Source organism: Nitrobacter hamburgensis X14 (assembly GCF_000013885.1).
Taxonomy (GTDB): domain Bacteria; phylum Pseudomonadota; class Alphaproteobacteria; order Rhizobiales; family Xanthobacteraceae; genus Nitrobacter; species Nitrobacter hamburgensis.
The window spans coordinates 3867512-4098197 of record NC_007964.1 but is presented as its reverse complement, the minus strand read 5'-3'; the positions used below and the strand labels follow the sequence as shown (position 1 = coordinate 4098197).

Sequence of the window (230686 nt, the reverse complement as noted above, 5' to 3'; positions counted from 1 at the left end):
CATTGATGCCATAGGCCGAGCTTGGTACGTCGAAGCCACGGATAGAGACAAAGTCAAAGCCATAGGCGCGCGGCGCGTTGGAGCGGGTAGACGGATCGTTGGCGAGCACGTCGTCGAGTTTGCGCGCCTGCTGATCCTGGATTGTCTGGGCAGTGTAACTTGTCTGGTTGAACGGCGTGTCCATTACACTACGATTGCCAAGGAGGCCGACCTGGCTGCCCGACGCCACCTGACCACCCGCATAGGCCGGAGGCAAAGCGCCGATCATTCCGGTCGGTGGTGTTACGGGAGCGTGGCGCTCAACAACACGAGGAGCTGCAACGGGCGTCCGTACGGCGTTTTGACGCGCAGTCGCGCGACGAGCCGGACGCGGAGTGGACGCTTGAACTCGCACAGCAGGCAGTTCGTGCTCCGTCTGCGCAATGGCCGTATCTCCACCGTCAAGCATTAGCGCAAGCGCGCTTGCCGCACCCAGAAGCGTTTTCTTGTGACGTGCAATTCCACATGCCATTCGATCAGTTGCCCCGAAATCCTCCGCCGACTTCTGTCGAGCGACGAGATCGAGGCCTACAGCAGGGCATGGTGCGGTCACAATGCGGCGAGTTTAGATTTTATCTAACGCTTCGCGTCGGACCGTACGGTATTGACTGCGACATTCCGCCCCTTCGTGCGGTCTGATTTGACAACAGAGATTATTTCTGACCCGCGACCAACGCTGACGCAGGCCGAACGCCAAGCGGCCAAAACTGTTCAAAGCGTTTTCAGATATTCGAGAAGAGCTTTCTTGTCAGCATCCGGTAGACTCGTCCCAAATTCGTGGCCGCAGCGACTATTGCCAGAGTTCAGATCGTCACGACCGGTCGTCTCGCGAACATTGCCGGTCTGGGCCTGATTTGAAGCAATACCGATATTATCGGTGTCATAGTCGGGACCGATCGCGAAACGCTGCTGTCGCCGGCTTCGCTGCCAGGTGGACTTAAAGTTGATGAAAATCAGTTGCCCGCGACACTCGGTCGGTCGCTTCTGCAGGCGGTGCGAGCAGCGCGGGCAACTCGGAATCGGGAAGACCGGCACTCCCGCTGCAAGTTCAAAGGGAAGGGGTATGAAGGGCGCTGACGCGCCCTTCGCTTCTCCACCCGATCGAACTCGGCGGCCTCATGGTGAGGTCGCGTGCTTGCGATCGATGCGGCATAATATCGCACGACCTTTGAAGATGCACCAAAGCGAGATCGTGCGTTCGCTTTCACTCATCGAACGCACGATCGACGCGGGACGCTCGGGACGCTTAGCTCGACACCTGAATCCGAGCATGGTAGCGCTCGGCGCGAAAGGCTGAGGAATGATGCGACGGCGGCTTGGACAATTTCTTCCAATCGTCATGTTTGCGATGCTGGTGCAGATCTTCGCGCCCATCGCCGCGTGCCTGGCGTTCAACACGACCGCTGCCGACCCACTGGCGAACGCCATCTGTTCGCACGCCACCGAAGCAAACTCTCCACAAGACCGTGAGATAGACCCGCAGCAAACACACGGCACCTGCTGCACGTTGTGTTGCGTCGTCCACGCCGCGACCCCGACCGCCGACCCGCAAGCGTTTGCGATCAGCATCGAACGTGACGCAACTGCTGTCATCTGGCGCGATCTGCCCTTCGGGCTGCCGCCATTCGCGGTCGGCTCCAACGCGCAGGCACGCGGCCCTCCCGCCACTTCCTGATTCAGCAAATCCGCACGATCGCCGCGACTGCGGCGCGGTGATCCGATCTGTTTGAACGCTCCGGGCGATTGCCCGGTATCAGGAAAATATCATGTCGAATGACCTCGCCCTCGGCGGAGGCAGCGTACTCTGCTGCGTGCTCGCAACCGTGGTTGCGATCGCATCGCCTTCCACGGCTTTCGCGCAGTCGAGTTCCGAAACCAAGCTGCCGCCGCTCACGGTAACGGCGCCGCAATCTATCCGACCACAGCAGAGCCGTGCGTCGCGCCCCTCCGCCGGACGACGCACAACGCATCAAGCGGCTTCGCGAACGGCCGCGCCGGTGCCGTCAGCCACCTTCCCCGCCATCGAGCGCAACATGCTCAGTGGAGCGCCAGGCCCGCTGAACCTCGATGTGCCGAATGCGGCCGGCAGCCTCGTCGGGCTAACGCCGCGCGAGACGCCGGCGACCGTCAACATCGTCACACAGCAGGAGATGCAGGAGAAGGGCCTTCGCACGATGGTGGAGACCCTCAACTCGGTTCCGGGCGTCATGTCGGGGAACCTCCCCGGCGAACCCGGCGTGATCTCCATGCGCGGATTCTCCCGCGCGGCGACCGGATACGCGATCGACGGCGTTCGCGCGCCTGACCCGTTGATCGTCTCCCGGGATTTCGACACCTTCAATTTCGAGCGCGTCGAGATTTTGAAAGGGCCCGCTTCCGTTATTCAGGGTACCGGAGCCCTGGCCGGGGCCGTGAACCTTGTAACGAAGCAACCCAAACTCGGACAGGCGAGCGCCGAATCTCTGTTCAGCTACGGCAGCTTCAATTCGCTGCGAACGGGTATCGACGTCAACGCCCCGATCGGATCAAACGCCGCCGTGCGTTCGACGCTGAGCTATGGACAATCCGACGGCTATGTCGACGACACCCGATCGCGGAAGGTTGGCGCAACCACCAGCGGGACGTTCACCCCGACCGACAGGCTCACCTTTTCCGGCTCGGCCAACTTCTTCCACGACGAGTTCCGAACGCCCTATCAGGGCATCCCGCTGATCGCTCGCTCGCTGGCGCGCGATCCCACGAACCTGGTTACGGCTCCCAACGGGTTTGTGGTCGACCGGTCCATTCGCAACCAGAATTATAATGTCGAGAACGGGCTGATGACGTCGGACACTGTCTGGCTGAAAGGCGGCGCCGAATACAAGCTGACCGACAACTGGACGCTGAAGAATGACCTGAGCTTCTTCAAAGCCGACCGCTATTGGGCAAACTCCGAAGATTTTACGTTCAACGCCGCAACCGGCCTGCTCGACCGCTCCACGTCAAAGATCACGCACGATCACCAGTTCTGGTCGGAACGCGCGACGGCATCCTACGACGGCATGATCGGCGGATTCCGCAACCGCTTTGCGGCCGGGCTTGAGTATGTCGACACGGCTTTCGACTCAAACAGACGGTTCGGGTCCACGACGTCGGTCGATCCGTTCAATCCAGCCCGCGGCTACTTCCCTGCCGATACGGCCGCGAACTTCCCGACACGACAAGACTTCGCCAGTGGCCTGAAGACTTTTGCAGTGTTCGCGGAGAACGCCGTCAACCTGACGCCGGACTGGCTGGTGCTCGCCGGCATCCGGCATGAGAGCATGAGGCTCGATCGGGGGATCGACGTGTCAATCGGCGCCGAAGTTTGACCCCGTATTGGCGTCCAAATTTGACCCCTTTGATCGACGGGGTTTAGCGGTAGCGCTCGGTCCGTCGGAGCTGGCCGGGATTGCGGAGACGGAGCGAGCGCGGGTTGTTTGATCATCGTCGCGGCTTTTGAAGCGCCAGCTGTCGTTGCCGGTTTCGACGATGTCGCAGTGGTGGGTCAGACGATCGAGCAGCGCGGTGGTCATCTTGGCGTCGCCGAACACGCTGGGCCATTCGCCGAAGGCGAGATTGGTGGTGACGACGATGGAGGTGCGCTCGTAGAGCCGGCTGACGAGATGGAACAGAAGTTGTCCGCCGGATTGGGCAAATGGCAGGTAGCCGAGTTCGTCGAGGACGATGAAGTCCATTCGGGTCAGATGCTCGGCGATACGACCCTGGCGTCCGTTGCGGGTCTCGATCTCGAGACGATTGACGAGGTCGACGACGTTGTAGAAGCGCCCGCGGGCACCGGATCGAATGCAGCTTCGGGCGATGGCGATGGCCAGATGGGTCTTGCCGGTGCCGGTACCGCCGACCAGAACGGCATTGCGTTGCTGGGCGATGAAGCCACCGCCGGCGAGATCATTGACCAGCGTCTGGTTGATAGGGGTGCCCTCGAACTGGAAGCCATCGAGATCCTTGGCGAGCGGCAGCTTGGCGATAGTGAGCTGGTATTTGATCGAACGCGCCTGCTTCTCGTTGATCTCGGCATTGAGCAGGTCGCCGACAATGCGTTGCGGTTCGTGCTGGCGCTTGACGGCGGTCGCCATGATCTCGTCGAAGGCGGCCTTCATGGCATAGAGCTTGAGTTCGCTCATGAGGTCGAAGAGTTGAGTGCGTTCCATCAGACCGGTCTCCTGAGGTTGTCGTAACGGGCACAGTCAGCGATCGGCGCATAACGCAAGGTCAGTGCCGCCGGGGTGAGGATGTTGGCTGGTGGCGCCGGCTCATGCTGGCGGGCGAGGATGTTGAGAACGACATCGGCGGAATGGACACCGTGGGCGATTGCCTCGGCGCAAGCCGCCTCGACTGCCGACAGTCCGTCGGTCAGCACCGCGTTGAGGATGTCGACCATCTGCCGATTGCCATCGTCGGCACCGGCGAGCTTGCGCCGTACACGTTCGATCGCGGCCAGCAGCACCCAGTCCTTGAACGGAGCGCCGTTGCGCAAGGCGCCGGGTTTGCGAGCCAGCACCGGCACATAATGCCAGGGATCGTAGGTCGTCTCGCCGCGGCCGAAGGAGCGCGGATGCTCGGCGACGATGCGTCCGTCCTGGCGGATCACGATGCGGTCGGCATAAGCATGCACTTCGACGGGCCGCCCGACGGCGCTGGCCGTAACCGAGTATTTGTTGTTGTCGAAGCGCACCAGGCAGGTCTTCGAGACCGATGCCGGCACGGCATGGAATCCATCGAACCGGCCGGCATAGGGAACGAGCTTCGGCCGCTCGGCTTCGAACACTTCCCAGACCGTCTGTTCGGTCAGTTCCGGATGACGGTGCGCCTTGGCGTAGGCGATGCACTTATCCAGCAGCCATGCGTTTAACTCGTCGAGAGTTCTGAACCGCAGCCGCGGCGTGAAGAAGCGCTCCCGGACCAGCCCAACCTGGTTCTCAACCTGGCCCTTCTCCCAGCCCGAAGCCGGCGTGCAGGCGACCGGATCGACCAGATAGTGGCTGCACATCTGCATGAAGCGGCGATTGTAGCGACGATCCTGGCCGACGAAGATCGTCTCCACCGCGGTCTTCATGTTGTCGTAGATGCCACGTCCGCAGGTGCCCTTGAACAGGGCGAACGCCCGGTCGTGGGCATCGAACACCATCTCCTGCGTCTCGCGCGGATAGGCGCGAGCGAACAGCATTCGGCTGTGGCAGAGCCGGACATGAGCGACCTTCACGATCACCGTCACGCCATGCAGCAGGACAACCTCATGGCTCCAGTCGAACTGGTAGACTTCTCCCGGCGCAAAGCTCAGCGGGACATAGGCCGCCGCCGTCGATTGTCCGCGCTCCTGGCTCCACCGTCTGGCGTAACGTCGCACAGCATCGTAGCCGCCGTCATAGCCGCGCCCGCGAAGCTCTTCGAAGACCCGGATCAGCGTCAGCTGTTCGCGAGCGGGCTTCGCCGCGTTCGACGCCAGCAATCCGTCGAGATCAGCGGCCCATCGCCCCAGCTTCGGCCGCGGTTGCACCGCACGTTCGTACTCGAATGAGGTCTCCCCAGACCGCAACACCTTGCGGACCGTGTTCCGCGACACCTTCAGGTCGCGTGCGATCTCCTTGATCGTCGTGCCCTTGATGAAGTGCTCGCGGCGTATCCGCGCAATCGTCTCCACGATCAGCATCCCCAACCACCTGCTTCGTTCCAAAGCAGGCAGCGCAACAGACCAACCTATCGGGGGTCAATTTTGGACGCCGATCCCCCGGCTCAGGGGGGCAATATTGCAGGCCGAATAACACAACGCGACCACTCGGTCCTCGACTGCGCGGTTTCGTCGAGGACACAGGCGGATTTCGCACGGTGTGCCGCAGCAAGGGCGGGCATTACGCTGAACAGCGACCAACGCATCCTAGCAAAATGCGCCATGAAATCCGGTGGCGAAGAGGATGACTTCCTTTCATGCGCCAGCTCCATCGTCGGAAACCATCTGACGCCGCAGCAGAGGAAACTTCTGGAGTGCGCTTCCGACGCCAACGACACGTCAGAGTTCGCGGCCTGTGCCGCCAAGAACTTCATCGGCTCGAGATTGACGAAGGAACAGGCCGTCGCCGTCGAATGCGCGGCGGATTCGGGCGCGGACTTTCAGCAATTCGCCACGTGCGCCGGCGCCCGATATCTGAATATGAATCTCAATCCCGAACAGCAGATCGCGGTCCAATGCGTCGTGACGACGGGTGGTCAGCCTTATGCGGCGGGCGGATGCATGGTCAGCCGATGGACCGCCAGGGAATTGCAAAAGTGCTTTCAGCACGGCTTCGGTGGCAGCGACGGCTGCTTCGGAGACAACAATGATCTGGTCGGAAGGAATGGTTGGGTCGCACGTACATTCGGCCAGATCGCGGGCGGGTCCAATTCGGTGGTTCACAATCCCGCCCAGATATTCGGGGGACCGAACTCGGTATTCAACAATCCCTCCCAACTCGCCGGCGGCCCGAACTCCATCATCAACAACCCGCGGCAGATATTCGGTGGACCGAATTCGGTCATCAACAATCCAGGCCAACTTACGGGCGGTCCGAATTCCGTGATCAACAATCCGGGGCAGATCACTGGCGGCCCTAACTCGGTCATCAACAATCCGGGTCAAATCACGGGTGGCCCCAACTCCGTGATCAACAATCCGGGTCAATTGATACCCAAGATCAAATTCTAAGAGGCCCAAAAGCGGCGCACTCGTCATCGGCAGACCGCACCGCGCCGCCGAGGACGTTTGCGGCTCGATGGGCGATATTGTTCGATTACTCGCAGCCGGCCAGCGCCGCATCCGGTGCGGTGCTGATGCGCCTTTGTCTTGTGCCGATCGTCATGTCGATCCAACCGCGCCGCTGGTCGTAGATGGGCCCGCTGACGAGGCTGTAGTCGAAGCTCATCGACTTCTTGTCCGGCGAGATGACCGGCGTCGGAAACTGGAGGCGGGGCGGGTTCAGGCTTTCGTGCCCGACTCCCTCGATCGCCTCGATGACGAACCCGTCACGCGCCGGGATGACGTCGTGGTAGGATCTCACGGTATCAGCCAGCGCGTGATCCTCTTGCGTCCGGGAGAGAGCATCCGACACGTGGATTATTTCGGACGCCCGGGTAGGCTCCTGGGCGGCGCTCGAAGATACGTCCGGGGGAAGGATCCCACTTATCGAGAGCACTGGTACCGCGAATTTGATGCCATTGACGGGTTGTCCTTGGCGGCTTGTGATCGCGCCGTAGACTATCCCGATCACGCATCCACGCGCATCGACGACAGGACCACCACTGTTGCCCTTATCGACGAGCGCGTTCGTGGTTATGGCATCTTGCGCCACGGCCCCGAGCCGTCCATCCAGAAAATGCGCATCCGGAAGACCCAGCGGATAACCGAGCACGAAGAGCAACTCGCCCACCTTTGCTGGGCTGCGCCTCAACGGGAGTACCGTGAGGCCTGGAGGTGGTGTAACGAACCGCAACAGGGCGACGTCGTAGGAATCGCTTCGCTTGACCAGTTCGAGCCGCGAAGGCTTCGCGTCCGCCGTCGCGGGCCCCAACGTTCCGCCCAGGATCAAGGTCTTGTATTTCGCATCGTGCGGGATCACGTGGCTCGCCGTCAGCACGTAGCCGCTGCGGCTGATGACGAAGCCCGTCCCGTCCTCACCGCCCATGGACCCGTCTTCGGCTACCCCGACCGCGTGAATGCGAACGACTCCGGGAGCCTCCATCGCATAAATCACCGGCCCCGAGTCGCCGTTCTGCTGGGCCAGCGCGGCCTGCGTCAGGCAGAGGATAGCCGCGGCGGCAAGCCAGCCGAACCACTCGCTCCGATGAGCCGCACGTCCCCTGTCGCTTTGCTCAGACATGGGCGCACCTACTTGAGCAAGCTGGCGAAAGACGCGGCGTCCCCATCGAACACATCAGCATCGACCGCATGCCCCGGAGGCAGCCCTCCTTTTTCGGCCGTCGCCGTGAAGCTGAACTGCCAAAGATGCCATTTATCCTTGTAGTTATAGGGTCCTTCGACCTTCAGCCCCTTCGAGGACAAATCGCTGATCCAAACCCGATATTGAGACAGCGACTGCTCGATCGTACCCGCCTTGCCGATCCGTTCCCTCCACCACAGTGGGTTTGTGTAGACGATCGGTACCTTTTTCGTCTGCGTCTGAACGGCTTTCAGCCACGCGAGAACGCGGTCGAGGATCACGTTCCCGTCGGTACCTTCCCAAAAGTCCTTCGCCTTTCCATCCGGTCCGAGGATGACCTTTCCCGACGCGTCGGTGCGAACGTCCCATTCCACGTCCAGCGAAGGAGTGAGGTCGTCCTTGCCCAACTTCGAACCAACGACATCGAGGAAGTTCTTCGCCTGGTCCTCGCCGGACCCGTCGGCGGAAAGGAAGTGAAAAGCGCCCACATCGATCTTTTTCCCGGCCGGAAGCGCGCGAATGCCTTCGAGATTGGGTTCGAACGACCGGTCGTAGTAGCTGACGCCTTGCGTAGCCTTGAGATAGGCAAACGCGATCTTCTGATCGGCGAGCAAGGCCCAATCGACCTTGCACTTACATTTATCAGTCAGGTGATGCGAAATATCGATGCCGAAGATCTGGTTCGAGCGCGGATCCTCGTCGAGCACGGGATTGCGCCAGAGGGCGTCGTGGGCGAAGCGGAAATTGGCCCGAAAGGCGAACTGGCTGAACTCCTCAGGCGGGGTCTGTCCTTCGACGATTTGTCCCATGAGTTCGAAGAGTTCGCCGCGCGACGCGTCGGTGGTCAGCGGCGTCTTCGCGTCCTGAGCCGACGCGATCGGCGCGCCGACACCAAAAAGGACCGAAAATGCAACGATAATCGTACGGGTCCGGCCGCTCGGACGATGCAAATTTCTAAACACGATCGCCTCCCCCTGGAATGAGGTTGTATCGTAATTTAAAATGCAACGAACGGGCAACATGCAGACCGAGTTTTTTCGCTGGGCCGCCGAAATGCACGATCGCGCAGCGCGCAACTTGCTATTCGTTTCTGAACGCTACGACTTTGCCGCTCTTGGCATCCCTTCCACCTACCCGATCTTGCCCTCCGGGCCACGCTTGGAGCTGAACAACGCATTTCCGTCCATAGACCTGGTGGTGACAGTTGCTGATGAGCAGGCTGTTGATCCCGGCGACTCTTTGTCGGCCGGGGCGACGCTCTCACCCGAGCCTCTGCAATAGCGGGAAAATCACCTCGGTCCCAGGCACGGCGAAGCCAGGAGAGGTATCGCCGCGATTCATCATCCATCCATGTCAAGCAGACCGGATGATCGCTTGTGACGAAGCCTCCCGAGTCATCGGCAGCGATCAGCATCTGCCACTTCCTGCCTTCGTAGAGCTTCACCAGAGGATCGTGGCCACTGGAGTTCGACGAGAATGCTGAACTCTTTTGGCGGCGGAGGAGGCTTGAACAATTCCGGCTCTTTCTCGAATCACCCTTTCTCATTTCCCTAAGTCGGCGCAGGAAGTCCGTCCGCTTTCATTGCGGCAACGGACACCGCGTACTTTCGGCACCAACACCGGAGGTTGGTCATTGCGTTTGTTTAGGGTCTTCAATTTAGCCGGACAATTCGCGCGCATTCTGACCGTTGCAGTAGTATCGTCTTTATTTCACAAGCTCCGCTTCGTTTCCCGAACGCAGCGAGACACCCGCGTAGGCAATGTGACCTGAGACCCTAGTCTCCTCCAGCTTGAGGAGAGTCCTTGGACCGTTGCTCTGAGACCGAACTTTGGATCCGCCGGAGGGTAGAGTTTTCCGGCCGTTACCGATCGAAGTCAGCCGGTGCTGACACTTGCCATGTGCATCTCTACGCTTGTGTTTCGATGCCGCAAGCTTGGCACATCGAGATGCCTATTAGGTGGAGCAACATCCAATCCCCTTCAAGGTCTGCGCCAGCAACCGAGGGACTCGGCACTCGAATAAGGAGTTGCCGCACACCATCTAGCGCGGCTACTCTTGCCTTTATGGTGGCAGAGCGCGGAAGAAGATAAGCAAATGTTGGGTCAAGAATTTTAGATGAGCATGGATGTTCGCACCCAACAGCCAGTGCTCGACCAGTTGTCCGAGTTCGTTCACGATGAGTGCCAGAAGCGCCTAAGAGCCTACGAGGCTCAGCCACGAGATGCGGCAGAGCACTTCGAGACTGAAAATGAGGTGCTCTCGGGAGGGTATGCTTATCGTCAGCTTTATGAGCTCGTCCAGAACGCTGCCGATGCAATTCTCGAGGCCGAAGAGCCTCATGGTCGGATCTGTGTGCGCCTTACTCCCGACCGACTGGAAGCCGCCAATACTGGCGCCGCTCTGGATGAGGGTGGGATTGTTGCACTCCTGAATGTGCGCAGTTCCCCCAAGCGAGGCAATCAGATTGGCAGATTTGGAATCGGGTTCAAGTCGCTCCTCAGGTTGGGCGGGCGGGTCGACCTGACGTCCAAGTCCCTGGGTCTGCGGTTCGATCCTGGAGCCTGCCGCAATCGCATTCGCAATCACCTCGGGTTGACTTCAGACGCACGAGCGCCTGGCATGCGGCTTGCGGAGGTGTTGGATCCGAACGCAAAGGGCAGCCCACTTTCCGGCCAAGGCAGGTGGAATTGGGCAACGACTGTAGTCTCAGCAGAAATTGCCGACAAGTCTACCTTCGATCGATTAAAAAAGGAGCTTGCAGAGTTCCCTGCCGAGTTCCTTTTGTTCCTGCCGTCAGACATTTCCCTCGAGATTGAAGTGGAAGGTGCTGAACCGCGTCTCATTGCAAAGCGGTTCGAGGAGGGAAACGCCGTCGTGAGCGATGGCGCGAATGAATCTATTTGGAAGGTCTTCGGGACCCGCGTGAGGGTCGAGAATCCGGAAGCACGCTCTGATGCAACCCATATCCAGGCTCGAGACCAGGTGCCGCTGGCGTGGGCGGCGCCGGTCGGTGGACGAGAACAGGCTGGCCGGTTCTGGGCCTTCTTCCCTACTGAGACACAAAGCCGTACCTCCGGTATTCTGAACGCACCGTGGAAACTCAACAGCGACAGGACCAACCTGATCCGAGGACCATGGAATGAAGCGATCATGCAGGCTGCCGCCGAATTGATCTGTGCCTCGTTAGCGGCACTATCTACCCCAAACGACCATGGTGCCGCTGTAAGCGCCTTCCCGCGTCAACCTGAACGACAGGACGAGATCGCGATTCCGCTGATCAGAACGCTATGGGATCGCATAGTGGGATCCGAGATCCTGCCCAACGTGAATGGCACGCCGACTAGACCGGCTGATCTAGCGAGGCATTTCGTTGAGGACACGGAGATCTGCAAGTTTTGGGCTAGCTACGCGAGTACGAATGCGCGGCAGCGCCACCTGCATCCGGACTGCTATTCCTCTGAGGCGAGAATATCCCGATTAAACACCCTCGTTGCCGAAGCAAAACGCCGCGAGATAATCGTCCTGCCGAAGCCCTCATCCGAGGATTGGTTGGAGTGCATAGCGACAACCGATTTCGATTCGGCGAAGCGGGTTCTGGCTTTCGTTGGAGGCTTGTTGAAGGAGCGGTATGACTATCGCCTATACAGCATTCCAGAAGCGCGGCTGATATTGACTGTTGAAGGCGGTCTGGCCTCGCCGTCGGAGGCTGTCATCGTTTCGGGAGCGCCCGCACCAGCTGGCTTTGTGGCCGTCGCCGCTCAAATTGCGTCGGATCCAGTTTGCAGGGAAATCCTGATCGATCAGATGGAAGTGAGGGTCCTTACGGCAGACTCGTGGGCTAAAGTCCTGAATGCTTCTCTTGACACCGCCGACGCTTCGGATTCCCCAGAAGACTGGGAAAACTTCTGGCGCAATATTGCTTCGGCTCCGAGCGAGGCCACGACTGACTTTGTCGATGATCTCCATCTTGAGCGGGTAAAGTTCCGCGCTGTTTCAGGGAAATGGATAAGCAGGAGCCTGCTGGTCGTAACGGTGCAACTAGCAGGTATCCCAGAAGACCACGCAATGGACCTCGCCTTCCGAGAACATATTGATGCCTGTGTCCCAGCAGGTTGGCTTTCAGAGTTTCCATCTGGCGACGAAGCCCCGGATCGCGATGATCCAGAACTCAAGGATTACCTACAGTGGCTAAGCCCGCATTTCGATGCGATTTGCAAGGAACGTGTGGGCAGCACGCCCCAGTATCTCCCAAAGTTCTCCAGCTACTCGCTTCGAATGCCAGCTGGGTGGCGATTGCTTCCGCATTTGCCGCCAGCTAGGGCTGCGCAACTGACGAACCAGCTCCTTAGTGCGTGTGATGAATTTTCTGACACCCAATCCAAAGTCACGATTATTCATCCCACTCAGGAGAAATATCCGAAGGTGCAAGCGCCTCATCCAATTTACCACTGGCTCACCGAACATGGACGGATTCGCGTCCGCAGCCTGACAGTTCCAATTAAGTGCTTTTCCGCGGAGTTCGCAGACATCTTGGCGCAGTCGGGGATCCACGGTTTTGATGTTCTTGCGAGCTTCCTCCGTGCTCGTCATCCGGAAACAGATCTGCGATCGCGCCTTGCTTGGCGAACGTCTAAACTCACAGCTCAGTCCAACGCGCGTTTCTGGGAAGAAATCTTCGCCGAGCTTGCGACCAAGAAGGCGTCCTTTAAAGATCTACGCACGATTTGGGAGCTAGCTCACAGTGATGGCGCGATCCCAGCCACGGTACCGAGCGCCGACGGGCCTCTTCCGCTCGTGGAGATCTACGTAACAGGCGATCCAAGCGTCGGGCATGATCTCGACGACGGAAGGATCGTGTTATTGTCTGCTGCCGCAGCTTCTGCGTGGACTGCAGCAGGCGCAAAAACGCTCGGCTCAGGTCCATCCATGACGTTTGAGAGCCGGTTGTCATCTCCATCTTATCTTCTTGACCTGTTTCCAGAGCTAGCATTGGCTCAAGAAGAATCCGAGGCGCTTAGACGCCTTCTCGCCGTCTGGGTCAAAGGCCTTGAAGAGAACGTAGGACCATTCAGACATACTGCCGTGCTCGGAATGGATGCCGATGGCGCGCTTCTAATCGACCGCGACCGTTTCAGAACCCATTGCTGGGCAGAGAGTGCTGAGCTTCTCCTTCGTTGCCTTGCTCGCCACGGCCTCATCGAGGACGGGGAGAGTCTCGAAGCAAAGCTAGCCGAAATACTGGACCGCCGCTCTGACGAAGCACGAACGGCCGTCCGTGCAGAGCCCTCGCTCGAGCGAAGGTTATTGAAGGCTATAAATGGCGATGTCGCAGTGCTCCTCGACGTTTTGATGCCGGCCACCCGTCAAGCTGTCGGAGACCAGCTCAATCCGGAGGATCTTGCTCGGCTCGCGCTCGCGGTGCACGGGCCGACGCTGCTAAGCAGGCTCCGCGATGCGCTTGAACTCCAAGGCCTTGCGCCACCGAAACGCTGGGGAGGAGAGCCAGCCCGGGCATTCGTTCTCGACCTCGGATTTCCTGTCGAATTTGCATCTTCTGTGAGCGGTCGCAGAGACGCCGAATTGTCGGTCAGCGGGCCTATCAGCTTGCCGCCGCTTCATGACTACCAGGAGGAGATCCTCACAAGTGTCGGCGTCCTCCTCGCTACAGGGGCCGGGCGCCGTCGAGCTGTAGTCAGTCTGCCGACTGGCGGCGGCAAAACCCGTGTCGCCGCTGAAGCGGTGGTGCGACTGGTGTTGCGAGGGGATGGGCGTCGAACAGCGCTATGGGTTGCCCAAACGGACGAGCTGTGCGAGCAGGCGGTACAGTGCTTCCGGCAGCTGTGGGCGAAGCCGGTGAGGACCTCCGCGTTGTGCGGCTTTGGGGAGGACAGAGAAACCCTGCACCGCCGGAGGGCGACGAAGCAACGGTGGTCATCGCAAGCATTCAGACTCTCAACAGCCGGAGCGATCGCTCGGAGCTTGCTTGGATCGCGCAGTCTGGAATTGTTATCATTGATGAATGTCACCACGCCATAACCTCCAGCTACACTGACCTCCTGCGATGGCTGGATGTTCAGGTCGGCAGCGAAAGAGCGCGCGAGCGCGAGGCACCCGTTCTTGGCCTGAGCGCCACTCCATGGCGTGGATACAACGAGGACGAGTCGGAGCGGCTGGCGGCACGCTTTGATCGGCGCTGGTTTCCGGCTGACCAGGCTGGCCTCCACGAAAAACTCACCGAAATGGGGGTGCTGGCAGAACGCAGCTACCGGCCGCTACGGTACGAACGACCGATCACGTTGACTGCGCGCGAACAACAGCACGTGGACACTTTCGGGGAACTCCCTGACAGCGTCGTGGACCGTATCGGTGAAGATGCCGATCGAAACGACCTGATTGTCGATGCCGTGCTGAACAGCACGGCAGAATCCATTCTGCTGTTCGCGAACTCTGTCGCGCACGCACAATACCTCGCGGCGAGATTGCACCTCTCGGGTTGTCCCGCGGCGGCAGTCAGTAGCCAAACGGACAGACTGGCACGGCAGCATTTTACCCGTCGATTCCGTGCGGGTGATCTTCGGGTGATCTGCAATCACAGCGTGCTTACAACCGGCTTCGACGCACCCAAAGCCGACATGATCCTGATCTCAAGGCCGGTCTTCAGCCCCGTACTGTACATGCAGATGGTGGGCCGGGGTCTCAGAGGACCGGCGAACGGCGGTACCGATCACTGTGAGATCATGACTGTCGAAGACAATATCATAAATTTCAGCGATCGCCTCGCCTATCACTTCTGCAGGCGCTTTTTTGATACGTGATGCAGCGCGGAAGCGCCCTGCTGGAAGGAACTGCCGATGATCGCCGGAGCAAGACGCTTGCCAACCATGCACGTTTCTGTCCGCGTGCCATGGCACGACGGTCGATGGGCCGGAAAAATTTGTGCCAATCCGCGTGGAAACACCTCCTGCCTTGTCCTCCCGAGAATTGCAGAAATCCGAGACGATGACTTCGAGTCAAGCATTGCCGGTGAAGCCTGGGATGCGGAGGGCGTACAGCTACCGGCTTGTGCAGCTGAGCGCGGCGCGTTTATGGCTCCCTTTGGCTATAGCCACCGCACCCGACATCCTTACAGCAAGCGCACTGATGGCGACGGGAAGATTTATGCTCATTTCCGCGAGACTACCTTTCAACATGCTCCCTATTCCGCTGCGGCCGTCCCGTTCGGATGGATGATGAAAGACGATGACGGCGTTCCGGCCAAAGCGAAGGCGTATCAGTTGGGTTTCATGCCGGAGCTTGAACCCAAGCTGTCATTCAAGACGATTTGGGTTCAGGAACGCCGGAACCAGCTTGCGATGCTCGACACATTCTTCGGCGCTATCACCCCCGAGGAGTCTCTTGTTTTCTTCTACGCCAAGCGCACTCCGCTGACGGATGACGGGCGGCGAGTCATCGTCGGCATAGGTCGAGTTCTGAAGGTCGACCCTTCCATCGAATACATCTACGAGAAGGGGGTGTCGGCGGATGCCATGCGCTGCGTCCTGTGGGAGCGCAATCTGCATCACTCGATCCGCCCAGAGATCAAGGACGGCTTTCTCCTTCCCTACCACGACCTGATCGACCTAGCCGCAAAAGACCCGAGCATTGATTTGTCGAGTCTTGTGCTCCACGCACCCGAGGAACATTGGGATGCATTCTCAATGGGCACTGAGCATGTGACGCATGACCAGGCGATCACGGTTCTGCTCGCCTGCGCGTCGCTATTGGAGCGCCTCGAAAAGGTGATACCTGGCAACTGGTCCGCCGCTTGGGGCTGGGTCGACACTCAGCTCAACCGAATCTGGCGCCTTCGAGGTGCCTTTCCCGGCCTTGGCTCAGCGCTAACAGCGTTCGGATTGACTCACGGCACCCTGGTCGCTCACGCCATTGGTCAACAGCTGCACGCGGACGGGTCTCAGGATGTGCGCGATCCTTGGCCGCTCGTCGAAAAGGTGCTTCACGAGCCGACACTGCTCGCTCCCGATTTGGCAGCGACCGTTGGTCCGACGGCGGCAAAACTCTGGGGCAGCCTGAAGCCCGAACGGCGGGCGCTGCTGAAGCTGCTTGCCAGATTCGAGATCACTGCCGATCAGGCGACCCGATGGTTTGTAACCGAGGAACGCAAGCGGGCAGACATCACGGCTTCTGACACGGAAATTCTGGCGAACCCGTATCTTTGCTTCGAAGACGACCGCGGACGCATAGATCCGATTTCGGCAGCAGTGATCGATCGTGGACTGTTCCCCGACGCCACGATTGCGGCAGCGGCGCCCGTACCTGATTCCTCCCGCTGTGCGGAGGCGATTGATCCTCGTCGCGGCCGCGCGTTGATGATCACCACGCTCGATCGAGCAGCCGGTGAAGGGCATACCTTGCTTCCCCAATCTTGGCTCGTGCAACGCGTCCGCGACCTCGACATCTCGCCCCAATGCGCAATCGGCGCCGATTGGATCGAGGCATTTGGCACGTTCTTGAAGGCAAGGATCGCCGTCGCCCGTATAGCGGATGGCACACCCGCATGGCAGCTCCAGGAGTATGCAGAGTCACGCGACATCATCTCGGCTCGTGTAAAACGGCGCCTCGCGGGCAAACGCCATGCTGGTGAGCACGATTGGCGAGTCCTCATCGACCAGCAGCTTCCGCCGTTTGCCGACGCGAGCGACCCCGAGACGGAAGAGCTTGCGCGCATCGAAAAAGCCAGAGCGCTGGAGGAGATTTATCGGTCCCGGTTTTCGGTTCTGATCGGGCCTGCTGGCACGGGCAAGACGAGCCTGTTGACGGCCCTCCTGTCGTTGCTGTCAGTCGCCGCCGGTGGTGTCCTCCTGCTCGCGCCGACCGGCAAAGCGCGGGTTCAGATGCAAAAGCGGGCCAAGAACGCGCAGGCCTACACACTCGCGCAATTCTTGTTGGCACTCGGACGCTATGACCCGCTGACCGGGGCCTATCGCGTTACCGATGGCGCGAACCGCGAGCGCGGCTTCAAGACTGTAGTCATCGACGAGTGCTCGATGCTGACCGAGGACCAATTGGCAGCCATCCTTGATGCTATCGAGACAACGGCCGTCGAGCGATTGATATTGGTGGGCGATCCGAGGCAGCTCCCGCCGATCGGCGCGGGTCGCCCCTTTGTCGACATCGTCCGCTATTTGAACGACGACCATGCTATCGCAAATAACGAGGCGCCGGCCGGGTATGCGGAACTTAAGATCGTACGCCGGCAGACCGAGCAATCAGTCGCGGCGGGACAGCCGTCAGCGGCTCGTGACGACATCATCTTGTCGAGGTGGTTCGGGGGAGAGGCTCCCGATCCCGGTGCTGATGAAGCCTGGGATCGTCTAGCCAGCGGCAAGTCGATCGGCATTCGAGCTGTTCGCTGGGAAGGCGACACCGACCTCCAGACGAAGCTTCTTGCCGAGATCAAGGCAGCGACGCGGGCCATTTCGAACAAGCAAGGCTTCGACGACGAGCGGGACGACGCCACCTTCGAAATTAGCGTCGGCGGTCGTCCGTACAATAAGGCGGTCTACTTCAACCTGTCGCGTTCGGAAAAAGACGCCAAGGGCGTCGAAAGCCGTCGTGGTGGAGGCGCCGACGCTGAAGCATGGCAGATACTGTCACCGGTACGCGCTGGCGAGACCGGCGTAGACGGTTTGAATCGATGGCTTCAAAAGTCCTTCCGACGGCAAGCACGTGCTTGGGCCGAACCCGAAAAATATTGGGAGCGAAAGACCTGCAAGCCGTTGGGCGCACAAGGGGTCCTGTACGGCGACAAAGTGATCAATGTCGCCAATGCGAGGCGGTACGACGTCTATCCGAAAATGGAGAAGGGTTATCTCGCCAACGGCGAGATCGGAATTGTTGTGGGTCAGTACAAAGGGAGCAGTTGGAAGCCAAAGGGGCTCCCCTGGAAGATCGAGGTCGAATTCTCTTCGCAGCTCGGTTTCAAGTTTGGCTTTGGAGGAAGTGATTTCGGCGATGAAGGCGAAGCGCCTTTGGAGCTCGCTTATGCGTTGACCATCCACAAAGCCCAAGGCAGCGAATTCGGCATGACGTTCATCGTGATCCCGAACCCCTGCCGCCTGCTTTCGCGCGAACTGCTCTACACCGCATTGACTCGTCAACGCGAAGAAGTGGTCCTCCTTCACCAGGGCGACCTTCGCGCCCTCTTAAAGCTGTCTTTATTCGAACATTCCGAAACCGCCCGTCGCCTGACAAATCTGTTTTTCGATCCCAAGCCTGTCGAGCATGTCGGCGCATTCCTCGAAGAAGGTCTCATTCACCGCACCACACGCGGCGAGCTCGTCCGTTCAAAATCAGAGGTGATCATTGCCAATCTGCTTCACGCCCTTGGCATAACCTACGCCTACGAACAACCCTTCACAGGGCAGGACGGCAGCGTTCGATATCCTGACTTCACGATTGAAGACGCAGAGACTGGTCGGCGTGTCTTTCTGGAGCACCTTGGGATGCTGACTGAACCAGCATATCGACGCCGCTGGCTAGCGAAGTTGGATTGGTATCGGTCTCAAGGGGTGTTGTCGGAAGACGAGGGTGAAGGAGATGCGGGAATCCTCGTGACGACTACTGAAGAGAAGGGAATCGACTCTGCCGGCATTGAGCAGAAACTGCGCGTGCTGTTAGGGCTATAGGCACTATTTCATTTGTCGTACAACAGAGCTTGGCGCCGCATGACAGCTTAGTCGGCAAGCATATCGGCGGCAGCGTACCCGTCCGGCAACAAGCCGAGTTCTTCTGCGGCCGTTGTTGGAAGTCGAGGCCAGGGGCGCGACGGGTGAATACGCAAGATGCCCCGTCAAAACGCCCCTTGCGTTTGCTGCGGCACTCGCGCCGCCTTCGTTCGGCATACCAAGCAGCGACGGAGCCCATACCAACGAGATCTGGCGTCGCTTGTGAGCGCATTAGGTCCAAAATTGGGGGGCCTAGAGAGGGACGGAATTAAACCTCTAGCGTTAGTCAGTTGGCGCAGTATTCCCCGCGGCTCAGAATCCATTTTCAACGCAAATGACCTGATCCTGCGTGCACGTGCGGTCGTCGTCGTGCGTCCGACTATCGAAAATATATTCGTAGCAACGCCCCAAAAGGCCCCTTGTTCTGCTTACTATCTGCTTACTTTTGCAAAGTTGCGGTAAGCGAACTGAGTCAGACAATTAGCTAACTATTTGAAATCACTGGCGCGCCCGAAGAGATTCGAACTCCTGACCCCCAGATTCGTAGTCTGGTGCTCTATCCAGCTGAGCTACGGGCGCGTTTTGTCGCGGAAATCGCGGGTAAGTTAAATGCACTCGAAACAGGCGTCCCGAAGGCGGGCCATTGCTAACGGCTCCCGGTCGGCTTTGCAAGCGGCGCGGCCGCGCTGACGGTGCCGTGCGACAGGAAAATCGCATGGGATCACCTCGGCGACCGGCGACAAGGGTGCGCTTGCTAACCTTCTGGCAGAAAATACGAAATCCTGATGCGCCGGGCCGCGTGCCGACGTTAAGATTCGGCCTACGCGCGCGCGCGTTCGTTACGGATAGCCTGCAACTCCACCGGGCGATCCGGAATCGTGATCCGGAATGTCGCGCCAATGGTGCCTTCCACCAGATGGATGTCGCCGCCGTGCGCACGCACCAGTTCCGCCGCGATCGCAAGACCGAGGCCGCTGCCGCCCGGACGGACCGATCCCTGGAAAGCCTCGAACAGATGGTTGCGCGCCTGTTGCGGAACGCCCGGTCCGGTATCGGAGACCTCGATGATCGTCACCGCGCCTTCGCGGCGGCCGGTGACCCGGATCTGCCGGGTCGCGGCATCGCTTTGCGGCTGGCTCTCCAGAGCCTGCGCGGCGTTGCGCACGAGGTTAAGCAGAATGCGGAAAAGCTGATCCGGATCGGCATCGATCGTGAGGCCGCGCTCGATCGCGTTGATCCAGGTGATCGACCCTTCCGGCGCAAGTCCCGCCGACTCGCGTACCTCGTTGACGACAGGCTCGATCGCCATCATCCGCCGGACGGGGGCGGCCTCCTGCGCGCGTCCGTAAGACAACGTCGATTGGCAGAACGCTATGGCGCGTTCCAGCGAGCGCATCAGCTTGGGCGCGAACCGCTGCACCCGCGGATCGGGTACACTGGCCAACTGATCGGACAGCAACTGCGAGGACGCCAGCAGATTGCGCAGATCGTGATTGATCTTCGATACCGCGAGGCCGAGCGCGGCGAGCCGGCTCTTCTGATGCAGCATCGACACGAGATCGCGCTGCATGTCGGAGAGTTCCCGTTCGGCGACGCCGATCTCGTCGCCGCGCTGTGACGGCACGATGATCCGCGCCGAACTCTCGGGGTTTTGGTGAAAGCCTACGAGATTCGCGGTCAGGCGCCGCATCGGGCGGACGAACAGGTAGTGCAGCGCCAGATAGACCAGCGCCGCGGTCAGAACCGCGATCGCCAGCGAGACCAGCAACAGGTTACGCGAAAAACGGTACATCGACTGGCGCAGCGGCAATTCGTCGGTGACGACTTCGATGAACTGCGCGCCGCGCGGCCCCGGCCCGATGATGCGGATCGCCTGGTTGCCGCTCTCCAGCATGGTTTCGAACGAGCCGACGATGGCCGACCACGGCGTCATGGTGCGCATGTCGATGTCATGATCGATCGCTGCCGGCAGATCCGCGCTGGCGAGCAGGCGGCGCTGCTGGCCCATCTTGATGGCGACGGCCCGCGCGCCGATGCTGCCGAGAATTTGCCGCGCGAGCGAATCGGGCACCATGCCCGACGGCGCCGCGTCGAGCACCAGCGCGGCCGTGTTCGCGGCGGCCAGCCGGTCGTTGAGCCGGTTCGCCCGGAAGTTGGCGATCGCGGGGACGTAGATCAGGATTTCAGCGATCATCACCAGCGGGATCGTCAGCAGCAGCAGCTTGCCGGAAAGGCCGAGCCGGCCGCGCAACGATAGCCGCGCTGCCCGAACCCGGAGCTGTTCGATCGCCTGTGACACGACTGCCCTCCGCGGGACCTGCGGCAAACTGACAGTGATCCGCGCTCCCGAACCGGCCGCCGGCGCCGACTTCGGGCAAATCGCTGGAACACATCCGTAATATAGGCCCGGCGCGAGATTTGGCCAATTCGGCCGGGCCGGGGAAACGCTAAAGGGCAAGATTGACGAAAACAGGCCGCTCCCGTATAAGCCGCGCCAACTGTCCGCGATGATCCGGTTTCAACCGGGGCGGCTCGTTCGGGCCGAAAGCGGCTCGGTTCGGGTCGGCATTACCGGACTTAACCCCAATATCAGGCGACTTGCCCGGTCAGCGGAGATACCCGTGAAGCGGACTTATCAACCCAGCAAACTCGTGCGCAAGCGCCGTCACGGCTTTCGCGCCCGCCTCGCGACCACTGGCGGCCGGAAGATTCTTGCCGCGCGGCGCGCCCGCGGTCGCAAGCGATTGAGCGCCTGAGCGAATCTCCCCGAGATATCGTCATGGACCGGTTGAGGCAGCGGGCGGCCTTCCTCGCTGCTGCCAATGGCCTGCGGGTCAATGCCCCTGCCTTCGTGGTGCAAAATCGCCGTCGCAACGATGACGGCCCGATCAGGATCGGCTTTACGGTGACCAAAAAGAATGGCACCGCGACCGAGCGAAACCGTATCCGCCGCAGGCTTCGCGAATTGGTGAAGCGCGTGGACGCCGTATCCATGCGACCGCACAGCGATTATGTGGTAATCGGCCGCCGTGCTGCGCTCGACCGGGGTTTCGCCGTCATGCTCGATGATCTGCGCTCGGCGTTCAATCGCCTCGATCGCCAGCATCCAGGATGATCGCGGCGTCAAGATCGGCGGCATTAACGGCGCATCGAGCTGCAACCCGAACCGAATGACGAGACCTGAATGATGTCTGAGAACCGCAATACCATCATCGCCATCGTTCTGTCGGGCCTCATCCTGATCGCCTGGCAGTATTTCTACAACATCCCGCAGATGGAAAAGGATCGCGCCGCGCAGCAGGCGCAAAGCCAGACGGCAAAGTCTCCGACCGAGCCGACGCCAAATTCGCCCAAGCCCGATCACCCTGCGGCGGAGTCCGTGGTTGCCCGGGGCGTTGCCATTGCGACCACGCCGCGCGTCAAGATCGACACCCCGCGCCTGAGCGGAAGCATCTCGCTGAAGGGCGCGCGCATCGATGATCTCCTGCTGACCAAGTTCCGCGAGACCGTCGATCCCGCTTCACCCGCGATCGAGCTGTTTTCGCCCTCCGGCACGACCACTCCGTATTATGCCGAATTCGGGTGGGTTGCGGCTACCGGATCGACCGCACGGGTGCCGGACCAGAATACGGTGTGGCAGCAGGAAGGGTCGGGCGCACTGACACAGTCCACCCCGGTCACGCTGAAATACGACAATGGCGAAGGGCTGACGTTCCGTCGCACGATCGCGGTGGACGACCACTATCTGTTCACGATCAAGGATGAGGTCACGAACGCCGGCGGTGCGCCGGTGACGTTGTATCCGTTCGCGCTGATTTCACGCCATGGCACGCCGGCAGTCTCCGGCTACTACATCCTGCACGAAGGTCTCATCGGATATCTCGGCGATCAGAAGCTGCAGGAATATTCCTATAAGAAGATCGACGAAGCCAAGTCGGTCAGCTTCAAGGTCACCAACGGCTGGCTCGGCATCACCGACAAATATTGGGCCGCGGCCCTGCTGCCCGACACCAGCGCGCAGCTGCAGGCGCGCTTCTCGTCCAATGAGTCAGGTTCGGTCAAGACCTACCAGGCCGACTATCTGGAGGATGCGCAGACCATCCCCGTCGGCGGCACCGGTTCGGTCAACACGCGCCTGTTCGCCGGCGCCAAGGAAGCCGGCGTTGTCGGCATCAACTTTCCGTTCGTGGAACTCGGCGGCTACAACAAGCAACTCGGCCTCAACCATTTCGACCTGCTGATCGACTGGGGCTGGTTCTACTTCATCACCAAGCCGATGTTCCTCGCGCTGGATTTCTTCTTCCATGTCTTCGGCAATTTCGGCATCGCGATCCTGTTTGTGACGGTCCTGATCAAGGCGATCTTCTTCCCGCTTGCCAACAGGTCCTACGCCTCGATGGCGAAGATGAAGGCGGTCCAGCCGCAGATCGCCGCGTTGAAAGAGCGTTTTCCCGACGACAAGATGAAGCTGCAGCAGGAGATGATGGAAATCTACAAGAAGGAGAAGATCAACCCGATCTCGGGCTGTCTTCCGATGGTCTTGCAGATTCCGGTATTCTTCTCGCTCTACAAGGTGCTGTTCGTGACCATCGAAATGCGTCACGCGCCATTCTTCGCCTGGATCAAGGACCTGTCTGCGCCCGATCCGACCCACATCTTCAATCTGTTCGGGTTGCTGCCCTACGATCCGTCGGCGGTGCCGTTGCTCGGTCCCTATCTCGCGATCGGCGCGTGGCCGATCATCATGGGCATCACGATGTGGTTCCAGATGAAGCTGAACCCGACGCCGCCGGACCCGACCCAGAAGCTCATCTTCGACTGGATGCCGGTGATCTTCACCTTCATGCTTGCGGCGTTCCCGGCCGGCCTCGTGATCTACTGGGCCTGGAACAACACGCTGTCGGTGATCCAGCAGAGCTACATCATGCGCCGCAACGGCGTGAAGGTGGAACTGCTCAACAACGTGAAGTCAGTCTTCCGCCGCAAATCCTCCGACAAGCCGGCGAAGACGTAGAATCCTTCCATTGTCATTGCGAGGAGCGAAAGCGACGAAGCAATCCAGTTCCAAGCCGCGCTACGCTGGATTGCTTCGCTCAGCGCAAAATTGGCAAAGCCAGTTTGGTCCCGAGTTCGCAATGACGCCTGTGAAAGCTCTCGCATGACAACCGGCGCCGATGCGGACCTGATAGAGCGGGGCCGCAAACTGTTTGCGGGCGACTGGCAATTCATCTGGGCCTCGCCGTCGATCGAGACGCTCCCGCCGATGGCTGGCGTCGAGGTCGCGTTCGCCGGACGTTCCAACGTCGGCAAGTCGAGCCTGATCAACGCGCTGACCGGCCGCGGCACGCTGGCCCGAACCTCCCGCACTCCCGGCCGCACCCAGGAACTGATCTTCTTCGAAGGCCCGAAAGACGCCGATGTCCGGCTGGTCGACATGCCCGGCTACGGCTTTGCGTCGGCGCCGAAAGCCAGGATCGCGTCGTGGACGTCGCTGATCCATAAATTTCTGCTCGGCCGGGCGAGCCTTGCGCGAGTCTATGTGCTGATCGACTCGCGCCACGGCATCAAGGACATCGACCAGGCTATTCTGACCACCCTCGACAGGTCCGCGGTGAGCTACCAGATCGTGCTGACCAAGGCCGACGAGGTGAAGGCCACTGAGATGGCGGAGCGGACCGAGGCAACCAGGACGCTGCTCGCCAAACATCCGGCGGCGTTCCCGGATGTACTGGTCACGTCGTCGCGCACGGGCTACGGAGTGCCTGAGTTGCGCGCCGCCATGGCCCGCCTGATCGGAGAGCATCAGCGATGACACAGTTCGGCTGGTTTCGGATCGTCGTCTTTGCGGCGGGGCTGATGGGCGCCGTCGGCGTCATCCTGGCCGCCGTCGCGGCGCACAAGACGGGTGGCACTCTTCTGCTCTCGGGCTCGTCGATGCTGTTGTTTCATGCGCCCGCCGCGCTGCTGGCAATGCTTCTGGCGGATCGGCAGATCATTCGTCCGCGCCTCGGTTTTGCTGCCGCCGGCGGCTTCGTCGCTGGCGCGATCCTGTTCAGCGCGGATATGACGGTGCGACAATTCCTCGACCACCACCTTTTCCCGAGAGCCGCTCCATCCGGAGGAACGCTGATGATCCTGGCCTGGTTTTTGCTCGCGATCGCCGCCATCTGGCCTCGCGCCGCTACCCGTCCCTAACGGTCGCGATACCGATCCAGAGCGGCTTTGCGGTCCTGCCGCCGATCGGTTAGAACCCGCCCCATCCCGCCGGCCAAGAGACCCGCTTCATGTCCGATGCCTCCCGAATCAGCCCGCTCGATCAGGCCCGCATCCTGTCCGAGGCGCTGCCGCATATGCAGCAATATGACGAGGAAACCATCGTCATCAAATACGGCGGTCATGCCATGGGCGCGGAGGATGTCGCCCGGCAGTTCGCCCGCGACATCGTGCTGCTGGAACAGACTGCGATCAATCCGGTGGTGGTGCATGGCGGCGGCCCGCAGATCGCCACCATGCTGCAACGGCTCGGTATCAAATCCGAGTTTGCGGCCGGCCTGCGCATTACCGACGCCGCGACCATCGAGATCGTCGAGATGGTGTTGGCCGGATCAATCAACAAGCAACTGGTCGGCTACATCAATGAAGCCGGCGGCAAGGCCGTCGGACTCTGCGGCAAGGACGGCAACATGGTCACCGCCTCGAAGGCGACACGCACCATCGCCGATCCGGATTCGAACATCGAGAAGGTCGTCGATCTCGGCTTCGTTGGCGAACCCGAAAAGGTCGATCTGACGCTGCTGAACCAGTTGATCGGCCACGAACTGATCCCGGTTCTGGCGCCGTTGGCCACCTCGAAAGGCGGCCAGACCTTCAACGTCAATGCCGATACTTTTGCGGGCGCGGTGGCCGGCGCCCTGAAAGCCAAGCGTCTGCTGCTCCTGACCGACGTTCCCGGCGTGCTCGACAAGTCGAAGAAGCTCATTCCCGATTTGTCGATCGGCGACGCGCGCAAGCTGATCGCCGACGGGACCATTTCGGGCGGCATGATCCCGAAGGTCGAAACCTGCATCTACGCGCTCGAACAGGGCGTTGGCGGCGTGGTCATCATCGACGGCAAGACCCCCCATGCGGTGCTGCTCGAGCTTTTTACCGACCAGGGTACCGGGACGCTGATCCACAAGTGACCGACGCGCGACGACAACTGCAGCGCGGCTTCAGTCACATCGACACCTGGGTGTTCGATCTCGATAACACGCTCTATCCGCATCACGTCAACCTCTGGCAGCAGGTCGACGCTAGAATCGGCGAATACATCGGGCAATTCCTCGACGTCGATCCGGTTGAGGCCCGGCGGATCCAGAAGGATTATTACAAGCGCTTCGGCACCAGCATGCGCGGCATGATGACCGAACACGGCGTCTCCGCCGACGACTATCTCGCTTACGTCCATCGGATCGATCACTCGCCGCTTAAGCCCAACCCGGCGATGGGCGCGGCGCTGGAAAGGTTGCCGGGCCGCAAGCTGATCCTCACCAACGGCTCGACCGCTCATGCCGGCAAGGTGCTTGAGCGGCTCGGCTTCGGTCATCACTTCGAGGCCGTGTTCGACATCATCGCCGCCGAACTGGAGCCGAAGCCGGCACCGCAGACCTATCGCCGCTTTCTCGACCGGCACCGTGTCGATGCGGCGAAGGCCGCGATGTTCGAGGATCTGGCGCGCAATCTGGTTGTGCCGCATCGGCTCGGCATGACCACCGTTCTGGTTGTGCCGGACGAGACACAACAGGTCGTGCGCGAGGACTGGGAGCTGGAGGGACGCGGCGCGCCGCATGTCGATCATGTGACCGACGATCTGACCGGGTTTCTGGCCACGCTGGCAGCCTCCGCCGCTTGACTCTCCGCCGCCGAATCCCGACAAAAGCGCCGTTTGCCACCCGGTTCCGCGGCCTGTTTCATAAGGAATAGCGATGTCTCTCGCCTCTCTCGAGACCACGATCAACGGCGCCTTCGACGCGCGCGAGACCGTCACCGCCGCGACCAAAGGCGAGGTGCGCGAGGCGGTGGATCATGCGCTCGACCTCCTCGACAAGGGCGAGGTGCGCGTTGCCGAGCGCGCGGCGGATGGCAAGTGGACTGTCAATCAGTGGCTCAAGAAGGCGGTGCTGCTGTCGTTCCGTCTCAACGACATGAGCGTCATTCCCGGCGGCCCGGGTAAGGCTGTGTGGTGGGACAAGGTGCCGTCGAAATTCGAGGGTTGGGACGAGAACCGGTTTCGTGACGCCGGCTTTCGCGCCGTGCCGGGCGCGATCGTCCGCCGCTCCGCCTACATCGCGAAAAACGCGGTGCTGATGCCGTCGTTCGTCAATCTCGGCGCCTATGTCGACGAGAGCACCATGGTCGACACCTGGTGCACGGTCGGCTCCTGCGCCCAGATCGGCAAGCGCGTGCACATCTCCGGCGGCGCCGGCATCGGCGGCGTGCTGGAGCCGCTGCAGGCCGGACCCGTGATCATCGAGGACGATTGCTTCATCGGCGCGCGCTCGGAAGTGGCGGAAGGCGTGATCGTGCGCAAGGGCGCGGTGCTGTCGATGGGCGTGTTCCTCGGCGCCTCCACCAAGATCGTCGATCGCGAAACCGGCGAGATCTTCATGGGCGAAGTGCCGGAATATGCCGTGGTGGTGCCGGGCGCGCTGCCGGGCAAGCCGCTGAAGAACGGCCAGCCGGGCCCGTCCACCGCCTGCGCGGTCATCGTCAAACGCGTCGACGAGCGCACCCGCTCCAAGACCGGCATCAACGAACTGCTGCGGGATTAGAGCATGATCCCGAAAAGTGGAAACCGGTTTTCGGATAAGCTCATGCGCTAGAAGTTTATATTTGCCAGTGGTCTCTTGATTTTAACATTCGCTCAAGAGGCGCCACCGAAACATTATGCGAATGTTGGAATCGGACCACTGGTGGCCACCGACGCTCTCTCCATCGCTCGCGACCTCGTCCGCTGCCCGTCGGTGACGCCGGCCGACGCAGGCGCTCTCGGCGTGCTTGAGAAGCTGCTCGGCGATGCCGGTTTCGAGGTTCACCGCGTCACCTTCAGCGAACCCGGCGCCGCCGACATCGACAATCTGTATGCCCGTATCGGCGCCACCGGCCCCCACATCGCGTTCGCCGGCCATACCGATGTCGTGCCTCCCGGTGACGAGTCGGCATGGACCCATGGCGCGTTTTCCGGCGAGGTGAAAGACGGCTTCCTCTACGGGCGCGGCACCGTGGACATGAAGGGCGGCATCGCCTGCAGCGCCGCCGCCACGCTGGAATATCTGGAGGCGCACGGCGGTCGGCCGGGGAAAGACGGCAACGGCTCGATCTCGTTTCTGATCACCGGCGACGAGGAAGACATCGCCGTCAATGGCACCGTCAAGCTGATGCAATGGGCGGCCGCGCGCGGTGAAAAATTCGATCACTGCGTGCTCGGCGAGCCCAGCAATGTTGCCGAACTCGGCGACTGCATCAAGATCGGCCGCCGTGGCTCGCAGTCCGGCACGCTGTATGTCGAGGGCGTGCAGGGCCACGTCGCTTATCCGCACCGCGCGTCAAATCCGATTCCGGACATCGCCGCGCTGATCACCGCGCTCGTCAGCGAGCCGTTGGATCAGGGCAGCGCGCAGTTCCAGCCGTCGAATCTGGCGTTCACCTCCGTCGATGTCGGCAATCCTGCGAACAATGTGATTCCCGGACAGGCGCGGGCGAAATTCAACGTCCGCTTCAACGATCATCATAATCAGGAATCGCTCCGTGCGCTGATCGAAGCGCGTGTCGCCAAGGTCTCGGGCAATCGCATTCGGACCCGGATCGTGTGGGAGCCCTCGAATGCCGATGTGTTCGTGACCAGACCGGGCCCGTTCACCGATCTCGTGGTCGCGGCGATCGAGGAGGTGACCGGCCGCAGACCGGAGCTGAACACCGGCGGCGGCACGTCGGATGCGCGTTTCATCAAGGACTACTGCCCGGTGATCGAATTCGGCCTGGTCGGACAGACCATGCACCAGATCGACGAGCGCGCGCCGGTAGCCGATCTCGAAAAGCTGACCCGTATCTACCACGGCGTACTGGATCGCTATTTCGCATGAGCGGCCAGATCCTCGTCCTCACCGCCATCGACGACGAGCTCGACAAGGCGCGCGCGCCCGATGGCGTCAGGGTGATCTACACCGGTGTCGGCAAGATCAACGCGGCCAGCGCAACCACGCTGGCGCTGCTGACGCTGCGCCCGACACTCGTCATCAACTACGGCACCGCGGGAAAGATCAACGAGACGCTCCAGGGCCTGGTGGAGGTATCCGGCGTCGTCCAGCGCGACATGATGGCGATGCCGCTGGCGCCGCGCGGGCGCACGCCGTTCGCGCCGGAACTCGACCTGTTGACCTCGGGTCAGGCCGGCGTCGTCTGCGGCACCGGCGACAGCTTTGTTACGGCGTCCGACCCGTGGCTGGTCGAGAACAGGATCGACATCGTCGACATGGAGTTGTTCGCGGTTGCGCAGGTCTGTCGGCGCAACGGCCTGCCGTGGCGTGCGTTCAAGTTCATCACCGACGACGCCAACGATCTCGCCCATCAGGACTGGACCGCGAATGTCCGCGACGGCGAGAGCCTGTTCTGGGATGCGCTGAAACGGATTCGTTTCTAAAGAGCGTCGTCTTTTGACAGAAGCGCTTTAACGTCATTGCCGGGCATAGCCGTTCGAAGAACGGCGTCGCTTCCGCTTGCCTATGCCCGGCAATCCATCCTTCGTCAAAAAGATGGATGCGCGGATCAGGTCCGCGCATGACGACCATTGATTCCGTCAGAAGCAGACAGACTCTAATAATCCACCCGCACCAGATACAACCCGTCGGGCGGCGCGACCGGGCCGCAGGCCTCGCGGCGGCGCTCGGCCAGCGCGTTGGACAGATCGTCGGCGCTCCAGCGGCCATGCCCGACCCAGACCAGCGATCCCACCATCGAGCGAACCTGGCTGTGCAGGAACGACCGCGCCGAGGTGACGATGGTGACGGTGTCGCCGTTCCTGACGACGTCGAGCTGGTCGAGAGTCTTCTCCGGCGATTTTGCCTGGCATTCGGTGTCGCGAAACGTCGTGAAGTCGTGCTTGCCGATCAACCGTTGCGCCGCCGCGTGCATCGCCAACGTATCGAGAGGGCGCGGCACACGCCAGACGTGGCCGACATCGATCGCCAGATTCGCACGGCGGTTGGCGATGCGATAGACGTAATGCCGCCTGAGCGCCGAGAAGCGCGCCTCGAAAGTGTCGGGCACGATTTCGGCCGTGAGCACCCCGATCGGATGCGGCCGCAGATGGGCGTTGAGCCCGTCGCGCAACCGGTTCGGCGCGAAATGCTTGGCGATGTCGCAATGGGCGACCTGCGCCAGCGCGTGGACGCCGGCATCGGTGCGGCCGGCGCCATGCACGCGAACGGCGTCGCCGCAGATCGCCTTCACCGCCGCCTCCAAAGCGCCCTGCACCGAGGGGCCGTTGTCCTGATACTGCCAGCCGCAGAACGGGCCGCCGTCATATTCGATGGTGAGCTTGTAGCGGGGCATCTCAATCCGTTGTCAGCGTCATCATCCGCGACAGCGGATGATCCAGTATTCCGAGACCTCTCGGCTTCGTTCCAACGATAGGATTTACTGGATACTCCGCCTGCGCGGGTTATGACAGCTTACGCAAATCGCATGGGCGGCTTGAGCGGCGTGCCGTTGAGAAAGGCGTCGGCCTTCATCGGCGGCTTTCCGGCGCGCTGCAATTCAAGGACGCGGATCGCGCCATCCTTGCACGCAATGGTCAGCCGATCGTCGAGCAGCTCACCGGGTTCGCCGGGGCCTTTCACGACCCCACAACGCAAGATCTTCACGCGCACTTGCTCGCCATCGACGAGCATCTCGCACCAAGCGCCCGGAAACGGCGACAGGCCATGAATGTGGCGCAGCACGTCGCGCGCGGGCCTGCTCCAGTCGATGCGCGCCTCGGCCTTGTCGATTTTTGCGGCGTAGGTAACGCCGTGCTCGCTCTGTTTCGTCAGTTGCAAGCCGCCGCGCGCCAGCGCGGCCATCGCACGCGCCATGAGATCGGCCCCGAGCAGCGCCAGCGCGTCATGGAGATCGGATGCCGTCATCGCATCGGTCACGGCGATCCGCTCGGCCATGGCGACGTCGCCGGTGTCGAGGCCGGCATCCATCTTCATGACCATGACGCCGGTTTCAGCGTCCCCCGCCATGATGGCGCGGTTGATCGGCGCGGCACCGCGCCAGCGCGGCAGCAGCGAGCCGTGCAGGTTGAAGCAGCCGAGCGGCGGCGCATCGAGGATCGCCTGCGGCAGGATCATGCCGTAGGCGACGACCACGGCGGCATCGGCGCCATGCGAGCGGAATTCATCCAGCGCGGCGGGAGTTTTCAACGTTTTCGGCGTCAGCACGGGGATGCCGAGGCGATGCGCTTCCCGCGCCACCGGGCTCGGTTGCAGCTTCATGCCGCGGCCCGCGGGCCTGGCCTCGCGGGTGTATACGGCCGCGATCTCATGGCCATGGGCGATGAGCTGCAGCAGGGTCGGCACCGCGAATTCCGGCGTGCCCATGAAGATCAGGCGAAGCGGCATGAACGAGCCGATCTGTTTGCGAGACTATTTCGCGGCGAGCTTCGCAGCCTTGGTGAACTTCTTCACCACGCGGTCGCGTTTCAGTTTCGAGATGTGATCGACGAACAGCACGCCGTTGAGATGGTCGATCTCGTGCTGGATGCAGGTGGCGTAGATCCCCTCGGCATCCTCCTCGTGCACCTTGCCATCGAGATCGGTGAAGCGAACACGCACCCGCGCCGGCCGTTCGACCTCCTCGTAATATTCGGGGATCGACAGGCAGCCCTCTTCGTAGGTCGAGAGTTCCTCGGACGCCGACAGGATTTCCGGATTGATGAAGATGCGCGGCCGCGGCGTGAGTTCGCCCTCCTCGTCGCGCCTGGCGAGGTCCATGGTGATGATGCGCAACGGTTGCGCGATCTGGATGCCGGCAAGCCCGATGCCCGGTGCGTCGTACATGGTTTCGAACATGTCGTCGGCAAGCTTGCGGATCTCCGGCGTGACCGTTTCGATCGGCCTCGAAACCAGACGCAACTGCTTGTCCGGCAGAATGATTATTTCGCGAATAGCCATGGCGGGCGATGTAATCCCCCGGTCTGCCGCGGTCAATCCATGGCGATTTCGGGTCGTTAAGCATGTGTTAACCATAAAAATCGGGCTTTCGTTAACCCAATATGTTCTCTCTTTGTTCGTATCGGCCGCCGAATCGGCTACAAGGGCCGGATGAACCAGATCCTTTTCATGCTGGCCGACGTACCAGTGCGAGCAGGCGGCGTGCTGATCGCATTCGGCGCGCTGGCGCTGGTGCTGCTGCTGATTATCGCCATTGTGATCGCGCGCTCCGGTCGCCGGGGAACCGAAATGGCGCTGGCGCAGGCGAGCCGCGCCGACGAACTGGAGGACCGTCTCGGCGACATGATGCGCGCGCAGGCCGAGGCCACCGGCCGCGTCGACGCCATGGGTCGGGCGCTCGCGGGGCGCCAGGCGGAGATGGCGCGCGCCGTCAGCGAGCGGCTCGATTCGGTCACCCATCGGGTCGGCCAGTCGATGGAATAGACCACGCGCAACACCATGGACAGCCTGCGCGTGCTGCACGAGCGGCTCGGGATTATCGACAATGCGCACAAGAACCTGACCGACCTGACGGCGCAGGTGACGACGCTGCGCGAGGTGCTCGCCAACAAGCAGTCGCGCGGCGCATTCGGACAGGCGCGGATGGAAGCGATCGTGCAGGACGGCATGCCGAAAGACTCGTTTGCCTTCCAGTACACGCTGTCGAACGGCAAGCGGCCGGACTGTGTGATCTTCCTCCCCGACCAGCGCCCCCTCTGCATCGACGCGAAATTCCCGCTGGAGGCCATGACGGCGCTCCACGACGCCCGCACCGACGACGAAAGGAAGTTCGCAAGCCAGCGGCTGCGCGCCGACGTCATGAAACACGTCAACGATATCGCCGGAAAATACCTGATCCCGGGCGAGACCCAGGATAACGCCCTGATGTTCGTGCCGTCGGAGTCGGTCTATGCCGAGATCTATGACGCCTTCGACGATGTGATCCAGAAGGCCTATCGCGCCCGGATCGTGCTGGTGTCGCCATCGCTTTTGATGCTGGCGATCCAGGTGATGCAGCAGCTTCTCAAGGACGCGCGGATGCGCGATGCCGCCGACAAGGTGCGGACCGAGGTCATGAGCATGATGGGTGACGTCGAGCGCCTGCGCGACCGGGTCAGCAGGCTCGGCAGCCATTTCGATCAGGTCAGCGAGGATGTCAGGCAGGTCCTGATCTCGGTCGGCAAGATCGACAAGCGCGCAGTGAGGATCGAGGAACTCGATTTCAGCAAGGACGAGGCAGCTACGGAGACGCCGCGGATCGTCAAGCCCGGCGAGCCGGAGCTGTATCCGCCGCAGTTCGGCCGCAAAATCCAGGCGGGTGAGTAAGCTTTCGCGCTTTCCCACAAGAGGAGAGGGGAAAGAGGCCGAATCTGCTAGCACATGCGACATGACTGCTCCGGACACCACCGTCGCCCCGCCGAATGGATCCGACGCCGCCCCGCGCGCGTCATGGCGCGAGAGCATTGCGGTCTATCTGCAACCGCGCGTTCTCATTGTGATGCTGCTCGGCTTCTCGTCCGGCCTGCCGCTGGCGTTGTCGGGATCGACGCTGCAGATATGGATGACGGAGTCCGGCATCGACCTGCGCGCCATCGGTCTGTTCGTCCTCGTCGGCACACCCTACACGCTGAAGTTTCTGTGGGCGCCGCTGGTCGATGCCCTGCACATTCCGCTGCTGACGCGGCGGTTCGGCCGCCGCCGCGGCTGGCTCGTCTTCTCGCAACTGCTTCTGATCGCGGCGATCCTGCTGCTGGCCTCGACCGATCCGGTGAAGGCGCCGTGGTTCGTCGCGCTCGGCGCGCTGCTCGTGGCTGCGACATCGGCGACGCAGGACATCGTGGTCGATGCCTTTCGCGTCGAGAGCCTGCCGGAAAGCGAGCAGGCCGCCGGCATGGCGGGCTACGTCGCCGCCTATCGCATCGGCATGCTGGTCTCGACCGCCGGCGCTCTCTTCATGGTCAGCGCGTTTGAAGGGACGGGGCTGGTCCGCGCCGCGGCGTGGTCATGGGGCTATGTCAGCATGGCGGTAATGGTCCTGATCGGCACCATCACCGCGCTTGCCGCCACCGAGCCCGAGCAATCCGTACGCGCCGAGCAGGCAACGCGGGCCGAGGGCGGTTTTGCACGCGTCATGAACGCCGCGATCGGCGCATTCTCCGAGTTTCTCGCAAGGAAGGACGCGCTGGCGGTGCTGGCCTTCATCGTGCTGTTCAAGTTCACCGACGCGTTCTCCGGCACCATGACCGCGCCTTTCGTCATCGACCTCGGCTTCACCCGCAACGACTACGCCGCCATCGTCAAGGGCGTCGGTCTCGCCGCGACCCTGATCGGCGGTTTCGCGGGCGGGTTCGTGGCGCGGCGCTATCCGCTGGCGGCGAGCCTGTGGATCGGCGGCATTTTGCAGGCGGTGGCCAACCTGTCATTCTCGTGGCTGGCGCTGGCCGGCGTCAATCAATGGGCGCTGGCGTTCGCGATCACGGCGGAAAATTTCACCAGCGCCATCGGCACAGTGATCTTCGTCGCCTATCTCTCGGCGCTGTGCCGCAATCCGCTGCACACCGCCACCCAATATGCCCTGCTCACGGCGCTTGCCGCCGTCGGCCGAACCTATTTGTCCGCCAGCGCCGGGTTCGTCGCCGAGGCGACCGGATGGCCGCTGTTCTTCGTGATCTGCATGCTGGTGGCGCTGCCAAGCCTGATCCTGCTGGCCTGGCTGCAGCGGCGCGGGCACTTTGCCGCGCTGCAGACGTGAGCGGCGGCGGGAAATAGGAATATCCAGCTTTGATGAGATCAAAGCCGGCTCCAGGTTTCCGTTTTGACGCGTTTTCTTTGCTCGAGCCGGTATTCATCCTCGGGTCAGGCCCGAGGACGTGCTTCGCTCGAAAACGCTATTTCCAGATCATGTCCTTCGCCGCGATCAATCCGCCGCCCGCGATCAGCACCGCCGCGACGCCAAGCGCCGCGGTCGGCTTGGCAAAACCCGCCAATATCAGGAACGTGGTCGAGAGCAGCGGCGTTGCATAGGCAGCCGCGCCGAGCACGCGAATGTCGCCGCGCTTCATGCCGATGTCCCAGACATAGAAGGCGAGACCGACCGGACCGATGCCGAGTGCTGCGATCGCGAGCCACTGCGCGCCGCTGTCCGGCCACACCGTGGATTCCACCAGCATGTGCGCAACCGCCGCCAGCACGGCCGTCGCCAGGCAGAAGCCCGCGACCGCGTCGGTCGGAACCGAGGCCAGCCGCCGCGACAGCACCGAATACGCCGCCCAGACAAACGCCGCGATGAACGCCGCCGCGAGACCCGACATCTGGGTGCGTTCGAACTGGATCGAGGTGTTGCCCGCGACCAGCAGCACCGTCCCAGTGAGCCCGAGGATCGCGCCGATCAGATGGTGCGGCGCTAGCCGCTCGCCCGGCAGCAACGACGAAAACAGCACGATCAGCAGCGGCCAGAGATAATTCAGCAGGCCGGCTTCGGCGGGCGGCGCCAGCCGCAGCGCGATGAAATACAGCGCGTGATAGCCGAACAGCCCGCCGACCCCGACCAGCCACGCCACCGGCGGCTGTTGCAACGCGCGGGCGCCTTCGGGGCGGAACAGCCAGCTCGCGCAGCCGGCGAGGCCACCGATCGCAAACGTCATCGCCGCCAGTTGAAAGGCGGGAATGCGCCCGGTCGCGACCGTCATCACCGCGAGCAGCGACCACATCAGGATGGCGGTGAGGCCGATGAGCGTGGCGGTGCGGGAGGTCATGAAAATTCTCTGTCATGGCCGGGCCAAAGCGCAAAGCGCGTCTTCGCGCAGATATCCCGGCCATCCACGTCTTTTCCGTTGGAATGCTTGAAAGACGTGGATGCCCGGCACAAGGCCGGGCATGACGGCTTGCTTGTCAGCAGTTCAGCGATCCTCAAGAGCCTCTTACCCGCTCGCTACGCGAGCGACCTCTCCCCGTAAAAACAAGACGAGGTAAGGGAAGAAATCACGCCTGATACTGCCCGCCGTTGACGGAGAGCGTCGACCCGGTGATGAAGCCGGCGTCGTCGTCGGCGAGGAACACCACCGCGCGCGCGATCTCCTCGGGCTCGCCAAGACGGTTTGCCGGGATGTGCGGCAGAATGCTCTTCTCGACGACGTCCTTCGGCACAGCCTGCACCATTTCGGTGTTGATGTAACCCGGGCAGATCGCGTTCACCGTGATTCCGCCCTTGGCGTTCTCCAGCGCCAGGGCCTTGGTGAAGCCGATGTCGCCGGCCTTCGCCGCCGAATAGTTCACCTGGCCGAATTGGCCTTTCTGGCCGTTGATCGAGGAGATGTTGATGATGCGGCCGAACTTGCGCGCGCGCATGCCTTCGATCACCGGGCGCGTCATGTTGAACAGCGAGCCGAGATTGGTGTTGATGACGGCGCTCCACTGTTCCAGCGTCATCTTGTGGAAGGCGCCGTCCTTGGTGATGCCGGCATTGTTCACGAGCACCTCGATGGGGCCGAGTTCCGCCTCGACCTTCCTGACGCCCTCGGTGCAGGCCTCAAAGGAGGTGACGTCCCATTTGTAGACGGGGATGCCGGTCTCCGTCTTGAACTTCTCCGCCGCGGCATCGTTGCCGGCGTAGCTCGCCGCGACTTTGTATCCGGCGGCTTTCAGCGCCTTGCTGATCGCGCCGCCGATACCCCGCGTTCCCCCCGTCACCAGTGCTACTCTAGCCATCGCATCATCCTCCTAGAGCTGTTCCGGCTTTGATGGAATCAAAGCCGGGCTCCAGCTTTTTGTTTGACGCGTTTTCTTGACGCGAACCGGTAGCCATCCTCGGTCAAGCCCGAGGATATGCTTCGCTCGAAAACGCTATCGGCTTAAAGGCGGAATTATCCGATCGTTGAAACAAAAGCCTTGCAGATAAAAATGCCCGGCACGAGACCGGGCGTTTTATTGTCAGTGTGAACTGCGGTGACACCATGTCCGCCATCCGTTCGCCTTCATCGGTTCAGCCGCGCTCGACGCACATGGCGATACCCATGCCGCCGCCGATGCACAGCGTGGCGAGGCCCTTTTTGGCGTCGCGCTTCTGCATTTCGTACAGCAGCGTCACCAGCACGCGCGCGCCGGAGGCGCCGACCGGATGCCCGATGGCGATGGCGCCGCCGTTGACGTTGACCCTGGAGGTATCCCAGCCGAGGTCCTTGTTGACGGCGCAGGCCTGCGCGGCGAAGGCCTCGTTGGCCTCGATCAGGTCGAGATCGTCGATAGTCCAGCCCGCCTTCTTCAGCGCGGCACGCGACGCCGGGATCGGGCCGGTGCCCATGATCTTCGGATCTACGCCGGCATGAGCCCACGAGACGATGCGGGCGAGGGGGTCTTGCCCTCTTTCGCCGCCTGCCCGGCTGACATCAGCACCACGGCGGCGGCGCCGTCGTTGATTCCCGACGCGTTGGCCGCGGTCACCGTGCCGTCCTTCTCGAAGGCCGGGCGCAGCTTGGCGATGGTTTCGACCGTCACGCCGGACTTCGGATATTCGTCGGTGTCGACGACGATATCGCCCTTGCGATTCTTGACGGTGACCGGCACGATCTCGTCCTTGAACCGGCCGGCCTTCTGCGCGGCTTCCGCCTTGTTCTGGGAGCCGGCGGCGAATTCGTCCTGCTGCTGGCGGGTGATCTGGTACTGACGGGCGACGTTCTCGGCGGTGTTGCCCATGTGGTAACCGTTGAACGCATCCCACAGGCCGTCCTTGATCATGGTGTCGATCAGTTCGAGGCCGCCCATCTTGACGCCGCCGCGCAGGTACTGGGCGTGCGGCGCCATGCTCATGGATTCCTGTCCGCCGGCGACAACGATGTCCGAATCACCGTTGAGAATGGCCTGATAGCCGAGCGCGACCGTGCGCAGCCCCGAACCGCAGAGCTGGTTGACGCCCCAGGCCGGGATTTCCACCGGAACGCCGGCGGCGATCGACGCCTGCCGCGCCGGGTTCTGGCCCTGCGCCGCGGTCAAAATCTGGCCCAGGATAACCTCGGAGACGCGTCCCGGCTCGATACCCGCCCGCTCCAACGCGGCCTTGACGGCGACAGCGCCGAGAGTATGGGCCGGCGTGGTGGCGAACGCACCGTTGAAACTTCCCACCGGGGTGCGGGCGGCGCTGACGATGACGACATCGTCTGACATGGACACCTCCTGAAACTTGAGTGACTTGAAACTGGACGAGGGCCGCCGACGACCCCGTGTCTGGGTTCTATCCTGTTAACCTCACGGGAGTGTGTCAATTCACCCTCACGAGAGCGTGTCAATCGCGCCAATGGCCAAGTTGCGCCCGGGCATATTCCTGAGCAGTCTCTGTGCTTTGGAATTGACTGTCCCTCATAAAACGGTAGCCGAAGCGTGCCGAAAGTGCTTACTTTGCTGCAATGCGCTACTTGTTAACCCCATCGTGGACGCCGGCGGGGTTTCTTGTCCTCGGTGTGATGGACGTGTGGGACCTATGGCGAAATCAGAGACACCAACGACAATCAAGAAATATGCAAACCGGAGACTCTATAATACCGGCACCAGCACCTATGTGACGCTCGAAGATCTCGCGACGATGGTCAAGCAGGGCGAGGATTTCCTCGTTTTCGATGCAAAGACCGGCGACGACATCACCCGCTCGGTGCTGGCGCAGATCATTTTCGAGCAGGAAAACAAGGCCGGACAGAATCTGCTCCCGACCACGTTCCTGCGGCAGCTGATCCGTTTCTATGGCGACAGCATGCAGATGGTGGTGCCGAAATATCTCGAACGCTCGATCGACATGCTGACCCGCGAGCAGGAGAAGTTTCGCAAGCAGATGACCAGCACCTTCAGCGGCACCCCCTTCGCGCCGCTCGAAGAGCATGTCCGCCGCAACATGGAATTGTTCGAACGCACATTCTCGATGTTCAAGCCGTTCGTGCCGCCGCGCAGTGGGACCGCCGCGCCCGAACCGGAGAAAACGCCTGACGCCTCAAATGCAGGCGACAATAATGCCGGCGACAATATCGAGGATCTTCGCCGTCAGATGAAAGAGATGCAGGAGCGCCTCGAGCGGATGTCGAAAGAGCCGAAGAAGGAATAGGCGCGCACGAGTCCGAGAGGACTGATCGTATTGATGGAATCAGACGTCGTCATGCCCGGACTTGATCCGGGCATCCATCGTCTCAAAGGGATGGATTGCCGGGTCATAGGCGAGCGAAGCGACTCCGTTCTTCGCATAGGCAAGCGGAAGCGACGCCGTTTCTGGAATGGGCCATGCCTGGCAATGGCAACCGTAACGACTGCCCGACACTCGTCACGGATTGGTGCGCTCAAACTGGCGCAGCAGCTTGTTGCCGCGCGCCACCGCCGAATCCATCGCGGCCTGCGCGCTCTTCTTGCCGCTGAAGGCCTGTTCGAGTTCGTCCTCGATGACGGCGCGGATCAGAACGAACGACCCGAGCCGCAACCCCCTTGAATTCTCGGTCGGCGGCTTCAGCGTCATCTGTTCGATCGCGATCGCGGACCCCGGATTGCGATCGTAAAAGCCCTGCGCGCGGGTGAGATCGAATGCCGCGCGGGTAATCGGCAGGTAGCCGGTGTGCTGGTGCCAGGCTGCCTGTACTTCGGGCTTCGACAGATAGGCAAAGAATTTTGCGACGCCCTTGTATTCCTCGCGCGGGCGATCGCGCAGCACCCATAATGTGGCGCCGCCGATGATGGTGTTCTGCGGCGCGCCTTCGACATCCGGCCAAAACGGCAGCATGCCTTGGCCGACGGCGAATTTGGAATTGGCGATGATATCCGCGCGGGTCGCCGAAGAGCCCATGAAGATGCCGCATTCGCCATGCTGGAAACGAGGCTCGGCAGCCGTTCCCCGGCCGCTATAGTCGAAAATTCCGGTCTTCTGCCATTCGGCGAGTTGGGCAACGTGGCGGACCATCAGTGGATTGTTGAAAATGAGGACGGCGTCGAGCCCGCCGAACCCGTTGGCGCGCGTTGCGATCGGCAGATTGTGCAAGGCGAGAAAACTCTCGACATTGACCCATGACGGCCACGACGTGGTGAAGCCGCAAGCGACCCCGGCCTCGCGCAGCCTCTTCGCGGCTTCGCCGACCTCCGGCCAGGTCTTCGGCGGCCTCTCGGGATCAAGACCGGCGGTGCGGAACAGGTCCTTGTTGTAATAGAGGATGGGGGTCGAGACATTGAACGGGAACGACAGCAGGTTGCCCGCGACATCGGCATAGTATCCCGTGATGGCCGGAAGATAGGCCGCCGGGGAAAACGCTTCGTCCTCGTCGCGCATCAGCTCGAAGACCGGATAGATCGCCCCCTGAGCCGCCATCATGGTGCCGGTGGCGATTTCGTTGACCTGCACGATCGCCGGCTGGCTCCGCGAGCGGAACGCGAAGATCGCCGCGGTCACCGTCTCGGTGTAGTTGCCCTTGTAGGTCGGCACGATCCGGTACTCGGATTGAGACCCGTTGAATTCGGTGGCGAGCCGTCCGAGCCGCCGGCCGAGTTCGCCGGACATCGCGTGCCACCACGCGATCTCGGTGACGGCGCGTGCCGGAGCCGGCAGTGCGGCAGTGCGGCAGTGAATTGCACCGCGCAGAACAGCAGCGCCAGTCTCCATGCCGGTGTTCGCATCGTGCCTTGCCCTCCGCACACGGCGGGGCCGGGGCTGCCCCGCTGTCATGCGTTTCTGATAGGACCAACGCGCGGCCGCTGCAATTCACGACCGGCGCGGCAGGCGGCCGTTATCAAGCGACCAGGTTGAGGCTCCATCGCGTTGAACCTTTTCTCCCGACGGATGACTCCATCAAAGGGGACAAGCGCCGGTGCCCCATTGCGCCGTTATGTCGTGGCTTTCCGGGCAGGCCGGCTCGCATCGACAGACCAAGCTTGCGGGCGCTAAAGTCGTCGCCTGGCAGTCCTTATTCTGGCAGTCGTTTGAAGCCGCTGTCGCCGGAGTTATAAAGGCACGACTCGATGAAGGCACAGTGCGGACTGCAGACGACAAGCCACATCGCACGAATCGGCAAGGTCAGTGACTTGGCCTTGGCCGAGTCCCGGAACGGCACAGGTGCGGAACAGCAGGAGCAGGAAGGTCTGGCGGCGCAGGGCCGCTCGGGCATCGTGGGGCTGGTTCGGGCGATTCCGATCCGGTGGCGCATTCTCTCGATCGCGGCGTTGAATTCTGCGGTGGTGTTGGTGCTGGCGCTGTTGATATGGAGCGGCGCCAAGACCCTGGGGTCTGCGTGGGACGACGTGCGTCAGGTCAGGAAATCCGACAAGATCCTCGCGGTTCTCGAGAGTGAGACCGGTCGGCTGCAAAATCTGATCCACCGCTACATCAACCAGCCCAGCCCCGATCTGTTTGCGGAAATCCTGCTGTTGCGCGAGGCCGTCCTCGGCACCTTGAGCACGCGCGCCTCGACCGACCCGATGCTGTCGGGCTCGGTCAATGAGCTGGAGCGCGCCACCGAACGTTTTCTCAGCGGCTTCGGGGAACTGCGCGCATTGCAGACAGCGATTACCAAAACCTACGAGGACCAGATCCTGGCGCCCGCCAAGGACATGGCGGGACTCTACTCGATCATCGAGGGCGCGACCGGTCGCCGCGAGGCCCGGATCTGGCCGACACTCGGGAAATCCCGCGAGACGTTCACCGCGATGTTGGTGGCCGCGAACGCCTACTATCTGGCGCCGGCTTCGACCAGCGCGGACGAGGTCCGCAAGAGTGCCGATGCGATCGAGCGCACCATTCCGGCGATGATCGATTTTTCGGACAACGATCTCCAGCGCGATGCGCTGCGGCGGCTCAAATCCCGGACTTCCGCGCTGCACGACGGCATTGGAAACCTTGCCGAATTGCTCGCCAAACGGACGGACCTGCTGCGCAACTCCATCGACGCCAGCCAGGCGGAGACCATCGGCGCGATCGACGGCCTGTCGGTCAAGATGCGACAGCGCGAGCAGAGCGCGCAAATGACGTTCGACCATACGCTCGCGGATATCTCCCGCAAGATGCTGTGGATCGCCGCGATCTTCCTCGCGATCATCGTCGTCGCGGGCGTCATCATCGCGCTCAGCATCCGTCTGCCTTTGCGGCAGATCATGACATCGATGCGCGCGATCATGTCCGGCGACTACGATCGCAAGGTCGCCGGCACCGACGCGCGGGACGAAATCGGCGCCATGGCGCGCGCCGTCGAGGTGTTCCGCAAGAATGCCATCGCCAAGCGCGATGCCGAGGACGAATTGCGGGCGTCGAAGGAACGAGCCGAAAGCGCCCTGCTGGAGTTGAACGCGGCGCAGCGGAACCTGATCGACGCGGAGCGACTTGCCGCGCTCGGCGGGCTGGTCGCAGGCGTCGCGCACGAGGTGAACAACCCGATCGGAATCAGCCTGACTGTCGCGTCGAGTTTCGCGCGACGCGCCGACACCTTCGACACCGAGCTGCGGTCTGCGGCGCCGCTGAGGCGGTCGCAGCTCGAGGAGTTCGTGCGGATCTGCCGCGATGCCGCCCAGCAACTGGTGGCGAACCTGCACCGCGCGGGCGAGCTGATCGAGTCCTTCAAGCAGGTCGCCGTCGACCGGTCCCATGCCGAACGCCGCCAGTTCAATTTGGGTGAATCCACCGACCAGATCGTCAGGAGCCTGCGCCCGGTGCTCAAGCGGTCTCCGATCGGTATCGCCGTCGACGTCCCGGAAGGTCTGATTATCGACGGTTTTCCCGGCTCATACGGGCAGATTTTGACCAACCTCTTTCTCAACGCCGCCAATCACGCGTTTCCGGACGGACGGTCCGGCACGATTTCCATCGCGGCGAGACCGCGCGCCAATGGTGACATCGAGATCATTTTTGCCGACAATGGCGTCGGCATGACGTCGGACGTCCAGCGGCAAGCGTTCGATCCCTTCTTCACCACGCGTCGCAATGAGGGTGGCACCGGCCTTGGGCTTCATGTCGTCTATAATCTCGTCACCCAGCAGCTCGGTGGCCGGATGATGGTGGAGTCAGAGCCGGGACAAGGTACGACTTTTCGCATTATCATGCCGCGAGCCGCCGCCGGTGGCGCGGGCAGGGGTGAAACAGACAGCGGGACCACGTAATGGCCGACCAGGATGACGTCCTCCACCTGATCGACGATTCCGAAGCCGATCGCCCGGAAGCTTCGGCGGCACGCAAGTGGAAGATCGCCGTGATCGACGACGATCGGGCCGTGCACGAGGGCACGCGCTTCGCGCTGAGCGACTACAGCCTCAATGGCCAGACTCTGGACATCCTGTCGGCCTATTCGGCTGCTGAGGGGCAGGAACTGATGCGGGCGCATCCCGACATCGCCGCGGTGCTGCTCGACGTCATCATGGAGACCGATGCCGCCGGCCTCGACCTCGTCGCGTTCATCCGTAACGAGCTCAAGAACGAAACCGTGCGCATCATCCTGCGCACCGGACAGCCCGGACAGGCGCCGGAGCGCCGCGTCATCGTCGACCACGACATCAACGACTACAAGGCGAAAACCGAACTCACCGCCGACAAACTGTTCACCTCGCTGACCGCGGCGCTGCGCAGCTATCAGCAGCTCGAGCGCATGGTGCAGACCCGCCGCGGCCTCGAGATCGTCATCGACGCCGCCTCGACGCTCTATGATTTCAAGTCGATGCAGCGTCTCGCCGAAGGTGTTCTGACGCAGATTGCCTCGCTCTTGAACGTCGACTGCGCCGGCATTCTGGTGCTGCGCGACGGCGGCGCGATCGACGACGACTTTTCGGTACTGGCCGGATCCGGCTGCTACAGCCGTTTCATCGGGGTCGCGGGACAGACATCGCTCGACTCCGATCTCAAACAGATGGTCGAAGCCGCCTTCAGGCGGCGCAAGCACGAATTCGTCGATCACCGCTCCGTACTCTATATTCGCACCGGTAGCGGCCGCGAGGTCGTGGTGCTGCTGCAGGCCGAGCGCGATCTGTCGGATACCGACCGGTCGCTGGTCGAAATCTTCGGCAGCCGGCTGTCGATCGCGTTCGACAACGTGATCCTCTACCAGCAATTGCAGGACGCCAACACGCGGCTCGAAGACCGGGTCGCGCAGCGCACCCGCGCGTTGATGCAGGCCAATCGCAGGCTTTCCACGCAATGGCTGCGGCTGCAGCGGGCCAACGGATTCAAGAACGAGATTCTCGGCACCGTTGCGCACGATCTGAAAAATCCCCTCGGCGTCATCATGGGCCGCACCGAAATGCTGTCCGAACTGATCGGTACGGACTCCCCCCGGGACACCGTCACCTCGCAGGTCGATCATATTCGCGACGCCACCAGGCGTCTGATTACGATGGTCGATCATCTGATTTCCGACGCCATGGCCGACGCCTTCGACATCACCATCCGGCGCGAGCCGGTCGACGTCGCGGCGCTGGTCGCCGAGGTTTCCGAAGCCAACCAGCCGTCCGCGGTCAACAAGCAGCAGACCATCGCCGTCTCGGCCCCCACCGGACGCATCACGATGTGCGACCAGGACCGGATGCGCGAGGCGATCGACAATCTCGTCAGCAACGCCATCAAGTACAGCCCGGTCGGCGGCAGGATCACGCTGCTGGTCGACCACGACGCCGACACCACCATCATCCGTGTCACCGACGAGGGCGCCGGCCTGTCGCCGGAGGACCTGGGGCGGCTGTTCGTCCGCTTCCAGCGGCTGTCGGCAAAACCCACCGCCGGCGAAAGCTCCACCGGCCTCGGCCTGTCGATCGTGAAACGGATCGTCGACATGCATGACGGCCAGATCAACGCCGACAGCAGCGGCCCCGGACAGGGATCGACCTTCACCATCATCCTGCCCGCGATGGTCTGACATGAGCCGGAACCCGCATATCATTGTCGTCGACGACGAGGCGCCCGCCCGCGAAATGGTCGGCGACTATCTCAAAATGCACGGCTTTACGATTACGCTGTGCGATGGCGGCAAGAGCCTGCGCGAGGCCATCGGCACCGCAACGCCCGATCTCGTCGTACTCGATCTGAACATGCCGGAAGAGGACGGCCTGTCGATCATTCGCGACCTCAAGAGCCGCACCAACGTGCCGGTGATCATGCTGACGGCGACGGCCAGCCCGATCGATCGCGTGGTCGGTCTTGAACTCGGCGCCGACGACTACGTGGCAAAACCCTGTGAGCTGCGCGAACTGATGGCGCGCATCCGCTCGGTCCTGCGGCGGAGCGCGCCGAAGACGGAGACCGCGCCGCCGGACGCCGCAGCCGCCAAACCCACGGCCGGGCAGCTCGTCCGCTTCGGCGTCAAATGGCTCGATCTCGAGGCCCAGGCCTTGCGTGACGACGAAGGCAACGAACATCCGCTCACGGCGTCGGAATTCAGCCTGTTGAAAGTCTTCGCCGCCAACCCGAAGCGGGTTTTGTCGCGCGAGCGGCTGCTGGAATTGGCCAATGCCCGCGACAGCGAAGCCTTCGATCGCGCGATCGATCTGCGAATCATGCGGATCCGGCGCAAGATCGAGCCCGACCCCGCGAGGCCGGCGGTGATCCGGACCATCCGGGGCGGCGGCTATCTGTTTTCACCCTCAGGCGACAAGGCCTGAGCCCGATTGCGGGTCTGCGGGTGCGGACGGCGTTTCGACACCGAAACGAGCTCCAACAGGGCGCTCAAAGCCGGTCTCTACGGCTAAAGTCTAACGACGGCCAAATGACCGGAGCATTTTCCGGCTAAGTGGCATCCGGTTAGCGTTAAGAAAATGCTCTCAATCAATACCTTGCACATACTCTGATCGCATATGTGGAACGGCCCGGTTAGCAAGGTATTCGTCGCATAAATCGCCGTCGGACGGTGCAGTCATATGTCCGGCCTAATTGGCGCGGTCCTTAACCGCTGGCCACGATGAGATCCGCGATACCGATCGCCTAATCAAATTCACGCGCTCGAAGGCGCAGTGCGTCAGACGGTCTGGTCGGCATCGAGGTATCGTCCCTCAGGTTCATCATGCTTTGGCACCTTGCCGCTTGATCCCAGCGCGAGACGCCGGAATTCCTTTTGTTCTATGCCCTCGTCATGATCGCGGGTGCTTGGTACGTGCCGCCTTTGACGAGAAGCGCCCAAATCGTGCGGGCGATCTTGTTGGCCAGCGCGACGGCTACGACCTTATATGGTCGCCGTGCCATCAGCGAGATGATCCACGAGGGCAGCTTTACGCCTCTGCGAGCTTGCTTCAGGATCGATGTCGCGCCAACGATCAGCAGCGTGCGCAACTGTTTATTTCCCTGTTTTGATATTCGGCCAAGCCGCTCCTTGCCGCCGCTGGAGTTAGCTCGCGGAGTAATTCCGATCCAGGCAGCAAGATCGCGGCCCGTTTTGAATACCGTGGGATCCTGAATTGTGGCTCGGACTGTCGCGGCGATGATCGGTCCGACGCCTGGGATGCTGGTCAGTCGCCAGGCGGTCTCATCTGCCTTCACTGTCGCGATGATCTTCGTATCGAGTTTCTCGATACGTGCCGTCAGCATCTCGATTTGCTCGGCCATCTCGAGGAGCGCTGCCCGAGCCGCGACTGGGAGACGCGTGTCCTCTGCGTCCCGCAGGACCAGGATGAGCTTCGCGATACTGGTCATGCCCGCGGCGGCGATGATGCCGAGCTCAGCCATATGAGCACGCATTGCATTCGCCGTCTGGCTCCGCTGACGGACGAATAGTTCACGGGTCCTCAGCACCATGCAGGCTGCCTGTTCGGCGGGGGTCTTGATGGGCACGAAGCGCATGGTGGGCCGCGATACTGCTTCGCAAATCGCCTCGGCATCAGCAGCGTCGGTCTTGCTTCGCTTGACGTAGGCCTTCACGTAGGTCGGCGGCATCATCCTGACCGTATGCCCGAGTTGCCCAATGGCATTCGCCCAGTAGTGCGAGCTTGCACACGCCTCGATCCCGACAAGGCACGGGTCGATAGCGCGGAAGAAGTCCAGCACCTGCGATCGCCGCAAGGCTCGGCGGACGACGATACTCCCGTCGTCGGCAATGCCGTGGACCTGAAATACCGACTTGGCCAAGTCTAAGCCGATCGTGATAATCTTCTCCATGGGAACGGTTCCTTTTGTTTCGTGGCGGTTCGCATCACCACGATAAGCACCTTCGGTGCCGCTTCGAAGGGCCGTTCCACACCATCAAAGTCGGTGTCCGCTTTTGCGAAATGGCGCCGGGATTTTGTCGCCGATTGTTTCGTCGGCGGCGGCCGGACGAAACAATTCCCCTTCCGCGAAACCATTTTCCGCTTGTCGTGCAGACGTCCTGAAACCCTGGACGGCTAACAATCGGTCAAACGAAAAAAGGGGAGCCAGTCATGCAACCAGTCATGCAAAACGTCGTTGCGATCAACGCGGCCGCCCGCCAAGGCATTATCGCGGCCCAGGCGACCACAGACGAGATGCTGCTTGAGCGGATTGCCGACGGTGACCGCACGGCGATGCATACACTCTATTTACGCCACAACGTCCGGGTCTACCGTTTCGTGCTGCGCAGCCTGCGCGACGCGACCGCGGCGGAAGACATCGTCAGCCAGGTGTTCCTGGACGTCTGGCGTACCGCCGGCCAGTTCGAAGGCCGTTCGCGGGTGTCGACCTGGCTGCTCTCGATCGCCCGCTTCAAGGCGCTGACCGCGCTACGTCAGCGCCGCCACGAGGATATCGACCAGGAGAATGTCCGCGAAATCGCCGACGGCGCCGACACGCCGGAGACCTCGCTCGATCGCAGCAACGTCAGCGCCATTCTGCGCGCTTGCATCGCCAAGCTGTCGCCTGCGCATCGCGAGATCATTCACCTCGTCTACTATCATGAGAAAACGGTCGAGGAGGCCGGCGAGATCATCGGCATTCCGCAAAGCACCGTGAAGACCCGCATGTTTTATGCCCGCAAGCAGCTCGCCGAGCTTCTGAAAGGTGCGGGCGTCGCAACGCTTGCGGCCTAGGCGGCGGTTTGCGAGCCCAAGCTCCAGCGGGCCGGGTGGAATACCCCTCCGGGCCGGTCTGCATTGCGGGCGCAGCGCTTGCGGTGACCATCGCGGACTCCAGGTCGCTCCGACGTGAAGCCGGAGGCGTCGCGGCGCTGTTTTCTGAAAACTTTAAGATTCCCGGCGGACACCTGGGCTCGCTTGCCATCGCGCCGCCTGAGATTTTATGCTGTACATGATTTGACGAAAACTCTGGCGGCGAGCAGCGGCCGCAAATTCCAGCGAGGAGACAAGCGATGATCGGGTTTCGGCACCTGACCCCGGCGGTTGCTGCTGTGGCCGGCCTGTTGCTCTCGGCCACGCTCGGCTTTGCACAGCAACGGCAGGCTGACGTCGGCGACCAGCCCGGCCTGATCGCCGACGATTCGTTCCAACTCGACCCGGAATACCGCAAGCAGGTGGTACTCTACCGGACCACGGAGCCGCCCGGTACCATCATCATCCAGACCGCGGAACGCCATCTTTATCTCATTCAAGGCAACGGTCGTGCCATTCGCTACGGCATCGGCGTTGGCCGCGAAGGTTTTCAGTGGCAGGGCATCCTCAATATCACGCGCAAGGCGGAATGGCCGGATTGGACCCCGCCGCCGGAAATGATCAAGCGCCAGCCTTACCTGCCGCGCTTCATGGCGGGTGGCCCCGGCAATCCGCTCGGCGCGCGCGCGATGTATCTCGGCACCACGGTCTATCGCATCCACGGCACCAACCGCCCCGACACCATCGGCACTGCGATCTCGTCGGGCTGTTTCCGCCTGGTCAATGCCGATGTCGCCGATCTCTATGACCGCGTTCCGGTCGGCACGCGCGTGATCGTGCGGCAAAAACCCAAGCTTTAACTTAATCGTTACGTCATTCGCGCCGGCATTTTCCGATATTGCGAGAGGGGCTATCCATGCGGACATTTCGAGGCGGTCTCCTGATAGGCCTCGCCATCGCTACCGCCATCGCGGTGATGGCGGTCACCTACGAGCGCTACGACACCAAGACCCTGAAACGGACACTCCGGCGCGACGCCGTGCTGTGCGGCGTCAACACCGGCCTGCCCGGCTTTTCGAATGTGGATGAGAAGGGCAACTGGTCCGGCTTCGACGTGGATTTCTGCCGCGCCGTCGCCGCCGCCATCTTCGACGATCCGGCGAAGGTGAAGTTCGTCCCGCTCGCCGCCGACGAACGCTTCAAGGAATTGCAAAGCCGCAAGGTCGATATTCTCGCGCGCAATTCGACCTGGAGCATGTCGCGCGAGACCAATTTCGACCTCTATTTCCCGGCGGTTGCCTATTATGACGGCGAGGGCTTCATGGTCCGCACCTCGCGCAAGGCTGCCTCCGCGCTCGACCTCGGCGGCACCAAGATCTGCGTGCAGGACGGCACGACCACGAAACTCAACCTTGCCGACTACTTCAAGGCCAACAACCTGACATACGAGGAGATCAAGTTCGGGAAGCTTGAGGACATGCTGAAGGCCTATGACGAGGCCAAGTGCGATGTAGTGACCTCCGACGTTGCCCAACTGTACGCGATGCGCCTGCGGCTGACCAAGCCGAGCGAGAGCTTCATCCTGCCCGATGTAATTTCGAAGGAGCCGCTGGCGCCGGTTGTCCGGCAGCGCGACGACGACTGGATGATGATCGTCAAATGGACGCTCTATGCGATGGTCAATGCCGAGGAACTCGGCGTCACCTCGAAGAACATCGACGAGGCGATGAAGTCGAAGAAGCCCGATGTGATGCGACTGGTCGGCACCGAGGGAGCGTATGGCGAGGCTCTCGGGCTGACCAAGGATTGGGCGGCGCGCATCATCCGCCACGTCGGCAATTACGGCGAGGTCTACGACCGTAATGTCGGCGCCGACTCGAAGCTGAAGATTCCGCGCGGCCTCAATCAGCTCTGGAACGCCGGCGGCATCATGTACGCTCCGCCGTTACGGTAAGCGATGCGCGAGGAGCCGATTGCATCGATGTCACAGGCGGGCTTGATCCGCGTCGATGCCTCCACAAATAGAGGGGACACCGGGCCGAGCCCGGTGAAGGCTTGAGCTACGGAGGCGCGCCATGCCCGATGCATCGATTCCCGTCGCCGCCGGCACCCGGATCGGGCATGTGCATCTCAAGGTCGCCGACCTCGAACGCGCGCTCGGTTTCTACTGCGGCGTGCTCGGCTTCGAATTGACGCAACGCTACGGCGACCAAGCCGCGTTCATTTCCGCCGGCGGCTACCATCATCACATCGGACTGAATACGTGGGAAAGCAAGGGCGGCTCGCCTCCCGCGCCGGGCACCACCGGGCTGTTCCACACCGCGATCCTGTATCCGACGCGCGCCGCGCTGGCCGACGCGCTGCATCGGGTGCGCGAGGCCGGCATTGCCCTCGATGGCGCCAGCGATCACGGCGTCAGCGAGGCGCTGTACTTGCGCGATCCCGACCAGAACGGTGTCGAGCTTTATTGGGATCGGCCGCAACAGGAATGGCCGCGTGATACCGACGGCGGCCTCGCGATGTTCACGCGCCGGCTCGATCTCGACGATCTGATGCGCCAGCGCGAGGCATAGAGCCTTTCCGCTTCTGATGGAATTAGAAGCGGGGCTCCATGATCTTGATTTGACGCGTTTCTTCACGCGAACCGGCACCCATCCTCGGGTCAAGCCCGCGGACATGCTTCGCTCGAAAACGCTAGAGACGCGTTCGCCCCTCACCATAGGAACACAAGGTCGTTGACCGACGCGAGCGCTTCCGCAGGGACAACAGCGCGGCAGTCGTCATCCTGCATGTCGTTCAAACGTCAGGATGAGATTGTTGGCCGGCATGTCGATAAGCTCCGCTAGCTTCAAACCATTGTGCTGCGCCAGCACCGCCATCTCGTCAACATCGCGCACGCCCCATTCGGGATTGTTGTCGCGCAGACTGGTGTCGAACACAGCGTTACTGAGCGCGGTGTGCTTGCCGCCGCGCTTGAACGGCCCGTAGAGAAACAGCCGCCCGTCAGGCCTCAGATAGCGTGCCGCGCCCGCGATCAGGCCCTCGGCGACGCGCCACGGCGCGATATGGATTACATTGGCGCAGAATATCGCGAGCAGCGCGCCGGGTCCGTGACTGTCGCTCATCTCCGCCCGCCACTGCGGATTCGACAGGTCGATCCGCAGTGGCGGGCGGACGTTGGCGAGATTTTCGTGAGCGATCCACGCCGCAATGCTCCGCAGATGATTGTCGTTGAGATCGCTCGGCCACCAGGTGACGCCGGGCGCGTGCTGCGCGAAGAAAACGACATGCTGCCCGGTGCCGCTGCCGGCCTCGACCACGTCGCCGGTCTTGCCGCGCAGGAATTTTTCGAGCACCGCCCAGATCGCGGCATGGTTGCGATGAAACGCAGCGGCGTCGAGACGGTCATCGGATTCCCCGTGCCGGCCGTCCTTGCCGAATTCGACGGTGTAGTCGATCATAAGGCGCCATCCTTCATGCTGCCGAGGGGCTCGTGAACAATGCGACAGGCGTTGCCGGTCGGCAATGCCTCCTGTCGTGATCGCTCCGCCGGAACCGAACCGAGACCTGGCACGGCAGCAAGCCATGCATGAGCGCTTGTGCAAAGGCCGGGGATGTGAAAATTAAGTTCACGGCGGAAGGCAAAGCCCTTACCCCGCGTAACGGCGCGGGCGCCGGATAACGATGCAATCAATAGAGCACCGCAGGAAACGCCTTTGACGATAGTCCCTTTGACGAAGTCCGTCTTTCTGCCGGCGCTGGCGGCAGCCTTGCTGCTCACCGTCACCGTCACGTCTTGTCCTGTGCGGGCGCAGTCCGCCGCCGACGAAGGGCAGAAGCTCGCGCTCGATCGCAGCAAGGGCAATTGCCTGACCTGTCATGAGTTCAAGGGCGGCAACCTGGCCGGGAACGTCGGGCCGGCCCTCACCGACATCAAGAAAAAATATCCGAACCGCGCCGACCTCGTGGCGATCGTCACCGACCAGACCAAGCGAAATCCCCTCACGGTGATGCCGCCGTTCGGACGAAACCACATTCTCACTGACAAGGAAATCGACGCGGTCGTCGACTTCCTGCAAACGCTGTGACCCGGGCCGCGCCCAAGGAGACCCGAATGATCCATCCATTACCTGGCGGCGTCGATGAGGCGCGGCGGCAAATCCTGAAAGGTGCAGCGGTCGTTGCGCTGGCAGGCCTTGCCGGCATCCGCTTCGGGTTTGCGCCCGCGCTTGCCGCCGCCAACGACAAGTATCCCGACGCCGCCTTCAAGGTAAAGGGAGCCGACGGCGCGATCCAGGCGCTCTACGGCAGGGTCGCGGAAAAATCCGATAAAGTCAGGATGGACGCGCCGGAGATCGCCGAGAACGGCGCGGTCGTCCCCGTTTCGGTCACCACGAGCCTGCCCGACGTGACCTCGATCTCGATCCTGGTGGCGGAAAATCCGAACGCGCTGGCCGCGTCGTACCGTATCCCGGCCGGGACGATGCCGAGCGTCGCCAACCGCCTGAAGATGGCGAAGACGGGCAACGTCATCGCGATCGTGGAGGCCGGCGGCAAGCTCTATAGCGCCAGCAAGGAAGTCAAGGTCACCATCGGCGGTTGCGGCGGCTGAGCGAAACGTGAGGGGAAGATAGTCATGGCATCGACAATCCGCGTCCGCGCAACGTCGAGCGGCGATACGACCGAGGTCCAGGCGCTGATCCAGCATCCGATGGATTCGGGTTTCGTCAAGAATTCCGCCGGCGAGCTGATCCCGCCGCACTTCATTCAGCAGCTAACTTTCGAATACGGCGGTAAGCCGGTTTTCATCGCCGACTGGGGGCCGGCGGTCTCGAAGGATCCGTATGTGAAATTCAGCTTCAAGGGCGGCAAGAAGGGCGGCGACCTCAAGATCAGTTGGCTCGACAACAAGGGCGCCTCCGACAGCTTCACGGCAAAGATTCAGTAATGGCGGCGCGCGGCAGGCGGGGAACAGACATGCGATTGACCTTCCGCTCGGCGGTAACGGGATTGGTGCTGGCGACGCTGACATTCGCCGCGGTGCAGATATCTGACGCCGCGGACAGCCCGAATCCGCCAGCCGACCTCAAGGCGTTTCAGAAATACTTCACCGACAAGTTTCCCAAGCTGAAACTGAAGGATTTCGTCAACGGGCCATATTCGATGGACGCAGGCCTGTACAAGCAGTGGAAGGAGAAGGAGGAGTTTCCTCCTTACGAATTCGCGCTCGCCGCTGGCAAGGAGCTGTTCAACAAGCCGTTCAAGAACGGCAAGACCTTCGCGGACTGTTTCCCGAACAAGGGCATCGGCATCCGGCAGAACTATCCTACCTTCGACAAAAAGCAGGGCAAGGTCGTCACGCTCGAACTCGCCGTGAACCAGTGCCTCGAGAACAACGGAGAAAAGCCTTTCTCCTATACCAAGGACGAGATGGCGTCGGTGACGGCCTATATGGCCTTCACCTCGCGCGGCAAGCCGTTCAACATCAAAATTCCGAACGATCCGCGGGCGCTCGCGGCCTATGAAAACGGCAAACGCTACTTCTATACGCGGCGCGGCCAGCTCAATTTCTCCTGCGCAACCTGCCACGTGCAGATACCGGGCGACCATATCCGGGCCGAGGTTCTCGCACCCGCGCTCGGCATTCTCAACGCGATGCCGATCTACCGTTCTGAGTGGGCCGGCATGGGCACGACCAGCCGTCGCTTCACCTCGTGCAACAGTCAGGTACGCGCGGTACCGCTGACGCCGCAGGACGACGAGTACCGTGACCTCGAATACTATCTGTCCTATGTCAGCAACGGTCTGCCGATTTCAGGTCCGGGAGCACGGCCATGAGCAATGGCATGATGCGTCTTACCGCCCTCGTGGTCCTTTCGATGGTCCTGGTCGCCGCGGCGACGGCCGTCCGGGCGGCGAGCACCGAAGCCGACTACAAGGCGGCCTATGCCGCGGCCGAAGCGGCCAACAACGAGGCCGGCAAGCTGCGGAACCAGTGGACCACGGCGGTCAAGGCACTGAAGAATGCCAAGGCCGCTGCCGATGCGGGCGATTTCGACAAGGCGGTCGCGCAATCGAAGACATCCGAAACGTTGTCAAAAGCTGCGATCTTCCAGTTCAACGAGCAAAAGGACGCCTGGAGGAAGCTGGAAATCCGCTGACCGCAGAATCTCGGCTCTCGCCCCTTCATTTCGTCATGGCCGGGCATAGCCGTTCGAACAATGGCGTCGCTTCGTTGGCCTATGCCCCGGCCATCCAAGCCTTTACTTTTCGAAACGTGCCTTTCTCTTCGAGAGGGATTTAAGACGTGGATGCCCGCGACGTCTGTGCGACGACGCGCTTCGCACTTCTGCGCGGGCATGACGTTGTGCCGAGATGAACGCGTTTCATTTGTCCGAAAGCATCATATGATCATCCGCCGCCGCGACCTCCTGAAAGCCGTCGGCGCCGCCGGCCTCTCCGGCGCGCTGCCGCGCATCGCCCGCGCGGCCAGCGATCCCGCGGTGTATGATCTCGCCGGCTTCGGCAACGCCCGCATCCTGCACATCACCGACACCCACGCGCAGTTGTTGCCGGTGTTCTTCCGCGAGCCTGGAGTCAATCTCGGCATCGGTACGATGCAGGGGCAGCCGCCGCACCTGGTCGGCCGCGCCTTCCTCGATCGCTTCCGGATCAGGCCCGGCAGCGCCGACGCCTACGCCTTCACCTGCCTGGGTTTCGAGAAATCGGCCGCGCGTTTCGGCAGGCTGGGCGGCTTCGCCCACCTCAAGACGCTGATCGACCGGCTGCGCGGCGAGGCCAAGCCGAACAATTCGCTGCTGCTAGACGGCGGCGATCTCTGGCAGGGCTCCGGGCTTGCCAACGCCATGCGCGGCGCCGACATGGTGGACGCCGCCAACCTGCTCGGCATCGAAGCGATGACCGGCCATTGGGAATTCACCTACGGCGAAAAAACGCTGCGCGACAACCTCTCCCGCTTCAACGGCGAATTCCTGGCGCAGAATGTTTTTCTCACCGAGGAGGCCGCGTTCAACGACACGCCGGCCTTCGACGCCGCCTCGGGTCGTGTGTTCAAGCCGGCGACGATCAAGCAACTCGGCGGCCATCGCGTCGCCGTGATCGGTCAGGCGTTTCCCTATGTGCCGATCGCGCATCCGAAACGCTTCACGCCGGACTGGACCTTCGGCATTCGCGACGAGGAATTGCAGAAGCTGGTCCGGTCGCTGCGCGATGTCGACAGGGTCGATGCGGTCGTTCTGCTGTCGCACAACGGCATGGATGTCGATCTCAAGCTCGCAAGCCGCGTCAGCGGCATCGACGTCATCCTCGGCGGCCATACCCACGACGCCGTGCCGCAGCCGATCGCTGTCAGCAATGCCGGCGGCACGACGCTCGTCACCAATGCCGGCTCGAATGGAAAATTCCTCGGCGTGCTCGACCTCGAGCTTGCCAAAGGCAAGGTGCGCGACGTACGCTACCACCTGCTGCCGGTGTTCTCCGAGCTGCTCAAGCCCGATCCTGCGATGGAGGCTCTGATCGAGACAATGCGCGCGCCTTATGCGGCGGCCTATGCCCGGAAGATCGCGACCACGAATCGTCTGCTCTATCGTCGCGGCAATTTCAACGGCACCATGGACACGCTGATTTGCGACGCGCTGCGCGGTGCATTCGATGCGGAGATCGCGCTGTCGCCGGGCTTCCGCTGGGGCACCAGCGTGCTACCGGGACAGCCCGTAACGATGGACGACGTGCTCGCGGAAACCGCCTGCACCTATCCCGAGACTTACGTCCAGAGCATGACCGGCGGCCAGATCAAGGATATTCTGGAAGACGTCTGCGACAACCTCTTCAACCCGGATCCTTACTACCAGCAGGGCGGCGACATGGTTCGCATCGGCGGCCTGTCCTATAGTTGCGCGCCCACGGAGAGCGTCGGCCATCGTATCTCGGACCTGACGCTGGAGGATGGGCGGCCACTCGAGGCCGGCAAGAGCTACAAAATCGCCGGCTGGGCCTCGGTCAACGAACAGAAGGGCGCACCGGTCTGGGATGTCTTCGCCGAGCATCTGCGCGCCGGCGTCACAAGCGAGGTCCGCCGCGATAGCGTGACGCTGAAAGGCGTCGACGGCAATCCGGGCTTGGCCGGATGACCGACAGGCTGACGCGAAGAGGCGCGCTGGCAGCGGCGGTCACGCTGACGCTGCTGCCGCTTACGCTGCGTGCCCAGCCTGCCCCGCTACCCGACAAACCTTTCGCCGAGCATCGCGTCGTCCTGCAATTGTCCGATGACGACTCGAAAAAGCAGAGCCTCGTCCTCAGCGTCGCCAACAACCTGATCAAAGCCTACGATCCCGACAGGATCGCCATCGAGGTAGTCGCCTTCGGCCCGGGCATCGATTTACTGCGGACGGAGAACGCCAGCCGGACCCGCGTCGAGAGCCTGATTGCGCAGGGAGTCAGGTTCGACGTCTGCGTCAATACGCTCGACACCATCGAGCGCGAGACCGGCAAGCGGCCGGCCATCATCCCCTCCGCGACGCCGGTTCAGGTCGGCGTTGGCCAAATCCTGTCGCTCACGGAAAACGGTTACACTCTGGTCAGACCATAGGAGGTTTCATGCGCCGGTTTCTTCGCCATCTCGTCGCCGCCGCGGGCCTGTTGCTCGCGTTTACCTCGAATGGTTCCGCCGCCGAGCCGAAGCATCGCCTGGTGATCCAGGTCGACCAGAACGATCGGAGTACCATGGACTTCGCGCTGACCAACGCCACCGACGTGATCGGGTACTATCGCGGCATGAATCAGGCGGTGGTCGTCGAGATCATGGCATGCGGACCGGGCCTCCACATGCTGCGCGAAGACACCTCGCCGGTGAAGGAGCGCATCAAGCGTATCCGGGAGAAAGCATCTCCCAGCAAGATCCAGTTCTCGGCCTGCAACAACACCAAGCTGGACATGGAGAAGAAGGAAGGCCATCCACTCCAGATGTTGCCCGGAACGACGGTCGTGCCCCTGGGCGTGGTGCGACTGATGGAGTTGCAGGAACAGGGCTGGAGCTATGTGCGGCCGTAATCGAGGCCGCGCAGCGAACGCGCTGAAGCGCCGCGCATTTGCGGCAGCCGTGACGGCCGTGATAGCGGCCTCGTCGGCCCGTGCCGGCGACGATGCGCTCGTCACCTATAAGTCACTGGCCCCGGACGTCGCGCTGGAGGCTGCGCAGGCCGCGCTGAAGACATGCCGCGACACCGGATATCAGGTTGCCGTGGCCGTGGTCGATCGCTTCGGCCAGCCGCAGGTGCTGCTGCGCGACCGTTATGCCGGCCTGCCCGCGGCCGACATCGCCACCGCCAAGGCCTATACGGCGCTGAGTTTTCGCCGCGACACCTCCGAACTGGCGAAAATGGTGCGGAACGGCCAGATCGACGCCAGCCTGGCGCGATTGCCGCGCATCGCGATGCTGGCCGGCGCGCTGATAATCGAAACCGGCGGGACGCTTGTGGGCGGCATCGGCGTCTCCGGCGCACCCGGCGGCGACAAGGACGAGGCCTGCGCCAGAGCGGGTCTGGACGCGATCCGCGACAAACTGGATTTCTGACCGGTTGTAATCGCACGCAGGCAGCATAAATCCGCTACGATACCGCACGCGCAAGGAATATATGCGCCTGAAATCAGGGTCGCACGATCATGATCTTTCGCCAGCTGTTCGACAGCGTCTCCGGGACCTACAGCTACCTGATGGCAAGCCGCGCCGGTGGCGAGGCGCTGATCCTTGATCCGGTGCTGGAAAAGGTCGACCGTTACTGCCAGTTGCTGCGCGAACTCGACCTCAAGCTGGTGAAGGCCATCGACACGCATCTTCATGCCGATCACGTCACCGGGCTCGGCGAGCTGCGCGATCGCACCCATTGCGTCACCGTGATGGGCGAACAGACCAAGGCCGACGTGGTCTCGATGCGGGTCAGCGACGACGACACCATCAAGATCGAAGGCATCGGCCTCGACGTGATGTATACGCCGGGTCACACCGACGATTCCTACAGTTACCTGATGGGCGATCGCGTCTTCACCGGCGACACGCTCTTGATCCGGGGCACCGGCCGCACCGATTTCCAGAACGGCAGCGCGCGGGCGCAGTACGATTCGATCTTCAACCGGCTCTTGAAGCTGCCTGACGACACCCTGGTGTTCCCCGCGCACGACTACAAGGGCGACACGGTCTCCACCATCGGCGAGGAGAGGCGCTACAACCCGCGGCTTCAGGTGCGCTCGGTGGATGAATACATCGAGGTGATGAACAACCTGAAATTGCCGAACCCGAAGCTGATGGACGTGGTGATCCCGGCCAACATGCATGTCGGCCTCAGGCAGGACGATCTGGCCAAGCAGGGTCTGGCGCTGACGCCGCGCGAGGCGATCAATCGGCTCGGCCAACCCGACATCCTGCTGGTCGATCTCCGCGAAGCCCACGAACGCACCAAGCATGGCACGCTGGCCGGCGCGCTGCATGCGCCCTATCCCGACATCGCCGACAATCTGAAACCCGGCGGCATGCTGCGCGAGGTCGCCGCCGCGACCGGGCGTCGCATCGTGTTCTTCTGCGCCTTCGGAGAGCGTTCGGCCATGGCCGTCACCGCAGCAAAGGACGCCGGCCTGACCAACGCGGCGCATATCGAGGGCGGAATCGATGCCTGGAGGAAGGCCGGCGGACCGGTGGTCGCAGGCTGAAAGGGGGCCCGCTGCAACGCCGTGCCGGCATTACCCGGCGACACCGTTGCGATCGTCGGATTTCGAAAGAATATTGAGTTCGAAGCGCAGGCGATCCGGGTCTGACAGTTCCTTTTCGATCTCCGCATGAAGATGCCGCCAGATCGGCACCGCCTCGGCTAGAACCGCCCGGCCAACCGGCGTCAGCCGCAGCAATCGGGCGCGCTTGTCGGTTGGATCGGTCGCCGTCTCAATGAGGCGGCGGCGCTCCAGTGGCTTGAGATTGGCAGTCAGGGTCGTCCTGTCCATGGCCAGTAGCGTCGCCACGCTACCGAGGTTCGGTGGCTTCGGCCGGTTGAGCGACATCAGCAGGGAGAACTGCCCGCTGGTGATGCCGGCCGGCTTCAACGCGATATCGAAGCGGCGTGCGACCGCGCGCGCTGCCCTCTGGGCATGCAGGCACAGGCAGGTGTCGCGCACCAAAATCGTGGTCTCGAACGCAGGATCGGAACGCATACGCATCGGGAGGGTTGACGTCCATTCAATAGTCCAGTTACGTTGATATCAACTTACATGAGGGGCCGTCAATCGGTGCCGGCAATCGCTCCCAAGGATCCGACGAGTCAAAACCCAAGTCAGATAAGGAGACAGCCATGAAGATCGTGACCAGCCTTAGCTTTCGGGGCCAGTGCCGCGAGGCATTCGAGTTCTACGCCAAAGTCCTCGGCGGGACGATCAAGGCCGCCATACCCTATGGCGATGCGCCGCCGGGCATGCCGATCACCGAAGAGAAGTACAAGACCTGGCTGATGCATTGCTGGCTCGACGTCGGCGATCAGGCGCTGATGGGCGCCGATATGGATGTCGGATGGGCATCCAACATCGACAAACCCAAAAACGGTTTCGACGTCACCCTGCACACCGGGGACATGGCCGAGGCCCGGCGCTGGTTCGATCAACTGTCCGAAGGCGGCAAAGCAGGCATGCCGTTCGGCGAAACCTTCTGGTCGCCCGGCTTCGGCAGCCTGATCGACAAGTTCGGCGTCCCCTGGATGGTCAACGTCGTTCCATCGGCCGACTGGAAGCCGCCACAGGGCTAATCGCATGCTCGGGCAACGGCGATAGAAAAACGGAATCGGATGTCGGCACCGACGGTACTGATGTGTCGTTGAGACATTGGCAGATGGCTGTAGCGTAGAGCCTTCTGTCGGTGTTCTGCGATCGCCGTCAATCCCACGCAAGCGCGCCGCCGTTCTGGTATTCGATGACACGGGTCTCGAAGAAGTTCTTCTCCTTCTTCAGATCCATCGCCTCGCTCATCCACGGGAACGGATTGTCGGCTTCCGCGAACACTGGCGCGAGCCCGAGCTGGGCACAGCGCCTGTTGGCGATGACGTGCATGTACTGCTCACAGAGCGCGGCGTTGAGACCGAGGAACCCGCGCGGCATGGTGTCTCGCCCATACGCGGCTTCGAGCTCGGCGGCATTCTTCAGCATGGCGCGCACCTCCTCCTGGAAAGGCTTGCTCCAGAGATGCGGGTTCTCGATCTTGATCTGGTTGATGACGTCGATGCCGAAGTTGAGATGAATCGACTCGTCGCGCAGGATGTACTGATACTGCTCGGCGATGCCGACCATCTTGTTGCGCCGGCCGAGCGAGAGGATTTGTACGAAGCCGGTATAGAACCACATTCCTTCGAACACGACGTAGAACGCGACGAGGTCGCGCAGGAACGCCTGATCCGCTTCCGGCGTGCCGGTCTTGAAGCCGGGGTCGTCGAGATGCCGGGTGTGCTTGAGCGCCCAGGCCGCCTTATCCGTGATCGAGGACACCTCGCGATACATGTTGAACAGCTCGCCTTCATCGAGACCGAGGCTTTCGACGATGTACTGGAAGGTGTGGGTGTGGACGGCTTCCTCGAAGGCCTGCCGCAGCAGATATTGCCGGCATTCCGGGTTGGTGAGGTGGCGGTAGATCGCCAGCACGATGTTGTTGGCGACGAGCGACTCGGAAGCCGCGAAGAATCCGAGATTGCGCTTGACCATGCGCCGCTCATCGTCGGTCAGGCCGTCCTTGCTCTTCCACAGCGCGATGTCGGCCTGCATCGACACCTCGGTCGGCATCCAGTGATTGTTGCAGCCGGAGAGATATTTCTCCCAGGCCCAGCCGTACTTGAGTGGCAGGAGCTGGTTCACGTCGGCGCGGGCGTTGATCATTCGCTTGTCATCGACGCGCACCCGGCCGCCGGAGCGATCGATAGCGCCGAGCCCGGTGGCGTCGGTGGGGGTGTCGGTCATTGTCACGCGAGGTGATGAATCAGACGCCACGTTGTTATGCGCAAGCGCCTGCGGCGCAACGGGTCGTGCCGATGCGGAAGGCGAGGTGTCGGACCAGTCGAGCATGATGGTGTTCCTGAATTGTTTTTCTTTCGTGATGGCCGCGACGAGCGCGGGCATGACGGTGAGGCTTACTGACACGCTTCGCAGGTGGGGTCGTCGATCCGGCAGGCTTTCCAGCCGTCGCTCTCGGCGACGCTGGCGGCGTGACCATTCAAGGGTGCTGTCGATACCGAGGCCGAGACCGCGTTGAGTTTGCCGTCGGTGACTTTCAGGGTGGATTTCTCGACGTGGGTCGCCGAGCGCGAGCGCAGGTAATAGGTCGTCTTGAGGCCGCGCTTCCAGGCATGGCGATAGAGCGCGTCGAGCTTCTTCCCGCTCGGATCGGCGATGTAGAGGTTGAGCGACTGCGCCTGGTCGATCCATTTCTGCCGGCGCGCCGCGGCGTCGATCAGCCAGGCCGAGTCGATCTCGAAGGCGGTGGCATAGAGCGCCTTGAGATCGTCGGGGACGCGGTCGATCCGGCTCAGGCCGCCGTCGAAGTATTTGAGGTCCGAGATCATCACCTCGTCCCATAGCCCGCGCGCCTTGAGATCGCGCACGAGATGCGCGTTCACCACGGTGAAATCGCCGGACATGTTGGATTTGACGTAGAGGTTCTGATAGGCGGGCTCGATCGATTGCGAGACGCCGCAGATGTTGGAGATCGTCGCGGTCGGCGCGATCGCCATGCAGTTCGAATTGCGCATGCCGACGGTCATGACGCGCTGGCGCAGCGCCTCCCAGTCGAGACGGCTGGAACGGTCGAGGTCGATCGGCGCGCCGCGCGCTTCATCGACGAGCGCAAGCGAATCGAGCGGCAGGATGCCCTTCGACCACAGCGACCCCTGATACGAGGGATAGCGGCCACGCTCGGCCGCGAGATCGACCGAGCCGGAGATGGCCCAGTACGAAATCGCCTCCATGCTCTCGTCCGCGAAGGACACGGCTTCATCGCAGGCATAGGGCAGCCGCAGGATGTTGAGCGCATCCTGAAAGCCCATGAGGCCGAGTCCGACCGGCCGGTGTCGCAGGTTCGAGGTCCGCGCCTCCGGGATCGTGTAGAAGTTCACGTTCAGCACGTTGTCGAGCATCCGCATCGCGGTCTTCACGGTACGCGCGAGGTGCGCATGGTCGAGCTTGCCGTCGTGCAGGTGGTTGACGAGATTGACTGAGCCGAGATTGCACACCGCCACCTCGGTGTTCGACGTGTTGAGCGTGATCTCGGTGCAGAGATTTGAGGAATGCACGACACCGCAATGCTGTTGCGGCGAGCGCAGGTTGCACGGATCCTTGAAGGTGATCCAGGGATGTCCGGTCTCGAACAGCATGGTCAGCATCCGCCGCCACAGGTCGACGGCGCGAACCTGCTTCGTCACCCGCATCTCGCCGCGCGCGGCCTTCCCTTCATAGTGGGCGTAGCGTTCTGCGAAGGCCTTGCCGGTGAGATCGTGGAGGTCCGGCGTCTCGTTCGGAGAGAACAGCGTCCACACGCCATCCTCCTCGACCCGCTGCATGAAAAGATCCGGCACCCAGTTGGCGGTATTCATGTCGTGGGTGCGGCGGCGGTCGTCGCCGGTGTTTTTCCGCAGATCGAGAAATTCCTCGATGTCGATGTGCCATGTCTCAAGGTAGGCGCACACAGCGCCCTTGCGCTTGCCGCCCTGGTTGACTGCGATCGCGGTGTCGTTCGCGACCTTCAGGAACGGCACCACGCCCTGGCTTTCCCCGTTGGTGCCCTTGATGTGCGCGCCGAGCCCGCGCACCCGCGTCCAGTCGTTGCCGAGGCCGCCGGCATATTTCGAGAGCAGCGCGTTGTCCTTGATCGCCTTGAAGATGCCGTCGAGGTCGTCGGCGACGGTGGTGAGGAAGCAGGATGATAGCTGGGCGCGCTGCGTCCCGGCGTTGAACAGCGTCGGCGTCGAGGCCATGAAGTCGAACGACGAGAGCAGATTGTAGAACGCGATCGCCTTGTCTTCCCGGTCGATTTCCCGGAGCGCGAGGCCGCAGGCAACGCGCATGAAGAACGCCTGCGGCAGTTCGAAACGGGTGCCGCGAACATGCAGGAAGTAACGGTCGTAAAGGGTCTGGAATCCGAGATAGTCGAACTGGAGGTCGCGCTCCGGCTTCAGTGCGGCTGCAAGTCGGTCGAGGTCGAAGCGGCCGATCTCGGGATCGAGCAGTTCGTTTTCAATGCCGGTCTGCACATAGCCAAGGAAATACTCCGCGTAGCGTCCCGTCATTTCCGCCTGGGTCGCCTGCTCCGGTCGCCCGGCAATGAGGCTCAACGCCTCGCGGCGCAGCTTGTCGAGCAGGAGGCGCGCGCTCGCCTTGGCGTAGTCCGGGTCGGTCTCGACCAGCGTGCGCGCTGCGAGGATCGGCGCCAACGCCAACTCATCCGCGCTGATGCCGTCATAAAGGTTGCGATGGGTTTCGGTCAGAATGGCCTCGGCCGAGACACCCTCAAGTCCAGCACAGGCCTCCTCCACCACGGCGGCGAGGCGCCTGGTGTCGAGGGGCGCCATCGACCCGTCGACCGACTTCATCCGCAGCGCCGGCGTCGCGGCTGCCGCGTTGCTCTTCTTTGCATTCGACTCCTGCGCCTTGGCCCGTTCGCGTGCGCGCTCCTCGCGATAGAGCACGTAGGCGCGCGCGACCTTGTGATGCGCGCTCCGCATCAGCGCGAGTTCGGCCTGATCCTGAATATCCTCGATGTGGAAGGTGCGGCCCGCGTCGGAGCGCCGCGTCAGGCTGGCGACGATCTGGTCGGTCAGCTCGGTGACGATGTCGTGGACCCGGCGCGAAGCAGCGGCGCTGTTGCCCTCGACCGCGAGAAACGCCTTGGTCAACGCGACGGCGATCTTCGAGGAATCGAACGGCGATACCGACCCGTTGCGTCGGATGACCTGATACGCGGGTTCGCTGGACGGCATCGCGGCCGCAGCAGGCAAAGACGGACGTTCGGCACGCGCAGCTTCGGTTGCGAGAGACATCGGCTCAGGACCCCAGTTTGGTTGTGAGCCGGGGCCGAGCGGAGACGCGGGCAGGGACATGCCGCGGCAGACGCCGCGATCCTGCCACGCGATCCACCGGGACACCCCGCCCAGGGACGTTTTTGTTGTCGCGGCAGATCTACTGGCTTGCGGGTCTAGGCGTCGGTCCGGTCTTCCCAGGGCCTTGCGGTCCCAGTGACACAATAATGGACTTCAGCTCGCCGCTTACAGTTGCGGGGGCAGCGCCGGCATTGCCCGCCATTAAGACTCGGGCGCACCGGCTTCCCTCTTAGCTCTCGATTTTGCGACTCGAGAGACCGTGACCACCATATCTAGTATATGTATCGAATTATGTGTCAACAAATAGTTTTAGAATCCGACCCCTCAATCTCGTAATTCACAGTCCGGCGAAAAACCCTGTGCAACTATCGATCTGCTCGACCCTTGACGCTTCGATCGTACAGACCATTATCCCCGGAGATATGCCGCGGCGTTTTGCTCGCGTCTCAACCGTCGAGGCTGCCGTGAACGAATTCATCCGACCGAACCTGACGCCCCCAAACGGGCAAAAGAAGGTGCTTCTGCATTCCTGTTGCGCGCCTTGCTCGGGCGAAGTGATGGAAGCGATGCTGGCCTCGGGGGTCGATTACACGATCTTCTTTTATAACCCCAACATCCATCCCCTGAAGGAATACCTCCTGCGCAAGGACGAGAACGTCCGCTTCGCGGAGAAGCACGGCGTGCCGTTCGTCGATGCCGATTACGACAAGGACAACTGGTTCGCCCGTGCCAAGGGGATGGAGTGGGAACCCGAGCGCGGCGCGCGCTGCACCATGTGTTTCAACATGCGCTTCGAGCGCACCGCGCTGTATGCGCATGAGCACGATTTTCCCGTGATGACATCGTCGCTCGGTATCTCGCGATGGAAGAACATGGCGCAGATCAATGACTGCGGCCATCGCGCGGCCGGACGCTATGACGGCCTGTCGTACTGGGATTTCAACTGGCGCAAGGGCGGCGGGTCGCAGCGGATGATCGAGATCAGCAAGCGCGAGGAATTCTATCAGCAGGAGTATTGCGGCTGCGTCTATTCGCTGCGCGACACCAATCAACACCGCAGGGATCAGGGCCGTCCGCCCGTCGTGATCGGCACGCAATTCTACCGGAGCAACGAAGATCCGGATTCGACATAAAGTTTTTTCTTTTCTTATGGCCGGTTGACGGCCCTTTGACGCTGGCCCATAGGTTGGTTGTCGAGGTTCTCCGGGTATTCATGCTTGGAGCTAAGAGGGAAGCCGGTGCGCTCTTGAGCAAGACCGGCGCTGCCCCCGCAACTGTAAGCGGTGAGCCGTGGTCCATCATGCCACTGGGTGTTGTCCCGGGAAGGCCGGACCAAAGCTGAGACCCGCGAGCCAGGAGACCTGCCCCGGCAACATAGTCGTCCTCGGGCGGGGTGTCCCGGTGGTGCGGTTGCGGTCTCGATGGCGGCTCGCCGCCAGGATTCCCATGCCGCGTCGCTAAGGCCCAGCCCCCAACATATGGGGTTAAGCCGTGTCTGTTTCCTCTCTTCCTGTCGCCACGCTCGGTACACCGCGCATCGGTCCGCGCCGCGAACTGAAAACCGCGCTCGAAAGCTACTGGTCGGGCAAATCCAGCGAATCCGCTTTGCTCGAAGCGGCGGCCGGATTGCGCGCCGCGAACTGGGCGCGCCAGAAATCGCTCGGCGTCACCGTCATTCCGTCGAACGATTTCACGCTCTACGACCATGTGCTCGACACTAGCGTCATGGTCGGCGCGATACCGGAGGTCTACGGGTGGAAAAGCGGGCCCGTGCCGCTCGCAACCTATTTCGCGATGGCGCGCGGCGCCCAGGGCGAAGATAGCGATCCGTCCTGCGCGCATGGTCATCACGGCGGCGATCACGCTCATGGCGCGCCGGCGCAGGAGATGACCAAGTGGTTCGACACCAACTACCACTACATGGTCCCCGAATTCAGCAAGGGCCAACGGTTTCAGCTCTCTTCGCTCAAGGCCGTCGATGAATATCGCGAGGCCAAGGCTCTCGGCTATCAGACCCGGCCGGTGCTGCTCGGCTCCGTCACCTATCTGAAACTCGGCAAAAGCAAAGACACGAGTTTCGATTCCCTGTCGCTGCTTCCAGATCTGCTTCCGGTCTATATCGACATGCTCCGGCGCCTTGCCGCTGAAGGCGCCGACTGGGTGCAGATCGACGAGCCTTGTCTCGTTCTCGATCTCGATGATGCGACCCGCGATGCGCTATGCAAGACTTACGAACAACTTGCACAGGCGCTGCCAAACTTGAAAATCATGCTGACCACCTATTTCGGCGGCGTCAGCGACAACCTCGATACCGCACTATCGCTGCCGGTCCCGGGCCTTCACATCGATCTTGTCCGCGCTCCGGAACAACTCGAAACGGTGGCGGCAAAGGCGTCGCGAGGTCTGGTTCTGTCGCTCGGCGTCATCGATGGCCGCAACATCTGGCGCGCCAACCTGCCGGCGCTGCTCGACCGGCTTGAGCCGGTGGTCGCCAGGCGTGGCGCTGATCGTGTGCAGATCGCGCCGTCCTGCTCGCTTCTGCACGTGCCGATCGACGTGTCGCTTGAGACCGGTCTCGACGCGGAGTTGAAGAGTTGGCTCGCCTTCTCTGTGCAGAAGATGGGTGAACTGGCAACGCTCGGCGAAGCTCTGGCCAAAGGCCGCGCTTCGGTGGGCGATGCGCTGGAGGCATCTGCAAACGCCGCGGCGGCGCGCAAGACATCGCCGAAGGTCCATGATGCCAGGGTCGCAGCACGGACCGCAGCCATCACGCCCGACATGACGAGGCGCAAGAGCGCCTTCGCAGGCCGTGCCAAGCTGCAGCACGAACGCTTCGGCCTCCCGTCGTTCCCGACGACCACGATCGGCTCGTTCCCGCAGACCGCCGAGGTCCGCAAGGCGCGTTCGGCGCACGCCAAAGGCATGATGAGCGATGCCGACTACGAGAAGTTCCTGCAGGAGGAGACGGCCCGAACGATCCGCTGGCAGGAAGACATCGGTCTCGACGTGCTCGTGCATGGCGAGTTCGAGCGCAACGATATGGTTCAGTATTTCGGGGAGCAACTTTCGGGATTCGCCTTCACCAGGTACGGCTGGGTTCAGAGCTACGGCTCGCGCTGCGTCCGCCCGCCGATCCTGTTCGGCGACGTGTCCCGGCCCGAACCGATGACCGTCGGCTGGTGGAAATACGCTCAATCCCTGACCGCGAAACCGATGAAGGGCATGCTCACCGGCCCCGTCACCATTCTCAACTGGTCGTTCGTGCGCGATGACGTGCCGCGCAGCCTTGCCTGCCGGCAGATCGCGCTCGCGATCCGTGACGAGGTCGCTGGCCTGGAAACGGCCGGCGCATCCATGATCCAGATCGACGAGGCCGCGCTGCGCGAGGGTCTGCCGCTGCGCCGATCGGAATGGAAGACGTATCTCGACTGGGCCGTCGAATGTTTCCGTCTGTGCGCGAGCGGCGTCGCCGACGCCACCCAGATCCACACCCACATGTGCTATTCGGAGTTCAACGACATCATCGACGCGATCGCGGCGATGGATGCCGACGTCATCTCGATCGAGACGTCGCGCTCCAAGATGGAGCTTCTCGACGCCTTCAAGGATTACAAATATCCCAACGAGATCGGCCCCGGCGTCTACGACATCCACTCTCCGCGCGTGCCGGCGGTTGACGAGATGACCGGCCTGCTCAAACTCGCGCGCCAACGCCTTTCCGACGGCCAACTCTGGATCAATCCGGATTGCGGACTGAAGACCCGCAAGTGGGAGGAGGTCAGGCCGGCGCTTGTCAACATGGTGGAGGCGGCGAGACTGATGCGTTAGAGCATTGTTCGATCATGCTGGATCATCGAGGCATGTCCAGTTCCGTCATGGCCGGGCGCGAAGCGCGCCTTCGCGCAGATGCCCGGCCATCCGCGTCTTTCTTCTAGGCCGTAGAGACGATTTAACGGAATTGGGATTCCGACGGAGGCGCAAATCAGATTCGACGCTTGCGCCACCGTTAATTAGCATGATCGCCTTTAGTGTCTCGGTGCCGCTACTTACAACGGCGAGATTGGCGGCCTTTCCAAACGCGGTCTCGTGCGTTTTTCGGCAATGGCGAGGCGCAGTTTTTCATATTCGTCAGGCGTCATTATTCGTTGATATCCATCTGATTCGCCTTTTGCGATGACGCTAATCGGCTCAAACTTTCATTGTCTTGCCGACTGCCGTTTTTGCAAAGCTTGGGCAATACACTCTCTGGCCATCCTTGCCCGCTCTCTCGTTCCTGTCGCTCGGAGGGCGACGGAATGTGTGGCAGCGCGTGTCGTCGATAATCCGCGCGAGATCGCCGGTCAGATTCGAAGTGAGATGCGCAGGTTTCTGGCAGAGCTTGAGCGGAACAGCGCGGATTGTTGAGCGATTAACGCTATATGCCATCCCTCCGCGCGATGAGCGCAGGAAATCGGGCCTTTTCCGTCGCCCCGACCTCTTCCTCCGATTCACTCAGGAAGTGTTACCGGACGAGTCAGCGCGGTGTGGGCAAACTGCCGCGCTGTCATCGCCTTGCTGAACAGGAAGCCTTGAGCGACGTCGAAGCCCAACTGTCGCGCAGTGACGAAGTCGGCGCGGCTCTCGATGCCTTCGGCGACCGTCCGAACACCGTGTTCGTTCGCGAGATCGACGATACCGCGGCAGACGGTCTGCTTCAGGCGGTCATTGCCAAAACCGGTGATGAACTGACGGTCCACCTTGAACTCGATGAACGGAACGGCCGTAAGGGCAGCTAGCGCAGGCCAGTCGGCGCCGATATCCTCAATCGACACCGCAATGTTGTGGGAGCGGAATCGCTCGGCAATATCAATGACGCGGTCAAGGTTGGCGAGCGCTTCGCCGTATTTCAGTTCAACGACCAGCCCGGCGAAGGCCGGGTGCGTTGGTATCTTGCGGCACAGAGCTGTGAAGGCGGACTCGTCGAACAGGGATGATACGGGAAGGTTGATCGACAGATTAACCGGGCCGTTGTGCTCGATGAAATAGTGCCAGTCATCGAGCGCCTGTCCGATTACAAAATCCGAGAGACTACGGAAAGCTGCGTCGTTATCATCAGGGAGGAAGCCGGTCGGTAACACCACGCCCCAAGCTGGATGACGCATACGGATCAGCGCCTCCGCACCGCGTGGGACAAGGGTGCAGATGTCGATCTTGGGCTGGTACCACAATTCGAGCCATCCGGCGCTGAGCGCCTCGGCCACATCCACCACAGGGCTCGGCGGGGCCTCGGCTGGGATCAGCGTAGCGATGCTTCTGTGCAACATGTCGGCAGTGAACAACGCTGGCAGCGGGGGCAAGGTATCAATGCCGAGATCGCGCGCTCGTTCCTGGATGGCGAAAGCGAGTATCGACCCCGGCACTGCGATCGGCAGCACCTTGCCCTCGAATTGAATCGTGGCGAGCGTTTGTAGAATCTTGTCGATTTCGATATCGTCGGCCGACGCCCCAAGCACAACGAGACTAAACGTCTGCACCTTCAGCAGAGTGCGCATCTCGGATGTGTCGGCGCATTCGACAGTGATAAAACCGATGTCCTCCAGCACATCGATGAGGAAGGTACGGTTGCGCGGCTTGCTGTCGACGACGCACACCCGCGGTCTCAGGCTCAATCGACCGAAGGCCGCCGATCGCACGGAAGTATCTTTGTCAGTCGGTGTCATAATGTTCTGCTCTCGCGCCAGCTTAAGGTGTCATGCCAACGGAGGCGGCAATATGGGGCTGAGATAATGTTCCACAGGAATGACGGCGCAAGGTTAAGCTAGCAATTGCGATTCAAATTGCTTGGATCGGACGCCCTCTTGCACTCTGCGTACCGCTCACGTCGCGATGCTTGCGTCAGCATAAGCTCGTCACAACTCACTCAAGTCATCCGGCACTTCGCCAACCGCCTTCAGGATAACAGCGTCCCCGAACTCACCACTGCCCGGATCCCCTGTGTGACTGAAAGCCACAGCGCCGATATGCCCCTCAGTTCGCGCCAGCCGTTCGGCGCGCAGCGCTCGCGCTCGTGCATTCAACCGCTTCGCGTGGCTCGGGGCCGTCGTCGCCAGCGCCGAACGGGAGCGCCACATAATAGGTTACATCGGCCATCCATCAGTCAGGGCATAAATCTATGCCTGCCTCTTTGTATGTTCGTAATGGATCATCTCGCATAGAGCGGGCTTTCTTTTCGTCAGGTTTGTCATTCTCATTCCGTGTAATCCAAGCGACGTCGGCTTTTGCGATTATTGCGGCAACCGCCTCCAACGTTGGGGACTCTGGCGCCATCAGTTCATCGACCAAGGATGAGGCGGGAACGACATGTTCGAAGTAAAAAATACTATCGTTCGTCGTCAGTGACACCAAAGGCGGGCCGCTGGCCCACGGGCATTGCCGCGACGATCTTCAAGGCATCGGCTTCGCGCACAATCACCTGACATCAGATGAAACGCGCCGGACGATTGAAGGAGTGAAGATTTGCCAGAGAAGAAAATATCCGTTCGCCGCGAGTGACGACGTTCGCGCTCTCAAGGCGCCCGCGAAGCAAAGGGCTGGCGTCGCGAGGATTGCAAAGACGTTGAAGCGAACACCAGGCGCAACGGCAGCCAGGGCGCATGCCATGAAGAGTAAAGGGCCATTGAATGAGGGCGCGGTTGCCCGCGCCCCGCTTGCTTAGTTCAACCATTACGGTTCAGCGCCGCTGCAATTTCTCCACTCCGCCCCAGGGCGAAACGAGAATCGACGGACGCCCGGAATTTTTCGTTGCGTTCTCGCAACCGATCAAAGAGCCAGTGGAAACCCCGCCTGTATAAGGATTATCCAAATTACAGGTTTTGCCCTCGAATGCGCCGCACGAGTAGCCTTGGGAGTTATAAGTATTGATGCTCACAAGGGACCCGCCATTCACGCCGCTCGGCGCAACGCACATGCAACTGCATTTTCCGCCGCTGCCTTGTTTCGGCAGTGCAGACGCAAGCTGAGGCATAGCAACAACGAAGGAAAGGAGAGCAGCTAGTTTTAAGCTGTTTCGAATCAACATGATCGTTCCTCCACACTGCTAACTGTTTTGTTAGTGTGGAGAGCAGACGTCCGGTTCAAAGGTAGGGGACGATCTGGCGGACTCTCGGGGTGGAAAACGAGCGGTCCGCAGCGCATATCGTCAGAATGGATGTCGTAAAACAGCTTTGCATTGCTGCCGGGATTTTGTCGTGCTGGGCTTGATCGGGCATTTCGTGCCTAATCGGAATCATGGCGTGTTGCAGGTCGGAGACCTTCGATGCTCTGCGCCGCTCTTCGGGATAGGGGTCGGCTATGTTTGTGAAGATAGCCGCCGATGACCCCTAAACGCCCCAGGGACCCTAACTAACTCGCCAAGGCGAGCTGTCGATGAATCAGGGCTTTTGGCTACGTGAAAGCTTCCGGATTCTCAGTGAGGTATTCAATCCACAGCCGCTCCATCATTTGCTCCACCTCATGCGGCTGGTACTCCTCTCCGTTCTTTAAGACACTCCCCATCTGGCCCTTATAGATGGTGCCAGAGTTAGGACTGCCGAAGTGCGGCGTGAACGTCGCGCCGGTAGGGAGATGCGCTATGCCTTCCATGGTCACCACGAATTGGTCGGGCGTTACAGGTGTCGTCATGTGCATATCCCTTCAATTCCAGCGAGCATATCTATTTGTGGTATTATTTGGCAATGGCGCCCAGGCGACGCCGCGCCGCTCATTAGGCTGTCGCGTTCGACCTCTGCGCCAACATTGCATCAAGTTCTGGTAGCAGAACGATGCCGTCCTGATCGCTACCTGATGAATGTACGACAAGCCACTTGCACGGCGCTCCGCTCTCATTGCACGGGGCGTGCGGGACATCCTCGGGCATATAGACCTGATCCTCGGCCTTGACTGCGACGCGATGCTCAAGTTTGTCGCCGTAATAGACCGCGCATTCACCTTCCAAAAGGTAAGCGATCGTCTCGATACCCTTGTGGTAATGGACCTTTGCCCTGGCACCCGGAGGCATCGGCAGCACATTCAAACAGACCTGTTTTGCTCCGGCCGTCTCCTTCGATACGCCTGCTCCATAAGTAAAGCCCTGCTTGCCGATATAGGTCTTGCCGGGCTCAATCACTCTCACCGCGTCTGACAATCCTGACATTTGCAATCTCCCGACAAGTCAATCGACCGGATATAATTTACCACAAAAATCCGAGACACCATCCGCACGCACGCCGGACGGACTCGCCGGAAGCGCTTCACCCCTTGAAGCGGACAACCCCCTGTAAGCCGCAGTTCAAGCGGATCGATGTTCAACGCAACCTCAAGTTCGTCCTGGATGATGGCGTTCATAGTGCCCCCTTTGTGGGGCGAAGCACAGAAGAAGCACAGAAGAAGCACAGAAAACGTTCTGTGTCGCCAGCGCCGGTTTTGCCGGTTATAGTCAGCACCGCCACCAAGCACTGTCCGTATCCGGTGCTGGCAGCGCCAAACCAACATTGAAGGCAACGATGTCTAACCCTGATCAGCGCGCGCGCCGCCTATGCCTTGGCCTCGTTATAGCCTGCTTTTTTTCGAGCCACGCTCTGGCAGATGCAGTTCCTAAGGCAGTCATCGTCAGTCCGCTTGCTTCGACCAACAGGACCGCCTCAGGCCAGCCGATCACCCTTCCCGCGGGACGAACCACAGTTGCAGTGTCGCGCTACATCATCGCACCGGGCGCCACGCTGCCGGTCCATAAGCATCCCTATCCGCGCTATGCCTATGTCCAGGCAGGACATCTCGCTGTCTATGCCGCCGACACTGGCCAACGCTACGATTACAAGGCCGGCGACTTCATCGTTGAGATTCTCGATGGATGGCACTACGGCGAAAATACAGGCGCGGAGCCGGTCGAACTCCTGGTCATTGACCAGATGCCCGAAGGTAGAACGACGAACACGGTGCTTAAACCGTGACATTGCGACGGTCGATCGTGGCGCACCTAAGCCCGGAATAGAAAACCCCGCCGGCCAAGATGCCGTCCGGCAGCCCTTGCCAATGAAAAGCCGGCGCGGGTCAATGTCGCGTGGCTATAATTCTGATCCCACTGGTTGACCACGAACAGCACAATTGCCAGTTGGCACCAGAATCTTAAGATCAAATTAGGACAATTCCGGACTCAAACTGGAGTGGGCCGGCCCAGCCTCGCGGGCTTGTGTGGCTTGCTAAGAAGATAGAAAACCCCGCCGGAGCGCTCCCCTCGCTTATGTCAAACGGCCGTCGCATCTACTTCGGACGCCTTTTTCGGAACGCCACATCATCATAACCGTGATGGGTTTCCTGGTATGCGCCTCACGCATATTATTGCGTTACAGCAAATCATTCATGCGACAGGTATGTATCCTTGGCTCGTCGAATGGCGGCGACCGCGGGCGCTCAGCTCTATCCGGGTCACCGGTCACCGTCGTGAAAGACGCAAGATCAACCGTACCTTGGGAAACTTAAAATGTCTGATCATAGCGGAATTGTGTATTCGACGGCGGAAGGAATGGATTATCCGGCGCATGAGAACGCGTATAAGTTCTTCGTCAAATTAGGAACGATCCTCGGATCGACCGCCGCCGTCGTTCTCGCATTGATGGCGATTTTCCTTACCTGATTGTCCGGTCATTGTTCCAAGGGCCGGCATTTCTGCCGGCCTTTATCTTGCCGTCGCGCCTAGCAGGCTGTTGAAGAAGTCTCTGGCGCAGCGGTTCTGGGCATGATTCTCTTGATGCGGATGCGTCGAGGGGGGAGCGATGCGGGGAAGCGACGAACGGTCAGGCTCGCTGTTCAGCTATGTGGACTTGGAGGCTCGGATTCGCTCCGACCATCCGCTGCGAACGATCCGACAGATCGCGAACGCGGCGTTGAATGATCTGTCGAGGGACTTTGACAAGCTCTACACGGCGTTCGGCCGTCCCTCGATCGCACCGGAGAAGCTGCTTCGGGCAATGCTGCTGCAGGCATTCTACGGGATCCGCTCGGAACGGCAGTTGATGGAGCGGCTGGAGTTCGACCTGCTGTTGCGCTGGTTCGTGGGCTTGGGCGTGGACGACCCGGTGTGGGACCACTCGACCTTCTCGAAGAACCGCGACCGATTGCTTGAAGGTGAGATCGCCGCGAAGTTCTTGAACGCGCTGATGGGGCAGCACCAGGTCAAGCGGCTGTTATCAAGCGAGCATTTTTCGGTCGACGGCACGCTGATCGAGGCGTGGGCATCGATCAAGAGCTTCCGGCGCAAGGACGGCGGTGACCAGGACAGTGATGGACCGGGACGCAACGCCGAGCGCAGTTTCCACAACGAGAAGCGCTGCAACGAGACGCATCAGAGCACGACCGATCCCGAGGCACGGCTCTATAAGAAGGGCGGCGGCCAGCCGGCGAAGCTTTGCTACATCGGCCATGCCCTGATGGAGAACCGCAACGGACTGGCGGTGCTGGGTGGCGTGAGCCGGGCGACCGGAACGGCGGAGCGGGATCAGGCGTTGGCGCTGATCGACTGCCACCGCGGCCAAAGCGAGCGGCGGATCACGCTGGGCGCCGACAAGGCCTATGACGTCACCGCATTCGTCGAGGACTTAAGACGGCGTTCGGTCACGCCGCACATCGCCATCGACGGGCATTTGAGCAAGACCGGAAAGCCGCGCAAGACCGCGATCGACCAGAGGACTCTCCGTCATGCCGGATATGCCGTCAGCCAACGCTGTCGCAAGCGCATCGAGGAGGTGTTCGGCTGGATCAAGGCCTCCGCCGGACTTGCCAAGATCAAGCTGCGAGGCCGCGACCGCGTCAACGCCACCTTCACCCTGGCGCTGGCGGCCTACAACCTGATCCGCTTGCCCAAACTCCTGGCAGCCGCCGCGTGAAACACAAGTCGTGCACCGTCAAGATGCTCGATCAGGACCCTGATGGTGGCGCGCCCCGCAGATCACGCTGACTCCATTCCATATCCGTCTCCGTGGGAAACTTCTTCAACAGCCTGCTAGAGCCTTTCCGCTTCTGATGGAATCAGAAGCGGGCTCCACCTTTTGTTTTGATGCGTGTTCTTCATGCAAACGGCACCTACTTCGCTCGAAAACGCTCTAATCTGCGCTCTTCAGCCGCTTCATCGTAAATTCGATCTCGCCGCCTGGCAGCTCTCGCCAGGACTCGACCGCGCTCATATACGCCGCGGCCGGCCAGCGTTCGAGGAACGCCCTTGCCGTCTGGCGGGCTTGGTCTCGGGGCTGGGTGAAGGTCTCTCGGGCGTAACCATCGTCTGCCGCGATCTGTCGGCGCCGGGCGGCCATCCGGTCAGCAAGGTCTTTCGGGGTTCGGTACGGCATCGCGGCACTCCACATGCGACGTCGGATAGGTAATAATCGTCCTCGAAACCGCGAGTCCTCCGAAGTGCAAACCATCGTCGACTGGCTCAAACACCGCTTCACCAAGTCCCGCTACGCGTCGGACGACGCGGTGCACAGGATTAGGGCCTACCGCTCGACTATAACCACGACAAGCGGCTGAACGAACTGCTCAGCGGCAACGATGACCCGGCCGAGAATTTGGAAGAGATCGCCAAGCTGTTCGGACAACCACCCGACAAAAAAGGCCCGCCAACCACGAAGGGCTGACCCCCGCTCTCAAAAAAGAGCCGCCACGTTGACATACCGCGGAGCTCACGCATGACAGTTTTCAAAATATACATCTACGCGATCACGCCATTCGTGTTCACTGTCATCGCTGGCATCGTATGGTGGAATCGTCGGAACGGCCGCCGCCAAGCGCTCTCGGAAACACCCAAGCCTGCTATCGACTCCCGGAAAAAGAAGGCGTGATCTTCTCCCAATAAGGCGGCGGAGCATGGCGGGCCGTTCGGTGTTCATGGCCCGCATCAGTTTCTATCGGGCCGTCTATGGCGACAAGCCGCCGCCGATCGGCAATCCGAGCGGCAAGAAGGGCCCGGTGGGCTGAGCGGAAACTCGCGAGGGATAGATAAAGACCCGACATGCGGTGAGGCATCTGACCATGACGAACACCTCCCTCGGCAACATACACATACTCAGAAGAGAATGATTAAATGTACAATCAGCTTTGCCGAACAAACCGCGATGCCGAAATCCGTCAGTATCAGCAAAAAGTGTCTCTGCCGCTCATCTAATTCTGAGATGATTCTGCGCATGGGAACTCCTCCTCCCCGCACAAACATCCGCTATCCCCGGTTAGTTCCGCTCTTGAATGAACGAAGGGGACACTCGGATACTCATTTTTCGGCGAGGCAGGTCCATGTAACCCGCCCCGCTCGTCACCGCGCGGGCAACTGTAAGATTGATTTCAAAATAGAAAACCCCGCCGGGGCTGGGTTTATGAGACTCAGCAGCGGCCGGTGACACCCTCTTGCGCAGATCGTGCAAGACAAGAGATGCCGAGGCCGCCACTCAGAGGCATTCATCCAGTCGAATGCCCGATTAGCTAACACTCCCAACCAGCATCAAGCCATGCGAATTGCGCCTAGTAGAAACCCCGCCGGAGCGGGGCTAAGCTGTGCCCGGAACTCTTCGCCTCCCCTCGCATTAACCAACTGGAACGGGGATACCCCACCCTCGCAATTCCCGAACCCGACTTAGGCCCGCTGCGGCCAACTTCCGGCGGGCCTCTTTGTGACCCAAATCTCAGGGGCCTACTGGCGCGCGTCCCGCTGCTCTCACTTGGTATGGGCGGACCGCACGCAGCCGGCCATGACGATGAGTGCTGCCGTGGCCAGCGAGATCAGGAGAGCACGGGGCGGTGATGGGTGCCTCGGGAATGGCATCGCTGTATCGGTCGAGTCAGGGATAGGAGCATTACGGGCTTCGCCTACGATGATCCGGCTACGGCATCACTCAGAAGCTCCTCACTGCCCAGGCTTGCTCGCTCGCAGTGCCGATTGAGCATCCATCGACTTACCGCATCTCAGACGCGCACAATTAGTCGCGTCATCGATGGTGATCTTCGATTGATGTATTTATTGACGAATGGCGCGCGAAAGCAGCATCAACCGCTAGACCGTCCAATAGTGCGGATGCGGATAGGATCGCGTGCGATCGCCCCAGTCGAAGGTCTCGTCATCAAACTCAGACGGGCCAGCGCGTAGTTCACGCATCGTCAACTCGGTTTCAAAGACCTGGCGCTTTGCGTCATACTTGAGAGCGCTCCACAAGATCGGATAATGATGGTGGCTGCCGAGCAACCCGCCGGTTTTGATCACCGCGTAAGCAACCGTTCCGCTCACCTTATCGAGCATCAATCGCTCTATTATGCCGAGCTTTGCGCCATCCCAACTATGAACAGCGACGTGCTCCACGCGATCACTGGGGACCATGGTGTGATGCATGGCTTCCTCCTGTCCTCTTGCCTTTTAGGCATTATAGCGCGAACGAACCCGGCGCGCTCGTCGCATTGACGCCAACCCACCTGCCGATTTACCGCCCCCCGACCCGCGTCCTACGCACCCAAAAATCGCTCGTACCCAGAAACGGCGAATAATCGCATAGAGAAACATCCTCAAATCAATTGGCTGGATCGCCGTATTCACCTTGTTCACCCCAAACGGCTACCGGAACAGCTTGAGTCAACAGCGCGGAACTAGGCCGTAGTGGCGATTTGGGATTCCCACGGAGGCGCAAATCAGATTCGACGCTGACTTTTGGAGGTCGGCGATGGATTGCGATGCGCTTCGGGATGATCAGTGGGAACGGCTCAAGGGCTTTGTGCGGCCCGATCAGCAGAAGGAAACTACGACATGGCTACGATCGGCACTTTCTCCCGCCGTCGAGCGAGCGCTATCCACGCTTGCTGGAGGCCAGCGGACGATGCCCTCCCGAAGTGAAACCCTCGAAGCCATCAACGATCCGCAGCACGAGCGCCATGACGAATGCAAGGAATGGATGCCCGAAAACTTCGATCCAGCCATCGTCAACGTCGAAGCGATCGCCGATGCGCTCGCCGCACTTGCCAAACGCTGGTCTCGGAAACCTGCTAGGCAATCCAAATCAAACTAAACCTGCGGCCTCTGGCGAATGCTTACGATCCGTCCCAGTATTCTGTCCGCTGTCGTTATTGGATAAGAGTTGAAATAAGCTATTGGTTATGATGGATAAATCAGCAAAACACTATCAATCAGTATTTAGTGTCGCCCCGATGATGGATTGGACCGATCGGCATTGCCGATTGTTCCATCGCCTGCTCACGCGCAAGGCACGGCTCTACACCGAGATGCTGACCACCGGTGCCATCATCCACGGCGCCCGCGACCGTTTGCTTGGATTCAGCGATATCGAGCACCCGGTCGCGCTCCAACTCGGCGGATCGCATCCGGACGATCTCGCGGCGGCCGCGCGCATCGGTGAGGATTTCGGCTACGACGAAATCAATCTGAACGTCGGCTGTCCGTCCGACCGGGTGAAGGACGGGCGGTTCGGCGCCTGCCTGATGGCCGAGCCGGACATCGTTGCCGAGGGCGTTCACGCGATGAAACGCGCGGTGTCCGTTCCGGTCACCGTGAAATGCCGGATCGGGATCGACGATCAGGATCCGGAAGCCGGCCTCGACAGCTTCGCGCGCAAGGTGGTGGCGGCCGGCGTCGATGCCCTGATCGTCCATGCGCGAAAAGCGTGGCTCCAGGGATTATCTCCGAAGGACAACCGGAACATTCCGCCGCTGGACTATGACAGGGTTTACCGGTTGAAGGCATTGCTTCCCGCTCTGCCCGTGATCATCAACGGCGGCATCGGCGGGATTTCAGAAGCTAAAAACCATCTGGCGCATGTCGATGGCGTCATGCTGGGCCGCGCCGCCTATCAGGATCCATGGCGTCTGCTGAAGGTCGATTCCGAACTGTTCGGCGAGGCCGCACCGCACGCCACGATGAAGTGCGCGCTTGAGGCCATGATACCTTACATCGAAGATCAACTGGCCGGAGGCGCGCGATTGCATTCCATCACCCGGCATCTGGTCGGCGCCTTTCATGGGGTGCCGGGGGCGCGGGCGTTTCGGCGGTATCTCGCCGAGAACGGCGTGAAGGCCGGTGTCGGCGCCGACATCCTGCGGGAGGCGATTGCGCTGGTGGAGGAGCCTGCGGTGTCGTCTATCGCGGCATGACGCGCCGCCAAACGAGCTCGGGCCGGCGCAACGTATCGTCGATCTGACCGAGAGCCGACCGAATCGGCGGAGGCACGCCGGTCCTTGCACGACCAAAACAGCTGCTCAGAGTCCGAGATAGGCGCGCTGCACTTCCGGGTCGTCGATGAGTTGTTTGGCGGGGCCGCTATGAACGATGCTGCCTGTTTCCATCACGTAACCCCGGTCGGCTGTCGATAGCGCCAGATTGACGTCCTGTTCGACCAGCAGCACCGTTACCCCTTCGTCGCGGATCGTCGTCAGGACACCCATCAACTGTTCGACGATAACGGGCGCCAATCCCAAACTCATCTCGTCGATCATCAGCAGGATCGGCGCCGCCATCAGGCCTCGCGCCATCGCGCACATTTGCTGCTCGCCGCCCGACATGCTTCCCGCGAGCTGCCGCCGACGCTCCGACAGGCGCGGGAACAGCGCATACATCCTGTCGAGGTCGCGTGCGACGGCAGCCTTGTCGGTTCGCCTGAAGGCGCCCATCAGCAGGTTGTCCTGGACGCTCATGCGGTCGAACAACTGGCGGCCTTCCGGAACCTGAACCAGGCCGGCCGCGAAGACCTGATCGGACGTCATCGGCATCAGATCATGGCTGTTCATGACGATGCCGCCGGTTGCGGAAAGCACGCGCGACAGCGTACGCAGCAAGGTGGTCTTGCCGGCGCCGTTGCTGCCGACCAGCGCCACGATCTCGGCCGGGTAGACCGTCAGGGTGACGTCGTGCAAGACCGGCATTCCGCCATAGCCCGCGCTGATCGCGCGGACGTCGAGCAGGGGCTCCTTGACCGCGGGCTTTGCGCTCATATCCGCCTCTTGCCGAGATACGCCTCGATGACGGTCTGGTTTGCGAGCACGCCTGCGGGTTCGCCGTCGGCGATCTTTTCGCCATGGTGCAACACCAGCAGCCGATCCGACAGACTCTTGATGGCTTTGATGACGTGTTCGATCACGAGAACGCTGATCCCTGTGTCGCGAACCTTGCGGATCACCGCGATCACCTCGTCGATCTCGACCAGGTTCAGCCCGGCCATGACCTCGTCGCACAGCAGAACCTTCGGCTGCATCGCCAAAGCCTTTGCCAGTTCCAGCCGCTTGCGGCCAGGGCCGCCCAGTTCGTCCGCGCGTTGATCGACGAACTTGCCGAGCCCGACAAAGTCCAGTTGAGCGCGCGCCTGCTCGCGGGCTTTAGCCAGCTTGGCGTGTCCTCCTCCGTGACCGAAGAGGGCGCCGACGGCGACGTTGTCCAACACCGACAGGCCGGGAAACGGCCGCATGATCTGGAACGTGCGCCCGATGCCGAGCCGGGCGCGACGGTAGGCAGGCATGCCGGCAAGAGACCGCCCTTCAAAAAGGACGTCGCCGGAAGTCGGCGCGAGCGTCCCGCTGATCAGGCTGATCAGCGTCGTCTTGCCGGCCCCGTTCGGGCCGATCACGCCGAGAATTTCCCGGGGCTGCAGCAGAAAGCTGACATCGTTGACCGCGATCAGGCCGGCGAAGCGGCGGGTCACATTCCTGATTTCGAGCGCCGGGGTCATAGCCGGTGCGTCCGGATGTTTTCGGCGAAATACCGCCAGCCCGTCTTGCGGAACCGCCGCAACATGTCCGCCAGACCGCGTGGCATGAGGACAACCGCGGCCACGACGACGATGCCAAAGAAAAGGCTCGCAAGGCTGGTGATCTCGCTCGACAGAAATTCGGAGATCGCAGAGAGCGAAAGCGCTCCGACAACCGGTCCCAGAATGGTGCCGGGGCCGCCGAATACCGCCATGATGATCATCTTGACGTTCAGGCTGATATCGAACGCGCTTTCCGGATCGATGAACGTAACCCAGTAGGCATGAATGCCTCCGGCCAGCGAACAGAAAACGCCGGAAAGAGCGAATGCCATCGTCTTGTATAATGTCGTGTTGACACCCATCACTTCCGCGCCCTCTTCGTTTTCGCGGACAGCAATCAATCCAAACCCGAAGCGGCTGCGCGTCAACCAGAAAACCGTCAGCGTAGCCAGCACCAGCAGCCCAAGCGACAACTCGTAAAAGAGAGGATCGTTGTTGAGCGGCGGCAAGACAAGCCCGATATTCTGGCCGGCCAATGTCACGTTGGAGACGATTGCGATCATGACCTGAGCGAGCGCCAACGTGGCGATCGCGAAATAGTGCCCCCTCAGCCGCAGGACCGGAATCCCGAGGAGAACGGCGAAGGTGACCGCAAGCGCCACGCCGAACGCCAGACCAACGCCGAACGGCAAGTGCCACTGCGCCATCGCGATGCCCACACCGTAGCTGCCGAGCCCGTAGAACACCGAATTGCCGAAGGACGCATAGCCGGTGTAGCCGCCAATGATATTCCAGCCCTGCGCCAGAACGGCGAGCAGCAGAGCATTGATTCCGAACTGGATCAGCACGTCCGATCCGAACCACGGCACCGCCGCGAGAACGACAAGCGCCGCCACGACGAGCGCGATGCGGAGCGTCTTCATGCCGCTTTCCCCAGAAGACCGGTCGGCCGCACGATCAGGACCAGCACCAGCACGCCAAAGCTCGCCACGTCGGCGTAGGTCGGCCCAATATAAAGAGCTGTCAGCGATTCGAGGATTCCCAGAAACAGGCCTCCGACGATCACGCCGAGTGGATTGTCCAATCCTCCGATGATCGAAATGGCGAACGACTTCGCGGTCAATGCCGCGCCGATGTATGGATTGATCTGCGATACGGTCCCGTAGAGCCCTCCGGCCGTTCCGGCCAGCGCAATTCCGATACCGAAAGTCACGGCGTAGAGATGCCGAGGCTCGACGCCGTAGAGGCGGGCCGCCACCAGATTTTGCGCCGTGGCGCGGATAGCGCGGCCGAGCGTCGTATGCAGCAGGAACACCCACATCCCGACCGTCAGCGCGATGGCCACGCCGAAGGCCAGAAGCCGCGCCAGCGGCAAGACGACCGGACCCAGCACGATGCTGTCGCCCGCATAAGAGGGATTGATGGTGCGAAAGTCGGCCGAGAATGCGAGCTGCGCAAGATAGGTCAGCACAACCTCCAGCCCGAACGTTATCAGCAACGTGTTGAACATCGGCGCGCGGACGATCAAATTCAAAAGGCCGCGCTGGACGCAGTAGCCGATCGCGAACATCACCGCCGCGGTGATCGGCAGGCCCAAAAACGGGTCGATATGCAGGTACGTGAAGAGATACAAGGACACGTAGGCGCCGAGCATGATGAATGCGCCGTGCGCCAGGTTGACGATATTCAGCACGCCCCAGACCAGCGCGAGACCGAGCGCCATCATGGCGTACAGCCCGCCCAAAAGGGTGCCGTTGATGAGGACTTGTACAAGCAGATCCAACGTCGGGCCCCTTCTTAGCCGGAGGATCGTTCGCTATTCGCGTTAGAGTCCGATCCAACTGCGTTACTTGACTCGAGTGTTACCCTTTTGATTGAGCATGATCTTATCCGAAAACCGGATTCCACTTTTCGGGATCATGCTCTAGCGCGCGTCCCATGCCGGCATCGGATATTTCGGCGCCGCGATTTTACCGTGGACGCCCTGGATCGCGACCAGCTTGCCATCCTGGATCTGGATCACGGTCTGCGGCAGATCGATCTGGCCATTCTCATTGAACGCAATCCGCCCGTAAAGACTGTCGAAATCCACCTTCGACAATGCGTCCCTTACTTTTGCGGGGTCGATCGTGCCCGCATCTTCCACGGCTTTCACCAAGGCCTCGACGTCGGCCGCGCCGGACGCGGCATGATAGTCCGGGTCGTAGTTGAACTTCGCCTTGAAGGCCGAGGCGAATTGCGCAGCATCGCCGAACCATTGATCCTTGAGGTCGGCGGAAGGCAGCCACGCCGTCATGCCGAAAGCATAGTCGGCATCTTTACCGAGAGCCTTGCGGAAATCCTCGCTGGGAACGCCCACCGTGAAGGAATACATCTTCGGGGCGACCGCAAGACTCTTGGCCTGCCGCACGAAATTCAGAATTTCGGTTTCGTGGCCCGCCACCAACACCGCATCGACGTTCTTGCTCTTGATCTGCGAGAGCAGCGAGTTGAAGTCCGTCGCATTGGTGCTGTAACGCTCGTCCATGGCCAGGGTGAGGCCCGCCTCTTTCAGTTTGGGCCGCGTTCCTTCCGCTACCGAGACGTCAAAGGCATCGTCGGCATAAAGCAGGGCGACCGATTTCGGGGCCGGATCGAGCCCCTTCATCATCTCCACCGTCGAGCCGAAATAGTGGCTGGCCGGCGCCAGCGTTCCAAAAATATATTTGAACTTGCGCGAGAAGATCTGGTCCGACGCGCCGCCGCCCTGGACCATCGGAATCTGGTACTTTTCGGACACAGCCGAATCCGCCAGCGCGAAATTGCTTGCGAACGGCCCCAGCAGAAAATTCACTTTGTCCCGTGAAACCAGTTGCGTGTACTGACGCACGCTCAAATTGACGTCCGACTGATTGTCATAAAGTTTGAGCGCGAGCGTGTATGTTTCATGACCGACCTTGACTCCGCCGGCTTCGTTGATCTTGTCGACTGCGAGTTGATAGGCGTCACGATAATACCGGCCGGTATTGGCAACAGGTCCCGTCAATTGTACGGACGCCCCCAGGACGATGTCCTTTGCCACGGCCGAACCAGACGACATTGCAACCGCAGCGGCGATCAAAGCGGCCGACAAACCGGAAATTTTCAACATGAAATGACCCTCCATCCCGAATCCTGATCCTGCAGCTGTCCTAATTCTTCGGCTGTTTTTCGGAGGTAATGCTCCTTCTTTCCCGCGATCAGCACCTGTGGGCGGTGATGCAGGATGGATGTCTCGACCGTGCTATACAACCAGCGCGCAAGCACTTGGTTCCCGGTGTCCCGATAACGATCGAATCCGCGTTCACCTCGCATCCTGACTTCAATTTTGACAAACGAATAAGACCGCAGCTCGATATCGGCTCGGTAGCTATCGGGAGACGCCTTCAATGGACACGGAACTGGCCAGAACCTTCCTCACCGTCGTGACAGCGGGGAATTTCATCAGTGCCGCGGATCAGCTTCACGTCAGCCAGTCGACGGTCAGCACGCGCATTCACACGCTCGAAGAGCAGTTGGGCTGCATGCTCTTCGTCCGCAACAAGGCTGGCACGACGCTGACGTCGGCTGGCCGGCAATTCCAGCGGCACGCGGCTACGCTGGTGCGGACAATGGAACAGGCGCGGCACGACATCGGCATTCCGGAGGGATTTAGCGGAACGCTGGTTGTCGGTTGCCGCATTGGCCTGTGGGAAGAGTTCCTGCTGCAGTGGCTTCAGCTCATGAGGGAGGCCAGACCGGAAATATCCATTCGCGCCGAAAGCGGGCACGAGCCGGAATTGATGCAGGGGCTAATCGAGGGGCGGATAGACATTGGCGTTATGTACACTCCGCAGATTCGTCCGGGATTGAAGATCGAGCAATTGTTCGAAGAGCACCTCATCCTAGTTTCAACGAATCCGAATGGCAAACCCGAACCTCGATCCGGCTATGTGTATGTCGATTGGGGACCTGAGTTCTACGCACGGCACAATGCCTGCTTTCCGAATTTTGGCAGCCCTCCGCTGAGCGCGAACATCGGCTGGGTGGGATTGCAACACGTGCTGGAGAACGGAGGATCCGGTTATTTCCCAAAGCGGATCGTCACGCCCCATCTGAAGACCGGGCGTCTCAATCTGGTCAGCGACACGCCTGAATTTTCAATGCCCGCATACGTCGTTTATCCTCTCGAGGGTGATCGCGATTTGTTTGTCAGCGCGGTCGAGATCATGCACCAAGTCGCCAATTCGAACCCGAAGACGGCATCGGGCGCGAAAACGACAAAGCGGGCGGTGCGAAAAGAACAACGCTAGATCAATCTCGAGATCACACTCCGAAGTCGTGAGCGGCCATGCGACGCAATGCATCGCTGTACGAGAGCGATACCAACCGAGGTGTCGGCATCGCCAGGTGAGTCCGTCCGTGCGATGTCACGGTCAAATTCTCCGATATTGATAGCGCATATCTCGTGTCCGCTTGCTGCGGCCAATGATGCGCTCGCAGTTCATCGCTCCGTATTCAGGCACGCATTTGTGCACGGCGACAACGCTCGCGCGTTTGTGTTGATGTATCTGTTTTCCTGAATTCAACGTGCAATATTTCTCGCTTGAAAAAAAACAAGAACGGTCGAGAGTAAACGCAAGACCAGCGCGCAAGGCGCAGGTCTTGCGACACAGGTTCTACTCTCTCACGTTCTTGGACCTCAGGGGACCGAGCCGTGAAAGGCACCGATCCGGTTCAAGCGATCGAAGCTGCGGACTCGAATATTTGACTCGGACTGAACCCACTATCTCGAGATGAGGTTTTAACTTCGGAGGAAGTTACAGCTTCATCCGGCGTTACTGATTGGGAAAGGGTCGATATGATATCCGCTGCAGCGACGAACGATTCTCACGCCCACGCTCATCCCACCGGCTGGCGGCGCTACGTGTATTCGACGAACCACAAGGATATCGGCACGATGTACTTCGTGTTCGCTATCTGCGCGGGATTGATTGGCGGGACCTTCTCGGTCTTGATGCGGATGGAATTGCAGGAGCCGGGTCTCCAGATTTTCTCCAACCCGCATGCCTACAACGTATTCCTCACAGGCCATGGCCTGATCATGATCTTCTTCACGCTGATGCCGGCGCTGATGGGAGGGTTCGGCAACTGGATGGTGCCGCTGATGATCGGAGCGCCGGACATGGCGTTTCCGCGCATGAACAACATTTCATTCTGGCTGCTGCCGGCGTCATTTACACTGTTCATCATTTCGCTGTTCGTCGGAGGCGAGCCCGGCACGGATGGTGCCGGCACCGGCTGGACGCTCTATGCGCCGCTGTCGACCAGCGGTCATCCGGGTCCGTCGGTGGATTTCGTGATTCTCTCGCTGCATCTCGCCGGAGCCTCTTCGATCCTCGGCGCAATCAATTTCATCACCACGATTTTCAATATGCGCGCGCCGGGCATGACCATGCACAAGATGCCGCTGTTTGCATGGTCGGTTCTGGTGACGGCATTCCTGCTCCTGTTGTCGCTTCCGGTGCTCGCCGGCGCGATCACGATGTTGCTGACCGATCGAAATTTCGGAACTACGTTCTTCGCTCCCGAAGGTGGCGGCGATCCGGTGCTGTATCAACACCTGTTCTGGTTCTTCGGTCACCCCGAAGTCTACATCATGATCCTGCCCGGCTTTGGAATCATCAGCCATGTGATCTCGACCTTCTCGAAGAAGCCGATCTTCGGTTACCTCGGAATGGTCTATGCCATGATTGCGATCGGGTTCATCGGCTTCGTGGTCTGGGCCCATCACATGTACACCGTCGGCATGTCGAGCACGGCCCAGGCTTACTTTGCTCTCGCCAGCATGGTGATCGCGGTGCCGACCGGCGTGAAGGTGTTCTCGTGGGTCGCCACCATGTGGGGCGGCTCGATAAGGTTCAAAACGCCGATGTTGTGGGCGACCGGCTTCGTGCTTGTGTTCACGATCGGTGGCGTCACCGGTGTGGTGCTCGCCAATCCGGGCGTCGATCGGGTCTTGCAAGACACCTACTACGTCGTTGCACATTTCCACTATGTGCTGTCTCTCGGCGCGGTGTTCGCCATCTTTGCCGGCTGGTATTACTGGTTTCCGAAGATTACCGGATACATGTATTCGGAGTTTTTCGGCAAGCTGCACTTCTGGCTTACGCTGATCGGCGTCAATCTGGCTTTCTTCCCGATGCACTTCCTAGGTCTGGAGGGAATGCCACGACGCGTCGCCGATTATCCGGATGCATTTGCCGGCTTCAACCACATCGCATCAATCGGATCCTATATATCGGCAGCGGGCACGATCGTGTTTGTCATCGGCATGATCCATGCCTTCGTTCGCAAGGAGAAGGCTGAGGCCAATCCCTGGGGGACCGGTGCGACCACACTTGAATGGACGCTGTCGTCGCCGCCGCCGTTTCATCAATTCAACGTTTTGCCGCGTGTGGAGTGATCGACACTCAGTGATTCGCGCCGCGAGGCGGCCAGGACGAGGCGCACCTTTCCCAGAGGTGCGCCTCGTCACGTCGGCAGGATGCCCACGCGCATGGCGTATGCCGTCACGTCGCGACGGAAATCGGCGATCATCCGCTCGAACAGTGCGAATGCTTCAAGCTGAAATTCCGCGACAGCCTTATGCGCCGGGAGCCGGCGGTCGCCGATCCGGCGTTTGAGGTGATCGAGGCGTTCGGATTGCGCCGACCAGAGGTGATCGATCAGCGCCATCATCAGCCGGCCAAGAATGTCGACAAACACGGTCTCGCCCATGCTGGCGATCTTGCCGTCGATCCAGCGGTCGGCTGTGGCGCGCACACGCCGTGCAAGAGCCTTTGCATCGGCTTTGGGATCGGCGAATGGAGGGCTGATATCGACGGCAAGGGTCAGGACGGATCGGATCGCGTGATCCAGTCCGGCGATGTCCCATGGGGCGCTCGGCGTTGCGAAACGGGCGATCAGATCGTCGATCGTCTCATTGCGCAGGCGGGTCGCCAATGTGAGCGTATCGCTCCCGTCGCGGATACTGCGGCGTAAATCGTAGACATGGTCGCGCTGGCGTTGAATGATCGTGTCGAATCGCAAGAGTCCGAGACGCCGATCGAAGCTGTAGATCTCATGCCGCTTCTGCGCTGCGCGGATCAGCCGGCTCGCGACCGAAGATGCGATCGTGGCGGCCTGTTCGGGTCGTGTTACGCTGATCGCCGCATTGGTCAGAAACTCGTCTTCCAGTGAGGCATGGAAGACGGAGCGCCCCGGATCGCCCTGTCGTCCGGCACGGCCGCGCAATTGTTCGTCCATCCGTCCGTGATCGTGATGGGTGGTGCCGATCACCAGCAGTCCGCCGGCGGCGATCACTTGCGCGCGCCTGGCGGCGTCGGCGTGTTCGCCGCCAAGCCGGATATCGGTGCCCCGGCCGGCCATTGCGGTGGCGATCGTCACGGCGCCGGGGGCGCCGGCCCCGGCGATGATCTGGGCTTCGCGGGAATGATGTTTGGCATTGAGCACCGCGAAGGTGCGGGTTGTGCCTTTGCTCTTGGTCTCGTCGTCGCGCTGCCGCCAGCCGTTGGCTTCAAGCATTGCCGCCAGTGCCTCCGATCGTTCAATGGATGGAGCGCCGATCAGCACGGGCTGGCCGCGTGCGGAGGCGTCTTCCAATTCCCGCAGGATCGCCCGCACCTTGCCGGCGGCGGAGGCGTGGAGCACGGATTCGTCGACCCGGATCATCGGACGGTGTGTCGGGATGGAGATCACATCGAGGCCGTAGATGTCGTTGTATTCTTCGGCGTCGGCTTTCGCGGTTCCGGTCATGCCGGCTAGCCTGGCGTAACGACGGAAGTAGGTCTGGAACGTGATCGCGGCGAGCGTATGCGTTTCCTCGCCGATGGCGCAACCTTCCTTGGCCTCCAGGGCCTGATGCAGTCCTTCATCATAGCGTCGTCCCGGCATCGGTCGCCCCGTCAGCCCGTCGACCAGGGTCACGCTGCCGTTTGCAACGACATAGTCGCGGTCGCGTGCAAGCAGGACATGAGCCCGCAGCGACTGCACGACATGGTGGAGCAGCGAGATCGATGCGATATCATGCAGCGTCGTCGGGGCCCTCAGCAACCCTTGCTGTTGCAGCCGCTGTTCGACTTCGCTGTATCCCGCTTCGGTCAGCGCGACGCGTCGCCGAGGATCGATCTCGTAATGCCGGGGCTGCAATGAGGCGATGACGGCATCGATCGCCTGATAAAGGCTCGAGTGATCGCCAAGCGGGCCGAACAGCGCCAGCGGCATGGCGGCCTCGTCGATCAGCGTGGCGTCGGCCTCGTCGACCAAAGCGAAAGCATGGCCGCGCTGGACGGTTTCCGCTGCGGAAAACTTCATGTTGTCGCGCAGATAGTCGAAGCCGAACTCGCTGGCGATCCCGTAGGTGATGTCGCAACGATAGGATTCGCGCCGGCTGTCGTCGTCCATCTCCGGGGTGATGACGCCGGTGCTCAGTCCCAGCAAGTCGTAGACCGGCCGCATCCAGCCGGCATCGCGCTCGGCCAGATAGTCGTTCGGCGTGGCGACGTGGACGCCCTGACCGGTCAAGGCATGGAGCGCGCAGACCAGCGTGGCAGTCAGCGTCTTGCCTTCGCCGGTCTTCATCTCAGCGATATGGCCATCATGAAGCGCCAGGGCGCCGATGATCTGCGCCGGAACGGGGTGTTGGTTCAGCGCACGGCGCGAGGCCTCGCGAGTCAGTGCGAAGACCTCCTCCTTGATCTCGTCGAGGGCAATGCCGGCCCGGACTCGTTGCCGCAATTCGGCGACGCGATCACGCAAAACCCCGGCAGGCAGCTCTCGATGGTCCGGTTCCAGAGCGAGAATCCGGCGGGCCGTCGCTTCGTATTGTGTCAGTTTCCGGCAGGTGCCGAAGCTCAGCGCGCGCCTTGCCAGGCGCAGGATCATCGAAATTCAAAAAGGATCGGCATCGTAAAGGCAAACTGTGTACCGCCGACGTCCTTGGGAGGTTCGGGCAACGGCTGGGCGCGTTGCAGGAGCTCGAGCGTTTCGCGATCGAGAGCCTCGGATCCGCTACCCTTGACGATTTTGCTGGAGACGACGTGACCGTGGCGGTCAATGACAAAGGACACCTTCGAAGTGCCGGTCTCGCGATGGATCTGGGCTTCGCGCGGATATCGCTTGCTGCGCTGCAGGTGGAGGGCCAACTTCCGTTTCCAGCTTACGAGCTGCGCCTTGCGTGCGGCCGCTGCGGTCGGCGCCGTCGTGGCCGATGCGGCAACCAGCGGAGGCGCTGCGTTCGGCGTCTTTTCTTTGTCTTCCTTCTTCTCTTCCTCCTCTTTCTTCTGCTCGGGAGGGGTTTCCAGCGCAACGTCGGGTTCGGCTACCTGCGGCAGCGGCGGCTCGGGCTCCGGCTCCTTCTCCGTCTTGACTTCGGCCTTCTCCTGAGGCGGAGGGGCCTCGTCGGTCTGCATTTGCTCTTCGCCCGGCGCAACGTCTCGTGCCTCGGCGTCGCGGAAAGACTCGGTGGTAAAATCCACCTCGATTGCCGTGACGGCATCGAACGTATCGCCTTCCGCCGGAGTCATAAGCAAGGCGGCCGCGACCGCGCCATGGAGCGACAGCATTGCGACGAAGCAGGTGCCCCAGCGCAGCAGCTCGTTGCGCGTCACGTTGCGATAGGGGCGCGACATGCTCATTTCGCGGCTCCGGCGGATTGCGCCCCGCCCACCGACTCAAGTCCGACCAGCGCAATCTTCAGATAGCCCGCAGCTCGCAGATCGTTCATCAACGTCATCACCTCGCCGTAAGGGATGGTCTTGTCGGCGCGGACGAACAGCCGCTTGGTGCGATCCGACGACGTGACGGCGTCGAGAGAGCCGGCCAGACCGGTGCGCGAGATCGGGTTTTCGCCGACGGCGAGCGTCCGGTCGGCCTTCATGGTGACGTAGACCGGTTTGTCGGGCCGGGGCTGTTTTGTCGCCGTCGATGCCGGCAGATCGACGGCAATGTCGACCGTCGCCAGCGGCGCGGCAATCATGAAGATAATCAGCAGCACGAGAATGACGTCGATGAACGGCGTCACGTTGATGTCGCTGACCGGCGCGATCTCGTCCTCGGACGATGCTTGCTGAAGCGAAACGCCCACCCGTGTTACTCCGCGGCCCGCTGATGAGGAACCATCTCCGCCCGGTTGAGATCCCTGCTCACCATGCGCATCAACTCCGCCGAGCCGTCTCCCAGCAAGCCGCGATAGCCGGTGATGGAGCGCGAAAACATGTTGTAGATCATCACCGCCGGAATCGCCGCGACCAGTCCCATCGCTGTCGCCAGCAAGGCCTCGGCAATGCCCGGCGCGACGACGGCAAGATTGGTGGTTTGCGATTTCGAAATGCCGATGAAGGCGTTCATGATGCCCCAGACCGTGCCGAACAGCCCGACAAACGGCGCGGTCGATCCGATGGTGGCCAGAATGCTTGTTCCGCGGGTCATGCGCCGCGCCGCGGCCGCCTCGATACGGCTGAACAGCGAAGCGACCCGTTCTTTAATGCCGTCATGGTTCATGGCGTCTTGCGAACGGCGAATCTCGTCGCGCGCGGCGTGGGTCAGGATCGCGATGTCGCTGCCGGCGCGCTGCAATGTATTGTTCGCCTCTTCGAGGGAGCGTACGCCTTCCACGCTGCGGAGATCCCGCAAGAGTTTGCTCCGCGCACTGAGCAACTCGATCGTTTTGGCGAGCCATACCGACCAGGTCATGACCGAAGCAAGGGCCAGGCCGATCATCACCGATTTCACGATGTAGTCGGCGGCCATGAACATACCGATGGGCGTCAGTTCGTGCGGCAGGATCGGACTCGATTCAGGCGCCTCGGCGAGTTCTGTTGCGAGCGGGGTTTGCTGTTCGACCGGCGCCGCTGGTGGCGTGGCCTGCTGCTCGGCGGGCGACGGGGTATTGGCGTCAGGCGACACCTGAGACGGGGAGTGAGACGCGGGCTGCTGAGATGCAGGTTGCGCTGTCTGCGTCACGGGAGGCGTTGACTGCGTGACCGTCGGAGGAGCTTGCGTGGAAGAGTTTGTCTCGGAGACGCCGGATCGCGTCAAGGACTGGGCGTGAACGGTGTGCGGTGCGGACGACAACATCAAAAGAGATGCAAGCGCGATCGCTGAAGCTTTTGCGGCTCGCGTTCGGTTATTGCGTCCCGTCGTTCGGAAGAGATTCAGAGACAGCTTCATGGTGGTGAACTCTATAATCATGCGCCGGTCTGCACTGTCCGAGCGAGCCGAAAACCAGATGCGCAGGTATCTGCGTTCGGTCTAGCGTCTGTGCTTTCCAAATCAAACAGGCAAACCGGCCGAAGTTTTAGAATCTCTTTAAAACATGCGGCGCGATGACGCAGTTCATTCGCCGCCATGGTGGATGTGCTGTCGCGCGCCGCGCTCATTGACGCTTCATCGAAAGGGCGCGAGCTAGAACCTCTGTAAACTGCGTCGAATTGCGACGCCGATATGTTGCTCACAAAAAGTTTTTAGTTAATGACGACCGACATGTCGCGGTTACCGATTTGTTTCCGCGATGTCAGCAATCATGGATGGGGCGATGGGCATGTTATCGGCGGATCACGCGAGCGATACGAGAAGCGGCAACGGAGCGGCAGGACATTCATCAGTCATCGGCTGGGGCAAGGCGATGATCGGCGTTGCCGCGGTGATGCTGATCCCCGATTCCGCCGACGCCCAGCCGGCGTCCAGCGCTGAAGATCTTCCGCAGGTTCGCGTTACGGCGCCGAAGCGGCAGGCCAAGAAAAGAACCGTACACCGTGCGCCGGTACGGGCCGCGCCGGTGCCGTTTGTTGCCGCGCCGAGCAACGTCCAGGTCAATCCTATCGTCGGCGACGGGCATGGGGTCACCGGCTATCAGGCCCCGGCGCAGGCCGGGATTTCCCGCCTTCCAACCTCGCTCGCCGATACGCCGCAAACCGTCAACGTGGTGACGCAGCAGGTACTCCAGGAGCAGCGTCTCCTTAGCATGGAAGATGCGCTGCGGACGGTGCCGGGCATCACCTTCAGCGCCGGCGAGGGCGGCCAGCAGGGCGACAGCCCGATCGTCCGCGGTTTTGCGGCGCGGGGCGACATGTTCCGCGACGGCATCCGCGATCCGGGCTGGTACACGCGTGACCTGTTCAGCGCCGACCGCGTCGAAGTGTACAAGGGGCCGTCGGGATTTGCCTTCGGCCGCGGTTCGACCGGCGGCGCGATCAACACCGTCTCGAAGTTGCCGCAAGCCACCAACTTCGTCGATGGCACCGTCAGCGGCGTCACCAGTGGCGGTTATCGCGCCGAGGTCGATGCCGATGGCAAACAAGGGAATTTGTCCGGCCGCCTCGCGGCGATGTATCAGGATATTCCCACCGCCGGTCGCGATCACATTTTCGCAAAGCGCTGGGGCGTCGCTCCGTCGGTCAAGGCGGAGTTCTCGGAGGATACCCGCGGGATCTTCAGCTACGTCTATCAGGGCGAGGACAGCGTGCCGGATTACGGGCACCGCTATCTGCCGGCGCCGACCTACAGCCAAACGACCGGCGCGCTGGCCACCCCCGGTTACTTCGGCAACGGTGCGGCGACCCCGCCGATGCCGGTCCCCCGCCATGTCTGGTACGGCGTGGTGGGTGGGCCGCTGGCTGACCGCCAACTCACCGACACCCACATCGCGACAGCTCGTTTCGAACATGATTTCAACGACAATTTGAAGATTTCGAACGGGACGCGATACGTCAGTGTCAACCGCATGGCGCGGCCGACAGCCCCGCGCGGCGAATTGCAGGCCGACAACGCCACGGCCATCACGCCGGGCTATCCAGTTGAACTGATGACGATGGGGCGGCAGCACTTCGAGACGGTGACCAACAACACGCTGCTCATCAACCAGACCGACCTGACCGGCAAGTTCTGGACCGGCGGCTGGGAGCATACGTTCGCGGTGGGCGCCGAAGCCGCGCGCGAAACCCGCGATCAGATACGCGCTAATTACTGCGTGCCAGGCGATCTGGCGTGCCGAACCAGCGCCTTTGCTCCCGTCGATACATCCTTTGGCGGGCCGAATACCGGGTTCGGCTTGCCGAATTCGACGGTGTCGACCAACTACGCGGTCTACGGCTTCGATCAGGTCAAGCTCAACAAATACTTCGAGCTACTCGGGTCGATCCGTTACGACAACTTCCGTTCGAAATACACCAATTTCGCGTTGGCGCCCGGAAGCGAGCAGCTTGGCCGGACCGACGATATGGTTAGCTGGCGCGTCGGCGGGGTCTTCCATCCGACGTCGAAATCGAGCCTCTATGCTGCCTATGGCGTGTCGTACAATCCTGCGGCTGAATTCCAGACGCTCGACGCCCGCGACAACAACGCGGCGAACCCCTTGCTGGCTCCTGAGCGCAACACGACGATCGAAGTCGGCGCCAAGGCGGATGTGCTTAACGGCAAGCTGACGCTGAGCGGCGCGGTGTTCCGGATCGAAAAGACCAATCTGCGTATTCCGATCGATCCGATCGCCGGAAACCTCGCGCTGGTGCTTGGCGGCCTTGCGCGCGTGGACGGTGTCGAGGTGAGTGCCGCAGGCAAGCTCACCGATCAGTGGGGCCTGTTCGCGGGCTACAGCTATCTCGACTCCAAGATCGTCAACACGACTGATCTTTCGCAGTTGGGCCGCCAGCTGCCCAACACGCCGCCGCATAACTTCTCGCTGTGGTCGACCTACGACTTCACGCCGCAGTGGACCGTTGGCGGCGGTGTGACTTATGCAGCACGTACTTTCGTCAATCCGACGAACACCTCTTATGTGCCGGAATACTGGAAGCTCGATCTCATGACGAGCTACAAGGTCACCAGGGATTCGCTGCTGCAGCTCAACGTCTACAACGTGACGGACGAGCTGTACTACGGCCAATACTACCAGGGCCACGCCGTTCCGGCTGCCGGACGAACCGCGATGCTGACCTACCGCTATCACTTTACGCCGCCGCCGCCGGTCGCCGATTATCCGGTGAAGGCTGCGCGCTACGTGAGCAAGTAACCGGCGCGCTTTTTTGATCGCAGAAGTGACAATATCGGAGCCGGCGTCGCGAGGCGCCGGCTCTTTATCTGAAAGGACATCCTGGTGCTGGTGCGAATTCCGAATGTCCTGACGCCGGAGCAGGTCCAGCATTGCCGCGAGGTGATGGCGCGCACCGCTTGGGTGGATGGGCGCGTTACGGCCGGGCATCAATCGGCGCAGGTCAAGCGCAACCTGCAATTGCCCGAGGGAACGCCGGAAGCCCGTGAACTCGGCGACATGGTGCTCGCGGCGCTCAACCGGAATCCGCTATTCGTGTCGGCGGTATTGCCGAAGACGATCTTCCCGCCGCTGTTCAATCGCTACGACGCCGATGGCGAGATGAATTTCGGCTCGCACGTCGACAACGCCATCCGCACTGTTCCCGGGACCGGGATGCGGGTGCGGACCGACGTGTCCTCGACGTTGTTCCTGTCGTCGCCCGAGGAATACGACGGAGGCGAACTGGTGATCGAGGATACCTACGGCGCGCATTCCGTGAAGCTGCCGGCCGGCGATATGATCGTCTATCCCGGCACCAGCGTTCACCACGTCACCAAAGTCACGCGCGGCTCGCGTATCGCTTCTTTCTTCTGGACCGAGAGCATGATCAGTGATGTTATACGGCGTGCCATGATGTTCGACCTGGACATGTCGATCATTCGTCTCAACGCCGACCATCCCGAGCACCCGTCCGTGGTGTCGTTGACCTCGCTGTATCATAACCTGCTGCGGCAATGGGCGCAGAGCTGACCCGTTCACGGAACGGGCGCGCAACTTCCGCGACGTTAAAGCGTCCGGGTTACGACAGCATCTGATCGAGCATCGGCGTGGTCCGTTCAGCGATGATAGCGTCATCGTTGCCCGAGAAGCGAATAATTGCCGCGAGCTGGTGTCTGGCGGCGAAATCGGCTCCGGCGTCCGGCCCCAGCACCATCAGCGCTGTCGCGTACGCATCGGCTTCCATGCAGGAGCGATGCAGGACGGTCGCGGTGACCATGCCGTTGGCGATCGGCCATCCGGTTCGCGGATCCAGGGTGTGGGAGAAGTGCTGCGCGCCGCGCGTGAAGCCGCGTTCGCAGCCGGATGTTGCGATCGCGAGGTCGTGCAATGCCACCAGCATCGGCTCGGCGGCGACGCCGGCCGCTGCCTGGGCGGGCCGGTCGATCTCGACCCACCACGGGCTGCCATCGGGCTTGACCCCGTGCCCCCGCAATTCGCCGCCGATCTCCACCAGCGCGTGGTGAATGCCAAGCTCGAACAACGTTTCCGCCACCAGATCGACGGCAAAGCCCTTGGCGATGCCGCAGAGATCGATTGGCCCGCAATTGTGCCGGCGCAGGCGGCGGGCGCCGGTGTCGAGGTCGAGTTGTCGCCATCCGCAAGCCTGGTGACATCGAGCGATCTCATCCGGCGGCGGCGGTGCTCTGCGAGGTCCACTCGGGCCAAAACCCCAGAGGTCGACCAACGCTCCCATGGTCGGATCGTAGGCGCCGCCGGATTCCCGCGCGATGCGCAGCGCGCTCTCCATCACCCGACCGAGCTCCCGCGGCAACTCCTGCCATTGGTTCGGCGGCAACCGGTTGAACCGGCTGATGTCGGATTGGCCTTCCCACGGGCTCATCTGCGCGATCACGCGAGCGAGCGCGAGGGGAATCATCCGGTGTAGCGTTTGCAGGCTGGCGGACGAACCGACGAACTTGACCGACCATGTGGTGCCCATGGTCGCGCCGGAGATTTCGCGAATGCGACCGCCCGCCGGAACGGCGAGCGGCGTCGCCGGCATTGCCGGGATCGCCACGCGCCGGAAGGCTGACGCCGTCATCGGCGTTTTTACTGCGGCAGCACTTCGACCGTGGTGGTGTAAGTGCTACGGCGCTGCCTCTTGCTCTTGTCGTCGCGCACCGATGCGCTCATCCAGTAGAATCCGGGTCCCGGCCATGTGACGCTGAAGGTGCCGGAGTCGTCGGTGGTGACCTTGCTGTCGTTCAGCTTGTCGCGATAGCGGATTCCACCCGGGACGATCTCGACCGCGACGCCGCTGGCGGGTTGTCCGTCCAGCACCAGGCGGAACGTTGCCTTCTCACCAACGACCAGATTGTTCGGGTGGGTTACCGGAACCATTTCAAGCCCGACGCCGGTCGGTTTCAGCGTGTCAACCGAAGGCTTGCCCGATGTGACGAAGGATTCGATCCGGCTGCGGTTTTCCGTGACCTTCACGTCAGTTGCTTTGGCGGGGATAGCCGTTGCGAGTTCCTCGGCCTTGCCACGCCAGCGCTTTTTCTGGCCATCCAGTTTGTAGTTGGCGAACAGGCCCTGATTGGCCACCGTCAGTTTGTAGGTGCCCGGCTGCGTCAGTTTGAAATCGAAGGTGCTGCGAAAGCGGCCCTTTGCCAGGTTCTCCGGCGCGACGGCCTTGCCGTCGGGTCCCTCGACCGACAGGTTGTCGAGTTGCAACGGGTTATGCTCGAAGTAGAACAGGTCGTTGGAGACGGCAGCATCAACCGTGACCCAGACGTCCGAGCCGGACAATACGGTGGCCGATGGCAGCAGCCAGGCGCGGTGAGCCTGCGCCGGCAGGGCAAGCAGCGAAACCGCGGCTGCGATCAACGTGAGCTTGAGATGGTTGGTCATGGCGAAATCCTTTCCATGAAAGCTGTGGGGCGACAAAGTACGCGGCGTAGTCGGGGGCGTGGATTAGGGGGTCAATTTCAATGTGACCGCGCCAAGCTCGCGTTCGCCCTTGGCTTCGCCGGTTGCGGGAGCTTTCGGCGGCCATTCGAACGGGATTTTCAGCAACTCCCGACCGCCGACTTCGCGAGCGGCCTCGATGACAAGCTGGTAGCTGCCCGGGGTCAGCCCATCGAGCGGTTTGTCGGCGCTATCGAACTTGATCTGATGGGTACCGGGCGCGCGGGTGGGGCTCGACAATCCATCGACCGGCATCGTCAGCTCGCGGCCGGCGCGGCGCCACCATTGCCGCATGTCCTTGAGCCATTTCGCGCCCTCGTTCTTCTTGTTGTTGACCTCGTACCAAACGGCGAGGTTGGTGACCTTGCCGCCGTCGGCCGCCTCGACCCACATCGCGACGTAGGGCTTGTGGTACTCGACGACGTTGAGCTGCGGAATATCGATGCTGATCGTGGCTTCGGAGGCCAGCGACGGGCCTGCGGCGAGCGTGGTGAGTGCGGCGGAAATCAGGAGGCGCATTGTTGACCTTCTAGCTATGAATGAGGAGAACAGCGAGCAGCATCGGGATAACCAGCCCCATGCCGACGACGGGCCATGTGGCCGGGCGCCGCTTGGAATGAAGCTGCAGAAGCAGCAGGCCGGTGACACAGAAGATGATCGCAGCGGCCGCGAACACGTCGAGGAACCAGCTCCACGCCTTGCCGGCATGACGGCCCTTATGGAGATCGTTGAGATAGGCGATCCAGCCGCGGTCCGTGACTTCATAGGACACCGCGCCGCTGTCGCGCTGGATGCTGAGCCATGCGTCGCCGCCGGGCCGGGGCAGGGCCACATAGACCTCCTGATCCGACCATTCGGTGTCGCGGTCGGCGGTATCGGCGCCGATCTCGCGTTGCAGCCACCCGGTGATGCCCGGCGACAAAGCCGCCTTGGCTGCGCCGGGCTCAGGCTTGAGGTCGGCGATCAGCGCCTGTGGCAATTGCCCCTCGCGCATCACGACCGTCGGCTTGGCTTCGATTTTCCCGGAATTGTTCAGCGTGATTCCGGTGACGGCGAACAACAACATGCCGATCAGGCAGAGCCCGGAGGTGATCCAGTGCCATTGATAAAGCTGGTTGATAACGAAAGCGCGACGCTTCTTTCGCTGCCAGAGTTCATCGCCGTCGACCATTAACCAATCCGGAATTGTCCATTCGTCCCGCCGCTGTTGCCAGATCTTACAAATCGAGGAGGTGTGAATGCCCGTCAGATCAGCGCCAATTGTTTACCGAAGCCGACCTCGCTTTACTACAGGACGAGATTAGGTTCGCTCTAAACTGACCCCGTGCTGTTCTGCTGCTGACGGCGTATGAGTTCCCAGACGGACCGTTGCCTGCGGGCACGGCGATACGATAGATGCGGCATAAGAACGCGGAGCGGTTGCTCCTGACCATTGTGTCTGCCGCTCGTGTGGCGTTGATGCTGCTGTCGACAGGAGTTCTTCACGATCGGCGAGAGTGGTCGGATCGGGTTCACGCCCCTGCGTTTGGCTGGCGGACCGAGAGGCGGGAGGCGCGGTCGGCGCACTGGCATGCCGGTCGCTTATTTTCTATATCACCTGATGCTGAGTCTTGCGCCAAATGATCAAGGGTAATGCGACTATGACCTCGACAATCGACAGTGACGGCGCGGCCGAAAGCCGGGTGTTTGAAGCGGATGTCGCCAAGCTGCTCCAGATGATGGTGCACTCGGTCTATTCCGATAAGGACGTGTTTTTGCGGGAGCTGATTTCGAACGCAGCCGATGCCTGCGAGCGGCTGCGTTATGACGCGATCAGCGATCCCGCATTGCTGGCGGACGATGCCAGGCCGCAGATTGCCATAACCATCGATGCGGAACGCCGGCAACTGACGGTCGATGACAACGGCATCGGCATGAGCCGGGATGAGATGGTCGACGCGCTGGGCACGATCGCCCGGTCGGGCACCAAGGCTTTCATCGAGCAGGCCAAGGTCGAACAGGCGAAGTCCGCCGAAGCCGGCGACGGCGTGACTGTGATCGGTCAGTTCGGGGTCGGTTTCTACTCGGCCTTCATGGTGGCGGATCAGGTCGATGTGATCTCGCGCCGCGCGGGCGCAGGCGAAGCCTGGCGCTGGTCTTCGGACGGGAAGGGGACGTTCACGGTCACGCCTGCGGATGAGAGCGAAGCTCCTGCGAGAGGCACCCGCGTGATGCTTCATCTTACGGAAGATGCCAAGGGATATACCGATCGGCTCAAGCTTGAACAGATCGTCAGGGAGCAATCGGGCCATGTGCCAGTCCCGATCGTACTTGTCGAGCAGCCCGGAGCCGCCCCGACCGAGATTGCCGATGGCGCGGCGCTGTGGACCAAGCCACGTGGCGAGATAGGCACGTCCGAATACGTTGATTTCTATCGCAGCGTTGCCGGCCATTTCGATGAGCCGGCGCTGACGGTGCATTTCCGCGCCGAAGGGCGGCAGGAGTTCACGGCGCTGCTGTTCGTGCCGCAGACCCGGTCTTTCGATCTGTTTGAGACCGATCGCAAGGGACCGATCAAGCTATACGTGAAACGCGTCTTTATTACTGACGATGCCGATCTGCTGCCCCGCTATCTGCGGTTCGTGCGCGGCGTCGTCGACTCGGCGGATCTTCCGCTCAATATCTCGCGCGAAATGATTCAGGAAAGCCCGATCCTGGCCGCGATCAAGAAGAGTATCACCGGCCGTGTCCTCAGCGAGCTCGAGAAGCTCGCCGAGAAAGACGCGCAGGCTTACGGAAAAGTCTGGGAGGCCTTCGGCCCGATGTTCAAGGAAGGCATCTACGATGCCGCCGACCGGCGCGACGCCATTCTCTCGCTTTGCCGGTTCAGGACCACGGCGGGATCGTTGCGAAGCCTCAAGGACTATGTCGGCGCCCTGAAGGACAATCAGACCTCGATCTACTATCTCGCCGGGCAGGACGCCGCGCGTCTCGAAGCCTCGCCCCATCTGGAGGGTTTCCGTGCCCGCGGCGTGGAGGTCCTGCTGCTGTCCGATCCGGTCGACAGCTTCTGGGTCACGTCCGCGCCGAGCTTCGAGGGGAAGCCGTTCAAGTCCGTAACGCAGGGTGATACGGATCTGGCGGCGATCCCGCGCGTCGACGCCAGCGCCGAAACCCTGCAGGAGGTCAGCGCGAGCGTTACCGAGTTCCTCGCCTTTCTCAAGACGACGCTCGCGGACCTGGTGTCCGACGTGCGCTCGTCCGAGCGGCTCACCGATAGCCCCGTTTGCCTCATAGCGGCCGAGTCGGGGCCTGATCGGCAACTGGAAAAAATTCTCGTTGGCGTCGGACAGTTGACCGGCGCATCCAAGCCGGTTCTCGAGGTGAACCCGAGGCATCCGCTGATCGCTTCGCTGGCGGCGCTCGGGGATGGCGATCGCGCGTTCAAGGAGGACACGGCACGAATGCTGCTCGATGACGCGCGTGTTCTCGATGGCGATCGCCCCAGCGACGCGCTTGAGTTTTCCAGGCGTCTTGCCCGCATCGTCGAGCGGGGACTGCGCGGCTCGACGGCGTAGCGCGTGGTGGATCGCGCCTTTGCGATCCAGCACCGGCAACTCGAGCCACGAGTAATCAGGACGATAGCCGGCGGCCCAAACGATGGTCTTGATCTCCCCGTGCTGGCGCGGTCACTCGTGCTGCGAACGCGCGGCCGGGTAGCGAACGTCGACCTGATCCCGACGAGGTAGAGGCGGAAGGGGGAGATCACACGCCGATTCGACCCAGAAGGACATCTCTCAAGACGACCGCATCGTTGTGTGCTTCATCATGGGCCGAGAAGACGAGCGTTATTCGGCCCGACCGGGCGCGGCTGCGCAGTTCGTCTAGCTGTTCCGGGTGCCCGTGGATCTCATCTGTGTATCGCTGTCGAAACTCCTGCCAGCGGGCGGGATCATGCCCGAACCACTTGCGCAGGCCGGTGCTGGGGGCGATGTCTTTCATCCACTGATCGATAGCGGCGTCCGCCTTGCGAAGGCCCCGGGGCCATAGACGGTCAACCAGTATCCGCGTGCCGTCGTCTGCCGCGGGAGGCTCATAGGCTCGCTTCAGGTTGACGTTTTTGGCCGCAAGCCGCGTCATGGGTCCTTCGCTGATAGCGCTCTGGCTGAGGGCGCGGCGTGCGTTCCCTCAGTCGCCTGTCCCGGGATTTGCCGAGAAATATTGCTCCAGCTTGTCGGCAACGCCGTCGAAAGCTTTCGCGTCGGCGGGAGCATCACGCTTGATGGTAATGTTCGGCCAAACCGCAGCATATTCGGCGTTCAGCTTGAGCCAGTTTTCCAGGCCCGGCTCGGAGTCGGCAAAGATCGCCTCGGCCGGACATTCCGGTTCGCAGACGCCGCAGTCGATGCACTCATCGGGATTGATGACGAGCATATTGTCGCCCTCGTAGAAGCAGTCGACGGGACATACCTCCACACAATCCATGTATTTGCACTTGATACAATTTTCGGTGACAACGAAAGTCATCTCGAAGACTCCGCGAGGGCAGGAACAGGAGCTGGATCGGCGCGAACCCTGGCGCAAACGCATCGACGATCCCGCGAATACCATTCTCGTATGTATTAACAAGCTCCTTGGCTGGGAAGATCAAGCTCCGTAGCAAGGAAGATCATGTCGTCCATACCGCCACGACAACGCAGGGTACAGCCCGGACCAGGGATCGACAAGACAGGGGCCGGATCGGTGCCTTGCGGTGGTGTCCGCGGCAGGATTCCGGGCGGCAGGACTCGTCACAGGCTCCTTCCATAAGATACATGCTAGATGCTTCTTTATATCCCCGATCCTGTCCAAAATCAATATTTTATAGAGATTTTTTGAGCATGGCAGTTCCCTGTATCTGAAAAAATGCGTCAAATCTCCAACACTAGATCCCGATCGATAAAGGAGACGAATATGGCGGAGCGACTGTCGGAGGACGCACGAAAAGCAGCGGTCAAGGCGTTGTCGGGTTGGTCGGAGGTCGCGGGCCGCGAGGCCATCGCGCGCGTCTTCACGTTCCGGGATTTCAACGAGGCTTTTGGCTTCATGGCGCGCGTCGCGCTGGTCGCCGAAAAGAACGATCACCATCCGGAATGGCGCAATGTCTATAAAACGGTAGAGGTTGTGCTCGCGACCCACGACGCCGGCGGCGTGACCGAGCGTGATATCAGGCTCGCGGAGGCGATGAACGCGATCGCAAGGCAGTTCGGCGTGGCCTGAACGGGCCGATGCCGGCCTTGCAGCGGGGAAACAGAGTTCCCACGTGGGTAGGGGAGCGGCGACGTCGATGATCCGCCGCCATGACATTTCAGGGACCCTGACAATGGCCTCCGACCATATGGCCTCCGAACACAGTGTGGGATTCGAGCCGGCCGACCGGCTGGCGCGGGACCGCGACAGCGTGCGCCGGCGGTTCTGGAGCAAGCTGAAGCGCGTCGTCGCCAACGTGCCGTTCGCCGAAGACCTGTTGGCCGCCTACTACTGCGCCTTCGACAAGCAGACGCCGCGCCATGTGCAGGCGTCGCTGCTCGGCGCCATCGCCTATTTCATCCTGCCGTTCGACTTTGTTCCCGACATGTTGCCGGTGCTCGGTTTCACCGACGATGCCGCCGTGCTTGCAACCGCAATCAGGATCGTAGCTGCCCACATCACGGCGGAGCATCGCGAGGCTGCGCGCACGGCGTTGAAGCGCGGAATAGAGAACGAAGTGGCGTGAGTGCCTTAAAGCAACATGCGGGTCATCGACGCGCCGTCATGGCCGCATGACGCCATCGCCGGCTTTCGGACCGGTTATGCCGTCCACACTTTGCTATTACGCCGGCGACCTCCGCAACTCGCGGACCGCGGCTTCGGCGCAGGCGTAGCTGTCTCGGACGCGCGTAATATTTTGGTCGATGCCGTCGGAGTGGTCCGATTCTAACATTTGCATCCTGCTGCGGCAGGCGTTCCTGCCAATGTTAAGAATCGAAAGACCACTAGCGAATATAAGTGCTGGCGGAGTTTTGAATTTGACATTCGCGTCACCGACCCGCGGCAAGGTGCGTAGCGAATGTCAAATTCACTCCACTAGGTTGCGAATCGTGATGCGAGCCGCAAGGATGGGGCCGCCTTCACAAATCAGGCATTTCCGGTTATTCCCCGATGATGTGTGATCCGCGCACATCAAGCCATCTTCCAGTCACAATGATGAAAGGACGAGATTTGATGATGTCCATGCGGCAATTGTTGACAGTTCTGGTGGGAAGTCTGCTTGCAGGCGGAATGGGCCTTGCTCCCGCATTCAGTGCGCCGACATCCGGCAGCTCGGAGCCGACGCTGCTCGGGCAGTTCGGTGCGTGGGGCGCCTATACCGCATCGCCGAACGGCAAGAAGGTTTGCTTCGCTCTCGCCAAGCCGTCGTCCTCGAAAACCAATCCGCCGAACCGGCCGCGCGATCCGATCTACGCCTTCGTCTCGACCCGGCCAGCGGAGAAAGTAACGAACGAAGTGTCGGTCACGGTCGGCTATCCGCTCAAGCCGGGCTCTGAAGCCACACTCGATGTCGGCGGCGCGAGCTTCGAGATGTACACCCAGGGTGACGGCATCTGGATCAAGAATGCCGCCGAGGAAGATCGGCTGATCGATGCCATGCGCAAATCCGCCGATGCGACCGTCAAGGGCATGTCGTCCAGGGGGACGCGAACCACGGACGTCTTTTCCCTCAAGGGCCTGTCCCAGGCGCTGGACAAGGTCGCGCAGGATTGCAGGCGCTAGCGTTAACGTCGCAGCATTTGCCGGCTTTCCAGCGGGCCGCGGAAGGCTTATGTCATGCGGCATGAGTGAAACGTCCCGCACCTTGAGCACTATTCCGACTGAGGCCGTCGCCGCCGCGAGCATTCCGGGTGCGCGCGGAATGGCGGTCGGCGATGCTCCTCTGGAAAAAGTCGCGCTCGAAACCTATGTGCCGCCGGCGAAGCCGTCGCTGATCGGCCTGTCGCGCGCGGAAATTTCCGAGCGTCTCGCCGCCATCGGGGTGGCGCCGGCGCAGCGCAGGATGCGGGTGCAGCAACTCTGGCACTGGATGTATGTCCGCGGTGCGAAGACGGTCGGCGAGATGACCAATGTCTCGAAGGACATGCGCGCCGAGCTTGAGAAGCACGTCACGGTCGATCGGCCCGAAGTGGTTGCCGAACAGATTTCCAACGACGGAACACGCAAATGGCTGTTGCGGCTGCCGAGCGGCAACACTCTCGAAAAGCCGCATGAAGTCGAGTGCGTCTACATTCCCGAAACCGATCGCGGCACGCTGTGCGTCTCCTCGCAGGTCGGCTGCACGCTGAACTGTTCCTTCTGCCACACCGGCACTCAGCGCCTGGTGCGCAATCTCACGGCCGGCGAGATCGTCGGCCAGATCATGGTGGCGCGCGACCGGCTGAACGACTGGGCCGACCGCGAGACGCCCCATGGCAATCGCCTCGTCACCAATATCGTGATGATGGGGATGGGCGAGCCGCTCTACAATTTCGACGCGGTTCGCGACGCGCTTTTGATCGTCGCCGACAACGAAGGCATCGGCATCTCGAAGCGCCGCATCACGCTGTCGACGTCCGGCGTGGTGCCGAACATCGTCCGCACCGGCGAGGAGATTGGTGTCATGCTGGCGATCTCGCTGCATGCGGTGCGCGACGAGTTGCGCAACGAGCTGGTGCCGCTGAACCGCAAATATCCGATCGCCGAACTGATGCAGGCGTGCCGCGATTATCCCGCAGCCTCCAACGCCAAACGGATCACGTTCGAATATGTGATGCTGAAGGGCGTCAACGATTCGCTCGACGACGCCAAGCTCCTGGTGAAGCTGCTCAAGGGCATCCACGCAAAAATCAATCTGATCCCGTTCAATCCGTGGCCGGGTACGCGCTATGAATGCTCCGACTGGGAGCAGATCGAGAAATTTTCCGAATACGTTTTCAACGCCGGCTACTCCTCGCCGGTGCGCACGCCGCGCGGCCGCGATATTCTGGCCGCCTGCGGCCAGCTCAAGTCCGAAACCGAAAAGCTGTCGGCTCGCGAGCGTCAGGCGCTTCGCGCCATGGCGATGACGGATTGAGGCATGATCCCGAAAAGTGGGAACCGGTTTTCGGATAAGATCATGCCCAAGGATCGATTGAGTCTCTCATGGCGCTGATCGGCCGGCTGTTCGCGATCGTGTTCGGACTCCTAGCCGCCTGCTTCGTCGCCGGGATGGTCGTTGTCATCGCGTTGCTGTATCCCGAATTCAGCGATCTCGGAATCGAACCGCCCGATCCCGATACGCTCAACATCGTGCTCGGATTCGGCTTCATCTTCGTCAGCGGCTTTGCGCTGCTACCGGCGATGATCGTGGTCCTCGTCACCGAAGCTTTTTATATCCGCGGCTTGCTGGCTTACGCTGCAGGCGGCGCGATTTGCGGCGCCGCCTGCTATCTCGGCCTGATCCCGTTCGACCCGGCGACCATGCATTTCGAAGGCATCGTGCGCCGCCACCTCGAAATCATGACCGGCGCCGGGGTCGTCGCGGGCTTCACCTATTGGCTGATCGCCGGGCGCAATGCCGGGGCGTGGCGTGAGCGTCCACGCGACCCGCGGCCCCCCGATCCGCCGGCACGGACTTGAAGATGCACGGCCTTTTCATGGCGGTCGTCGTCGGCTAAACCGCGCGTCATGAACCGGACCGGATTAGTCATCGCGCTCGGACTTGTGCTCGTGATCGGAATCGTGTTCGGGATTCGCCCCGAATACGATTTGCGCCTCGCGGCGCTGTTCTACGATCCCGCGACGAAAACCTTTCCGCTCAAATCGGACGCGCTGGCTTCGTTTGCGCGCAATGCCGCGATGTGGGTGGCATGGGCGTTCGCGGTCCCTGCGATCGTCGCGCTGATTGTGAAGATGTTTCGCCCGGATCGCCCGCTGATGATGTCGGGCCGGACCGTCGCGTTTCTGCTCATCACCATGCTGCTCAGCGCCGGGGTCCTGACCAACCTGACGTTCAAGAGCTTCTGGGCCCGGCCGCGGCCCGTGATGGTGACGGAATTCGACGGCCCATGGAAATTCATGCCGTGGTGGGATCCGCGCGGCGAATGCGGCCGGAATTGTTCCTTCTTCTCCGGCGAGGGCGCCACCGCGTTCTGGACCCTGGCGCCGGCCGCGCTGACGCCGCCCGCGTGGCGGCCGCTGGCCTATGCGGGCGCGATCACGTTCGGCGCGGTCACCAGTGTGCTGCGGATGGCGTTCGGCGGTCACTTCTTCACCGACGTGGCGGCGGCCGCAATCGTCGCGTTTCTGGTGATCTGGCTGGTTCATGGCTACATCTACCGCTGGCCATCGACGCGGAAGAGCGATGCGGAGATCGATGCCGCGTTGACGCGGTTCGCCTGGCCCGGCTATCGGATGCGGCAGCGGTGGCTAGGCCGCGATGTCGGTCCGGTACCCGTGCCGAAGAAGCCGGCGTGAGCGTCTCCGGGACCTTGCGCGAGGTCCGGTTCCGCCTATAGTCCCGCCGAATTCACGTCATTCCACAGGATTTTCATGAGCAAGAAGGTGGAGAAGGTGGTGCTTGCCTATTCGGGCGGGCTCGACACCTCGATTATCTTGAAATGGTTGCAGACCACCTACGGCGCCGAGGTCGTGACCTTCACCGCCGATCTCGGTCAGGGCGAGGAACTGGAGCCGGCGCGCCAGAAGGCGTTGTTGCTCGGTATCAAGCCTGAGAACATCTTCATCGAGGATCTGCGCGAGGAATTCGTCCGCGACTATGTGTTCCCGATGTTCCGCGCCAACGCGGTCTATGAGGGCCAGTATCTGCTCGGCACCTCGATCGCGCGGCCGCTGATTGCGAAGAAGCAGATCGAGATCGCCGAGAAAGTCGGCGCCGATGCGGTGTCGCACGGCGCGACCGGCAAGGGTAACGATCAGGTCCGCTTCGAACTCGGTTACTATGCGCTGAAGCCCGATATCACCATCATCGCGCCGTGGCGCGAGTGGGATTTCAAGTCGCGCGAGAAGCTGATCGCGTTCGCCGAGCAGCATCAGATCCCGATCGCCAAGGACAAGCGCGGCGAAGCGCCGTTCTCGGTCGACGCTAACCTGCTGCACGCCTCCAGCGAAGGCAAGGTGCTGGAAGACCCGGCGCAGGAAGTGCCGGATTACGTCTATTCGCGCACCATCGATCCGCAGGCCGCGCCGGATCAGCCGACCTACATCACGATCGATTTCGAGAAGGGCGATGCCGTTGCCATCGACGGCAGGACGATGTCTCCCGCCACGCTGCTCGCGAAGCTGAACGAGCTCGGCCGCGCCAACGGCATCGGCCGGCTCGATCTGGTCGAGAACCGTTTCGTCGGCATGAAGTCGCGCGGCATGTACGAGACGCCCGGCGGCACTATCCTTCTTGTCGCGCATCGCGGCATCGAGCAGATCACGCTCGATCGCGGCGCGGCGCATCTGAAGGATGAGCTGATGCCGAAATATGCCGAGCTGATCTACAACGGCTTCTGGTTCGCGCCGGAACGCGAGATGCTGCAGGCGGCGATCGATCATTCGCAGCAATACGTCAGCGGCCAGGTGCGGCTGAAGCTCTATAAGGGCAATGTCATCCTTGTCGGCCGCGACAGCAGATATTCGCTGTACGATCAGGATCTCGTCACCTTCGAGGAAGGGGCCGTGGCCTACGATCACCGCGACGCGGCCGGCTTCATCAAGCTCAACGCGCTGCGGCTGCGCACGCTCGGCCAGCGCAAGAAGAAGCTGGGGTTGTAGTATTGGGAGGTTGTCATTGCCGGGCTTGACCCGGCAATCCATCCGTTTAGGACAGGAGATGGATACGCGGGTCAAGCCCGCGTATGACGACCGTGAAAAGCGGTTTCAACAAAAACAAAAATGGCCGGGACTGCTCCCGGCCATTTTCATTTTGATATTTGCTCTCGGTTAGAGCGAAAACGCTTCAAATCAAAATCATAGAGCCTCGCTTCTGATTCCATCAGAAGCGAAAAGGCTCTAGCGACGCGGCGGCGGAGACGCCGACGCCTGACCACCGTCCAACAGCGGCGTGATGCGACGCACCGTGACGCGGCGATTCTCCCGCGAAGGACCATCGGTCTCCACCTTCAGGTTCTGCTCGCCGTAGCCCTGGGTGACGAGGTTTTCCGGCGGCACCTGGAATTGCTGCGTCAGCAGTTCGGCGGCCGACTGCGCGCGGCGATCCGACAGCGACAGGTTGTCGACGTCGTTGCCCACCGCGTCGGTGTGGCCCTCGATCAGGAACACCTCGCTCGGGTTGCGCGAGATCGCGCGATTGATGCCGTCCGCGATCACCCGCAGCTTTGCGGCCTGATCGGGCGGGATGTCCCACGATCCGGTCGCGAAGGTGATGGTGTCGAGATCGATGCTCGGCATCCGCGCCCGCACCATCGGGCTGTAGCGGACTTCATCGAGCGTATAGCGGCGGTCGATCCGTTCCACCGGCGGCGCGATCAGCGTGTCGTAGATAACTTCCGGCGGCGCATCTTCCGCCTCGACGATATAGCGGTCGCGCGGGATGGTGATCACCGGCGGCGGCAGCGTCACGAAGTAGCCGCCGATCGCACCGGCAACCAGGCCGGCGGCGACACCGGCCGCGATCGAGCCGCCTCGGCCACCGCGGCGGTGATCGTCGTCGCGATAGCTGTTGTCGATGATGACGACTTCCTGGCCACGCTGGTCGCGGCGGATTCGCCGCAGCATCCGGCCGTCGCGATCGTTGACGGTGATGATCTGCGTGCCGTCCGGCCGCACCACGACGGTGCGGGTGTCGTTGCCGACACGCTCCTGCCGGATGTCGCGCGCGCCATAGCGGAAGCGGTCTTCTTCATTGTGCCGGATGAACGACTGGCCGCTCGGATCGCGCACGATGACGCGGCCCGGCTCGGTGATGATGGTGCGGCCGCCCTGTTCGGTCTGGCGACGCTCGGAGCGGAACGCCTCGATGTTGCGTGGCCCCTGCCGTGCTGCGTCCGGCGCGATCGGCTTCAGCGCCTGCGCGCTCGTCGGCGGCGGCGGTAGCGGCGTCGTGACGGTGGGCGGCCCGTGACGGGAGACCGGCGCGCCCGGTGGCAGCGCGGTCTGGCCGCCGGGGGTGGACGGCGGAGTACCCGCTTTGGTCCCGGCGGGGCCGGTTGGTGGGGTGGCGGCCGCTGGCGCCGCGGCGCCGCTCGGCGGCGTGGCCGCGGGCGAAGCCACCGGTGCGGAAGGCGTGGCCGGCGTTGCGCGCGGCGAAGTCGGGGTCACGTCTGGCGCTGCCGGGGTCGTGCTGCCGGGCGCCGGGGTCGTTTGCGCGGGTGCTGCGCCCTTGCGGTGGTCACCGGGACCTCCAGGCCCGCCATGCTCGCGGCCGGGTCCGCTCCGGCCTCGCTCGTCGCGACGTGTCGCATTCGGCTCCCCGTTGGCAGGCGGCGTCGAGGGTGACGTGGTTTGTGGTTGCGGAGCGGGCGTCGTCGGGGCTGATTTTGTCGCGGCCGGCGGCGGAGGTGTCGTGCCCTTCGACGGGGATGGCGGCGGTGCGGCGGTCGGGGGCGCGGGCGGTTTCGGGGCCACCGGAGGTGTCGCCGGTTTTGGCGCGGGCGCGGCTTTCGGCGCGGCCGGAGCAGCGGGAGGCGTTGCGTGCGGCGGCGGTGTCGCCGGCCGTGGTGGAGTAGCCGTCGGCGGGGTCACATGCGGAGGCGGTGGCGCGGCTGGCCGTGCGGCAGCCGGTGGAGGCGGCGCATGGGGCGGCGCTGCATGAGGCGGGGGAGCAGCGGGTCTCTCGGGCGCGCCGGGCGGCGGCGCCGGATGAGCGGGTGCAGCTTTCGGAGCAGGACCTTTCGGCGGCGATTCTTTCCGCTTTGTCTCATTTCCGCTTTCGGCGGATGGCGCGGCCTTTTCGGTGGATGGCGCAGCCTGCGCGAGTTGGACCGGCGCGGATTGCGCGTGCAACGGCGGCGCCGTCAACGACGCGACAGTGAGAGCCGACGTGGCCAGCAGCACCAGGCGAAAGTTCGTCATGACAATTATTATCCCAACAAAAAATTCGGCGACAAACGCGAAGTCTGCTGGCCGATGGTGGCGGGGGCGCGATCAACGGATAGCGATAAGGCTGTAATGTGGCAGCGATCGGCAGCGAAGACGGATTTTATTTTCGGAACGCGCTGCTGAAATGCGCACGGCATTCATAGCGCATTCAGATCGTGCGTCATTCGCAGGCGATGCCTTGCTCGTGAGTACAGATGCCTTTGCTATGTGAGCACATCGGTCGCAGGGGGCTGCGCGGGCGGAGTCGGTGGGCTCGGTGTGGGCAATTCGTCCGGCATTTGGCCGGGCAATTCCTGCGGAGGCGCGGGCGATTCCGGCTCGTGCATCGGCGGTGGCACATCGGGACCGGGCTGCGGATGACCCGGCGGATCTTCGCGCGGCGGCTCCGCCGGACGGCCCGGTTCGACGGGCGGCACTTCCGTCGGTTCATCACCCATCGCGGGTCTCCATTTCCGAAGTTGACAGGTCTTTGCAGCAACCTGTGATCGCTATTTCCATGACTTTTGATGTTCGTGCCTCTTGCAGTGCTAACGGTTCGCATGGCGTGATGTTCCGGAGCGGCGGCTGCGCCACCGAGATCAGCGCCTATCGCCGCGCCCATGGGCTGTCAGCCGTTCGCGCCGATGCGGCGCTCGATCGGATCGCGCGGAAGCAGGCCGCGGCGATGGCGCGGGCGGGAACGGTCAGCCATAACGTGAATGGCAACTTCTTTGTTAGGATCGCGCCCGTCCATCGCCGGCTGGCAGCCGAGAATGTCGCGGCTGGTTTTCCGACCTGCGCGGAAACGATCAGGCAATGGGATGCGAGCAGCGGGCATCGCGCCAATCTTCGGATGTCGAGCGCGCGGCGTGTCGGCGTCGCGTCGGTTGCAAAGCCGTCATCGCCCTATCGGCGCTTCTGGGCCATGGTGATCACGGATTGAGGCGTGCCTGCTCACCGGCCGTCAGCGCGCATACCGTTCTGACCGAATCAGAACGGGCGCTTTAAGCTATTGAGCGGTCCTATTTCCTTGCGGTGAACCGGTTTCCACTTCACCGCGAAATGCCATGCGCGCCGGCGCTCAGACCTGCCGCTCGACCAGCTTTCGCTTCAGCATGGCAATAGCCTCCGCCGGGTTCAGTTTTTTCGGACAGGCCTTGGTGCAATTCAGGATGGTGTGGCAACGATAGAGCCGGAACGGATCCTCGAGATAGTCGAGACGTTCGCCGGTGGCTTCGTCGCGCGAATCGGTGACCCATCGCGCCGCCTGCAGCAGCGCGGCGGGGCCGAGGAAGCGATCGCTGTTCCACCAATAGCTCGGGCATGCTGTCGAGCAGCAGGCACACAGGATGCACTCGTAGAGGCCGTCGAGCTTTTCGCGGTCCTCGTGGCTCTGCAACCATTCCTTCTGCGGCGTCGGCGTGGTGGTCTTCAGCCACGGCTCGATCGAGGCGTATTGCGCGTAAAAATTTGTCAGGTCGGGAACGAGGTCCTTCACGACTGGCTGATGCGGCAGCGGATTGATCTTTACCACGCCGCCGGCCAAGTCGTGCATCGACGTGGTGCAGGCCAGCGTATTCTGGCCATCGATGTTCATGGCGCAGGAGCCGCACACGCCTTCGCGGCAGGAGCGGCGGAAGGTCAGCGTCGGGTCGATGTGGTCCTTGATCCAGATCAGGCCGTCGAGCACCCTCGGGCCGCACTCGTTGACATCGACATAATAGGTATCGATGCTGGGATTCTTGTCGTCGTCGGGGTTCCAGCGATAGACCCTGAATTCGCGCGTTTCGGTCGCGCCTTCAGGCTTCGGCCAGGTCTTGCCGCCGGTGGCCTTTGAATTTCTCGGAAGCGCGAAGTTAGCCATCGGTCTGCCCTTGCTGTCTGTCCGTCATAGCCGGAGTTGACCCGGCGTCCATTTGCTTCGTGAAGGTCGGTCAAGCCCGCGGATGGTGCTTCGTTTCAGTTCAATACACCCGCGCCTTCGGCGGAATGGACTGAACGTCGTTGGTCATGGTGTAGTCGTGCACCGGGCGGTAGTCGATCGTGGTGACGCCGCGATCGCTCAGCCGCGCCAGCGAATGCTTCATCCAGTTCTGATCGTCGCGATCGGGATAGTCCTCGCGCGCATGGGCGCCGCGGCTCTCGGTACGGTTGGCGGCGGAATCCATCGTCACCACCGCCTGGGAGATGAGGTTGTCGTATTCCATCGTCTCCATCAGGTCCGTGTTCCACACCAGCGAGCGATCGAACACGGCGACGTCGGCGATCCCGTCATGGACTTCGTGGATCAGTTTCTGACCCTCCGTCAGGATGTCGTGGGTGCGGAAAACCGCGCAGTTGGCCTGCATCACACGTTGCATGCTCTCGCGCAGCCTGGCGGTCGGCGTACCGCCGGAGGCGTAGCGAAACCGGTCGAGGCGACTGAGCGCCATCTCGCCGGAGTTCGCGGGGAGATCGGGCTGCCTGGCATTGGCGGTGAGCTTTTCGGCGCAGTGCAGGGCGGCGGCGCGGCCGAACACCACGAGATCGATCAGCGAGTTGGAGCCGAGGCGGTTGGCTCCGTGCACGGAGACGCAGGCGGCTTCGCCCACCGCCATCAGGCCCGGCACGAGCGCATTGTCGTCGCCGGTCTTTTTGGTGACGACTTCGCCATGGTAGTTGGTTGGGATGCCGCCCATGTTGTAGTGCACGGTCGGCAAGATCGGGATCGGCTCGCGGGTCACGTCGACGCCGGCGAAGATCTTCACCGACTCCGAAATACCCGGCAGCCGCTCGTGCAGCACTTTCGGGTCGAGATGGTCGAGGTGCAGGAAGATGTGGTCTTTCTTCTTGCCGACGCCGCGGCCTTCGCGAATTTCGATCGTCATCGCGCGCGAGACGACGTCGCGCGAGGCGAGGTCCTTGGCGGAGGGCGCATAGCGTTCCATGAAGCGCTCGCCCTCGGCGTTGACGAGGTAGCCGCCTTCACCGCGCGCGCCTTCGGTGACGAGGCAGCCCGAACCGTAGATGCCGGTCGGGTGGAACTGGACGAACTCCATGTCCTGCAGCGGCAGGCCGGCGCGTAGCGCCATGCCGCCGCCGTCGCCGGTGCAGATGTGCGCCGAGGTGCAGGAGGCATAGGCGCGCCCGTAGCCGCCGGTGGCCAGAATGGTGGTCTGGGCGCGGAAGCGGTGCAGCGTGCCGTCGTCGAGCTTCAGCGCGATCACGCCGCGGCAGACGCCCTGATCGTCCATGATGAGGTCGATGGCGAAGAACTCGATGAAGAATTCGGCGGCGTGGCGCAGCGCCTGGCCGTACATCGTGTGCAGCATGGCGTGGCCGGTGCGGTCGGCGGCGGCGCAGGTGCGCTGGGCCTGGCTCTTGCCGTAATCGATGGTCATGCCGCCGAACGGGCGCTGGTAGATCTTGCCCTCTTCGGTGCGCGAGAACGGCACGCCCCAGTGCTCGAGTTCGTAGACTGCCTCCGGTGCGTTACGCACCATGTACTCGATGCAATCCTGATCGCCGAGCCAGTCCGATCCCTTGACGGTATCGTACATGTGCCAGCGCCAGTCGTCCTTGTGCATGTTGCCGAGCGAGGCGGAGATGCCGCCTTGCGCGGCTACGGTATGGGACCGCGTCGGAAAGACCTTTGTGATGCAAGCGGTGCGCAGGCCGGCCTTGCCGCAACCCACAGTGGCCCGCAGGCCGGCCCCGCCGGCGCCGACGACGACGACGTCGTAAGTATGGTCTTCGATGGGATAGGCCTTGCCGTTGGCGGCCGCCGCCGCGCTGCCGTTTACGGCCATGAACTAAACTCCGGATGACAGTTTGAAGATGGCGTAAGCGGCGGCCAGCGCCAACGTGACGGAGAAGAAGTTGTTCGCCATGATCGACGCCAGTTTCGTTTTCTCGTCGTGCACGTAGTCCTCGATGATCACCTGCATGCCGATCTTCATATGCCAGATGCTGGCGACGACGAACAGCAGCATGATGATGGCGATCGGCGGCGAGCCGAGAATCTGCGCCGCCCCGGCCTGGTTGCGGCCAAGCAGGATCATCATGACCACGATCATCGGTACGATGAGCAAGATCATGGCGACCGCGGTCAGACGTTGTCGCCAAAAGTCCTTGGTTCCGGAATGGGCTGCGCCGAGGTTACGAACCCGCGATAGCGGTGTCCGCATCGACTTCGGACCGGATAGCGGCTCCATGGTCATCGTCCGCCTCCGACCGCATAGGCGACGATCCACAGCAGCACCGTGAGCAAAATGCCGCCGATCAGCGCTGCCCGAGTGAGCCATTCACGCTCGGCCGGCTTGAACCCGTAACCGAGGTCCCAGACGAGGTGGCGAACGCCGCTCAGCATGTGATGCATCAGCGCCCACGTATATCCGAATGCGATCAGCCGGCCGATCCAGCTCGCGGTGAACGACTGCACCGCGGCATAGGCGCCCGGCCCGGACGACACCGCAATCAACCACCAGACCAGCAGCAGCGTCCCGAAATAGAGCGCCATGCCGGTCGCGCGATGGACGACGGACAATGCCATCGTCAGGGTCCAGCGGTAAATCTGTAGGTGCGGCGAAAGCGGACGTTCGATCCTGACAGTCATCGATGCCTTCGCTGGTTGCGGGCGCGCGGCGCCAGCCCGGTTGGGATCCGCGAAAAGCAAATTCTATTCATATATCTATGGAGTCGAAATAGCCTGCGCAACGTTCAAATCGCTATTTGAGAATGGCCGTTCAGGGCTACGGCATTCACATTTCTTTAACATAATGTACCGGGAGGCGGTATGCCTGAAGCACGATTCATGGCTCGCGCAGGGATGCCACGCGTGTCTTCGGCTCGAAGAAAAAGAAGATGTGCCGTCTGATTCGGGGGGGCGGTGATGGCAAAGGCATATTCTGCAGATTTGTGCGGCGTACGATCCGGAGTGAACGCGGCGTCGCGGTCTGCGTCACACGATCTGGAGCTTCTACGGTCGCAAGGGTATCAGCTTCAAAAAAAGCCGTTGCGCGGCCGGGGGTGGCGGAGAGAGTGGGATTCGAACCCACGGTACGGTTTCCCGCACACACGCTTTCCAAGCGTGCGCCTTAAGCCACTCGGCCATCTCTCCAAGTGCCTTCTCATGACGGGGCGTGCCGGTTTTTGCAAGAGAGAGGCGCCGTGACGCCGGGATTTCTCATAAATATATGAATAGTATAGTGTATTTTTGAACCATAGCGATCCGTTCCGGCGCGCGTCGGGTCAGGTGTATTCGTTGGCAAGCAAAATGGCGCCGCACCTCCGATCAAGGACGTGGATGGCCGAGACATAGGCAAGCGCCGACGACGCCCGTTCTTCGAACGGCTATGCCCCCCTACCATGACGCGTTGAAACGCTTCATGGTCAACCGTCTAGTGAATACCAGCGCCGCTACGCGAGCCGACCAAGTGCAGCGGCCATGGTTTCGGCGATTCCACAGCGACGCTTTCGCTTACGACCGTCCTGTTGGACGCCTGCGCGTCCTCGAGCGCGTCGGAAAAATCCGCAAACCACTGCTGGATGGTGCCGGCGCGCAGCTTCCGCATCATGGCTTCCCAGCGCATCCTGCGTTCCGTCAGTGGCATCGAAAACGCGGTGGCGATGGCGCGCGCCATCCCGTCGATTTCATGCGGGTTAACAAGGAGCGCTGTCTGTAGCTCGTTCGCCGCGCCTGCGAATTTGGACAATACCAGCACGCCCGGATCGGCAGGATTTTGCGCGGCGACATATTCCTTGGCGACGAGATTCATTCCGTCATGCAGCGGTGTCACCACGCCCACGCGCGCCGTGCGATAGAGGCCGGCCAGCACGGTCTGGCTGTATCCCCGGTTGAGGTAGCGGATCGGCATCCAGTCGGTTTCGCCGTGACGGCCATTGACGTCGCTGACGAGTTTCGCCAGTTCGCTCTGCAGGTTGCCGTAGGCCTCGATGGTGCCGCGGGAGGGGGTCGCAATCTGCAACAGCGTCACGGTGCGCTTCAGCGCGGGTTGCGAGGTCAGCATCCGGTCGAAAGCATTGATCCGATTCACCAGTCCCTTCGAATAATCCAGGCGGTCGACGCCGATCGCCAGTTGCTCTCCGTGCAGGCTGCGCCGCAGCCGCGAGACGTCCGGATGCGAGGATGCCTTGGCGGCCTGCAACGCGAACTTCTCCACATCGATCCCGATCGGAAATACGGCGCATCGCGACTTGCCGTGACGCGAGGTCACAACGCCGTCCTCGATCTTGAGGCCGAGTTCGGATTGAAGATAGCCGAGAAAATTTTCGCAGTCGTCGTCGGTCTGGAATCCGATCAGATCGTAAGCCAGCATCGCCTCGACCAGGTCGCGATGATGCGGAACGGCGCCGATGATGGCGCGGGTCGGCCACGGCGTATGCAGGAAGAAGCCGATCGGATGACGGACGCCGAGATCGCGCAGTTCGGCGCCCAGCGACAGAAAGTGATAGTCCTGAATCCAGAAGGCGGTGTCCGGTTTGCGGAAGCGCATCAGGGCCCGCGCCATGAAGGCGTTGACCTCGCGGTACGACTGATAGTCGTCCCGCGACACGTGAATCAGATCGGATCGGGAGTGAAGCGCCGGCCACAGCGCCGAGTTGGCGAAGCCTTCATAATACCCGCCGTAATGCGCCGCGGGCAGATCGAGTAACGCCAGCGCTCCGGCGCCCAGGGCTTGAACTTCTGCAAATGAATCCTTGTGCAGCCCGTCGCGCACACGACCGCTGGACCCTACCCAAATTGCGCCCGATTTCTCAACGACCGGCAACAACGCCGCCGCAAGGCCGCCCGTCAAGGGCTCGTTGGCCCGCGCGCGCGCCACCCGATTCGAAACGACAACGAGGTTCACAGGGGTCCCCTCCTGGTTTTGCACCCGTAGATAAACGCTCGTTCATCAATATGGTTCCTGCCTCCTTCCAACCAAATTGACGCCAAATTCGGGCAACATGGAACGATACTCAAAGTTCCAGTCATTGAAGCCAGTTATTGAGGGAAGAATTCGCTGTCACAGCGGTTTTTACTGCAAGTGTCTTTACATTCGATCAACTGCGCCAGTATCGGTCTTCCCAGTTCCGCGACAATCTCATGCCGGTGAGGATCAATCCCGCCATGGAATATGTTTGCGGGAAATTACCGAATAGCGCGCCGGTTTTCGGATCGACGTCCTCCGACAGCAGTCCGTAACGATTGCGATGCGCCAGCGCATCCGTGAATGCCTCCCGCGCTTCCTCGCGCCGTCCGAGCGCCCACCACGCATCGATCAGCCAGAACCGACAGATCAGGAACGCCGTCACCGGAACACCGAAGTCATCTTCCGCGGCGTAGCGCATGACATGCTTCTCACGCAGCAACTCGCGCTCCATGGCGGCGACGGTTTTCACGAATCGCGGATCGTCGACCTCGCAAACGCCGAGTTCGGGCAGCAATAGCACGCTCGCATCGAGATCGTCGGACCCGAACGCGGCGGTGAAGGCCTCGCGCTTTGGATTCCAGGCGCGATCCAGCAGTTCGGCGTGCAGGGGATCGGCGACCGCATTCCAGTGCGTCGCGCGTTCCGGCAGGCCAAGTCGTTCCGCGATGGCCGCAAGCCGATTGACCCCGGCCCAGCACATCGCCGCGGAGTGAGTATGGATGCGCTGGCGACCGCGGTATTCCCAGATGCCGGCGTCGTTCGTCATCGCAACCCGGGCCGCCTTGTGACCGAGCGATTCAAGCAGGGTGAACAGACTTTCGTCGCCTGCGCGCGGCAACCGGCGATCGAAGAACAGCGGCAACGCCGCCAGAATGGCGCTGCCATAGGTGTCGTGCTGTATCTGGTCGACCGCGGCATTGCCGACACGCACCGGCCCATCGCCGTGATAGCCCTGAAGATCGGTGGCGATCCACTCGTCCAGCGGCAGATTCGGGACCACGCTATAGACCGGCTTCAGATCCTCGTCGGTATTCGATGCGATCGACAGCGTGAAGCCGATGAAGTCCTCCATCGTCCGCGTCGCGCCGACGCGATTGAGCGCCTTCACGACGAAGTAAGCATCGCGCAGCCAGCAATAGCGATAGTCCCAGGTGCGGCCCGAGCCGGGCGCCTCCGGAATCGAGGTGGTGTGCGCGGCGATGATGCCGCCGGTTTCCTCGAAGTTCGACAGCTTGAGCGTGATGGCGGCGCGGATGATGGCTTCCTGCCATTCATAGGAGATGTAGAGGCGTCGTACCCAGCCCAGCCAATAGGTTTTGGTCTCCTCGGCGAAACGCTGGGCGGTCGACGCCAGATCGCCGGGGAAGGCTTCGTCGTTGCCGAACACGAGATGCATCGGTCGCGTCAGAACGAACGGCGTTTCGTTTTCGATCAGGGCTAGCGGCGCGTCGGTGGTGACGCGGATAGCCGTATCGTCTTCTTCGAAGTAGCGGATGTGGTTGCTGCCCATCGAGTGCCGCTTGAGCGGCTTGCCGTAGGCGTGCGTGGGCCGTATGCGAATCGTGATCCGGGGCAGGCCCGCGATCGGCTCGATGATCCGAAACATCTGCGGCGGCCGGAATATGCGGCCATACTGCCGGAAGCGCGGCGCGAAGTCGGTGATACGCACCGCATTGCCGTGGCTGTCGGTCAGGACCGTGGACACGATCGCGGTGTTGCGGACATAGTCCGACTGGAAATCGGCCATGCCGTCCAGCACGACATCGCTGAAGCCCTTTTCTTCATTTCCCGCAAGCAGGCGCGAAAACACCGGGTCGGCGTCGAAGCGCGGAAAACACCACCACACCAGCCGCGCGGTCGGATCGACAAGCGCGGCGGTGCGGCAGTTGCCTATCACGGCGAGATCGAGGCCATGATCGCTCATTCCGCGACGGCCCGTTCATCATCGAGCAGACGGGCCAGCCAGGCCCTGACATCGCTGGGCGCATGAAAGTGGCCGTCGACGCCTTGGGCGCGCCGTCCCACCGAGAACGAGAGGCCCTTCATGTCCGGCATGATCGCAAACACCGTTTCATCGGTCACATCGTCGCCGACGAAGACCGGACGCCGTCCCTTGAACGGCTCGTGCGCCATCAATTCGGTCACGCCGGTCGCCTTGGTAAATCCGGAATGCTTGATCTCGCAGACGAACTTGCCAGGCAGTACCTCGATCGGCGCGTTCGGCAGATCGGCCCGTATCGCCGAGACCGCGTGGTAGATCGCCTGCTCGGTATCCGGCGCCTTCCTGAAATGCAGCGCCAGCGAGTAACCCTTGTTCTCCACCAGGATGCCGGCATGCAGTTCGGCAATGGCCGCAAAACGCCGGATCAAATCCGGGTTCATCGGCGGAGCGTGCGTAGCCACGGCCTCGCTTTCGGTCGAAATCCGCATTTCCGCGCCGTGGCCGCCGACCGCCGGAAACAGCATCGGCGCGAAAATCCTGTCGATATCGCTGAGCGAGCGCCCGCTGACCAGCGCCAGCGCGCCGTCCGTCCGTGCCAGCAGCCGCGACAGCGAGGTCGCGAGCTTTGGCGGCACACGAACTTCGCTGGGCGACGGCGCGAGATCGAGCAGGGTGCCGTCTATATCGAGCAGCAGGGCGGATTCGCGGAGCGGCAGCATCCGAGATCCGGGGCCGTCGGCCATGGAAGCGGTCTTCTTCGGCACAGGTTCCATTAAATCCTGATTCATCATGACTCCACAACGGCGAGCGGCGACGCCACCGATTCGAGCGGGCGCCGTTCGGCGGCAACCCCGTATCGCCAGCCGATCAGCGCCGCAGCGATCATCAACGCCGATCCGAGACAATATCCTGCGAACACGCTGTCACGCGAGCCGCTGTCGATCAAGGCGCCGAACAGCGCAGGACCGGCGACGCCGCCGATTCCGGTCCCGATGGCATAAAACATCGCGATCGCCAGCGCCCGCACTTCAAGGGGAAAGGTCTCGCTGACGGTCAGGTAGGCCGCGCTGGCGGCCGGCGAGGCGAAGAAGAAAATCACCATCCACGCGATCGTCTGCGTCTGCGCGGTGAGAACGCCGGCGGCGAAGAGATAGCCTGATACGGTCAGCAGAATACCGGATATCCCATAGGTGAAGGCGATCATCGCGCGGCGTCCGACCGTATCGAACAGCCGCCCGAGCAACAGCGGTCCGAGAAAATTGCCCGCCGCGAACGGCAGGATGTACCAGCCGATCCGATCCGACGGAATGCCGAAGAAGGTCGACAGCACCAGCGCGTATGTGAAGAAGATCGCATTGTAGAAGAACGCCTGCGCGGTCATCAGCGCAAGGCCGACCAGCGACCGCTGCCGGTATGCGCAGAACAGCGTTCGCGCCACCTCGCGCAGCGGCGTGTGGTCGCGCATCCGAAGCCGGATCGTCGGCCAGCCCCCGTCGGCGGGCGCATCCGGATCGCGAGCCGCCATCCGTTCGATGTCGGCAACGATGCGGACCGCTTGATCCGGCCGTCCGTGAATCATCAGCCAGCGCGGGCTTTCCGGAATCCATAGCCGCATCACAAACACCACTAGTCCCAGCACGGCGCCGGTCAGGAACGCGAGCCGCCAGCCCAGTTCGGGATCGATCAGTTGCGGATCGAGCAGCACGATCGCGCCGACCGCACCGAGGGCGGCGCCGAGCCAGAAACTGCCGTTGATGGTCAGGTCGGTCCATCCGCGGTAACGCGCCGGCACCAGTTCCTGAATCGTCGAATTGATCGCGGTGTATTCGCCCCCGATGCCTGCGCCGGTGAGAAACCGGAACAGCGCGAAGCTGCCGGTATCCCATGACAGCGCGGTCGCTGCCGTCGCAGTCAGATAGAGGGTCAACGTGACGAAAAAAAGTTTCCTGCGCCCGATCCTGTCCGTCAACCAGCCGAAGACCACCGCCCCGAGCACGGCACCGACAAGATAGGCGCTGCTGGCGAGGCCGATATCGAGGTTGGTGAAGCGCAGCGTGGGACTGTCCTTGAGCGCGCCGGACAATGTTCCGGCGAGCGTCACCTCCAGCCCGTCCAGTATCCATGTGATTCCGAGGGCGGTTACGACCCGCGTATGAAACGGGCTCCAGCGCAGGCTGTCGAGACGCGCGGGAATGTCTGTCTCGACGATCCGGTCCATAGGGTCCTGCAAGGATGGTCCTTCAATCGGATACTGTCTGACGGGCGCTGTCTTTGGCTGGAACTTGAAAACGCGCAACCCGGCTCCGAGTTCCCTCGGCCGCACCGCCGCACAATGACGATCCGGGTGGCCGCGAAACAGCAGGCCGCGAAAAAATAATGCCACGAGGCGCGTCGCAAGCCGCCCCATGCTTGCCTGTGTCATGCAGTGCGAATGCGGTTGATCGATGCATCACGTCCGATATTCACCACAGGTTGACAAGCGCTGCGCCGCCGGTTTGAAAATGCGGTTCGCGTAAGATAAGGTCGCCACGGCGCGGGCTGGAATGGCGTTTGACTGTTGGACTGGCGTCGCATGAACATTCGGATTCGCCGTGCGCCGTGTCGATGCTGACGATGATGCCCGCAATGGCGCCGGCGGTCGCATCGGCCGCGACGGAAAACGGCAGTGCGCGGGTCACGCTCGTGATCGGCGATGCATGCGTGAGGTCGCCTCCGGCCTGTTGTTCGGCGTGCTGGCGGTAACGATCGGTGTCGTGAGCCCGTCGCGGGCCGCCGACGACGGCGGGCCGTCCGGAGGCGCTCTCGTGACCGTCGCCCGCGCGACCAACGCCTGCTTTTCCGACATGGTCCGTGTGACCGGCTTCGTCGTCCCGCGCCGGGAAGCGGTGGTCAGCCCGGACCATGAGGGGTCGCGCGTGACCGACGTGCTGGTCCGCGAGGGCGACATCGTCACGCTGAATCAGGAACTGGCGAAGCTGACGCCGCCGCCCGGCAGCAAATCGGGATCGGTGGTCCTGCGCGCGCCCGCGGCCGGACTCCTCACCCAGGTTCGCACCGCCGTCGGGGCACTGGCTTCGCCGCAGGCCGGGCCGATGTTTCGAATCGCGATCAACAATGAGGTTGAGCTGGATGCCGAGGTGCCATCGATCCATATACTCAAGCTCAATCCGGGCGCGAGCGCGCGCATCAGCCGCGAGGACGGGCCCGATCTGGTCGGGAGCGTCCGGCTGGTGTCGCCCGAGATCGATCGCAAGACCCAGATGGGTCACGTCCGGCTGTCCCTGAGCGCGGATCCGACTTTGCGGATAGGAATGTTCGCCCGCGTCAGCATCGACGCCAGGCGCAGTTGCGGCGTGGCCGTTCCCCGCTCCGCGATCGATCGCCTGACGGTTCAGGTGGTGAACGGAAATATCGTGGAGACGCGACGCGTCCGCGTCGGATTGACGTCCGATACCGGCGTCGAAATCCTCGAAGGTCTGAAAGTCGGCGAAATCGTCGTGGCCGATGCCGGCACTTCGCTGCATGACGGCGACCGGGTCAGGGCGATGTTTGCCGATGAACTCGATCGGTCGCGGGTACGTTAATGGCGCTCAATGTTTCCGCCTGGTCGATCCGGCACCCGCTCCCGTCCGTTCTCTTTTCGATCATTCTGCTGACGCTCGGCTGGGTCAGCTTCACCAAGCTCGCTATTACGCGGCTGCCCAATGCGGATATTCCCGTGATCTCGGTGGCCGTCTCGCAGTTCGGTGCCGCGCCGGCCGAACTGGAGGCGCAGGTCACCAAGACCATCGAGGACGGCGTCTCGGGCGTCGAGGGCGTCCGGCATATTTCATCGTCGATCACCGACGGCCTGTCGCTGACCACGATCCAGTTCGCGCTGGAGACCAATACCGACCGGGCGCTGAACGACGTCAAGGACGCCGTGACCCGGGTTCGCGCCAATCTGCCGCAGAACGTCAACGAGCCGCTGATCCAGCGCGTCGACGTCATCGGACTGCCGATCGTCACCTATGCCGCGATCTCGCCGGGCAAGACGCCCGAGCAACTGTCGTATTTCGTCGACGACGTGGTCAAGCGCGCGCTGCAGGGCGTGCGCGGCGTCGCCCAGGTCGAGCGCATCGGCGGTGTCGAGCGCGAAATCCTGGTGTCGCTCGATCCGGACCGCCTGCGCGCGGCGGGTCTGACGGCGGTCGATGTCAGCCAGCGCCTGCGCGGCATCAACGTCGATGTTGCCGGGGGGCGGGCGGAGATCGGCCGGAACGATCAGGCCATTCGGACCCTTGCCGGCGCCAAGACCATCAACGAACTGGCGGGGACGATGATTTCGCTGCCGGCCGGCGGCGAGCTGCGGCTCGACGATCTCGGCACGGTGACCGACACCATCGCGGACCGCCGCACCTTCGCCCGCTTCAACGGCGAGCCCGTCGTAGCCCTCGGCATCAAGCGCTCCAAGGGAGCGAGCGACGTCGTGGTGGCGAAGGCCGTGCAGGAGCGGATCGACGCGCTGAAAGAGCAATATCCCGAGGTCGATCTGAAACTGATCGACACCTCCGTCGAGTTCACCAAAGGCAACTATGAAGCGGCGATCTCGACCCTGTTCGAGGGCGCGACGCTTGCCGTCATCATCGTATTCCTGTTTCTTCGTGATATCCGCGCCACCGTCATTGCCGCGATCTCGCTGCCGCTATCGATCTTTCCCGCCTTCTGGGCGATGGACCTTCTCGGCTTCTCGCTGAACCTGGTCAGCTTCCTCGCCATCACGCTCTCGACCGGCATCCTCGTCGACGACGCCATCGTCGAGATCGAGAACATCGTGCGCCACATGCGGATGGGCAAATCGGCCTACCGCGCCGCGCTGGAAGCCGCCGACGAAATCGGCCTCGCGGTGATCGCGATCAGCCTCACCATCATCGCGATCTTCGCGCCGGCGAGCTTCATGTCGGGCATCGCCGGGCAGTTCTTCAAGCAGTTCGGCATCACCGTGTCGGTGCAGGTGTTCTTCTCGCTGCTGGCCGCGCGTTTCGTGACGCCGGTGCTCGCCGCCTATTTCATGAAGGATCATCCGCACGAGGCTCCGCCGCCCGGCCCCGTGCTGCGCGCCTATGCCAGCCTCGTTACATGGTCGGTGCGGCACTACTTCGTGACGGTTCTGATCGGATTTGCGGTCTTCGCCGCCTCGATCTGGAGCATCAAGCTGCTGCCGCAGGGCTTTTTGCCGGCGCAGGACACCGCGCGTTCGCTGCTGGCGATGGAGCTGCCGCCGGGATCGCAACTGGCCTACACCGAGAAGGTAACCGAAAACATCGCGGCGCGGCTGCGCAAGCGGCCGGAAGTGACCAGCGTATTCGTCGACGGCGGGCGCGTGCCGCCGGGCCTTCAGGAAGTGCGTCGCGCGTCCCTGATCATCAACTATACGCCCAAGCAAGACCGCGGCATCACCCAGCGCGAGCTTGAACTCTCGATCGGACAGGAGCTCGAAAGCGTTCCCGACATTCGTTACTGGTTCCTCGACGAGAACGGCCTGCGCGCGGTATCGCTCGTGGTGACCGGGCCCGACATCGGCATCGTCAGCAACGTCGCCAACGAGCTGGCGACGCAGATGAAGCGCATTCCGCTGCTCGCCAACGTCACGCCGGAGACCTCGCTCGACCGCCCTGAGTTGCGCATCCAGCCGCGCGCGGATCTCGCCGCGCGCCTTGGCGTCTCGACCGAGCAGTTGTCGCAGACCATTCGCGTCGCGACGATCGGCGACGTCGGTCCGGCGTTGGCGAAGTTCGATGCCGGCGACCGCCAGGTTCCGATCCACGTGCAACTCGAAGACAGCGCACGCGCCGATCTGAAGATGCTGGAGCAGATGCGCGTGCCGATCGGCGGCGGACGCGGTCACGTCCCGCTCTCGGTCGTCGCCGATATCAGGCTGGATCAGGGTCCGACCAGCATCAACCGCTACGACCGGCAGCGGCAAGCGACCATCGCGGCCGACCTCGTCGGCACCGCCGCGCTCGGCGACGCGACCAGGAGGATCAACGAACTGCCCGTGATGAAGACCCTGCCGAAGGGCGTGACGGTCAATCCCTCAGGCGATGCCGAGAGCCTGAACGAGTTGTCGGAAGGGTTCGCCACCGCGATCACGGCGGGGCTGATGATGGTTTATGCCGTGCTGGTGCTGCTGTTCGGCACCTTCCTGCAACCAATCACCATTCTGTTTTCGCTGCCGCTGTCGATCGGCGGCGCGATCATGGCCCTGCTGCTCACCGGCAAGCAACTCACGACGCCGGTCTGGATCGGCATCCTGATGCTGATGGGCATCGTCACCAAGAACGCCATCATGCTGGTGGAGTTTGCCGTCGAATCGATCCGCCAGGGCCGCGCGCGGGAGGAGGCGATCATCGATGCCGGCATGAAGCGCGCCCGTCCGATCGTGATGACGACCGTCGCGATGGTGGCGGGCATGATGCCGAGCGCGCTGGCGTTCGGCGCCGGCGGCGAATTCCGCTCGCCAATGGCGCTGGCGGTCATTGGAGGCCTGATATTTTCGACGATCCTGTCGCTGGTGTTCGTCCCCGCCATGTTCCTGGTGATGGACGATGTCGGCGCCTTCATCTGGCGCTACGGCAAGCGCCTGTTGACCTCGGGCACTGAAGTCGCCGAGCCGGCCGCCGCCGAACGCGAGCCGCCGAATGGGCGGTTGCCCGGCGCGGAATAGTCCGCGGGCTATGCGTTGCGCGCCACGGCGGTCAGCCGGCTCATGTTCTTGAGCAGGATGCGGCCGCGCTGAAGCTTGAGAATGCCGTCCTTGCGCCAGTGGTGGGGCTGGCGGTTGATGCTCTTGTGCGCCGCGCAGAAATTGCCCTTCAATCGCCGAACGGTTTCGAGCCGCGGCCTATAGTCCGAGATGGCAAGATGGGAGCATTGAAAATCGCAGGCGTTGCCGCGACCTGCCTGATCGCGATCGCGATCGTGCTCCTCGTGACCGGAATCCCGTCCGGTTTCGTCACCTCGCTCGTGCAGGACCGGATCGAACGCGAGACCGGTTACCGGATCGCGATCAACGGCAAGACAGGAATCGGGTTGTGGCCGTCGTTTAGCCTCGCGCTGCACAACGTCACGCTGGAAAATCCGAAGACTACCGCAACCGATGTACACATTGCGGTCGGAGAAGTTCGCGCCGCGCTTCCATTTGCCAGCCTGCTGTCGGGAGCCCCGAAAGTTTCGGACCTGACCATTGATCATGCCACGCTGCGGCTGCCGCTGCTGCGCGAGCGCACCCGCATCGACATTCCGCCCGGGCCGGACCACTCTGGAGATACGTCGGAAGACGACACGCCATTCCCTATCGACCGGGTGACGATCTCCAACGGCACGATCGTTTTCTTCGATCCGCAAACCAGCTCGGAAGGCCGCGTCGGCGACGTTAACGCGAGCGTGACGCTCAGTACCGACCGGCAAATCAACGTCACCGGCAATGCGCGCCCCGGTAATCATTCGCTGAAGTTCGGGATCAAGGCGACACCGCCCGCGGGGCCGCTTGGACGACAGAACATCCCGACGGAACTGACGCTCGACGTTCCCGGCCTGCCGACGCGCGAGTTGACCGCCAAAGCCGAGGTCCGGATCAACGGGCGAATGCTTCTCATCAATGGCCTGTCGGGATCGCTCAACGACGGCAAGTTCAACGGCTGGGCATCGGTCGATTTGGCGAGCAAGCCGCTGGTGAAGCTCGATCTCGATTTTCAGCGGCTCGGCTTAGGCGCGGCGCCGCGTCAGCCTCCTGCACCGCGATCTGGCGCGCAGCCATGGAGCGATGCGCCGATCGATGTTGGTGCGTTGAACTACGTCGACGCGCAGGTGAGGGTTTCGGCGGCCGAACTGAATATCGGGGACGCGCGCTTTGCGCCGGCCGCGGTCGACGCCACCATCGCCAGCGGCGTTATGAAAGCTTCATTTTCGAACCTTGGCGCATATGACGGGCAAGCCAATGGCGCCCTGACGATCGATGCGTCCACGAACAATCCGTCCTACGCGCTCCGGGCCGGCGTGACCGGCGTTCGCGCGCTGCCGCTGCTGTCGAGCCTTGCGGATTTCGACAATGTCGATGGCAGGATGCGGGCGATGGCCGACGTGCGGGGCACCGGCGCCAGCTTGCGCGCGATCCTATCGAACCTGACCGGGACGGCTTCGATCGACGTCCGCGACGGCGCGATCCGCAATCTCAACCTTGCGAAAATGATCCGCGCGTTGACGTCGGGCACCCTGTCAGGATGGCAGACGCGCCCGGACCAGACCACCGACATGTCGCAACTCAGCGCGACCGCAACCATCGCCCAGGGACAGGCCACCACCAACGACCTGTTTCTGGCCGGGCCGCTGGTGCGGATGACCGGCGCCGGTACTGTCGATCTCGGCTCGAAGACGCTGGATTTCCGGGTCGAGCCGAAACTCGTCATGACCGCGGAGGGTCAAGGGGGGCGCGCCGACCCGGTCGGCCTCGGCATTCCGGTCGTCGTGCAGGGGACGTGGAGCGAGCCGCGCATCTATCCGGATGTGGCCGGCATTCTGGATGATCCCGCAGCCGCCTATGCGAAGCTTCGGGAATTGGGGCAGGGACTGTTCGGCCAAAGCGGACTTGGAAGGTCCGACAAATCCGGCCCCAGTCTCGGAGAGACTCTTGATAGCATGATCCGGCAGGGTCTCGGCGCCGGCGCGGGCACGGGTGAACCGCCCGCTTCCGGCCGGCCATCCCAGGGAACGCCGTCCCAAGACAAACCGTCCCAAGACAAACCCCCGCCCATCGACGACATCATGAAGCAGCTGTTCGGCCGCTAGCTTTCTAACTTTAAGGTTTCACTCGCAATGACAGCGACACCGATCCCGCTGGAGCGCCTACCACATCGTCTGCCGCGCGCGCTCCAGCCACGTCCTGTCATATTCCTCGCCGCCAACCCGATCTTTGCTCATGTCCGCGAGGATTTGACCCGGCGTCGGCAAGCTCTTGGGGTCGACACGCCTGTCGGGATCCCAGAGGTGCGAGCGGATGATGGCGCGCGCGCACTGAAAGTAGATCTCCTGCACAGTCATGACGATGACCGAACGGGGTATTTTGCTCTCCACCCCGAACGACGCCAGCAGTTCGGGATCGGCCGACACCAGCGCGCGGCCGTTGACGCGCAGGGTGGTGCCGGACCCCGGGATCAGAAACAACAGCGCCGCTCTGGGATCGCGTATGAGATTCCGCAATGAATCGACGCGGTTGTTGCCGCGCCGATCGGGAATGATCAGCGTGAGGTCGTCGTGAACACGAACGAAGCCCGGCAGATCGCCGCGCGGCGAGCAGTCAAGCCCTTCCTCGCCGCAGGTCGCCAACACGGCGAACGGAGAGCTTTCGATCAGCGCGCGATAGGACGGTGTGATCCGGTAGGCCACCTTGATGGTCGCCGCCTCGCCGGGCTGGCCGTAAATGGCCTCGAGCTGCTCGATCGTCTCGATGGCGGTCACCACAATTGCTACTCCCTTGCGTTGAGACGGCCTGTCCCGCTATCGATGGCCCGGACGGGTTGCCGGGCATGCCGCTGTCTCTAATGATGTCGACCACAGTCACATCGGAAACCGTTTGAGGCGTCATCCACGGCTCGTCCAGACCTGTGCTCGATTTTTAGTGGCGATCCGGCGTGCGTGCCGAGGGATAGGTTGAAAAGAAATTCGCTCGGCCATACACGGCGAGCCTTTGCGGCGCAAGCGCCCGGCCGGTTTCGCAAGACGCCGATCGGGACAGGTGGCGAGCCCCGCATTCCGGGCTCGTTCCGCGCAATCGAGAACGACTCTAGCGCCCTGTTCGTTGCCGCATCGCCTTGCGTGCCAGGGCCAGTCCCATCAGCACGAAGGCTGACGTCACTTCCGGGCCGCCCACCACAATGCGCGTCGGCGTTTTCATCTTGTTCCATTCATAAGCCTTGAAGGGGCCGCGCCGCCCGCCTTCGCCGACGTGGCCGACGATACAGTTCAGCGCAGATGTGAAAGTCTCCGCATCCGCTCCAAGGTGGCCCAGCGCAATCAACGCAAGAGCGGCGTCGAATACGTTCATCTCGGCTGACATCAGCGTGTCCTGCACATACGCCAGAACCCGGCCGCGAATGTAGCCGAAGCTGTCATCGGGATCGATCGCCTGCCGGGCGGCGGACGGCAGCGCCGCAAGCGCCGCGTAGCAGCGTCCGAAATAGGCGCAGTAAAGCTCGGGCAAATAATAAATATGAGACCGGGGATTGCTGAACGCGCCGCTCTCCACCAGCCGTCTTTGGAAGCCGATGACCCGCTGCACGGTTTGCAGCCGCTGCGGCGTTTCGAGAATGCGCCACCGCGAACAGTTGCGGAAGCTGACCTCGAGAACATCGAGGTTAAGGGTGGGATCGAGATCGTTGCCGTACGGGCGGTCGCCCGCAAGATTGTCGATCCAGGTGACGATGCCGCCTTCGTAATCGATGTTGTCGTTGAGCGGCACGGTCACCAGCGGTTCGTTGGCGCCGCCGCCGACCTGATAGCCCGCATAGAAATCGAGCAACGGCTGATCGAGGATCGGATCGATCGAGCCGGCTTGCGTCGCGGCCGAAAACGAGCAGGCCGTGGTGTCGCAGTCGGGAACGTAGATGCCGAAGCCGAGGTCCTGCTTGATTTGCGCGAAGAAGCGGTTGAAGCGCGGATGGGGATTTGGCGCCAGTGCTGTGATAACGCTGACGCGTTTGCCGTTGTGTGAGAACACCTCCTCGCGGCTGGTCTTGAGGCAGAAATCGACCATCCCGGTGCTGGCGCGGCGGATCGCCTCGGTTTCCGCGGGCGTGGCGAGACCGGTTTCGGCAAAACTCAGAAGCGCCTCGGTGAAGAACGCATCGTAATAGGCCGAGCGATGGCGGATCTGCACCGGCTCCCACATCGGTTCGGCGACGCCGCGCCACGGCGGATTGATAAAGTCGCGCGCCGGCGACCGCGCGATGAAGACCCGCGCCAGATTAAAAAGCAGCGTCGAGTTCTTGTAGCCGCGCGCATCGAGGCCGGTGAGGGCGGCGAGAAAATCCCGGCCGTGCAGATCGGGGTCGCCGATCAGGTTGAACGCGGCGAAGGTCGGAATGAAGCCATTCTTTCGAAACGACTGGAGCAGATGCGCGCCGCAAGTTCGGATGACGCGTTCGATGTCGGCGAGGTTTGGCGCCGGTCCCGACGAGACCACAGGTCCGGGCCGGGGATGGTGCAAGGTCACCGTGTCCAGCAGGGCGGCCACCGGCCGCCCGATCGCCGCCCAGTCCGGGGATTCGTCGTCCCGCGCGCGCCGCAGCGCGTCCTGAAGTTCCCGAAAGCGGGTCTGGTCCCGGAGTTCGGGCAGACCGGCCCGCCGCAGCAGCGGGCGCAGGGCCGGATTGGCGAGCGCGGTTCTGTAGAATTTGGCCAGGTGAGCGTCGCCGCCGTGGTGGCGCAACAGCAGGGGATCGCACAGGTCGTACAGCGACGGGCCGTCTTTGCGGTTCGTCAGCGCGCGATAGACAGCGCCGGCGACGTGGCGAACAGTCATGATTTACTTTCCGCGCCCCCATGCGCGTTCCGATATCTCATCAAGGCTTGTTCCAGCCAAGTAATTGAAAAACTACACGAATAGGCAGGAAAGACAAATGTGACCGATGTCACGGCATCAGCCGCGAGGTAGCGGTAGGTTGATTGCCATGACCTCCGGCCCCGCAACTTTCGCACTCGCCCCCGCTGTTTCCGGAAACTGCCATGATGGCTGCGGCGTGCTTAACCAATTGTGTTTCCGATAAATAAAGGTTTCATGTTGCTCATGGGGGACCCACAGGGTAGGACCTTCCTTATGCTGCGGTGCCGCAAAACGAGCGTATTTGCCCGCGATAAGTCAGGTGCCCCCTAAAACCAATCTGGCGTTGGCGCGACCTGCGAGCGCCGTCGGGCATGACCAGGAATTGATCGTTATGACGTTCGGGCAGTTTCGCGTTTCGCCCCGCTCGGTCACGTTGGCCGCCGTCCTCGTCGGGATGGTGTCGCTGGCGATCGGAGCCCATGCCGCGCTCAACAAGCGCAGCCTGGAAGTCGCGAAGGCCCTCACTGTAGCCGACACGACCGGCAACATCGCCGTCAAGCCGTCGCGGGTCGCGCTGGTCATCGGCAACGCGCATTATCCGGATGCGAACCGGCCGTTGAAGCAGTCCATCAACGATGCCCGGGCGCTGACGACGACTCTGCGGCGCGACGGTTTCGACGTCATCATGGTCGAGGACGCCAACAAGGACGATATGCGCCGCGCGGTCCGCCGTCTGGAATCGAAGATCGGTCCCGATACGACGGCGCTACTGTTCTTCAGCGGCTTCGGCATTCAGTCCGGCCGCGAGAGCTACATGATCCCGGTCGATGCGCGGATATGGAAGGAAGCCGACGTCCGGCGCGACGGGCTTTCCATCGAAACCGTGCTCGGAGCGATGAAAGAGCGCGCCGCCAAGGTCAAGCTGGCGGTGATCGATGCATCGCGGCGCAACCCGTATGAGCGGCGCTTCCGCTCCTACTCTCATGGCCTTGCGCCGATCAATGCGCCGGACAATGCGCTGATCCTGTCGTCGGCCACGCCGGGACAGGTCGTCGATGAGTCCGGCGGGCAATCCAGCCTGCTGGTGGCGGAATTGCTCAAGAGCCTCGATATGCCGAATGCGGACGCCGAAACCGTGTTCAGCAAGACGCAGGTCGCGGTTTCGCGCGCGAGCGAAGGTGAGCAGGTCCCGACGGTGTCGTCGTCGCTGGTCCAGGACGTGCCGCTCAGGTCCGATGCGGCGACGGCCTCGCGCAAGGCCGGCAGCTAAGCGGCTTACTTCGCACTCGCTTCCGCGGCGACCGGCCTGACCGGATCGCCTTCGCGCAACAAGGCGCCGGCGCGCGCCACCACGACGTCGCCTTCCGACAATCCCTCGCGGACCTCGACCTGTCCTCCCGACAGCAACCCCACCTCGACATGCCGCGTTTCGACCCGCTGGTGCCGGACGACCTGAACCACGGTGCCCGCGCTCCCATACAGGATCGCCGTCAGGGGCACCGCGATGCCGCAACTCTCGCCGGTTTTGATGATCGCCCGGCCGGACGCATTGACGAGCAAATGCCGGCTCGGGTCGACGGATATGAAGACCTGCCCAAGCTGGCTGTTCGGTTCGATCGTCGGTGCGACGAGCCGGACCTTGCCGTCGATGTCGCCGGCGCCGACGGCCTTGACCTTGGCGGGCTGATCGCCGGCGAGCTTCGCCAGATCGGTGGTCGGCACCTGACCGACCAGATCGAATTCGTTGCCGGTGATGATATTGAACAGCGCCTCGCCCTTGCCCGAGGCGATCGCTCCGACCTCGGCGGACGAATTGCTGACCAGTCCGGCCACCGGGGAGTGAACCTGGGTCGATCCGCCTTCGGGACGGTTGAGGCGGGCAAGCACCTGTCCGGCGGTGACGCTCTGTCCCGGCTCCACCATGATCTCGGCGACCTTCAAGCCCGGCCGCTCCGGGCGCACCGCCGTCTCGTTTTTAGGGATCAGGATTCCGGTGACCTCGACGGTAGCGGAGAAGCAGGACCGGGTCGCTTTCAGCACGGTAACGGCGGCGCCGTTCGGGGTATCCTGCTCGTCGGCCGCGAACCCCTGGGGAGCAATGACGGTGGTCCCGAGCACAACGGCGAGAGCGATCGCCTGCCTTGCAATGGAGCGCGGGCGCGGGAATTCCGTCGGCATTGAACAATTCTTTCCGAAAAAATTGCAGGTCGTGGCGATGGTTTGCAACTGCTTCAGGACCGGTGGCACGCAAGCCTATTCAAGCCGGGATGTCGATTCAACAATCGGCACCCGACCGCCATCCGGATAGCGGTCGGGGTGTGATCCGGGACCGGGATCGAACAGCATCGTCACGCCGTCGCCGGCGGCCAGAGATCAAATGGACGTGAGCCGGCTTCTAAAAATGCCTCCCTCCGCAGTTCAACCGCCGCAGCGCGGTTCACCTCGCAAACCCTCGACGGTGACTCATTCTGAAATGCCTCGTTTCTTACAGATTATTAAGAGACAGCCTCAACCCCGCTTGGTCAGGTGTGATAGGGTCAGGCAACAAGGCGCCATGATTGTCTGCATCTAAGTCATTCGGACGGCTGCGATCAATCGGAACGGTTTCGACACATCCTTTGAACACTGAAATGACCGCAACCCACATCGGATAGCATCTATAAACATAAGATCTTCGATGGCCCGTTCATGAACCAGCCAATCAAATCTCTCAAAGAGGCTCCGCTTACCGAGACCGCAGAGGGGACCAAGCGGAAGTCGCGCTGGCGTCTTGCATGGATCCTGCTGCTGGTTTTGGCGGTTGTCGCCGGCGTTGCGTTGTGGCGCCAGCGCACACAAGCACCGCAACCGGCGAGGAGCGGCGGGAGCGCTCCGCCAATGTCGATCGTCCCGGAGACCGTCGGCAAGGGTGATATCGGTGTCAACCTCAACGCACTCGGCACCGTCACCTCGCTTGCCACGGTCACTATCAGGACCCAGATCAGCGGTTACCTGATGAAGATCGATTTCAAGGAAGGACAGGACGTCAGGAAAGGCGACCTGCTCGCGGAAATCGATCCGCGTCCGTATGAGGCCGCGCTGGCTCAGGCGAACGGAAATCTGACGCGCGACGAAGCGCTCCTGAAAGGCGCCCAGGTTGATCTGACTCGCTACCGGGGCCTGGCGGCGCAGAATGCGGTGCCCCGTCAAACCCTCGATACCCAGGTGGCCCTGGTCGCCCAATACCAGGGCACGGTTGAAGCCGATCGGGCCGCGGTGAAGGCAGCTCAGGTCAACCTGCAATATTGCCGTATCGTTTCGCCGCTCGATGGACGCGTCGGATTGCGCCAGGTGGATCAGGGCAACTACGTGACGCCAGGGGACACCAACGGCCTCGTCGTGATCACGCAGTTGCAACCGATCAGCGTGCTGTTCACGCTGCCGGAAGACAATCTGCAGGCCATTTCAAAGCGGATTCAGGCCGGCGCCACGCTGCCCGCGACCGCTTACGACCGTAGCGGCGCCAACAAAATCGCGGATGGCGTGCTGCAAACCTTCGACAGCCAGATCGATCCGACCACCGGAACGATCAAACTGCGGGCCCAGTTTCCAAACGATACGAGAGCCCTCTACCCAAATCAGTTCGTCAATGTCCGGCTGCTGGTCGATACGCATAGCGGCGTCACGGTGATGCCGACGGCCGGCATTCAGCGCGGCGTTCCGGGTACCTTTGTCTATCTCGTCAATCCCGACAGCACCGTATCGGTCCGCAAGGTGGTGCTCGGCGTGACGGACGGCGAACGTGTCGAGGTCCGCTCCGGGCTGGCGCCGGGTGACCGCATCGTCGTCGACGGCGCCGACAAGCTGCGCGACGGCGCCAAGATCGCCCTTCGTGCGGAAGCCGGCAACAACAGCAATCCGGCATCAGACAAATCGGGAAGCAAGAAACAGCCTTCGGAGAGCGGGCAGAAGCAATGAGCCCATCGCGACCCTTCATTTTGCGGCCAGTGGCAACCACGCTGCTCATGGTCGCAATCATGTTGTCGGGCCTGCTCGCTTTTCGCTTCCTTCCGGTCGCAGCGCTCCCCGAAGTCGATTACCCGACCATCCAGGTGCAGACCTTTTATCCCGGCGCCAGCCCCGACGTCATGACATCGTCCGTCACCGCGCCGCTGGAAGTGCAACTCGGCCAGATGCCGAATCTCAACCAAATGAGTTCGGTGAGTTCCGCCGGCGCATCGGTCATCACGCTGCAATTCGGCCTCAGCATTTCCCTCGACGTGGCGGAGCAGGAAGTGCAGGCTGCCATCAATGCAGCCGGTAATCTGCTGCCCGCCGACCTGCCGGCGCCGCCGATCTACGCCAAGGTGAATCCGGCCGACGCGCCGATCCTGACGCTGGGGTTGACCTCGGCGACGATGCCGCTGACGCAGGTGGAGGATTTCGCCGACACTCGCCTGGCGCAGAAAATCTCCCAGCTTCCCGGTGTCGGCCTCGTGAGCATCAGCGGCGGGCAGCGACCGGCCGTGCGCGTTCGTGCCGACATTCGCAAGCTCGCCGCCTACGGCCTGAATATCGACGATCTCCGTACCACGCTCGGCAATGCCAACATCAATACGCCGAAAGGAAATTTCGACGGGCCGATGCGCGCCTATACGATCAACGCCAACGATCAAATCAAGAACGCAGCCGACTACAAGTCGTTGATCGTCGCCTACAAGAACGGTTCTCCGGTACGGCTGAGCGATATCGGCGATGTGGTCGATGGCGCGCAGAACGACAAGCTCGGCGCCTGGATGAACAAGGTTCCGGCAGTCATTCTGAACATTCAGCGGCAGCCGGGCGCCAATGTGATTTCCGTGGCGCAGGGGGTCAAGGATCTGCTGCCGCAGCTCCAGGCCTCGCTCCCCACCGCGATCAACGTCGCCGTTCTCACCGACCGCACCGTCACCATTCGTGCATCGGTACGGGATGTCGAATACGAGCTTACGCTCGCGGTGATCCTGGTCGTGCTGGTGATATTCGTCTTCCTGCGCAGCGCGCGGGCGACCCTAATTCCGAGCCTCTCGGTGCCGCTTTCGTTAGTCGGCACGCTCGGTGCAATGTATCTGTTCGGCTTCAGTCTCAATAATCTGTCCTTGATGGCGCTCACTATCGCGACCGGTTTCGTGGTCGACGACGCCATTGTCGTTATCGAAAATATTTCGCGCTATATCGAACAGGGGGAAACACCGTTGCAGGCTGCCCTGCGCGGCTCGGAACAGATCGGCTTTACGATCATCTCCCTCACCGTCTCGCTGATCGCGGTGCTGATTCCGCTGCTGTTCATGGGCGATGTGGTTGGCCGGCTGTTCCGGGAATTTGCCATCACCCTGTCGGTCACCATACTCATCTCTGGCGTGGTCTCGCTCACGCTGGTGCCGATGGCCTGCGCCAAGCTTCTGAAAGCCGCGGCGGATGATCGCGAGAACCTGTTCCAGCGCTACAGCCGCGAAGGCTCCGATCGGCTGATCGCGGCTTACGGCCGCGCTCTCAATTGGGTGCTCGATCGCCAGACGTTCGTGCTGCTGGTGGCGCTGGGCACCTTCGTACTCACAGGGGCACTCTACGTTATCATTCCCAAGGGGTTCTTTCCGCTTCAGGACACGGGCGTCATCCAGGCGATTTCCGAAGCGCCGCAATCGGTGTCCTACGCCGCGATGGCGGAGCGGCAACAAAAGCTTGCGAGCGCCATTCTTGAGGACCCGGACGTCGACAGCCTGTCCTCGTTCATCGGCGTGGACGGGACCAATACGACGCTCAACAGCGGCCGGATATTGATCAATCTCAAACCGCACGATCTGCGCACATCCAACATCACAGCGGTGATGCAACGCCTGAAGGAGCGCGCGGCCGCGCTCCCCGGCATCACGCTGTATATGCAACCGGTGCAGGATCTGACCATCGAGGGCACCGTCAGCAGGACACAGTATCAATTCGTTCTTCAGGATGCCGACGCGGCGCAGTTGACCGAATGGACCCCCAGGCTAATCGATCGATTGAATGCACTTCCGCAGCTTGCCGACGTCACCAGCGACATCTCGGCGCAAGGGCTCGCGGTCTTCGTCGATATCGACCGCGACCAGGCTGCGCGTTTCGGCATCACTCCCGCCACCATCGACAACGCGCTTTACGATTCATACGGACAGCGGATCGTCTCGACGATTTTCACGAACTCCAACCAGTATCGCGTCATTCTGGAAGCCGATCCGTCGCTTCAAACGTCGCTGCAATCGCTGTCCGCGATCTATCTTCCCTCCTCGGTCGGCGGCGCGCCGGTCCCGCTCTCGGTGCTCGCGAAAATTCGGGAGGAAACCGCGCCGCTGCAGGTCTCTCATCTCGGACAGTTTCCTGCAACCACGATCTCGTTCAACCTTGCTCCGGGCGCGTCGCTGGGCGAGGCGGTGTCTGCGATCAAACAGGCGCAGCTCGATGTCGGACTCCCGGCCAGCGTGATCAGCAGTTTTCAGGGAGCCGCACTGGCGTTTCAATCATCGCTCTCAAATCAGATCTTCCTGATCTTCGCAGCGATTGTCACCGTCTACATCGTGCTGGGTGTTCTCTATGAGAGCTTCATCCATCCGCTCACCATTCTGTCCACGCTTCCCTCGGCCGGAATTGGCGCACTGCTGGCGCTGATGCTGGCCGGCCAGGATCTCACCATCGTCGCGATCATCGGCATCATTCTTCTCATCGGAATCGTAAAGAAGAACGCGATCATGATGATCGATTTCGCGCTCGATGCCGAACGGAATGAAGGCAGGCCGCCGCGCGAGGCGATCTATCAAGCGTGCCTGTTGCGATTCCGCCCCATCCTGATGACGACGATGGCCGCGGTGCTGGGTGCCCTGCCGCTGATGCTCGGCACCGGCGCCGGCTCCGAACTGCGGCACCCCCTTGGTATCTCCATCGTCGGTGGCCTGCTGGTCAGCCAGTTGCTGACCTTGTTCACCACACCCGTCATCTATCTCTGGTTCGATCGCCTCTCGTTGCGCATGTCCGGGCAGTCATCCAGCAGCCGTCCGACGGCAGACGGAATCGAGCCATGAGTCTGTCGAGCCCCTTCATCCGCCGCCCGGTCGCGACGACCCTGCTCACGTTCGGGCTCGCGGCGGTAGGCGTGGTCGCCTTTTTTCAGCTTCCGGTATCCCCGCTGCCGGAGGTCGAGTTCCCGACCATCCTGGTCCAGGCGACCTTGCCGGGGGCCAGCCCGCAGGATGTGGCCACCACGGTCGCCAGCCCGCTCGAGCGCCATCTCGGTCAGATCGCCGATGTCACCGAGATGACCTCGTCGAGCACGGCGGGGTCGACGCGCATCACGCTGCAATTCGGATTGAGCCGCGACATCAACGGCGCGGCGCGCGACGTGCAGGCCGCCATCAATGCCGCCCGTGCGGACTTGCCGACCAGCCTGCGAGCAAACCCGACCTACCGCAAGGTCAATCCCGCCGACGCCCCCATCATGGTGCTGACGCTGACGTCCGACACCCTGTCGCGTGGTCAGCTCTATGACGCCGCATCCACGGTGCTGTCGCAAAAGCTCTCCCAGGTCGAGGGAATCGGCGAAGTGGTCGTGGGCGGCAGTTCGTTGCCTGCCGTCAGGGTCGAACTCGTCCCGCAGGCGCTCTACAAATACGGCATCGGTCTTGAGGATGTGCGGGCCGCGCTCGCCAGCGCCAACGCACACAGCCCGAAAGGCGGCATCGACGTCGGCGCCCAGCGCTACCAGATCTACGCCAACGATCAGGCTAACGCGGCGGAGCAATACAAGCCGCTGATCATCGCCTACCGCAACGGGGCGGCGGTTCGCCTCTCTGACGTCGGCGAGGTATCCGACTCGGTCGAGAATCTCCGCAATGCGGGTCTCGCCAACGGCAAGCCGGCTGTCCTTCTTGTGCTTTACCGGCAACCCGGCCGCAACATCATCGGTATAGTCGATCGGGTGACAGCGTTGATGCCGCAATTGCGGGCTTCGGTCTCGCCAGCCATCGACCTCGATATCGCCGTCGATCGTTCGACGACCATCCGGTCGTCGTTGCGGGATGTCGAAATCACGCTGCTGATCGCCATCTTTCTCGTCGTTGTGGTGGTCTTCGCATTTTTGCGGAACGGCCGCGCGACGCTGATTCCCGTCGTCGCGGTGTCGGTGTCGCTGGTCGCGACTTTCGCCGTCATGTATCTGATGGGCTACAGCCTCGACAACCTCTCGCTCATGGCGCTGACGGTCGCGACCGGTTTCGTCGTGGACGACGCCATCGTGGTCCTCGAAAACATCACGCGCCATCTCGAAGCCGGCATGTCACGCCTCGATGCCGCCCTGCTGGGCGCCAGGGAAGTCGGCTTCACCGTGCTGTCGATGAGCGTATCGCTGATCGCCGTCTTCATTCCGATCCTGCTGATGGGCGGCATCGTCGGTCGCCTGTTCCGCGAATTTGCCATGACGATCTCCATCGCCATCATGATTTCGCTGGCGATCTCGCTGGCGACCACGCCGATGATGTGCGCCATCCTGCTTCGAAGGCAATCCGATCGCAGCCATGGGCGGCTCTATCAGGCGAGCGAGCACGTTTTTACAGCAATGCTGAATGGCTACCGGCGTTCGCTCAACGTTGCGCTGCGGCACCCGCGCTCGGTGATGATGATTCTGCTCACGATCCTCGGCCTCAATTTTTACCTGTACGACGTCATTCCGAAGGGATTCTTCCCACAGCAGGATACCGGCCGGCTGATCGGCATCATCCAGGCGGATCAGAGCACTTCATTTCAGTTGATGCAGAAAAAGCTCACCCAGTTCGTCTCGATCATCACCAAAGACCCGGCGGTCGAGACAGCCGTCGGATTCACGGGCGGCGGGCAGATCAATTCCGGCTTCATGTTCGTCGCGCTGAAGCCTCTCGAAACGCGAAAGTTATCCGCAGACGAGGTCATCGGCCGCCTGCGGCGCGAACTCGCGGTCGTGCCGGGAGCGACGCTCTTCCTGCAGGCGGTCCAGGACATTCGTGCGGGGGGACGCGCCAGCAACGCGCAATACCAATACACCCTGCAGAGTCCGACGCTGGAAGAACTCGATGAATGGACCCCCAAGATAGCGGCCGCGCTTCAGCGCGAGCCCGCCCTGACCGATGTCAACAGCGACCAGCAGAACAAGGGGCTCGAGTCCAATCTGGTGATCGACCGGGATGCCGCCGCCCGGTTGGGGATTACGGTCAGCCAAATCGACAACACGCTCTACGACGCGTTCGGCCAGCGTCAGGTCTCGACCATCTATGTCGCGCGCAACCAGTATCACGTCGTTATGGAAGTCGCGCCGCGCTACTGGCAGAATCCGGAAACGCTGAAGGATGTCTACATCAGCACCTCTGGCGGCTCCGTCGGCGGCTCGCAGGCGACCAACGCCGTCGTCGGTACGGTGGTCGCGAGCGGGCAATCGGCTTCCGCCAGTTCCGCCAATGCAAACGCGGCCCGGAACCTCGCCACCAACTCGATCGGCGCCACCGGCAAGGGAGCATCCTCGACGGGCTCCGCCGTGAGCACCGGCCAGGAAACGATGATCCCGCTGTCCGCCGTCGCCCATTTCGAACGAGGCGCGGCGCCGCTCGCGGTCAACCATCAGGGGCTGCTCGTCGCCAACACGATTTCCTTCAACCTTCCGCCAAACGTATCATTGAGCACGGCCGTCGCCACGATCGAGACGACGATGAACCGGATCGGCGTCCCGGCAACAGTCCACGGCAGTTTCCAGGGCACGGCAAAGGTGTTCCAGGAGTCGCTCAGCACTCAGCCCTATCTCATTCTTGCCGCGCTGATCACGATCTATATCGTTCTCGGCGTTCTGTATGAAAGCTACGTTCATCCACTGACGATTCTTTCCACGCTCCCGTCCGCGGGCGTGGGAGCGTTGCTGGCGCTGATGGCGTTCAACACGGAGTTCAGCATCATGTCGCTGATCGGCGTGATCCTGCTGATCGGCATCGTGAAGAAGAACGCCATCATGATGATCGATTTCGCTCTCGATGCCGAACGCGCGCGGGGCCTTTCCTCGCGCGATGCGATCTACGAAGCCTGCCTGCTCCGCTTCAGGCCGATCATGATGACAACGATGGCCGCCATGCTGGGCGCGCTGCCGCTTGCGATCGGCATGGGCGAAGGCAGCGAACTCCGGCGACCGCTCGGCATCGCCATCGTCGGCGGACTTATCCTGAGCCAAATACTGACGCTGTATACGACGCCCGTTATCTATCTTTACATCGACCAATTCCGGCTGTGGTGCCGGCGCCTCAGGCAAAGCGGGCCTGCGCAACAGACCCCCGATGCCCCGCTGCAACCGGGTGAATAGACGGCGATGCCTCAACAGCCACAATGACCGGAAAAGTGCGGAGGATATCGACACCGGGGGAGATATCCTTGTTGCAGACGCCGAGGCGCTGGGACACGATTGCGACAGGTGATTTTGGGGGCTCAATGTTCGGCGCTGCGTTGAAGTCGATTTCTGTGATCGAACGGCTCGGCGGCAAGGCACGCTTTGCGTCTTTCTTCTCCGTGTTGCTGCTCGCCCCGGCATTGTCCGGCTGCATCCTCGGCTCCGAGCGACCCGATCTCAATCTCGAAATCCCGACGACATACCGCGAGGCAAGTCGCGCGGCCCCCGACGCCGCTGTGCCGTCGCTGGACTGGTGGCGCGGGTTTCGTTCCAAGGAACTGACGTCGCTGATGGAAGCCGCGCAAACCGCCAACCTCGATATCGCTGTCGCCTATGCGCAGATCATCCAGGCCGACGCGCAAGCGGGCATCGCGGGCGCTCCCTTGTTGCCGTCGGTGACGGGAACGGCAACGGCCGAGCGGGCGCGCAGCGCGGCCTCCACGATCGGCGGCGTGTCCTCCCCTCCGGCCACGTTCTCGCAATACAATGTCGGTCTCACCGCCAGCTACATGATCGATTTCTGGGGCAAGAACCGCGCCACGCTTTATGCCGCCGAGGAGAATGCGACGGTCGCCCGATACAACCGCGACGTCGTGACCCTCACCACGGTCGTGACGGTCGCCAACACCTATTTCCAGATACTGGCGGCCCAGGATCAACTCCGCGTCGTCCGTCGGAATCTGGCGGCGGCGGAACGGATTCTGGAACTGATCAAGAAACAGTTCGCCGGCGGAACGGCGTCGCAACTCGACCTGTCGCAACAGGAAGCGCTGGTGGCGACCCAGCGGGCCGCCATTCCTCCGCTGCAGGTGACCTTGCGGCAGAATATCGCCGCGCTCGCGGTCCTCGTTGCGCGCGCGCCCGCGAACTTCAAGGTGAGCGGCGGAGCGACGACGCAAATCACGGTTCCGCGCGTCACGCCGGGCCTGCCTTCGGAACTGCTGTATCAGCGACCGGACATCCGCCAGGCCGAAGCGCAACTTGCATCCTCCAACTTCAGCGTCGAGGCGGCGCGGGCCGCGTTCTTTCCGCAAATCCAGCTCACCGGTCAAACCGGATCGCAAAGCGCGGCGCTTGCGGCGTTGTTCGGGCCGGGCGCGTGGTACTACACGCTCGCCGCAAGCCTGACCCAGCCGATCTTCGACGGCTTTCTTCTGGAAAGCCAATTGAAGCAGGCCAAGGGCTTGCAGCTTCAGTATCTGCAAGCCTATCGCAAAGCCGTACTCTCGGCCTTCGCCGATGTTGAAAAAGCGCTCGTCGCGCTTCAGCAATATACGCTGCAGGAGCGGCTGCAAAATGATGTAGTGTCGGCCTCCCGCAAAGCTTTCGAAGTCTCGGAAACGCAATTTCGTGGCGGCACGGTCAATCTCCTGACCGTTCTGCAGACGGAGCAAACCCTTTTCACCGCCGAGAATGTGCTGGTGCAGGTGCGGCTGACGAAGCTGCTCGCCGCCAGCAGTTTGTTTCAGGCGCTGGGCGGGGGATGGGTACCGGAGCGGACTGTATCCCTGAACAGAGACGCAGCGCCAGGTCATCTTTAAAAACGGTCGAGAGCAGACAGGCCAGCGCGACAAACGCCATGCCGTTATGTTTGGTGTCGAGCATCCAGCACGGCAGGTTATCGGCCTCGATCGCATAAGCGGCTCTATGGTTTTGAATTAACGCGTTTTCTTCACGCGAACCGGTGCCCATCCTCGGGTCAAGCCCGAGGACATGCTTCGCTCGAAAACGCTTTAGCTTCTCCTGTAGAGGCCGGCATAGGTGTCGCGCAGAATATTCTTCTGCACCTTGCCCATGGCGTTACGTGGCAGCGCGTCGACAAAAATCACGCGCTTCGGCATCTTGAACTTCGCCAGCCGGCCGTCGAGCGCGCCGAGCACCTTGGCCTCGCTGATATCGGCGTCCTTGTTGCAGACTACGACCGCGGTGACGCCTTCGCCGAAGTCTGCGTGCGGCACGCCGATGACGGCGGTCTCGACCACGCCCGGCAGGGCGTCGATCTCGCCTTCGATTTCTTTCGGGTAGACATTGAAGCCGCCTGAGATCACGAGGTCCTTGCCGCGGCCGAGAATGTGCACGTGATCCTCGCCGTCGATCTTGCCGATGTCGCCGGTGATGAAGAAGCCGTCGGAGCGGAATTCAGCCCTGGTCTTCTCCGGCATCCGCCAGTAGCCCTTGAACACGTTCGGACCCTTGACCTCGATCATGCCGATGGTCTCGCGCGGCAGTTCCTTGCCGGTTTCCGGATCGGTGACGCGAACGGAGACCCCTCGCAGCGCGCGGCCGACGGCACCGGGCACGCGATCGCCGTCATAGGGGTTCGAGGTGTTCATGCCGGTCTCGGTCATGCCGTAGCGTTCGAGCACGGCATGGCCGGTGCGGGCCGACCACTCGCGGTGGGTGTCGGCGAGCAGCGGCGCCGAGCCGGAAATGAACAGCCGCATATAGCGGGTCGATTCCTTCGTCAGCGCCGGATTTTGCAGCAGACGGGTGTAGAAGGTCGGCACGCCCATCAGCACGGTGGCGCGCGCCATCAGCCTGATGACGAGGTCGGGATCGAACTTCGGCAAGAAAATCATCGAGGCGCGCGCGAACAGCGTGACGTTGATCGCCACGAACAGTCCATGGGTGTGATAGATCGGCAGCGCGTGGATCAGCATGTCCGTGTCGGTGAAGCGCCAGCAATCGACGAGGCTGCAGGAGTTCGATGCCAGATTGTCATGGGTCAGCATGGCGCCTTTCGAGCGCCCGGTCGTGCCCGAGGTGTAGAGTATAGCCGCAAGGTCGTCGTCGGCGCGCGCGACGGTTGCGAACGCCGGCTTTGCCGTCATCGCCGCCTCCGTCAGCGATCCCTTGCCGCCGGCGCCGAGCGTCTCGACCTTCGCGCCGACCTTCGCCGCGATCGCCTTGATGCCATCCGCCTTGGACGGGTCGCAGACCACGAGCGCCGGCTCGGCGTCGGTGATGAAATAGTCGAGTTCGTTGAGGGTATAGGCTGTATTGAGCGGCAGGTAGACCGCACCGGCGCGCACCGTCGCGAGATAGAGCGCGAGATTCGGCACCGACTTTTCGACCTGTACCGCAACGCGGTCGCCGGGTTTGACGCCACGCGTCACTAGGGTGTTGGCCAGCCGGCCTGAGAACGCGATCAGGTCGCCATAGGTGATGCGCCGGCCGTCCAGCGTTTCGATCGCGATGCGGCCTGCGTCGTCGAGATCGTCGAACAGGCGTGAAAACAGGTTGGCGTTCATGACGGAGTTCCCGCTGGCAGTCTTGCGTCGTCCCGGCGCGGACAGCGTGGCCGACCGGACCGACAGGTGTTGAATAGCAAGGACGAGCGTCACGAGGCAACGAAGACAGTTGTTACGCGAAAGCCGGTCACTTCGGGAAAGCGGCCGAACGGTGCGGCCGGGCGCGAGCGGGACAGGGCGATCCGGCTCGCTTTTTTGTGAAGGGATGTCGCGCCAGTCCGGGGTGATATGCGGGGAATGCGATAACAAATTGCGGGTTCTGTCGTACAATATCTGCGAGGCTTTCTTCGCCCGTCGCTGGCGGGCGAAATATGTGGACTTGATGATGACGAGCATTTCAGCCGGCGATGGGCGCTTTGCCTCTCGACCCGCGAGGGCGATCCAGCCGGCGTGGGTCCGCGTCGTCCACTGGATCAATGCCGTGGCGATGATCGTCATGATCATGTCGGGCTGGCAGATCTATAATGCCTCGCCGCTGTTCGACTTCACCTTCTCGCGTTCGATCACGCTCGGCGGCTGGCTCGCCGGCGGGCTGCTGTGGCATTTCGCGGCGATGTGGCTGCTGATGGTCAACGGCCTCGTCTATCTTGTGCTTGGCCTCGCCACCGGACGCTTCCGCCGAAAGCTGTTGCCGATCACCCCAATGGGCGTTGCGGCCGATACAAGGGCGGCGCTGACCGGCAAGCTCTCACATCACGATCTGTCGCGATATAACCAGGTGCAGAAGCTTTTGTATGCGCTCGTCATCGTCGCGGGGATCGTGGTGGTGCTGTCGGGTCTCTCGATCTGGAAGCCGGTCCAGTTTCAGTGGCTGACAGCGGTGTTCGGCGGTTACGACGTCGCGCGCTATGTCCATTTCGCCTGCATGGCGCTGATCGTCGCATTCCTCGTCGTGCATGTCGCGCTCGCGCTGCTGGTGCCGAGAAGCCTGCGCGCGATGATTATCGGTCGGTAGGAAAGTCTGCCATGCGCCGTCTCCGTTCACTTCTGATCCCGGGCGTCGACAAGAAGCTGCTGGTCAGGGACGCTGTGAAATTGCTGCCCGATCCGGCGCGCCGCCGTTTCATCGCCGGCGGCGCCAGCCTCGGCGCATTGACGTTGCTGACGGGATGCGACGTGTCCGACAGTGTCTCGGCGGAAAAGCTTCTGGTGCGGATTTCGAAGTTCAACGACAAGGTGCAGGCCGCGATCTTCAATCCGAACACGCTGGCGCCGACCTATACGGAGGCCGACATCACGCGGCCGTTTCCATTCAACGGCTACTATGCCGAGGCGGAGGCGCCCGATCTCGACGGCGAGGACTACGAATTCGAGGTGCGGGGTCTCGTCGACAACAAGAAATCATGGACGCTGGACGAACTTTACAGGCTGCCCGAGGTCACCCAGATCACGCGGCATGTCTGCGTCGAGGGCTGGAGCGCGATCGGAAGCTGGAGCGGGACGCCGCTGCGCGATTTCCTCAAATTGATCGGCGCCGACACAAGGGCGAAGTATTGTTGGTTCCAGTGCGCCGATGTCGACGGCTACAACAGCCCGCTCGACATGGCGACCGCCCTGCATCCGCAGACCCAGATGACATTCAAGTTCGACGGAAAAATCCTGCCGCGCAAATACGGTTATCCGATGAAGATCAGGGTCCCGACCAAGCTCGGTTTCAAGAATCCGAAATACGTGATCTCGATGGAAGTCACCAACGACTACAAGGGCGGCTACTGGGAAGACCAGGGTTACAATTCCTTCAGCGGCCTCTGATGTGACTGGCCGCTGTTGTCCCCGGCTGTTATAAGCGGGTGCCGACGATACCCGACGCCTTGATTTCCGTAAGCCGGAGGTTTTCATGATAGCCCGTATCCTTTTGACGGCGACGACGCTCCTTGTCCTGACCGTGACCACGGCTTCGGCCAGTTCCGCCAGGGCCACGCTGAAAAACGCCGAAGGCGTCGATGTGGGCGGGGTTGAATTGATACAGGCCGATGATGGCGTTCTGCTCAAGGTCGCCCTGAAAGGCCTGCCGCCCGGCGATCACGCATTCCACATTCACGCGGTCGGCAAATGCGAGCCGCCGTTCACTTCTGCAGGGGGCCATTTCAACCCCGGCGACAAGAAGCACGGCATGATGGCGGCCGATGGCCACCATGCCGGCGACATGCCGAACCTTATCGTACCCGCCTCGGGCGAATTGAAGCTTGAAGTGGTCAATACCGCCATCACGCTCGACAAGGACAAGCCGAATTCGGTCCTGAAGCCCGGCGGCACAGCCGTCGTCGTCCACGCGGCGGCGGACGACTACAAGACCGATCCGACCGGCGATGCCGGCGGCCGCATCGCCTGCGGCGTCATCGAGTAGAGCGTTTTCGAGCGAAGCATGTCCTCAGGTTCGACTCGGGGATGGATATCGGTTCGCGTGAAGAAAACGCGCCAAAATAAAAGCATAGAGCCCCGCTTCTGATTCCATCAGAAGCGGGGCTCTATGCTGTCAGGACGGCGCGCCTCGCTGCAGCGGGCGCTGGAAGGCGGAGAGGATCGCACCGGCCGCCAGCATCGCCGCCGAGACGTTGAGCGCATAGGACAGGCTGCCCATGGCGTCGGTGATCGCGCCGACCACGACCGGCCCCAGCGTCTGACCGATGCCGAACGAAATTGTCATCGCCGCGATCGCGGTCGGCCATGCCGCGGGCGGATAGTTGAAGCGCACGAACGCCGTGGTCGAGGTCACCACCGCGAAAAACGCGACGCCGAACACCAGCGCCGATAATCCCAGTAAAAGCGGCGTATGGCCGAGCAGCGGCATCGCGGCTCCAATGGCATTGACGCCGAGGACGATGGTCATGCTGAGGCCGCCGCGGTCGAGGCCGAGCGTGCGCCGCCAGACCCAGGGCGTCGCCAGCGCGCTCAGTCCGATCAGGCTCCAGAACGCGCTTTGCGCCAGCGCGCCGCCGCCGCCGTCACGGACATAGGCGATCATGAACGTCATGTAGGCGATATAGCCCGCACCGAACAGGAAGTAGGCGGCGAGTAAGATGATGACAGGGCGAATCGCGAAGCGCCCCCGCGCCGTCTGCGGGCCGCTCGCGGCGATATCGAGGCGCGCGACGAACATCGGCACCGTCATCGCGATGGCGAGCACGGTCATCGCCCACCACACGATCCACCACGATCCCGGGCCGAAATATTGCAGCACGAACGGCGCGACGAGTCCGGACAAGAGAATGCCGATGCCGGGACCGGCGTAGAACAGGCTGAGCAGGACGTTCGATCGCGCAGGCTGCGATTGCGCGATCGTTGCCGCCAGCGTTCCGCCGGCGACGAATCCGATCGCCGCGGCAATTCCGACGACCAATCGGGCGAAGCTGAGAACGATGAAGTTGCCCGTCAGCGCACAGAGCGCCAGCGAGACCGCTGCGGCTGCCGTCGACCAGCGCGTGCTTGCGGCCGGCCCGAAGCGTCTCGCGACCGAGGCCGCGATCAACGCGCCGGCGAGATAACCGGCGGCGTTGATGGTATTCATGAAGCCGGCCGACGAATAGGACCAGCCGAGGCTGTCGCGCATGTCCGGCAGCACCAGAGAGTAGGCGAAGCGGCCGAGGCCAAGGCCGACGCTGGGCGCAAGCGACAGGATCAGGATCAGCCACGTGAGGTTCGCGGGCGCGGTTGGTCGCTCTGGTGCACTCACTGAAACCTCCGGCAGCGCGCATTGTGGCAGCTTCCGGCGGCAGGGCAATTGGCGCAAAGGCGTCTTGCCAACCGCGCAACACCGTCCTAGCAATCGACGTAACCTACGAACACCGATGTCATGCCCGGCCTTGTGCCGGGGATCCACGCCTTCATTGCTTGCAGCCAGGACGTGGATGGCCGGGACGTCTGCGCGAAGACGCGCTTCGCGCTTTAGCCCGGCCGTGACCAATTGAATGGGACATACGCTATGGCGACCTACAAGCTGCTTCTCCTGCCCGGCGACGGCATCGGCCCCGAGGTGATGGCGGAGGTGAAGCGGTTGATCGGCTGGCTGGATGCGCAGGGCATCGCCACATTCGAGACCGAGGAAGGATTGGTGGGCGGCGCGTCCTATGACGCCGACAAGGTCAGCATCACCGACGCCACCATGGCCAAGGCGCTCGCCGCCGACGCCGTGCTGTTCGGCGCGGTCGGCGGCCCGAAGTGGGACCCGGTGCCCTACGACGTGCGGCCGGAAGCGGGCCTGTTGCGGCTGCGCAAGGACCTTGGGCTCTACGCTAACCTGCGTCCGGCGATCTGCTATCCGGCGCTCGCGGAATCCTCCAGTCTCAAGCGGGACCTCGTGGAGGGCCTCGACATCATGATCGTGCGCGAGCTCACCGGCGGCGTCTATTTCGGCGAGCCGAAAACCATCACCGACCTCGGCAACGGCCAGAAGCGCGCCATCGACACCCAGGTCTACGACACCTATGAAATCGAGCGCATCGCGCGCGTGGCCTTCGATCTCGCCCGCAAGCGCCGCAACAAGCTGACCTCGATGGAAAAGCGCAACGTCATGAAGTCCGGCGTGCTCTGGCACGAGGTGGTGACGCAGATTCACCAGCGTGAATACAAGGACGTCGCGCTCGATCACCAGCTCGCGGATTCCGGCGGGATGCAGCTTGTGCGCCGCCCCAAGCAGTTCGACGTGATCGTCACCGACAACCTGTTCGGCGACATGCTCTCGGACATCGCGGCGATGCTGACCGGCTCGCTCGGCATGCTGCCGTCGGCGTCGCTCGGCGACATCGATCCGAAAACCGGAAAGCGCCGCGCGCTCTATGAGCCGGTGCATGGCTCCGCGCCCGATATCGCCGGGCAAGGGGCGGCCAATCCGATCGCGATGATGGCCTCGTTCGGGATGGCGCTGCGTTATTCCTTCGATATGGGGGATCTCGCGGACAAGCTCGATGCGGCGATCGCGGCGGTGCTCGCGAAAAGACTGCGCACGGCCGATCTAAAGTCCGAAGGCTCGACCGTCGTCAGCACGTCGCAGATGGGTGAGGCGATCGTGAAGGAGATTCAGGCGCTGCACGCCTGAGCCTTACCGACGTGTCCAATAAAGTGTTCAACAAAAATGCCCGGTTGTCCCGGGCATTTTCTTTTATGATCGCGGTTGCCGCGATCAGTACAGCGGAAATGCGGTCGGGTATCCGCCGAGATCGGCCGGGGAGCTGAGCGGCTGCCGGTCGATCGGCCGGTTCAGGTTTTCGCGGGCGAAGGAGGGATAGCCGAGCGCCGGGGGAAAGGCATAATCGCTGAACTTGCGCTCGCCGGGCAGCACTTCGGTGCCGGCATCCAGCCATGAGCGTTTGGAGATGTAGACGCGGGTGCGCGGGCCGGACTGGTACGACACGTTGGGTCCGGTCGGGCCATAAGCGCCGCTGCGGTCAGAGTGCTTGCGCTTGGCCGCGCTCGCGTCGGTGGCGTTGAAGCCGACCGCAACGAAGGCAGCCGCCGCAAGCAACAGCGCGAGGTTCTTCGCAGCCCGGGTCGCGGCGGGGAATTTCAAAGTCATCGCGTCCTCATAGATCCGAGTGACAACCTTTTTACCGTCCGGCGGGCGGGCGCCACAAGTCCAATTGAGCCACACCTTGCGAGAATAATGCCGGTGACGACGAAATGTTTCTTTGAATCCAACGCGCGGGGTCCGGAAGGTTCGGCGAAAGCGGGACTTAAGACCATGCCGCGGAGGGGGTGGGCTGTTCACCCGGTCGGGTCGATGCGGCCATAAGTCTCTGGTTTCAATGAACTATCGACCTCTATCACGGCACGCGCGCATACCTGCGCCTATATAACCCACATGATATGCGCCTGTATGGACGAGCAACTTCCCTGATAACCTTGGCGCCTATGTCGGCGAAGTCGCGCACAACCGAATGGATTTCGGCAGGCTGCACCGCCCGAATCGGTCACGTAGGAACCAGGGTCCGACGTTGTCTTGACGGCGTTTCTCGCATAGAAGCGCATCGTCTTCCTTTGTTCTGCGCGCGAGCGACAAGGGAGGCAATTTTCTTCGGAGAGTGAACGATGGGTTACAAAGTCGCGCTGGTCGGAGCGACCGGCAATGTCGGGCGTGAAATGCTCAACATTCTGGACGAGCGGAAATTCCCGGCGGACGAGGTGGTGGCGCTGGCCTCGCGGCGCAGCGTCGGCACCGAAGTCTCCTACGGCGACAAAACCCTCAAAGTCAAAGCGCTGGAAAATTACGATTTTAGCGATACCGACATTTGCCTGATGTCGGCCGGTGGCGCCGTGTCGAAGGAATGGTCGCCGAAGATCGGCGCGGCCGGCGCGGTCGTGATCGACAACTCGTCGACCTGGCGAATGGACCCGGACGTGCCGCTGGTCGTGCCCGAGGTCAACGCGGACGCGGTCGCTGGCTTCACCAAAAAGCACATCATCGCCAATCCGAACTGCTCGACCGCGCAGCTTGTGGTGGCGCTGAAGCCGCTGCACGATAAGGCCGTCATCAAGCGCGTCGTGGTCGCGACCTATCAGTCGGTGTCGGGCGCAGGCAAGGACGCCATGGACGAGCTGTTCGCCCAGACCAAGGCGGTCTACACCGCGAGCGAGCTCGTCACCAAAAAATTCCCGAAGCGTATCGCCTTCAACGTCATCCCCGAGATCGACGTGTTCATGGAGGACGGCTACACCAAGGAAGAATGGAAGATGATGATGGAGACCAAGAAGATTCTTGATCCCAAAATCAAGCTGACCGCGACCTGCGTACGCGTGCCGGTGTTCATCGGCCATTCGGAGGCCGTTACCATCGAGTTCGAGAAGCCGATCACGGCCGACGAGGCGCGCGGCATCCTGCGCAACGCGCCGGGCTGTCTGGTGATCGACAAGCACGAGCCGGGCGGCTACGTCACGCCGTACGAATCGGCGGGCGAGGACGCCACCTATATCAGCCGCATCCGCGAGGATGCGACCGTGGAGAACGGCCTGCAGCTCTGGTGCGTGTCGGACAATCTGCGCAAGGGCGCGGCGCTCAACGCGATCCAGATCGCCGAGTGCCTGATCAACCGCAAGCTGATCAGCGCCAAGCAGAAAGCCGCCTGACTTATAGCGTTTTCGAGCGAAGCATGTCCTCGGGCCTGACCCGAGGATGGATACCGGTTCGCGTGAAGAAAACGCGTCAAGATGCTTTACGCCGCGGCGCCAGGCTTTCCAGGCCCCGCGTCGGCTGCCCGCTCACAAGACCTCAGACGAGGCTATTGTCCCTGACGCTGCGGAATTCCTTGGTCTCGCGATCGAGCACGTAGAGCGAGCCTTCGGCGACGCCGAAATAGGCGCCGTGCAGGCGAAGATGTCCGCTCTCGACGGATTTCCGCACGAAGGGAAAGGTCATCAGGTTCTCGATGCTGCGGAACACCGCCGCCTTCTCGATGCGAGTGGCGAATTGCTTCTTCGTCTCGTGATCGCGCTGCTCGACGACCTCGCCGGGTTTGATGAACATCGCCACCCATTTGCCGATGAAGTCGCCGGGCGACAGCGGCGCGGTCTTGTTGATGATGGCGCTGACGCCGCCGCATTGCGCGTGGCCGAGGATCACAATGTGCTTCACCTTGAGCACCTGCACCCCGAATTCCAGCGCAGCCGAGACGCCGTGGGCATTGGCGTCGGGCTGATAGACCGGCACCAGGTTGGCGATGTTGCGCACCACGAACAGTTGGCCGGGCCCGGCATCGAAAATCACCTCCGGGGAGACGCGCGAATCGCAGCAGCCGATCACCATCGTCTCGGGCGACTGGCCGCGCTCGGACAGCGCGCGATAGCGCGATTGCTCCGCGGGCAGACGCTGTTCCGTGAAGGTGTGATAGCCGTCGATCAGTTGTTGCGGGAAAGTTTTCACGTCGCACCTCATCCGTCGTCCGCACGGTGAAACCACAGCCGGACGTTCCGAACAAGGCTTTCGAAGGCATGCCGCAAATGCTGCCGGCGGAGGCTCTGTCGATGACCGAGGCATCTCTGCCTCGGTCATCGAGCGGACCGTGCCGAAACGGGCAGGGGTGACGTCAGGGGCCGCCTGCGCCACCTCGGGGCCGCCGCGAGCAAGATCAGGCCCAGGCGCGCTCGCGCCTCGCCTTGTCCTCGTAGCTGTCGATCGCCGACTTCTTTTCCATCGTCAGGCCGATATCGTCGAGGCCGTTCAGCAGGCAGTGCTTGCGGAACGGGTCGATCTCGAATGTCGCTTTGCCGCCGTCGGGGCCGCGGATTTCCTGATTGGCGAGATCGATGGTCAGCGTCGCATTGGCGCCGCGCTCGGCGTCGTCGAACAGCTTGTCGAGGTCGGCTTGCGTCACGCGGATCGGCAGAATGCCGTTCTTGAAGCAGTTGTTGTAGAAGATGTCGCCGAACGAGGTGGAGATCACGCAGCGGATGCCGAAGTCGAGCAGCGCCCACGGCGCGTGTTCGCGCGACGAGCCGCAACCGAAATTGTCGCCGGCGACAAGGACCTTGGCGTTGCGATAGGCCGGCTTGTTGAGAATGAAGTCCGGATTCTCCGAGCCGTCGTCCCTGTAGCGCTGCTCCGAGAAAAGCCCCTTGCCAAGCCCGGTGCGCTTGATGGTCTTCAGATACTGCTTCGGAATGATCATGTCGGTGTCGACATTGATGATCTTCAGCGGCGCCGCGACGCCCTCCAGCGTTGTGAACTTGTCCATGACCGGGTTCCTCGTAAGCGGCCATTCTATCCCGACCCCGGCCTCGATCCAAGGTCGATCAGGCGGGGTTAGCCTGCCGTCTGCGCCTCGATCGCTTCCATGTCGGCATCGGACAGCCCCAGGTGGTGGCCGATTTCGTGGATCAGCACATGGCTGATGATGCGGCCGAGCGTTTCGTCATGCTCGGCCCAGTAGTCGATGATGGGACGGCGGTAGAGCCAGATCAGATTGGGCAGCCTTGCAACGTCATCGTGGCTCTGGAACGGCAGGCCCGTGCCCTGGAACAGCCCCAGCAGATCGTATTCGCTGTCGGCCTTCATCTCGTCCAGCACCTCGTCGGTCGGGAAATCCTCGACGCGGATGATGAGGCCCTCGCACAGGCGCCGGAAATGCTCGGGCAGGCGCACAAACGCCTCGTGCGCCATGGTTTCCATGTCAGTCAGCGAGGGGGCTTTGGCGGACGTCCACATGGCGTCTGTTTAGCCCGTGTTTCGCCGTCACGGCACCGTTTTTTGCGATCGAGGCGGTCTTGTAGAGTTGACGCGGGGGCGGCAATCGGAGACCGTTCGCCGCAAACAGGGTCAGTCGGGGCACGACTATGGACGTCAGGATGACAACGGCGGGGCTTGCGATGGGAGCACTGGTCCTGCTGCTGCCGGGTGCGATGCTGTCTGCGGGCGGCGCGCAGGCGCAAACGGCGGCGCGGAGCACGGATCGTGCCGTGCCGTCTGACGTGTCGGCCCGGACCCGCAAGCGGCGACCGCGCGTGCGCATCTATCGCCAGGACGAGCGTGGAGTCTATCCGAGCTACAATCCGGGTCCCGACGCGGTACGCGATTGCACCGCGTATTATGTGCAGGAATTCCGACCGAGCGGCACGGTGATCGTTCCGCGGATGAACTGTTACTGGCGCCACGGCTGACGGCGCCGCGCGGGCGCCGCTCGGCTCGTTCTCGATGTATTTCAACGAGAGTGTTTCAACGAGTCGGCAAGGCGAGAGTGCGATCAGCAAAAGTGGATTCCGGTTTTGCGTCCGATCGCGCTCTAAAATATGAGAATGCGCATGATCTTTTCGCCAAACCGCTCACACTTTGGCGGATCATGCGCCAGGTGTGCGACGCATCGTCGCCGCTGATGATTGCGGCAGGTACATTCACGTCGCATTCACATCGTCGCTTCTAGCTTCGTCGCTCGCATCGCGACGGCGATCTGCTGACGTGCGCGGTTACGTTTTCCACCCTAAGGAGGTCTATATGCTTTTGAAGAAAATTCTAGGATTTGCCGCCCTCGGTGCGCTTCTGGTTGTCGCGGCTCCCGCACAGCAGGCGCAGGCGGCAACGCCGGTCAGCCCGGGCATCGTCACCACCGCGCAGGTCGACGCCGGCAAGCTGACGACTGACGTGCAGTGGGGGCATCACCACAATCGCCACTGGCGGCCTCGCCATCATCACCATCATCACCACTGGCGGCCTCATCGCCATCACCATCACTATGGGCATCATCACCGTGGGCATCGTCACCAGGGGCATCATCGCCACAACCGTCATCGCCACTAGAGCGCTTACCGCTCTGATCGAATCAGAGCGGGCGCTCTAAGCTAACGGTGAACCGGTTTCCACTTCACCGGGAAATGCTTTAGCGCTGATCCGATCCGGGTGGTTGGCCAAAGCGGACCCCGCCCATAGTCGAACAGGCCCGCGTTGCGGGCCTGTTTTTTTTACGCGGCGCGGATATCATCAGAAGAATAGCCTAATTGCGGCAGCGCGCGTCAACCCAAGGGAATTGCCATGAAGACATATCTCGGCGTGGGCCTTGCAGCGGCAATCGTGGCGTTGTCCGGCGCAGCATCCCTCGAACGCGCGGAGGCGGGCTCGCGTTCCGGCGCTGTCGCCGCGCGGTCCACGGCGCTAACTGACGTCGGCGCGGCGCGGCGTGGCCATCGCGTGCATCGGAGACATCGCGACCGGCACCATCGTCCGCGCGTCTATGTACGTGGTCCTTATCAGCCCTACGACGAACGGCCATCTTACTACGTGCCGCAGGGACCGGCGCCGTTCTTTCCGTTCGGCTTCGGTTACGGCCTCGATCCGTCCTGGTAAGGACTGTCGAAGTCCATCCGCCTCAGGACGACGGCATCCCTTCCTCTGCAAGCCGGTGCCGAGATGCGCGGCCGCTGCGCGCCACGCCCGTTGCGCGCCGATGCAGTGATGCCGATCAGACCGGCAGCCGTTCCTTGTTCGCAGCGTCATAGACCGCGATCCGAAGGATCGGAAAACGCGACTTCAATTCGGTGGCGGCCTGCTTTGCCTGGGCCAGCGTCTCGAACTGATTCTTGAAATGCCCGTCGACCAGCAGCGTAAAGCCGGATGCGGGCGGCACGTCGGCGCGTGGCGCAGGACTGGATACCGGTTTGGTCGTCGTAGCGGCAGGCGTCGCCGGCACGACTGTGGGTGCGTGAATAATCGGGGCGGTGACGGCGGGAGCCGGCTTCGGCGGCAAGGTGAGAGCTTTGCGCGGCGCGGTCGCGACCGGCATTTCAGTCGCAGACGATGCGGCCTTGCTGCTGCTCTTCACGACCGCCACCGGCTTCGCAGCTTTGTCCTTTGCGGACGCCGGCTTTGCAGGCGTCTTGGGAGGCGTCCTTGTGGGCACCTTTGCCGATGCCTTCGCTTGGGCGGATGGACGCGCCGTTTTTGCTGCCTTGCGGGCAGGGGCTTTGGTCTTGGCTGTTTTCATGACATCATTACGACTGACGGAATTTTCCGGCGAAGGCAACCCACCAGTCCAGGCAGGCCGGATTCGCTATCGCATTCACGTTGATGTTTTTTCGATCGGATGACCGGATAGCAACGTCCTGATCGCAGCGCCCTGCTTTCTGCCGGACAATGCGCGCGGATCTTTCTTGCATCGCAAAAATTTCATGCGGCAGAAAGCGACTCGACTCGCTCTCGATCGCACGGTTGATATTTTGCTTCATTGCGGCGTCGGGCGCAAGGCCGCCGCGCAGCACGACGAATAGCGGCACGTCACTCTCTTGCGCCCGAGAAGTTTAAGATCGATCGCCATTCGGCCGGGTGTTGGGCATGAGACTATTTAGAGCGTTTTCGAGCGAAGTGGGCACCGGTTCGCGTGAAGAAAACGCGTCAATTCAAAATCATAGAGCCTCGCTTCTGATTCCATCAGAAGCGAAAAGGCTCTAGCGAAGATTTTCAATGCCACTCGCGCACGTCGACGAAATGTCCGGCGATCGCGGCCGCCGCCGCCATCGCCGGCGACACCAGATGCGTGCGGCCCTTGAAGCCTTGCCGTCCTTCGAAGTTGCGGTTGGAGGTCGAGGCGCAGCGCTCTTCCGGCTTCAGCTTGTCGGGATTCATCGCAAGGCACATCGAGCAGCCCGGCTCGCGCCATTCGAAACCGGCCTTGATGAAGATCTTGTCGAGGCCTTCGGCCTCCGCCTGCTCCTTCACAAGCCCCGAACCGGGCACGACCATGGCATTGACGTTGCCGTTCACCGTCCGGCCATCCGCGATCTTCGCCGCCGCGCGCAGATCCTCGATGCGGCCGTTGGTGCAGGAGCCGATGAAGACGCGGTCGAGCGTGATGTCGGTAATCCTGGTGCCGGCAGCCAGGCCCATATAGTGCAGCGCGCGCTCCTTGGAGAGCCGCTTCGCTTCGTCGGCGATGTCGGCAGGGTTCGGCACCTTGCCGGTCACCGAAATGACGTCTTCAGGACTGGTACCCCAGGTCACGATCGGCGGCAGCCTGGCGGCGTCGAGCCGAATCTCGTGATCGAAGTGCGCGCCGTCGTCGCTGCGCAGCGTCTCCCAGTAGCGCATCGCCGCGTCCCAGTCGGCGCCCCTCGGCGCTTTCGGGCGTCCTTTCAGGAACTCGTAGGCTTTCTCGTCCGGCGCGACCAGGCCGGCGCGTGCGCCGCCCTCGATCGACATGTTGCAGACCGTCATGCGGCCTTCCATCGTCAGCGCGCGGATCGCCTCGCCGGCATATTCCAGCACATAGCCGGTGCCGCCGGCGGTGCCGATCTCGCCGATGATGGCGAGGATGATATCCTTGGCGGTGACGCCGTCCGGCAGCGTGCCGTAGACGACGGCGCGCATGTTCTTTGCTTTCTTCTGGATCAGCGTCTGCGTCGCCAGCACATGCTCGACCTCGGAGGTGCCGATGCCGTGCGCCAGCGCGCCGAACGCGCCGTGGGTCGAGGTGTGGCTGTCGCCGCAGACGATGGTGGTGCCGGGCAGGGTAAAGCCCTGCTCGGGACCGATGACGTGGACGATGCCCTGACGCTTGTCGAACTCGTTGTAGTATTCGATGCCGAAATCCTTGGCATTCTGCGCCAGCGTCGCGATCTGCTCGGCGCTCTCCGGATCGGGATTGGGCTTGGTGCGATCGGTCGTCGGCACGTTGTGATCGACCACCGCGAGCGTTTTCTCCGGCGCATGAACCTTGCGGCCGGCTACGCGCAGGCCCTCGAACGCTTGAGGCGACGTCACTTCATGCACGAGGTGACGATCGATGTAGATCAGGCAGGTGCCGTCCTCGGCCTCGTGGACGAGATGATCGTTCCAGATCTTGTCGTACAGGGTTGTCGGTTTGGACATGGACGTGAACCTTTTGGAAACTCTTTGAGCGGGTCGCGCGGACGCGCGAGACAGTCGCTGACGAGGGAACGCGGCGTCAGACCGCGCGCCTAAGCTCCGAGGTTGCGGATGTCGCGAACCGTCCGAAAAAGCGTCCGGGCAACCGGCTGCGGTCGTCGATCACGATGCGCGTGATGAGGCGGCCGATGCCCATGCTGGTCTGATCTGGAACCATTCCATCTTCTAACATGGCCACCTACGCCGCGACAATCGAACGATCGTACCGCGGCGGCCTGCATCCGCGATAGATAGGCGCGAGCACGGCAATAAAAAAGCGCGGCCGATGCCGCGCTTTCGAAAAGCTTCGGAGGCGGGGCGGCGTGCGCTCAGCTCGTCGCGGCCGCGCGGTCCGTCTTCTTCTCGACAATGCGGGCCGACTTGCCGCGCAGATTGCGCAGGTAATAAAGCTTGGCGCGGCGCACCTTGCCGCGGCGCACCACCTTGATCGAGTCGATCATCGGCGACATCACCGGAAACACGCGCTCGACGCCCTCGCCGTAGGAAATCTTGCGGACCGTGAAGCTCTCGTTGAGCCCGCCGCCGGAGCGGCCGATGCACACGCCTTCATAGGCCTGTACGCGGGTGCGCTCGCCTTCGACCACCTTGACGTTGACGATCACGGTGTCGCCGGGGCCGAACTCCGGAATGGTCTTGGTTGCCGATAGTTTGTCGAACTGCTCTTTTTCGAGCTGCTGAATGATGTTCATTGCAATCTCCATCGGCGACGCGCCCGGCCAATTGAGGGGGCTGCGCGGAATTCTTCTGTCCAGTATCCAGCGGCGCGTATTCCGCAAAAGTGGATACCGGTTTTGCGAAAAGAATACGCGCAACTCAATGAGTGAGAGCATTCTCTATCGGCAAACCGGGTTCCACTTTGCCTGAAAATGCTCGCTGCGCGGATTTGGCGCTCATATACGGCAAAGCCGGGGCGTTGTCACCCGTCTGTGTTGCTTTTTGGCGGATTTTGCCCGGCCCATGCCGTCCAGAGGTCGGGCCGGCGGGCCTTCGTGAGGGCTTCCGCCTCGGCCCGTCGCCAGGCCGCTACTTTGGCGTGGTCGCCGGACAGAAGGATGTCGGGGATCGGGCGGCCCTCGAACTGCTGCGGGCGGGTGTATTGGGGATATTCAAGCAGTCCGTGCGAAAAACTCTCGTCTGCGCCGGATTCCGCCTTGCCCATCACGCCCGGCAAAAGCCGGACACAGGCGTCGATCAGCGCCATCGCGGGGATTTCGCCCCCTGACAGCACATAATCTCCGATGGACACCTCCGCGAGCCCGCGGGCCTCGATGACCCGCTGGTCCACCCCCTCGAACCGCGCGCAGACAATCAGCGGCCCCGGCCCTGCGGACAATTCTACGATCTGTGACTGGGTCAATGGCCGACCTCGCGGACTCATCAGCAGGCGTGGCCTGTCCGGCGAAAACTCCGCCGCGTCGATGGCTTTGGCAAGCACATCGGCGCGCAGCACCATGCCCGGACCGCCGCCGGCCGGGGTGTCATCGACGCTACGGTGACGGTCGGCGGCGGAGCAGCGGATATCGCGGACGTCCAGCGCCCACAGGCCGGCGACGAGCGCCCTCCCGGCGAGGCTCAAGCCGAGCGGCCCCGGAAACATCTCGGGAAACAGCGTCAGGACGGTCGTGCGCCACATGGACTACCACCAGGAGATCATCGTGTAACGGCGTCATACGCGGGCTTGACCCGCGTATCCATCATCTTTCGGAAATGATGGATCGCCGGATCAAGTCCGGCGATGACGGCAGAATACGGAACAGTGGCGTGGGTCATGCCTGGTCAGGCGTATCGCCGTCGATCTCGCCGGGCATCTCGATCACCACGCGTCCGCCGGCGATATCCACGGTCGGCACCACGGCATCGGTGAACGGCAGCATCAGCGTCGGACCGTGCGCGGGCGCGATCTCGATGATGTCGCCGGCGCCGAAATTGTGGATGGCGGCGACGGTTCCGAGCGGCTTGCCGGCCACATCGACGGCGGCAAGACCGATCAGGTCGGCGTGGTAGAATTCGCCCTCGTCTGTCGCCGGAAGCTTGTCGCGCGCGACGTAGAGGTCGGTGCCGTTGAGCCGCTCGGCCTCCTCGCGCGTGGTCACGCCTGTGAGCGTTGCGACGAGGTAGTCCTTGACCTCGCGCGCGTGCGTTACTTCAAACTGGCGTGCGCCATCCTTTGTCGAGAGCGAGCCGTATCGCGTCACCGCAATCGGGTCTTCGGTGAAGGTCCACAGCCGCACCTCGCCGCGCAGGCCATGCGCGGCGCCGATCCGGGCCACGCAGACGCGCGCCGTCATGCCGGTTCAGCCTCAGGACTTCGCGGCGGCTTCGGCCTGCGCCTTGCGCTCCTTGCGCGGCACGGCCTTCTCCGGGTTGTTGCGCGCCGTGCGCTTCTTGACGCCGGCGGCATCGAGGAAACGCGCCACGCGGTCGGACGGCTGCGCGCCCTTGGCGAGCCAGGCCTTGACCTTGTCGAGGTCGATCTTGAGCCGGTCGGCATTGTCCTTCGGCATCAGCGGGTTGAAGTAGCCGAGCCGCTCGATGAAACGGCCGTCGCGCGGATAGCGCGAATCGGCGACGACGACATGATAGACCGGCCGCTTCTTGGTGCCGGCACGGGCGAGGCGGATCACGACGGGCATAAGGTTCTCCTTTGGAAGTCTGTCTGGTGAGTTGGTTGTGTTGTTAAAGCGGGGAGAAGTCGTCATGCCCGCCAACGGGTCCGGCTTTGCCGGCCCGATGACAGGCTCCAGCGGGCATCCAGTAACCTCGGATCAGCCAATTGAAACGATAGGCCACCGAGTACTGGATCGTCCGCCTTCGCGGACGATGACGCCGTGGGATGGGAGGGAGTGACGGCAGTCATTTCTTCTTCCGGGGAAAGCCGAGGCCGGGCAGCGTCGGCTTGCCGCCAAGTCCGGTGAGGCCGGGAAGGTTAGGTAGGCCGCCGCGCAATCCCGCCGGCAGATCCTTCGGCATTTGCGGCAGGCCGTCGGCGCCTTTCGGCATTTTTTCCGCCAGCGCTTTCATCTGTTCGGGGCTCGGCATGCCCCCTCCAAAGCCCATCGCCTGCGCGATGCCGGCGAGCGCGCCGCGCTTGCCGGTTGCCATCATCTTCATCATGTCGGCCATACTGCGATGCATCTTGAGCAGCTTGTTGATCTCCTCGACCTTCTGGCCGGCGCCGGCAGCGATGCGCCGCTTGCGACTGGCCTTCAGGATATCGGGATGCTTGCGCTCCTGTCGCGTCATCGAATCGATCACCGCGACCTGACGTTTGATAATCCTGTCGTCGAGACCGGCTGCGGCGATCTGGTTCTTCATCTTGGCGACGCCGGGCATCATGCCCATCAGGCCGGATACGCCGCCCATTTTCGTCATCTGCAACAACTGCTCGCGCATGTCGTTGAGGTCGAACTGGCCCTTGCGCATCTTCTCGGTCGTGCGCGCGGCTTTTTCGGCGTCGATATTGGCGGCGGCCTTTTCGACCAGCGTGACCACGTCGCCCATGCCGAGGATGCGGCCGGCGATGCGGGAGGGATGGAAATCCTCCAGCGCGTCGGTTTTTTCGCCGGTACCGATCAGCTTGATCGGCTTGCCGGTGACCTGACGCATCGATAGCGCGGCGCCGCCGCGGCCGTCGCCGTCCACTCGAGTCAGCACGATGCCGGTGAGGCCGACGCGCTCGTCGAACGAGCGCGCGAGGTTGACCGCGTCCTGGCCGGTCAGCGAGTCCGCAACCAGCAGCACTTCGTGCGGGCGGGCGGCGGCCTTGATGTTCGCCGCCTCGGACATCATTTCGTTGTCGAGCGTGGTGCGGCCGGCGGTGTCGAGCAGCACCACGTCGTAACCGCCAAGCTTGCCGGCTTCCAGCGCGCGGCGCGCGATCTGCTCGGGCTTCTGGCCCGCGAGGATCGGCAGCGTCTGGATATCGAGATCGCGGCCGAGCACCGCGAGCTGCTCCATCGCTGCCGGCCGATAGATGTCGAGCGAGGCCATCAGGACTTTACGTTTGTCGCGCTCGGTCAGCCGTCGCGCCAGCTTTGCTGTCGTGGTGGTCTTGCCCGAGCCCTGCAGGCCGACCATCATGATGGTGATCGGCGGCACCCCATTGAGGTCGATGGTCTGGCCGTCGGCACCGAGCGTGGCGATCAGCTCGTCATGGACGATCTTCACCACCATCTGGCCCGGCGTCACCGATTTGACGACGGTGGCGCCGATCGCCTGCTCGCGGACCTTGTCGGTAAAGCTTCTGACGACATCGAGCGAGACGTCGGCCTCGAGCAGCGCCCGGCGCACCTCGCGCATGGCGGCATCGACATCGGCTTCCGTCAGCGCGCCGCGCCGCGTCAGCCGATCAAGAATGCCACCGAGCCTTTCCGACAGATTGTCGAACATGAGCCGTTCCTGTCTTCATCTTCGTCACGGCCGGGACAAGTCCGGGAATGACGATCGAGGGTCTGTGAGACGCAAACCCAAAACACGTTTGCGCCCGAGGGCGCACAGCGCTGTCGGGCGTTGACCTCCGGCCCCTGCGGCCGGTCGGCGGGTCGAAAAGAACATCTCTTCGAGAATTCGGGCGGATTTACAGGCGCGGGCCTGCCGGAGTCAAGCCGATTGGCGCGGCAGTTGCCCGGTTTTCAGCGCGCATGACCAACGGAATCGGCATTCCGCGCGATCGCTTTGGAGCGGCGATGGCATCACGGCCCCTCCTTGATCGCCCAGGAGACGCCGACTGTGACGCTCAGCGTCTCTTCGCCGGGCGCGATGGCGACGTCCGCGGCCATCGGCGCCGCGGCCCGGCGATACATCACCGGCCCGGGTGATCCCTCTTCCGAAATGCTCAGGGGCGCGCCGAGCGTGACGCCCGCCGCCTTGGCATAGATCTCCGCCTTGCGCCGCGCGTCGGCGATCGCCTGGGTGCGGGCGTCGTCGAGGAGTTTCGACGCGTTGGACACCATGAAATGGATGCCGCCGATATCGTTGGCGCCGGCCGCGGTCACCGCGTCGATCACGCTGGCGACCTTGAGGATGTCGCGCAGCTTGACGGTGACGCGGTTGGTGGCGCGATAGCCGGTGAGGACGTTCGGTCCGGGGCGGTTCTGATTGGCATATTGCGGCTGCAGCGACAGTCGCGAGGTCTGATAGTCCTTTTCAGCAATGCCCGCGCTTTTCAGCGCCAGCAAAACCTTGCCCATGGCGGCGTTGTTGGCGTCGGAGGCTTCGCGCGCGGTCTTGGCGTCGGTCGTGACGCCTGCTTCGATCCGCGCGAGATCGGGCGGCACCGAGATTGTGGCTTCGCCGGTTACCGCGACCGTCGGCGGCGGCGCCGCTTCGGCTTGCGCCGGCATCGCGGCCAGAGCGGCGACGGTGGCAACGGCGATCGTGAGAGGGATCCGGTTTGGCATGACGGCTCTCATTTCAGCGGCACATAGACGTTGATGACCAGATTGTCTTCTTCGGTCTTCAGCGGATCGGTCATGTATTCCTCGATGAAGGTATCCTTGGCCTCGAGCTTCTTGTCGTCAAGGTGGTTGGTGATCGCCTCATAGGTGTTGTCCATGTTGTCATAGGAGCCTCGATGCACGAACTTCAGCGCCTTGCCCTCGGGTGACTTGCCCATGCTCATGGCCTTGGGCAGGTAATTGAGGTCCTGATCGACCGGGACTTCCGCCAGAAACGAGAAGCCGGTGTCGTCGGTCGAGGTGTAGACGATCATCATATTGCCGGCGGCCTTGACGCCCTGCTTGTCGAGAACGGCCGCCAGCGACTTGAAGGAATCGATAAGCGTCTCGAACGCGGTGTCCCAGGTGGCGTTGTTTCTGAATGTCAGGACGGTCTTCGGCACCAGCGTGAATTCCTCGCCAAAGGGATCGGCGGTCTGCACCGGCGCGGTGACCGGCGGCTTCGGGGCCTCGGCGGTCGGGTTCTCCGGCGTCTGCACTTCGGCCGGGGGTGGGGTCGGTGTGGCCGGCGTTGTCGTTCCGGGCGCGGTCGGTGCGGCAGGCGGAGCCGGGGTTGCGGGCGCCGTCGCGCCGGGAGGGGCCGCGGGCGGTGTCTGGGCCAGCACGGTGGAGAGCCCGAGCGACAAGGCCGCCGGAATCATTGCGATCGCGAGGCGGCGAAAGAGGCGGGGGCAATTCATTATAGAGGGTCTCCCTGGTCGTGCCGGCCGATGTCCGCGAGACCCGGTCCTTAGCCGCTGTTACGGGCGGAATCATGCGATGCTTAACACGCGGCTTCGGCGTCCGTCCCATGACAGATATGTCATGCCGCATCGTGGCGGGTGTGGGGCACTGAGACGGATTTGCGTTAACGATGGCGGGCGCCGGTCGCACTGGCCAACCGCCGCGCATTCGCCATATATAGCGGCGGAAGATGAAGGCCGGGAAAATTGGACGCCGGATATGGGCACGCTCGCAAACCACGCTTTCAGCAAGATGAACGGCATCGGCAACGAGATCGTCGTGGTCGATCTGCGTGACCGTCCCGCCGCGGTGACGGCCGAGGAGGCGCGCGCGGTCGCATCGCCGGGCGGCGTTCCCTATGATCAGTTGATGGTGCTGCAACCCCCGCGGCTTCCCGGCACCGAGGCTTTCGTCAGCATCTACAATAACGACGGTTCGGAAGCGAATGCCTGCGGCAACGGCATGCGCTGCGTGGCGCGGCAGGTGTTCGAGGCCACAGGCAAGGCGGCGCTGACCTTCGAGACCCGCGCCGGGCTGTTGAGTTGCTGGCAGGGTCCCGCGCCTGGTCTTTACACCGTCGACATGGGACCGCCAAAATTCGGCTGGCGGGACATCCCGCTCGCCGAGGAATTCCGCGATACCCGCTATATCGAATTGCAGGTCGGGCCGATCGATGCGCCGGTGCTGCATTCGCCGTCGGTGGTCAGCATGGGCAATCCGCACGCGATCTTCTGGGTCGACGACGTGAACGCCCATGATCTCGAACGCTTCGGGCCGCTGCTGGAGAACCATCCGATCTTCCCCGAGCGTGCCAACATCACGCTGGCCCATATCGCGGGCCGCGATCGCATCGTGATGCGGACCTGGGAGCGCGGCGCGGGTATGACCAAGGCCTGCGGCTCGGCGGCCTGCGCGACGGCGGTGGCAGCGGCGCGGCTCAAGCGCGCCGACCGCGTTGTCGATATGGTGCTCCCCGGCGGCGGTCTGACCATCGAGTGGCGCGAGCGCGACGATCATGTGCTGATGACCGGTCCGGCCGTGTTCGAATATGCCGGCACCTTCGATCCGGCGCTGTTCGCCAGCGTCGCGTGATGACGATCGACGTCGTCACCTTCGGCTGCCGGCTCAATGCCTTCGAATCCGAAGTCATCCGCCGCAATGCGGACGATGCCGGCCTTGACGACGTCGTCATCGTCAACACTTGCGCCGTCACCAACGAGGCGGTGGCGCAGGCTCGGCAATCGATCCGCAAATTGAAGCGCGAGCGGCCGTCGGCGCGCATCGTCGTCACCGGCTGCGCGGCGCAGATCGAGCCGACGATGTTCGCGCAGATGCCCGAAGTCGATCGCGTGATCGGCAACGACGACAAGATGCGCGGTGACACCTGGCGCGACGCGCGGACCGCATTCGCCGCAGTGGCCGATTTCGGGATCGCGAACGAGGAAAAAATCGCCGTCGCCGACATCATGGCGGTGACCGAGATGGCGCCGCATCTCGTCGAGGGCTTTCAAGGCGGCCTGCCCCGCGCCTTCGTGCAGGTGCAGAACGGTTGCGACCATCGCTGCACCTTCTGCATCATTCCTTTCGGGCGCGGCAATTCGCGCTCGGTGCCGATGGGCGCGGTTGTCGATCAGGTGCGCGTGCTCGTCGAGGCCGGTCATGCCGAGATCGTGCTGACCGGCGTCGATCTCACGAGCTACGGCGCCGATCTGCCGGGTGGGCCGAGACTGGGCGGCTTGATCAAGCGGATCCTGCGGCATGTGCCGGAGATGAGGCGGCTGCGAATCTCGTCGATCGATTCGATCGAGGCGGATCGGGATTTGCTTGATGCGGTCGCGAACGAGGAGCGGCTGATGCCGCATCTGCATCTGTCGCTGCAATCCGGCGACGACATGATCCTGAAGCGGATGAAGCGGCGGCATTCGCGTCGGGACGCCATCGACTTCTGTGCGCAGGTGCGGCGGTTGCGGCCGGACATCGCCTTCGGTGCCGACATCATCGCCGGTTTCCCGACCGAGACCGATGACATGTTCGCGCGGTCGCTCGATCTGGTCGCGGACTGCGATCTCACCTTCCTGCATGTGTTTCCCTATTCGCCGCGTCCGGGGACGCCGGCGGTGCGGATGCCACCGGTCGCGGGCGAGGTCATCAAAGACCGCGCCGGGCAGTTGCGCGCCGCCGCCGGAGCCGCGCTGCGGCGGCGGCTTGCCGCGGACATCGGCGCAACGCGTCAGGTGTTGATCGAAAGCGCCACTCAGGGCCGCACCGAGCATTTTGTCCCGGTCGCGATTGCGGGAGAGACGCCCGGCGCGGTGCGAACGCGGATGATTTCAGGGCACGATGGTGCGCGACTGCTGGTGTGATTTAGAGCGTTTTCGAGCGAAGTGGGTACCGGGTCGCGTGAAGAAAACGCGTCAATTCAAAATCATAGAGCCTCGCTTCTGATTCCATCAGAAGCGAAAAGGCTCTACGCCTGACGTCTCGCCGCGACGGAAATGATGCGGGTCGACGCAAGGCGAATGCGCGCCGAGGGTCTTTCGTGATGGTGAATCTCGGAGTCGGTTGGCCGGACTCTGTTAACGATCGTCCCCGAGTTTTGCTCGTCGGGACGGAACCAGGCCGGCGCGGCGCGATTGATGTCGGGCATCGTCAGGGCGGGGCGCTGCTGTTAACAGTCAAAGGCCGGCCAAAGTTGCGAACGGCTTCATTCATTTCCGGGTAGGCACGTGGTTCGGCTGGGTTTCGTTATCGGCTTGGTCGCGGTTATCGGGGTTTTACTCTCCGGCCTTGCGGCGTGGCGCGGTTATGAACAGGAGTTGGCGATCGACAGGATCGCGCTGTCGCGCGCGATCGACGTTCATGCCAGCCTGGTCCAGGAGCGTCTCATCGAACGAGAACTGCTGGCACGAGTCGCATCGGGATTGTTTCGGTCGCCCTCCGCGGTGAGAGCCAACATGCTCCACCCGTTGCGCGCGTCGATCTATGCCTTCAAGACCGATTTCGTTACCGCCGGCTGGGTTGCGCGTCTTCATCCGGGTGAACTCCCGCAGGCTGATGCAGCACTGGCGGCGGCCGGATTTCCGAATCCGCAAATCCGGAGCTTTGACGATACGCCGCGCGATCTGCATTCGCTCGACAAGCCGATCGACGTGGTGATGGACGTTGAGCCGCAAAACGCGGAAACGGTCGTATTTCCGGGCCGCTCGCTCGACCGTGATCCGATCCTGGGGCCGATGTTCGCCCGTGCGATGCAGACGAGAACGCCGGTCGTATCGGATCCGATCCATCTGCTGATGCCCGATGGCCCGATCGGGCTGGTTATCGCAACGCCGGTTTTCCAGGAGGGAAGCGAGACGGCGGCTGGCTTTATTACATTTTCATATAAACTCGCGTCGTTGATGCTGACGAACGACGAACTGTCGCTGTTCTCCGTTGTCCTGAAAGATCCGCGAAACCCACGCTCGGAATTGATCGCCGACGACAGCGGCAATGTCACGTCACGCCTCAGACGTCCGGCCGATCCCGTTCCGCTGGTGCTCCGGACGGTGATCTTCGGCGGACGGGACTGGTCGCTTGGCTATTACCCGAAAAACAATGCGATCCATCGCGCGCAAAAACTGGCCGCGGTGGTGGCCGCGATCGGTCTTGCGCTGACAAGCATCATTTGCGGCCTGTTCGGATATGTCGCCTATAACAACTTGCGGCTGAGCCGGGAAATCCAGGTTCGGATCGGTTTCGAGCGGCGGTTGACCGCCGTCATCGATGAACTCAATCACCGGGTTAAAAACATTCTTGCGGTGATTCAATCGATCGTCACGCGGACGTTGCGGCACGGCTCCGACATCGAAGTCGCCCGCGAACTGCTGATCGGCCGGATCCATGCCATGTCCAACGTGGTCTCGCTGCTCAGCGAGAGCCAGTGGCAGGGGGTCAAATTGAGGGGACTGTTCGAGGCGCGTGCCATCCCCCACACCGACCGCATCGCGGTCAACGGTCCGGACATCACCGTGAGTGCGCGCGCGGCGCAGAGCCTCTCATTGTTGTTCTTCGAACTGGCGTCGCATTCCGACGAAGGACTTTCGCTGGTCGGCAAGCATCCGCATATCGTCGTGCATTGGGCAGTCGAGGGCGAGGGCAGCGAGGCGATGTTTCGTTTTCGGTGGGAGGAATTCAATACCAGTGCCGCGACCCGCCGCGAGGACAGCGATTTTGGCATCATCCTGCTGGACCGCGTTGCGCCGGAGGCGCTGGGCGGCGTGTCCAAGCGGTATTTTACCGAGGCGAGCTATGTCTATGAACTCGCCGCTCCCATGGAGACCGTTGTGGATGTGACCGAGAGAGATCGCACGACGCAGATATCCGCGCCCATCCGGCCTGTTACCCATCAAGCCCGCTAAATGATGGGCCCGCCGGCTGCCGTCTTGCTGTTCCGGGCCGTTGTCGCCGCGAGACCTTGATGGTCGAGCTATCGGCCGCTGCCGATCACGGCCCGGACGGTGTCGTCCGGGCCAAAATCCTCGGTGCCCTCGACGTAAAGCAGGGCACTCAGTTTCGATCGCGCGCGGTTGACGCGGCTCTTGATGGTACCGACGGCGCATCCGCAGATCTTCGCGGCGTCCTCGTAGGAGAAACCCGAAGCGCCCACGAGGATCAAGGCTTCGCGCTGATCCTGCGGCAGCTTGTCGAGCGCCGCGCGGAATTCCTCGAATTCCAGATGGGCGTTCTGGTTCGGCTGCGATTTCAACGTTTTCGCATAGTTGCCGTCGGAATCCTCGACCTCGCGCCGCCGCTTCCGGTAGTCCGAGCGGAACAGGTTGCGCAGGATCGTGAACAGCCACGCCGGAAGGTTCGATCCCGGCTGGAACGAATCGATGTTGGCGAGCGCGCGGAGCAGGGTTTCCTGCACCAAGTCGTCGGCACGATCGCCATTTCCGCTCAGCGAAATCGCGAATGCGCGCAGATTCGGTACTGATGCCAGGATATCCTCGCGTAGTGAATCTGTGAGAGGCATTAGTCCCTCCCGTCGTTTTTTGTGTCGAAGTCGCCCGCGGGGGTTATTTGTGGATCTTCTGGCCCCGATGCATCGAGCTTTCGAATTAATTCTGCAAACCGGTCCGGGACGCCCTGCCTCACGACATCGTCATACATGGCACGAAGCTGATGCCCGATTCTGGGCTGAATCTCGGCATTGAGGCCGCCTTTGCCGGTTGATGGCTTTGTATCTTTCATCATTGAGCGCCCAGGGTTCAAGATATTGAAAAGCCGAGAAGTTCCCCGTTTGTTACGCAGTTTTCACGGAACTTGTATGGAGCCTAATTCAAAGCCGGAGCGAAAGTTCCGGGGGCAGGGAACTTTTGTCATGCTGGGGCGTAGACCACATGGCGGCGGATCGGGATTCGCCGTTGCGCCGTGCGTCGTCTAAAGACGAGATGCTTGATCCCGAGAGCTGTCTTAAAAAGGATGGATGGGGATGTTTCGATCACAGGTCGTAGCCGAACATTTGCCGCTCTTGCGACGGTATGCCCGCGCCCTGACGGGAAATCAGGCGTCCGGAGACGCCTATGTCGGAGCCATGCTGGAGGCGCTGCTCCAGGACCCGGCGTTGCTCGACGAGCGGCACGGGCCGCGGGCGGGGTTGTTCCGGCTGTTCACTCAAATCTGGAATTCGGTTTCGATCAACGGCGGCACCGACGAGGTGCCGGCTGCGGCACCGATGGAGCGGCGGCTGACGAATATCACGCCGCTGCCGCGTCAGGCGTTCCTGCTGCTGTCGCTGGAAGGCTTTTCGGAGGAGGAGGCTGCGTTTGTTCTACAGGCCGACGTCGCCGAAGTTCGCAAGCTGAGCGATATTGCCGGTCGCGAAATGGCGGCGGAAATCGCAACCGACGTCCTGATTATCGAGGATGAGACGTTCATTGGCGTCGCACGCACCCATGCCGAAGCGGTCGCCCTGGCCAAAACCAGGAAACCCGGTCTCATTCTGGCGGATATCCAGCTCGCCGACGGCAGCTCCGGATTGGACGCCGTCAACGAACTTCTGCGCGGCGTCGAGGTGCCGGTTGTCTTCATCACGGCCTATCCCGAACGGTTTCTGACCGGCGAGCGGCCCGAGCCGGCATTCCTCATCTCGAAGCCGTTCCAGCCCGCCATGGTCTCGGCGGTAGCCAGCCAGGCGCTGTTCTTCCAGCGAAATTCGCGCAACCGTGAGCCGCGCGCCGCCGCATCCTGATCGCGACCGTACAGCGTCGTCATGGCCTGCGGCACGAACCGTGTTCCTGCCGATGTCACGTTTCGAGCGTCCGGCTGCAACGTGCAAAAAAGGGCGCGGCCGGCATGCTTGCCAATAGCCGCGTCCTTGTCGCCGGTCGGTGGGGGCTGGGGGAACGGCCGGCTGCCGGGACAACGCGAGCACCCGGGAAGCGTTCCGCACCGCACTCTTTTTTCTGAAACGGTTAACTGAACGATGTCTTGCGAACCGCGTTGTTGCTTCGCGGTTCTGATCCACAATCGCGCTGTGTGACAACGTGGTCGTGGCAGCGAAATGACAATGGATGAGGCAACGATGTTTCAGGTATCGGCGGGAGTAATCGGTGCGCTGGCGGCGGTCGTGCTGCCGCTCGGTGCGGTGCAGTTCGCAGGCGATCTCGCCGGCGGTAACGATGTCGCCGCTACGGTTGTCAATCGCGCGCACAAGGCCGATCGCGACATTGTTCAGTTGTCGCACATGGAGGGCCGAACTGTTTCCATTCGGCTGGAAAGTCTTCCGGATACGTCGATCGTATTGCGGATTCCGGAAAGCTTACGCCTGGAAGCAGGCGACCGCGTCATGAAGCGGGACGTCATGAAGCCGAATTCCGGCCGCGTGCCCGCGACTCAGGTCAGGCGGACGATCGCATGTGAACCGGTGGTGAGTACTCTGACCGACATTGCTAGGCAGCTTCAGCCCGATCGTTGCGTGACGTGAGGTTTTGCTGTCCGGAAATTTTGTCGTTGTCCGAAATCAAGTGTCGTCGCTGGCGTTGCCCTCGTCATCGCGATCCCGTCGGCCCGCGAGCAATCCCAGCGCCAGGCCGCCGACAGCCAGGATCGGGATCAGCTTCTTGATGCCGATCGCGCGTACCAACTGCAACCCTGCCGTCACCAGCATCGGATCGGCGAGAAGGTTTTGTGCCGCCGACCTGGCCGTCTTGGCCACACGTTTCTTCATGGCATTTCGCCGGATCGCATAGGTCACCACCGCGATCAGGGTGATCAGGAAGAAGATCGCCGCACCGGTCAGGCAAGCCTCGATCAAGCCGTAGTTTTGAAGCACGAAGACGAACGCGGCGGCACACAGGAATACGATTGTGACGAAACCCGCAAAAACCGCCACCCCGGCGAGGGACGTCAGCCGCACGGCGTTGCCCGCGCTCTCCTTGAAGTCATCGATTGCCCGCTGAAACATTCAACGCCTCGCCCGAATCGAAATCAATTGTCAGATAAACCGCTGGCGCGTTCAGGCGGGCAGTGACCCCAGAATATCCGGCCGCCCCCGGCCGATCGGCAAAAATCACCGCGCCGGAAATCATCGGAATCAGAAATCACCGGCGCCAAAATCACCGGCGCCAGGTCACGCCGATCAAAAATCCCAGTCCGATCGCAAGTCCCACTGTGGCGAGAGGACGCTGCTGGATCGCCTCCTCGAGCGTATCCTCGATCGAGGATACGGCGTTCTGTGCCGCGTCGATGGCCGCGTTGCCGCGCTCCGACACATCGGAGAGAACGGAGTCCACGTTGGCCCTGGCCTGCTTGTAGCCGCGGCGTGTCTGCTTCTTGGCGGCGCCGGTCAACGTACCGAGCGCGTCGGAGATCTGATCGGCCAGTGCGGAGATGTCGTTTTTCACGGATGATAAATCCTTCTCAAGGCGTTCGTAGGTCGCTTTATCCGTCAGGTTTTTCATCGCATCCTCGCCATCGCTGCTCGCCATCCAATGCTCCTGAAACTGAAGGGGTATGGCAAACCAACGTGCCGTCGCGGCTTAGGTTCCGCGACGCGCTCGCTTGCTCGGCAAGCTGACTCCGCTGCGTTGTGCGCCTGTCGACGGAACTTTCAGGTCTCGTCTGGATTGCCTCCCGCGCCAAATGTCGCGAGGGCGCTTCTCCGTCTTGAAGTCTTGCGATCAATTTTGGAGAAGCAACAATGCTTATCAGCGTCCTGATTACGTTTCTCGTTGTTGTTCTTGTTCTGTATTTCATCAATCTGACGCCGCTCGACGTCCGCGGCAAGCAGATCGCCAGCATCGCCGCTATCGTGATCGGCGTTGCCTCGGCGCTGAAATTTCTTCCGGTGTTCTAAGGCAAGTGCCGACGGCGCTGAGATGAGACAAATAAAAATGCCCCCGACACCGCGCCGGGGGCATTTCACGTCATTCGCAGGGCCAATCCGTCAGCCGGCCGCCTCGGACTCCCCCTTGGACTCCGCCTTGGCCTGGCGCCGCCGTTCGGTCAGGATGTATTCGGTATAGCCGTTCGGCTGCTCGCGGCCCTTGAACACGAGATCGCAGGCCGCCTTGAAGGCGACGCCGTCGAATGTCGGCGCCATCGGCGTGTAGAGGGGATCGCCGGCGTTCTGCTTGTCAACGACGACGGCCATGCGCTTCAGCGAGTCCATCACCTGATCGCTGGTGACGACGTTCTGATGTAGCCAGTTCGCCAGATGCTGGCTGGAGATGCGCAGCGTGGCGCGGTCTTCCATCAGGCCGACGTCGTGGATATCGGGCACCTTCGAGCAGCCGACGCCCTGATCGATCCAGCGCACCACGTAGCCGAGAATGCCCTGGCAGTTGTTGTCGATCTCCAGCCTCACATCGTCCGGCGCCCAGTTCGATTGCGACACCGGGACCGTGAGGATGTCCGACAGCTTTGCGCGCTGTCCGCCGGCTTTCAATTCCTGTTGCTGCTTCAGCACGTCGACCTGATGATAGTGCAGGGCGTGCAGCGTTGCCGCGGTCGGCGAGGGCACCCATGCGGTGGTGGCGCCGGCTTGCGGGTGGTCGACCTTCTGCGCGAGCATGTCGGCCATCCGGTCGGGCGCGGCCCACATGCCCTTGCCGATCTGGGCGTGGCCGGGCAGGCCGTCGATCAGGCCGATGTCGACATTCCAGTCCTCGTAGGCCCTCATCCACGGCTGCGCCTTCATCTCGTTCTTGCGGATCATCGGACCCGCTTCCATCGAGGTATGGATTTCGTCGCCGGTGCGGTCGAGGAAGCCGGTGTTGATGAAGCAGACTCGTTTCGAGGCGTTCTGGATGCAGGTCTTGAGGTTGACGGTGGTGCGGCGCTCCTCGTCCATGATGCCGATCTTGAGGGTGTTCTCCGGCAGTCCGAGCATGGTCTCGACGCGGGCGAACAGTTCGCAGGTCAGCGCCACCTCGTCGGGGCCGTGCATCTTCGGCTTGACGATGTAGACCGAGCCTGTCCGGCTGTTCCGCGTCTTCGAAATCCCCATGAGATCGTGGATCGCGAGCAGGCTTGATACCGCGGCGTCGAGCATACCTTCCGGAATCTCTGCGCCGTTTTCATCCAGTACCGCGTCGGTAACCATGTGATGGCCGACGTTGCGCATCAAAAGCAGGCTGCGTCCGTGGAGGGCGATCTCCTTGCCATTGGCTGACGTGTAGATGCGATCGGCGTTGAGGGCGCGGGTGACGGTCTTGCCGCCCTTCTCGAAGGTGTCCGTGAGCGTGCCGTTCATCAGGCCGAGCGTATTGCGATACACCAGCACCTTGTCGTCGGCATCGACGGCGGCGACGCTGTCCTCCATATCGAGAATGGTGCTGATGGCGGCCTCGATGATCACATCGGCGACGCCGGCCGGATCGTCCTTGCCGATGCGGTCGGCGCGGTCGATCCGGATGTCGATATGCAGGCCGTGGTTGACCAGCAGGATCGCGGACGGTGCGTCCGCGGCGCCCTGATAGCCCGCGAATTGCGCAATCGTCTTCAGGCCGGTGGCGTCGCCGCTCCTGAGTTTCGCCGACAGGTGTCCATTGACGACGCTGTAGCCGGCGACATCGGCATGGCTGCCGGCCGAAAGCGGTGCGGCGGAATCGAGGAACGCCTTGGCTTTGGCGATCACCTTGTCGCCGCGCGCCTTGTCATAGCCCCTGGCCTCGTTGGCCTCGTGCGCAATGGCATCGGTGCCGTATAACGCATCGTAGAGGCTGCCCCAGCGCGCATTGGCGGCATTCAGCGCGTAACGGGCATTGGTCAGCGGCACCACCAGTTGCGGTCCGCAGATTTTTCCGATCTCGTCGTCGATATTGGCGGTCTCGACCGCATGGGTCGCGGGCTCTGGCAGCAGATAGCCGATCTCTTTCAGGAACGCCGTGTAGGCGGCCATGTCGAACGGCCGGCTTTTGTTGGCGCGATGCCAGCCGTCGATCTGCGCTTGCAGCGTATCGCGCACCGCGAGCAATTCGCGGTTTCTCGGTCCGAGATCGCGGACGATGGCGGCAAGCCCGGCCCAAAAGGCATCCGGGGCAATGCCGGTCCGGGGCGTGGCCTCCCGGGCGATAAAATCGAACAGGACAGGCGCGATCTTCAGTCCGTGGGCGTCAATGCGAGTCATGTCGGGCTTCTCGCGAGAAACGGCGACAGGTGCGCGGTTTCTAGGTCGGGTTGCCGAAATTCGGCTTCCATTGCCTTTTAGCGCCAAAGCGAGCGCCGTGAGCCCCTACAAAAGGTGAATAATCGCACACAGAGTCAACCGGGTGCCGCCCCCTACGATTGGCGGCGGTCATCCGGTCGAACGCTTGCAAGATTTCGCAAGCTCAGATGTTGGCGGCAACGTCGGTCAGGTCGTCGAACAGAATCCCGGTTCTGATCAGCATCCGCTCGATTTCGTCGGCGGCGTCGCCGACCGCGCAGGACGAGGTGTCGATAGTCAATTCCACCGACTCCGGCGGCTGATAGTCGTTCCCGATGCCGGTGAAGCCGTGCAGGACGCCGGCGCGCGCCTTGGCATAATGCCCCTTGGGGTCGCGGCTCTCGCAGATGTCGGCCGGCGTCGCGACATAGATCTCTCGGAAGGCGGTATCGGCGATGCGCCGCGCCGCGGCGCGATCCTCGCGCGCCGGGGAGACCGCGGCGACGATCGCAACGTGGCCGTTGCGCGCCAGATGCGTGGCGACCTCCGCGAGCCGGCGGATATTTTCGGCACGGTCCTGCGGCGAGAAGCCAAGGTCGCCGTTCAGCCCGGCGCGCAACGTGTCGCCGTCGAGCAGAACCGGCGAGCCGCCGTCGCCGAACAGTTTGCGTTCGAGTGCGCGGGCCAGGGTCGATTTGCCCGAGCCCGGCAATCCCGTCAGCCAGACCACGGCGCCGTTGTGACGATAGCGGGCGGACCGCTCGTCCGACCGCAGCGCGGATTCAACCGGCACGATATCGACCGGAACCGCGCGCTGTCCCGCTTCGACGCTGAGCACCAGACCGCCGCCGGCGATGCGGCCGTTGACCTCGATCACGAGGCGGCCGGTGCGGGGATTGTCGACGTAGGGGTCGGCGGCGAGCGGCTGCGCCAGCGAGATGTCGATTTCACCGACGTGATTGCGCGCGATCGCCTTTGCCTCGGCGCTTGATAGTTCGCCGGGATCGACGGCTTTCTCGATCGCCACGACGACGGCGCGCGTTTCCTTGTTGCCGAGCCGCAGCAGAATGGACGCACCGGCCGCGAGCGATGTCTCATGCAGCCAGAAGATGCGGGCGCGAATCCGTCGCGTGTCGCGCGGCGCCGACCCGACATGGGCGATGACGTCGCCGCGCTCGAGAAACAGTTCACGGTCGAGCGTGATGCCGACGGAGCGGCCGGCGCCTTGCGCGCCCGTCGGGCTCGAGGGCCAGCCTTCGACGCTACGGATCTTTGCGATCTTGCCGGCCGGCATGATCACGATCTCGTCGCCCGCGGTCAGGTTGCCTGACTCGATGCGGCCGGCCACAATCCGCCGGTCGTCGAATTTGTAGATCGCCTGCACCGGCAAGCGCAGCGCCAGCTCGTCCAGCGGCCGCGCCGGTTGCAGCGCATCGAGGGCTTCGACCACGGTGGGACCGCTGTACCAGTCGATCTTCGCGGTCCGTTCGGCCACGCCGTCGCCATCGCGGGCCGAAATCGGAATCACCGCCGTCGGCGCGAGGCCAAGGCCGGTCAGATGCGTGGAAATCTCGTCGCGGATGGCGTTGAAGCGTTCCGCGCTGAAATCGACGCGGTCCATCTTGTTGACGACGACAGCGACCTGTTTGACGCCGAGCAGATGCAGCAGATAGCCGTGCCGCCGGGTCTGATCGCGCACGCCTTCCAGCGCGTCGATGATCAGCACGGCGCCGTCGGCCTGCGCCGCGCCGGTGATCATGTTGCGCAGGAATTCGGCGTGGCCGGGGGCGTCGATCAGCACCACGTCGCGCGAGCGGGTGCGGAAGCGGATTTGCGTGGTGTCGATGGTGATGCCCTGATCGCGCTCGGTCTGCAGCGCATCCAGCAGGAACGACCACTCGAATGGCATGCCGCGCCGGGCGCTGACGGCTTTCAGCATCTCAAGCTTGCCGTCGGGCAGGCTGCCGGTCTCGTGCAGCAGCCGTCCGACCAGCGTCGACTTACCGTGATCGACGTGGCCGACGATGACGATGCGGACCTGGGGACGGGTGGTGCCGTTCGGCGTCGCGAGGGCGGCGTTCGGCGCGATGGCGGGGGCGATCATGTTCATCGGAAGCGCTCGATTCGATTCAGGTCAGAGATAGCCGGCGACGCGAAGCCGCTCGAAAGCGTCTTCGGTTTCATGGTCGAGCGCGCGTCCGGCGCGTTCGGGGATTTTGGTGCTGTCGAGTTCGATCAGGATCTCGTCGATGGTCGTCGCGGTCGAAGCGACGGGGAAGGTGATATCGGAGTCGCCCAGCGAGCGGTAGCGTTTGCCGTCCTTTGCCAGATAGAGCGGAATGATCGGGATGTTCTCGCGCTTGGTGTAGGCCCAGATATCCGCCTCGGTCCACTGCAGGATCGGATGGATACGTAAGTGCGCGCCGGGCGGCGGCGAGGCGTTGAACTGATCCCAGAATTCCGGCGGCTGGTCGCGCACGTCCCATCCGCCTTCGCTGCCGCGCGGCGAAAACACCCGCTCCTTGGCGCGGGTCGCTTCCTCGTCGCGGCGGATACCGGCGATCAGCCCGTCGAAGCCGTATTTGTTCAGCGCAAGCTTCAGCCCCTCGGTTTTGCGTGCGGCAGAGCGCGCGGCCGGCGGCAGCGTCGGGTCGACCGCCTCGACCGGCGGGCAGTAATCGACCTTGAGATCGAGATTCCACTCCTTCGAATAGCGTTCGCGAAAAGCGTACATCTCGGGGAACTTCTTCTCGGTGTCGACGTGCAGCGCCGGGAACGGCACCCGGCCGAAGAAGGCCTTGCGCGCCAGCCAGATCATCACGTTGGAATCCTTGCCGAGCGACCACAGCAGCGCGAGCTTCTTCAAGCGAGCGAAGGCTTCCCGGAAAATGTAGATGCTCTGCGCTTCAAGCGCATCGAGGTGGTCTATTCCAGGCTGCATGGCCTGCTCCTTGCTTGCTGCGCGGTCGACGGCCGCGCCGCTGACCGTCGAAATCAGCGGCCGCCGAAATTGTGGATTTCGGAGGGTGAGAAGATGCATCTCGTCCGTGCGGTGTTTGGAAGTAGAAAATTCTATACTTTTGTTCCCGCATAGAAGAAATAATTTTCTGTTTGATGAGCTTGCAAGATACATAAATAGAAAATAATTTCAGTCAACCCTTGCCGACGCAAAGCAGAAGAAAAGCAGACAGAGTCGAATGAAATTCCTCCCGATCTTTCTTGATTCCAAAGCCGGTCCGATCCTTCTGATCGGAGCGGGCGATCCGGTGCGGGCCAGGCTGCGCCTTTTGCTCGCCGCGGGCGCGCGCGTGCGCTGGCATGCAACCGACGGCGACTTCGCGGTCGCCGGTCTCGATGCCGTCGCCGCCTCGCGCATCGAGCGTCTGGAAACCAATCCCGGCGCGGCCGACCTCGGCGCTATCGTCGCGGTGTTTTGCGCCGGCGCCGGCGAGATCGGCGTGACTGTAGCGGCGCGCGCGCGGGCGTCCGGTCTGCCCGTCAACGTGATGGACGACCCCGCGCATTCGAGTTTCATCGTCCCGGCGATCGTTGATCGCGGCGACGTGGTGGTGGCGGTCGGCACCGGCGGTGCGTCGCCCGTGGTGGCGCGGCGCGTGCGCGAACGCATCGAGGCGCTGTTGCCGGCGCGAATCGGCGACCTCGCGGCGTTGATCGGGCGCTGGCGCAAGGCGGTACATGCGCGCATTCCCGACATGCCGCTGCGCCGCCGCTTCTGGGAGCGTGTGGTGGACGGCCCGATCGGCGCGTCTGTTCTCGCCGGCCGCTCCGATGAAGCCGAAGACTCGCTGCAAGCAATCGCCGATCCCTCCGCCTACGCGGGCGCATCCGCTCCCGGCACTGTCGAAGGCCGCGTCACGCTGGTCGGCGCCGGGCCGGGCGATCCGGATCTGCTCACCATCAAGGCGCTGCGCGCGTTGCAGGACGCCGACATCGTGTTCTACGACGAGCTGGTCTCGCCGGAGATTCTCGATCGCGCCCGCCGCGACGCGGTGCGGATCCCGGTGGGTCGCCGCGTCGGCAAGCCCGGCATCGGACAGGATGCCATCAACCGGTTGCTGATCGATGCCGCGAAGTCCGGACAGCGTGCCGTCCGCCTCAAGGGCGGCGATCCCTTCATTTTCGGCCGCGGCGGCGAAGAGATCGAGGCGCTGCGCGAGGCCGGCGTCGCCTGTTCGGTCATTCCCGGAATCACGGCCGGGCTCGGCGCGGCTGCGGAATCCGAATTGCCGCTGACCTTCCGCCACGAGGCGCTGCGCGTCACCTTCCTCACCGCGCACAAGGCGCGGGATGCTTCGAGCGTCGACTGGTCGGCGCTGACCGACCGCAAGATGACGGTGGTCGTCTACATGGGAACCACGGCGGCCAACGCGATTCGTGATGGCCTGCTGGCGGCCGGGCGTTCGCCGGAAACCCCGGTCGGCGTGTTCGCGCGCGCCACCCGTCCCGATGCCAAATCCGTCGTCGGCACGCTGGATCATCTGCCGGCGCTGGTTCGTGAAATTGACGGCGGACCCGCCATCCTCGTGATCGGCGACGTCGTCTCGCACTCCGCGCCATGGCGCAACGCGAGCCCGACTCCCCTGTTTCATACATTTCAGATGGCCGCCGAATGACCTCTCTGCCCGAACAAAAGAGCGTCGCGGCAAGCGCGATGACACAGCCGGCAGCAGCGACAGGGACTCCCGCATTGCCGCCCGCGGCGGCGCTCAACGACGCGTTGCGCGACGCCCGGCCTGCGGACGTGATCGCCGCGGCACTGCGCACGGTCGGGCGCGACCGGCTGGCGCTGGTGTCGTCGTTCGGCACCGAGTCGGCGGCGCTGTTGAAGGTGATGGCGGACGTCGATCCGGCCATTCCCGTGATCTTCCTCGACACCGGATGGCTGTTTGAGGAGACGCTGGCCTATCGCGACACCTTGATCGCCGCGCTCGGCCTGACGGATGTTCGCTCCATTCAGCCATCTGAGGATGTGCTGAAGCGCGAGGATCCCGATCGCGATTTGTGGTTCTCCGATCCGGATGCCTGCTGCCGCATCCGCAAAGTGGAGCCGCTTGTGCGCGCGCTGCAGCCGTTCGACGCCTGGATCAACGGTCGCAAACGGTTTCAGGGCGGCCTGCGCGCCGACATTCCATTCGTGGAAGACGACGGCGCGCGGCTGAAGTTCAATCCGTTCGCGAACGCCTCGCGCGCCGACATCGAGGCGATCTATGCGTCGGCGAAGCTACCGCCGCACCCGCTTGTCGCGTCGGGGTTTCTCTCCGTCGGCTGCATGCCGTGCACCAGCCGCGCGCAGGCCGGCGAAGACGCGCGCGCCGGCCGCTGGCGCGACAGAGCCAAGACGGAATGCGGCATCCACACGATGAAGACTTCGTAGAGGAATGACTCTGCGGCGTCGCAAACATTGAAATGTGGTTTCGTTGACTTCAGCATGCCGTTTGACGAGTTTCATTCATGGGCTTCTGGCGGTCGTCGCGTGATCGGGCCTTATGGAGATTAAAATGCTTCGTCGTGTTTTCGTTGTTCTTGCCGGATTGATCTGGGCAGGTTCGGCGTATGCTGCCGACGTGTCGCTATTGAATGTCTCATACGATCCGACGCGCGAGCTCTACGTCGATTTCAACAAGGCATTCGCCGCGGCTTACCAGAAAGAAACCGGCAAGAGCGTCGAGATCAAGCAGTCCCACGGCGGGTCCGGAAAGCAGGCGCGTTCGGTGATCGACGGTTTGCAGGCCGACGTGGTTACCCTCGCGCTCGCCTATGATATCGATGCGATTGCCGAGCGGGGGCTGCTCGCCAAGGACTGGCAGAAGCGGTTGCCGCGAAATTCCTCGCCCTATACGTCCACCATCGTTTTCCTTGTGCGCAAGGGCAATCCCAAGGGTATCAAGGACTGGGACGATCTGATCAAACCCGGCGTCCGCGTCATCACGCCCAATCCCAAGACCTCGGGCGGCGCGCGCTGGAACTATCTCGCGGCATGGGGTTTCGCGCTGAAGAAGTTCGGCAGCGAGGACAAGGCGAAACAGTTTGTGGCCGACATCTACACCCACGTCCCGGTGCTCGATACCGGCGCGCGTGGTTCCACTGTCACCTTCGTCGAGCGCGGCGTTGGCGACGTGTTGCTCGCCTGGGAGAACGAGGCCTTTCTGGCGCTCAAGGAGTTCGGAAAGGACAAATTCGAGATCGTGGTGCCTTCGATCTCCATTCTGGCGGAACCGCCGGTCGCCGTCGTCGACAAAGTAGTGGACAGGAAGGGAACGCGCGCTGTTGCCGAGGCGTATCTGAAATATTGGTATACTCGGGAAGGGCAGGAGATCGCCGCGCGAAACTACTACCGTCCGACCGATCCGGAAGTGATCAAGGAGTATGCCGATGCATTTCCCAAGGTCGAGCTGTTCAGGATCGACGACGTGTTCGGCGGTTGGACCAAGGCGCAGAAGGTCCACTTCGGCGAAGGCGGCATCTTCGATCAGATCTACCAGAACTGATGCGACGGGGCGGAGCAGAACAACGTGATAGGAGGATCGGGACGACGACGGACTCTGCCGGGATTCGGCCTCACCATGGGGCTGACGCTGACATGGCTCGGGATCATCGTTCTGATTCCTCTTGCCGGGCTGTTTCTCAAATCGTTCGAATTGAGTTTCGCCCAGTTCGTTGACATCGTCACCAGCCGGCGAACATTGAATGCGCTGAAGATTTCGTTCGGGCTCGCGTTTCTCGCCGCGCTGGTCAATCTGGTGATGGGCAGCATCATTGTCTGGGCGCTGGTGCGTTACCGGTTTCCCGGGCGCCGCATCTTGGACGCGATCGTCGATGTTCCGTTCGCGTTGCCGACCGCGGTAGCGGGTATCGCGCTGACGACGCTGTTTGCGCAGAACGGCTGGCTCGGCGCGCCGCTGGCCGAGCTTGGCATCAAGGTCGCGTTCACGCCGCTCGGCATCTTCGTCGCGATGGTGTTCATCGGTATTCCCTTCGTGGTGCGCACCGTGCAGCCGGTGCTGATCGATCTCGATCCGGAGATCGAGGAGGCCGCCGCGAGCCTCGGCGCCAGCCGCTGGCAGACGGTGTGGCGGGTGATTCTGCCGAGCCTTTTCCCCGCGCTGCTGACGGGCTTTGCGCTCGCATTCGCGCGCGCGGTCGGCGAATACGGTTCGGTGATCTTCATCGCCGGCAACCTGCCGAACGTGTCGGAGATTGCGCCGCTCCTGATTGTGATACGGCTTTCCGAATTCCGCTACGCCGATGCCACCGCGATCGCCGTCGTGATGCTGGTGGTGGCGTTCCTGGTCATCTTCGTCATCAATCGCCTGCAACGCTGGGCGCAGCTGCGCGTCCCGACGCATTAGAGGTGACGCCGATGTCCGAAACCGCGATCGCGATTCCGCTTGACCGTACCGACGCCCGCTCCGAACCGCGCTGGGTGCGCGGTCTGCTGATCGGCCTCACCGTCCTGTTTCTCGCGGTGTTTATCGTGTTGCCACTGGCGATCGTGTTTGCGGAAGCATTCGCCAGAGGGGCGCACGCCTATCTCGCCGCGCTTGCCGATCCCGAAGCGCAGTCGGCGATCATGCTGACGCTGGCGGTCGCCGCGATTTCGGTTGGTCTCAATCTGTTTTTCGGGCTGATCGCCGCCTGGGCGATCGCAAAATTCGAGTTTCGCGGAAAGACGCTCCTGATCTCGCTGGTCGATCTGCCGTTCTCGGTGAGCCCGGTCATTTCCGGTCTGGTGTTCGTGCTGTTGTTCGGCGCGCAGGGTTATGTCGGACCCTGGTTGCAGGACCACAACATCCAGCTTCTGTTTGCGTTGCCGGGCATCGCGCTGGCAACGACCTTCGTGACCTTTCCATTCGTGTCGCGCGCGCTGATTCCGCTGATGCAGGAGCAGGGGACGGCGGAAGAGGAAGCGGCCCTGTCGCTTGGCGCTTCGGGGTTGCAGACATTCTTCCGCGTCACGCTGCCGAACATCAAGTGGGGGTTGCTGTATGGCGTGCTGCTTTGCAATGCCCGCGCCATGGGCGAATTCGGGGCGGTATCCGTCGTCTCCGGTCACATCCGCGGCGAGACCAACACCATGCCGCTGCTGGTCGAAATCCTCTACAACGAATATCAGTTCGTATCGGCGTTCGCGATCGCTTCGCTGCTGGCCATGCTGGCGCTGGTCACCCTGGTGGCGAAGACCGTTCTGGAACGAAATCTCGACGAAGGACAACGACCGAGTGACCATTGAAGTCCGCAATATCGTGAAAAAGTTCGGGGCCTTCGCCGCGCTGGACCATGTCGATCTCAAGGTCCCGCACGGCGAACTGATGGCGCTGCTCGGGCCGTCGGGGTCCGGCAAGACCACGCTGCTGCGCATTATTGCCGGGCTCGACTGGCCTGATTCCGGAGATGTCTCGTTCGACGGCGAGAATGCGCTGGCGCGCGGCGCAGGCGAGCGGAGCGTCGGGTTCGTCTTCCAGCATTATGCACTGTTCCGCCACATGACGGTGTTCGAGAACGTCGCATTCGGTTTGCGGGTCCAGCCCCGCGCCGTTCGCAAGGATGAAGTGGGCATCCGCGCGCGCGTCAAGGAGCTGCTCGACCTCGTCCAGCTCGACTGGCTGTCCGGCCGTTACCCCGGCCAGCTCTCGGGTGGCCAGCGCCAGCGCGTCGCGCTGGCGCGCGCGCTTGCGATCGAGCCGCGCGTTCTGTTGCTCGACGAGCCGTTCGGCGCGCTCGACGCCAAGGTGCGCAAGGAGTTGCGGACGTGGCTGCGCTCGCTGCACGAGGAAATCAACGTCACCTCCATCTTCGTGACCCACGATCAGGAGGAGGCGCTCGAAGTCGCCAACAGCGTGGTGGTGATGGACAAGGGGCGCATCGAGCAGATCGGAACGCCGAGCGATGTCTATGACAATCCGCAGACGGCGTTCGTGCACGGCTTCATCGGCGAGTCGATCGTTCTGCCGGTCGACGTTGATGACGGCTTTGTCCGGCTCGGCGACACGCCGCTGAATATCGCCGCGGAGCACGGCAGTTCGGGGCCGTCGAAACTGTTCGTTCGCCGCCACGACATGCAGATCAGTCCGCCCGGTTGGGGCGGCCTCGAAGGGACCGTGCGGCGGGTGCGGACCTTCGGTCCGATCCAGCGGGCCGATATCGCGTTGTCCGGCAGGGCGGGCGAAACCATCATTGAAATCGACGCGCCGCGCGACCGCGAGCTTCGCGATGGCGAGGTCGTCGGCCTGCAGCCCCGGCGCTACCGCATTTTCGCGGACCCGACGTGAGATCGTTCACCTTTCAGCCATGGTTGGTATGCAACAACTCCGGCTGATTGGGGGGGCTACGAATGATCCGCACTTGTGCCGCGATTCTCGGCCTTCTGGCTCTGGCCGGATGCGCCGCGGACAAACCGCCTCCGGAGCAGCCGGCGTTCTATCTCGACATGGCCCACGGCGGAGCCAAGCTGGATCCCGCGGTCGCCGCCTCGATGATTTCCGGCTATCGCGCCAATAACGGGCTCGGCCCGGTGACGGTCGATCCGGAACTGATGCAGGTCGCCGAAACGCAATCGATGGCGATGGCCAAACGCAACAAGATGGATCACGACGTGGCCGGGAAGCTGCCCAAGCGGCTGGCGGCGGCGGGCTATCCGGCGACGCTGGCGGTCGAGAATATCGGCGCCGGCTATCACACCCTCGCCGAGGCGTTCTCGGGCTGGCGCGATTCGCCTCCCCATCGGGCGAACATGCTGAAGAACGGCGTCACGAAACTGGGCATCGCCGCGAGCTATGCTCCGGACACCAAATACAAGGTGTTCTGGACACTGGTTCTGGCATCCACCGACCAGCGATAACCGTTGCGTGATACGCGGTCGGCTCTGCGCTGATTGACGCGAGCGCGAACCGACGCCACGGTAAGGCCTGCGACAATTGACTTGCGGGTCTGATGGATTCCATATCTCCCGAACCGGCTTCATCGGCAATACCGGCGCGGGCGCGGTGCGTGCTGGTGCTTCAGGGCGGCGGCGCGCTCGGCTCCTATCAGGCCGGCGCCTATCAGGCGCTGGGCCGGCACGATTTCGAGCCGGAGTGGGTCGCCGGCATCTCGATCGGCGCGATCAACGCTGCGATCATCGCGGGCAACCCGCGCGACAAGCGCGTCGAGCGCCTCAGGGAATTCTGGGAGTTGGCATCATCGCCGGTCCCCTGGCAGCCGATGCTGCCGGATAACCGCGCGCATTCGCTGTTCAGCGAGACCAGCGCGGCCATGATCGCGGCGTTCGGCGTGCCCGGCTTTTTCACGCCGCGCTTTCCGCCGGCGCAGTTCTGGCCGTCGGCCGACCCACAATCCCTGAGCTATTACGACACCGCGCCACTGCGCGCGACGCTCGAGCGGCTGGTGGATTTCGACCGCATCAATAGCGGGGCGACGCGGCTCAGCGTCGGCGCGGTGAATATCGCGACCGGCAACTTCACCTATTTCGACAACACCCGGCAGAAGATCGGTCCGGAGCACATCCTGGCATCCGGCGCGCTGCCGCCCGGTTTCCCGGCAATCGAGATCGGCGGCGAATACTACTGGGACGGCGGCATCGCCTCGAACACGCCGCTGGATTACGTGCTGGATCAGAAGACCGCGTCCGATCTTTTGATCTTTCAGGTCGATCTGTTCAGCGCGCGCGGGCCGTTGCCGACCACGCTGCTGGAGGCCGCCGATCGCGAAAAGAACATCCGCTACTCCAGCCGGACCCGGATGAACACCGACAAGAACAAGCAGATTCACAACGCGCGCAAGGCGGTGCGCGACCTGATTTCGAAACTGCCGGCCGATCTCAAGGATGATCCTTCGGTCAAGTTCCTCAAGCAGGCGGCCAAGGAAAACACCGTCACGGTGGTTCACCTGATCTATCGCCGCAAAAATTACGAGGCCTCGCTGAAGGATTACGATTTTTCGCGTCTCAACATGACCGAGCACTGGTCCTCCGGCGAACATGACGTCGATCTCTCGATGCGTCATCCGGAGTGGCTGGCGCGGCGGCAGGGTGGCGAGGCCATGGTGACTTACGACCTCACCGCCGAGGATGAAAAGGGTGCTCCGTAAAGCCGGACGCCCGCGCATGAACAGGAGAAGACGATGACGAACCTGAAAGGCAAGACCGCGGTAGTGACCGGCTCGACCAGCGGCATCGGCCTCGCCTATGCCCGCGCCTTTGCGAGTGCCGGCGCCAATATCGTGATCAACGGGTTCGGCGCGCCGGCCGACATCGAGAAGGAACGCTCCGCCATCGAGGCCGAGTTCAAGGTCAGGGCGGTCCATTCGCCCGCCGACATGACAAAACCCGCCGAGATCGCCGGCATGATTGCGCTGGGCGAAACGACCTTCGGCTCGGTCGATATTCTCGTCAACAATGCGGGTATCCAGTTCGTCGCGCCGGTCGAGGAGTTTCCCATCGAGAAGTGGGACGCGATCATCGCTATCAACCTGTCGTCGGCGTTCCACGCCATCCGCGCCGCTGTCCCCGGCATGAAGACGCGCGGCTGGGGCCGCATCATCAACACCGCCTCGGCGCATTCGCTGGTGGCCTCGCCCTTCAAGTCGGCCTACGTCTCCGCCAAGCACGGCATCGCCGGCCTCACCAAGACGGTGGCGCTGGAGCTTGCGGCCCACAAGATCACCTGCAACTGCATCAGCCCCGGCTATGTCTGGACGCCGCTGGTCGAGAAGCAGATCCCCGACACCATGAAGGCGCGCGACATGACCAAGGAGCAGGTCATCAACGACGTGCTGCTTGCGGCGCAGCCGACCAAGCAGTTCGTCACCGTGGAGCAGGTCGCCGCCCTGGCGCTCTTTCTGTGCGGCGACGATGCCAGCCAGATCACCGGAAGCAACCTGTCGATCGACGGCGGCTGGACGGCGGAGTAGGCGTTGTCATGGCCGGGCGCAGCCGTTCGAAGAGCGGCGTCGCTTCCGCTAGCCTATGCCCGGCCATCCATCCCTTTGAAAAATAATGGATACGCGGGTCAAGCCCGCGTACGATGTCCGTTCGTTGTTAAGCACGCTTCTTCCCGAACGCCAGCACATGCAGTCCGAGCTTGCGGCGCACGATCCAGAACAGCAGCACCGTCTCGAACGCTAGCGATATCGACGTGGCGGCGGCGGCGCCGTGGCCGCCGTAGCGCGGGACAAACGCGAAGCACAGCGCGACGTTCATGCCGAAGGCCAGCGCATAGGCCGCCGCGCAGGCGTGCTGATGGCCGAGCATGTTGAGCAGCCGCTCGACCGGGCCGATCGCGGAGCGGACCACGAGCCCGATCGCGGCAATGAACATGATGCTGTAGCCGGTGACGAATTGCGGGCCGAACAGCCACAGCATCGGCTTGCCGAGCGCGAGCAGCAGCAGCGTCGCGGCGAGCGACGGCCAGAACGTCCACTTGATCGCATGTGCGACGTAGGCCGCCAGCCGTTCCTTGTCGCCGGCCGCGTGATATTCGGTGAAGCGGTGCGCCGTCGTCGCCGACATCGCGTAGTGAATGAACGACACCAGCGCCAGCGTCTTGACGACCGCGAAGTAAACGCCGACCTCGTCCGAGGGGCGGAACTGCTGCAACACCAGCACATCGGTGTAGGACAACAATAGATAAAAGCTTTCGACCAGCAGGATCGGCAGCGAGACCGCGAGCCAGGCGCGGAAATCGTGGACCTTCGGCCCGGCGGCGACGCTGGTGCCGAGCTTCCGGTTGAGCACGATCATCTGTCCGATCATGGCGATCCACACCGCCGCCACGCTTGCCAGCATGGCGATGGCGGCGCTGAGATGAAATCCCAGGACGAAAGCGCCGGCGGTGAAGCCGATGATCAGCGACTGCCGCACGATGAATTGCGGCATCAGCCCGAGCCGCATCCAGTCGTGGGAGCGCGCAATGCCGTCCTGGGTATTGGCGACCACGAAGGCCGGCAGCGTCAGACAGCCGATATAGAGCGGCAGGACCGTCGCCGGATCGATCCACGGCGACAGCACCCTGACGAGGGCCGCGAGCAAAATCGAAATCAATGCAGCGACGATGAACGTCATCCAGCGGCTGCCGCTCAGGAATCCGCGCAGCCGTGCGTCGTCGCCGCTGGCGCGATATTCCGGAATGATCTTCTGCGCCGAGGCCGAGATGCCGAAATCCATCATGCTGCCGAGCAGCAGTACCCAGGTCCAGACATAGACATAAACGCCGTAGTCGGAGCCGCCCATCCAGCGCGCGAGCAGGATCTGTGCGACATAGGCGAGGCCGGCGCTGATGACACGAATGATGAAGATCGTGCCGGCGAGGCGGTTGGTCAGCGAAGCCTCGTTTGAACCGGCCAGCGTCGCACGCAACCGCCCGATCAGGCCGGACAATCGCCTTGCAGGTGCGGTTGGGGTGTCCGTTACGGCCACGGTGGAATCCTCGTGACGCGGGAAGCGTGCCACGATCCGGACCTAGCAACGATTCGTTAAGATTCGGTTGGGGGCCGCGCGATCACCAGCAATGGATCAAGTCGAACCGGATGTTGTGGGCATTCCCTCCCCTTTTTAGGGGAGGTGCAACCGCCGTCGCTTCGGCCTGAACCTAGCAGGCTGTTGAAGAAGTCTCTGGCGCAGCGGTTCTGGGCATGATTCTCTTGATGCGGATGCGTCGAGGGGGGAGCGATGCGGGGAAGCGACGAACGGTCAGGCTCGCTGTTCAGCTATGTGGACTTGGAGGCTCGGATTCGCTCCGACCATCCGCTGCGAACGATCCGACAGATCGCGAACGCGGCGTTGAATGATCTGTCGAGGGACTTTGACAAGCTCTACACGGCGTTCGGCCGTCCCTCGATCGCACCGGAGAAGCTGCTTCGGGCAATGCTGCTGCAGGCATTCTACGGGATCCGCTCGGAACGGCAGTTGATGGAGCGGCTGGAGTTCGACCTGCTGTTGCGCTGGTTCGTGGGCTTGGGCGTGGACGACCCGGTGTGGGACCACTCGACCTTCTCGAAGAACCGCGACCGATTGCTTGAAGGTGAGATCGCCGCGAAGTTCTTGAACGCGCTGATGGGGCAGCACCAGGTCAAGCGGCTGTTATCAAGCGAGCATTTTTCGGTCGACGGCACGCTGATCGAGGCGTGGGCATCGATCAAGAGCTTCCGGCGCAAGGACGGCGGTGACCAGGACAGTGATGGACCGGGACGCAACGCCGAGCGCAGTTTCCACAACGAGAAGCGCTGCAACGAGACGCATCAGAGCACGACCGATCCCGAGGCACGGCTCTATAAGAAGGGCGGCGGCCAGCCGGCGAAGCTTTGCTACATCGGCCATGCCCTGATGGAGAACCGCAACGGACTGGCGGTGCTGGGTGGCGTGAGCCGGGCGACCGGAACGGCGGAGCGGGATCAGGCGTTGGCGCTGATCGACTGCCACCGCGGCCAAAGCGAGCGGCGGATCACGCTGGGCGCCGACAAGGCCTATGACGTCACCGCATTCGTCGAGGACTTAAGACGGCGTTCGGTCACGCCGCACATCGCCATCGACGGGCATTTGAGCAAGACCGGAAAGCCGCGCAAGACCGCGATCGACCAGAGGACTCTCCGTCATGCCGGATATGCCGTCAGCCAACGCTGTCGCAAGCGCATCGAGGAGGTGTTCGGCTGGATCAAGGCCTCCGCCGGACTTGCCAAGATCAAGCTGCGAGGCCGCGACCGCGTCAACGCCACCTTCACCCTGGCGCTGGCGGCCTACAACCTGATCCGCTTGCCCAAACTCCTGGCAGCCGCCGCGTGAAACACAAGTCGTGCACCGTCAAGATGCTCGATCAGGACCCTGATGGTGGCGCCGCCCGCAGATCACGCTGACTCCATTCCATATCCGTCTCCGTGGGAAACTTCTTCAACAGCCTGCTAGAGCCTTTCCGCTTCTGAGGATCAGAAGCGAGGCTCTATGTTTCTGATTTGACGCGCTGTCTTCCCGCGAACCGGTACCCATCCTCGGGTCAAGCCCGAGGACATGCTTCGCTCGAAAACGCTCTAACTATTGCTTTATTGCAGATTGATATTGAATTCGTAAGCCTGCTTGCCACCCACCAGCGTCAGTTTCAGGGCAGCGCCTTCCGGGCTCGTGTTCGCCGGCAGGCCGTCGAGCTTGAACGCAAACCGTTTCACGCCGTGCGGTGCATGATTGAGCTGCGTCGGAATCGGCAGCGCCCAGTCCGGTGTCGGGCCTTCGACGAACAGGCTGACGTCGTCCTTGGGACTCGCGCTGGCGACATCGACCGTCACGGTGGACGGTCCCTCGCGCTTGACGTCACGGATCGTCAGCGGGTTGGGATCGCCGATCCGGGCCGGCTTTGGCACCGTATCGAGCGCCGCGGCCAGCGCGCTGTCCTCCGCGCTGGCGACGCTGGCGAAACCAAGCTCCATGCTGGCTTCGGCGGGAATGCATAGCTTGTCGCACACAGCGAAATTGACGGTCGCGCGGAGCGTGATCGGCTTGTCGGCATTCGTGGCGGCGATGCGCAGCGGCAGCACGACATGATTCTTGTAGCCGAGCGAGTGTCCGCCTGCGCCGTCGGGAAATTGCGATGGCGCGGGCCACAGGACGGTCACGGCGTCGATGTTGTCCGACCTGGAGAAATCGAAACGCGGCGGCACGCCGGAGTCGCCCGGCGTGCGCCAGTAGGTTTTCCATCCAGGCTCGAGCTGAAACGCGACGCCGCCGAGCAGCACCGCACCGCTGCGCGAGCCCGCGAGCAGGCGGACCGCGGCGTGGCTGCCCTGCTGCCATGGCGAGGCATCCTCGGCCGTCGCAGCGGTCGAAAGCGCACAGGCCAGTAGCGCGACCGCAACGCCGGGCACCGCGTGGAGGGGAACCTTGGTGATCATGCGACGTCTTTACCGGCTGGTGCCGTGCCAAACCATTGAATTGCTTGTGATCCGGGTGTTTGGCGGCGGCGGGGAGGTTGATTGACAGAACAGGCATCCAATATCAGGATGGAGGCAACATGAGGGTCATTTGCTGATGAGTGCAGCGCGAAAAAGGCCCGGCACGGGCCGTCGCCAGACTGACGACGCAGACACCGGCGCTCCGGACCAGAGCTATCTGGACGGCCAGTTGCTGATCGCGATGCCGGTCATGGAAGATGAGCGGTTCGCGCGCTCCGTGATCTATGTTTGCGCGCACTCGTCCGAGGGAGCGATGGGTATCATCCTCAATCGCCCCGCCGGAAGCGTCGATTTCGCCGATCTGCTGGTCCAGCTCGACATCATCAAGAGATCCGACAGCATCAAGCTACCGGAAACCGCCGAGGCGATGAAAGTGATGAAGGGCGGCCCGGTCGAAACCGGCCGCGGATTCGTCCTGCACTCGAGCGATTTCTTCATCGAGGATGCGACGCTGCCGATCGACGATGGCGTCTGCCTGACCGCGACGCTCGATATTCTGGAAGCCATTGCGAAAGGCGCCGGCCCGAAACATGCGATCCTGGCGCTCGGTTATGCCGGATGGGCGCCGGGCCAGCTCGAGACGGAAATCCAGGACAATGGATGGCTGCATTGTCCGGCCGATCCGGAGCTGATCTTCGGCCGTGACATCGAGGACAAATATACCCGCGCGCTGCACAAGATCGGCATTGATCCCGGCATGTTGTCGAACGAAGCCGGCCACGCCTGATCGCGCTGTTTTCTGCTTCTAACGACATTATCCACTTTCGACGACAGCAGTTCTCGTCATGCCCGGCTTTATGCGGGGCATCCACGTCTTGAAGGCATTGCAAGTTCAAAGACGTGGATGGCCGGGACCGTAGGTCAGCGGAAGCGACGCCGTTCTTCGAACGGCTATGCCCGGCCATGACGGAGACATTGATTCAACTCGCTTCATGCTTCAGCTTGCGGTCGCGAGCCGTTCCTGGGCCAGAAGCCGCATCGTTGCATCGGCGTCCATCGGCTCGCCGAAGGCGAAGCCTTGCGCGCATTCACAGCCCAGTTGATAGAGTTCCACCGCGTCGGAGTCGGTCTCGGCGCCTTCGGCGACGACATCCATCCCGAGATCGTGCGCCAGCGCGATGATCGACTTGAGAATGACGGGCCGGGTGCCGCGGCTTGTGGTGCGGACGAACGACTGGTCGATCTTGATGGTATCGAACGGGAAGCGCTGCAGGTAGGACAGCGAGGAATGGCCGGTGCCGAAGTCGTCGAGCGACAGCCCGACGCCCAGCTCGCGAATCCGTTGCAGCATCTGCGCGGCATGTTCCGGATTTTCCATCACGAGCGATTCCGTCAGTTCCAGCTTCAGGGTGCCGCGCGCGATCGACGAACGCGACAGCACGGCGCGGATGTCGTTGATCAGGTCGTGCCGTAGCAACTGGCGCGAGGAGACGTTGACGCTGGCGAAGATCGGCGTCTGCGACCGCATGGCGCGTTGCCAGACCGCGAGCTGGCGCGCGGTCTGGTCCATCACGAAGGTGCCGATATCGACGATCAGGCCGGCTTCCTCGGCGATGGTGATGAACTCGTCCGGCGCCATTCGCCCGAGCTTGGGGTGATCCCAGCGCGCCAGCGCCTCGAATCCGGCGACCGCGCGGTCCTCCAGCCGGACGATCGGCTGGTAGAGGATGGCGATTTCGCGCCGCTCGATGGCGCGACGCAACTCCGCTTCGAGCGTTACCCGGTCGGTTTTCCGGGCCCGCATCGCCGGCTTGTAGACGTCGATGCGGTCGCCGCCGATGCGTTTGGAATGGTACATCGCCAGTTCGGCGTCCTTGACGATCTCCTCCGTCAATTGCGTCTGCGGGTCGCTCAGCGCGAGACCGATCGAGGCGGTCAGGAAGATCTCCCGGTCGTTGAAGGCGATCGGCGCGCGGATGGTCTTGCGGATGGTTTCGGCGAACGCGGTGATGCGCGCCGGGTCCTGCTCCGACATCAGGATGAGGCCGAACTGGTCGCCGGCGAGCCGCGCCAGCGTGTCCTGGGCTTTAAGGATCCGCGTCAGCCGCCGCGCCAGCGTCAGCAGGATCGAATCGCCCTCCGCGACGCCGACGGAATCGTTGACCTGCTTGAAGCGGTCGAGATCGATCACCATCAGCGTCGGCCGCAGGTTGGGCATGGTCTTGGCGAAGGTCGCGACCGCGTTGAGGCGGTCGATGAACAGCTTGCGGTTGGGCAGGCCGGTCAGATTGTCGTGCACCGAGTCGTGCAGCATCCGCTCCTCGGCTTTCCTGGCCTCGGTGACATCGGTGAGGGTGCCGACCACGCGTGAGACCTCGCCGTCGGACCCGACCACCGGGCGCGCCTTCAGCGCGAACCACATGAAGTGGCCGTCGGGCGTGCGCAGCCGGAAGTCCTGCACCAGCCGTCCGCGGCGCTGATCGAGCACGCTGTCCAGCGCGGCGCGGAACCGGTCCTGATCGAGCGGATGCAGCACTTCCAGCCAGCTCGCCGCCGGGCCTTCGAGCGTGCCGCGTTTCAAGCCGAGCAGGCTTTCGGTCTCGGGACTGGTGAAGACCTTGTCGGCGGAGACGTCCCAGTCCCAGACCAGATCGCCCGAGCCGGTCAGCGCCAGCGCGCGGCGCTCGACGTCCGACACCACGCCGGCGGTGGCGCCGCCGCCGGCGAAGGCGTGCTGCATCACCGTGAATCCGATCAGCATCACGATCAGCACGAGGCCGCCGAGCAGGGCCGGGCCGACGATGTCGTTGGTGACGTTGCCTTCAACGGTCATTCCGGCGGCGCCGACCCACACCACCAGCAGGAACCAGGTCGGGATCAGCAACACCGCGCGGTCGAAGCCGTGAATCGCGAGATAGACGATCAGTCCGAAGCCGAAAACGGCAATCAGCGCGAGCGACATCCGCGCGATGCCGGAGGCGACCGCGGGATCGAACAGAGCCAGCGCCACCAGCGAGCCGAGGAACGCGAGCCAGCCAAGGGTGATGTGCGAATAGCGGACGTGCCAGCGGCTGAGATTGAGATAGGCGAACAGGAACACCAGCAGCGTTGCCGCGAGCATCGCCTCGCCGGAGGCGCGCCAGACCCGCTCGGCGCCGGCCGACATGTCGAGCACCTTGCCCCAGAAGCCGAAATCGACGCCGATATAGACCAGCACCGCCCAGGCCAGCGCCGCGGCGGCGGGAAACATGATGCTGCCCTTGACCACGAACAGGATGGTCAGCACCAGCGCCAGCAGCCCGGAGATGCCGATGACGATGCCCTGATACAGGGTGAAGGAATTGATCTTGTCCTTGTAGGCGTCGGGTTCCCAGAGATAGAGCTGCGGCAGCTTGTCGGTGCGCAGTTCCATGACGAAGGTGATGACGGCGCCGGGGTCGAGCGTGATGCGGAAGACGTCGGCGGTGGCGCTCTCCTGCCGCTCGGGGCGATCGCCGGTCGAGGGCGTGATGGTCGCGATGCGCGATTGTCCAAGGTCCGGCCAGAGCAACCCCGACGACACCAGGCGGTAGTGCGGTGCGACGATCAGGCGGTCGAGTTGATCGTCGGTGTTGTTGGCGAGCGCGAACACCACCCAGTTCTGGCCACCTTCGCGCGCGCGCACCTCGACGCGGCGGACGATGCCGTCGGTGCCCGGCGCGGTCGAGACCTGAATGCGGTCGGAGTCGCTGTGCTGATGATCGAGGATGGCGGTGAGGTCGATGGCGGGCGCGTCGCTGCGGACGCTGACGGCGTCGATCGCGCGTGCCGGCGATGCCGCGACGAAAATCATGAAGGCCAGCGCGAGACACGCAAGCCACCTGACCGGACGCAATGTCAATTCCCCACCTTCAACATACGGTCCCGCCGCATTGCGCGCGAGACGAATCGGGACCCGCGCCAACAGGACGCTGCAAGGCGACGCTGCAAGACAACGCTGCAAGACAACGTTGTATGTCACGGAATGAAAGCGAATTCGCGCAACATTGCCGCCGCCTTTCGCGCAAACCCGCCAGCCGCGCGCGATAGATGACATAATTACGAAGGAATTTATAGGCTTTAGCAGGTTCGCAGCGATCTAAACCGTCAACACAATTTTGCCAATATGTGCGCCGGTTTCCATCCGTCGGTGCGCGTCCGCCGCCTTGTCCAGCGGGAAGCTGCTGTCGATCAGCGGCTTGATTCGCCCCTCGCGCATCAGCGGCAGCACCCTGGCCTCGATGGCGCCGACCATCGCGGCCTTGTCGGCTATCGAACGCGGCCGCAGCGTCGAACCGGTATGATGCAGCCGCTTCACCATCAGCTTGGCGAAATTGACGGTCGCCTTCGCTCCACCGAGGAATGCGATCTGGACGATGCGGCCGTCAATCGCGGCGACGTCATAATTCTTCTCGATGTAGTCGCCGCCGACCATGTCGAGGATGAGATCGGCGCCGGTGCCGCCGGTCAGTGCCTTCACCTCCGCGACGAAATCCTGGGTCTTGTAGTTGACGGCATGATCGGCGCCGAGCCTGAGGCAGGCGTCGGCCTTGTCCTTTGATCCGACGGTCACGATTACTTTCGCGCCGAACGCTTTTGCGAGTTGGATCGCCATGGTGCCGATGCCAGAGGAGCCGCCGTGGATCAGCAGCGTCTCGCCGGCCTTTAGCCCGCCGCGTTCGAACACGTTGTGCCACACCGTCATCAGCGTTTCGGGCGTGGCGCCGGCTTCAAGCATCGACAACCCGGCGGGATTCCTCATCGCGATCGATTCATGCGCGACGCAGTATTGGGCATAGCCGCCGCCGGAGACCAGCGACATCACCTTGTCGCCGGGCTTGTATTGGCTTGCGCCTTCACCGAGCGCCACCACCTCGCCGGCGACTTCGAGGCCGGGCAGATCGCTGGCGCCGGGCGGCGGCGGATAAGTTCCGGAGCGCTGTGCGACGTCGGGCCGGTTCACGCCGGCGACCGCGACCCTGATCAGGATTTCGTTCGGGCCCGGCGCGGGAACCGGGCGGGTCTCCGGCACGAGGACCTCGGGGCCGCCGGGCCTGCTGATGCCGATGACGGTCATTTGCTCAGGGAGTTTTTCCATGGTTTGTCACCGAGACAACGCGGGAAATTCGATAGGATCCTGGTTAGAGCATTTTCGAGCGAAGCGGGTACTGGTTCGCGTGAAGAGAATCACAAAACCGGTTCCACTTTTGCGGAATACGCGCTGGACAGCCGGCTGCGGGCGGGCAATCGCGCTTCATGGACCGTTGAGTGCAAGTGGGTGAGCGCAAGCGGGAGCAGGATGCATGGCCATCGAGGATGACGACAAGCCGAAGAAAAAGATCGCCCACGAGATCGGACAGGATCTCTCGCTGCTCTCGGTGGACGAACTCGGCGAGCGTATCGCGCTGCTGACGGCCGAGATCGAGCGCCTGCGATCCGCAGAGGTCAAGAAGCGCGCCTCGAAGGACGCCGCCGACAGTTTTTTCAAATCCTGAGAAATCTTCGCCTCCTCAGGGAGAGGGGGAAAAGACAGAGCCGCCTTGCCCAAATTGCAAACGAAAGCTGAAGATAATCGTTCGTTTACGATTGGTTAAGCTTTCTCGATTATGACTGGAATGTCCTTGATTGGACGCCGAGTGGCTTCCTGTCCACTCTGTTTGACGCCTCCCTGTTATCAACTCAGGCCGCCGGAAACGGCGGCTTTTTTTTGCTTGCGTCATCCGTCCGTCCGCGACGGCGTTACGCGCCGTGTAAATTAACCTTTGCGGATACCTCCGCTGGACTCCCGCCGTGGGGCGAGCAATGATTTGTTCATCATAAGCCGCTCGAAAAGCCGGCTGGCGGCGTTTTCAGTTGTGTGAGGCGTGAACCATGTCCGATCCATCGGCAGGCGACACCGGTCTTGTCCAGTTTAGCGAGCGCCTCGCCGGCTCTTCCGCGTTCACCGCCCTGTTCCGGGAAGGCATGGATCTGGTCGAGGCAACCGCCGCCTATCTCGACGGTGACGGCCGCACCGACGCCAGGACCCTCGAACGGTCCGTCAGCCTGACCTATGCGACCGAAAGCATGCGTCTGACCACGCGGCTGATGCAACTCGCATCGTGGCTCTTGCTGCATCGCGCCGTGAAGGAAGGTGAGATGACTTTGGCGCAGGCCAACCGCGAAAAGACCAGGGTGAAGCTGACGGCGGCGGATCCCGGTCCGCAGGACATGGTCGGGAAGCTGCCGGGGCCGTTGCAGGACCTGATCGCACGGTCGATGAATTTGCAGGTGCGGGTGCGCCGCCTCGACACCACCATCCATACGCCGGCCGCCGAGCGGGGGCCGGCCGGCAATCCGCTGATGCCGCAACTCAACCGTCTCAAGGAAGCCTTCGAGCGCCAGATCGGCTGAGCGCCAGATCGCCTGACAGGCTGTTGGGAAGCTTTCGGCGTATCGTCCGAAACTCTCACGTCCCAGGTTCACGCTTCCAGTCCGGCGAAAACGCAGGTCCAACGAAAACGCTCCCGCGCGGCGGAAGCGTTCTGAAAACCCGCAACCTGAAACCGCTCAGTCTTTCTTGAGGAAGCCCGAGAACTTCTTCTGGAACCGGGAGACGCGGCCGCCGCGATCGAGGAGCTGCTGGGAGCCCCCGGTCCAGGCCGGATGCGACTTGGAATCGATGTCGAGGTTCAGCGTGTCGCCGTCCTTGCCCCAGGTGGAACGGGTCATATATTCCGTCCCGTCGGTCATCACGACCTTAATTGTATGATAATCCGGGTGAATTTCGGCTTTCATGGCTTGTCCTTGCAAGGCGAAGAGGTTTCGGCAGATTTGGGCCGCTCTATATCGCACCCGGGGTTGACGGACAAGCCGCGCCTTGCGCATTTGCCAGCGCAGGCGGCGGGGCCTATTAGGTGCTTTCCATCAGCAAGAGCGTGGTCAGGCGGATGAGTCCGGTAGAAGTGCGTGAGAATACCTCGAAAGCCGCGGCCATTGCGTTGCCGCTCGATCGCTCCCCGAAGGCTGGAGCCGAAGCCGGAGCGTCGGGGCCTGCCGTGGCCGATCAGACCTCGCCGCCGGCCAGCGGCGCCCGCCGTGTCCCGTTGCGCCCGCTGCTTGCGCTCATGCCGTATATCGCCCGCTACCGCGGACGGGCGCTGCTTGCGCTGGTCGCGCTGATCGTCGCCGCACTGACGACACTGGTGGTGCCGCTTGCGGTGCGCCGGATCATCGACTTCGGCTTCACGTCCGAAGGCGTCGCGATGATCAACAACTACTTCAGCATGATGATCGGCGTCGTGGCCGTCCTCGCCGGCGCCAGCGCGGCGCGTTATTTTCTGGTGACCACCACCGGCGAGCGTATCGTCGCCGATCTCCGGCGCGACGTCTTCGCCCATCTGATCTCGCTGTCGCCGGTATTCTTCGACACCGCCCGCAGCGGCGAACTGGTCTCGCGGCTGACCGCGGATACGACCCAGATCAAGTCCGCGGTCGGCTCCTCGATATCGGTCGCGTTGCGCAACGTGGTGCTGTTTGTCGGCGCGGCTTCGATGATGGTCATCACCAGCCCGCGGCTGTCCCTCCTGGTGCTGGCGGCGATCCCGCTGATCGTGCTGCCGCTGGTCGCATTCGGACGCTGGGTGCGCCGCCTGTCGCGGAGCGCGCAGGACAATCTTGCGGAAGCCACCGCCTACGCCTCCGAACTGGTCGGCGGCATCAGGACGGTGCAGGCCTACACCAACGAACGGCTCGCCGATGTCCGTTTCGGCGGCGAGGTCGAGCAGGCCTATCTGGCGGCGCGCAATTCGGCGCGCGCCCGCGCCGTGCTGACCGCGATCATTATTTTCATCGTCTTCACCAGCGTGGTCCTGATCCTCTGGATCGGATCGCGCGACGTTCTCACCGGTGACATGACGCCGGGCCGGCTCGGCCAGTTCGTGCTGTATGCCGCGTTCGCCGCGACCGGCCTCGGCCAGCTCAGCGAAGTCTGGGGCGAGGTCGCCGCCGCATCCGGCGCGGCCGAGCGCCTGTTCGAGCTTCTTCGCGTCAAGCCGGTGATCGCGCCGCCGCCGGCGCCGCGCGCGCTGCCGGTGCCGTCGCGCGGCGATGTCGTGCTGGACGACGTCAGCTTTGCCTATCCGTCGCGGCCGCAGGTCAAGGTGCTCGACGGCGTCTCGCTGGCGGTGAGGGCCGGCGAGAAGGTTGCCATCGTCGGCCCGTCCGGCGCGGGAAAAAGCACAATATTTCACCTGCTGCTGCGGTTCTACGATCCGGCCGCCGGGACCATCTGCTTCGATGGCGTTCCGCTGCAGGCGGCCGATCCGCGCGAGATTCGCGCACGCATCGCGCTGGTGCCGCAGGAATCGGTGGTGTTTGCCGCGTCCGCCCGCGAGAACATCCGCTTCGGCCGGCCGGATGCGTCCGATGCCGATGTCGAGCGTGCCGCCGATCTCGCCCATGCCACCGAGTTCATTCGCCGCTTGCCCGGCGGCTTCGAGGCGCTGCTCGGCGAGCGCGGCGTGACGCTGTCCGGCGGCCAGCGCCAGCGCATCGCCATCGCCCGCGCCATCCTGCGCGACGCGCCGCTCTTGCTGCTGGATGAGGCGACGTCGTCGCTTGACGCAGAATCTGAGACCCTGGTGCAGACTGCGCTGGAAGAACTGATGCGCCACCGCACCACGCTGGTGATCGCGCATCGTCTGGCGACGGTGCTGTCGTGCGACCGGATCATGGTGATGGATCAGGGACGGATCGTGGAGCAGGGCACCCACGCCTCGCTGGTGGCCGCGAACGGATTGTATGCCCGGCTGGCGCGGCTGCAGTTCGAGGGCGTGTAGGGCAGATAATGGTCATGCCCGGACTTGATCCGGGCATCCATCCCCTCTGAAAAACCTTTTCAAACGATGGATTGCCGGGTCAAGCCCGGCAATGACGACTGATATGGAGAGTTTTACGGCTTCCATTCCATGCGCTTGACCGGCCGCCCCGACGTCGGATTGACGGCGTCGCCTGTGTGCGCGAACCCATTGCGCGCGTAGAAGCGGATGGCGCGGGCGTTGTCGGCGTTGACCAGCAGCGTAATTCCCGCCGGCGACCGCCGTTTCGCTTCATGAATCAGCGCGCCGGCGATGGCACCGCCCCAATGCGCGGGGCCGACCACGAGCTGATCGAGATAGCCCGCCGCATCGATGGTGACGAAGCCGGCCAGTTCGCCGGAGTGCTCGGCGACGACGATGTCGGTGTTGGGTACAAGCTCGTTGCGCCAGCGCTCGCGCCACCACGGCACGCGGGCCGCGAAATCGATCGCGGGATAGGCCCGCTGCCACGTCGTCTGCCACAGCGCGATGGCGGCGTCTTCGTCGGTGGGCGCGTAGGGACGAAGTTTGAACGACTCTGTCTCGTGTTCGGGCATGATCTTATCCGAAAATCGGACGTCCACTTTTCCGGATCATGCCCTTACCGTTCTGTCAGCTTCAATTCGATGCGGCGGTTGCGCTTGTAGGCGTCTTCCGTCGTGCCGGGATCGAGCGGCTGGAATTCGCCAAAGCCGGCGGCGACCAGACGCTGCGGCGGCACGCCGAGCGACACCAGATATTGCACCACCGAGATCGCGCGCGCCGACGACAATTCCCAGTTCGACTTGAAAACCGGGCTGCTGATCGGCCGGACGTCGGTGTGGCCGTCGACCCGCAGCACCCAGGCGATCTCGTGCGGGATCTGCTTGTCGAGATCGATCAGCGCGCCGGCCACCTTGTCGAGCTCGGCCTTTCCTTCCGGCAGCAGCGTCGCCTGTGCGGTATCGAAAAACACCTCCGACTGGAACACGAAGCGGTCGCCGACGACCCGGATGTCCGGCCGGTTGCCGAGAATGGTGCGCAAGCGCCCGAAGAATTCCGATCGGTAGCGCGACAGTTCCTGCACCCGCTTCGCCAGCGCGACGTTCAGCCGCTGGCCGAGATCGGCGATGCGGTTTTGCGACTCCTTGTCCTTTTTCTCCGAAGCATCGAGCGCATCCTCCAGCGCCGCCAGTTGCCGGCGCAGCGCGCTGATCTGCTGGGTCAGCACCTCGACCTGCGCCAGCGCGCGGGACGAAACCTGCTTCTCGGAATCCAGCGCCTTGTTCAGTTGGGTGTTGCGGCCGGCGGCATTGTTGCCGGCGCCGGCGAGGCCATCATAGAGGCCCTTGACCCGGTCGCGCTCGGCCTCTGCCGAGGCGAGGCCCGCACGCAACTGGCTGACCTCGTCGCCGAGGCTGAGCTTGCCGAGCTTTTCCAGCGACAGCAGATCGGTCAACTGAGCGATCTTGGTATTGAGCTGTTCCAGCGCCTTGTCCTTGCCGGACACTTCCTGCGACAGGAAGAACTGCACCACCAGAAACACCGACAGCAGGAATACGATCGCGAGCACCAGCGTCGAGAGCGCATCGACGAAACCCGGCCAGTAGTTGAATCCGCTCTCGTTCCGGCGCCCGCGTGCAAGGGCCATCATATTTCTCTTCTACTAGAGCGTTTTCGAGCGAAGTGGGTACCGGTTCGCGGGAAGAAAACGCGTCAAATCGAAATTATGGAGCCCGCTTCTGATTTCATCAGAAGCGAAAAGACTCTAGGCCTCTCCCCCGGCCGAGGACGTCGACCGCGAAGCGTCGGCCGGGGAAAGGGGAACTGTCAGTTCTTCTTCCGGCTGTTGTGCGAGATACTCCAGCAGCTTTTTGATCTCGCGGTTTTGCTCGCCCTGTCCGTCGGCCCATTCGCGGATCATCTGCTGTTCGCTCCGCATATGGGTGACGAGCCCCTGAATGGCTGCCGCGAGGCTGGCCATTGCGGAGGTTGTGTCGTGGCCGGACCCCGCTTCCTCGACGCTGGCGCGAAGCCGCTCGATCGCGGTCGTTATCTCGGCCGACGGATCGGCCCGAGTCTCGCCGCCATATTCGCGAACGGTGGTGGCGAGCCAGTCCTCGAGGTCGGTATAGAAGCGGTTCTGCGCCTGACTGGATTGCAGGTCGAGAAAACCGAGGATCAGCGATCCGGCGAGGCCGAACAGCGACGACGAAAACGAAATGCCCATGCCGCCGAGCGGCGCGGCGAGGCCTTCCTTCAGCGTGTCGAACAGCGACCCGGCGTCGCCGCCGACCTTCAGGCCGTCGATCACCTTGCCGACCGAGCCGACGGTTTCGATCAGGCCCCAGAACGTGCCGAGCAGGCCGAGGAACACCAAAAGTCCCGTCATGTAGCGGGAGATATCGCGGGCTTCATCGAGCCGGGTGGCGATGGAATCGAGCAGATGCCGCATGGTCTGCTGCGAGATCGACACCCGCCCGGTGCGTTCGCCCCCGAGAATCGCGGCCATCGGCGCCAGCAGCCGCGGCCTCCGGTCGGGAGCCCGACCCGGATCGGCGATGCGGAAATTGTTGACCCACGCGATCTCGGGATAAAGCCGGACCACCTGCCGGAAGGCAAAAATGATTCCGATCGCCAGCACCCCTGCGATCAGCGCGTTGAGGCCGGGATTGGCGAAGAACGCTGAAACGATCTGCTTGTAGAGGATCACCAGCACCAGGGTGCACAACACGATGAACACCAGCATGCGCACCAGGAATATCCGTGGTGGCGACAGCTTGGTCAGTTCGATCTCCGGTGCGGAGCGGGGGGCCGTGCCTTGCGCCATGAGTGAGCGTGCTTACCCGTCAGGTGAGGCTGAGAGTCGAGACCAGCCGCATTATGCACGGCGTCGACGGCAAAAATAGCTTTTCCATCGATTTTGCCATGCTGTTTACTGTGTGGACGCGAACCGGGTTTGAATCGTGGCGTCGCTGTTTTTGCCCACCGATATTTTCGTCCACGGACAAGGCCGGCGGCTCGGATGCATCGGCGCGCGCTTGCTTACCATTTTGTTTCAATTTGAATGGAACCCGGCTCACGACTGTGTGAATCCGCAAAACTGACGTGACTTCAAGATGATAGCGTTTGTGTGACATTGCGCCGCCGGCAAAGCGTATTGCATCGCAATCGTTGTCGGCTAATTTAAAACCCATCAGTTCGCGCGGATTCACATGTGACTCTGCGAGGCATCACGCTTCGCGGAACGCGGGTTTTTGCGTCCTGCATCTTTGCGTCCTGCATCACGGGGTTTCCAAACACCAATGCCAAGATTTAATTCACGACTGACGTCCGTCGCTTTGTTGATCGCCGGATTGTCGCCGCTGCTTGGCGGCTGCGACGAGCCCGTCACCGCGGAAGCCTCGACCAGCGCGATCACCCCGGAAGTCAGCGTCGTTACGGTGGTTCCGAAGCCGCATGCAATGGTGCGCGAACTGCCGGGCCGCATCGCGCCGCTGCGCGTTGCCGAGGTGCGCCCCCGCGTCTCCGGCATTATCACCGAGCGCCTGTTCGAGCAGGGCAGCGAGGTCAAGGCTGGCGATCCGTTGTATCAGATCGATTCAAAACCGTTCGCGGTCGAATTGCAGGCGGCGGAGGCAGCGCTGGCAAAGGCCGACGCCGTATTCGAGCAGGCGTCGCATCATGCGAGGCGCATCGAAAAACTGACGGCCCGGCACGCCACCTCCGAGGCCGAAAACGAGAAAGCGATCGCCAACATGCGTCAGGCCGAGGCCGATGTCGCCGGTCGCCAGGCGGACCGCGCGCGGGCGCGGCTCCATCTCGATTACACCACCATCCGGGCGCCGATCGGCGGCGTGGTCGGCGCGGCCCAGGTCACCGAGGGCGCGCTCGTCGTCCAGAACGAGACGGCCAGCCTGACCACGGTGCAACAACTCGACACCATCTACGCCGACTTCACCCAGTCGGTGAGCGAACTCAACAGCCTGCGCCGTGCATTCGAGAGCGGCGAACTGGAGCGCATCGCGCCGGGCGCGGCGAAAGTCCGTCTCGTGCTCGACGATGGAACGCTCTACCCGCTGCCCGGAAAATTCCTGTTTTCCGAAGCCAAGGTCGATGCCTCGACCGGGCAGGTGACGCTGCGCGGCGAATTTCCGAATCCGAAGCGCGAACTGCTGCCGGGTATGTACGTCCGCGTGCTGCTAGAGCAGGGCGTTGACAGCGATGCGATCGCCGTTCCGCAGCAGGCGGTGCAGCGCGACACCAGCGGCGGCAGCGAGGTCTTCGTCGTCAGGGACGACGATCGCGTGATCGCGCGCCCGATCCGGACAGCGTCCGTCCAGGACGGGCTGTCGATGGTCAGCCAGGGACTCAAGGCCGGCGACCGCGTCGTGGTCGAGGGCTTCCAGAAATTCACCGCCGGCGACAAGGTTCGCACCGTGATGTGGGCGGAAGCCGATGCTTCGCGGGAGACCGGAGCGCTGACGGGCGCCACAGCGGTTGCCCGGCAGTAGCGGATGCCGGCTTTCTTCATCGACCGGCCTGTCTTTGCCTGGGTGATCGCGCTTTTCATCTGTCTGATCGGCGCGATCTCGATTCCGCTGCTGGCGGTGGCGCAGTATCCGATCATCGCGCCGCCCTCGATCTCGATCTCGACCGCGTATCCCGGCGCGTCGCCGCAGAACCTTTACAACAGCGTCACGCGTCTGATCGAGGAACAGCTCAACGGCGCCTCGGGCATCCTCAGTTTCGAATCCACCAGCGACTCCCTGGGTCAGGTCGAGATCACCGCGTATTTCGTTCCCGGCACCCAACTCGATATGGCGTCGGTGGACGTGCAGAACCGCATCAAGCGCATCGAGGCGCGTCTGCCGGCTGTCGTGCTGAAGGAAGGCATCCTGGTCGAGGAAGCGTCCAGCGACACGCTGCAGATCGTCACGCTGCGCTCGACCGACAACAGCCTCGACGAGGTCGGCCTCGGCGATTTCATCATGCGCAACATCATCGGCGAGATCCGACGCCTTCCCGGTGTCGGCCGCGCCACGCTGTTTTCCACCGAACGCTCGCTGCGCGTCTGGATCGATCCCGAGAAGCTGGTCGGCTACGACCTGACCTCGGACGACGTCACCAAGGCGATCGCGGCGCAGAACGCGCAAGTGGCCTCGGGCAGCATCGGCGCACCGCCGAGCCGGGCCGGTCAGAAAACCGCGGCGCTGGTCCTGGTGAGGGGGCAACTCACCACGCCCGAGGAATTCGGCTCCATCCTGCTGCGCGCCAACCGCGACGGCTCCACCGTGCGGCTGCGCGACGTGGCGCGGGTCGAGGTCGGCGGCATGGACTACCGGTTCACCACTCGCCTCAACGGCAAACCGACCGCCGGTCTGTCGGTGATGCTCGCGCCGGGCTCCAACGCGCTTGCTACCGCGAGCGCGGTGAGAGCCAAGATGCAGGAGTTGTCGAAGTTCTTCCCGGCGACCATCGCCTACGATATCCCCTACGACATCACGCCGGTGGTGGAGGCCTCGATCGAAAAGGTTGTGCATACCCTGATCGAGGCGGTGGTGCTGGTGTTTCTCGTGATGTTCCTGTTTTTGCAGAACATCCGCTACACCATCATTCCGACCATCGTGGTGCCGGTGGCCTTGCTCGGCACCTGTTCGGTGCTGCTGGTCGCAGGCTACTCCATCAACATGCTGACGATGTTCGGAATGGTGCTGGCGATCGGCATTCTGGTCGACGACGCCATCGTCGTGGTCGAGAATGTCGAACGCATCATGACCGAGGAGGGGCTGCCGCCGAAGGAGGCCGCGCGCAAGGCGATGTCGCAGATCACAAGCGCCATCATCGGCATCACGCTGGTGCTGATGGCGGTGTTCGTGCCGATGGCGTTCTTTCCGGGCTCCGTCGGCATCATCTACCGGCAGTTCTCCGTCACGGTGGTCGCCGCGATCGCCTTCTCCGCCCTGATGGCCCTGTCGCTGACGCCGGCGCTCTGCGCCACGCTGCTGAAGCCGGTCGAGGCCGGACACGGCCACGCGCGCAAGGGCGTGTTCGGCTGGTTCAATCGCACGCTGGAGGGCGTGCGCGGCCGCTACGTCTCGACCGTCGGCTGGTCGCTGGGGCGGACCGGACGCCTGATGCTGATTTACGCCGTGCTGGTTGGGGTTCTCGTCTGGGCCTTCGGCCGTCTGCCCGCCGGCTTCGTGCCGGTGGACGATCAGGGCTTCATCACGACAGACGTGCAGACGCCGTCGGATTCGTCCCACGGCCGGACCGAAGCTGCGGTCGAAGCGGTCGAGAAATATCTGGCCAAACGGCCCGGCATTGAGGATGTCACGTTCCTCACCGGTTTCGCCTATTCGGGGCAGGGCATGAACACGGCGCAAGCGTTCATCACCCTGAAGGACTGGTCGGAACGGCCTGAGAAGGATTCCGCCGCCAATATCGTTGCTGACGCCAATCGCGATCTGTCGGCCTCGCTGCGCGACGCCAAGATCACCGCGCTGCAGCCGCCGCCGATCGACAACCTCGGCAATTCCTCGGGCTTCAGCTTCCGCCTGCAGGATCGCGGCCAGAAGGGCTATGCGGCATTGATGCAGGCGACCGATCAGCTGATCGCGGAGGCCAATGCCAGTCCGGTCTTGAAGAATGTCTATGTCGAGGGCTTGCCGCCGGCGCCGCAGATCAATCTCGTGATCGATCGCGAGAAGGCCAGCGCTCTTGGTGTCACGTTCGAGGCCATCAACGATACCATGACGACCAATCTCGGCTCGACCTACGTCAACGACTTCCCCAACCGCGGACGGATGCAGCGCGTGATCGTGCAGGCGGACCGTGACGGACGCACGACGGCGGACGACATCCTCAACTACAACGTCAAGAACAGCAGCGGACGGCTGGTCCCGTTCTCGTCGTTCGCCTCGATCGACTGGTCGAAGGGACCGACCCAGATCGTCGGCTTCAACTACTATCCGGCGATGCGCATCACCGGAGAAGCGCGGCCAGGCTTCACGTCCGGCGACGCCATCGCCGAGATCGAGCGGCTTGCAAGCCGTCTGCCGCGCGGCTTCGGCTATGAATGGACCGGCCAGTCGTTGCAGGAAAAGCTGTCGGGGTCGCAGGCGCCGTTCCTGCTCGCGCTCTCGGCGCTGGTGGTGTTCCTCTGCCTTGCCGCGCTCTATGAAAGCTGGACCATTCCGCTCGCGGTGCTGCTGACGGTGCCGCTCGGAATCTGCGGCGCGGTGCTGGCGGCAACCACGCGTGGGCTTGCCAACGACGTCTATTTCACCGTCGGTCTTGTCACCATCATCGGCCTGGCCGCGAAGGACGCCATTCTCATCATCGAGTTCGCCAAGGATTTGCGCGCGCAAGGCAAGCCGCTCCGGGAAGCCACGATCGAGGCGTGCGCGCTGCGCTTCCGCCCGATTTTGATGACCGGCCTTGCCTTCGTCTCCGGCGTGCTGCCGATGGTCGTAGCCCAAGGTGCGGGCGGGGCGAGCCAGCAGGCGCTCGGCACCAGCGTGATGGGCGGAATGATCGCGGTGGTGGTGCTGGCGCTGTTGATGGTGCCGGTGTTCTTCGTCGTCGTGATGCGCGTGCTCGGGCGCGACAAAAGCGGCCTGGAGCCGGAGCCGGTGGGCGAGCCGGAAATCCACGGGCCGCCGGCGCCGCTGCACGCAGCCGAGTAGCGAGCGCGGCGACCAGTGTGAACCGTCACGTCCCATCACGAGTTAAGTAACATCCGGTCGGATTTCGCCGTCATTGCGAGCGAAGCGAAGCAATCCAGAAGCTGCAAGGAAGGAGCTGGATTGCTTCGTCGGCTTCGCCAAGAGCAAATTTGGCCAACGCCAAATTTGTCTCGACCTCGCAATGACGTCGGTTCGACCTGCCCTCGCTTGGTCTACTATCCCAGCGGCTTGATGATTTTCACCAGTTCGGCGTGGACGAACTCGTTGCCGCAGACCACATGGCCGGTCGTGAGCGGATCGTCGTCGCCCTGGATGCCGCTGATAATGCCCCCGGCCTCGCGCACGATGATCTGTCCGCCCGCGATATCCCACGGTTGCAGGTTGCGTTCCCAGTAGCCATCGAGGCGTCCCGCCGCAACGAAGGCGAGGTCGAGCGATGCCGCGCCGAAGCGGCGCAGGCCGGCGACCTTGGGCTGAAGGGCCGCCATCTCCCGTCGCGACAGCTCGTGGTCGCCGCGCCCGATGTGCGGCAGCCCGCAGGCGATAACGCAGTCGTTCATCTGGCGCCGCCCGGCCACGCGCAGCCGCTGATCGTTGAGAAAGGCCCCCTTGCCGCGCTCGGCGGTGTAGAGTTCGTCGTTGGCGGGATTGTAGACCAGGCCTGCGATCAGCACGCCGTCGCGTTGCAGGCCGATCGAGATTCCGAAGTGCGGAATGCCGTGCAGGAAGTTGGTGGTGCCGTCGAGAGGATCGACGATCCAGATGTGGCTCTTGTCCGTGCCCTCGCGGTTGCCGCCTTCCTCGCCGTGGAAACCGTAGTCGGGGCGCGCCTTGTTGAGGTCGTCGTACAGCATCTCCTCGGCGCGCTTGTCGGCGAGACTGACGAAGTTCGCCGGTCCCTTCAGCGACACCTGAAGATTCTCAATCTCGCCGAGATCGCGTTTCAGGCTGCGGCCTGCGCGGCGCGCGGCCTTGACCATGACGTTCATGAGGGCGGATTGCAGCATGATTTCGGCTCGGGATGGATGGTGAGGACTGGGTGCCCTGCGGCAACGCTTCCGTCAAGGGCGGTTCATTTGATTCCGAGCCATTTGCGGGCGGCGCTCTCGGCCTTGGCGCGTTCTTCGGGCGTGGCCTGCGCCATCGCCTCGTCGAGCATCAGATCGCCCTTGCCGGCGGTTTTTGCCACGATGTGCCATTTCAGGCCTTCGACCTTGTCCACCGGCGCGCCCATGCCGGTGACGAGGACGTGCGCGAGACGATTCTGGGCGATCGCACTGTTTTGCCTGGCGGCCTTGCGCAGCAGCGACACCGCGGCGGTCTCGTTCTTCTCGGTGCCGGCGCCGTTGAACAGCGCGATCGCATACTCGACTTCGGCATCGACGTTGCCGGCGAGCGAGGCCGCCTGCAGCAGCCGCACCGACTTGTAGAGATTTTGTTCGACGCCGGTGCCCTCCTTGTAGAACGTCGCCAGCGCATATTGCGCCTCCGGGCTGCCGGCATCGGCGGCGAACCGCAGCAATTCGGCGGCGCGTTTGAAATCCTGCGGCAGCGTCTGTCCGTCCATGTAGAGCAGCGCGAGATTATAGGCGGCCTTGGGCTCGCCGAGCTTGGCGGAGGAGGCCAGCAATTTCACCGCAGCCGCCCGGTCGGGCGGGCCGCCGCGCCCGCTGATGCGGAGCATGGCGAGTGCGAACATCGCCTCGCGATCGCCGAGATCGGCCGCGCGCTGATACCACTCGATCGCCTTGCCGTAGTCGCGCTTGATGCCTAGCGAGTTGGCATAGAGCTCGCCAAGCATGGTCATGGCGGCGACGTCCTTGTTCTCCTGCGCCTGCTTCATCGCGAGATCGAACGCGGTCTTGTACAGGCCGCGCTGATAGGCGCCGTAGACCATATCCGCGTTCGCCTTGTCAGTCGCCGGAGCGTCCGCCTTGGTGTCCGGTGCGTGCGACGGTTTCAAAGTCGGCGCGGCTTCTTTCGGTGGCGGCGGGGGCTTGATGGTTTTTGTCCTGACGCTCTTGCTTGCCTTGGGCGCGTCGGCGGCCTGCGGCGTCAACTGGAGCTGCGCCAGCGCGCTTTCCCCGAGCATGAGAACGCCCGCGATAATGGCAACAGGACGGGCGACACGACGCAGGACTGTCATCCGGCGTCACCTCTGTCCGGCTTCGTTGCGGGCATCGCCCGGTCGCCTTGCGATCCGTGACCCTGCCTGATCGCGTCAATGGTATCCATCGCCGCCGCCGCCGCGCCGCGCGGATCGTTCCAGATGAAATCGCCCGCAAGGATGAAATCCGCGCCGGATGCCGCGAAGGTCCGCGCCTCATCGATGCTCGTGGCATAGCCGACGCAGGGCGGTTCGAACAATTCGGCCCACCATGCCAGCCGCTCCGCGATCGCGTCGGCGGACGGCCGTTCGCCGGCCTCATCCGGCTCGCCGAACAGCACGTAATCCGCGCCGGCCTCGCCCGCGATCATGGAATCGTGGCGCGTGGACAGCCCGCCGACGCCGGCGATGCGATCGGGCTTCAACGATGGCATCGCCTCCTGCATCGCCTCGATACCGGTGAGATGCGCGCCGTCGGCGCCGGAGCGCGCCACCAGATCGGCGTGGCCGTCGAGCAAAAGCGCGGCGCCGTCACCCTGGATCGCTGGCGCCAGCGCCTTGATGCGCGAAATCAGCGTGCGCGGATCGGCAGCCGAAAGCCGCACCATGACGGCGGCGACGTCGGCGGCAGCCAGCAGCGCGGGAAGCCGGGCCGCCAGTTGCGACGGGTCATCGACGCTCGGTGTCGCGAGATAGAGACGCGGCGCCGGGCGGGGAGAAACGGGTTTCGCGAGCATCGGAAGGCCTTGGGCGGTCAAACCGGCGAAAGTGAGGGATCAATGCCGGAACACTGTCGTGGATGTCATGCGCGGGCTTAGAGCATGATCCCGAACGTGGAAACTGGTTTTCGGATAAGATCATGCTCAATCAAAAGGATAAGGCCAGGGTCTGATTCAACCCGGTTGAATCAGACTCTAGCGTTTTCGAGCGAAGTGGGTACCGGTTCACGTCAAGAAAACGCGTCAAAACAAAAAGCTAGAGCGCGGCTCCCGCGCCTGTGATCCGCGCATCCCGCTTCAAAACGTTGGATTGCCGGTTCAAGCCCGGCAATGACAGATCATAAACGGGCGTTCGGGTAACAATCCCTCACGCAGCCTTCTTTTCAAGATCGGCTTTCCACTCACCCTTGGTGGCGAGCGAATTCATCTGCGCGCGGTGGGTGAGAGCCCGTTGCCCGGCGACGACGTTTTCGGCCTTGCCGGACCACGCTTTCTGCGGCGCCGACTGCAGCGCGCGGCCATAGGAGAAAGTGAGCTTCCACGGCAGGTTGCCGATCCGGTTCATGGCGTCGAGATGGGCGGTGGCCTCTTCGTCGGACTGTCCGCCGGACAGGAAGGCGATGCCGGGGACGGCGGCCGGCACGCAGGCTTTCAGCATACGCACGGTCTTTTCCGCCACTTCCTCCACCGAGGCCTTCTTCGTGCTCTTCTTGCCCGCGATCGCCATGTTCGGTTTCAGGATCATGCCTTCCAGCGCGACGCGTTGCTTCCGCAACTCCTGGAACGTCACGTTGAGCACGCGCGACGTGACATCAAAGCAGCGCTCGATGTCGTGATCGCCGTCCATCAGCACTTCCGGCTCGACGATCGGCACGATCTGGGCGGCCTGGCACAGCGCAGCATAGCGCCCCAGCGCATGGGCGTTGACGCCGATCGCCGTCATGCTCGGGATGCCGCCGGCCGCGTTGATGTCGATCACCGCGCGCCATTTCGCGAAGCGTGCGCCCTGAGCGTAGTATTTCTTCAGGCGCTCGGCGAGCTTGTCCAGTCCGACGGTCACGAGTTCGCCGGGGCATCCGGGCAGCGGTTGTGTGCCCTCGTCGACCTTGATGCCGGGAATGGCGCCCGCTTGCTCGATCAGCTTGACCAGCGGGGTGCCGTCCCTGGCGTTCTGCCAGATGGTCTCGTCGTAGAGAATGACGCCGGAGATGTATTTCGTCATGGCGTCGCTGGCGCGAAATAGCATCTCGCGGTAGTCGCGGCGGCTTTCCTCGGTGGAGGTCACACCGATCACGTCAAACCGTTTTGCGATGGTTCCGGAGGATTCGTCGGCGGCGAGAATGCCCTTGCCGGGCACGACCATGGCTTGCGCCACTGTGTTGAGGTCAGCGAGATTCATGAGCGTCTCCTCCTGCGTGCTCTCCTCCGAGGATGTCGGATTCAAGAATTATGCAGGCATGAGAATTGCGGTTTTCTGGCGCCGCAACTCATTTCGACGCGAGGAGCAGCGTCATTTAGCCCGCAGCACCTCGACGCCGGGCAGCGGCTTGCCCTCCATCCATTCCAGGAAGGCGCCGCCGGCGGTCGAGACGTAGCTGAAATCGCCAGCCACCCCGGCCTGGTTCAGCGCCGCGACCGTATCGCCGCCGCCGGCGACCGACACCAGCTTCCCGGTCTTGGTGCGCTCCGCCGCGTGTTTGGCGGCGACGACGGTGCCGCGATCGAACGGCGACAGCTCGAACGCGCCGAGCGGGCCGTTCCAGACCAGCGTCGCGGCATCGTCGATTGCCGAACGAACGCGCTCCACCGACTGCGGCCCGACGTCAAGGATCATGCCCTCGGCTGGGATCGCATCGAGCCCGTAGGCGTGGGAGGGCGCGTTGGCGGCGAAATGGAACGCCACGGTGGCGTCGACCGGCAGGATGATGGTGCAATTGGCGGCCTTGGCCTTGTCGAGGATACGCAGCGCGGTCGCGGCGAGGTCTTTTTCCGCCAGCGACTTGCCGACGTTGACGCCCTGCGCGTGCAGGAAGGTGTTGGCCATGCCGCCGCCGATCACCAGCGCGTCGACCTTGCTGACGAGATTTTCCAGAAGGTCGATCTTGGTCGAGACTTTCGCGCCGCCGATGATGGCGATGACGGGCTTCGTCGGCGCCTCGAGCGCTTTGTTGAGCGCCTCGAGTTCGGCCTGCATGGTGCGTCCGGCATAGCCCGGCAGCTTGTGGCCGAGCCCTTCGGTCGAGGCGTGCGCGCGATGCGCGGCGGAGAAGGCGTCGTTGACCCAGATGTCGCCGAGCTTGGCGAGTTCGGCGACGAACGCCGGATCGTTTTTCTCTTCCTCTTTATGAAAGCGGGTGTTCTCAAGGCAGAGGATGTCGCCATCCTTCATTGCCGCGACAGCCTTTTCGGCAGCGTCGCCGATGCAATCGTCGGCGAACGCGACCGGCCTGCCGAGCACCTTCGCAAGTTCTGTCGCGACCGGTCTCAGCGAGTCCTTGGCGTCGCGGCCCTTGGGCCGCCCGAAATGCGCCAGCAGGATCGCCTTGCCGCCTTTGCCGGCGATTTCCGTGATGGTCGGCGCCACGCGCTCCAGCCGCGTGGTGTCGGTGACGCGGCCCTGCTCCATGGGGACATTGAGATCGACGCGCAGCAGGACGCGCTTGCCCTTGACGTCGACGTCGTCGAGTGTGCGGAAGGAGTTTGTCATGGCTGGGTATCCCGGACGCGGTGCGGCGTGAACGGTGCACCGCAAAGCCGGGGACCGCTACGCAGGAAAAGTTGCGGTATTGAACGGTCCCGGGCGCATCGCGGCACTTGCGCCGCGATGCGCCCGGGACGTGTCGTCGTCTCAGATCAGCTTCGCCATCGCCACGGCGGTGTCGGCCATGCGGTTGGAGAAGCCCCATTCGTTGTCGTACCACGACATCACGCGCACCAGTGTGTCGTTCTGCACCTTGGTCTGGTCGATGTGGAACGTCGAGGAATGCGGGTCGTGGTTGAAATCGATCGAGACGTTCGGCGCGTCGGTGGTGGCGAGGATGCCCTTGAGCTCCTGCGCCGCCGCGCGCTTCATCGCTTCGTTGATTTCTTTGGCTTCGGTCTTGCGCTTGGCGACGATCTTGAGATCGATCACCGAGACGTTCGGCGTCGGCACGCGGATCGCGACGCCGTCGAGCTTGCCCTTCAGTTCCGGCAACACCAGGCCGATCGCCTTGGCGGCTCCGGTCGAGGTCGGGACCATCGAGAGATTTGCAGCACGACCGCGGTAGAGATCCTTGTGCATGGTGTCGAGCGTCGGCTGGTCGCCGGTGTAGGCGTGGATCGTGGTCATGAAGCCGGTCTCGATGCCGACCAGATCGTTGATGACCTTCGCCACCGGAGCGAGGCAGTTGGTGGTGCAGGAGCCGTTCGAGACGACCAGATGGTCCTTGGTCAGCTTGTCGTGGTTGACGCCGTAGACCACGGTCATGTCGGCGCCATCGGCCGGAGCCGACACCAGCACGCGCTTGGCGCCGGCGGTCAGGTGCGCCGAGGCCTTGTCCCTGGCGGTGAAGATGCCGGTGCACTCCATCGCGATATCGACGCCGAGTTCCTTCCACGGCAGCTTCGAGGGATCGCGTTCGGCGGTCACCCTGATCTTGTTCTTGCCGATCACGATGCAGTCGCCATCGACCTTCACCTCAAACGGGAAGCGGCCGTGCACCGAGTCGAAGCGCAGCAGATGCGCGTTGGTTTCCACCGGGCCGAGATCGTTGATGGCGACGATCTCGATTTCGTCGCGCTTGGCCTCGTAGATGGCGCGCAAAACATTGCGGCCGATACGGCCAAACCCGTTGATTGCGACCCGGACAGCCATGTCTTCATTCTCCTTCAAATAGGAGGCGTTCTTGCCGCGCAACCGCAAGTTTCAGCGCGCAGCGTCGACGCCTTGTCGCCCGGTTCTGCCGAGCAGTGACCGTTGGTAATTCCGTTTAGCTAGCGCCTTTTTGATTTTGAGGCAATCTCAACCTCGACGAAGGCGCGTCTCCGCTGCATCGACCACGGCCTCGGCGGTGATGCCGAAGAATTTGTACAAATCCTTGGCGGGAGCGCTGTGACCGAAACTGTGCATGCCGACGAAGAGGCCGTCGGACCCGATCACGGCGTCCCAGCCGAAGCGCACTGCCGCTTCCACGGCAATCTTGACCGGTGCCTTGCCGATGATGGCCTGCCGCCGTTCCTCGGGCTGCTCCAGCAACAGTTCGAGCGAGGGTACCGAGACCACCCGCGACGCAATGCCGCGTCCGGCGAGCTGTTGTTGCGCCGCGACCGCGATCTCGATTTCCGATCCCGACGCGAAGATCGACACTTTCGCCTCGCCGTTGGCCGCGACCAGCTCGTAGGCGCCGTGCGCGCAGCGGTTGTCCGGATCCGCGGTCTTGCGCACCGGCGTCAGGTTCTGCCGCGACAACGCCAGAACCGTCGGTCCCTTCGGCCGCTCCAGAGCAAGCTGCCAGCACTCGGCGGTCTCGACCGCATCGGCGGGGCGGAACACGCGCATGTTCGGCATCGCGCGCAAGCTTGCCAGATGCTCCACCGGCTGGTGGGTGGGACCATCCTCGCCGAGTCCGATCGAGTCGTGGGTCATGATGTAGATCACAGGGATATGCGCCAGCGCCGAAACGCGCATCGCCGGGCGGGCGTAGTCGGTGAAGCACATGAAGGTGCCGCCGGCCGGCGCGAATCCGCCATGCAGCGCAAGGCCGTTCATGGCCGCGGACATGCCGAGTTCGCGGATGCCGTAGTGGATGTAGCGGCCGTCGTCGTGACCGGGCTGCACTTCCTTCAGACCCTTGGGGCGGGTGTTGTTGGAGGGTGTGAGGTCGGCGGAGCCGAGCAGCAATTCCGGCACCGCCGGCGCCAGCACCTCGAGCGCCAGTTCGCTGGCCTTGCGGGTGGCGATCGTCGGCGGCTCGGCCACCAGCTTGTCCTTGAGCTTGCGGATCACCTCGTCGAGGTTTTGCGGCGGCTTGCGATCGATGGCGCGGCGCGTGAATTCGCCGCGCTCCGCCTCGGACTTCGCCGCGAACCGCGCGCGCCACTCCTTGTTGTGGCGCTTGCCCTTGCGTCCGGCGCTGCGCCAGGTCTTGAGGACGTCGTCGGGAATTTCAAACGGGCCGTAGTTCCAGCCGAGCGCTTTCTTCGCGCCTGCGAGTTCTTCCGCGCCGAGCGCTTCGCCGTGCGCCTTGGAGGTGCCGGCCCTGGTGGGGGCGCCGAAGCCGATAATGGTTTTGCAGGCGATCAGCGACGGCTTGTCGGATTTTTGCGCCCGACGGATCGCGGCCGCGATCGCCTTGGGATCGTGACCGTCGATCCTCCTTGCGTCCCAGCCGCACGCCTTGAAGCGGGCTACCTGATCGACGTCGTCGGCCAGCGAGATCGGACCGTCGATGGTGATGCCGTTGTCGTCGTAAAGGAAAATCAGCTTGGTGAGCTTGAGATGGCCGGCCAGCGCGATGGCCTCGTGGCTGATGCCCTCCATCAGGTCGCCGTCGGAGCACAGCACATAGGTGTAGTGGTCGACCACGTCGCTGCCGAACTGGGCGGCCAGCAGGCGCTCCGCCAGTGCGAAGCCGACCGAGGTGGCGACGCCCTGGCCGAGCGGGCCGGTGGTGGTCTCGACGCCTTCGGTGACGAAGTTCTCGGGATGGCCCGGAGTCTTGGAGTTGAGCTGGCGGAAATTCTTGATCTGATCGAGCGTCATCTCCTTGTGGCCGGTCAGGTACAAGAGTGCGTAGAGCAGCATCGAGCCGTGGCCGGCGGAGAGGATGAAGCGGTCGCGGTCCGGCCAATGCGGATCGGCGGCATCGTACTTTAGGAACTTGGTGAACAGCACGGTGGCGACGTCGGCCATGCCCATCGGCAGGCCGGGATGGCCCGATTTTGCTTTTTCTACAGCGTCCATCGCGAGCGCGCGGACTGCATTCGCCATATGGGAGGAATCGACGGTCGGCATGTTGGATATCCGGTCCAGATGGGGAGGAGGGCTGACGGTTTGCATGGGAATCCAATGGGGTCCAAGAGGAGAATGACTGGCGTGGCGGGGGCATAGCACCTGCGTCGGCGGAGTCCAAGTGCGGGGAGGCCCTCCTCACAGAGAGAATGTTTTGCGGTGCATAGCCTCGCGTCGGCGTTGCGCTGGCCTCGCCCGTCACGTAAATTTCGGTCCGTAAAGGCTTGCCGAGGTGTAGCTTTGTAGTCTGGCCGCCGGCCGGCTGAAAGGCGCGCAGGACGACCATGAACGACCGACCCGCCAACCGTTCCGCCAATTCCGAGCCGGCCAATAGTGGCGCGGTCGAGATCGACGCGGCGACCCGGCGGCTGACGGCCGCGCTCGATGCGCTGGAACGAGCGGTGGAACGGCGGCGCGAGGCGGACCGCGACGAAGACGAGCTGGCGAGCCGCATTCAGGCGCTGGGCGCGGACCGTTCGCGGCTTGCGGACGAACTCGACGGCGCGCTGGTGCGTACGCGCAAGCTCGAACGCGCCAATCGCGAAATCGCCCAAAAACTCGATGCGGCGATCGAAACCATCAAGTCCTTGCTCGACGCGGCGGGGGAGAAGCCATGAGTTACGTCAACGTCACCATCAACGGCCGCCAATACCGCATGGCCTGCGAGGACGGCCAGGAAGACCGACTGCTGAAACTTGCGGGCGACCTGGAAAGCCGGATCGGCGAGTTGCGCGGCAAGTTCGGCGAGATCGGCGATCAGCGGCTTGAGGTGATGGCGGCGCTGACGGCCTCCGACGAGTTGATGGATGCGCACCAGCGCATCCGCGCACTCGAGGACGAACTTAACGCATTGGGCGACGTGCGCGCTGCGGCCGGCGAGCACGCGCGCGCCACGCAAACGGCCGTGGCCGCCGCGCTGAACATGGCGGCACAGCGGATCGAGAAGACGACGCAGACCTTGAACCGCACCGTCGGCGGCGGCATTGCCATGGGGTGAGATCGTCATGGCCGGGCATAGCCGTTCGAAGAACGGCGTCGCTTCGCTCGCCTATGACTCGGCAATCCGTCTTTTCGAAGGGTTGGATGGATACGCGGGTCACAGGCGCGGGAAACGGCGCCTCGCGCCTATGCCCGCGTATGACGCGGATTGTGAGAATAACCGGTTGGCGCTGGCGCTTCGCCGCCATCGCGCTTACATTAAGCCTTGCGAGGCTGCGACGCGCGTCAGGAGCCACACATCCCCGGGGCCTTATCGATCCTTCAGGGAACTGTCCCTGGCCGGGTCCGTGGATCCGGTCATATGGTGCCCACCTACTTTCGTAGGGAACTCCGGGATCGAGCGCTCCAACGGCGATTGCGGCTTCGCACTTTATCCTTCCTTCCGTTCGGCCGTCATGCCCGCGAAAGCGGGCATCCAGTATTCATGTCGTGATTTTGGAGCGTACTGAATCATCCTTTTTCGCGAATGATGATGATAGACCAGGGCCATTCCGCTACTGGTGAAATCAGAAGCTCTGTGATTTTGTTTTGACGCGTTTTCTTCACGCGAACCGGTGCCCACTTCGCTCGAAAACGCTATAGACATTCCGCATGCCGATTTCCTCGGACGCTCCATCGAAAAACGAATTGCGCGCTGCCGCGTTGGCGCGGCGCGATGCCCTGAGTGCGCGCCAGCGCGCCGGCGCGGCGCGCGCGATCGCGGCGCGGATGCCGCCGCTCGATATCACGCCGTCAACGGTCGTCGCCGGCTACGCCCCGATCCGCAGCGAGATCGATCCCGTGCAACTGATGCAGAGGTTTGCCGCGGCCGGCGCGGCGCTTGCGATGCCGGCGATTTCAGCCCGCAACGCCGCGCTGGCGTTCCGCTCGTGGAAGCCGGACGACGCGCTGGTGCCCGGCGCCTTCGGGATTTCCGAGCCGCCCGCCACCGCGCTCGAGGTGGTCCCGGATATCGTGCTGGTGCCGCTCGTGGCGTTCGACCGCTCCGGCCACCGGATCGGCTATGGCGCCGGCTATTACGACCGCACGCTTGCGAGCCTGCGCCGGCAGAAGACCGTCACCGCCATCGGTCTCGCTTTCGCGGCGCAGGAAATTGCGCAGGTGCCGGCGTTGCCCCACGACGTCCGGCTGAATTATGTGGTAACCGAAACCGATCTGTTCGGCTTCGGGAGTTTATGAGGTTGCGTATTCTCTTCATCGGCGACGTCGTCGGCAAGACCGGGCGCACCGCGGTCGGCGATCATCTGCCGGCGCTCATCAGGGAATGGAAACTCGATCTCGTCGTCGTCAACGGCGAGAATGCCGCTGGCGGCTTCGGCATCACCGAGGCGATCTATCAGGAATTTCTCGACGCCGGCGCCGACGCTGTCACGCTCGGCAATCACGCCTGGAATCAGAAAGAGGCGCTGGTGTTCATCGAGCGCGCGCCGCGGCTCATTCGTCCGCTGAATTTCCCGCGTCATACGCCGGGGCGAGGCGCCGCGCTGATCGACACCAAAGATGGCCGCCGCGCGCTCGTCATCAACGCCATGGCGCGCATCTTCATGGAGCCGTTCAACGATCCCTTCCGCGCCATCGAGCGCGAGTTAGATGCCTGCCCGCTGCGCGAGACGGCGGACGCGATCATCGTGGATTTCCACGGCGAGGCGACCAGCGAGAAGCAAAGCATGGGCTTCTTCTGCGACGGCCGCGCCAGCCTCGTGGTCGGGACCCACACCCATGTGCCGACGGCGGATCACCGTATCCTTTCCGGCGGCACCGCCTATATGAGCGATGCCGGCATGACCGGCGACTATGATTCCGTGATCGGAATGCAGAAGGGGGAGCCGCTGCACCGCTTCACCACGGGCATTCCAAGCGGTCGGTTCGAGCCGGCCACCGGCGTCGCCACCTTAAGCGGCGTCGCGGTCGAGACCGACGATGCGACGGGACTCGCCCTGAAGATCGCTCCGGTGCGGCTCGGCGGCCGGCTCGAACCGGCGGCACCGTCGTTCTGGACCTGATGGATGGCGTATCCGTTTTTTACCATCGGCCATTCGACCCGCACGATCGAGGAGTTTGTCGGTCTGCTGCAAGCCGCCGAGGTCCGGCTCGTGGTGGATGTGCGTACCGTCCCGCGCTCGCGGACCAATCCGCAGTACAACCGGGATGAACTGCCCGGCACGCTCGCTGATTTTCATATCGGCTATGAACATATCGCGACGCTCGGCGGCCTGCGCGGGCACAAGCGCGAGACGCCGGACGCCACCAACGCCTTCTGGCAGAACCGGAGCTTCCACAACTACGCCGACTACGCCATGAGCGCGGATTTTCGTGCCGGCCTGGCCCGGCTGAGGGAATTGGGCGGCCAGACGACCTGCACCGTGATGTGCGCGGAAGCGGTGTGGTGGCGATGCCACCGGCGGATCATCGCGGACTATCTGATCCTTGCGGGCGATGCGGTATTCCATATCATGGGCCATGGTCACGTCGAACCCGCGCGGATGACCGAGGGTGCAAGACCCGCGGCTGGCGGAATTCTCACATACCCCGCGATATGACGGCAATCGCGATTTTGGCCGGATGGTCGGAGCAAGTCTTTGATTCGGCCCGTATCCCGGATTATAACGCCGCGCCGCTTCTGCCTTTTGCCGAGACGCCCCGGTGCGCAGCCGCCGGGCTCGCCCAGAATTTAGAGAGACCTGCCGATGGCCGGACATTCCCAGTTCAAGAACATCATGCACCGCAAGGGCAGGCAGGATGCCCAGAAGTCGAAGCTGTTCAGCAAGCTGGCGCGCGAAATCACGGTGGCCGCCAAGTTAGGGACGCCCGATCCGGCGATGAATGCGCGGCTGCGTGCCGCCATGATCGCGGCGCGGGCGGAAAACATGCCCAAGGACAACATCGAGCGCGCCATCAAGAAGGCCAGCGGCCACGACGCCGAGAGCTATGACGAGCTGCGTTACGAAGGCTACGGCCCCGGCGGCGTCGCCATCATCATGGAAGTGCTGACCGACAATCGCAACCGCGCCGCCTCCGACATCCGCTCGTATTTCACCAAGTCCGGCGGCAATCTCGGCGAAACCGGCTCGGTATCGTTCATGTTCGACCGGCTCGGCGTCGTCGAATACGACGCGGACAAGGCCTCGGCCGACGACATGCTGGAAGCCGCCGTTGAGGCCGGCGCCGACGACGTGGTGTCGGGCGAGGGCGGCCACGAAATCTATGCCTCGCAGGAGACCTTCCGCGACGTCGCCAGGGCGCTCGAAGGCAAGTTCGGCGAGGCGCGCAAGGTCGCCTTGATCTGGAAGCCGCAAAACACGGTCGCTGTCGATGACAACACCGGTGAGAAGCTGCTCAAGCTGATCGACCTCCTCAACGAACACGACGACGTCCAGAACGTCTATGCCAATTTCGAAGTCTCCGACGCACTGATGGCCAAGCTGGGCGGGTGAGGCTCGCGGTCATGGCCACCCCCGTCATCGGGCGGCGCTTCGCGCCGACCTGTTGGCTCGCAATGACGAACTAGCGATTTTTTCTTGACGCCGTCCGGCTGAAGGATCATGTCAGCCACAGCGGGATGCTGCGGCCTCGGTCGCGCACCCATCACTGGAAACCACCACATTATGCCAAGCGACAGTCCAGGTACCTGGCCAGGTACCTTGCCGACAGCGGCGCCGGTCTGAGCTTGATGAGCTCACGAGGGCTGCCGTTGCCGGCAGACCCCGAAGGTGAGCTATGATGGATACCTACACCGCCACGGACGGAGACCTCGATGTGTTCGCGCTGGCCTCGCGCCTGAGCGATGGGCATGTCGCCGACAACGTCGAAATCCTCAACCAGCTCGCGCCGCGGGACGCGGCCGCGGTGCTGGTGCTGCTGCCGGTCGATATTTCGGTCGAGATCCTCGACAAGCCCGAGCTGAATTTCGGCCCCGAGATCGTTGAGGCGCTGCCGCGGCAGACCGCGACGCTCATGCTGGCCGGCATGTCGGCCGACATGGCCGCCGACATCGTGCAGCGGCTCGAGGAGCCGGCCCGCACCGAGCTGATGCAGGGGCTCGACGCGGCGACGCGCACGACCATCGAGGGCCTGCTCGCCTACCCGGAAAACACGGCGGGCGCGATGATGACGACCGAGTTCGTCAGCGTGCCCGCGACCTGGACCGTGGAGCGCACCTTGCAGCACATCCGCCAGGTCGAGCGCACCCGCGAGACGGTCTATGCCATCTATGTCCTGGATGCCTTCACCCGCCGGCTGGTCGGCGCGGTGTCGCTGCGGCGGCTGATCGCCGGCGAGCCATTGGTCAGGATCGCCGATCTGGCGCGCTCGCCGATCACCACCTCGCCGCTGACGGACCGCGAGGAGGTGGCGCGGCTGATCTCGCGGCACGACATGCTGGCGGTGCCTGTGATCGATAAGGCCGGGCATGTGCTCGGCATCGTCACGGTCGACGACATCATCGACGCCATCATCGAGGAAAATACCGAGGACGTGCAGAAGTTCGGCGGTATGCAAGCGACCGACGAGCCTTATCTGCAGGTCGGGCTCGCGGCGATGATCCGCAAGCGTGGCGGCTGGCTCGCGGTGCTGTTTCTCGGCGAGATGCTGACCGCCAGCGCCATGCAGCACTTCGAGGGCGAACTGGAAAAGGCCATCGTGCTGACGCTGTTCATCCCGCTGATCATGAGTTCCGGCGGCAATTCCGGGTCGCAGGCGACCTCGCTGCTGATCCGTGCGCTGGCGCTGCGCGAGGTGAAACTCGGCGACTGGTGGCGCGTCGCCTTCCGCGAACTGCCGACGGGCCTGATCCTCGGCGCCATGCTGGGCGTGATTGGCATCGTCCGCGTGGTGGCCTGGCAGAAGCTCGGCATCTACGACTATGGCGAGCACTGGATTCTGGTCGGGCTGACTGTCGCGGCCGCGCTGATCGGCGTCGTGACCTTCGGCTCGGTGGCGGGATCGATGCTCCCGTTCATCCTGCAACGCGCCGGCTTCGACCCTGCCAGCGCCTCGGCGCCGTTCGTCGCCACGCTGGTCGATGTCACCGGCCTGATGATCTATTTCAGCGTCGCGCTGCTGATTTTGCGCGGGACGCTGTTGTAAATTGCGAACGTCATGGCCGGAATAAATCCGGCCATGACGGTTCTTTCCAATGGCTTTGCGACTGTCTGTCCGGGGCGGACGCAGCGTGGCGGTTGCGCTAACATGGGCTATGACCTCCTCACCGATTCGTATTCTGGGCATCGACCCCGGCCTGCGCCGCACCGGCTGGGGCGTGCTCGACATCGAGGGCAACCGGCTGATGTTCGTCGGCTGCGGCTCGGTGGAAACGCGCGAGCAAATGGCGCTGGCGAGCCGGCTGCTGGCGATCCATGAAGGACTCGGCCGGGTACTCGACGAGTTCCGCCCGGCGGAGGCGGCGATCGAGCAGACCTTCGTCAACAAGGACGGCGTGGCGACGCTGAAGCTCGGGCAGGCGCGCGGCGTCGCGATGCTGGCGCCGGCGATGTTCGGCATCGTGGTGGCGGAATACGCGCCCAATCAGGTGAAAAAAACCGTGGTCGGCGCGGGTCACGCCGACAAGACCCAGATCCAGGCGATGCTGAAAATCCTGCTGCCGAAAGCCGATCCGAAGAGCGCCGACGCCGCCGATGCGCTCGCCATCGCCATCACCCACGCGCATCACCGGGGCGCTGCGGCGCTGCGGATGAAGGTGGCTGGATGATGATCGGCAAACTGAAAGGCATCATCGACTCTTACGGCGAGGATTACGTGATCCTCGATGTCGGCGGCGTCGGTTATCAGGTGCATTGCGCCTCGCGCACGCTGCAGGCGCTACCGTCGCCGGGCGCGGCGGCGGTGCTGTCGATCGAGACCTATGTGCGCGAGGACCAGATCAAGCTGTACGGCTTCCGCACCGACCACGAGCGCGAGTGGTTCCGTCTGCTGCAGACGGTGCAGGGCGTCGGTGCGCGGGTGGCGCTTGCGGTGCTCGGCACGCTGTCGCCGGCCGATCTCGCCAACGCTATTGCCTTGCGCGACAAGGCGTCGGTGGCGCGCACGCCGGGCGTCGGCCCGAAAGTGGCCGAACGCATCGTCACCGAATTGAAGGACAAGGCGCCGGCCTTCGCCAACGTCGATCCCGCCGTTGTGCATCTTGCAGGCGCCATCGATGACGCCCGCGCGCCGCGTCCGGTGCGGGATGCGATCTCCGCTCTGGTCAATCTCGGCTACGGTCAGCCGCAGGCGACTGCTGCGATCGCGGTTGCCTCGCGCAGCGCCGGCGACGATGCGGAGACCGCGCAACTGATCCGGCTGGGCTTGAAGGAACTGGCGAAGTGACCGACGTCCCCCGCATGGTCACGCCAGAGCGCCGATCCGACGACGTCGGCGACACCGTGCTGCGGCCGCAAAGGCTGGCCGAGTTCGTCGGCCAGGCTCAGGCCCGCGCCAACCTGCAGATCTTCATCGATGCCGCGCGCAAGCGCAAAGAGGCGCTCGATCACGTGCTGTTCGTCGGTCCCCCCGGCCTCGGCAAGACCACGCTGGCGCAGATCGTGGCGCGTGAACTCGGCGTCGGCTTTCGCGCAACCTCCGGTCCCGTGATCGCCAAGGCCGGCGATCTCGCAGCACTTCTGACCAACTTAGAGGAACGCGATGTGTTGTTCATCGACGAGATTCACCGCCTCTCGCCGGCGGTGGAGGAGGTGCTCTATCCGGCGATGGAGGATTTCCAGCTCGATCTCATCATCGGCGAGGGACCGGCGGCGCGCTCGGTCAAGATCGAGCTTTCGAAGTTCACGCTGGTCGGCGCGACGACGCGCGCAGGCCTTCTCACCAATCCGCTGCGCGACCGCTTCGGCATTCCGGTGCGGCTGAATTTCTACACCGTCGATGAGTTGGAGAAGATCGTCAGCCGCGGCGCCCGTGTTCTCGATGTCGGCATGACGGCGGACGGCGCCAACGAGATCGCCCGCCGCGCCCGCGGCACGCCGCGGATCGCGGGGCGGCTGCTGCGGCGGGTGCGCGACTTCGCCTCCGCCGCCGATGCGGCGTCGATCAACCGTAAGATCGCCGATCATGCGCTGGGCGCACTGGAAGTCGACGCGGCCGGTCTCGATGCGATGGACCGCCGCTACCTCACCACCATCGCGCTGAACTACGGCGGCGGGCCGGTCGGCGTCGAGACCATGGCGGCGGCGCTGTCGGAGCCGCGCGATGCCATCGAGGACATCATCGAGCCGTTCCTGATCCAGTGCGGCTACCTGCAGCGCACCCCGCGCGGCCGGCTACTCACCTCGCACGCGTTTCGCCATCTCGGCCTGACTGAGCCCTCGCGCGATCCCTCGCAGTTCGGCCTGTTCGGCGGAGAGGACGAATGAATTCGCCCGCGCCGGCAACCCATCTCGACGGCGCGATCCGCGACGGCAGGCATCACATGCAGATCCGCGTCTATTACGAAGACACGGATTTTACGGGCCTCGTCTATCACGCCAACTATCTGCGCTTCATGGAGCGCGGGCGCAGCAATTATCTGCGGCTGCTCGGCGCCGACCAGCGCGCGCTGTTCGCGGAGGCCGAAAGCGAGGCGCCGGGTTTTGCCTTCGTGGTGCGCTCGATGCAGCTTGAGTTTCTGAAATCCGCGCGGATGGACGACGTGCTCGACATCGTGACGCGGCCGCTGGATGTCCGCGGCGCCTCGATCACCTTGCATCAGGAGGTGCGGCGCGGCGAGGTGCTGCTGCTGGATGCCAAAGTGAAGGTGGCGTTTGTTTCGGAGGGGCGCGCGAAGCCGATTCCGAAGCCGTTGCGGATGGCAATGAAGGCGGATCAAATCTGATCACCGGCGATCACGTTCTGAATATTGCGTTGTCATGTCCGGACCAAGCGCGGAGCGCGCGGATGGCCGGCCGGTCCTGATGGCGCCGGAAAAATACCTGCCGGAAAATCCTTCATGTGATGTCGGATCGCAGCCGGGCCGTTCGTCCTCGGGTCATACCCTGTCGGAACCCGTCGTTTGCTGGCGGGTTGCCTCGGATCAACTGGTGCACGCAATAACTGGAGCACGTCATGCCCAAAATCACTCCATTCCTTTGGTTCGACACGCAGGCCGAGGAAGCCGCGAAGTTCTACGTTTCGGTGTTCAAGAACTCGAAGATCGTCGAAACGACCTATTACGGCGAAGGCGGCTCGCAGCCGGCCGGAACGGTGCTGACCGTCGAGTTCGAACTCGACGGCAATCGCTTCCTGGCGTTGAACGGCGGCCCGCATTTTCAGTTCAGCGAAGCGATCTCGTTCAGCGTCGACTGCAAGTCGCAGGACGAGGTGGATAACTACTGGAACAAGCTCACCGCCGGTGGCGGCGGCCCGCTTAAGTGCGGCTGGCTCAAGGACAGGTTTGGCGTGTCATGGCAGGTGGTGCCCGATATGATGCCGCGTCTGTTGCAGGACCCGGATCGCGCCAAGGCGGGCCGCGCCATGAAGGCAATGTTGAAGATGAAAAAGATCGTCATCGCTGATCTCGAGGCGGCCGTGCATGGTTAGCGCTCGCGCGGAAAAATCAGAGTCCCGTCCGTCATCGTCCGGCCTGACCGGACGATTCAGTAAACCCGGCCGCACCATGTTGATATCGAGCGAGCGGAATACTGGATGCCCGCCTGTGCGGGCATGACAGCCGGTTGGCGCCGCGCTCGCCTTGCACGTTTTCACATGCGCAATTGCGCATCGGAGGATGACAGCAAGTTTTTCGGTATTGAGCAAAGGACAAACGATCATGCGATTCATGATGCTGATGATCCCGAAGGGCTACGAGACCGCGGCGCCCGGCACCATGCCGGATGCCAAGGCGGTCGCGGCGATGATGAGATACAATCAGGACCTCAAGGACGCCGGCGTGCTGATCACGCTCGACGGCCTGCACCCGCCGTCGATGGGTGCGCGTGTTTCATTCGCCGAGGGCAAGCCGCTCGTGACCGACGGTCCGTTCACCGAGGCCAAGGACGTGCTCGGCGGCTACTGGATGATCGACGTCGCTTCGCGCGACGAGGCGATCGCCTGGGCGACGCGCTGCCCGGCCTCAAGCAACGAGATCATCGAGATACGGCAGGTGCAGGAAATGGCGGACTTCCCTGCCGACGTGCAGGAAGCCGCCGCCGGATTCGAGGCGATGCAGGGCAAATCCGCCAAGGGTTAACGGCGAAGCGGCCGCTGTTTTGGCCGCCGGGGGGCTGCCTCGGGTTCGCCGCAACGCTTCGCGGGGCTGATTTGTGCCGGATTTCGCCGGGCCGGAAGCTGCGGAAACGAGTGGCGTTTCGCCGGGGCTCATGTAAAAACCCTTCACATGAGCTGGCGCAAGGATCATGGCCGCCCCGAGCGCGGCTACCATCACGGCAATCTGAAGGAGGCGTTGCTGCAGGCGGCGCTCGGCCTGATCGCCGAGAAAGGCGCTGCGGGTTTCACCTTCGCCGATGCCGCGCGGTCGGCCGGCGTCAGCCCGGCGGCGCCGTACCGGCATTTCCGCGACCGCGATGAATTGTTATCCAGCATCGCGCAGCGCGGCTTCGAGCAGTTCGAGGCGGTGCTGACAAAAGCCTGGGATGACGGTCGCCCCGATACCGTCAGCGCGTTCGAGCGCGTCGGCCGGGCCTATCTCGCCTTCGCCCGCAATCAGCCCGCATATTACTCGGCGATGTTCGAATCCGGGGTGCCGATCGGCGTCAATCCGATGCTGTCGGCCGCGAGCGAGCGCGCCTTCGGCATCATTCGCGCTGCGGCGGAACGGCTTGCCGCGCTAACGCCTCCCGGCGTCGCGCGACCGCCGGCGCTGATGATGGCGCTGCATATCTGGTCGATGTCGCACGGCATCGCCTCCCTGTTCGGCCGCGGCGATGCGGCGCGTCGCAAGCTGCCGATGTCCGCGGAAGATCTGCTCGAAGCCGGCGTGCTGATTTATCTGCGCGGGCTCGGCTTTCCAACCGAGCGCAGGCCGCCGGAGACTGGCGCCCCGGCCCAGCCGCCGCCGGGTCCGTGGGGTCACAAATCCGCGACCTGACCGATCGGCTCGGGTGCGTACGCGCGGTGACCAGATCATAGGTTCGCGCGGGCAGGCGGCCAAGGGTTTCTGGCGGATCGTGTTTTTCCGTTTTCAAGGTGCCGTCGTCAGCCGGGCCGAATGTTATCAGCCGTAATATCGGGAACCGGGCCGCGACCGCGGCGGCGTTTTTCGCGCAAACTCGCGCTTGACAAAAATCCGCAACGGTCTAGCTATGTAAATGTTATTTACATTCACACGGCGCGATGCCGTTCATGGAGGACGCCCATGGCCAACACCGCTGACTACGATCGCTGGAACGGCCCCAACAACGTGCCGGGGCAGGGCTGCGACCGGTATCCCCGCTTCATGGGTGCGCCCTGGCATCCGCTCCGGATCGTCCTGATCGTACTGGGTTTCATGTTGTGGTGGCCGATCGGCCTCGCACTTCTCTTCTTCACACTCGGGAGCAGAAAAATGGGTTGCTGGAGCAACGATCGTTTCGAAAACAAGATGCAGCGGATGCAGTATAAGATGGAGCGGATGCGCGATCACATGGAGCGCCGGGGCTTTGGCTTCCGCGGCTTTGGCACGCCCTCCAGCGGCAACCGCGCTTTTGATGAGTATCGCATGGAGACGCTGCGGCGGCTTGAGGAAGAGCAGACCGAGTTCAAGGACTTCCTGGATCGCCTGCGTCACGCCAAGGACAAGGAAGAGTTCGACGCGTTCATGGCGCAGCACCGCCCACGCCCGACGCCGCCGAACGATCAGCCGCAAGGTCAGTAATCAAGGACGCCGATCTCGCCGGCTTTGATGCCACCATAAGAGCTAGCGCCGCCGACATGACCGCCCGCCTGCACAACAGGCGGGCGTTCTTGCGTTCGGCAACACCACGTTGAAGCCCGTCGTAACGATCCGAGAAATGCGGCCTTGGCGTCTGCCCATGTCTGCCCGGTCGGGCCGCGACCGGCCCTCGGTGTGCAAGGGCCGGAGAACAGTGTGGTTCCGCGCTCGTAATTCTTCCTTGGTAACCTGGCCTTAACCATGATTAGCGCTTGGTTACAGTCGTTAAGATGCGCCGATAGCCCTCGTTTTGACATGTTGGCAGGGGATGCAAGTTCTGGCTTTGGACGGGCCCCCCATGTGACTAAACCGGCTTTTCGCGTGGCGATTTACGCCGCGTGCGCTTCGTGGCTGCGAAACCGCCGGCGGAGATCGCCCCGGGTCTATAGGGATATCTTGCGTTGAGAGGACTCTGCTCATGAATCCGGCCGACGTGGCACAGTCAGCCTTACCCCTGGCCTCAGCCGACGTGTCGCTGATTACGCTTTTTTTCCACGCTCACTGGATCGTGAAGGCGGTCATGCTGGGTCTGTTGGGCTGTTCGGTGTGGGTCTGGGCGATCGCGATCGACAAGATGTTTCTCTACGCCCGCACCAAGCGCGCGATGGACCGTTTCGAGCAGGCCTTCTGGTCGGGAGAGTCGATCGAGGACCTGTACCGGGCGTTGTCGGCCAAGCCGACGCAGTCGATGGCCGCTTGCTTCGTCGCGGCGATGCGCGAGTGGAAACGCTCGTTCGAAAGTCAGACGCGCTCGTTCGCCGGCCTTCAGATGCGGATCGAGAAGGTGATGAACGTCTCGATCGCGCGCGAGATCGAACGGCTGGAGCGGCGGCTGCTGGTGCTGGCGACGGTCGGCTCGGCCGGGCCCTTCGTCGGCCTGTTCGGCACCGTGTGGGGCATCATGTCGAGCTTCCAGTCGATCGCCGCGTCGAAGAATACCTCGCTGGCGGTGGTGGCGCCGGGCATTGCCGAAGCGCTGTTCGCAACGGCGGTCGGCCTTATCGCCGCCATTCCGGCGACTATTTTCTACAATAAGTTCACCTCGGAAGTGAATCGCCAGGCCCAGCGGCTTGAGGGTTTCGCCGACGAATTTTCCGCGATCCTGTCACGCCAGATCGACGAGCGGGCTTGAGGTCGGACGGCATGGAAACGGACGGTCCATCATGGCGATGAATCCGGCAGCGCCCTCCTCGGGCGGCGCAGGGCGGCGCGGGCGGCGGCGGTCACAGCCGATGGCCGAGATCAACGTCACGCCGATGGTCGACGTCATGCTGGTGCTTCTGATCATCTTCATGGTGTCGGCGCCGCTTTTGACCGTCGGCGTGCCGCTCGATCTGCCGCAGACCCAGGCCAAGAGCCTTGAGCAGGACAAGACGCCGCTGCAGTTGTCGGTCGACGTCCAGGGACGGGTTTTCATCAACGACACTGAAGTCACGATGGCCGATCTGGTGCCGAAGCTGAAGGCGATTACCGATGCCCGCGGCGGCCTCGACGAGCGCATCTTCATGCGCGCCGACAAGAAGGCCGATTACGGCACGGTGGCGCGGGTGATGGGTCAGCTCTCTGGCGCGGGATTCAAGCGCCTCGCCTTGGTGACGGAAGTGGATCAGGGAACGTAGATTGAAGGTCAAGGTCGACAAGACACTGGCGGCGTCGATTGCCCTGCACGTGCTCGTGATCGGGTGGGGACTGGTGTCGTTTTCGTCGAAGGCCTTCGAGTCGGTGCCGGAGGAATCCCTGCCGGTCGACGTCATTTCCGCCGATCAACTCGCCCATGTGACGGCCGGCATGAAGACCGGCAAGAAGGAAAGCCCGAAGCCGCTGGTCGAGAAGGTCGCCGAGGCCACGCCGCCACCGGAGGACACCGTCGGCAAGATCGACGACAAGAAGCCTCCGGTCGTGACCGACACTGCGCCGCCGCCGGTGCCGAAGCCCGTGGAGAGGCCGGTCGAGAAGAAGCCGGATCCGCCCAAGCCCGTCGTCGAGAACAAGCCGAAGGAAGAACCGAAGCCGATCGAAAAGAAGCCCGATCCGCCGAAGGTCGATCCGATCGCGGAGGCGCTGAAGAAGGAAGAAGCCAAGAAACCCAAGCCGAAGCAGCAGGCCAAGGCCGCGCCGCCGAAGCCGGAACGGCCGAAAGCCGAGCGCGTGTTCGACCAATCGAAGATCGCGGCGTTGCTCGACAAGCGCGATCCCACCCGTCGCTCGGCCGCCGGCGACACGCTGAATTCGAACGCCGCGCTCGGTCTCGCACATGGCAAGGCCGCCGACAATTCCGCGACCTGGGGCGCGATGTTCAAGACTCAGGTCGAGCGTTGCTGGAAGAAGCCCTATGGCGGGCTCGAAGCGCAGATGACCGAGGCGATCTTCAGCATCAAGCTGAAACGCGACGGCACGCTGGAGACCACGCCGACCGCGATCAGCAACCCGTCGACGCCGTACTTCCGCGTCTATCAGGAGAGCGCGCTGCGCGCGATCATCGAATGCCAGCCTTATAATCTGCCGGCGCAATTTTTCGACGAGTGGAAGTTCTTTGAGCCCGTATTCACCGAGCGAAAGTCGTAAGGCGCCGCGGCCGCGAACGTACCGAGATGGAAGAAAACAACGCCGATGATTGATCGAGATGACTTGTCGAAGATGCCGTTTCACCCGAGCCGCCGCCAGATGATCTCCGGGATGGCCTCGGCCGCCGTGTTGCTGGGCGGCGGGCGAGCCTT

The 230686-nt window shown here is 62.7% G+C and carries 207 protein-coding genes, 2 tRNA genes, 1 other RNA gene, 6 pseudogenes and 2 riboswitches (2 of these 218 cut by a window edge); of the genes and pseudogenes, 118 read left to right on the top strand and 98 right to left on the bottom strand.

What is annotated here, in order from left to right:
• Both NHAM_RS19075 and NHAM_RS28415 read right to left on the bottom strand, forming a co-directional pair.
• Nucleotides 1-268 carry the start of a TonB-dependent receptor gene (locus NHAM_RS19075; protein ID WP_157043686.1) on the bottom strand. It extends 1751 nt beyond the left edge of the window, so the window shows 268 of its 2019 coding nt (coding positions 1-268); the start codon lies at nt 266-268; its stop codon lies beyond the left edge, outside the window.
• 482 nt (nt 269-750) lie between these two features.
• Complete coding sequence (locus tag NHAM_RS28415) at nt 751-1074, bottom strand: hypothetical protein (protein WP_041358378.1); 324 nt, start codon at nt 1072-1074, stop codon at nt 751-753.
• A gap of 268 nt (nt 1075-1342) precedes the next feature.
• Between NHAM_RS28415 and NHAM_RS19065 the strand changes: the two genes are divergently transcribed.
• Nucleotides 1343-1714, top strand: coding sequence for a DUF2946 domain-containing protein (locus NHAM_RS19065; RefSeq protein WP_011512080.1), 372 nt, complete (start codon nt 1343-1345; stop codon nt 1712-1714).
• 91 nt (nt 1715-1805) lie between these two features.
• A complete protein-coding gene (locus NHAM_RS19060; protein ID WP_011512079.1) occupies nt 1806-3389 on the top strand; it encodes a TonB-dependent receptor in 1584 nt (527 codons plus the stop codon).
• Here NHAM_RS19060 and istB read toward each other — a convergent pair.
• Both istB and istA read right to left on the bottom strand, forming a co-directional pair.
• Nucleotides 3369-4232 (bottom strand): IS21-like element helper ATPase IstB, encoded by an 864-nt coding sequence (gene istB / locus NHAM_RS19055; protein ID WP_011509460.1) that lies wholly within the window; start codon nt 4230-4232, stop codon nt 3369-3371. The genes NHAM_RS19060 and istB overlap by 21 nt on opposite strands.
• Nucleotides 4233-4240: 8 nt before the next feature.
• Nucleotides 4241-5731 (bottom strand): annotated as a pseudogene (gene istA / locus NHAM_RS19050) (IS21 family transposase); the annotation flags it as partial.
• Between istA and NHAM_RS19045 the strand changes: the two are divergent.
• The gene (locus NHAM_RS19045; RefSeq protein ID WP_157043685.1) at nt 5690-6760 is read left to right on the top strand and encodes a hypothetical protein; all 1071 of its coding nucleotides are present in this window, start codon (nt 5690-5692) and stop codon (nt 6758-6760) included. The pseudogene istA and the gene NHAM_RS19045 overlap by 42 nt on opposite strands.
• Nucleotides 6761-6845: 85 nt before the next feature.
• On the opposite strand, the gene NHAM_RS19040 is transcribed toward NHAM_RS19045, so the two are convergent.
• Nucleotides 6846-7931 carry a S1 family peptidase gene (locus NHAM_RS19040; protein ID WP_011512077.1) on the bottom strand — a complete coding sequence of 362 codons (1086 nt, stop codon included), beginning with the start codon at nt 7929-7931 and terminating at the stop codon, nt 6846-6848.
• An 8-nt stretch (nt 7932-7939) separates the two neighbouring features.
• Nucleotides 7940-8953 carry a glycoside hydrolase family 25 protein gene (locus NHAM_RS19035; protein ID WP_011512076.1) on the bottom strand — a complete coding sequence of 338 codons (1014 nt, stop codon included), beginning with the start codon at nt 8951-8953 and terminating at the stop codon, nt 7940-7942.
• Between the two features lie 58 nt (nt 8954-9011).
• On the opposite strand from NHAM_RS19035, the gene NHAM_RS19030 reads away from it, so the two are divergent.
• The 4 genes and pseudogenes from NHAM_RS19030 (at nt 9012) to NHAM_RS19020 (ending at nt 18677) form a co-directional block, all read left to right on the top strand.
• Nucleotides 9012-9272 carry a hypothetical protein gene (locus NHAM_RS19030; protein ID WP_081435033.1) on the top strand — a complete coding sequence of 87 codons (261 nt, stop codon included), beginning with the start codon at nt 9012-9014 and terminating at the stop codon, nt 9270-9272.
• A gap of 835 nt (nt 9273-10107) precedes the next feature.
• Nucleotides 10108-14069: pseudogene (locus NHAM_RS28935) on the top strand (DEAD/DEAH box helicase family protein); the annotation flags it as partial.
• 162 nt (nt 14070-14231) lie between these two features.
• Complete coding sequence (locus tag NHAM_RS29350) at nt 14232-14807, top strand: helicase-related protein (RefSeq protein WP_245270081.1); 576 nt, start codon at nt 14232-14234, stop codon at nt 14805-14807.
• A 36-nt stretch (nt 14808-14843) separates the two neighbouring features.
• Nucleotides 14844-18677, top strand: coding sequence for an ATP-dependent DNA helicase (locus NHAM_RS19020; protein WP_011512072.1), 3834 nt, complete (start codon nt 14844-14846; stop codon nt 18675-18677).
• Nucleotides 18678-19218: 541 nt separating this feature from the next.
• Here the strand turns inward: NHAM_RS19020 and NHAM_RS19015 are convergent.
• A tRNA-Arg gene (locus tag NHAM_RS19015) sits at nt 19219-19295 on the bottom strand.
• Nucleotides 19296-19536: 241 nt separating this feature from the next.
• A complete protein-coding gene (locus NHAM_RS19010) occupies nt 19537-21015 on the bottom strand; it encodes a sensor histidine kinase (protein ID WP_011512071.1) in 1479 nt (492 codons plus the stop codon).
• A 322-nt stretch (nt 21016-21337) separates the two neighbouring features.
• Between NHAM_RS19010 and rpmH the strand changes: the two genes are divergently transcribed.
• The 10 genes from rpmH to NHAM_RS18960 all read left to right on the top strand — a co-directional run bounded on the left by rpmH (nt 21338) and on the right by NHAM_RS18960 (nt 29394).
• On the top strand, nt 21338-21472 hold the full coding sequence (gene rpmH, locus NHAM_RS19005; protein WP_011512070.1) for a 50S ribosomal protein L34: 135 nt from the start codon (nt 21338-21340) through the stop codon (nt 21470-21472).
• A 23-nt stretch (nt 21473-21495) separates the two neighbouring features.
• Nucleotides 21496-21831 carry a ribonuclease P protein component gene (rnpA, locus tag NHAM_RS19000; RefSeq protein ID WP_011512069.1) on the top strand — a complete coding sequence of 112 codons (336 nt, stop codon included), beginning with the start codon at nt 21496-21498 and terminating at the stop codon, nt 21829-21831.
• Nucleotides 21832-21903: 72 nt separating this feature from the next.
• Nucleotides 21904-23730: a membrane protein insertase YidC gene (gene yidC, locus NHAM_RS18995; RefSeq protein ID WP_041359261.1), complete on the top strand. Its 1827-nt coding sequence runs from the start codon at nt 21904-21906 to the stop codon at nt 23728-23730.
• 144 nt (nt 23731-23874) lie between these two features.
• On the top strand, nt 23875-24528 hold the full coding sequence (gene yihA / locus NHAM_RS18990; protein ID WP_011512067.1) for a ribosome biogenesis GTP-binding protein YihA/YsxC: 654 nt from the start codon (nt 23875-23877) through the stop codon (nt 24526-24528).
• Complete coding sequence (locus NHAM_RS18985) at nt 24525-24911, top strand: DUF423 domain-containing protein (RefSeq protein WP_011512066.1); 387 nt, start codon at nt 24525-24527, stop codon at nt 24909-24911. Before yihA ends, NHAM_RS18985 begins: the two co-directional genes overlap by 4 nt.
• An 89-nt stretch (nt 24912-25000) precedes the next feature.
• Complete coding sequence (argB, locus tag NHAM_RS18980; protein ID WP_011512065.1) at nt 25001-25897, top strand: acetylglutamate kinase; 897 nt, start codon at nt 25001-25003, stop codon at nt 25895-25897.
• Complete coding sequence (locus tag NHAM_RS18975; RefSeq protein ID WP_011512064.1) at nt 25894-26607, top strand: pyrimidine 5'-nucleotidase; 714 nt, start codon at nt 25894-25896, stop codon at nt 26605-26607. Before argB ends, NHAM_RS18975 begins: the two co-directional genes overlap by 4 nt.
• Nucleotides 26608-26680: 73 nt before the next feature.
• On the top strand, nt 26681-27526 hold the full coding sequence (gene dapD, locus NHAM_RS18970; RefSeq protein WP_011512063.1) for a 2,3,4,5-tetrahydropyridine-2,6-dicarboxylate N-succinyltransferase: 846 nt from the start codon (nt 26681-26683) through the stop codon (nt 27524-27526).
• 141 nt (nt 27527-27667) lie between these two features.
• Nucleotides 27668-28837 (top strand): succinyl-diaminopimelate desuccinylase, encoded by a 1170-nt coding sequence (dapE, locus tag NHAM_RS18965; protein WP_041358374.1) that lies wholly within the window; start codon nt 27668-27670, stop codon nt 28835-28837.
• Nucleotides 28834-29394, top strand: coding sequence for a 5'-methylthioadenosine nucleosidase (locus NHAM_RS18960; protein ID WP_011512061.1), 561 nt, complete (start codon nt 28834-28836; stop codon nt 29392-29394). Before dapE ends, NHAM_RS18960 begins: the two co-directional genes overlap by 4 nt.
• Before the next feature lie 173 nt (nt 29395-29567).
• Here NHAM_RS18960 and truA read toward each other — a convergent pair whose 3' ends face one another.
• From truA to def, 3 genes are all read right to left on the bottom strand, one after another.
• Nucleotides 29568-30305 (bottom strand): tRNA pseudouridine(38-40) synthase TruA, encoded by a 738-nt coding sequence (truA, locus tag NHAM_RS18955; RefSeq protein ID WP_011512060.1) that lies wholly within the window; start codon nt 30303-30305, stop codon nt 29568-29570.
• 119 nt (nt 30306-30424) lie between these two features.
• Nucleotides 30425-31357 carry a methionyl-tRNA formyltransferase gene (fmt, locus tag NHAM_RS18950; protein WP_011512059.1) on the bottom strand — a complete coding sequence of 311 codons (933 nt, stop codon included), beginning with the start codon at nt 31355-31357 and terminating at the stop codon, nt 30425-30427.
• Nucleotides 31358-31381: 24 nt separating this feature from the next.
• On the bottom strand, nt 31382-31909 hold the full coding sequence (gene def, locus NHAM_RS18945; RefSeq protein ID WP_011512058.1) for a peptide deformylase: 528 nt from the start codon (nt 31907-31909) through the stop codon (nt 31382-31384).
• 150 nt (nt 31910-32059) lie between these two features.
• Here def and NHAM_RS18940 point away from each other — a divergent pair.
• Nucleotides 32060-33274 (top strand): annotated as a pseudogene (locus NHAM_RS18940) (DNA recombination protein RmuC).
• Nucleotides 33275-33335: 61 nt separating this feature from the next.
• A complete protein-coding gene (locus NHAM_RS18935; protein ID WP_011512057.1) occupies nt 33336-34700 on the top strand; it encodes an AmpG family muropeptide MFS transporter in 1365 nt (454 codons plus the stop codon).
• A gap of 136 nt (nt 34701-34836) precedes the next feature.
• Here NHAM_RS18935 and yddG read toward each other — a convergent pair whose 3' ends face one another.
• The 3 genes and pseudogenes from yddG to NHAM_RS18920 form a co-directional block, all read right to left on the bottom strand.
• On the bottom strand, nt 34837-35703 hold the full coding sequence (gene yddG / locus NHAM_RS18930; RefSeq protein WP_011512056.1) for an aromatic amino acid exporter YddG: 867 nt from the start codon (nt 35701-35703) through the stop codon (nt 34837-34839).
• 226 nt (nt 35704-35929) lie between these two features.
• Nucleotides 35930-36655 (bottom strand): acetoacetyl-CoA reductase, encoded by a 726-nt coding sequence (phbB, locus tag NHAM_RS18925; protein ID WP_011512055.1) that lies wholly within the window; start codon nt 36653-36655, stop codon nt 35930-35932.
• Nucleotides 36656-36929: 274 nt separating this feature from the next.
• Nucleotides 36930-38107: pseudogene (locus NHAM_RS18920) on the bottom strand (acetyl-CoA C-acetyltransferase).
• A gap of 313 nt (nt 38108-38420) precedes the next feature.
• On the opposite strand from NHAM_RS18920, the gene phaR reads away from it, so the two are divergent.
• The gene (phaR, locus tag NHAM_RS18915) at nt 38421-39032 is read left to right on the top strand and encodes a polyhydroxyalkanoate synthesis repressor PhaR (protein WP_011512054.1); all 612 of its coding nucleotides are present in this window, start codon (nt 38421-38423) and stop codon (nt 39030-39032) included.
• Nucleotides 39033-39245: 213 nt separating this feature from the next.
• Here phaR and ugpB read toward each other — a convergent pair whose 3' ends face one another.
• Nucleotides 39246-40565, bottom strand: coding sequence for a sn-glycerol-3-phosphate ABC transporter substrate-binding protein UgpB (ugpB, locus tag NHAM_RS18910; protein WP_157043684.1), 1320 nt, complete (start codon nt 40563-40565; stop codon nt 39246-39248).
• Between the two features lie 356 nt (nt 40566-40921).
• Here ugpB and NHAM_RS18905 point away from each other — a divergent pair, with 356 nt between their 5' ends.
• Genes NHAM_RS18905 through NHAM_RS18895 form a run of 3 tightly spaced genes read left to right on the top strand, consistent with a single transcriptional unit; the run spans nt 40922 to nt 45532 of the window.
• Nucleotides 40922-43048 (top strand): sensor histidine kinase, encoded by a 2127-nt coding sequence (locus NHAM_RS18905; protein ID WP_011512052.1) that lies wholly within the window; start codon nt 40922-40924, stop codon nt 43046-43048.
• A complete protein-coding gene (locus tag NHAM_RS18900) occupies nt 43048-44790 on the top strand; it encodes an ATP-binding response regulator (RefSeq protein ID WP_011512051.1) in 1743 nt (580 codons plus the stop codon). Before NHAM_RS18905 ends, NHAM_RS18900 begins: the two co-directional genes overlap by 1 nt.
• A gap of 1 nt (nt 44791) precedes the next feature.
• Complete coding sequence (locus NHAM_RS18895) at nt 44792-45532, top strand: response regulator (protein WP_011512050.1); 741 nt, start codon at nt 44792-44794, stop codon at nt 45530-45532.
• Between the two features lie 454 nt (nt 45533-45986).
• Here the strand turns inward: NHAM_RS18895 and NHAM_RS18890 are convergent, their stop codons facing one another.
• Nucleotides 45987-47018, bottom strand: a complete 1032-nt coding sequence (locus NHAM_RS18890) for an IS110 family transposase (RefSeq protein ID WP_011508717.1) — start codon at nt 47016-47018, stop codon at nt 45987-45989.
• 272 nt (nt 47019-47290) lie between these two features.
• Here NHAM_RS18890 and NHAM_RS18880 point away from each other — a divergent pair, with 272 nt between their 5' ends.
• The 4 genes from NHAM_RS18880 to NHAM_RS18865 all read left to right on the top strand — a co-directional run bounded on the left by NHAM_RS18880 (nt 47291) and on the right by NHAM_RS18865 (nt 50493).
• The gene (locus tag NHAM_RS18880) at nt 47291-47902 is read left to right on the top strand and encodes a sigma-70 family RNA polymerase sigma factor (protein ID WP_041359258.1); all 612 of its coding nucleotides are present in this window, start codon (nt 47291-47293) and stop codon (nt 47900-47902) included.
• A gap of 278 nt (nt 47903-48180) precedes the next feature.
• Entirely contained in the window at nt 48181-48780 is a 600-nt protein-coding gene (locus tag NHAM_RS18875) for a L,D-transpeptidase (RefSeq protein ID WP_011512048.1), read from the top strand.
• Between the two features lie 56 nt (nt 48781-48836).
• On the top strand, nt 48837-49874 hold the full coding sequence (locus NHAM_RS18870; RefSeq protein ID WP_011512047.1) for an amino acid ABC transporter substrate-binding protein: 1038 nt from the start codon (nt 48837-48839) through the stop codon (nt 49872-49874).
• 121 nt (nt 49875-49995) lie between these two features.
• A complete protein-coding gene (locus NHAM_RS18865) occupies nt 49996-50493 on the top strand; it encodes a VOC family protein (protein WP_011512046.1) in 498 nt (165 codons plus the stop codon).
• 207 nt (nt 50494-50700) lie between these two features.
• Here NHAM_RS18865 and NHAM_RS18860 read toward each other — a convergent pair whose 3' ends face one another.
• Complete coding sequence (locus NHAM_RS18860) at nt 50701-51381, bottom strand: DUF938 domain-containing protein (RefSeq protein WP_011512045.1); 681 nt, start codon at nt 51379-51381, stop codon at nt 50701-50703.
• A gap of 288 nt (nt 51382-51669) precedes the next feature.
• Between NHAM_RS18860 and soxX the strand changes: the two genes are divergently transcribed.
• The 10 genes from soxX to NHAM_RS18810 all read left to right on the top strand — a co-directional run bounded on the left by soxX (nt 51670) and on the right by NHAM_RS18810 (nt 58642).
• Nucleotides 51670-52008 (top strand): sulfur oxidation c-type cytochrome SoxX, encoded by a 339-nt coding sequence (soxX, locus tag NHAM_RS18855; protein WP_049769445.1) that lies wholly within the window; start codon nt 51670-51672, stop codon nt 52006-52008.
• 26 nt (nt 52009-52034) lie between these two features.
• A complete protein-coding gene (soxY, locus tag NHAM_RS18850) occupies nt 52035-52532 on the top strand; it encodes a thiosulfate oxidation carrier protein SoxY (protein WP_011512043.1) in 498 nt (165 codons plus the stop codon).
• A gap of 24 nt (nt 52533-52556) precedes the next feature.
• A complete protein-coding gene (soxZ, locus tag NHAM_RS18845) occupies nt 52557-52868 on the top strand; it encodes a thiosulfate oxidation carrier complex protein SoxZ (RefSeq protein ID WP_011512042.1) in 312 nt (103 codons plus the stop codon).
• 29 nt (nt 52869-52897) lie between these two features.
• Nucleotides 52898-53758: a sulfur oxidation c-type cytochrome SoxA gene (gene soxA / locus NHAM_RS18840; RefSeq protein ID WP_011512041.1), complete on the top strand. Its 861-nt coding sequence runs from the start codon at nt 52898-52900 to the stop codon at nt 53756-53758.
• A gap of 8 nt (nt 53759-53766) precedes the next feature.
• Nucleotides 53767-54081, top strand: a complete 315-nt coding sequence (locus tag NHAM_RS18835) for a hypothetical protein (protein WP_430707688.1) — start codon at nt 53767-53769, stop codon at nt 54079-54081.
• Nucleotides 54082-54327: 246 nt separating this feature from the next.
• On the top strand, nt 54328-56070 hold the full coding sequence (soxB, locus tag NHAM_RS18830) for a thiosulfohydrolase SoxB (protein WP_011512039.1): 1743 nt from the start codon (nt 54328-54330) through the stop codon (nt 56068-56070).
• Entirely contained in the window at nt 56067-56528 is a 462-nt protein-coding gene (locus tag NHAM_RS18825; RefSeq protein WP_011512038.1) for a hypothetical protein, read from the top strand. Before soxB ends, NHAM_RS18825 begins: the two co-directional genes overlap by 4 nt.
• Nucleotides 56529-56536: 8 nt before the next feature.
• Nucleotides 56537-56989, top strand: a complete 453-nt coding sequence (locus NHAM_RS18820) for a hypothetical protein (protein WP_011512037.1) — start codon at nt 56537-56539, stop codon at nt 56987-56989.
• Nucleotides 56976-57512, top strand: a complete 537-nt coding sequence (locus tag NHAM_RS18815; protein ID WP_011512036.1) for a GlcG/HbpS family heme-binding protein — start codon at nt 56976-56978, stop codon at nt 57510-57512. Before NHAM_RS18820 ends, NHAM_RS18815 begins: the two co-directional genes overlap by 14 nt.
• A gap of 89 nt (nt 57513-57601) precedes the next feature.
• Entirely contained in the window at nt 57602-58642 is a 1041-nt protein-coding gene (locus NHAM_RS18810) for an MBL fold metallo-hydrolase (RefSeq protein ID WP_011512035.1), read from the top strand.
• 30 nt (nt 58643-58672) lie between these two features.
• Here NHAM_RS18810 and NHAM_RS18805 read toward each other — a convergent pair whose 3' ends face one another.
• Nucleotides 58673-59143 carry a MarR family winged helix-turn-helix transcriptional regulator gene (locus tag NHAM_RS18805; protein ID WP_011512034.1) on the bottom strand — a complete coding sequence of 157 codons (471 nt, stop codon included), beginning with the start codon at nt 59141-59143 and terminating at the stop codon, nt 58673-58675.
• Nucleotides 59144-59274: 131 nt separating this feature from the next.
• On the opposite strand from NHAM_RS18805, the gene NHAM_RS18800 reads away from it, so the two are divergent.
• Nucleotides 59275-59721, top strand: a complete 447-nt coding sequence (locus tag NHAM_RS18800; protein ID WP_011512033.1) for a VOC family protein — start codon at nt 59275-59277, stop codon at nt 59719-59721.
• Nucleotides 59722-59848: 127 nt separating this feature from the next.
• Here NHAM_RS18800 and NHAM_RS18795 read toward each other — a convergent pair whose 3' ends face one another.
• Entirely contained in the window at nt 59849-61024 is a 1176-nt protein-coding gene (locus NHAM_RS18795) for a ribonucleotide-diphosphate reductase subunit beta (RefSeq protein WP_041359254.1), read from the bottom strand.
• Nucleotides 61025-61089: 65 nt separating this feature from the next.
• Complete coding sequence (locus tag NHAM_RS18790; protein WP_011512031.1) at nt 61090-63990, bottom strand: ribonucleoside-diphosphate reductase subunit alpha; 2901 nt, start codon at nt 63988-63990, stop codon at nt 61090-61092.
• Nucleotides 63991-64105: 115 nt separating this feature from the next.
• A riboswitch (cobalamin riboswitch) is annotated at nt 64106-64327 on the bottom strand.
• 187 nt (nt 64328-64514) lie between these two features.
• On the opposite strand from NHAM_RS18790, the gene NHAM_RS18785 reads away from it, so the two are divergent.
• Both NHAM_RS18785 and metE read left to right on the top strand, forming a co-directional pair.
• Nucleotides 64515-65183 (top strand): epoxyqueuosine reductase QueH, encoded by a 669-nt coding sequence (locus tag NHAM_RS18785; RefSeq protein WP_011512030.1) that lies wholly within the window; start codon nt 64515-64517, stop codon nt 65181-65183.
• A gap of 46 nt (nt 65184-65229) precedes the next feature.
• A riboswitch (cobalamin riboswitch) is annotated at nt 65230-65433 on the top strand.
• A gap of 108 nt (nt 65434-65541) precedes the next feature.
• Complete coding sequence (gene metE / locus NHAM_RS18780) at nt 65542-67878, top strand: 5-methyltetrahydropteroyltriglutamate--homocysteine S-methyltransferase (RefSeq protein ID WP_011512029.1); 2337 nt, start codon at nt 65542-65544, stop codon at nt 67876-67878.
• A gap of 659 nt (nt 67879-68537) precedes the next feature.
• Here the strand turns inward: metE and NHAM_RS18775 are convergent.
• The 5 genes and pseudogenes from NHAM_RS18775 to NHAM_RS18760 all read right to left on the bottom strand — a co-directional run bounded on the left by NHAM_RS18775 (nt 68538) and on the right by NHAM_RS18760 (nt 72220).
• A complete protein-coding gene (locus tag NHAM_RS18775; protein ID WP_245269943.1) occupies nt 68538-69722 on the bottom strand; it encodes an EAL domain-containing response regulator in 1185 nt (394 codons plus the stop codon).
• Between the two features lie 216 nt (nt 69723-69938).
• Nucleotides 69939-70179: pseudogene (locus NHAM_RS28400) on the bottom strand (hypothetical protein).
• A 580-nt stretch (nt 70180-70759) separates the two neighbouring features.
• Entirely contained in the window at nt 70760-71107 is a 348-nt protein-coding gene (locus tag NHAM_RS26920) for a hypothetical protein (RefSeq protein WP_157043682.1), read from the bottom strand.
• Nucleotides 71108-71472: 365 nt separating this feature from the next.
• Nucleotides 71473-71709, bottom strand: a complete 237-nt coding sequence (locus NHAM_RS18765) for a hypothetical protein (protein ID WP_157043681.1) — start codon at nt 71707-71709, stop codon at nt 71473-71475.
• Nucleotides 71710-71791: 82 nt separating this feature from the next.
• Nucleotides 71792-72220 carry a cupin domain-containing protein gene (locus NHAM_RS18760; RefSeq protein ID WP_011512025.1) on the bottom strand — a complete coding sequence of 143 codons (429 nt, stop codon included), beginning with the start codon at nt 72218-72220 and terminating at the stop codon, nt 71792-71794.
• Between the two features lie 349 nt (nt 72221-72569).
• Here NHAM_RS18760 and NHAM_RS18755 point away from each other — a divergent pair, with 349 nt between their 5' ends.
• The 3 genes from NHAM_RS18755 (at nt 72570) to NHAM_RS18750 (ending at nt 74948) form a co-directional block, all read left to right on the top strand.
• A complete protein-coding gene (locus NHAM_RS18755; RefSeq protein ID WP_011512024.1) occupies nt 72570-73016 on the top strand; it encodes a cupin domain-containing protein in 447 nt (148 codons plus the stop codon).
• Between the two features lie 530 nt (nt 73017-73546).
• Nucleotides 73547-73699 (top strand): aa3-type cytochrome c oxidase subunit IV, encoded by a 153-nt coding sequence (locus tag NHAM_RS25245; protein ID WP_011512023.1) that lies wholly within the window; start codon nt 73547-73549, stop codon nt 73697-73699.
• Nucleotides 73700-73838: 139 nt separating this feature from the next.
• Entirely contained in the window at nt 73839-74948 is a 1110-nt protein-coding gene (locus NHAM_RS18750; protein WP_011509106.1) for an IS5-like element ISNha7 family transposase, read from the top strand.
• Between the two features lie 216 nt (nt 74949-75164).
• Here the strand turns inward: NHAM_RS18750 and NHAM_RS18745 are convergent, their stop codons facing one another.
• Nucleotides 75165-75407 carry a hypothetical protein gene (locus NHAM_RS18745; protein WP_041359252.1) on the bottom strand — a complete coding sequence of 81 codons (243 nt, stop codon included), beginning with the start codon at nt 75405-75407 and terminating at the stop codon, nt 75165-75167.
• Nucleotides 75408-75746: 339 nt separating this feature from the next.
• Here NHAM_RS18745 and NHAM_RS26915 point away from each other — a divergent pair, with 339 nt between their 5' ends.
• Nucleotides 75747-75899 (top strand): hypothetical protein, encoded by a 153-nt coding sequence (locus NHAM_RS26915; protein ID WP_157043680.1) that lies wholly within the window; start codon nt 75747-75749, stop codon nt 75897-75899.
• Nucleotides 75900-77101: 1202 nt separating this feature from the next.
• On the opposite strand, the gene NHAM_RS18740 is transcribed toward NHAM_RS26915, so the two are convergent.
• Entirely contained in the window at nt 77102-77434 is a 333-nt protein-coding gene (locus NHAM_RS18740; RefSeq protein WP_011512021.1) for a PRC-barrel domain-containing protein, read from the bottom strand.
• A 325-nt stretch (nt 77435-77759) separates the two neighbouring features.
• Between NHAM_RS18740 and NHAM_RS24150 the strand changes: the two genes are divergently transcribed.
• The gene (locus tag NHAM_RS24150) at nt 77760-78101 is read left to right on the top strand and encodes a hypothetical protein (protein WP_011512020.1); all 342 of its coding nucleotides are present in this window, start codon (nt 77760-77762) and stop codon (nt 78099-78101) included.
• An 88-nt stretch (nt 78102-78189) separates the two neighbouring features.
• Entirely contained in the window at nt 78190-79200 is a 1011-nt protein-coding gene (gene dusA, locus NHAM_RS18730; RefSeq protein ID WP_011512019.1) for a tRNA dihydrouridine(20/20a) synthase DusA, read from the top strand.
• A 105-nt stretch (nt 79201-79305) separates the two neighbouring features.
• Here dusA and NHAM_RS18725 read toward each other — a convergent pair whose 3' ends face one another.
• The 5 genes from NHAM_RS18725 to NHAM_RS18705 form a co-directional block, all read right to left on the bottom strand.
• Nucleotides 79306-80037: an ABC transporter ATP-binding protein gene (locus NHAM_RS18725; protein ID WP_011512018.1), complete on the bottom strand. Its 732-nt coding sequence runs from the start codon at nt 80035-80037 to the stop codon at nt 79306-79308.
• A complete protein-coding gene (locus NHAM_RS18720) occupies nt 80034-80768 on the bottom strand; it encodes an ABC transporter ATP-binding protein (RefSeq protein ID WP_011512017.1) in 735 nt (244 codons plus the stop codon). Before NHAM_RS18720 ends, NHAM_RS18725 begins: the two co-directional genes overlap by 4 nt.
• Nucleotides 80765-81712 (bottom strand): branched-chain amino acid ABC transporter permease, encoded by a 948-nt coding sequence (locus tag NHAM_RS18715; protein ID WP_011512016.1) that lies wholly within the window; start codon nt 81710-81712, stop codon nt 80765-80767. Before NHAM_RS18715 ends, NHAM_RS18720 begins: the two co-directional genes overlap by 4 nt.
• The gene (locus NHAM_RS18710) at nt 81709-82572 is read right to left on the bottom strand and encodes a branched-chain amino acid ABC transporter permease (protein ID WP_011512015.1); all 864 of its coding nucleotides are present in this window, start codon (nt 82570-82572) and stop codon (nt 81709-81711) included. The genes NHAM_RS18715 and NHAM_RS18710 overlap by 4 nt, the downstream gene beginning before the upstream one ends.
• Nucleotides 82573-82713: 141 nt before the next feature.
• Complete coding sequence (locus tag NHAM_RS18705; protein WP_011512014.1) at nt 82714-83919, bottom strand: amino acid ABC transporter substrate-binding protein; 1206 nt, start codon at nt 83917-83919, stop codon at nt 82714-82716.
• Between the two features lie 277 nt (nt 83920-84196).
• Here NHAM_RS18705 and NHAM_RS18695 point away from each other — a divergent pair, with 277 nt between their 5' ends.
• Nucleotides 84197-85099 (top strand): LysR family transcriptional regulator, encoded by a 903-nt coding sequence (locus tag NHAM_RS18695; RefSeq protein ID WP_011512013.1) that lies wholly within the window; start codon nt 84197-84199, stop codon nt 85097-85099.
• Nucleotides 85100-85647: 548 nt separating this feature from the next.
• Nucleotides 85648-87252, top strand: coding sequence for a cytochrome c oxidase subunit I (gene ctaD / locus NHAM_RS18690; protein WP_011512012.1), 1605 nt, complete (start codon nt 85648-85650; stop codon nt 87250-87252).
• 68 nt (nt 87253-87320) lie between these two features.
• On the opposite strand, the gene NHAM_RS18685 is transcribed toward ctaD, so the two are convergent.
• Genes NHAM_RS18685 through exbB form a run of 4 tightly spaced genes read right to left on the bottom strand, consistent with a single transcriptional unit; the run spans nt 87321 to nt 92039 of the window.
• Complete coding sequence (locus NHAM_RS18685) at nt 87321-89732, bottom strand: protein translocase subunit SecA 2 (RefSeq protein WP_011512011.1); 2412 nt, start codon at nt 89730-89732, stop codon at nt 87321-87323.
• On the bottom strand, nt 89729-90484 hold the full coding sequence (locus tag NHAM_RS18680; RefSeq protein WP_011512010.1) for an energy transducer TonB: 756 nt from the start codon (nt 90482-90484) through the stop codon (nt 89729-89731). The genes NHAM_RS18685 and NHAM_RS18680 overlap by 4 nt, the downstream gene beginning before the upstream one ends.
• Nucleotides 90481-90933, bottom strand: a complete 453-nt coding sequence (gene exbD, locus NHAM_RS18675; RefSeq protein WP_011512009.1) for a TonB system transport protein ExbD — start codon at nt 90931-90933, stop codon at nt 90481-90483. Before exbD ends, NHAM_RS18680 begins: the two co-directional genes overlap by 4 nt.
• Before the next feature lie 5 nt (nt 90934-90938).
• Entirely contained in the window at nt 90939-92039 is a 1101-nt protein-coding gene (gene exbB, locus NHAM_RS18670; RefSeq protein ID WP_011512008.1) for a tonB-system energizer ExbB, read from the bottom strand.
• 343 nt (nt 92040-92382) lie between these two features.
• Between exbB and NHAM_RS18665 the strand changes: the two genes are divergently transcribed.
• A complete protein-coding gene (locus NHAM_RS18665) occupies nt 92383-94854 on the top strand; it encodes a TonB-dependent receptor (protein ID WP_245269942.1) in 2472 nt (823 codons plus the stop codon).
• Nucleotides 94855-94938: 84 nt separating this feature from the next.
• Complete coding sequence (locus tag NHAM_RS18660; RefSeq protein ID WP_011512006.1) at nt 94939-95625, top strand: Fe2+-dependent dioxygenase; 687 nt, start codon at nt 94939-94941, stop codon at nt 95623-95625.
• Between the two features lie 49 nt (nt 95626-95674).
• Here the strand turns inward: NHAM_RS18660 and NHAM_RS18655 are convergent, their stop codons facing one another.
• The 4 genes from NHAM_RS18655 to NHAM_RS18640 form a co-directional block, all read right to left on the bottom strand.
• Nucleotides 95675-96697 (bottom strand): FAD:protein FMN transferase, encoded by a 1023-nt coding sequence (locus tag NHAM_RS18655; protein ID WP_011512005.1) that lies wholly within the window; start codon nt 96695-96697, stop codon nt 95675-95677.
• A gap of 8 nt (nt 96698-96705) precedes the next feature.
• Complete coding sequence (locus tag NHAM_RS18650; protein WP_011512004.1) at nt 96706-97506, bottom strand: DUF4198 domain-containing protein; 801 nt, start codon at nt 97504-97506, stop codon at nt 96706-96708.
• A 63-nt stretch (nt 97507-97569) separates the two neighbouring features.
• A complete protein-coding gene (locus tag NHAM_RS18645; RefSeq protein WP_011512003.1) occupies nt 97570-98082 on the bottom strand; it encodes a DUF2271 domain-containing protein in 513 nt (170 codons plus the stop codon).
• A gap of 10 nt (nt 98083-98092) precedes the next feature.
• Nucleotides 98093-98749, bottom strand: coding sequence for a PepSY-associated TM helix domain-containing protein (locus tag NHAM_RS18640; protein ID WP_347336454.1), 657 nt, complete (start codon nt 98747-98749; stop codon nt 98093-98095).
• 454 nt (nt 98750-99203) lie between these two features.
• Between NHAM_RS18640 and htpG the strand changes: the two genes are divergently transcribed.
• On the top strand, nt 99204-101120 hold the full coding sequence (htpG, locus tag NHAM_RS18635; protein WP_011512001.1) for a molecular chaperone HtpG: 1917 nt from the start codon (nt 99204-99206) through the stop codon (nt 101118-101120).
• A gap of 187 nt (nt 101121-101307) precedes the next feature.
• On the opposite strand, the gene NHAM_RS18630 is transcribed toward htpG, so the two are convergent.
• Together NHAM_RS18630 and fdxA are read right to left on the bottom strand one after the other, a co-directional pair.
• The gene (locus NHAM_RS18630) at nt 101308-101682 is read right to left on the bottom strand and encodes a DUF488 domain-containing protein (RefSeq protein ID WP_011512000.1); all 375 of its coding nucleotides are present in this window, start codon (nt 101680-101682) and stop codon (nt 101308-101310) included.
• Nucleotides 101683-101730: 48 nt separating this feature from the next.
• Nucleotides 101731-102069, bottom strand: coding sequence for a ferredoxin FdxA (gene fdxA, locus NHAM_RS18625; protein ID WP_041358361.1), 339 nt, complete (start codon nt 102067-102069; stop codon nt 101731-101733).
• A 378-nt stretch (nt 102070-102447) separates the two neighbouring features.
• On the opposite strand from fdxA, the gene NHAM_RS18620 reads away from it, so the two are divergent.
• The 7 genes from NHAM_RS18620 to NHAM_RS18585 all read left to right on the top strand — a co-directional run bounded on the left by NHAM_RS18620 (nt 102448) and on the right by NHAM_RS18585 (nt 108354).
• Nucleotides 102448-102801 (top strand): 4a-hydroxytetrahydrobiopterin dehydratase, encoded by a 354-nt coding sequence (locus NHAM_RS18620; protein ID WP_283805353.1) that lies wholly within the window; start codon nt 102448-102450, stop codon nt 102799-102801.
• Between the two features lie 118 nt (nt 102802-102919).
• Nucleotides 102920-103297: a YkvA family protein gene (locus NHAM_RS18615; RefSeq protein ID WP_041359249.1), complete on the top strand. Its 378-nt coding sequence runs from the start codon at nt 102920-102922 to the stop codon at nt 103295-103297.
• Between the two features lie 545 nt (nt 103298-103842).
• Complete coding sequence (locus NHAM_RS18605) at nt 103843-104334, top strand: invasion associated locus B family protein (protein WP_245270080.1); 492 nt, start codon at nt 103843-103845, stop codon at nt 104332-104334.
• 139 nt (nt 104335-104473) lie between these two features.
• Entirely contained in the window at nt 104474-105667 is a 1194-nt protein-coding gene (gene rlmN / locus NHAM_RS18600; RefSeq protein WP_011511995.1) for a 23S rRNA (adenine(2503)-C(2))-methyltransferase RlmN, read from the top strand.
• A 68-nt stretch (nt 105668-105735) separates the two neighbouring features.
• Nucleotides 105736-106212, top strand: coding sequence for a hypothetical protein (locus NHAM_RS18595; RefSeq protein ID WP_011511994.1), 477 nt, complete (start codon nt 105736-105738; stop codon nt 106210-106212).
• Between the two features lie 48 nt (nt 106213-106260).
• Entirely contained in the window at nt 106261-107049 is a 789-nt protein-coding gene (locus NHAM_RS18590; protein WP_011511993.1) for a phosphatase PAP2 family protein, read from the top strand.
• Between the two features lie 75 nt (nt 107050-107124).
• Nucleotides 107125-108354, top strand: coding sequence for an argininosuccinate synthase (locus NHAM_RS18585; protein ID WP_011511992.1), 1230 nt, complete (start codon nt 107125-107127; stop codon nt 108352-108354).
• 237 nt (nt 108355-108591) lie between these two features.
• Here the strand turns inward: NHAM_RS18585 and NHAM_RS29085 are convergent, their stop codons facing one another.
• Nucleotides 108592-109860 (bottom strand): OmpA family protein, encoded by a 1269-nt coding sequence (locus tag NHAM_RS29085; protein ID WP_347336418.1) that lies wholly within the window; start codon nt 109858-109860, stop codon nt 108592-108594.
• Nucleotides 109861-110033: 173 nt separating this feature from the next.
• On the opposite strand from NHAM_RS29085, the gene NHAM_RS29080 reads away from it, so the two are divergent.
• On the top strand, nt 110034-110267 hold the full coding sequence (locus NHAM_RS29080) for a hypothetical protein (protein WP_347336417.1): 234 nt from the start codon (nt 110034-110036) through the stop codon (nt 110265-110267).
• Between the two features lie 576 nt (nt 110268-110843).
• Here the strand turns inward: NHAM_RS29080 and NHAM_RS18575 are convergent.
• Nucleotides 110844-111077, bottom strand: coding sequence for a hypothetical protein (locus NHAM_RS18575; RefSeq protein WP_011511990.1), 234 nt, complete (start codon nt 111075-111077; stop codon nt 110844-110846).
• A 110-nt stretch (nt 111078-111187) separates the two neighbouring features.
• Here NHAM_RS18575 and NHAM_RS18570 point away from each other — a divergent pair, with 110 nt between their 5' ends.
• The gene (locus tag NHAM_RS18570; protein WP_245270079.1) at nt 111188-111562 is read left to right on the top strand and encodes a CAP domain-containing protein; all 375 of its coding nucleotides are present in this window, start codon (nt 111188-111190) and stop codon (nt 111560-111562) included.
• A 138-nt stretch (nt 111563-111700) separates the two neighbouring features.
• Here the strand turns inward: NHAM_RS18570 and NHAM_RS18565 are convergent, their stop codons facing one another.
• The 10 genes from NHAM_RS18565 to NHAM_RS18520 all read right to left on the bottom strand — a co-directional run bounded on the left by NHAM_RS18565 (nt 111701) and on the right by NHAM_RS18520 (nt 122153).
• Nucleotides 111701-112483, bottom strand: a complete 783-nt coding sequence (locus NHAM_RS18565) for a succinate dehydrogenase iron-sulfur subunit (RefSeq protein ID WP_011511988.1) — start codon at nt 112481-112483, stop codon at nt 111701-111703.
• A 100-nt stretch (nt 112484-112583) separates the two neighbouring features.
• On the bottom strand, nt 112584-114407 hold the full coding sequence (gene sdhA, locus NHAM_RS18560; RefSeq protein ID WP_011511987.1) for a succinate dehydrogenase flavoprotein subunit: 1824 nt from the start codon (nt 114405-114407) through the stop codon (nt 112584-112586).
• Nucleotides 114408-114410: 3 nt separating this feature from the next.
• Nucleotides 114411-114785, bottom strand: coding sequence for a succinate dehydrogenase, hydrophobic membrane anchor protein (sdhD, locus tag NHAM_RS18555; RefSeq protein WP_198137052.1), 375 nt, complete (start codon nt 114783-114785; stop codon nt 114411-114413).
• A gap of 29 nt (nt 114786-114814) precedes the next feature.
• Nucleotides 114815-115213, bottom strand: coding sequence for a succinate dehydrogenase, cytochrome b556 subunit (gene sdhC, locus NHAM_RS18550; RefSeq protein WP_011511985.1), 399 nt, complete (start codon nt 115211-115213; stop codon nt 114815-114817).
• Between the two features lie 414 nt (nt 115214-115627).
• Nucleotides 115628-115717: transfer RNA gene (locus tag NHAM_RS18545), tRNA-Ser, on the bottom strand.
• A 280-nt stretch (nt 115718-115997) separates the two neighbouring features.
• A complete protein-coding gene (locus NHAM_RS18540; protein WP_011511984.1) occupies nt 115998-117470 on the bottom strand; it encodes a trehalose-6-phosphate synthase in 1473 nt (490 codons plus the stop codon).
• Nucleotides 117471-117663: 193 nt separating this feature from the next.
• Nucleotides 117664-119457 carry a glycoside hydrolase family 15 protein gene (locus NHAM_RS18535; RefSeq protein ID WP_011511983.1) on the bottom strand — a complete coding sequence of 598 codons (1794 nt, stop codon included), beginning with the start codon at nt 119455-119457 and terminating at the stop codon, nt 117664-117666.
• Complete coding sequence (otsB, locus tag NHAM_RS18530; RefSeq protein ID WP_245269941.1) at nt 119454-120218, bottom strand: trehalose-phosphatase; 765 nt, start codon at nt 120216-120218, stop codon at nt 119454-119456. The genes NHAM_RS18535 and otsB overlap by 4 nt, the downstream gene beginning before the upstream one ends.
• Before the next feature lie 44 nt (nt 120219-120262).
• A complete protein-coding gene (locus NHAM_RS18525; protein ID WP_011511981.1) occupies nt 120263-121693 on the bottom strand; it encodes an MFS transporter in 1431 nt (476 codons plus the stop codon).
• Nucleotides 121694-121937: 244 nt separating this feature from the next.
• Entirely contained in the window at nt 121938-122153 is a 216-nt protein-coding gene (locus NHAM_RS18520; protein ID WP_041358354.1) for a hypothetical protein, read from the bottom strand.
• Between the two features lie 18 nt (nt 122154-122171).
• On the opposite strand from NHAM_RS18520, the gene NHAM_RS18515 reads away from it, so the two are divergent.
• Together NHAM_RS18515 and NHAM_RS18510 are read left to right on the top strand one after the other, a co-directional pair.
• Nucleotides 122172-123059 carry an efflux RND transporter periplasmic adaptor subunit gene (locus NHAM_RS18515; RefSeq protein WP_011511980.1) on the top strand — a complete coding sequence of 296 codons (888 nt, stop codon included), beginning with the start codon at nt 122172-122174 and terminating at the stop codon, nt 123057-123059.
• Nucleotides 123059-126181 carry an efflux RND transporter permease subunit gene (locus NHAM_RS18510; RefSeq protein WP_011511979.1) on the top strand — a complete coding sequence of 1041 codons (3123 nt, stop codon included), beginning with the start codon at nt 123059-123061 and terminating at the stop codon, nt 126179-126181. Before NHAM_RS18515 ends, NHAM_RS18510 begins: the two co-directional genes overlap by 1 nt.
• Nucleotides 126182-126189: 8 nt before the next feature.
• Here the strand turns inward: NHAM_RS18510 and NHAM_RS25235 are convergent.
• Nucleotides 126190-126315 (bottom strand): annotated as a pseudogene (locus tag NHAM_RS25235) (Crp/Fnr family transcriptional regulator); the annotation flags it as partial.
• Nucleotides 126316-126378: 63 nt separating this feature from the next.
• Between NHAM_RS25235 and NHAM_RS18505 the strand changes: the two are divergent.
• Nucleotides 126379-128301 (top strand): AsmA family protein, encoded by a 1923-nt coding sequence (locus tag NHAM_RS18505; RefSeq protein WP_011511978.1) that lies wholly within the window; start codon nt 126379-126381, stop codon nt 128299-128301.
• Nucleotides 128302-128358: 57 nt separating this feature from the next.
• Here the strand turns inward: NHAM_RS18505 and NHAM_RS18500 are convergent, their stop codons facing one another.
• Together NHAM_RS18500 and NHAM_RS18495 are read right to left on the bottom strand one after the other, a co-directional pair.
• Nucleotides 128359-128970 carry a pyridoxamine 5'-phosphate oxidase family protein gene (locus NHAM_RS18500; protein WP_198137051.1) on the bottom strand — a complete coding sequence of 204 codons (612 nt, stop codon included), beginning with the start codon at nt 128968-128970 and terminating at the stop codon, nt 128359-128361.
• A gap of 325 nt (nt 128971-129295) precedes the next feature.
• Nucleotides 129296-131032, bottom strand: a complete 1737-nt coding sequence (locus NHAM_RS18495) for a hypothetical protein (protein ID WP_011511976.1) — start codon at nt 131030-131032, stop codon at nt 129296-129298.
• A 412-nt stretch (nt 131033-131444) separates the two neighbouring features.
• On the opposite strand from NHAM_RS18495, the gene NHAM_RS18490 reads away from it, so the two are divergent.
• Nucleotides 131445-132323, top strand: coding sequence for a caspase family protein (locus NHAM_RS18490; protein WP_011511975.1), 879 nt, complete (start codon nt 131445-131447; stop codon nt 132321-132323).
• 5 nt (nt 132324-132328) lie between these two features.
• Here NHAM_RS18490 and NHAM_RS18485 read toward each other — a convergent pair whose 3' ends face one another.
• A complete protein-coding gene (locus tag NHAM_RS18485) occupies nt 132329-133231 on the bottom strand; it encodes an efflux RND transporter periplasmic adaptor subunit (RefSeq protein ID WP_011511974.1) in 903 nt (300 codons plus the stop codon).
• 510 nt (nt 133232-133741) lie between these two features.
• Here NHAM_RS18485 and NHAM_RS18480 point away from each other — a divergent pair.
• The 4 genes from NHAM_RS18480 to NHAM_RS18465 all read left to right on the top strand — a co-directional run bounded on the left by NHAM_RS18480 (nt 133742) and on the right by NHAM_RS18465 (nt 143032).
• Nucleotides 133742-135010 (top strand): MdtA/MuxA family multidrug efflux RND transporter periplasmic adaptor subunit, encoded by a 1269-nt coding sequence (locus NHAM_RS18480; RefSeq protein WP_011511973.1) that lies wholly within the window; start codon nt 133742-133744, stop codon nt 135008-135010.
• Nucleotides 135007-138120, top strand: coding sequence for an MdtB/MuxB family multidrug efflux RND transporter permease subunit (locus tag NHAM_RS18475; RefSeq protein WP_011511972.1), 3114 nt, complete (start codon nt 135007-135009; stop codon nt 138118-138120). Before NHAM_RS18480 ends, NHAM_RS18475 begins: the two co-directional genes overlap by 4 nt.
• Nucleotides 138117-141407 (top strand): efflux RND transporter permease subunit, encoded by a 3291-nt coding sequence (locus NHAM_RS18470; protein WP_011511971.1) that lies wholly within the window; start codon nt 138117-138119, stop codon nt 141405-141407. The genes NHAM_RS18475 and NHAM_RS18470 overlap by 4 nt, the downstream gene beginning before the upstream one ends.
• Nucleotides 141408-141532: 125 nt before the next feature.
• Nucleotides 141533-143032 carry an efflux transporter outer membrane subunit gene (locus NHAM_RS18465; RefSeq protein ID WP_011511970.1) on the top strand — a complete coding sequence of 500 codons (1500 nt, stop codon included), beginning with the start codon at nt 141533-141535 and terminating at the stop codon, nt 143030-143032.
• A gap of 192 nt (nt 143033-143224) precedes the next feature.
• Here NHAM_RS18465 and NHAM_RS18460 read toward each other — a convergent pair whose 3' ends face one another.
• Entirely contained in the window at nt 143225-144742 is a 1518-nt protein-coding gene (locus NHAM_RS18460) for a malonate--CoA ligase (protein ID WP_011511969.1), read from the bottom strand.
• A 325-nt stretch (nt 144743-145067) separates the two neighbouring features.
• On the opposite strand from NHAM_RS18460, the gene NHAM_RS18455 reads away from it, so the two are divergent.
• From NHAM_RS18455 to NHAM_RS18445, 3 genes are all read left to right on the top strand, one after another.
• On the top strand, nt 145068-145697 hold the full coding sequence (locus NHAM_RS18455; protein ID WP_011511968.1) for a cytochrome b/b6 domain-containing protein: 630 nt from the start codon (nt 145068-145070) through the stop codon (nt 145695-145697).
• An 11-nt stretch (nt 145698-145708) separates the two neighbouring features.
• Nucleotides 145709-146494, top strand: coding sequence for a molybdopterin-dependent oxidoreductase (locus NHAM_RS18450; protein ID WP_011511967.1), 786 nt, complete (start codon nt 145709-145711; stop codon nt 146492-146494).
• 85 nt (nt 146495-146579) lie between these two features.
• The gene (locus NHAM_RS18445; protein WP_011511966.1) at nt 146580-147089 is read left to right on the top strand and encodes a superoxide dismutase family protein; all 510 of its coding nucleotides are present in this window, start codon (nt 146580-146582) and stop codon (nt 147087-147089) included.
• Nucleotides 147090-147218: 129 nt separating this feature from the next.
• On the opposite strand, the gene NHAM_RS18440 is transcribed toward NHAM_RS18445, so the two are convergent.
• Nucleotides 147219-148415: a YbfB/YjiJ family MFS transporter gene (locus tag NHAM_RS18440; protein ID WP_011511965.1), complete on the bottom strand. Its 1197-nt coding sequence runs from the start codon at nt 148413-148415 to the stop codon at nt 147219-147221.
• Between the two features lie 249 nt (nt 148416-148664).
• Here NHAM_RS18440 and leuB point away from each other — a divergent pair, with 249 nt between their 5' ends.
• Complete coding sequence (leuB, locus tag NHAM_RS18435) at nt 148665-149777, top strand: 3-isopropylmalate dehydrogenase (protein ID WP_011511964.1); 1113 nt, start codon at nt 148665-148667, stop codon at nt 149775-149777.
• 84 nt (nt 149778-149861) lie between these two features.
• On the opposite strand, the gene NHAM_RS18430 is transcribed toward leuB, so the two are convergent.
• Nucleotides 149862-150254 (bottom strand): hypothetical protein, encoded by a 393-nt coding sequence (locus tag NHAM_RS18430; RefSeq protein ID WP_011511963.1) that lies wholly within the window; start codon nt 150252-150254, stop codon nt 149862-149864.
• Between the two features lie 512 nt (nt 150255-150766).
• Here NHAM_RS18430 and NHAM_RS18425 point away from each other — a divergent pair.
• On the top strand, nt 150767-151801 hold the full coding sequence (locus NHAM_RS18425; RefSeq protein ID WP_011511962.1) for an aspartate-semialdehyde dehydrogenase: 1035 nt from the start codon (nt 150767-150769) through the stop codon (nt 151799-151801).
• A 142-nt stretch (nt 151802-151943) separates the two neighbouring features.
• Here NHAM_RS18425 and NHAM_RS18420 read toward each other — a convergent pair whose 3' ends face one another.
• The 3 genes from NHAM_RS18420 to NHAM_RS18410 all read right to left on the bottom strand — a co-directional run bounded on the left by NHAM_RS18420 (nt 151944) and on the right by NHAM_RS18410 (nt 153875).
• Nucleotides 151944-152594 carry a carbonic anhydrase gene (locus NHAM_RS18420; protein ID WP_041359245.1) on the bottom strand — a complete coding sequence of 217 codons (651 nt, stop codon included), beginning with the start codon at nt 152592-152594 and terminating at the stop codon, nt 151944-151946.
• A gap of 205 nt (nt 152595-152799) precedes the next feature.
• The gene (leuD, locus tag NHAM_RS18415) at nt 152800-153405 is read right to left on the bottom strand and encodes a 3-isopropylmalate dehydratase small subunit (RefSeq protein ID WP_011511960.1); all 606 of its coding nucleotides are present in this window, start codon (nt 153403-153405) and stop codon (nt 152800-152802) included.
• 68 nt (nt 153406-153473) lie between these two features.
• Entirely contained in the window at nt 153474-153875 is a 402-nt protein-coding gene (locus NHAM_RS18410; RefSeq protein WP_011511959.1) for a metallopeptidase family protein, read from the bottom strand.
• Nucleotides 153876-154003: 128 nt separating this feature from the next.
• On the opposite strand from NHAM_RS18410, the gene NHAM_RS18405 reads away from it, so the two are divergent.
• Nucleotides 154004-154327: a hypothetical protein gene (locus NHAM_RS18405; protein ID WP_011511958.1), complete on the top strand. Its 324-nt coding sequence runs from the start codon at nt 154004-154006 to the stop codon at nt 154325-154327.
• 349 nt (nt 154328-154676) lie between these two features.
• Here NHAM_RS18405 and NHAM_RS26910 read toward each other — a convergent pair whose 3' ends face one another.
• Nucleotides 154677-154958, bottom strand: a complete 282-nt coding sequence (locus NHAM_RS26910; RefSeq protein ID WP_157043678.1) for a hypothetical protein — start codon at nt 154956-154958, stop codon at nt 154677-154679.
• A gap of 234 nt (nt 154959-155192) precedes the next feature.
• Here NHAM_RS26910 and NHAM_RS18395 point away from each other — a divergent pair, with 234 nt between their 5' ends.
• Entirely contained in the window at nt 155193-155504 is a 312-nt protein-coding gene (locus tag NHAM_RS18395; RefSeq protein ID WP_011511956.1) for a hypothetical protein, read from the top strand.
• 115 nt (nt 155505-155619) lie between these two features.
• On the opposite strand, the gene NHAM_RS18390 is transcribed toward NHAM_RS18395, so the two are convergent.
• Nucleotides 155620-155979: a hypothetical protein gene (locus NHAM_RS18390; RefSeq protein WP_245269939.1), complete on the bottom strand. Its 360-nt coding sequence runs from the start codon at nt 155977-155979 to the stop codon at nt 155620-155622.
• Between NHAM_RS18390 and NHAM_RS28395 the strand changes: the two genes are divergently transcribed.
• A complete protein-coding gene (locus NHAM_RS28395; RefSeq protein WP_245269938.1) occupies nt 155963-156244 on the top strand; it encodes a hypothetical protein in 282 nt (93 codons plus the stop codon). The two genes, NHAM_RS18390 and NHAM_RS28395, sit on opposite strands and share 17 nt — an antisense overlap.
• Before the next feature lie 370 nt (nt 156245-156614).
• Here NHAM_RS28395 and leuC read toward each other — a convergent pair whose 3' ends face one another.
• The 9 genes from leuC to NHAM_RS18345 all read right to left on the bottom strand — a co-directional run bounded on the left by leuC (nt 156615) and on the right by NHAM_RS18345 (nt 164214).
• On the bottom strand, nt 156615-158021 hold the full coding sequence (gene leuC, locus NHAM_RS18380; protein WP_011511954.1) for a 3-isopropylmalate dehydratase large subunit: 1407 nt from the start codon (nt 158019-158021) through the stop codon (nt 156615-156617).
• A 76-nt stretch (nt 158022-158097) separates the two neighbouring features.
• On the bottom strand, nt 158098-158235 hold the full coding sequence (locus NHAM_RS27670; protein ID WP_198136954.1) for a hypothetical protein: 138 nt from the start codon (nt 158233-158235) through the stop codon (nt 158098-158100).
• Between the two features lie 151 nt (nt 158236-158386).
• A complete protein-coding gene (gene rplS / locus NHAM_RS18375) occupies nt 158387-158767 on the bottom strand; it encodes a 50S ribosomal protein L19 (RefSeq protein ID WP_011511952.1) in 381 nt (126 codons plus the stop codon).
• A gap of 227 nt (nt 158768-158994) precedes the next feature.
• A complete protein-coding gene (gene trmD, locus NHAM_RS18370) occupies nt 158995-159711 on the bottom strand; it encodes a tRNA (guanosine(37)-N1)-methyltransferase TrmD (protein ID WP_011511951.1) in 717 nt (238 codons plus the stop codon).
• A 133-nt stretch (nt 159712-159844) separates the two neighbouring features.
• On the bottom strand, nt 159845-160366 hold the full coding sequence (gene rimM / locus NHAM_RS18365; RefSeq protein ID WP_011511950.1) for a ribosome maturation factor RimM: 522 nt from the start codon (nt 160364-160366) through the stop codon (nt 159845-159847).
• A 12-nt stretch (nt 160367-160378) separates the two neighbouring features.
• Complete coding sequence (gene rpsP / locus NHAM_RS18360) at nt 160379-160711, bottom strand: 30S ribosomal protein S16 (RefSeq protein ID WP_011511949.1); 333 nt, start codon at nt 160709-160711, stop codon at nt 160379-160381.
• Between the two features lie 220 nt (nt 160712-160931).
• Nucleotides 160932-162467, bottom strand: coding sequence for a signal recognition particle protein (ffh, locus tag NHAM_RS18355; RefSeq protein ID WP_011511948.1), 1536 nt, complete (start codon nt 162465-162467; stop codon nt 160932-160934).
• Nucleotides 162468-162769: 302 nt separating this feature from the next.
• Nucleotides 162770-163477 (bottom strand): SIMPL domain-containing protein, encoded by a 708-nt coding sequence (locus NHAM_RS18350; protein ID WP_041359244.1) that lies wholly within the window; start codon nt 163475-163477, stop codon nt 162770-162772.
• An 8-nt stretch (nt 163478-163485) separates the two neighbouring features.
• Nucleotides 163486-164214, bottom strand: a complete 729-nt coding sequence (locus NHAM_RS18345; protein WP_011511946.1) for a GyrI-like domain-containing protein — start codon at nt 164212-164214, stop codon at nt 163486-163488.
• A gap of 262 nt (nt 164215-164476) precedes the next feature.
• Here NHAM_RS18345 and dapF point away from each other — a divergent pair, with 262 nt between their 5' ends.
• From dapF to NHAM_RS18325, 3 genes are all read left to right on the top strand, one after another.
• Complete coding sequence (gene dapF / locus NHAM_RS18340; protein WP_011511945.1) at nt 164477-165349, top strand: diaminopimelate epimerase; 873 nt, start codon at nt 164477-164479, stop codon at nt 165347-165349.
• Complete coding sequence (gene mtaB / locus NHAM_RS18335) at nt 165349-166620, top strand: tRNA (N(6)-L-threonylcarbamoyladenosine(37)-C(2))-methylthiotransferase MtaB (RefSeq protein ID WP_011511944.1); 1272 nt, start codon at nt 165349-165351, stop codon at nt 166618-166620. Before dapF ends, mtaB begins: the two co-directional genes overlap by 1 nt.
• 363 nt (nt 166621-166983) lie before the next feature.
• Nucleotides 166984-168654 (top strand): CHASE domain-containing protein, encoded by a 1671-nt coding sequence (locus NHAM_RS18325; protein ID WP_011511943.1) that lies wholly within the window; start codon nt 166984-166986, stop codon nt 168652-168654.
• A gap of 68 nt (nt 168655-168722) precedes the next feature.
• On the opposite strand, the gene NHAM_RS18320 is transcribed toward NHAM_RS18325, so the two are convergent.
• Together NHAM_RS18320 and NHAM_RS18315 are read right to left on the bottom strand one after the other, a co-directional pair.
• Nucleotides 168723-169268, bottom strand: coding sequence for a sigma-70 family RNA polymerase sigma factor (locus NHAM_RS18320; protein ID WP_011511942.1), 546 nt, complete (start codon nt 169266-169268; stop codon nt 168723-168725).
• Nucleotides 169268-169486 (bottom strand): NepR family anti-sigma factor, encoded by a 219-nt coding sequence (locus NHAM_RS18315; protein ID WP_041359243.1) that lies wholly within the window; start codon nt 169484-169486, stop codon nt 169268-169270. The genes NHAM_RS18320 and NHAM_RS18315 overlap by 1 nt, the downstream gene beginning before the upstream one ends.
• Nucleotides 169487-169727: 241 nt before the next feature.
• Between NHAM_RS18315 and NHAM_RS18310 the strand changes: the two genes are divergently transcribed.
• Entirely contained in the window at nt 169728-170486 is a 759-nt protein-coding gene (locus NHAM_RS18310) for a response regulator (RefSeq protein ID WP_011511940.1), read from the top strand.
• Nucleotides 170487-170804: 318 nt separating this feature from the next.
• Nucleotides 170805-171221 (top strand): hypothetical protein, encoded by a 417-nt coding sequence (locus tag NHAM_RS18305; protein WP_157043676.1) that lies wholly within the window; start codon nt 170805-170807, stop codon nt 171219-171221.
• A 36-nt stretch (nt 171222-171257) separates the two neighbouring features.
• Here the strand turns inward: NHAM_RS18305 and NHAM_RS18300 are convergent, their stop codons facing one another.
• Nucleotides 171258-171701: a hypothetical protein gene (locus tag NHAM_RS18300; protein WP_011511938.1), complete on the bottom strand. Its 444-nt coding sequence runs from the start codon at nt 171699-171701 to the stop codon at nt 171258-171260.
• Between the two features lie 151 nt (nt 171702-171852).
• Nucleotides 171853-172224 carry a DUF883 family protein gene (locus tag NHAM_RS18295; RefSeq protein WP_011511937.1) on the bottom strand — a complete coding sequence of 124 codons (372 nt, stop codon included), beginning with the start codon at nt 172222-172224 and terminating at the stop codon, nt 171853-171855.
• A 212-nt stretch (nt 172225-172436) separates the two neighbouring features.
• Between NHAM_RS18295 and NHAM_RS27665 the strand changes: the two genes are divergently transcribed.
• A complete protein-coding gene (locus NHAM_RS27665; RefSeq protein ID WP_011511936.1) occupies nt 172437-172592 on the top strand; it encodes a Thivi_2564 family membrane protein in 156 nt (51 codons plus the stop codon).
• A gap of 90 nt (nt 172593-172682) precedes the next feature.
• On the opposite strand, the gene NHAM_RS18290 is transcribed toward NHAM_RS27665, so the two are convergent.
• The 3 genes from NHAM_RS18290 to cysD all read right to left on the bottom strand — a co-directional run bounded on the left by NHAM_RS18290 (nt 172683) and on the right by cysD (nt 177825).
• Nucleotides 172683-174866 (bottom strand): malate synthase G, encoded by a 2184-nt coding sequence (locus NHAM_RS18290; RefSeq protein ID WP_011511935.1) that lies wholly within the window; start codon nt 174864-174866, stop codon nt 172683-172685.
• 202 nt (nt 174867-175068) lie between these two features.
• The gene (cysC, locus tag NHAM_RS18285; protein ID WP_011511934.1) at nt 175069-176994 is read right to left on the bottom strand and encodes an adenylyl-sulfate kinase; all 1926 of its coding nucleotides are present in this window, start codon (nt 176992-176994) and stop codon (nt 175069-175071) included.
• A gap of 24 nt (nt 176995-177018) precedes the next feature.
• Nucleotides 177019-177825: a sulfate adenylyltransferase subunit CysD gene (gene cysD, locus NHAM_RS18280; RefSeq protein WP_011511933.1), complete on the bottom strand. Its 807-nt coding sequence runs from the start codon at nt 177823-177825 to the stop codon at nt 177019-177021.
• Nucleotides 177826-178081: 256 nt separating this feature from the next.
• Here cysD and cysG point away from each other — a divergent pair, with 256 nt between their 5' ends.
• The 9 genes from cysG (at nt 178082) to NHAM_RS18235 (ending at nt 186812) form a co-directional block, all read left to right on the top strand.
• A complete protein-coding gene (cysG, locus tag NHAM_RS18275; RefSeq protein WP_011511932.1) occupies nt 178082-179518 on the top strand; it encodes a siroheme synthase CysG in 1437 nt (478 codons plus the stop codon).
• Nucleotides 179519-179556: 38 nt separating this feature from the next.
• Nucleotides 179557-180279, top strand: coding sequence for a phosphoadenylyl-sulfate reductase (locus NHAM_RS18270; RefSeq protein ID WP_041359242.1), 723 nt, complete (start codon nt 179557-179559; stop codon nt 180277-180279).
• A 124-nt stretch (nt 180280-180403) separates the two neighbouring features.
• Nucleotides 180404-181393: a sulfate ABC transporter substrate-binding protein gene (locus tag NHAM_RS18265; protein ID WP_011511930.1), complete on the top strand. Its 990-nt coding sequence runs from the start codon at nt 180404-180406 to the stop codon at nt 181391-181393.
• Between the two features lie 75 nt (nt 181394-181468).
• On the top strand, nt 181469-182254 hold the full coding sequence (gene cysT, locus NHAM_RS18260; protein ID WP_049769373.1) for a sulfate ABC transporter permease subunit CysT: 786 nt from the start codon (nt 181469-181471) through the stop codon (nt 182252-182254).
• An 11-nt stretch (nt 182255-182265) separates the two neighbouring features.
• Complete coding sequence (gene cysW, locus NHAM_RS18255) at nt 182266-183135, top strand: sulfate ABC transporter permease subunit CysW (protein WP_041359241.1); 870 nt, start codon at nt 182266-182268, stop codon at nt 183133-183135.
• Nucleotides 183125-184174: a sulfate/molybdate ABC transporter ATP-binding protein gene (locus tag NHAM_RS18250; protein WP_011511927.1), complete on the top strand. Its 1050-nt coding sequence runs from the start codon at nt 183125-183127 to the stop codon at nt 184172-184174. The genes cysW and NHAM_RS18250 overlap by 11 nt, the downstream gene beginning before the upstream one ends.
• Nucleotides 184175-184236: 62 nt before the next feature.
• A complete protein-coding gene (locus NHAM_RS18245; RefSeq protein WP_011511926.1) occupies nt 184237-184743 on the top strand; it encodes a CAP domain-containing protein in 507 nt (168 codons plus the stop codon).
• Nucleotides 184744-184835: 92 nt separating this feature from the next.
• Nucleotides 184836-185990 carry a DUF3734 domain-containing protein gene (locus NHAM_RS18240; RefSeq protein WP_011511925.1) on the top strand — a complete coding sequence of 385 codons (1155 nt, stop codon included), beginning with the start codon at nt 184836-184838 and terminating at the stop codon, nt 185988-185990.
• A 33-nt stretch (nt 185991-186023) separates the two neighbouring features.
• Complete coding sequence (locus tag NHAM_RS18235) at nt 186024-186812, top strand: 3-hydroxybutyrate dehydrogenase (protein WP_011511924.1); 789 nt, start codon at nt 186024-186026, stop codon at nt 186810-186812.
• Nucleotides 186813-186939: 127 nt separating this feature from the next.
• Here the strand turns inward: NHAM_RS18235 and NHAM_RS18230 are convergent, their stop codons facing one another.
• Nucleotides 186940-188316: a flippase gene (locus NHAM_RS18230; RefSeq protein WP_011511923.1), complete on the bottom strand. Its 1377-nt coding sequence runs from the start codon at nt 188314-188316 to the stop codon at nt 186940-186942.
• Between the two features lie 252 nt (nt 188317-188568).
• Between NHAM_RS18230 and NHAM_RS18225 the strand changes: the two genes are divergently transcribed.
• A complete protein-coding gene (locus NHAM_RS18225) occupies nt 188569-189678 on the top strand; it encodes an IS5-like element ISNha7 family transposase (protein WP_011509106.1) in 1110 nt (369 codons plus the stop codon).
• Nucleotides 189679-189932: 254 nt separating this feature from the next.
• On the opposite strand, the gene NHAM_RS18220 is transcribed toward NHAM_RS18225, so the two are convergent.
• Nucleotides 189933-190775: a protein-disulfide reductase DsbD domain-containing protein gene (locus NHAM_RS18220; RefSeq protein ID WP_011511922.1), complete on the bottom strand. Its 843-nt coding sequence runs from the start codon at nt 190773-190775 to the stop codon at nt 189933-189935.
• A gap of 136 nt (nt 190776-190911) precedes the next feature.
• On the opposite strand from NHAM_RS18220, the gene NHAM_RS18215 reads away from it, so the two are divergent.
• Entirely contained in the window at nt 190912-191562 is a 651-nt protein-coding gene (locus NHAM_RS18215; protein ID WP_011511921.1) for a YqgE/AlgH family protein, read from the top strand.
• A 210-nt stretch (nt 191563-191772) separates the two neighbouring features.
• On the opposite strand, the gene NHAM_RS18210 is transcribed toward NHAM_RS18215, so the two are convergent.
• Both NHAM_RS18210 and NHAM_RS18205 read right to left on the bottom strand, forming a co-directional pair.
• Nucleotides 191773-194649, bottom strand: coding sequence for an EAL domain-containing protein (locus tag NHAM_RS18210; RefSeq protein ID WP_041359240.1), 2877 nt, complete (start codon nt 194647-194649; stop codon nt 191773-191775).
• 243 nt (nt 194650-194892) lie between these two features.
• Nucleotides 194893-195891, bottom strand: a complete 999-nt coding sequence (locus tag NHAM_RS18205; protein ID WP_011511919.1) for an NAD(P)H-quinone oxidoreductase — start codon at nt 195889-195891, stop codon at nt 194893-194895.
• Between the two features lie 205 nt (nt 195892-196096).
• Here NHAM_RS18205 and NHAM_RS18200 point away from each other — a divergent pair, with 205 nt between their 5' ends.
• Both NHAM_RS18200 and NHAM_RS18195 read left to right on the top strand, forming a co-directional pair.
• Complete coding sequence (locus NHAM_RS18200) at nt 196097-196288, top strand: DUF1192 domain-containing protein (RefSeq protein WP_011511918.1); 192 nt, start codon at nt 196097-196099, stop codon at nt 196286-196288.
• Nucleotides 196289-196664: 376 nt separating this feature from the next.
• Entirely contained in the window at nt 196665-197186 is a 522-nt protein-coding gene (locus tag NHAM_RS18195) for a DUF1465 family protein (protein ID WP_011511917.1), read from the top strand.
• Nucleotides 197187-197342: 156 nt separating this feature from the next.
• On the opposite strand, the gene rpmE is transcribed toward NHAM_RS18195, so the two are convergent.
• Nucleotides 197343-197570 (bottom strand): 50S ribosomal protein L31, encoded by a 228-nt coding sequence (gene rpmE / locus NHAM_RS18190; RefSeq protein WP_011511916.1) that lies wholly within the window; start codon nt 197568-197570, stop codon nt 197343-197345.
• 152 nt (nt 197571-197722) lie between these two features.
• Between rpmE and NHAM_RS18185 the strand changes: the two genes are divergently transcribed.
• Nucleotides 197723-199612 (top strand): ABC transporter transmembrane domain-containing protein, encoded by a 1890-nt coding sequence (locus NHAM_RS18185; protein WP_011511915.1) that lies wholly within the window; start codon nt 197723-197725, stop codon nt 199610-199612.
• Nucleotides 199613-199725: 113 nt separating this feature from the next.
• Here NHAM_RS18185 and NHAM_RS18180 read toward each other — a convergent pair whose 3' ends face one another.
• The 4 genes from NHAM_RS18180 to NHAM_RS18165 form a co-directional block, all read right to left on the bottom strand.
• Nucleotides 199726-200187 (bottom strand): GNAT family N-acetyltransferase, encoded by a 462-nt coding sequence (locus NHAM_RS18180; protein ID WP_011511914.1) that lies wholly within the window; start codon nt 200185-200187, stop codon nt 199726-199728.
• A gap of 44 nt (nt 200188-200231) precedes the next feature.
• Nucleotides 200232-201260: a peptidoglycan -binding protein gene (locus NHAM_RS18175; RefSeq protein ID WP_041359239.1), complete on the bottom strand. Its 1029-nt coding sequence runs from the start codon at nt 201258-201260 to the stop codon at nt 200232-200234.
• 117 nt (nt 201261-201377) lie between these two features.
• On the bottom strand, nt 201378-202439 hold the full coding sequence (locus NHAM_RS18170; RefSeq protein WP_011511912.1) for a flagellar motor protein MotA: 1062 nt from the start codon (nt 202437-202439) through the stop codon (nt 201378-201380).
• A gap of 19 nt (nt 202440-202458) precedes the next feature.
• Nucleotides 202459-202824 carry a hypothetical protein gene (locus NHAM_RS18165; protein WP_011511911.1) on the bottom strand — a complete coding sequence of 122 codons (366 nt, stop codon included), beginning with the start codon at nt 202822-202824 and terminating at the stop codon, nt 202459-202461.
• A gap of 90 nt (nt 202825-202914) precedes the next feature.
• Here NHAM_RS18165 and NHAM_RS18160 point away from each other — a divergent pair, with 90 nt between their 5' ends.
• Complete coding sequence (locus NHAM_RS18160; RefSeq protein WP_011511910.1) at nt 202915-204123, top strand: efflux RND transporter periplasmic adaptor subunit; 1209 nt, start codon at nt 202915-202917, stop codon at nt 204121-204123.
• Nucleotides 204124-204126: 3 nt separating this feature from the next.
• A complete protein-coding gene (locus NHAM_RS18155; protein ID WP_011511909.1) occupies nt 204127-207297 on the top strand; it encodes a multidrug efflux RND transporter permease subunit in 3171 nt (1056 codons plus the stop codon).
• Between the two features lie 215 nt (nt 207298-207512).
• Here NHAM_RS18155 and NHAM_RS18150 read toward each other — a convergent pair whose 3' ends face one another.
• From NHAM_RS18150 to tkt, 7 genes are all read right to left on the bottom strand, one after another.
• Nucleotides 207513-208304, bottom strand: coding sequence for an inositol monophosphatase family protein (locus tag NHAM_RS18150; protein ID WP_011511908.1), 792 nt, complete (start codon nt 208302-208304; stop codon nt 207513-207515).
• A gap of 65 nt (nt 208305-208369) precedes the next feature.
• Nucleotides 208370-209443 carry a tetratricopeptide repeat protein gene (locus NHAM_RS18145; protein ID WP_011511907.1) on the bottom strand — a complete coding sequence of 358 codons (1074 nt, stop codon included), beginning with the start codon at nt 209441-209443 and terminating at the stop codon, nt 208370-208372.
• Complete coding sequence (locus NHAM_RS18140) at nt 209440-210141, bottom strand: thiamine phosphate synthase (RefSeq protein ID WP_011511906.1); 702 nt, start codon at nt 210139-210141, stop codon at nt 209440-209442. Before NHAM_RS18140 ends, NHAM_RS18145 begins: the two co-directional genes overlap by 4 nt.
• A gap of 349 nt (nt 210142-210490) precedes the next feature.
• On the bottom strand, nt 210491-211522 hold the full coding sequence (locus tag NHAM_RS18135; protein WP_011511905.1) for a class I fructose-bisphosphate aldolase: 1032 nt from the start codon (nt 211520-211522) through the stop codon (nt 210491-210493).
• A gap of 111 nt (nt 211523-211633) precedes the next feature.
• Nucleotides 211634-212830: a phosphoglycerate kinase gene (locus NHAM_RS18130; RefSeq protein ID WP_011511904.1), complete on the bottom strand. Its 1197-nt coding sequence runs from the start codon at nt 212828-212830 to the stop codon at nt 211634-211636.
• Nucleotides 212831-212971: 141 nt separating this feature from the next.
• Nucleotides 212972-213979, bottom strand: coding sequence for a type I glyceraldehyde-3-phosphate dehydrogenase (gene gap / locus NHAM_RS18125; protein WP_011511903.1), 1008 nt, complete (start codon nt 213977-213979; stop codon nt 212972-212974).
• A gap of 147 nt (nt 213980-214126) precedes the next feature.
• Entirely contained in the window at nt 214127-216118 is a 1992-nt protein-coding gene (tkt, locus tag NHAM_RS18120; protein WP_041359237.1) for a transketolase, read from the bottom strand.
• Nucleotides 216119-216399: 281 nt separating this feature from the next.
• Between tkt and NHAM_RS18115 the strand changes: the two genes are divergently transcribed.
• The 20 genes from NHAM_RS18115 to tolB all read left to right on the top strand — a co-directional run.
• Nucleotides 216400-216732, top strand: coding sequence for a DUF4164 domain-containing protein (locus tag NHAM_RS18115; RefSeq protein WP_011511901.1), 333 nt, complete (start codon nt 216400-216402; stop codon nt 216730-216732).
• Nucleotides 216729-217112, top strand: coding sequence for a cell division protein ZapA (locus tag NHAM_RS18110; RefSeq protein ID WP_011511900.1), 384 nt, complete (start codon nt 216729-216731; stop codon nt 217110-217112). The genes NHAM_RS18115 and NHAM_RS18110 overlap by 4 nt, the downstream gene beginning before the upstream one ends.
• Nucleotides 217113-217321: 209 nt before the next feature.
• Nucleotides 217322-217482: non-coding RNA, 6S RNA (gene ssrS, locus NHAM_RS25225), on the top strand.
• A 223-nt stretch (nt 217483-217705) separates the two neighbouring features.
• Entirely contained in the window at nt 217706-218293 is a 588-nt protein-coding gene (locus NHAM_RS18105) for a 5-formyltetrahydrofolate cyclo-ligase (protein WP_011511899.1), read from the top strand.
• A 2-nt stretch (nt 218294-218295) separates the two neighbouring features.
• A complete protein-coding gene (locus NHAM_RS18100) occupies nt 218296-219117 on the top strand; it encodes a TIGR00282 family metallophosphoesterase (RefSeq protein ID WP_011511898.1) in 822 nt (273 codons plus the stop codon).
• 3 nt (nt 219118-219120) lie between these two features.
• On the top strand, nt 219121-219654 hold the full coding sequence (locus NHAM_RS18095) for a DUF488 domain-containing protein (protein ID WP_011511897.1): 534 nt from the start codon (nt 219121-219123) through the stop codon (nt 219652-219654).
• 147 nt (nt 219655-219801) lie between these two features.
• Nucleotides 219802-220548, top strand: coding sequence for a YebC/PmpR family DNA-binding transcriptional regulator (locus NHAM_RS18090; protein ID WP_011511896.1), 747 nt, complete (start codon nt 219802-219804; stop codon nt 220546-220548).
• Between the two features lie 283 nt (nt 220549-220831).
• A complete protein-coding gene (gene mgtE, locus NHAM_RS18085; protein WP_041358341.1) occupies nt 220832-222199 on the top strand; it encodes a magnesium transporter in 1368 nt (455 codons plus the stop codon).
• A 109-nt stretch (nt 222200-222308) separates the two neighbouring features.
• Complete coding sequence (gene ruvC, locus NHAM_RS18080; protein ID WP_041358339.1) at nt 222309-222821, top strand: crossover junction endodeoxyribonuclease RuvC; 513 nt, start codon at nt 222309-222311, stop codon at nt 222819-222821.
• The gene (gene ruvA, locus NHAM_RS18075) at nt 222821-223438 is read left to right on the top strand and encodes a Holliday junction branch migration protein RuvA (protein ID WP_041359236.1); all 618 of its coding nucleotides are present in this window, start codon (nt 222821-222823) and stop codon (nt 223436-223438) included. The genes ruvC and ruvA overlap by 1 nt, the downstream gene beginning before the upstream one ends.
• Complete coding sequence (ruvB, locus tag NHAM_RS18070; protein WP_011511892.1) at nt 223435-224478, top strand: Holliday junction branch migration DNA helicase RuvB; 1044 nt, start codon at nt 223435-223437, stop codon at nt 224476-224478. The genes ruvA and ruvB overlap by 4 nt, the downstream gene beginning before the upstream one ends.
• Nucleotides 224475-224936: a tol-pal system-associated acyl-CoA thioesterase gene (gene ybgC / locus NHAM_RS18065; RefSeq protein WP_011511891.1), complete on the top strand. Its 462-nt coding sequence runs from the start codon at nt 224475-224477 to the stop codon at nt 224934-224936. The genes ruvB and ybgC overlap by 4 nt, the downstream gene beginning before the upstream one ends.
• Before the next feature lie 230 nt (nt 224937-225166).
• Entirely contained in the window at nt 225167-225640 is a 474-nt protein-coding gene (locus NHAM_RS18060; protein ID WP_011511890.1) for a VOC family protein, read from the top strand.
• Between the two features lie 229 nt (nt 225641-225869).
• A complete protein-coding gene (locus NHAM_RS18055; RefSeq protein ID WP_011511889.1) occupies nt 225870-226289 on the top strand; it encodes a YciI family protein in 420 nt (139 codons plus the stop codon).
• A 147-nt stretch (nt 226290-226436) separates the two neighbouring features.
• Nucleotides 226437-227147 carry a TetR/AcrR family transcriptional regulator gene (locus NHAM_RS18050; protein WP_011511888.1) on the top strand — a complete coding sequence of 237 codons (711 nt, stop codon included), beginning with the start codon at nt 226437-226439 and terminating at the stop codon, nt 227145-227147.
• Nucleotides 227148-227414: 267 nt separating this feature from the next.
• On the top strand, nt 227415-227912 hold the full coding sequence (locus tag NHAM_RS18045; RefSeq protein ID WP_011511887.1) for a DUF2852 domain-containing protein: 498 nt from the start codon (nt 227415-227417) through the stop codon (nt 227910-227912).
• A 475-nt stretch (nt 227913-228387) separates the two neighbouring features.
• Nucleotides 228388-229101: a protein TolQ gene (gene tolQ / locus NHAM_RS18040; RefSeq protein WP_011511886.1), complete on the top strand. Its 714-nt coding sequence runs from the start codon at nt 228388-228390 to the stop codon at nt 229099-229101.
• Nucleotides 229102-229132: 31 nt separating this feature from the next.
• A complete protein-coding gene (locus NHAM_RS18035; protein WP_011511885.1) occupies nt 229133-229588 on the top strand; it encodes an ExbD/TolR family protein in 456 nt (151 codons plus the stop codon).
• A gap of 1 nt (nt 229589) precedes the next feature.
• Nucleotides 229590-230534: a cell envelope integrity/translocation protein TolA gene (locus NHAM_RS18030; RefSeq protein ID WP_011511884.1), complete on the top strand. Its 945-nt coding sequence runs from the start codon at nt 229590-229592 to the stop codon at nt 230532-230534.
• 72 nt (nt 230535-230606) lie between these two features.
• Nucleotides 230607-230686, top strand: partial view of a Tol-Pal system beta propeller repeat protein TolB gene (gene tolB, locus NHAM_RS18025; protein ID WP_041358336.1) — the start only. The gene runs 1246 nt beyond the window's last position; only the first 80 of its 1326 coding nucleotides appear in the window; its start codon is at nt 230607-230609; its stop codon lies beyond the right edge, outside the window.

Bases quoted from the DNA above. Each gene is read 5' to 3' on its own strand.
- soxB (WP_011512039.1), top strand. From the start codon at position 54,328: ATGATCATCCGCCGCCGCGACCTCCTGAAAGCCGTCGGCGCCGCCGGC.
- NHAM_RS18320 (WP_011511942.1), bottom strand. From the start codon at position 169,268: ATGCCTCTCACAGATTCACTACGCGAGGATATCCTGGCATCAGTACCG.
- NHAM_RS18620 (WP_283805353.1), top strand. From the start codon at position 102,448: ATGCGTCAAATCTCCAACACTAGATCCCGATCGATAAAGGAGACGAAT.
- NHAM_RS18410 (WP_011511959.1), bottom strand. From the start codon at position 153,875: ATGTGGACGTCCGCCAAAGCCCCCTCGCTGACTGACATGGAAACCATG.
- NHAM_RS18310 (WP_011511940.1), top strand. From the start codon at position 169,728: ATGTTTCGATCACAGGTCGTAGCCGAACATTTGCCGCTCTTGCGACGG.
- NHAM_RS18795 (WP_041359254.1), bottom strand. From the start codon at position 61,024: ATGCTCGACTGGTCCGACACCTCGCCTTCCGCATCGGCACGACCCGTT.
- NHAM_RS19040 (WP_011512077.1), bottom strand. From the start codon at position 7,931: ATGTCTGAGCAAAGCGACAGGGGACGTGCGGCTCATCGGAGCGAGTGG.
- NHAM_RS18650 (WP_011512004.1), bottom strand. From the start codon at position 97,506: ATGACCAACCATCTCAAGCTCACGTTGATCGCAGCCGCGGTTTCGCTG.
- sdhD (WP_198137052.1), bottom strand. From the start codon at position 114,785: ATGCGGACACCGCTATCGCGGGTTCGTAACCTCGGCGCAGCCCATTCC.
- NHAM_RS18760 (WP_011512025.1), bottom strand. From the start codon at position 72,220: ATGTCAGGATTGTCAGACGCGGTGAGAGTGATTGAGCCCGGCAAGACC.
- NHAM_RS18695 (WP_011512013.1), top strand. From the start codon at position 84,197: ATGGACACGGAACTGGCCAGAACCTTCCTCACCGTCGTGACAGCGGGG.
- NHAM_RS18645 (WP_011512003.1), bottom strand. From the start codon at position 98,082: ATGCGCCTCCTGATTTCCGCCGCACTCACCACGCTCGCCGCAGGCCCG.
- NHAM_RS18740 (WP_011512021.1), bottom strand. From the start codon at position 77,434: ATGCATCACACCATGGTCCCCAGTGATCGCGTGGAGCACGTCGCTGTT.
- NHAM_RS18180 (WP_011511914.1), bottom strand. From the start codon at position 200,187: ATGCCCGAACACGAGACAGAGTCGTTCAAACTTCGTCCCTACGCGCCC.
- NHAM_RS18240 (WP_011511925.1), top strand. From the start codon at position 184,836: ATGGATTCCATATCTCCCGAACCGGCTTCATCGGCAATACCGGCGCGG.
- NHAM_RS27670 (WP_198136954.1), bottom strand. From the start codon at position 158,235: ATGGTTCCAGATCAGACCAGCATGGGCATCGGCCGCCTCATCACGCGC.
- NHAM_RS18215 (WP_011511921.1), top strand. From the start codon at position 190,912: ATGAGTGCAGCGCGAAAAAGGCCCGGCACGGGCCGTCGCCAGACTGAC.
- ffh (WP_011511948.1), bottom strand. From the start codon at position 162,467: ATGTTCGACAATCTGTCGGAAAGGCTCGGTGGCATTCTTGATCGGCTG.
- tolQ (WP_011511886.1), top strand. From the start codon at position 228,388: ATGAATCCGGCCGACGTGGCACAGTCAGCCTTACCCCTGGCCTCAGCC.
- NHAM_RS18305 (WP_157043676.1), top strand. From the start codon at position 170,805: ATGGATGAGGCAACGATGTTTCAGGTATCGGCGGGAGTAATCGGTGCG.
- NHAM_RS18155 (WP_011511909.1), top strand. From the start codon at position 204,127: ATGCCGGCTTTCTTCATCGACCGGCCTGTCTTTGCCTGGGTGATCGCG.
- NHAM_RS18425 (WP_011511962.1), top strand. From the start codon at position 150,767: ATGGGTTACAAAGTCGCGCTGGTCGGAGCGACCGGCAATGTCGGGCGT.
- NHAM_RS18765 (WP_157043681.1), bottom strand. From the start codon at position 71,709: ATGACGACACCTGTAACGCCCGACCAATTCGTGGTGACCATGGAAGGC.
- NHAM_RS18510 (WP_011511979.1), top strand. From the start codon at position 123,059: ATGGCGCTCAATGTTTCCGCCTGGTCGATCCGGCACCCGCTCCCGTCC.
- leuC (WP_011511954.1), bottom strand. From the start codon at position 158,021: ATGTCCAAACCGACAACCCTGTACGACAAGATCTGGAACGATCATCTC.
- NHAM_RS18185 (WP_011511915.1), top strand. From the start codon at position 197,723: ATGAGTCCGGTAGAAGTGCGTGAGAATACCTCGAAAGCCGCGGCCATT.
- sdhC (WP_011511985.1), bottom strand. From the start codon at position 115,213: ATGACTGTCAGGATCGAACGTCCGCTTTCGCCGCACCTACAGATTTAC.
- otsB (WP_245269941.1), bottom strand. From the start codon at position 120,218: ATGGCCGACGGCCCCGGATCTCGGATGCTGCCGCTCCGCGAATCCGCC.
- NHAM_RS18090 (WP_011511896.1), top strand. From the start codon at position 219,802: ATGGCCGGACATTCCCAGTTCAAGAACATCATGCACCGCAAGGGCAGG.
- NHAM_RS18205 (WP_011511919.1), bottom strand. From the start codon at position 195,891: ATGGAAAAACTCCCTGAGCAAATGACCGTCATCGGCATCAGCAGGCCC.
- NHAM_RS18535 (WP_011511983.1), bottom strand. From the start codon at position 119,457: ATGAGCGATCATGGCCTCGATCTCGCCGTGATAGGCAACTGCCGCACC.
- NHAM_RS18870 (WP_011512047.1), top strand. From the start codon at position 48,837: ATGCGGACATTTCGAGGCGGTCTCCTGATAGGCCTCGCCATCGCTACC.
- NHAM_RS18455 (WP_011511968.1), top strand. From the start codon at position 145,068: ATGACGAGCATTTCAGCCGGCGATGGGCGCTTTGCCTCTCGACCCGCG.
- phaR (WP_011512054.1), top strand. From the start codon at position 38,421: ATGGCGAAATCAGAGACACCAACGACAATCAAGAAATATGCAAACCGG.
- NHAM_RS18345 (WP_011511946.1), bottom strand. From the start codon at position 164,214: ATGAATTGCCCCCGCCTCTTTCGCCGCCTCGCGATCGCAATGATTCCG.
- NHAM_RS18880 (WP_041359258.1), top strand. From the start codon at position 47,291: ATGCAAAACGTCGTTGCGATCAACGCGGCCGCCCGCCAAGGCATTATC.
- NHAM_RS18235 (WP_011511924.1), top strand. From the start codon at position 186,024: ATGACGAACCTGAAAGGCAAGACCGCGGTAGTGACCGGCTCGACCAGC.
- NHAM_RS18705 (WP_011512014.1), bottom strand. From the start codon at position 83,919: ATGTTGAAAATTTCCGGTTTGTCGGCCGCTTTGATCGCCGCTGCGGTT.
- ruvA (WP_041359236.1), top strand. From the start codon at position 222,821: ATGATCGGCAAACTGAAAGGCATCATCGACTCTTACGGCGAGGATTAC.
- NHAM_RS18105 (WP_011511899.1), top strand. From the start codon at position 217,706: ATGCCGATTTCCTCGGACGCTCCATCGAAAAACGAATTGCGCGCTGCC.
- cysD (WP_011511933.1), bottom strand. From the start codon at position 177,825: ATGCAGCCTGGAATAGACCACCTCGATGCGCTTGAAGCGCAGAGCATC.
- NHAM_RS18035 (WP_011511885.1), top strand. From the start codon at position 229,133: ATGGCGATGAATCCGGCAGCGCCCTCCTCGGGCGGCGCAGGGCGGCGC.
- NHAM_RS18220 (WP_011511922.1), bottom strand. From the start codon at position 190,775: ATGATCACCAAGGTTCCCCTCCACGCGGTGCCCGGCGTTGCGGTCGCG.
- rimM (WP_011511950.1), bottom strand. From the start codon at position 160,366: ATGACGGCGCGCGTCTGCGTGGCCCGGATCGGCGCCGCGCATGGCCTG.
- NHAM_RS18170 (WP_011511912.1), bottom strand. From the start codon at position 202,439: ATGGCGCAAGGCACGGCCCCCCGCTCCGCACCGGAGATCGAACTGACC.
- mgtE (WP_041358341.1), top strand. From the start codon at position 220,832: ATGATGGATACCTACACCGCCACGGACGGAGACCTCGATGTGTTCGCG.
- NHAM_RS18225 (WP_011509106.1), top strand. From the start codon at position 188,569: ATGCGGGGAAGCGACGAACGGTCAGGCTCGCTGTTCAGCTATGTGGAC.
- NHAM_RS18935 (WP_011512057.1), top strand. From the start codon at position 33,336: ATGACTGCTCCGGACACCACCGTCGCCCCGCCGAATGGATCCGACGCC.
- NHAM_RS27665 (WP_011511936.1), top strand. From the start codon at position 172,437: ATGCTTATCAGCGTCCTGATTACGTTTCTCGTTGTTGTTCTTGTTCTG.
- NHAM_RS18685 (WP_011512011.1), bottom strand. From the start codon at position 89,732: ATGATCCTGCGCCTGGCAAGGCGCGCGCTGAGCTTCGGCACCTGCCGG.
- NHAM_RS18715 (WP_011512016.1), bottom strand. From the start codon at position 81,712: ATGAAGACGCTCCGCATCGCGCTCGTCGTGGCGGCGCTTGTCGTTCTC.
- NHAM_RS18820 (WP_011512037.1), top strand. From the start codon at position 56,537: ATGCGCCGGTTTCTTCGCCATCTCGTCGCCGCCGCGGGCCTGTTGCTC.
- rplS (WP_011511952.1), bottom strand. From the start codon at position 158,767: ATGAACATCATTCAGCAGCTCGAAAAAGAGCAGTTCGACAAACTATCG.
- NHAM_RS18135 (WP_011511905.1), bottom strand. From the start codon at position 211,522: ATGAATCTCGCTGACCTCAACACAGTGGCGCAAGCCATGGTCGTGCCC.
- NHAM_RS18875 (WP_011512048.1), top strand. From the start codon at position 48,181: ATGATCGGGTTTCGGCACCTGACCCCGGCGGTTGCTGCTGTGGCCGGC.
- NHAM_RS18905 (WP_011512052.1), top strand. From the start codon at position 40,922: ATGAAGGCACAGTGCGGACTGCAGACGACAAGCCACATCGCACGAATC.
- NHAM_RS18395 (WP_011511956.1), top strand. From the start codon at position 155,193: ATGAAGACATATCTCGGCGTGGGCCTTGCAGCGGCAATCGTGGCGTTG.
- istB (WP_011509460.1), bottom strand. From the start codon at position 4,232: ATGGAACGCACTCAACTCTTCGACCTCATGAGCGAACTCAAGCTCTAT.
- NHAM_RS18575 (WP_011511990.1), bottom strand. From the start codon at position 111,077: ATGGGTGATGAACCGACGGAAGTGCCGCCCGTCGAACCGGGCCGTCCG.
- NHAM_RS18045 (WP_011511887.1), top strand. From the start codon at position 227,415: ATGGCCAACACCGCTGACTACGATCGCTGGAACGGCCCCAACAACGTG.
- NHAM_RS18150 (WP_011511908.1), bottom strand. From the start codon at position 208,304: ATGCTGCAATCCGCCCTCATGAACGTCATGGTCAAGGCCGCGCGCCGC.
- NHAM_RS29350 (WP_245270081.1), top strand. From the start codon at position 14,232: ATGGGGGTGCTGGCAGAACGCAGCTACCGGCCGCTACGGTACGAACGA.
- NHAM_RS18655 (WP_011512005.1), bottom strand. From the start codon at position 96,697: ATGACGGCGTCAGCCTTCCGGCGCGTGGCGATCCCGGCAATGCCGGCG.
- NHAM_RS18750 (WP_011509106.1), top strand. From the start codon at position 73,839: ATGCGGGGAAGCGACGAACGGTCAGGCTCGCTGTTCAGCTATGTGGAC.
- NHAM_RS18890 (WP_011508717.1), bottom strand. From the start codon at position 47,018: ATGGAGAAGATTATCACGATCGGCTTAGACTTGGCCAAGTCGGTATTT.
- NHAM_RS18790 (WP_011512031.1), bottom strand. From the start codon at position 63,990: ATGTCTCTCGCAACCGAAGCTGCGCGTGCCGAACGTCCGTCTTTGCCT.
- gap (WP_011511903.1), bottom strand. From the start codon at position 213,979: ATGGCTGTCCGGGTCGCAATCAACGGGTTTGGCCGTATCGGCCGCAAT.
- NHAM_RS18245 (WP_011511926.1), top strand. From the start codon at position 184,237: ATGATCCGCACTTGTGCCGCGATTCTCGGCCTTCTGGCTCTGGCCGGA.
- NHAM_RS18445 (WP_011511966.1), top strand. From the start codon at position 146,580: ATGATAGCCCGTATCCTTTTGACGGCGACGACGCTCCTTGTCCTGACC.
- NHAM_RS18480 (WP_011511973.1), top strand. From the start codon at position 133,742: ATGAACCAGCCAATCAAATCTCTCAAAGAGGCTCCGCTTACCGAGACC.
- NHAM_RS24150 (WP_011512020.1), top strand. From the start codon at position 77,760: ATGGATTGCGATGCGCTTCGGGATGATCAGTGGGAACGGCTCAAGGGC.
- NHAM_RS18470 (WP_011511971.1), top strand. From the start codon at position 138,117: ATGAGTCTGTCGAGCCCCTTCATCCGCCGCCCGGTCGCGACGACCCTG.
- NHAM_RS18195 (WP_011511917.1), top strand. From the start codon at position 196,665: ATGTCCGATCCATCGGCAGGCGACACCGGTCTTGTCCAGTTTAGCGAG.
- exbB (WP_011512008.1), bottom strand. From the start codon at position 92,039: ATGATTATAGAGTTCACCACCATGAAGCTGTCTCTGAATCTCTTCCGA.
- cysW (WP_041359241.1), top strand. From the start codon at position 182,266: ATGTCCGAAACCGCGATCGCGATTCCGCTTGACCGTACCGACGCCCGC.
- NHAM_RS18810 (WP_011512035.1), top strand. From the start codon at position 57,602: ATGATCTTTCGCCAGCTGTTCGACAGCGTCTCCGGGACCTACAGCTAC.
- soxA (WP_011512041.1), top strand. From the start codon at position 52,898: ATGCGATTGACCTTCCGCTCGGCGGTAACGGGATTGGTGCTGGCGACG.
- NHAM_RS18720 (WP_011512017.1), bottom strand. From the start codon at position 80,768: ATGACCCCGGCGCTCGAAATCAGGAATGTGACCCGCCGCTTCGCCGGC.
- yidC (WP_041359261.1), top strand. From the start codon at position 21,904: ATGTCTGAGAACCGCAATACCATCATCGCCATCGTTCTGTCGGGCCTC.
- NHAM_RS18505 (WP_011511978.1), top strand. From the start codon at position 126,379: ATGGGAGCATTGAAAATCGCAGGCGTTGCCGCGACCTGCCTGATCGCG.
- NHAM_RS18825 (WP_011512038.1), top strand. From the start codon at position 56,067: ATGACCGACAGGCTGACGCGAAGAGGCGCGCTGGCAGCGGCGGTCACG.
- NHAM_RS18805 (WP_011512034.1), bottom strand. From the start codon at position 59,143: ATGCGTATGCGTTCCGATCCTGCGTTCGAGACCACGATTTTGGTGCGC.
- rpmE (WP_011511916.1), bottom strand. From the start codon at position 197,570: ATGAAAGCCGAAATTCACCCGGATTATCATACAATTAAGGTCGTGATG.
- def (WP_011512058.1), bottom strand. From the start codon at position 31,909: ATGGCTATTCGCGAAATAATCATTCTGCCGGACAAGCAGTTGCGTCTG.
- NHAM_RS18960 (WP_011512061.1), top strand. From the start codon at position 28,834: ATGAGCGGCCAGATCCTCGTCCTCACCGCCATCGACGACGAGCTCGAC.
- NHAM_RS18110 (WP_011511900.1), top strand. From the start codon at position 216,729: ATGAGTTACGTCAACGTCACCATCAACGGCCGCCAATACCGCATGGCC.
- fmt (WP_011512059.1), bottom strand. From the start codon at position 31,357: ATGCCGCTTCGCCTGATCTTCATGGGCACGCCGGAATTCGCGGTGCCG.
- NHAM_RS18895 (WP_011512050.1), top strand. From the start codon at position 44,792: ATGAGCCGGAACCCGCATATCATTGTCGTCGACGACGAGGCGCCCGCC.
- rpsP (WP_011511949.1), bottom strand. From the start codon at position 160,711: ATGCCCGTCGTGATCCGCCTCGCCCGTGCCGGCACCAAGAAGCGGCCG.
- NHAM_RS18495 (WP_011511976.1), bottom strand. From the start codon at position 131,032: ATGACTGTTCGCCACGTCGCCGGCGCTGTCTATCGCGCGCTGACGAAC.
- NHAM_RS18290 (WP_011511935.1), bottom strand. From the start codon at position 174,866: ATGACTCGCATTGACGCCCACGGACTGAAGATCGCGCCTGTCCTGTTC.
- NHAM_RS18140 (WP_011511906.1), bottom strand. From the start codon at position 210,141: ATGCTCGCGAAACCCGTTTCTCCCCGCCCGGCGCCGCGTCTCTATCTC.
- cysC (WP_011511934.1), bottom strand. From the start codon at position 176,994: ATGAACATGATCGCCCCCGCCATCGCGCCGAACGCCGCCCTCGCGACG.
- fdxA (WP_041358361.1), bottom strand. From the start codon at position 102,069: ATGACTTTCGTTGTCACCGAAAATTGTATCAAGTGCAAATACATGGAT.
- NHAM_RS18475 (WP_011511972.1), top strand. From the start codon at position 135,007: ATGAGCCCATCGCGACCCTTCATTTTGCGGCCAGTGGCAACCACGCTG.
- NHAM_RS26920 (WP_157043682.1), bottom strand. From the start codon at position 71,107: ATGTTGATTCGAAACAGCTTAAAACTAGCTGCTCTCCTTTCCTTCGTT.
- sdhA (WP_011511987.1), bottom strand. From the start codon at position 114,407: ATGGCCGTAAACGGCAGCGCGGCGGCGGCCGCCAACGGCAAGGCCTAT.
- NHAM_RS19060 (WP_011512079.1), top strand. From the start codon at position 1,806: ATGTCGAATGACCTCGCCCTCGGCGGAGGCAGCGTACTCTGCTGCGTG.
- NHAM_RS18145 (WP_011511907.1), bottom strand. From the start codon at position 209,443: ATGACAGTCCTGCGTCGTGTCGCCCGTCCTGTTGCCATTATCGCGGGC.
- NHAM_RS18665 (WP_245269942.1), top strand. From the start codon at position 92,383: ATGGGCATGTTATCGGCGGATCACGCGAGCGATACGAGAAGCGGCAAC.
- NHAM_RS18680 (WP_011512010.1), bottom strand. From the start codon at position 90,484: ATGAGCATGTCGCGCCCCTATCGCAACGTGACGCGCAACGAGCTGCTG.
- NHAM_RS18525 (WP_011511981.1), bottom strand. From the start codon at position 121,693: ATGGACCGGATCGTCGAGACAGACATTCCCGCGCGTCTCGACAGCCTG.
- NHAM_RS18350 (WP_041359244.1), bottom strand. From the start codon at position 163,477: ATGCCAAACCGGATCCCTCTCACGATCGCCGTTGCCACCGTCGCCGCT.
- cysT (WP_049769373.1), top strand. From the start codon at position 181,469: ATGGGGCTGACGCTGACATGGCTCGGGATCATCGTTCTGATTCCTCTT.
- NHAM_RS18050 (WP_011511888.1), top strand. From the start codon at position 226,437: ATGAGCTGGCGCAAGGATCATGGCCGCCCCGAGCGCGGCTACCATCAC.
- NHAM_RS18590 (WP_011511993.1), top strand. From the start codon at position 106,261: ATGAACCGGACCGGATTAGTCATCGCGCTCGGACTTGTGCTCGTGATC.
- leuD (WP_011511960.1), bottom strand. From the start codon at position 153,405: ATGGACAAGTTCACAACGCTGGAGGGCGTCGCGGCGCCGCTGAAGATC.
- NHAM_RS18515 (WP_011511980.1), top strand. From the start codon at position 122,172: ATGCGTGAGGTCGCCTCCGGCCTGTTGTTCGGCGTGCTGGCGGTAACG.
- NHAM_RS18745 (WP_041359252.1), bottom strand. From the start codon at position 75,407: ATGCCGTACCGAACCCCGAAAGACCTTGCTGACCGGATGGCCGCCCGG.
- argB (WP_011512065.1), top strand. From the start codon at position 25,001: ATGTCCGATGCCTCCCGAATCAGCCCGCTCGATCAGGCCCGCATCCTG.
- NHAM_RS18200 (WP_011511918.1), top strand. From the start codon at position 196,097: ATGGCCATCGAGGATGACGACAAGCCGAAGAAAAAGATCGCCCACGAG.
- ybgC (WP_011511891.1), top strand. From the start codon at position 224,475: ATGAATTCGCCCGCGCCGGCAACCCATCTCGACGGCGCGATCCGCGAC.
- phbB (WP_011512055.1), bottom strand. From the start codon at position 36,655: ATGGCTAGAGTAGCACTGGTGACGGGGGGAACGCGGGGTATCGGCGGC.
- ctaD (WP_011512012.1), top strand. From the start codon at position 85,648: ATGATATCCGCTGCAGCGACGAACGATTCTCACGCCCACGCTCATCCC.
- rnpA (WP_011512069.1), top strand. From the start codon at position 21,496: ATGGACCGGTTGAGGCAGCGGGCGGCCTTCCTCGCTGCTGCCAATGGC.
- NHAM_RS18570 (WP_245270079.1), top strand. From the start codon at position 111,188: ATGTTCCGGAGCGGCGGCTGCGCCACCGAGATCAGCGCCTATCGCCGC.
- mtaB (WP_011511944.1), top strand. From the start codon at position 165,349: ATGACGATCGACGTCGTCACCTTCGGCTGCCGGCTCAATGCCTTCGAA.
- leuB (WP_011511964.1), top strand. From the start codon at position 148,665: ATGGCGACCTACAAGCTGCTTCTCCTGCCCGGCGACGGCATCGGCCCC.
- NHAM_RS18605 (WP_245270080.1), top strand. From the start codon at position 103,843: ATGGGCCTTGCTCCCGCATTCAGTGCGCCGACATCCGGCAGCTCGGAG.
- NHAM_RS18055 (WP_011511889.1), top strand. From the start codon at position 225,870: ATGCGATTCATGATGCTGATGATCCCGAAGGGCTACGAGACCGCGGCG.
- NHAM_RS18430 (WP_011511963.1), bottom strand. From the start codon at position 150,254: ATGACTTTGAAATTCCCCGCCGCGACCCGGGCTGCGAAGAACCTCGCG.
- NHAM_RS19030 (WP_081435033.1), top strand. From the start codon at position 9,012: ATGCAGACCGAGTTTTTTCGCTGGGCCGCCGAAATGCACGATCGCGCA.
- ruvC (WP_041358339.1), top strand. From the start codon at position 222,309: ATGACCTCCTCACCGATTCGTATTCTGGGCATCGACCCCGGCCTGCGC.
- NHAM_RS18835 (WP_430707688.1), top strand. From the start codon at position 53,767: ATGATGCGTCTTACCGCCCTCGTGGTCCTTTCGATGGTCCTGGTCGCC.
- yddG (WP_011512056.1), bottom strand. From the start codon at position 35,703: ATGACCTCCCGCACCGCCACGCTCATCGGCCTCACCGCCATCCTGATG.
- truA (WP_011512060.1), bottom strand. From the start codon at position 30,305: ATGCCCCGCTACAAGCTCACCATCGAATATGACGGCGGCCCGTTCTGC.
- yihA (WP_011512067.1), top strand. From the start codon at position 23,875: ATGACAACCGGCGCCGATGCGGACCTGATAGAGCGGGGCCGCAAACTG.
- trmD (WP_011511951.1), bottom strand. From the start codon at position 159,711: ATGTGGCGCACGACCGTCCTGACGCTGTTTCCCGAGATGTTTCCGGGG.
- NHAM_RS18630 (WP_011512000.1), bottom strand. From the start codon at position 101,682: ATGACGCGGCTTGCGGCCAAAAACGTCAACCTGAAGCGAGCCTATGAG.
- NHAM_RS18160 (WP_011511910.1), top strand. From the start codon at position 202,915: ATGCCAAGATTTAATTCACGACTGACGTCCGTCGCTTTGTTGATCGCC.
- NHAM_RS18060 (WP_011511890.1), top strand. From the start codon at position 225,167: ATGCCCAAAATCACTCCATTCCTTTGGTTCGACACGCAGGCCGAGGAA.
- cysG (WP_011511932.1), top strand. From the start codon at position 178,082: ATGAAATTCCTCCCGATCTTTCTTGATTCCAAAGCCGGTCCGATCCTT.
- NHAM_RS26915 (WP_157043680.1), top strand. From the start codon at position 75,747: ATGACAGTTTTCAAAATATACATCTACGCGATCACGCCATTCGTGTTC.
- NHAM_RS18095 (WP_011511897.1), top strand. From the start codon at position 219,121: ATGGCGTATCCGTTTTTTACCATCGGCCATTCGACCCGCACGATCGAG.
- NHAM_RS18175 (WP_041359239.1), bottom strand. From the start codon at position 201,260: ATGGCCCTTGCACGCGGGCGCCGGAACGAGAGCGGATTCAACTACTGG.
- NHAM_RS18295 (WP_011511937.1), bottom strand. From the start codon at position 172,224: ATGGCGAGCAGCGATGGCGAGGATGCGATGAAAAACCTGACGGATAAA.
- NHAM_RS18985 (WP_011512066.1), top strand. From the start codon at position 24,525: ATGACACAGTTCGGCTGGTTTCGGATCGTCGTCTTTGCGGCGGGGCTG.
- htpG (WP_011512001.1), top strand. From the start codon at position 99,204: ATGACCTCGACAATCGACAGTGACGGCGCGGCCGAAAGCCGGGTGTTT.
- NHAM_RS18315 (WP_041359243.1), bottom strand. From the start codon at position 169,486: ATGAAAGATACAAAGCCATCAACCGGCAAAGGCGGCCTCAATGCCGAG.
- NHAM_RS18465 (WP_011511970.1), top strand. From the start codon at position 141,533: ATGTTCGGCGCTGCGTTGAAGTCGATTTCTGTGATCGAACGGCTCGGC.
- soxZ (WP_011512042.1), top strand. From the start codon at position 52,557: ATGGCATCGACAATCCGCGTCCGCGCAACGTCGAGCGGCGATACGACC.
- NHAM_RS19020 (WP_011512072.1), top strand. From the start codon at position 14,844: ATGATCGCCGGAGCAAGACGCTTGCCAACCATGCACGTTTCTGTCCGC.
- NHAM_RS18450 (WP_011511967.1), top strand. From the start codon at position 145,709: ATGCGCCGTCTCCGTTCACTTCTGATCCCGGGCGTCGACAAGAAGCTG.
- dapF (WP_011511945.1), top strand. From the start codon at position 164,477: ATGGGCACGCTCGCAAACCACGCTTTCAGCAAGATGAACGGCATCGGC.
- tkt (WP_041359237.1), bottom strand. From the start codon at position 216,118: ATGCCGACCGTCGATTCCTCCCATATGGCGAATGCAGTCCGCGCGCTC.
- NHAM_RS18130 (WP_011511904.1), bottom strand. From the start codon at position 212,830: ATGACAAACTCCTTCCGCACACTCGACGACGTCGACGTCAAGGGCAAG.
- NHAM_RS18270 (WP_041359242.1), top strand. From the start codon at position 179,557: ATGACACAGCCGGCAGCAGCGACAGGGACTCCCGCATTGCCGCCCGCG.
- NHAM_RS18460 (WP_011511969.1), bottom strand. From the start codon at position 144,742: ATGAACGCCAACCTGTTTTCACGCCTGTTCGACGATCTCGACGACGCA.
- NHAM_RS25245 (WP_011512023.1), top strand. From the start codon at position 73,547: ATGTCTGATCATAGCGGAATTGTGTATTCGACGGCGGAAGGAATGGAT.
- NHAM_RS18800 (WP_011512033.1), top strand. From the start codon at position 59,275: ATGAAGATCGTGACCAGCCTTAGCTTTCGGGGCCAGTGCCGCGAGGCA.
- NHAM_RS18565 (WP_011511988.1), bottom strand. From the start codon at position 112,483: ATGGCTAACTTCGCGCTTCCGAGAAATTCAAAGGCCACCGGCGGCAAG.
- NHAM_RS18860 (WP_011512045.1), bottom strand. From the start codon at position 51,381: ATGATCGACTACACCGTCGAATTCGGCAAGGACGGCCGGCACGGGGAA.
- soxY (WP_011512043.1), top strand. From the start codon at position 52,035: ATGATCCATCCATTACCTGGCGGCGTCGATGAGGCGCGGCGGCAAATC.
- NHAM_RS18485 (WP_011511974.1), bottom strand. From the start codon at position 133,231: ATGCCGACGGAATTCCCGCGCCCGCGCTCCATTGCAAGGCAGGCGATC.
- NHAM_RS18405 (WP_011511958.1), top strand. From the start codon at position 154,004: ATGGACGTCAGGATGACAACGGCGGGGCTTGCGATGGGAGCACTGGTC.
- NHAM_RS18490 (WP_011511975.1), top strand. From the start codon at position 131,445: ATGACGTTCGGGCAGTTTCGCGTTTCGCCCCGCTCGGTCACGTTGGCC.
- NHAM_RS18900 (WP_011512051.1), top strand. From the start codon at position 43,048: ATGGCCGACCAGGATGACGTCCTCCACCTGATCGACGATTCCGAAGCC.
- NHAM_RS18615 (WP_041359249.1), top strand. From the start codon at position 102,920: ATGGCCTCCGAACACAGTGTGGGATTCGAGCCGGCCGACCGGCTGGCG.
- NHAM_RS18585 (WP_011511992.1), top strand. From the start codon at position 107,125: ATGAGCAAGAAGGTGGAGAAGGTGGTGCTTGCCTATTCGGGCGGGCTC.
- NHAM_RS18300 (WP_011511938.1), bottom strand. From the start codon at position 171,701: ATGTTTCAGCGGGCAATCGATGACTTCAAGGAGAGCGCGGGCAACGCC.
- NHAM_RS18725 (WP_011512018.1), bottom strand. From the start codon at position 80,037: ATGAGCGCAAAGCCCGCGGTCAAGGAGCCCCTGCTCGACGTCCGCGCG.
- NHAM_RS18265 (WP_011511930.1), top strand. From the start codon at position 180,404: ATGCTTCGTCGTGTTTTCGTTGTTCTTGCCGGATTGATCTGGGCAGGT.
- ugpB (WP_157043684.1), bottom strand. From the start codon at position 40,565: ATGGAGACTGGCGCTGCTGTTCTGCGCGGTGCAATTCACTGCCGCACT.
- NHAM_RS18595 (WP_011511994.1), top strand. From the start codon at position 105,736: ATGGCGCTGATCGGCCGGCTGTTCGCGATCGTGTTCGGACTCCTAGCC.
- dusA (WP_011512019.1), top strand. From the start codon at position 78,190: ATGATGGATAAATCAGCAAAACACTATCAATCAGTATTTAGTGTCGCC.
- dapD (WP_011512063.1), top strand. From the start codon at position 26,681: ATGTCTCTCGCCTCTCTCGAGACCACGATCAACGGCGCCTTCGACGCG.
- NHAM_RS18865 (WP_011512046.1), top strand. From the start codon at position 49,996: ATGCCCGATGCATCGATTCCCGTCGCCGCCGGCACCCGGATCGGGCAT.
- NHAM_RS19065 (WP_011512080.1), top strand. From the start codon at position 1,343: ATGCGACGGCGGCTTGGACAATTTCTTCCAATCGTCATGTTTGCGATG.
- rlmN (WP_011511995.1), top strand. From the start codon at position 104,474: ATGGCGGTCGGCGATGCTCCTCTGGAAAAAGTCGCGCTCGAAACCTAT.
- NHAM_RS18755 (WP_011512024.1), top strand. From the start codon at position 72,570: ATGTCTAACCCTGATCAGCGCGCGCGCCGCCTATGCCTTGGCCTCGTT.
- NHAM_RS18115 (WP_011511901.1), top strand. From the start codon at position 216,400: ATGAACGACCGACCCGCCAACCGTTCCGCCAATTCCGAGCCGGCCAAT.
- NHAM_RS18815 (WP_011512036.1), top strand. From the start codon at position 56,976: ATGTGCGGCCGTAATCGAGGCCGCGCAGCGAACGCGCTGAAGCGCCGC.